Source organism: Oxalicibacterium faecigallinarum (assembly GCF_014635705.1).
GTDB lineage: Bacteria > Pseudomonadota > Gammaproteobacteria > Burkholderiales > Burkholderiaceae_D > Oxalicibacterium > Oxalicibacterium faecigallinarum.
This window is the reverse complement of sequence record NZ_BMDI01000001.1, coordinates 1-230686: the sequence shown is the minus strand read 5'-3', so window position 1 is coordinate 230686 and position 230686 is coordinate 1. Positions and strand designations below refer to the sequence as shown.

Here is a 230686-nt window from a genome sequence, read left to right as displayed (position 1 = left end):
CTTCCTTTGACTATCGATGCATGGAGGCAGTATGAAAATCAGTGAAGAGTTCAACGTCAAAAATGCAAGTGGCCAGGTCATCACGCTGCAGAACATCGTGGCAGGCAAAACCTATCTGGATTACGGTTACAACACCTTGCCGACCAACTTTATCGGCTACCGTGTCAAGGACACCAACGGCACGGCAGAAAAACAGGAAGATGGCAGTTTCAAACTGAGCATCGAGCCAGGCATTTTCAAACGTATCTGACACTCGGGCTTTCTCGCCCTGTACGCCAATCTACATCCCTGTTGCACGATTGGCGTCTACATGATCTCTGTACCTACCCGTCCATAAGATCAAAGAAAACCGCGGTCTGTAACGCTACAACCATCCCGGCTCTCATGTGCGCCAGTCTGCATAGAGTGCAAGGGCGTCATGACGCATGCGTTTGCAAAAATTAACGTCATTTATCACAAATTAAATTCAATTCAGTCAGGAATTACGGGAAAGTTGCCCCGAAGATGCGAAAATCCTGATGTTTCCCTCCATCACTTTTATTCATTGAGGTTTGTGTTGAAAAGATCGCTCCTGGGTCTGACGCTATCCATTGCCATTTGGCTGCCTGCTTCCGCGCAACTTGCTGAGGCGAATATGCGTATTGCCCCGGAGGGCATCTGGTACACCGTCGCACGCGATGAAACGCTGTCGTCCATTTCACAAAAATTCACGGGTGAAGTTCGTCACTGGTCAACCATCGGTGCTGTCAACAAAATTGAAAACGATCGCACCATTCCCATCGGTCGCATTGTTCTGATTCCGGCCAGGTTATTGAAACCCGTTGCCGCCTCTGCCCGCATTAACAGCCTGTTTGGTGATATACGGATCAAGGACAGCAACGGCAATCCGGTCGAGGCCCGGGTCAATACGCAGGTGAAGGAAGGCGATACGCTCAGCACCATGGCCGAGAGCTTCATTTCTCTGGTGCTGGAAGATGGCTCGCAAATCACATTGCCGCCGGAAAGCACGATCAATCTGCGCACGCTACGCATGACGCAGTACCTCAACAGTCCACGTACCCGGCTCTTTCTGGAGCGTGGTCGCGTCGAATCCAGCGTCACACCATTCAACAAGTCTGATAGCCGCTATGAAGTTCTGAGCCCGTTGGCAGTGTCCGGCGTTCGCGGTACACGCTTCCGCGTCCAGTATGAGGATCAGCGCGTCATCAACGAAACGACAGAAGGTAAAGTTGCCGTTGCTACCGACGTAAAAGGCAAACCGGATACACAACTGGTTGCAGCCGGCTTTGGTACGATCGTCGCAAACAAGCGTGTTGCACGACCTGTTTCCCTGCTGCCTGTTCCCAACATTCAGGATGGCTATCAGCGACAGGAAAAACTGCCATTGCAATTTAGTCTTGCACAAGCACATGCACAACAATTTCTGCTGCGCGTGTCACGGGATGCGCATGGCATCGATAACATTGCGGAAGTCCGCGTGCCGGCTAACGAAGGCAAAGGTATCGCGCGGATTGCCGATCTGCCGGATGGACAATACTTCCTGCATACCAACGCTATCGACCAACATGGCCTGCACGGCCATCGGCAAACATTACCATTTGAAGTTGCGGCGCGCCCCTTCGCACCGTTTCTGATGGCGCCAGACAGGAAGTTCCAGGCAAATAGCAGTGCTGCGCAGATTTCCGTGCCGATGCAATGGAGTATTTCCGGTGACATCGATCACTATAGATTGCAAGTCGCTACCGACAACCGTTTTGCAGCACCACTGATAGACCAACTGGTGACAGCCGGTGATGGCATGGCTCAACAACAAGTGGGACTACAGGTCGGCACCTACTTTTGGCGCGTCGCCTCTATCGAAAGTCAGTCGGGCAAACAAGGTCCGTTCAGCGACGCACGCCCCCTGACCCTCATTCAGGGCCTGCCGGCGCCGACAACTGCCATCGGAGAAAAGGAAATCCATTTTTCATGGAGTCAGACAACGCCAGAGCAACGCTTCACGTTCCAGCTCTCCGCGCAAGAGGATTTCGCGAAGCTCGTGCATCAGAAGGAAACTGCCGTACCGGAAATTGCCATCCCGCGTCCGCAATCCGGCACCTACTATGCTCGCATACGCAGCATCGAATCGGATGGTTTTGTCGGCACTTACTCGCCACCACAAAAATTTGTCGTTCCGATGCAATGGCAAACTGAACATGGCGCTCCGATTCAGTCTCAGGGACAACCGCTGGGATCGGGATTCTAAACAGAATGCCGTTGCGCTCTTCCAATGTGCCGATGATCTTTTCGCAACAGAGAAGACAATCTCCCTTGAAGGCGGAATGGCGTATTTTTTTTCTGATCATGCTGGCGTGCGCCGCAGTGCTCGGTTTGATGAACGGACTGGGACAACCGGATCGCTTTATCTATGATGCGCTGATCAAAAGCGCGCAAAGACCGGCAAACGAACAGATCGTCATCATTGCGATCGACAATCCCAGCATTGCCGCGCTGGGACGCTGGCCCTGGAAACGCACGGTCCACGCAGAACTGATAAACAGGCTTAACCAAAGCAAGGCAAAAGCCATCGGCATTGACATCATTTTTTCGGAACCTGAGGTCCAAAGCGATGGTGATACTCGCCTTACCCATGCCATCGCAAGTAATCAGCGCGTGGTATTGCCTTTGCTGATCGAACACACCGCGCAGGGCTTGCAACCCACCCTGCCCATTCCGTCACTCATGGATGCTGCGCACAACGTCGGTCACACCCATTTCGTATTTGATGCGGACGGCCTGGTACGCAGCATTCTGTTGAATGAAACCCTGGGCGATGCCTCCTGGCCGCAGTTTTCGGTTGCGGTCTATCAAACAGGTATGCGTAAAACGCCATCCGACAGGATGCGTGTCGGCCACGACAACCGGGAACTGATTCCGTTTGCCGGTCCGCCGGGGCACGCAATCAAGGTTTCTTACATCGATGTATTGCGAGGCAAAATCCCACCAGGCTATTTCGACGGTAAATACGTGCTGATCGGCGCAACGGCATCCGGCATTGCGACCATGTTCCCGACACCACTGACAACCAAGGAACGTCTGATGCCGGGAGTGGAGATCAATGCCAATGTGCTTGCCGGCCTGCTTGAAAAGCGCGGCATTCAACCGGCAACGAAATGGCTCAATGCATTGGTCACGATGAGTTTTACCTGTCTGGCGTTGTTTGCCTGTCTGTACCTGTCCCCATTCAAGGCTTTGGGGGCAACCCTTGTTCTGATCGGCCTGATCGCACTGACCAACTACACCCTGTTTATGCTGGAATTATGGGTGCCGCCAGCGGCTGCGATCCTGATGGTCATTTCGATTTACCCGCTCTGGAACTGGCGACGTCTTGAGGCGACCCTGTTTTACCTGAGTGAAGAACTGGAGCGTCTGCATTACAACAATGCCATGGTCTTGCGAGACAAGAGCAGCGCCGTGATTGCGCAAGACGCCGATTTTCTGGAGAGGCAAATCGCTGCGATCCGTATCGCCGGCGACCGCGCGCGCGATGTGCATCAGTTTGTCAGCGACAGTCTCAACAACATGCCGGATGCCACACTGGTGTTGTCACAAGCTGGCGAACTGTTGATGTGCAATCTAAAAGCACAACTTCAGTTAGCGCAAATGGGCGTGGATTACCAAAAGCCGCTCACGCTCAAGGAAATCTTCTCGCATTTCCAGGCACCGCCACGTTCGCCCATTCATGATCAAATCTGGTACAACACACTGCTGCAAACGCCGACCTGCGAGACGATGGAAGTCGAGACACGTGATAAAAGCGGTCGCGAATTTCTCATCAAATCTACCGCATCACGCATGGCTGACGGCGCCATGCTGGGCTGGATTATTTCGCTGATCGATGTCACCTCCCTGCGCGCGGCAGAACGTCGGCGCGAAGAAAGCCTGAATTTCATCTCTCACGATCTGCGCGTACCGCAATCATCGATTCTGGCACTCATCCAGTTACAGAAGAATCCGTCTACCGCCTTCGCCGCCGACGAATTTTTGAATCGTGTCGAAAAATCAGTGGAAGCGACCTTGCATCTCGCAGAAAGCTTCGTCCATTTGGCCAAGGCCGAATCATCCGGTTATCAACTTCAGGAATCCGATTTCAGCTCAATGCTGGCTGAAGCTGCGGACAGCATGTGGGCATTTGCACATGCGCGTTCCGTCACCGTGGAAATCGACACGCCAGCTGAAGATGCCTGGCTGACGGTCGATCGCTCGCTGATGATCCGCGCCCTCGGCAACCTGCTTTCCAATGCCATCAAGTTCAGTCCGGAAGGCGGACGTGTGCGCTGCGAAGCACAATCGCTCATGACAGCCGAAGGCCCCGCTATCGCATGCAGTATTCACGATCAGGGGCCAGGCATTGCCGTATCCAAGCAATCCATGATTTTTTCGCCATTCCTGCGTGCGGACGATCACGGACAGGATGGCATCGGCCTCGGACTTGCCTTCGTGAAAATGGTCGTCGAACGACACGGCGGCACCATTACATTGGACAGCACCGTAGGCAAAGGCAGTACCTTCACCATCATGCTGCCGTGCGTCGCAGACGATGAGGAAGATCAGGTATCAATGAACCATCAGGAAGGAAGCAAACCATGAGAATCGCCTCGCTCGAAGACGATCCAATCGAATCGAAACTGATCCATCAGGTTGTCACGGATGCCGGGCACGCCTGCACGGTTTTCCATACAGGTAGCGCATTACTGGAAACGTTACGCATGCGTGCCGATGCATTTGACATGCTGATTCTGGACTGGCACTTGCCCGACATGACGGGCAAGGATGTCATCGAATGGGTAAGACGTAATCTGGGCGATCAGATCGTGGTCATGTTTCTGACCAATCGCGTGCTGGAAGAAAACATCGTGAGTGGCCTCATGGCAGGTGCAGACGATTACATGACCAAGCCGATCCGCGAGGGTGAACTATCGGCGCGCCTGCATGCACTGTCAAAACGTATCCGCCCCGCAGCCATCAGTGCCAGCAGTGCAAGCGCGTCGCATGGGACGATCGAGGCCGGTGTTTACACGTTTGATTTGTTCAACAAGATTGCAACCGTACGCGATATGACTGTCGAACTCAAACCGAAAGAATTCGATATCGCCGCGCTGTTCTTTCAGAATATAGGCCAGTTGATTTCTCGCGAACGCATCATGGAAACGGTCTGGGGACGAGAACTCGTGATGACATCGCGCACACTTGATACGCATATGTCACAAGTCAGAACCAAGTTGCAGCTCAAGCCTGATAACAACGTGCGTCTGACGACGGTGTATACGATTGGTTACCGGCTGGACATGTTTTGATCCCATGTCGCCGATGGCGACTTGCCAGGCATTGCCTGGCTCACAATCATCGTCTGAACTTTGTGGTCGGTCTTCAGGTCTTCATTCAGACAAGCCGTTTGAGAATATACCCATATTGCTTCATGCTTGGTTCATTCAGGAGTCTGATCATGCGTCCGTCCAACACCATAGAGCAAGGCAGCGAGTGCACCGGTCATCTGCACTTTCATCGCGCGCCGGAACCTGCACCAGTCGATGAACCGCCTTTGCCCAACGAGCATCCTGTCCCACAGCAAGATCCCGTCCCCTCACCTCATCCGGAACGGCAATGGGATTCAACTCGCGTTTCCTAGACATCTGATGGGAGAAAAACATGGAACAACAGCAAAACTGGAGTACCGAGCTTTACAAAGGACTGGAAATACACGTCGCCACGCTGAAAAATTCAGGCGATGGTTCTGATCACCCCTGGGATTACACCATCCGTATTTGTGAACCGGGTGTCGACGCGACGGCAGAAAGTGATTTGCTGACTGCCGCGGGCGACGATGGTGATTACGCGACCGCAGAAGAGGCATTCGCTGCCGGCTTTAAAAAAGGATATGCGCTGGTCGATTCGCTGAAAAAATAGTGTTCAACGCACTCACATCGCACTTGAGAATGTGGCGACATTGAAACCCGGCAGCAAAAACGGCATAATGCAGCACCCAGCAACGATCATGTCCTTATTCTTTTGCTGCGGTCTTCTTCTGCCCATAGCTCAGTTGGATAGAGCAACGGCCTTCTAAGCCGTAGGTCGCACGTTCGAATCGTGCTGGGCAGGCCACCACCCGCCCTGCCCCTTCATTACCGTCTCTGACGTCTATGACAAAGCAACCAGGTCCATGGACTCAGGCACGCTTGTAGACATCGTCGAAACGTACGATATCGTCTTCACCAAGATACGCTCCGGACTGTACTTCGATCAGATGAAGGGGGACTTTGCCCGGATTCTCCAGCCTGTGTGTGCTACCAATCGGAATATAAATGGATTCGTTCTCGGTCAGCAATTGCTCCACATCACCGTTGGTGACACGCGCGGTTCCGGTAACGACAACCCAATGTTCCGCTCGATGATGATGCATCTGTAAAGAGAGTTTTTCGCCGGGATTGACGGTAATGCGTTTGACCTGAAAGCGATCTCCGCCATCGATCGATTCATAACATCCCCAAGGGCGATAAACACGCGAATGGTTCTCGTGTTCGCTACGCTTCTTGTGCTTGAGATGTTCGACGACATTCTTGACGCGTTGCACCTGATCCTTGGCTGAGATCAATACTGCATCCTTGGTTTCTACCACAACAATGTTATCCAAACCGATCACTGCGACCAATCTGGTATCGGCTCTTACCAGAGAATTTTTGACACTATCGGTATAAACGTCACCACGCAAAACATTGCCCTCGTCATCCGCTTGCTGAACCGCCGACAGTGCTGTCCAGGAACCCACATCGTTCCATCCAATGTCCGCAAGTACGACGGCAGCTTTGCTTGTCTTCTCCATCACAGCATAATCAATCGACTCCGAAGGGCAAGCAAGATAGGACGCTTCATGGAGACGGCAAAAAGTCATATCCTTGTACGCGTCTTGTACCGCTTTTTGACAGGCACCAGCAATATCGGGACGGAACTGCATCAATTCATTCAGATACACCTCTGTGCGAAACAGGAAAATCCCGCTATTCCATGCATACTCGCCGCTGCTGACAAAGCGTTGCGCTTTTTCAAGATCAGGCTTTTCAACGAACTCTGCAACCGGATAAATACCTTCTATACGGCTTGATGCTGATTCACGACGAATATAGCCGTAACCTGTCTCCGGATGATCCGGCACAATGCCAAAGGTTACCAACGAACCACTTCCCGTCGCCTGTGCTGCCAGTCTGACCGCCTGCTCGAATGCAGCAATATCTCCAATCACATGATCCGCCGGCAATACCAACATGACCGCATCCGGATCGATTCCACTCAAAAACAAAGCTGCAGAGGCGACGGCGGGTGCCGTATTACGTCCTTCCGGCTCCAGCAGGATTGCCGTGGGCTCGACCCCAATTTGCCTCAATTGTTCGGCTACCAGAAAACGATGCTCATTACCACATACGATCAAAGGTGGCATCACGTCGGCCCAACCATGCACGCGCAATACTGTTTCCTGAAGCATCGTGCGATCAGTTACCAAAGGTAACAACTGTTTAGGTAACACAGCACGCGATAGCGGCCAGAGACGTGTACCAGACCCACCTGACAGAATCACTGGATAGATTTTCATGACAAACCTGAGCTTTCTTCAAATTGATTTACACGATGGATTTCACCGCAGATAAAAAGTAACTTCAGACGTGACCACCTTGCCGTCGCCGTCGATAACACAACATGAAAAATGCAATGACATCAACCGTGTAACGGCGCATCAGGCGCCGCGGCTCTAATGCAAGGCGGTAGAGCCACTCCAGCTTAAGGCGCTGTACGAGTTTGGGCGCACGTGATTTCTCCCCTGCCCAGAAGTCAAACAAGGCACCAACGCCCATCATCACCGGTACATGCAGTTGCGGATGGTTATCGAGAATCCATCGTTCCTGAATCGGATTTCCCAGTGCAACCAGCACCAGATCAGGTCGCGCCTGATTGATCCTCTCGATCAGTTCGGGATGATTGAGATCACCATAACCATCCTGCCTACCCACAACCTGCTGTCCGAGACGTGATCGCACATGCTCTTCCGCCTTGGCCAATGCACGCGGACGTCCACCGAGCAAGAAGATACGCAATGGTCGCTCCGCTCGAGACAAGAACAATGGTGTGAAGTCAGTGCCATTCAGGTTTTCCGGAAACTGCCGACCATGGACCATCCATGAAGCCAGATTCAGCCCAATGCCATCATTCACGATCACCACACCGTCGTCCTGCATGCGCGGCAGCAATGCCCGGCATTGCATGATGAAATTGGTATTGGCAAAAAACAGCGCAATCTTTTCGCGTTGCGCAATCACTTGCAGCAACCCGTCCGACAAAATGTCGGCCGTCAAAACGCGCACGGGAAAATCTGCAATCGATAGAACGGAAGGATTCGTCATCGTCGGTTCCTGTTATCCACAAACATCGCTCTAACTTCCAGAGTGATATCTGTTCCCACCGGGTGCTCAGGCAGAAATATTTCCGACATGCCCGCCCCGAAATTCATCGGCATAAGCCAAACCATCATTCAATCCAAAAATTATTTAATTGACAACAATTCTAAGAAAGCGAAAATGTTGAATGGTTCCAACATCCTCAAGATTTTTAAGCGGGTAAAGGTGTATAGCGTGATCCAGCAGCATCCAGGTTCCGTCGACCGGATGACGGTACTTGCGTATCGGGGAAACTGTCCGGTGACAGAATGCGATCTACCACATCCGACCATGCCAGCGGTGTACGGAAAGTGATACGCGGTGCCGCCCGCGCCGCGCGAATGGCATCGCCAATGGACTGTTCATTACCAGGCACATAGCCGAAACGTGACTGATAATCACCGACGATCGCTTGCGGACATACCGCAGGCAGTCCGAAAAAGTCGTATTGCATCAGTTTGAGCGATGTATCCGACAAGTACGCTGGTAACCCTGCCGCACGATAAGGTGCCAGACCGATTGTGGCGTGTTTGATATAGGGTAGCGTCTGCTTGTGCGGCATCTCGTCATACACGATCACATTGCTGCCATAACCCTCATGCCGTCCCATGCCGGAGCCGATCACATGAAAAGTCATCTCTGGAAAGAGCTTCGATGCGATCACAAAGAAGCTTGGATCGAACAACATGGAGCCCAATGACACCGCGTGTTGTCCCGCTCCGTAAGGAGACGGATCAGCATGATCCGCAACAGAAAAATCAAATCCGTGCGGCACAATGTACTGGTTATCCGAGGGTGGAATGCCATCAATCATGAAACGTGACTTCAGACACAAGGCATCCATCTGCGGAGCAATCCGGTCAAACGTGTGCTTGACGTAAGAGGCCACATTGATCGTCGCCAGATCATCGGAAGCCACATAAACGGTTCGGGCACGGGGATTCAGTTCGCGCACAAGATCAAAGAAGATCGGTGCAATGCCACTTTCAAACACCACCATATCGGACTGCTTGATCCATTCCACCAGAACCGGACTGACATGCCGCAGATAGCGTCGAAACAGAAAGGATTCAATCGGTTGCAACACCGGCTTGCGCATATTGAATGGATGAATCAGGGTTTTCCACAAATAGCACTCGACACCATCAAATACCTCGCGCTTGTTGGCCAGTGCACCAATTGATTTACGCGGATCCGATTTCAGATCGGACAGCAAACTGTACTGACAGGAAAAGAACCGCGTCTGTCCGCGTTTGGCCAGTTCAGCAGTAATGAAGTGCAGCCCTGCTTTACGACGGCTGCGATAGTCATGTGCGGAGATCACAAGATAGTTCATACGATTCCTTTCCCTCAGGACGAGGTTGCCGAGCGTGGCAGTCCCGTGTAACGCGCGATTGATTTCAGAACAAGTTCGCGATATGAAAACGGCATGACAAAATAAAGAATCACTGCATAGCTGACTGCACCGATCGGAATCAAGGCAATCAGTCGTACGAATGGCAACAGATGCTGCATATAGGTACCGGCAAGTACGACAAACACTGCCATCGATGCAGCCGCGAAGATGGATGGCAGCAGCCCTGCAACGTACTGCCGCCAATGCACGCCAATCAGCGTGATCGCGCACCACACCGAGACCGGAAAGAGCAGCAAAGCACGCAAAGAAAATGCGAGGGCGGTATAGATCAGGCCAAATCGGGTGAACGCCATAAACGCCGCGACATTGGTTACCGCATACAACAGTGCCAGTCGCGTTTGCCATTGCGGCTTGTTTTTCACCAGCATGATGCTTTGGTTGTAGTAACCGACCGATGTCAGAAAGCCGATAATGGTGATGATCTGCATGACCGGCACTGAGGGCAGCCACTTTTCGCCGAGCAGTACCAGCACAATGTCGTGCGACAAAATCGCAAGACCAACAAACATCGGCGCCGTCACCATTGCAGTCAAGGCAGTCGAATGCAGATAGGTACGACGCAGTTCCTCATCCTGATCCTGCAAGCGCGAGAAAGCAGGCAGTGACACCCGCATCAGCGCGGTTGAGATCACGATGTTGAGGGTATTGGTAATCCGTTTGCCCGTTGCATAGAAACCAGATGCGGCAGCGCCCAGATAATAGGTGACAAAGAAAATATCGCTATTCTGATTGGCAAAGTTGGTGAGTGCCGTGGCCGACACATACTTGCTGTAATGCAGAATCTCGAAGAAAGAGTCTCGTGAAAACGTGAAGGATGGCATCCATTTTGCCAGCGACCACAGCAGAATGAACTCGCAAATCGACGTGACGAGTTGTTGCGCGATCAGACTCTCGACACCATATCCGTTCAACGCCATGCCGATGCCAACCGCGCCGCCGGCAACCACGGATAAAAACGAACGAATTGCCAGAGGACGAAAATCCATCTGATGCGTCAGTCTGGCTTCGTGGATGCGCGACAAACCATTGCACAGGATCATCAGACTGACACCACGCACAACCTGCGACAAGCCCTCAGCACCAGCCCAGGATTCAAGATACGGTGCGATAACAAACAGCAGCAAAAAAGCAGGCAGCGACAAACCCAGACACATCCAGAATCCGGTGCTGTAATCGGCATCCGTCGGTGCCTTCTTTCGCACCAGCGCTGTACTGATACTGTCAAAGGCGATTGACTTGAAGCCCTGCACAATCAGAATCGCCGTCGCGAGCAGACCAAACAAAACCGGCGGCAACATGCGCGCAAGCACGATGAATACCAGCAAGGTGATCATCTGCCGGGCGAAGTTATCCAGGAGCGACCAAAAAGTCCCGCGGTAGATTGCCGTTTTAAGTTGACCGCTTTGCATCAACGCTCCACACCGTCCCACAGATCGAACGGAAATGCCGCAATCAACTGCTGAGCATCAAAGACTGGCGGTGCCATGCCACCCATCTCCAGCGCTTCTTCGATACTGCGCGCTGCTTCGATCTCGCCGCGACCTGTACCCATGACATAGTCGTTGTACTTGAAGATATTCTCTTCTTCCGACAGACGCAGATAGCGTGCCGGCAAGCCGTAAGCCTCGGCCAGAATCAGACCGTGCAGTGAGCTGGCAATCACCAGTTCACCGGTCAGGATGTCAGGAATGCAGCGATTCCATGTCGTCATGGGTGACACCACATTCTGCAAGCCAAGATGCCGCACGATATCGATGTCATGCAAATTGGGCACGACCACATAACGACTTCTTGTCCGGACAGCAAAGCGGTCCGGAAACAGAGTCGGCATCAGCAAGGCCGGATCGCCATAAATTTCCGGCACCATGATGTCGCGCTCCATCAAAAACGCACGCGTCAGCGGACCGCGCACGGCACGTACATCCAGAGAAGAAAACGCATGTGCATCGGCAGCAATCTTGCCGTTCACGCCTGAGCCCCAGATCACATCATGGTCCTGCGCAAAATGCAGAATCGATCCGATCGCCAGCAAGGTATGCGATGCATCCGTTTCCTCATCCAGCAAATGCTGGTGATCCGCGAGTAACTTGGTAACGATGACGCGCGAAAGATGGTCGCCAAAATTCTCCCGGTTCCCTGCCGGCGACCAGTGAAACAGATCCACATGGGGGAACGCCGCAGCTTGTGCTTTCTCCACGCCGCCCGTCAGCCGTTGCAAGATATTTCCCAACATCATAAAAGTCCTAAACGATTAAACGTACTTGCTACGCTGGAAGTCACCGCCGAATCCGAAAAGTGCGCCTGTGCGACATGCACGTCGTTATCGGCCACGTCAAACTGGTGATGGCGCATCTTCGCCACCAGATCCGGGAAACCGGTTGCCGCAATCACCATGCGGTCATTGACGTTGTCCCTGAACCAGTGAACGAAGGGTGTCTCCATGGCAAAGACCGGAACACCAAGTGAAATTGCATAGACGATGCTGCCGCTGACAATCATGTCGTCTTCCGAATGGCAGATCAGCATGCCGGCAGAACCAGTGATCAGGTCACGTGCCAATGCATCTGGAATAAATTCGGCAAGCAACGTCACGTTGTCTCCCGCCAGGGACTGCAGCACATCACGATAAGCTTTGTCCGGACAGGAACCGCATACCACGACATGCATATCGGCAGGCAGAATCTTCAGCAGGCTATCAATCTTTTTGTAGGACAGCAGACGGCCGAAGACGACGAAATATTTCTCCGGCAGATCGAGCTGATCGATGCTGGAGTTCGTGCCCTGCTCTACCTCATATAAAGGATGAGGGACATAACAACGCCAGTCTTCGACCAGATGACCGGAATGCACCCAGCACAGGTCAAAACAACGTTCGTATCGCGCGATGATGCGTGTCGCCTTCTCACGATGCGGTCCAACAGCTTCATGCGGATAAACGTTATGCCGTACAAACACCGTCTTGCGTGAAAGCAGTTTGTAAATGCCGATACGCACAAACTCTTTCACCACACCAAACGGGCTGATACCGCCGGTACGGCGATTGACAAAATTGTTGTCCGACCAGTTGAGGATCAGAATGTCGAAACGGCGAAAGGCAGCTTTGCCAAACAACTTTTTCAGCGGTGGCGCTTCTGCCACTTCACCAAATTGCGACAGCACTTTTTTGAAATTGTCGGTGTAGCGATTTCCGTCATTGACGAACGGAAAGTATGCAATCCGCAGAGAAGATGGCGTCTTCATGATCAGAAATATTTTTTGAGTACGTCGGTCTGGGGTGCATCCACACCATTTCTGGGGTGAATGCTCATCGGATAACTACCCCACCACGCGCCGCCGGCCCAATAGGTCCAGCCACGCCAGACCGATGTATCGTTCATCCCCGACAGCATGGCATCGAGCGCAGCGAGACATTTCTCGTCCGATGGTGTGCCGAACTCACCGAGATAGAGCTTCTTACGATTCTCACGCGCCCAATTCGTTACATTGGCAAAGATGCGCTGTAGTCGATCTGCATCGACACAGTCCGTTTTGGTTCCTGCAAAACCTTCGTCGGCATATTGATGCACTTCCAGCCAGGTTCTATCAAGCGGATCCTGAAAGTTGGCAAAGGCCTTGCCGTTAGACGTACCACCCTGATCCTTGGTCCATTCATGCGCACCACTCCAGCGACCACCAGCAGCCAGAATGATGTTTTGTATCCCTGCAGCACGCAGCTCATTCACTGTCTGCTGCGCAATGGCTGCCCAGGCCGCAATATTGATCTTGGCGGGTTCATTCATCAGACCGAAAATGGTTTGGTCCTGCTGGGGAAAAGCCGTGGCGAGCCGCTTCCACAAATCGATGAACGCCTCGGTCGGTACTGCATCAGAGCCGATCGGTTGCCCCCGATAGGTCGCGTAGTTATGCACATCGAGAATTACACACATGCCTGCCTCATTGGCGCGTTGCACGGTGGTCTGCAAGGATTTCAGTTCTGCCGAATCCAGTTCGCCTTGCAAGGCTGGCTGGATACGCTCCCAACGAAACGGCAGGCGAATCACATTGCTGCCAATCCCCTTGGCGTGATCAATCTCTTTCTTTGCCGGATAGAGATAGTCCTTGTTCAGCACGCCCGGCAGACGACTGCTATTGAATTCGGCGCCGGCGAGATTGATCCCTTTAAGTTGCCCGCTCTGCATGCATTGGGCTACGGCCTGCTGCGACGCACCGCATAGCAATACAAAGCCGGATGTCAGGAAAACACGCTTTAGTAAAGCCGTCGTGTTAAACGGAAATGAAACGTTCATATGCATTCTCCTGTGTCCCGCGATCCCTGTTCAGGCATGCGCAAGATCACGATAAATATCGACATAGCGGTCTGCGATATGCCGCCAGCTGTACTGTTGAACAAACGCCTGTGCCGCTTCACGACGGGCTGCAAACGCTTGATCACCCTGATCATGCAAGGCAGCGATGCGCGCGGCGTTGGCTGCAATGTCGCGGCGATCGAGAATCAGACCAAGTCCTGATTTTTCGACCAGATGACGGAATGGCGGAATATCGCTGAGGATGGGTGTCAGACCGGCACTCATGCCTTCGATCGGTGCAATACCGAACCCTTCATGGCGTGACAGGCAGATGTAGTAGCCAGCATGGCCAATCAGTGCCGACAATGCCGTCTGATCGGGGCTTTCGACCAGCGTTACCTTTTCGCTCAATCCTTGTTGCACCAGCAGATCGCCGAGCTCGGCTTGCGTATGGTCGTATTCGCGTCCTGCAATGATCAGTCGCCACTCGGGACGTTGCGCAACCAGATGACGGAACAGGGCAATCGTTTCCAGCAAGCCCTTGTTAACGGACCATCTGCCAAAATAAATCAGAACCGGCACCCGTGTGCGGGAACCACAATCCGCAAACTTGTCAACGTTCACACCGTTTTCGATGACCGACAAACGCGGTGCACTGACAATCTCGCCAAACAGGTCACCATCGTTGTTGCTGGTACCAACGATACGGTCGTACGCGAGCGATGTGCTACGGGTCACGGTATTGAAGTAGACACGCTTGAGTCGCGACGCGAATTCGGTATGAAAGAAACCGCCGTGTGTGGATGCCACCAGCGGGCGCTTATGCAGCGGCTTGGTCAATGCCAGATAGTCGTAGAAAAAATCCACACCATGCACATGCACCACATCTGCCTGACGGATATGCTGCAAGACTTGCGGCGCAAGGGGGTAACGTGTCGACCCGCGAAATGGCAGACGGATCACCGGTACGCCATCCACTTCATCTCTCTCAGGCAACGCGACATCAGTATTGCGAAACAGGCGATTGAGCGTAACGATGGTCGGCTGGTGGCCGTGCACATCACGCTGATGACGCACAATATTCTGTACAACGTCTTCCATCCCGCCAATGGAAGGATGATATTGACGCACCAGATGAACAACATTAATTGGCATAACGCATACTCCGATCTGCTCCGGATGAAGAAGTTGCACGTGGTTCGCGCATGCTTAGCGCAACCTTCTCGCGCATTGCCAGACAACCCATCAGGAACCACAACACGCCAGCGGTCTTCAATGCCATCATCGAAGTACCGCTGATGGAAAGAATCAGCGACATATAAACGGCGGCAAAACCACGGAAGCGCATACCGACATCGTCACGCATACGGATCATCCAGAAGGCGCCCCATGCCAGCAGCAGGAACGGCAAACCGAAACGTGTAAGCAACACGGCATAACCCATGTCGCCGTATCCAATGTTGTAACCCTTCATGCCGAACAGCTCTGCAACATCGAAGTTCATCAGCACCGTGCCGGTAATGCGTAGACGACCGAGCATGTTGTCGCCGTAGTAGTTACTAAACAGCAAGGCAATGGCTATCAACAAAACGACACAGATCAGCGGCATCAGCATCGTCGTCAGATACATGCGACCGATAAATACAACGCGCATTGCAATCAGCACTGACAAGGTCAACAAGCCATAACGGGAATCACACAAGGCGATCATCAATACCGCCGTGCTAACGTAGAACAACATTTCCCGCCATGCCGATTTGTCTTTGGCCAATCCCCATGCGGCAACAATGACGGCAAAATTGCCCAGTGAAACTGGTTCGAGGAAAACGGATGAGACACGATGATTGCCGAGCAGGGACGGCAGAATCGTACGGCCAATTCCTTCCGGACGAATTCCATTCAAGGCCAGCGTGCTGTCCTTGGCCCAGTTGGTCGAGTTGGTCAAACCGCCCTGGCTGACGTAATAGGAGAAGACATTGAACACGCGCGAGTACAGGTCAACGAACAAGAGTTCAAACAGACCGATAGCCAGCACGACACCAATCATGATCTTCAACAGGCGATCTGCGAGCACGACACTACCCATGGTTTTACCAAGCCAGTAAAACAGGATGACGATCAGCACATCGCGAAAACCTTTGGCGTCCAGCGATCCGCGCAACAAGGCAAGCAGGAACAGATATGCGGCAACCAGTGCAACCACGGCAACGAACTCGATACGGAGTCGACGCGCCATGACCACCAGACATCCGAGATACAACAAGAATTCTGCAGCGCCGACGAACGCGGTACGGATCGTCAGGACATGCGTATGCACAAGACACAGCATCATCTGATAGAGCACTGCACCAAACAGAATGGCGATCGTCAGTTGACGCAACAGATGCTCGTCTTTTGGTACCACTACATCAGCTTGAGAATCCATATGCGTCATGGCGCCCAACCTTCCGGGTCGCATTGCCCACCACCTGTTTTATCATTCAACGAATAATAAAAATGCAACAATTTGGAGGAAGACAGGCAACGCATCACGGTCTCACTTAATCTTCGAGCAGGACCGAACCGATGACGTCCGCGCCGAATCGGCCGAACTGATCGGCAGCCGCGTTGATCTGTGACAGTCGTGTCTTGTTCTTGCGCGCGACCAGCAATACGCCGCCGGCCTGGGTGCCGACCGCCAGTGCGTCAGCCCCCGTCGAGAAAGCCGGCACGTCATACAGCACCACATCAAAATCTTGTGCGACCTGCTGATTCAGGCGTGCAAAGGACGCACGGTTCAGCAGCTCCTGCGGATTCGGCGGCAAGGTTCCCGCCGTCAATACGGATAAATCGACAAAAGGTTCAACCTTGTTGATGACGCTGCGATCGGCACGTTCAACCAGCACATCCGACAAACCATGCCGCTCCTGCACATTGAAGATGCGATGCTGGTGCGGATGACGCAAATTGGTATCGACCAGCAAGGTCTTTTCACCCAACTGCGAAAACACAATGGCAAGATTGGCCGCCAGCAGGCTGACGCCATCGTCTTCCTCCACACTGGCAATTGCCAACGCTTTGCGACCATTGGCAAACCATCGCAACATCAACTGGCTGCGAATGCCGCGCAGCATTTCCACCTGCGCACTGAAAGGACGATAAGCGGCAACCAGTTCGGACGAAAATCCGCCCTGCCCTGGCCGCAAGTAGGGATAGTCAAACTGGTGTGCCAACACCTGTTCAATATCCGCTTCGGTCACCAGACCCAGCGCCTGGGCGGCTTCACCAAAGCGCATGCCTTTTTCCTTCTGCAGCTTGATAACGCGTTCGGCATCGGATGGCGATATCTTGCCGAGATCCAGCAAGATGCCGCCTATGTTCGCTTCTGTTTTGGCGACGCCGACATCACGCACGGCCGGATCGCGAAATGCGGTGGGATGCAAAAGTTGACTCATCATGATTCCTCTTTGATTCTTTCCAGATCAGGTGGACGGCAATATAGGTCTCATCATGCCAAGGCGAGGAGCACCACGTTCCTGACGCAACACACCCAATACCGGCACATTCAAGGCCTCGATCAAGTCACGCGAAGACCGCACACGACGATCCATGATCTCTGCCACCAGCGCCAGGCCCAAGCCCAGCATGCCGCCGACAAATACTGACAACACGAGCATGAGCAATGTCTTCGGTCCGGTTGGCGACAACGGTGGCGTGGCCTGATTCAACACCGCGACATCCGATTGGGTGGAACGTGCTTCCAGACTGGTCTGGGTATAACGATTGGCTGCTGCTTCGTAAGCCCGTTGCGCGGTCTGCACTTCATTGCTCAACAGCTTGAGTTCATCCCGTGCCAGATTGAGCTGCATTACCTTTTCACGCTGTGCAGTCAAAGCAGCCTGAATTTCCGCTTCTCGCTGTTGCTGGATGCGTGCATTGCTGCGCACGCTGGACGACGCCAGACCAATCTGCTGGTTCAGGTTGGCACGCAGCTTGTCGACCTCCGCCTTGGCGGATTGATACTGCGGGTGATTCACGTTCAGACGTTGCGCCACTTCCGCAAATTTGGCTTCTGCTGTCGCCAAATTGGAGCGCAATCCCTGGATGACACCATTGCTCATGACATCCGGCGATTCACCTGCATTACGGCTGGCAGCGCGTTCACGTGAATTCGCTTCGATTGCCATGCCTTGCGCCACAACCAGTTGACTGGAAAGCTCGTTCAGACGCGCGGACTCCACATCCAGACGATTGTCGGCATTGTCGATATTGTGTTCCTGCTGGTACTGCGACAGGCGGCGTTGCGCTGTTTCAAAATTGCTGCGCAGGGTCTTGATTTGCGCATTCAGATAATCGGATGCTTTCTGCGATGGATCAACCTTCAGTTCCACCGCGGCATTCTGGTATGCGCGTGCAAACGCGTTCGCCATATCCGCGGCAAATTTGGCATCAGCGGATTTATAGCTGATGGTAATGACGCCACTATCACGAGAAGGCTCGACATCGACACCACCTGAAATCACGGTCGCAATCCAGTCGCGCAAGGAAACGCCACTCGCTTCGCCACCCGCATCGGCAAAACCATCGCGCATTCCCTGGCTTTCTGTCAGCTTCATCTCGTCAACAACTTTGAGGGCCACGGTCTTGCTCTTGATGATGTCGATCTGCGTAGCCATGTAGCCGGGCATCAGCTGCGACGGCAATGCCGTGCCGGTGACTGGATCAACGCCTTTGTAATTCAGTACAAGCGATGTACTAGCTGTATAGCTATTGGGCAGCATCAAGGCCACCAACATCGTCAGACCAACCACGCTGAATAACGTAATCAGAATGATCTTGCTGCGCGCAAGAAGGATCAGAAAAAATTGAGTGATGTTCATCATGTTCTCTCACCAGCTATTGGTGCCACGATTGCCTGGCGACCTTAGAAGAAACTTTCTTTCACATAGATAACGTCATTGACCTGTACACGGTCGTCATGCTTGACGTTCAGAATTTGCATCGTGCCGTTTTCATCGCGGCGTTTGACGCGCACACCCCGTTCGGTGCCGCGTGCACTGAGACCGCCACCAACCGACAGCGCCTGCAGAATGTTCATGTCTGGTTCAAGACGATACGAACCCGGCTTTTGCACTTCCCCATATATGTAGAAGCGCGGCGCACGATTGACGTACACGACATCGCCTGGCTGCAACTGCGGATTGGTGACCGCGCCATTGGCACTCATGATGTCCGCCAGATTCACCCGCTCACGGATGGTCTTGCCATCACGCACACGTACCAACGAGATATTGTCATCCGCATCGGCATTCAGTCCGCCCGCCATGGCAATGATGTCCGTCAGGCTACGCTTGCCATCGACCGGAAAACGCCCTGGCTTGTTGACTTGGCCCAGCACGGACAACTGCTGGCTTTGCATCTGCGTCACAACCAGATTGACGTGTGGCTTGCGAATAAAGCCACCGCTTTCCAGTAGACCTGCAATCTTCTTTTCCGCAGCGATGGGCGTCAGGCCACCAACGGCTACTTCACCGACCAATGGATAGGAAATCGTACCGCCGTCACTCACACGTGTTTCCAGCGACAAATCCGGATTGCCGTACACATCGATCTTTAGCATGTCGCCCGGCCCCAGCTGCATTTCCTGCGCCTGGCTCACGGCACTGAATGCCAGTAGCGCCAACGTACAAATTGAAAACAGTATCTTTTTCATTTCCATCTTCCTTGTTTTACGCTTCCCAAAATAAATTCTGACCGTTCGCACATTCATCAATACGCGTTCTTGTCGCTGACAATCGTCACTTTGACGGTGCGCAGAATGATCCAGAGATCAAGCCATAGCGACCAGCGACGCAAGTAATCAAGATCGTAGGAAATGCGCGCTTCCATCTTGTCCAGCGTATCGGTCTCACCACGGAATCCATTGACTTGCGCCCAGCCGGTAATACCCGGCTTGACCTTGTGGCGCAGCATGTAACCCTTGATCTGCTTGCGATAGAGCTCGTTGTGCGCAACGGCATGCGGTCGAGGCCCGACAATACTCATGCGGCCCTGCAACACGTTGAAGAATTGCGGCAGTTCATCGAGTGAACTGCGCCGGAGAAAGCCACCAATCGGTGTCAGGCGTGAATCATTCTTGGTTGCCTGCGTGACCTTGTCGCCATCCTCGGTCACCGTCATCGAGCGGAATTTATAAACAATGATTTCTTCGCCAGACAAACCATAACGGCGCTGTCTGAAGATGATGGGCCCACGGGACGTCGCCTTGATGGCAATGGCAATCGTCAGCATGATGGGCGTCAGCATCAGCAAGATCAGCGAGGCAAGCACGATATCGGTCACACGCTTGACGGTGCTGTTAATACCTGTAAACGGCGTCTCGCAAATCGCGACCACAGGAACACCGGCCACGTTATCGAAACGTGCCTGGATCAGATCGAAGACATAGATATCCGGCAGGAAGTAGATCGATGCTGTCGTGTCCTGCAATTCAGTCAGAAGTTTCTTGATACGAGGCTGCGCAGAAATAGGCTGACTGATGAAGATCGTGCTGATGTTGTGCTTGCGGGCATACGCCGGCAGCTCATCCATGGTGCCAAGCAAGGGAATCCGCTCTCCTTCCGGCTGGCGGGACAAGTCGCGATCGTCAAAGAACCCTTCCACATGCATGAGCAAACCAGGATGCTCAGCGATGCGCTCGGCCAGTTTCAGCGCAACGTCATTGACCCCGACAATCAACACCGAGCGCGACAATCCCGTCTTGTGCATGCTGTAAGTGATGCGATGCACTACCATCTGTCCCGCCAGCAACGCGACGGGTGTCGCGGCCAGCCAGATCACCAGTGTGCGCATCGAGAAAAACTCGAAAAAGCCTGTCAGCTGACCAAGCAACAGCAACACGCCCATCACGATCATCCAGCCAGTCAAGATGACACGTACAAAATCCAGCAAGCGTGCCTCGCGCAACATATGACTGTGATCCGTCACACTGAACACCGTTGAACTGACAAAGAACGTGATGATGGCGAGCACGGCATGGTTGCCCGTAATGTCATCACCGGTGATCAAGGCCAGCAGATACAGCATGGCCACCGCAATCGTGGGCTCCATCAAACGCATGCCCCAGGTTCGTGCCGGCATGTCATTCGATGGTTGCAAAGGATTGCCTTTAGAATTCATAGCGGGTCGCAAGCTGTACTCCTTTTGTACGATACGTCCGGGCAGTGCTGACGTTCGACTTCAGTTCCTGATCGTAGACAGAAAGGCGAACATTCAGTTGTCGCCAAGGGAGATAGGTCAAACCAATCACGTTTTTACGGTACTGATCATCGCGATCAATACGGTTGTATTCACGGTCCTCGGTCAGCATCATGGCGTCGAACGACGTCTTCCCTGTCGCTTTCCAGTTCACGCCCAGGCTGGCACCTGTATTCCGTGAATAGTTGGAAGAAAGATCGTCTTGTGCGGGAATGCCATCGACCGGCTCACCAGCAACACGGCGTGCACCCAACTGACGCCATGCGGCCAGCGTAAATGCAGTCTTGCCCGTCGCCGCCCAGTCAATCGCTAGGCGACCATCGGGTCCGCTGAAGTTGCGCGCAGCATCCGTGTCATACGTACGACGCGCCCAGCCACCAAGAAACTTCAGTCCGGTTTTACCGGTCAGTTGCCACTTCAGATCGGCCTTCACCTCATCTTGTGTGTAATCACTGTTGAGGGCGCCAAACTGATTAGGATATGTACCGTTACCATGGCGCAGCAGCAAACCAAGCTTGTTCTGGCTGCGCGGCAAATAATCAATGCCAAGGTCAGTCGTCTCCAGCTTCAGACGGGCCGAAGGAATGCTGTCATAGGAAATGTCATCGCGGCTGAAACCGGTATGGACGCGCCACGAGGGATGGAAACGCCAGCCGCCATTCACAAAGCTGCTTCTTTGCGTCCGCACACTGCTTGGAAGCGGGTCACCCGTTGGCGAGACATCTTCAAACGGTGTCAGCGTCTCGACCAGGCTGCTGCCGACGTTGCCGGAAAACTGATTTCCCAGCACCCAGTTCCAGTTGCCAAGCAGACGGCGACCATCGTTATCCAGATTGCTGAAGCGATCGTATTTGGTGTCATTGACCGACAAATCTGCGTAGATACGCTGTCGGCTGATTGGCTTATTGATGCGCACACCTACCGTGGTACGACGCCAGGTATCGGATACGCGACTACCATTTTCCGGCTGACGAGAGATATTGTCGTCCTTGAATATCCCGTAACCGACGTAAGGCGTGAAAACATCCGGATTCACAACTTCGTCAGCAGCATGCACATTGAACGCCACGTGGCCTGCCACCAGCACAAAAATGGAAATCAGACGACGCGAGAGAATCGTCATGCGGAATGGGACAGGGGCGAAAGCAACCGGTGACAAGCGCGCATTCTGATACGCCAGACCATGCCCATCACTGCGGACGAACAAGCTCTTACTGCGCATACCAATCCCAACGACAGGACGATTACTCATAACCATTATTACCCCTGCTCAATACAACCAAGCGTTCTTGCATTTCGGAGATGTAGAGAGCTTGTCAAAAAATTAGTTCAAAAATGACAATAAAATTGTCGACCGTGCATCTTCACTTTTTCGTGTCAAAAATCTCATCAGGGGGAGAACAAAAAAGTGCAGAGGTTGAACACACTCTGTTTCAGGAAAGCAATGTCAGTCGCCATTTCCAAGACAGACTGCCGCATGGCAATCAATTCCCACACCAAGACAATGCCAATCGGATCATTACGCATCCTTGTTGCCGAGACCGTGCGCTAACCAACAAACAAAGCTTTACGAAAAGAAATTTATTGCATTTTTTGCATCAAATTTCACAGAAAACCATGCAAAATTGATACCAGATAAAAGGCAGAAGCTGGAGGGAGAAATTTCACAGCAATGCATCGTTGCTGCATTTCCAAACAGAAAGAAACAAGGAAGGAATGAGAAAAGCTGCTCGCGGGCGCGATGAAAACTTATCCAAACAAAAAGGCCTGAAGATTTTCATCTTCAGGCCTTTTCTACTGCTTATTTTGGTCGGAGTACTAGGATTCGAACCTAGGACCCTCTGGTCCCAAACCAGATGCGCTACCGGGCTGCGCTACACTCCGAAAGAAAGAGATCATACCTCACAGTAAGACTTCGGTCAACGATTAAAGTGCCTTTGAGATGATAATTTTTTCCTAGGCCGCAATTTTTTCTGCAATGCGTTTTGCCATTTGTTCTGCCAACGCGGCATCACGTGCTTCGACCATGACGCGAATCAAGGGCTCTGTTCCTGATGCACGAATCAATACCCTGCCTGCATCGCCCAATTCGTTTTCAACGGCTGTTTTTTCCTGCTGCAATGGCTGATTGCTTTTCCAGTCAAAGCCCGGCGTCACCCTTACATTGACCAGACTTTGCGGAAACATTGCGATGTCGGCGGTCAATGCGGCAAGGCTTTTACCACTACGCTTCAACGCCGATAAAATCTGCAAGGCAGAAATGATACCGTCCCCTGTCGTATGCTTATCCAGGCAAAGCATATGACCTGAACCTTCGCCACCAACCAGCCAACCACGCTCCTGCAATGCCTCCAGCACATAACGGTCGCCGACATTGGCACGTACAAATGCCACACCCATTTTTTTGAATGCAACTTCCAGCGCCATATTGGTCATCAAGGTGCCCACTGCGCCCTCAATCGGACGAACTGCCATGCGGTCACGCACCATGATGTACAGCAGCTCATCGCCGTTAAAGATACGGCCCGCAGCGTCCACCACAATCAAGCGATCCGCATCGCCATCCAGTGCAATGCCAATATCCGCCTTGTTCGCCTGCACGGCGTCGACCAATGCCGCCGGCGCCGTCGCCCCCACCTTGTCATTGATATTGAAACCGTTTGGCTTGTCACCAATCGCGATTACTTCTGCGCCCAGTTCATGAAAGACATCCGGCGCAATGTGATAGGCGGCACCGTGCGCGCAATCGACCACGATCTTCGTACCACGCAAATCGAGCTCGTTAGGAAATGTACTCTTGCAGAATTCGATATAACGGCCACGTGCATCATCCAGCCGCTTGGCACGTCCAAGTTTGCTGGATTCCACACAGGTCATGGGCGTATCCAGTGCCGTTTCAATTTCCAGCTCCACGGCATCCGGCAGCTTGTTGCCCGAGGCAGAAAAGAACTTGATGCCATTGTCTTCATACGGATTATGCGAAGCGGAAATCACAACGCCTGCGGCCAAACGCAAGGCGCGTGTCAGATAGGCAATCGCCGGTGTTGGCATCGGTCCTGCAAGCATGACATCCACCCCAGCAGCAGAAAAGCCCGCTTCCAGCGCCGCCTCCAGCATATAACCGGAAATGCGGGTGTCTTTACCGATCAAAACGGTTGGACGCTTACCTGATGCTTTGGTCGACTGGTCTTTTGCCTTCGCCAGAACGGTCCCGGCTGCGTAACCCAGACGCATGACAAAATCAGGCGTGATCGGTGCATCGCCCACGCGTCCGCGTACACCATCTGTCCCAAAATACTTACGTGTCATTTTTATTGCTTTCTTTTAGTAATCTTCAAACGGCAGAAGACAGGGCTTCCCACACTTTCAAGGCATCCACGGTTTCAGCCACATCATGCACACGCACGATGCGAGCACCATGAGATGCCGCCGCCAACGCAGCGGCTACACTGCCTGCCATGCGTTGCTCAACCGGCTTGTCAATCAGGGTCCCAATCATGGTCTTGCGCGAAACACCGACCAGCATGGGCAAGGCCAGTTCATTCTGCAACTGGCCGATATGCTGAAAAAGCGTGACATTGTGCTGCAAGGTCTTGCCAAAACCAAAACCGGGATCAATACAAAGGCGCTCAGGTGCAATCCCCATTTGCTGTGCCTGTGCAACCTGCAATTTTAAAAAGTCACGAATCTCGGCAACGATATCCGTGTACTCCGGATTTTGCTGCATGCTTTGCGGATCTTTTTGCATGTGCATGATGCATAAACCGCAATCCGAATCCTTCACCGCATCCCATGCCCCTTCTCCACGGAAACCATTGATGTCGTTAATCATGTCCGCGCCAGCAGCCAGCGTCTCGCGCATTACAACCGGCTTGTAGGTATCAATAGAAAGGGGAACGTCCAGGTCACGCAAGGCAAATACCAAGGGCATTACACGATCCAGTTCCTGCTGCAAGGGCAAGGGTTGAGAACCGGGACGACTTGACTCACCACCAATGTCGATCATGTCGGCACCGGCGTCAATCATCATTTCCGCATGGGAGAGCGCAGCATCCAGCGAGCCGTAACGACCACCATCCGAAAAAGAATCCGGCGTCACATTCAATATACCCATGACCAACGGGCGTCTGCGCTTTTCAAATGAAAACTGAAAGCGACCGCACTGCAATTTCTTCTGCATCTTCCTGCCATTCATCAACGAAAACCATCCACAAACAAAAAGGGCAAGGATTTCTCCTCACCCTTTCACCACCTGTCCGTCAACTATGCGGAATCAGGCAGGTGCTGTTGCGTTTGGCGACACACCATCCGAAGGATTGCTTGGCGGCGAATTCTTGACTGGCAAGCCTTCTTTCGGCGGACGTGGCTCACGGCCTTCCATGATGTCGTTGATCTGATCGGCATCAATCGTTTCCCAGTCGAGCAATGATTTCGTCATCATTTCAACCTTGTCACGATTTTCTTCCAGAAGTTTGCGTGCCAACGCATATTGCGTATCCAGAATATTGCGGATTTCCAGATCAACTTTTTGCTGCGTTGCTTCCGACACCGTCTTGGCGCCCATACGCCCCATATAGCTATCCTGGTCTGTGTCTTCGTAGACCATGGTACCCAAGGTTTCGGACATACCGTAACGCGTCACCATGGCACGCGCCAGCTTGGTCGCACGCTCGAAGTCATTCGATGCACCGGTCGACATCTGATGCATGAAGATTTCTTCGGCAATACGACCACCGAACAGAATCGAAATCTCTTCGAGCATCTTGTCCTTGTACATATTGATGCGATCGTGCTCAGGCAGCTGCCAGGTCAAACCAAGCGCAAAACCGCGCGGCATGATCGTGACTTTGTGCACTGGATCTGCCTTTGGCAGCAACTTGGCGACCACCGCGTGACCCGACTCGTGATACGCCGTATTGCGACGCTCTTCTTCGCGCATGACAGCCGATTTGCGCTCCGGGCCCATCACGATCTTGTCTTTTGCATCTTCGAAATCCTGCATCTCGACCAGACGCTTGTTGCGACGTGCAGCGAACAACGCAGCTTCATTGACCAAATTGGCCAAATCCGCGCCCGAGAAACCCGGCGTACCGCGTGCCAGAATATCGGCCTTGACGTCGCTGGAAATCGGCACCTTGCGCATGTGCACGTTCAGGATTTGTTCGCGGCCGCGGATATCCGGCAAGCCGACGATGACCTGACGATCAAAACGGCCCGGACGCAGCAACGCCTTATCCAGCACATCGGCACGGTTGGTTGCCGCAATCACGATGACGCCAGAATTTGGCTCGAAACCGTCCATCTCGACCAGCATCTGGTTGAGTGTCTGTTCGCGCTCGTCATTACCGCCGCCCATACCGGCGCCGCGATGGCGACCAACCGCATCGATCTCGTCGATGAAGATGATGCAAGGCGAATGTTTTTTGGCGTTTTCGAACATGTCACGCACACGCGATGCGCCGACACCGACAAACATTTCGACGAAATCGGAACCCGAAATCGTGAAGAACGGCACCTTTGCTTCACCTGCAATGGCACGCGCCAGCAATGTTTTACCGGTACCCGGAGGACCAACCATCAGCACGCCGCGCGGAATGCGGCCGCCCAGCTTCTGGAAGCGGGTTGGATCACGCAGAAATTCGACGAGTTCGCCGACCTCTTCTTTCGCCTCATCGCAACCGGCAACGTCAGCCAGCGTGACAGAGTTCTGTGTTTCATCCAGCATGCGCGCCTTGGATTTGCCAAAGGAGAAGGCACCACCCTTGCCGCCACCCTGCATCTGTCGCATGAAGAAAATCCAGACACCGATCAGCAACAGCATCGGGAACCAGGAAATAAAGATTTGTGACAGGAAGGATTGCTCTTCCGGTTGTTTGACGTCGAACTTCACGCCATTGTTGACCAGATCGCCAATCAGACCGCGATCCAGATAGGTAATCGCGGATTTGATTTTCTTGCCGTCCGTTGTAGTCGCGACAATGACACGATCTTCAATCGTCGCTTCACGGATACGTTTGGCTTTGACTTCGTCCAGGAAATCGGAATAAGGAATCGCCGTTGCCGAGCTTCCAGCCGTTCTGCCATCGAACTGCTTGAAGACGGTGAAAAGAACCATCCCGATGACCACCCAGATGGCGGCCTTGGAAAACATGTTATTCACTGAGACTCCTTGGACGCAATGCGCCTTTTTCTAGAAATATAGGCTGATTCTACTAGCAAACAACAAGGCTTGCAGTATCCGGTATTGGGGTAAAAGCCACGGATACAAGGCTTAAATATGCATCAAAGCGGATTTTTCAGGGTTTTTCCCAATAAAAACACCTCGGATGACTTGTCCCGGCTCGCCTTTGGTTTCTTTTGTGTCACTGTTTTGAATTCAGCGCGGAATTTCTCGACCAGATAGTTGTAACCGGAGCCATTAAAGCACTTGACCAGCAAGGAACCGCTCGGTTTCATGTGGTGCTGGGCAAAGTCCACTGCCAGATCGATAATATCCTGCACGCGCGCCGCATCGGCCACGGCAATGCCCGACAAGTTTGGCGCCATATCCGATAGCACTAGATCAACTTTGCGTCCCTGAAGGACCTCTTCCAACTGATCCAGCACTTCCTGTTCACGGAAGTCGCCCAGAATAAAGTGCACATCCGCAATCGGGTCCATCGGCAGCATATCGAGTCCGATGATCGTGCCTTTGATACCGCCGCCCTCTGCCCCGGACAGCTTATTCCGCACATACTGCGACCAGCTACCGGGCGTTGCCCCCAGGTCGACAATGATCTGCCCGGGCTTGATCAGTTTCTCTTCCTCGTCGATTTCCTTGAGCTTGTAGACGGCACGCGCACGGTAGCCTTCTTTTTGCGCCTGCTTCACGTACGGATCATTGATATGGTCGTGGAGCCAGTTTTTGTTTAATTTCTTCTTTGCCATTCGCGTAGAATACTGGTTTTAAATCATGCGGGACAGCGATTATCGACGCGCAAGGCGTCGTGGCTCATTTCCCGCTCATCTAGTTCATTTCATGTCCAAACTTACTCCGGCAGAACGTAGCGCTCTGCGCGCCGAAGCGCACGCACTCAATCCTGTCGTTATCATCGGGGAATCCGGCCTGACCGCCGGCGTTCTCAAGGAAATCGACGCCAGCCTGAACTCGCACGGCCTGATCAAGGTGCGCGTCTTCGGCGATGATCGCGAAGCACGCGTGGAAATCTATGAAACTATCTGCGCCAAACTCGACGCCGCACCTGTGCAACACATCGGCAAACTGCTGGTGATTTACCGTCCTAAAAAGGAAGCGGAAAAAACCCGCAGCGAAACCCGTGGCAAGGGACTGCGCGAAGTCACCATCGTCAAGCCGAGTCCAAGCGGTACCAAACGCCCGACTGTCACCAAAGTGATGGTCAAAGGGAATGAGCGCGTGACACAAGGCGGCTCGATCAAGCGCGCGAAGCCACGTCAAAGCAGCAAGAAGAAATCTTCTTTGGGACGCTAGATCAAAAAGACTGCACGTCTGCTACCAGACAGTGCTGTCTTGTCTCGCCCTCTAGCGCGTATCAGCGCATCTTCAGAATCAGCACTGCCCCCAGCAAGCTCTGCACGATATAGACAACGGTCGATACACCGTGCAGCCAACCGAACTGTCGTCTGGCATCGGCGATCTGCACCGCATCCTGCAACGTCAGCAAGGTTTCCCGCAAGCTCGCCATGAACGGCTGCAGACAGAAATAACCCAGCACGGTACACAGCATCATTGCCATGACCAGATAACGTGTCGCTCTGACGGGCGATGCCGTCATCTTGCGCTCGGCGACTGCCTGCATGATCAGCAGTGCCGCACCAACGCCTAATGAAAGCCAGGCAGTGATGCGGAAAAGACTGCCCGCAATCGATCCGGCCAGGCTGCGATCAGCCAGGGTGGAAAACAAGGTTGGCGCAACCACAAAGCCGACCGCCCACAACACGCCAACCCACAGCGTTGCCAGCAAGAATCGGCTTGATTGCAGCATCAGATGTATTGCACCTTCAGCACTTCGTACTCGCGCAGACCGGCGGGTGCCTCGACTGCCACGACATCGCCTTCAAATTTGCCAATCATGGCACGCGCAATCGGTGAGGTAACCGAGACCTTTTTCTCTTTCAAGTCGGCTTCATCGATACCAACGATCTGATAGGTGACCGTTTCACCCGATTCCAGGTCTTCCAGCTCGACCGTCGATGCAAACACGACACGACCATCCGCATCGAGCGACTTGGGGTCAATGATCTGGGACGAACCGAGCTTGCCTTCGATGTCGGCGATGCGACCTTCAATGAAACTCTGACGTTCCTTGGCGGCATCATACTCGGCATTTTCCGACAGATCACCCTGCGCACGCGCTTCGGAGATGGCGTTGATCACCGCAGGACGATCCTTGGTTTTCAAACGATGCAACTCTTCTTTCAGAAGATTGGCACCGTGCAATGTGATAGGTGTACTCATAATTTTCAATCGATATAAGTGGAAAACCACAGAGGCCGCAGATAGCACCGGAAAGTCCGGGCCCTCTGTGACCTCTGTGGTTAAGTTTTGACGCTGATCTTAGTGTAAGGTTTTATGCAGGCCTTGTAAATCATAGACATGCAGCTCGTCCAGATGAGCCATTCCCTCCACTGCTGCCTCGGCACCAGCGATAGTCGTATAAGTTGTAACCCGCGCCAGCAAGGCCGATGTACGAATCGTGCGCGAATCGACAATGGCACTGCGTTTCTCTTCCACCGTGTTGATGACCAGCGCGATTTCATCGTTCTTGATCATGTCCACGATATGCGGACGACCTTCAGCAACCTTGTTAACCGACTCGACAGCGATGCCAGCTGCACTGATTGCCGCAGCCGTACCTTTGGTTGCCACGATGGAGAAACCGATCTCGACCAGATCCTTGGCTACCTGCACCGCACGTGGCTTGTCGCTGGCTTTCACACTCAGGAACACCTTGCCGGAACGCGGCAGCTTGACGCCGGCGCCGAGCTGCGATTTGACAAACGCTTCGCCAAAGGTTTTGCCGACACCCATCACTTCACCAGTCGATTTCATTTCAGGACCGAGGATGGTATCGACACCCGGGAACTTGACGAATGGGAAGACAGCTTCCTTGACGCTGAAGTACTCAGGCACCACTTCATTGATGATGCCTTGACTGTCGAGTGACTGACCAACCATGCAGCGCGCGGCAATCTTCGCCAGTTGCAAGCCTGTTGCCTTTGAAACGTAAGGTACGGTACGCGAGGCACGTGGGTTGACTTCCAGCACATAGACAACGTCTTGCAACTTGCCATCGATCTCCTGTTGCTGAATCGCAAACTGCACATTCATAAGACCGACCACATTCAAGCCTTTTGCCATCAACGCCGTCTGACGCTTGAGCTCAGCAATCGTCTCTTGCGACAACGAATAAGGTGGCAACGAGCATGCAGAGTCACCGGAGTGAACACCCGCCTGTTCGATGTGTTCCATCACGCCACCGATGAAGACGCGTTGACCATCGGACAGCGCATCGACATCACATTCGATCGCATCGTTAAGGAAGCGATCAAGCAACACAGGCGAATCGTTGGAAACCTTGACCGCTTCGCGCATGTAGCGCTCGAGATCACGTTGCTCATGCACGATTTCCATTGCGCGGCCGCCGAGAACATACGACGGACGCACCACCAGTGGATAGCCGATCTCCTGTGCCAGACGCAGTGCATCTTCCTCGGTACGCGCAGTACGATTGGGCGGTTGACGCAGGTTCAGGTCATGCAACATCTTCTGGAAGCGCTCACGATCTTCCGCGGCATCGATCATGTCTGGCGTGGTACCAACGATCGGCACACCATTCGCTTCGAGATCGAGCGCCAGCTTCAATGGTGTCTGACCACCGTACTGCACGATCACGCCGTATGGTTTTTCCTTGTCGACGATTTCCAGCACGTCTTCCAGCGTCAGCGGCTCGAAGTAAAGACGATCAGAAGTGTCGTAGTCTGTCGAAACGGTTTCCGGATTGCAGTTGACCATGATGGTTTCGTAACCGTCATCGCGCATCGCCAGTGCTGCATGTACACAGCAGTAATCGAATTCGATACCCTGACCGATACGGTTTGGGCCACCGCCCAGCACCATGATTTTTTTCTTGTCGGTCGGCTGTGATTCGCACTCTTCATCGTAGGTCGAATACATATAAGCCGTGTTCGTTGCGAACTCGCCTGCGCAGGTATCGACGCGCTTGTAGACTGGACGGATATTCAGCGAACGACGTTTCTCACGCACATCCTTGTCCGAAATTTTGAGCAACTTGGCCAGACGACGATCCGCAAAACCTTTTTGCTTCAGACGGAATAAGGTGTCCTTGTCGAGCGCAGCCAGCGTTTGTGTTTCCAGCCACAACTCGATATCAACGATTTCCTTGATCTGCGCAAGGAACCACGGATCGATGTGCGTCAGGTTATGCACTTCTTCAAGCGAAAAGCCTTGGGCAAACGCATCACCAACGTACCAGATACGTTCCGGACCTGGCTCGCCGAGTTCTTCCTCGATCGTTTCGCGATCGGTGGTTTTTTCGTTCATGCCATCGACGCCGACTTCCAGACCACGCAAGGCTTTCTGGAACGACTCCTGGAAGGTACGACCGATTGCCATGACTTCACCGACCGATTTCATCTGCGTCGTCAGGTGGCTATCTGCCTGCGGGAATTTTTCGAAGGCAAAACGTGGGATCTTGGTGACGACGTAATCGATCGATGGTTCGAACGATGCTGGCGTTGCACCGCCCGTAATTTCGTTGCGCAATTCGTCGAGCGTGAAGCCGACTGCCAGTTTGGCAGCAATCTTCGCGATCGGGAAACCGGTGGCTTTCGATGCCAGCGCGGACGAGCGCGACACACGTGGATTCATCTCGATGACGATCATGCGGCCATCGGCCGGATTGATCGAAAACTGCACGTTGGAACCACCGGTATCCACGCCGATTTCACGCAGGACCGCGATCGATGCGTTACGCATGATCTGGTATTCCTTGTCGGTCAGCGTTTGTGCTGGCGCAACCGTGATCGAGTCACCGGTGTGAACGCCCATCGGATCCAGGTTTTCGATCGAGCACACGATGATGCAGTTGTCGGCGCGGTCACGCACGACTTCCATCTCGAACTCTTTCCAGCCGATCAGCGATTCTTCAATCAGCAATTCGGAGGTTGGCGATGCTTCCAGACCGCGTTTGCAGATGGTTTCGAATTCCTCGGCGTTATAGGCAATGCCACCGCCGGTGCCGCCCATCGTGAACGATGGACGAATGATGACCGGGAAGCCGAGTTCTTTCTGCACTGCCCACGATTCTTCCATCGTGTGCGACACGCCCGAGCGCGCCGAACCCAGACCGATCTTGGTCATCGCGTCCTTGAACTTGGCGCGGTCTTCCGCCTTGTCAATGGCTTCCGGCGTGGCACCGATCAGCTCGACTTTATACTTATCGAGCACGCCATTGCGCCACAGATCCAGCGCGCAGTTCAGCGCGGTCTGACCACCCATGGTTGGCAGAATTGCATCTGGTCGTTCACGATCGATGATGCGTTCAACCGCTTGCCAGGTGATCGGCTCGATGTAGGTTACATCGGCCATTTCCGGATCGGTCATGATGGTCGCCGGATTGCTGTTGACCAGAATGACTTTGTAACCTTCTTCACGCAGGGCCTTACAAGCCTGTGCGCCGGAATAATCGAATTCGCACGCCTGACCGATCACGATCGGGCCTGCGCCAATAATCAGAATGCTTTTAATGTCGCTGCGTTTAGGCATTTTTGTGTTTCTCCATCATCGCCACGAAGCGATCAAACAAAGGGGCGATGTCATGCGGGCCTGGCGAAGCTTCAGGATGTCCCTGGAAGCAGAAGGCCGGCTTGTCGGTACGTTCAAAACCCTGCAGGGAACCGTCGAACAGCGACACGTGCGTGACGCGGCAGTTGGCCGGCAAGGTAGCTGAGTCAACGGCAAAACCGTGGTTCTGCGACGTGATCAGCACTTTCTTGCTGTCGAGATCCTGCACCGGGTGATTGGCACCGTGGTGACCGAACTTCATCTTGAGAGTTTTTGCACCGGACGCCAGCGCCATGATCTGATGACCAAGGCAGATGCCAAAAGTCGGAATACCGCGCTCGATCAATTCCCGGGAAGCGGCGATCGCGTAATCGCATGGCTCCGGATCACCAGGGCCGTTGGACAAGAAGATGCCATCCGGATTGAGCGCCAGCGCATCGGCAGCGGTCGATTGGGCAGGCAACACCGTCACCTTGCAACCGCGCTCTGCCAGCATGCGCAGGATGTTGAACTTGACACCATAGTCGAATGCGACGACGTGGTACTTGGGCGTAATCTGTTTGCCGTAGCCCTTGCCGAGTTTCCACTCGGTTTCAGACCATTGATATGACTGTTTGACTGAAACGACTTTGGCCAGATCAAGGCCCGCCAGACCACGGAAAGATTTCGCCAGTTCCAGCGCCTTTTCAGGGGTTGCATCTGCGCCCGCCAGAATGGCGCCGTTTTGCGCCCCCTTTTCACGCAGGATACGGGTCAGCTTGCGGGTATCGATACCGGCAATACCAACCACGTTTTCCGATTTCAGATAATCGGACAGTGATTGCGTCGAGCGAAAATTCGAAATCTGGATCGGCAGATCCTTGATGATCAGACCAGCAGCATGAATGCGGGTCGATTCGATATCTTCCGGATTGATACCGGTGTTACCGATATGTGGGTAGGTCAGCGTAACGATTTGGCTGTTGTAGCTGGGGTCGGTCAGGATTTCCTGGTAACCGGTCATGGACGTATTGAACACGACTTCACCGATCGTATGACCGGAGGCACCAATGGAATAACCTGTGAAAATGGACCCGTCTGCTAGCGCTAAGATGGCCGGTACTGTTTGGCCAGAGAAGAATGGCGGCAAGGGGTAACTCCTGATGTTGTTACCGCCGCTGCGCTGCGCCAGAGGACCGTCGAAACCCGCGTGCTGTCTGCGCACACCTACCCGAACGAAAGTTTGCTCAGGGTGTCGTACAGGTCTTGTCGGAACGATGGAAAATGAGGGTATGCGCTACGGCGGAATAAAATTAGCTAAACCGACGAATTATAGCGCAATTTGCCCCCGACTGGCAACCGCAAACGGCGCCTCGGGAGCAATCAGGAATGGACTAAATCAAAGTCCGAGAGCAGTGATACCTGCCTTGGCGATCTGCACATCCTCATTGGATTTCACGCCGGAAACGCCGACTGCACCAACGCATTGATCATTCACCATGATCGGCACACCACCTTCGAGCATGCCTTCCAGTGTCGGCGCCATCATGAAGGAATAACGACCGTTATTAATGATGTCTTCATAGACTTTCGATTCGCGACGACCAAGTGCCGCCGTTTTTGCCTTGGCTGGTGCGATATGGGAAGAAATTGGGGCCGCGCCATCCATACGTTGCAACCACAACAGATTGCCGCCGTCATCAACGATCGCAATCGTGACATTCCACTTGTGAAGCTTGGCTTCGGTTTCCGCACCGGCAGCGATTTTTTTGACTTCATCGAGTGTAAGAACCTGTTTTGTTTGCATAGCGCCTCCTTTGGAAATGAGCTGGCATTGTACGACAGGCAATGCCGACAGTGAGCAGTCCTTCTCCGTGTTTCTTATTGCTGTTTACGCTTGAGTAGCAAATCAACGAGTGGCTGCAATTCCAGAGAAAGCTGATCGAGATGCGCAATCACCTGCGACTCCTTCCCTTCTTTGATCCAGCGCAACAAGGTGGCCAGATCAACGGACGTCTGCAATGATTGTTCAGGCGGTCTTGCCGGCAATTGCATCCCGCTGCCCAGGAATTTCTCCTCCTCATCGCCAATCACGCCGGTCACACTGCTGCGCAATCCCAGCTCCGCGCGCCGCGTTGCCACCTCTTGCAAATATGCCAATGACAAATCCGCGGGATTCTCTTGCAATGGTTCCGTTACCGATACAACACCGCAACTGGCGACGAGCTCCATTTCTCCTTCACGCGGATGTGCATTTACAATCGCACGGCAAACCCGCTCGGCGAAATGACGAGCCGAATCAAAATGGATGCTGCCAGTCGCGATCGCAAAGGTGCTTGCACCAGTTTGCGTAACGCAGTCGGTCTGACGCACCGTGCGGTGCAACAACTGCCCTACTGCATGCACCAGCATAGCCGGCGGCGCCAGCGGATATCCCTCCAGCCCGACATGTTTGAGCCCAAGGCACACCTGAAGAATCACGAAATTGCGTCGTTGTCGGGTTGCGCCCGCCAGCATGGCGTCGGCCTGGGTCACCCAATCATCGGGCGACAGCAACTGCACTTCATCCGCGCGACTCTGGCGCCCCATCAAGACGTGCAGGCCCCGCTCGAACTCGTTTTGACTACTTGTCAATTTGGACAAAATATCGAGGCGAGAGAGTAACTGTGCCGTCCCGATGCCTTTGGTAATCAGGTCTGTCGCCCCCGCGGCCTTGGCGCGCTCACGCTCTGCTTGCTCGTCGCTGCCGGACACCACCACCACCGGCATAGTGCGAATCCGGCTGATCTTCGAGGCACGAATGCGCTTCAACAGGCCGTAGCCATCTAGCTTGGGCATTGTCAAATCAGAAATAACGACACGGATACTGGGATCCAGCAACAGGGCTTCCCAAGCCTGCTCACCATCCAGCGCCTCGCGGAAATCGAACATCCCCTGGATGTGTTTGATCAGGGTGGCACGAACTATGCGTGAGTCATCCGCGATCAGAATTCGGGGCTTGAGGGCAAGATCACGGGATGAATCGAGTTGCATGCAAAAGGCCTTTCAATGTTCTCGAAGCATACCGTTACCGAATAACTTTTGACAGCATTTCCGTATTCCCTTACATTCCTCCAGTCGTGAACGAACGAGAAGCGTATTTGATGGCACTTTTTCAACGAAATTTCCGTATCGGGCAAATTGCACGTTCCGCAGTCCTCTCCTCCTTTCTTGTCGGCAGTATGGTCGTCGCTGGTTCTGCATGGGGTGTCGACACGCCCGCCCAGCAGCAAGCAAACAAGCCCGCATCCAAGCTGCAAGTCCTCACCGATCATGCATCCGAACTCGCTCTGCATGCCATGGGCATGCTGGGTATCCACTACAAATATGGTGGCAGTACGCCAGAAGAAGGTCTGGACTGCAGCGGTCTGGTCAATCTGATCTTCAAGGAAGCATGGGGCAAGGAGCTGCCGCGCACGGCCAAACAATTGAGTCGTGAAGGCGAGCGCGTAGAAAAAACCGATCTTCAGCCTGGCGATCTGGTGTTTTATAACACCCTGCGCCGCAGCTTTTCACATGTCGGTATCTATCTGGGCGACCGCAAGTTCATTCATGCGCCGTCATCCGGTGGCCAGGTTCGGATTGAAAGCATGGACGTGGATTACTGGAAAAAGCGCTTCAATGGCGCACGACGTATCAGCGAACCAGAGATGTAAAACGATGTACCAATAAAAAAAGCCGTGCGATTGCGCGGCTTTTTTATTGCGTATATTGCGTATCGAATGGCCTAGCGCTCCCGCATGGCCTTCAGCTTGGCCTTGATATCTGCCATTTGCGACATTGCGGCCTGCTCGCCCGCCAGCACCGCCAGATTGCGTCCATTGAAGTCCGTGCCTTTCATCATACCGAGCGACGGACGGATCACGATGTCGGCATCCTTGAGTTCAAACTGATTAATCGTTTGCCCCATGATGGCAAATGTTTGCAACATCACATCAACCGAGCTTGATGCCAGTTGCGCTTCCGGTTGTACCGAGATATTGACCGCGATGACAAAATCCGCTCCCATCTCGCGCGCAAAGTGAACCGGTACCGGTGCCACCAGTCCGCCATCAACATACAGCCGATTGCCAATCCGCACCGGCTGGAAAACGCCAGGTACGGAAGACGAAGCGCGTACAGCCAGACCTGCATTCCCCCGTCGGAACAAGATAGGCGCCCCGCTATTCAAATCCGTCGCGACAGCAGCAAACGGAATTTTCATCTTCTCGATCGGCATGTTGTTAATAGCCTTGTTAACGTAATTCTGCAAAGCATCACCCTTCAATACCCCGCTCGAACGCGAGAACAGAGGCACCGCCCAGTCTGAAATCGACGCCTCGTCCATTTCCAGCGCCATCTTTTGCAAGGCAAATCCATTATTGCCTGCCGCATACAAGGCACCTACCACACTGCCTGCGCTGGTACCGACAACCATGTCGGGCACGATGCCTTGCGCTTCCAACGCCTTGATCACGCCGATGTGCGCGAAGCCACGCGCTGCACCGCCTCCCAGCACCAGCGCGATCCTGACCGACGCCGCTGTCTGGGGCTGCGGTGCAGCGACGACAGGCGCATCCGGTTTCGTAAATGGGGAAAGACTGCTACAAGCCGTGAGCAACACGACGAGGGAAAGACTGACAATTGCGCGCAATCGCATGGAGCATCTCAAACGGGTAAAGGCAGAAGATTACTCCGAACCCGTTCCATACGCAGTAACAAAGCGTTTCAGCGTTTTAAACACCAGCTAAACGCCCCAACACAAAGATAAGAACAATTCCTATTTATTTAAATCCACCCTATAATTTAACGAATTTCTAACAAAGAGATTTCACACCCATCATCACAAGGATGCTTCATGAGACTACGTATCACACCGGTTCTGACCGCATTGGCTCTTGCTCTTCCCTTCTCCATCGCACAGGCGGAAGAGAAGGTTCTGAATCTTTATTCGGCACGCCACTACCAGACCGACGAACAACTCTATAGCGACTTCACCAAACAGACTGGCATCAAGATCAACCGTATTGAAGCGGATGACAATGCCCTGTTTGAGCGCCTGAAAAACGAAGGCAGGAACAGTCCGGCCGATGTGATCCTGATGGTCGATGCCGCACGCATCTGGCGAGCAGAAATCGAAGGCTTCTTCCAACCCGTGCAATCCAAGATTCTCGACAGCCGCATTCCGGCCAATCTGCGCGGCAAGGACGACGGGAAAGGATCGGAATGGTTCGGCTTTTCCAAACGCGCCCGCGTGATCGTCTATAACAAGGCCCAAGTCAAACCGGAAGATGTCGCCACCTACGAATCGCTGGCCGATCCAAAAAACAAGGGCAAGGTATGCACACGCTCCGGCTCGCATCCCTACAATCTCGCGCTGATCGGTTCGATGATCGAACGCAACGGCCCGCAAGCGACCGAAGAATGGGCCAAAGGCATGGTGACCAATTTTGCGCGTCCACCGCGCGGTGGCGATACTGATCAGATCAAGGGCGTTGCCTCGGGTGAATGCGGCGTCGCCATCGCCAACTCGTATTACTACGCACGTCTGTTACGCTCGACCAAACCGGAAGATGTCGCCATGATGAAGAACGTGGGCTTCATCTGGCCAAATGCCAAGACCACGGGCACGCACTTCAATATTGCCGGCGCCGGTGTTGCCAAGAACGCACCGCATCGTGAAAACGCAGTCAAGTTTCTTGAGTATCTTGCCAGCGACAGTGCGCAATTCTATTTTTCCGAAGGTAACAATGAATGGCCGATTGTTGCCAACATTGCGACCAAGAACGAAGCACTGGATTCGCTGGGCAAATACAAGATCGAAAACATTTCGATTGCCTCGATCGCCAAAAATCAAATCGCTGCACAACGCATTCTGGATCGCGTCGGCTATAAATAAGTCGGCAATCCGGCTGCCGCTTTAAAACCAAGTGACAGACGTCTAATGAAAAAGCCGGCAATTGCCGGCTTTTTCTTTGCTCTTTACAGATGCGCCTCAGACACTCCAATGACCGGATCGCGCCAGACGAATCCCGGCAAACTGCCAACGCGCCGTCGAGGGGAAAAAATTGCGATAGCTTCGTCGACTATGACCGTCCGGCGTGACACAGGAAGAACCGCGCAATACATATTGATTGGACATAAACTTGCCGTTGTACTCACCCAATGCGCCAGCCGCAGCCGTAAAGCCCGGATACGGCGCATAACTGCTGGATGTCCATTGCCAGCAAACCCCGAACAGTTGGGTCAGTACCGATTCGTCCGACTGCATCGTCTGGTAAGCGGCATGTTCCCACTCTGCCTCGGTCGGCAATCGCGCATTGGCCCAGCGCGCATATGCATCGGCCTCAAACCATGAAATCTGCGAGACCGCCGCGTTCGGATCCAGCTTCTGCAAACCATGCAGACCGAAGACATGCCATCCATCGGCCTCGTGTCCAAATGCCTTGCCAGTGGATGCATGGACATCCTGCCAGTAAAGCGGATGCTGCAACGCCTGCGCCTGTACCCAGCTCCATCCTTCCGACATCCAAAGCTCGGGCCTGCGATACCCACCGTCTTCCATGAATGCCAGATACTCACCATTGGTGACAAGTCGGGACGCGAGCTGATACGCCTCCACGAACTGCCGATGCCGTGGCAACTCGTTATCAAAGCTGAATCCGCCTTCAGAGCCGATGGTGACGACACCGGCATCGAATGCCTGCCAGTGCAGTTCAAGATCAACCGATCGTTGCGGCGGCATGCGCGTGTAGGCAGGCTGAAGCGGATTGCAGGAAAACAGATGCAATACATCCGTCATCATCAACTCCTGATGCTGCTGCTCATGCTGCAGACCGAGTTCCAGCAACGTCATCAACGCTTCACGCTGTTCGGAGGGTAGGCGAAACAGATAATCGGGCGCCAACAGTTGTTGCATGCGACGATCGACATCATGCCGGTAGGCTTGAATCTCGCGGAGAGACGGACGCGTGAGCAAGCCGCGAAACGGCCGTGCGTACTTGTCGCCCACACCGTTGTAATACGAATTGAAGAGTACGCGAAACGCCGGATCGAATGCATGGAATGCATGCTCGAATCGTTCCAGAATAAAGGTTTCGAAAAACCAGGTTGTGTGTGCGAGATGCCATTTGACCGGACTGGCGTCTTCCATTGACTGTGCGCAACAGTCTTCTTCCGACAATGATTCAGCACGTGCCTGACTGTGTGACCTTACGCTCGCGAAGCGCTTCGACAACAAGCCCGGATCAAGCAGATGGATGGCTTCCGTTTTTGCATTCATTGGCTTTCCGATCGTTCGTTAACAGGCAGCGATGCATTACACCATGCATCCCGCTGACGGATGCTTGATTCAGTTTGGCTGCACGGCGCGTGCATGACAAACCATGAACCACTGCTGCGGATCGCTCCAGACCGTCACATCGACAAAGCCTGCCTGCGTCAGCAAATCGATGAAATCCTGCTGCGTATACTTGTAGCTGTTTTCCGTATGGATACGTTCCCCTTCTTCAAAACGTCGCACACCACCCGGCCAGCGTACGGTTTGCGGCGATAGTGCCTCCAGATGCATTTCGATACGGCTTTGCTTGGCATTGAAAAATCCACGATGCCGCCAGGCACGCAAATCGAAATCTGCTTGCAGCAAATGATTCAGATGCTGCAGCAGATTCAGATTGAACGAAGCCGTCACACCCAATGCATCATCATAGGCGGCATCCAGAATGACCGCATCCTTGACCAGATCGATGCTGATCAAAATACCACCATCGGCATTGCCCTCGTGGAGGCACGCTGCATGCACACGCGCGAGAAAAGCCAGTGCCTCTTGCGGCGTGAAATTGCCGATCGACGAACCCGGATAGAAAAAAAGCCGGTTGTGGCGTGGCACTGCCGTTGGCAAATCGAGGCGGGACGAAAAGTCCATGCCAATACCGGTCATCGCTATCCGCGGGAACTGGGATTGCAAACGACTGACTGCGTCGCGCAAAAACTGAACAGAAATATCAATCGGCACATAGTGCGACGGTTGCAATGCCGGGAAAAGACTCGCCGCCTTGGCACAATTTCCGGCCCCCAGGTCGATCAAGGTTGCGCCTGTTCCGGCGACAGCCGCAATTTCATCGGCATACGAGGCAAAGATCTGCGCCTCAGTACGCGTCGGATAATATTCTGGCAGTTCGCAAATGGCCTCAAACAGCTTGGAACCCAGCGCATCGTAGAGATACTTGGGCGAAGTCTGTGCCGATGCCGCCAATAGTCCGGCAAGCAATTCTTCCCGGACCAGTTGCGGATCTTGCTGGGTCAGTTGGATAAACTGACTCAAGCCATGCTCCCTTCTGTCCTGCCGTTGGCGTCTGTCAACAAAGGGCTGATTATGGGTGATATCGCGCAGCATGTTGAGTGCCAACCTGTTTGAAGCCTGCATATGCATCCTCGTCTTTTCGTAGTTGTTTCTCGCCGGTACGACGTCGCCCAGGCCAGATAAAAAGCGGGACGCCGCATGCAATAAGCTCAGAGTGCTACTCTATGCGCTTTGTCGCGAATAACGATGTGCGGAAACGCACTTCCATCCCGGCAAGCGCAGACAACATCATCAGAATCATCATTCATGACATCGCGTCCCACCAGAGAACAAACCAAAAGCAGTCTCGCACTGCTGCGCGGGCTTGCCCGTTTTTTGTTGCCATATAAAAAACAGATCCTGCTGGCGGGCATCGCCCTGATCGTCGCCGCAGGTGCCACGCTGGCCATTCCATATGCGTTTCGCCAGATGATCGACCTTGGTTTCGGTGCCAACGGCATTCAGAACACGGTTCATATCAATACCTATTTTCTCGCCCTGTTTGCCGTCGCCTGTGTACTGGCTGTGGCCACGGCGGCACGCTTTTATACAGTGTCCTGGCTAGGCGAGCGTGTCACCGCAGACGTGCGCAGTGCCGTGTATTCGCACGTCGTGACCCAAAGTCCGGAGTTTTTTGAAACCACGCAAAGTGGCGAAGTGTTATCCCGTCTGACAACCGATACCACCCTGATCCAGACGCTGGTCGGTACCAGTATTTCGATGGCCTTGCGCAACATGCTTCTGTTCGCCGGCGGACTGGTGATGCTGTTCGTGACCAGCATCAAGCTGTCGTCCATCATCATCGTCATGCTGGCCGTGGTGGTGCTACCGATCGTGTGGTTCGGGCGACGCGTTCGCACCTTGTCCCGCGACTCGCAGGATCGGGTGGCCGATGCCGCCGCACTGGCCGGCGAAATTCTGAACGCCATGCCGACCGTGCAAGCCTACACGCATGAAAAGATCGAGGCCCGCCGCTTTGGCGGCAGCGTGGAAAATGCCTTCTCGGTTGCCATCAAGCGTATCCGCGCGCGCGCCTTGCTGACGATGATTGCGATTCTGCTGATCTTCGGTGCCATCGTATTTGTACTGTGGCTGGGTGCGCATGCCGTGCTGGATGGGGGCATGAGTGCCGGCCAGCTCAGCCAGTTTGTGCTGTATTCGGCGATTGTCGCCGGAGCCATCGGCGGACTGTCCGAAGTGATGGGCGATGCCCAGCGAGCGGCAGGCGCGACCGAACGGCTGCTGGAACTGCTAGCCGTGCAATCGGCCATCGCTTCGCCCGCCACGCCGGTCAAGTTGCCGCCGCGTCGTGCCAACGGTGCGTCACTCACACTCGACGATGTAACCTTCCACTATCCGTCACGTCCGCTTACGCCGGCATTGGCAGGGGTATCGGTCGCCATCGATGCCGGTGAAACCGTTGCCGTGGTCGGCCCGTCCGGTGCCGGCAAGTCATCGTTGTTCCAGTTGCTGTTGCGCTTTTATGATCCGCAAGCAGGCTGCATCGAAGTCGATGGCATCGATATCCGCCAGCTTGATCTGCACATATTGCGCGACACCATCGGCATCGTGCCGCAGGATACCGTGATCTTCTCTGCCAATGCGATGGAAAACATCCGTTATGGCCGGCCGGAAGCCAGTGACACGGATGTCATCGCTGCCGCAAGAATGGCGGCCGCACATGAATTCATCGAGCGTTTGCCCGAAGGCTATCAATCCTTCCTCGGTGAACGTGGGGTCCGGCTGTCCGGCGGGCAGCGGCAGCGTATCGCGATTGCACGTGCCTTGCTGAAGAATCCGCCCATTCTACTGCTCGATGAAGCAACCAGCGCGCTGGATGCAGAATCCGAGCGTCTGGTACAAGGCGCGCTGGAGGCGGCCATGGTCGGTCGTACCACGCTGGTCATCGCGCACCGGCTGGCAACTGTGCAGCGCGCCGATCGCATCATCGTCATGGAACATGGCCGCATTGTCGAAAGCGGCACCCATGCCTCGCTGGTTGCTGCCGGCGGGCTGTATGCCGGGCTGGCCGCCTTGCAATTCGGCCATCCCTGAATGCGCTGCAACGGCGTCGCAAGCAAGACGGCAATAACGGTAAAATAGCGACTTTTGCGACGCGGCGCCTGCCGCCCGCCACTTCACAGACCATACGGAACAAGCATGAAACAGTATCTGGATCTGGTACGCACGATTCTCGATACCGGCACCTGGCAGGAAAATCGCACCGGCATCCGCACCATCAGCATTCCGGGTGCGATGATGCGCTTCGATCTGCAAAAGGACGGGTTCCCGGCCATCACGACCAAACGTCTGGCCTTCCGCTCGGTCGTCGGCGAACTGGTGGGCTTTCTGCGCGCCTCGCGCAGTGCGGCCGATTTTCGCGCACTGGGCTGCAAAGTATGGGATCAGAACGCCAACGAAAATGCAGAATGGCTGGCCAACCCATATCGTCTTGAAGAAGATGATCTTGGCCCAGTGTACGGTGTGCAATGGCGCGCATGGCCCGCTTACAAGCTGATCGAATCGGACAAGAAAGCGCAAATTCAGGATGCGCAGCAACGCGGCTTCCGTGTCGTCGGCGTCGTCAAGGATCAGGGGACCGACAAGGTCCTGCTCTACAAGGCCATCGACCAGTTGCGCGACTGTCTGGATACCATCATCAAGAATCCGGGCAGCCGCCGCATCCTGTTTCACGGCTGGAATTGCGCCGACCTGGACGCCATTGCCCTGCCAGCCTGTCATTTGCTGTACCAGTTCTTGCCGAATCAGGCGACCAGGGAAATTTCCCTCTGTCTTTATATCCGCAGCAACGACATCGGTCTGGGCGCGCCATTCAACATGGCCGAAGCCGCTGCACTTCTGCATGTGGTCGGTCGCCTGACAGGGTATCAGCCGCGCTGGCTCACCTACTTCATCGGTGACGCACATATCTATGAAAACCATCTGGATATGCTCAAGGAGCAATTGCAGCGTGAGCCGTATCCTGCACCGAAACTGATTCTGTCGGATCGCATTCCCGATTACGCCGTGACTGGCAAGTACGAACCGGAATGGCTCGACAAGCTTGAGCCTATCGATTTCTCGCTGGAGAATTACCAGCATCATGCGCCGCTGACCGCGCCCATGGCCGTCTGACTTTGCCAACGAGATACACCATGCCCGCACCTCTGACTCTCGTCGTCGCCATCGATGCCAATAACGGCATCGGCATCAACAACCAGTTGCCATGGCATTTGCCGGAAGATCTGGCGCATTTCAAGCGCACAACATCTGGCCACCCGATCATCATGGGTCGCAAGACCTTTGATTCGATCGGGCGACCGCTGCCCAATCGCCGCAACATCGTTATCACCCGCAATGCCGACTGGCAGCACGATGGCGTGGAAGCAGTGACGTCGATCGCAGCGGCGACAGCGCTGGTCGGCGACACGCCCGCTTTCATCATCGGCGGCGGGCAGATCTTTACCGACACCATGCCGGTTGCCGATCGCCTGATCGTCACGCACATCGACAAAGTGTTCGATTGCGACGCTTTTTTTCCGGCCATCGATCCAACCGTCTGGCAGGAAACAGCGCGCGAGTCGCATCATTCCGATGCCGCCGGTTTCGACTATGCCTACGTCACCTACGAGCGACGTGCACCCACCGCCTAGAGCCGATTTGTCACCCTGTCGTCACAATGCCGCACCAGAGTGTGGGTCTTCGTACAAACGGCGGCTATTTTCTCCCCTCTCGCCGCCCATATCTGCGAAAATTCGCTTTTTTTAACCGGCGCATCACCCCGCGCCAGATGTGCCATTCCTTGCTATCCGTCTTGCTGGAGACTCCATGAAATTTCGCTTTCCCATCGTCATCATCGATGAAGATTACCGCTCTGAAAATACGTCAGGGCTCGGCATCCGCGCTCTGGCGGAAGCGATCGAAAAGGAAGGCATGGAAGTGCTGGGCGTCACCAGCTACGGTGATCTGTCGCAATTCGCTCAGCAGCAATCGCGTGCCTCGGCCTTCATCCTGTCGATTGACGATGAAGAATTCGGTGCCGGCTCGTTCGAGGAAACCGATTACGCGCTGAAATCGCTGCGCGCCTTCGTCGAGGAAATCCGCCACAAGAACGCCGACATCCCGATCTACATGTATGGCGAAACGCGCACCTCGCGTCACATCCCGAACGACATCCTGCGCGAACTGCACGGTTTCATTCACATGTTCGAAGACACGCCGGAATTCGTCGCGCGTCACATCATCCGCGAAGCCAAGTCGTATCTGGACAGCCTGGCGCCGCCGTTCTTCCGTGCACTCGTTGAGTATGCAAAAGACGGTTCGTATTCTTGGCACTGCCCCGGTCACTCGGGTGGCGTGGCGTTCCTGAAGTCGCCGATCGGCCAGATGTTTCACCAGTTCTTCGGTGAAAACATGCTGCGTGCAGACGTTTGCAACGCTGTTGAAGAACTCGGCCAGTTGCTCGACCATACGGGTCCGGTCGCCAAGTCCGAACGCAATGCCGCGCGCATCTTCAATGCCGACCATTGCTATTTCGTGACCAACGGTACCTCGACCTCGAACAAGATGGTCTGGCATTCGACGGTGGCACCCGGCGATATCGTCGTGGTGGACCGTAACTGTCACAAGTCCATCCTGCATTCGATCATCATGACCGGCGCGATTCCCGTGTTCCTGATGCCGACGCGTAACCACCTCGGCATCATCGGCCCGATCCCGCTGTCGGAATTTTCGATGGAAAACATCCAGAAGAAAATCGAAGCCAATCCGTTCGCGCGCGAAGCCGTCAACAAGAAGCCGCGTATTCTGACCATCACGCAGTCGACCTACGATGGCGTGGTCTACAACGTCGAAGTACTGAAAGACCTGCTCGACGGCGAGATCGACACACTGCATTTCGACGAAGCCTGGCTACCGCACGCCACCTTCCACGACTTTTACAAGAATATGCATGCGATCGGCAAGGATCGTCCGCGCGCACGCGAGTCGATGATCTTCTCGACGCAATCGACGCACAAGCTGCTGGCCGGCCTGTCGCAGGCGTCGCAAATCCTGGTACGCGAATCCGAAAAGGTCAAACTCGATCAGGATGCCTTCAACGAAGCGTATCTGATGCATACGTCGACGTCGCCGCAATATTCGATCATCGCTTCGTGCGACGTCGCGGCAGCGATGATGGAAGCACCGGGCGGTACCGCGCTGGTCGAGGAAAGCATTCTCGAAGCGCTCGACTTCCGCCGCGCGATGCGCAAGGTCGAAGCCGAATGGGGTGACAAGGACTGGTGGTTCAAGGTCTGGGGCCCGGACAGCTTCTCCGAAGAAGGCATCGGCACGCAGGATGACTGGATGATTCGTGCCGAGGATACCTGGCACGGCTTCGGCAATCTGGCGCCGGGCTTCAACATGCTCGACCCGATCAAGGCCACCATTGTCACGCCGGGCCTGTCGCTGGACGGCAAATTTGGTGAATCGGGCATTCCAGCCTCGATCGTCACCAAGTATCTCGCCGAACACGGCGTCATCGTCGAGAAATGCGGTCTGTATTCGTTCTTCATCATGTTCACCATCGGTATCACAAAGGGCCGCTGGAACACGCTGCTGACGGCGCTGCAACAGTTCAAGGACGACTACGACAAGAACCAGCCAATCTGGCGCATCCTGCCGGAATTCGCTGCCGCCAACCCGCGCTACGAAACCGTCGGCCTGCGCGATCTGTGCCAGATGATCCACGACTTCTACAAGGCCTACGACGTGGCACGCCTGACGATGGAAATGTATCTGTCCGACATGCAGCCGGCGATGAAACCATCGGACGCGTTTGCCAAGATGGCGCACCGCGAGATCGAACGCGTCGCGATCGACGATCTGGAAGGTCGCGTTACCTCGATCCTGCTGACGCCGTATCCACCGGGCATTCCACTGCTGATTCCGGGCGAACGCTTCAATCGCACCATCGTCGATTACCTGCGCTTCGCACGCGACTTCAACGAGAAATTCCCGGGCTTCGAAACCGACGTCCATGGTCTGGTCACGCGTGAAGTCGATGGCAAGCGCGGCTATTTCGTGGATTGCGTCAAGCAGTAAGCCGCTTTCGCCGGGGATCGCATGCAACCGTTATGCAGACTGATCCTCGGTGACCAACTCAACCCGAACCATAGCTGGTTCGGGGAAAAACGGCGCGACGTCATCTATCTGATGATGGAGGTGCGGCAGGAAACCGACTACGTCCTGCACCATGCGCAGAAAATCATCGCCATCTTCGCCGGCATGCGGGATTTTGCACGGCATCTCCGCGAACAAGGTCATCGCGTGCATTACCTGCACATCGACGATGCCGGCAATCTTCCTTCCCTGACGAAGAATCTCGACCGCCTGTTGCAGGAACACGATGCAAGCGGCTTCGAATATCAGGCCCCCGACGAATGGCGACTCGACGAGCAGCTTGCGCAATACATCGGCACGCTCGGCATTCCTGCGCGCATGGTCGACTCCGAGCATTTCTATACGACGCGTGATGAAGCCTTTCATTTATTTGAAGGACGCCAGCACTGGTTGATGGAGCACTTTTATCGCCAGATGCGCATCAAGCACAACGTACTCATGAGCGGGCCACGCAAACCAGTCGGCGCGAAATGGAATTTCGATCACGACAATCGCAAAAGCTGGTCAGGCACGCCACGCGAACCAGAAGATGTGCGAACGCTGCACGATCATTCCGTGCTCTGGGAATCGATTCGCGATGCGGGCGTCAACAGCTTCGGCAGGCCATCGGCTGCCGCGATTCCATGGCCTTTGAATCGAGAACAGGCATTGCAGCAACTGGATCATTTCATCGACGAAGCATTGCCGCATTTCGGCGACTTTCAGGATGCCATGCACACGAAGGCACCAAGGTTGTTCCATAGCCTGCTGTCGTTCGCACTCAACACCAAGATGCTCGATCCACGCGAGGTGGTGGAAGCGGCCGAACAGGCTTATCGTCGCGGTCATGCGCCCTTGCCTGCCGTCGAAGGATTCATTCGCCAGATTCTCGGCTGGCGCGAGTATGTACGCGGTGTGTACTGGGCGCACATGCCCGGCTACGACAAGCTCAACGTGTTCAAGCACGAGACGCCGCTGCCTCACTGGTTCTGGGATGGAAAAACCAGGATGCGTTGCCTCTCACATGCGATTGGTCAATCGCTTGACGATGCACATGCCCATCACATTCAGCGCCTGATGGTGATCGGCAACTTCGCGCTGCTCGCCGGTCTGGCGCCGCAGGAAGTACACGAATGGTATCTGGGTGTGTACGTCGATGCCTTTGAATGGGTGGAGCTGCCGAACACGCTGGGCATGAGCCAGTTCGTCGATCACGGCATGCTGGCAACCAAGCCTTACGTTTCCAGTGCTGCCTACATCCATCGCATGAGCGATTACTGCAAAGGCTGTCATTATGATCGGCGCAAACGTGAAGAAGACGATGCATGTCCGTTCAACGCATTGTATTGGGATTTTTTTGATCGCCACGCCGATTTGTTGAGCAGCAATCCAAGACTTGGCATGGTCTATGTGCAGCTTGCAAAGATGTCCGATGAATCAAAAGATGCGCTACGCAGCAAGGCACACCAACTGCGGCGACAACTTGAGGATCTGTAGCATTGTTGTGCCGCATGACCTGAGCGGACCTCTTCAATCCGGATCAAGCCAGATAGGCCTTGATATCGACTTCATCAATCTGATCTCTCGATAAAAAGCGCCGTGCGTAATCCATGTACACGCCGGAACTGAGGAAGAGATCAAATAGCTCCGGATCGATATGCCTGTCCTTTTTCATGAACGACATGATCCTGATTGCTTCCGACAGCGATTTTCCTTTCTTGTACGGACGATCCACCGCGGTCAACGCTTCAAAGATATCGGCAATTGCCATCATGCGCGCCATCGGGCTCATATCTTCCTGCTTGAGTCGGCGTGGGTAACCGGTGCCATCCATGCGCTCGTGATGCCCACCGGCGATTTCCGGCACTTGCTGCAGATGGCGTGGAAAAGGCAACTGCGACAGCATCATGATGGTTTGCACCATGTGCTCATTGATTTTATAGCGCTCTTCTGCCGACAAGGTACCGCGCGCCACCGATAAATTGTGCAACTCGCCACGGTTATAAAGATGCTCGGGCACGTCCATGGCAAAGCCCCAGCGATTCCCGGGTGCCATCCAGTGCTGCGGATCTCGCTTGAGCAGATGCTCGGCCTTGTCCGAGAGCAGCATTTCCTGTGCCGGCAGACGCTTGCGCAGCTCCACACCTTTGCGACGGCGCTCGTCCTGCGAGATGCCCAGGCTGTCATCCAAGGTACGCAACCAGGTCCGTGATGCAATTTTCTTCAGTCGCTCAATCTTGTCAGGCGCCATGAACTCGCCGCCCTCATTGCAGCTCGCGACAAAATCAAACTCCTCATCCAGTTGTTGCAACTCTTCCTTCAGTTTTGCCTGCGCAATGTTGTATTCCATGCCTGCGGCCATGTTCTTCAGGCATTTGATTTCGGCGTCCCGCTTCAGCACTTCAAAACGCATGCGCACCTCGTGGATGCGGTCATAGATCGTTTCCAGCTTGGTGGCCTTGTCCACCACGTATTCGGGTGTCGTCACCTTGCCGCAATCGTGCAACCATGCGGCAACGTGTACGGCTTCCCACTCGTCCTCGTTCAGGTTGAAATCGGCATACGGTCCGCTGGTCTGCTCGCACGCTGCCTTGACCAGCATCTTGGTCAACTCCGGTACACGACCACAATGTCCGCCGGTGTAAGGACTCTTGGCATCGATGGCACCGGCAATCAAGGCTATGAAAGCCTCGAACAGGCGCTTCTGGTCGCGGATCAACCCGCGTGTCTCAACCGAACTGCTGGCCGAGGCCGACAATGCGCTGACGAACGCAAGTTGCGCATCGTCGATCTGTTCATCCTGCATCAACAGCATGAAGCCCAGCAGAACGCGCTGTCGATTGAACAACGGCACCACCACAACGCGCGCACCATCATCCTCGTTCCACGCCAGCGGTGCCAATCCCATCAGGCGCATCTCACCTGGCGTCAGGCGACCACGCTCGGTACAGCCACGATCAAATGCGGTCCGTACGACCGCCGGCAGTTCGCTCATGGTCAGCTCACGCAGCGATTCATGTTGCGGCAAACCATTGGTACCGAAGGCGGTGCAGGCAACCATATGCTCTTCATCCAGCAGATACAAGGCGCCTGAACGTGCTCCGCTGATCGACATGGTTTCCTTGAGCAGTTTGGCGAGCAGCTTGTCGAAATTCTTTTCGGCAGCGACAGTTTGTGTGACGTCGGTAAATTTCGAGATGGTGGTCTTCATCCCATCCATCGCCTTCGCCAGCGCATCCACTTCACTGATGGCCGACTTGATGCCGATCGGCTCCGCAAACTCGAAGCGACGGATCGCCTCGGTCTCATGTGCCAGAGCACGGATGGAGCGCGACATCAGACGCGATATCAGCCAAATCAGCGGTATGGCAATGGCCAGCAACAGCAGACTCAAGCCAATGGAAGCAGAACGAATATTCAGCGCCGTTGCAAACAGTTCACTCTCCGGAATCGCCACCATCAGATACAGCGGATGGGCACCCGGCAGTCGAATCGGCTGGACCGATATCCGCCATTTTTCATCATCCACACTGATGGAGCGCTCCATACCCATTGCCGATTCTTCCGGCTTGATCAAATCCATCATGCCCTGCAAGGGCTTGATGCCAAACGTATCCAGATGTTTGAGCATGGTGCTGGACGTATCATCACTGGCGGGAATCAGGCGCTTGATATCTTCATACGCCACCACGCTGCCTTCGGAAGTCACCAGCACAAGCTGACTGGATGGTGTGACCTTCTGCTTTTTCAATGCAGTACTGAGGGAAGACAGCGGAATATCCGCACCGATCACGGCATGATCGTTAGCGGCGCGCCTGGCGATTGTCAGCCCGACTTCTCCGGTGGAGAAAAACAGATAGGGCGACAAGGTCACCGTGGTATCGGCCTGTTGTGCAAACTGATACCAGCCACGATGGCGCGGATCGAAGGCAGCCAGATATTCGGGATGCGCTTCGCTGGACAGTACCTGCAGGTCCTCATCCAGATACAGATAACGCGCCTCTTGCCTGGCAACACTGCGCTCTATGCTGCGCAGCTGATAACGACTTCCGACCGGTGCGCCGTATCGCACGCGTTCTTCATCATCTCTTAGCTCGTACAAAAAAAAGTAATCGCCCGTCTCGTATCCGATATAGATGGAAGTCAAACCGCCATCGTCCCGCAACGCAATCTGCATCGCACGCAAACCGGCGACGCGTTTGGAAAACGTGTCGGCATCCGTCACGCGATGCTGCGCCAGCATATCGGTCGCCATATTGGCGGGACGAATAATGGAGCGAATCTCGCCAGCAATCTCCCTTCCGGCACGACTGGTCAATTCTTCCGCCGACGATTCCAGCATGTCGTGCGACATGTAATAGCCGACAGCGGTGATCAGGCCGCCAATCAGTAGCAGGGCGACGGCAAACAGGAGGGATAAGTGCACATGCAGTGGAAGTCTGAATTTCATGAAACGCCTGCCTTTTGATTATTATTGATTGACGAAGCTAACGATGACGTAAAACCAGATTGCGACCGCGTGCGGCACCGATGTTATGCGGTTGCCATCAACTGCATGTGTTATCAAAAGCGCACAACGCACGCTGATGACCTATTTTCAGACAAGCAACATTCACACCCACGCGTCATGTCGGCGCCCGTTTCAGGCCGGGTGATACTAAAAAAACAACATCAACCTGAGCCATCTGGTCAGCGACTTTTACGTGGTTAATCTTGGTGGCAGATTAAAATAACAAGATATGTCCCCTCACCTAACGAACATTTTCCATCCTGCCGCCTCTTTTCTATCGTGACCTTTTCCGCTTATCCCCATCTGCGACGCGTCGTACGCTTTTGCATCGTACCGGCTACAGCCTTGCTACTTCTGACCTCGGCGCATGCCGAAGACACCCGTCGCGTCGTCAAGCACGCCACCATGCCCAAGAGCGGACAAACCGTGGTCGTGGCCGAAGGTGATCTGGAACCACGTAGCGTAGGCAGCTATACCGTGCGCCTTTATGCCAAAAACGATCCTGCATACCCTTATGATCGTTTCGTCGCCGGTATCGTGCGTCCGCGCAATGGCGTCATACAGGAACTGTCCTTTGCCGATATCGACAGGAACGGCCAGCCGGATATCGTCGTCATCACGCGTTACGCAGGCAGTGGCAACTTCGTCACGGCAGAAGCCTTCCGCCTGCATGGCAAGACGCTCACACTGCTTGGCTCAGTCGCAGGACTCGATGCCGACAAGGACGCAGTGGAAGCGCTCAGACACAAACTTGCAAAACGCTGAACGCCACGCCGATGTCAGCACCGGCAATGCAATCGGTCTCATATGAAAAGAAGCAACAGTCAGTTGACGCCTAAAAAGTTGATTTGAGGTAACCTTCTCACCCGTCTCTGATTCTCTCTGGTGCCACCGTGTTTAATGAACAGCAGTTGAGGGCCATCCTTACTGCACTCCCTGATCCTGCCTTTATCCTCACGCGCAGTGGACGTTATGCCGCCATCTATGGCGGCGCCGATGCACGCTATTACCACGATGGCAGTGCACTGATCGGCAAGTACATGCACGAAGTTTTGCACGATGAAAAGAGCAACTGGTTTTCGGGGGAGATCAACAAGGCACTGGCTTCACGCAAACTGCATATCGTCGAATACGGATTGGCTGCCAGCGATGTTCGCGGACTGGAAACGGCCGGCCCGTCGGAACAGATCTGGTTTGAAGGACGGATTCAGGCGCTGGATTTTCAGGTCAGTGGCGAAGATGCCGTGCTCTGGGTCGCCAGCAACATCACCGCCCGTAACGATCTCGAAGTCAAACTACGCATGCAGAGTGAGAGCGATTCACTCACTGGCCTGATCAATCGCCGCAAACTGCTCGATGTACTGGCAGCGCACTACGACATCTTCTGCCGCTACCAGACTCCGGCAACCCTCTTCATGTTCGACATTGACGACTTCAAGACCGTCAACGATCAGCACGGTCACATGAAAGGTGACGTCGTACTGCAAACGATTGCCAATGTGTGTCGTGCCGAACTACGCGCAACCGACCATGCCGCGCGCGTTGGTGGTGACGAATTCGTCGTGCTGATGCCGCATACCCGTAGCGAGGACGCCTTACCCATCGTGGAGCGCCTGCGCCAATGTATTGCCAGCGCCGTGCAGCAGTTGGGCATTAAAGGCGCCGGCACCATCAGCGGTGGCTTCAGCGAACTGATGGCGGACGACAGTTCCTTCACAGACGTCAAACGCCGTGCCGATCAGGCGCTATACAACGCCAAACGCGCAGGTCGCAATCAAGTACTGGCTTACGTCGCCGACTGATCAATCGACGCCTTGCTTGGCTACGCTCAAAAAACAAAAAGCCGACAAACGTCGGCTTTTTTATTGAATCAATCGGCAATCAGGTCTTCGGCAAGGTTACACCATGCTGGCCTTGATACTTGCCACCACGATCCTTGTATGAAGTTTCACAAATCTCATCGCTTTCAAAGAACAAGACCTGCGCACAACCTTCACCTGCGTAGATTTTTGCTGGCAGCGGTGTCGTGTTCGAGAATTCCAGCGTCACATAGCCTTCCCACTCCGGCTCGAACGGCGTCACGTTCACAATGATGCCGCAACGCGCATACGTCGATTTACCCAGACAGATCGTCAATACGCTGCGCGGAATGCGGAAGTATTCGACCGTACGCGCCAGCGCAAACGAGTTGGGCGGAATGATGCACACATCGCCCTTGAAATCCACAAAGGACTTTTCATCGAAGTTCTTCGGATCGACGATGGTGGAATTGATGTTGGTGAAAATCTTGAATTCGTCGGCGCAGCGAATATCGTAACCATACGATGACGTGCCGTAAGAAACGATCTTGTTACCGTTATCCTGGCGAACCTGCCCCGGCTCGAACGGTTCGATCATGCCGTGCTGCTCCGCCATGCGGCGTATCCATTTGTCGGATTTGATTGCCATATTCTTTGTATTGGTAGGTAATGAAGTTTCGCGCAATTTTACGCGATATTGAGGCGAGCATTCCGAGGCATCTGCATAATATCTGACGCCACGTTATTTTCTGGGCAATTCAATTTCCTCTTCATATTCATCAAGCTTTTCCATGATTCGAGGCTGTTGCACGTATTTCTTCCTTAACTTTTTTCAATTGCTTATCTGTTCCGGTGCAAAGGTCTTTCAGGTTCTTTGCGATAAAGCGACCACGTTCTTCATCGTATGGATACTCGCCACGAAAGTGATCGCAACCATCACGACGCTCAATAAAATATTGCACATCAGTTGGCGTCGATGCCAACGAAATAAGCGGTGTACTGCATACGATCAAACTCATCCAAAGCAGTTTCATGACTAGATACTCGAAAATGAATTTCAAAAAACGAGGCAGAAAACTCCCATAAATATGGGTTTTTTATTGTCATTCATACACATATGATCGCATGTTGTTTACAGTCCATCTATTTCAGTAACGCCAAGCTATCAGGGATTCAAATGAAATTTCTAACCATCTTTGTCGTATTTTTACTGTCCTTCAACACAAGCCTACACGCAGAGACTGATCCAGCTGACGAAAGCAAACGCGTGATGATAGGTATTACCGACCAGAGCGGTTCAGCAATTGGCCTCAGCCTGATTCCTCCAAACGAACCAAATTGGGACACAAAAAAAGCCGGTTTAAGTATTACCTTGAAAAGAGCTGGTAAAGCGACCGATGAGAACCAAGAAATTGAGGCGTACATGATCAGGTTGGACAAACCATTCCATCCGGTTTCAACCTACATGGAGCAGATTCGGAAAAATACTGAAGAAGGCTACAAGAAAAATCCAGATTTCAAATTGTCGGCTTTTGATATCAAAGAATATCCACAAAACCCTCAATGTGTGCGGGTATATATGTTACTTGAAGATGTTCGAACTACGCGTGCTGACCTAAGTCAGAAGAAATGGAGTGAACAACATATGCTTTCATGCGGATTATCTAAACATAAACGAATAGGCTTTGAAGTCCGTTACTACAACCGACACTACGATCAAAATAAAGATGAATTGTTTGCCACCAAAGCTGACCGTTTATTTGAGACGGTCATCATCGAAGATAAATAAAAAATCGCGTCAATCGACGCGATTTTTTATTTAAAACTAGATAGAAATTTACTAGTGCATCCACTTCCCTGGATATTTTTTACCGCTGCATTGATTCCCACACCTTCTGCAACCGCTTGACCGACACCGGCATCGGCGTCCGCAATTCCTGCGCAAACAGCGACACGCGCAGTTCCTCCAGCATCCAGCGATACTCATCCATCTTCGGATCGCCGTGACGCTCCTTCAGAGCCCGCTGCCACGGGGCCGCCGCCTGCTGCCACTCGCTCATCGAGCGTGTATCGCGTGCAGGATCGGCGCGCAACTTGTCGATACGGACATTGATGGCCTTGAGATAGCGCGGAAAGTGCGTGAGGTGCGTGTAATCGGTATCGGCGATAAAGCGTTTGCCGACCAGTGATTGCATCTGCGACTGGATGTCGTTGACCGCTTGCGTGTGTGCTTTGACGGTTTGCAGCTTCTTGGGCAGTGCGTAGTACTCGGTCAGCACGTTGCCAGCCAGACGCGCAATTTCATTGACGAGCAAACCGAGACGCGATTTTCCTTCATCCTTGCGGGCGTTGAACTGCTCGGCATTCTTCGGTAAAGGCTCCTGCAGACAGGCACGTTCCAGCGCCTGTTCGATGATCTGACCGCGCAATTCTTCCTGCGAACCGATAGCCATGAACTGCATGCCCATTTGCTGCAAGCCGGGAATATTTTTTTCCAAAAACTTCAACTGTTCCTTGAGCTGCAAGGCCATCAGGCGGCGCAGGCCGATGCGATGTACGCGTGCCGCTTCATCAGGATCATCAAACACTTCCAGATCGCAGTGCGTTTTTCTATCGACCAGCGCAGGAAAGCCGATCAAGGTTTGCTTGCCTTGCTGAATCTCCAGCAGCTCAGGCAACTCACCGAAGGTCCATGCGGTTAGATTCTGATGTTGTCCTGCATTGGCAGTTTTGTTCGTCGCCTTATTATCTGTCGGAGCTTTCTGGGTAGATTGGGCTGCACCCGACTTGCCAGCGACTGGCGCAGCTTGTGAAGCCGTGGCGATAGGTGCTGCCGTTTTTTCTGCAATGCGCTGAAAACTCTTGCGCGCCTGTCCGCCAAGCTCGGCACGCAACGCACCCAGATTGCGGCCCATCTCAAGCTGACGACCATGTTCATCAATGATCTTGAAATTCATGGACTGATGTGCGGACAAGGTTTCGAGCTTGTAGTCCGTGGTCTTGGTGGCAATGCCGGTCTGCTCACGCACGTCGGCAATCACGGCATCCAGCAGACTGCCTCTGCCAAAGATTTGCTTCTCTTGCACGCGATCACAAAACCCTGCTGCGTAATCCGGCAAAGGTACGCAATGACGACGCAGTTTTTGCGGCAGTGATTTGAGCAGCAGATGCACCTTCTCTTTCAGCATGCCGGGCACCAGCCATTCGGTCCGGTCTGCCGACACCTGATTGAGTGCATACAAAGGCACAGTCAGCGTCACGCCATCACGCGGTGATCCGGGCTCGAAGTGATAGGACAAGGTCATGCCGACGCCGGCAACGTTCATGGACTTGGGGAACAGGTCAGTCGTTACACCCGCCGCTTCATGCCGCATCAGGTCGTCACGATTCAGATAAAGCAGCTTGGGTTCCCTGGCTGTCGCATCCTTGTGCCACTTTTCAAAACTGATGCCGTTATGCACGTCGGCCGGAATCAGTTTGTCGTAGAACGCAATGATCAGCTCGTCATCGACCAGCACATCAAGACGACGCGACTTGTGTTCGAGATTCTCGATCTCGCGCACCAGCTTGTGATTGTGTGCAAAGAATGGGGCGCGCGTCTCGAAGTCACCACCAACCAGCGCATCGCGAATGAATATTTCTCGCGCTTCGGCAGGATGGAATAAGCCATACTGGATGCGGCGCTGGCTGTAGACAACTAACCCATACAGCGTAGCGCGTTCGTAGGCAGACACTTGCGCCGTACGTTTTTCCCAGCGTGGTTCGCCATAGGATTTCTTGAGCAAATGGCCGGCCACACGTTCCAGCCATTCCGGCTGGATTTGCGCGATGCAGCGTGCATACAAACGCGTGGTGTCGACCAGTTCGGCCGCCATGATCCACTTGCCCGCTTTCTTGATCAGAGACGAGCCTGGCCAGATATGAAACTTGATGCCGCGTGCGCCAAGATAATGGGGTTCATCCTCGGCCTTGAAACCGATGTTACCGAGCAAGCCGGTCAGCAAAGCCGTGTGTAACTGCTCGTACGTAGCAGGTGCTTCATTGAGCCGCCAGCCTTGCTCCCGCACGATCGTCAGTAGTTGCGAATGCACATCGCGCCATTCACGCAGGCGCAGTTGCGAGAGAAAGTTGGCGCGGCATTCCTCCTGCAACAACCGATTGGATTTTTTGTGTTCGATCGCGTCGCTGAACCATTTCCAGATTTTGAGATAGCTCTGGAATTCTGATTTCTCGTCGGCGAATTTTTTGTGTGCCGCATCCGCAGCGTTTTGCGCTTCCATCGGACGATCACGCGGGTCCTGCACCGACAGTGCCGAGGCGATGATGAGTACTTCGGTCAGACAGACATTCTCCTTCGCAGCGAGAATCATGCGACCGACACGCGGATCGAGCGGCAGACGCGCCAGTTCACGCCCCAGCTTGGTGAGCCTATTGTCATCATCGACCGCACCAAGCTCCTGCAGCAACTGATAGCCATCGGCAATCGCCCGACCCAGCGGCGGTTCGATAAACGGAAAAGTTTCGACATCGGTCAGATGCAGGGACTTCATCCGCAGAATGACAGAGGCCAATGACGAACGCAGAATTTCAGGCTCGGTAAATTTCGGCCGCAACAGATAATCCTGCTCGTCGTACAGACGAATGCAGACACCCGCGGCAACACGGCCGCAACGGCCTGCGCGCTGATTGGCAGCAGATTGCGCAACCGGCTCGATCTGCAGTTGCTCGACTTTATTGCGATAACTGTAACGCTTCACCCGTGCCAGACCGGCATCGACCACGTAGCGAATCCCTGGAACGGTCAGCGAGGTTTCCGCAACGTTGGTCGCAAGAACGATGCGACGTGCATTGCTCGGCTTGAAGACCCGCTCCTGCTCTTGCGCGGACAACCGTGCAAACAGCGGGAGGATTTCCACATGCGGCGGATGATGCTTGCGCAAGGCTTCTGCCGCATCACGAATCTCGCGCTCGCCCGGCAGGAAGACCAGCACATCACCCGAACCGATACGTGCCAGTTCGTCCACGGCATCGACCACCGCATCCATCAGATCACGCTGACCGCGTTCTTTCGCTGCCAGCGCCGAGCGACGGGCCTGCGCAGCATCGGATGTTGCATTGGGATTGCCGCCGGGATTATTTTGGGCATTCTTGTCGAATGGCTCGACGGGGCGATAACGGATCTCGACCGGATACAGGCGACCGGATACTTCAATCACCGGTGCAGGTGTATCGCCACGCCCAAAGTGACGCGCAAAACGATCTGCGTCGATGGTTGCCGAGGTAATGATGATCTTGAGGTCGGGCCGCTTGGGCAGTAATTGCTTGAGATAACCCAGCAGAAAATCGATGTTGAGACTGCGCTCATGCGCCTCATCGATGATGATGGTGTCGTACTGGCGCAGCAAGGGATCCGTCTGCGTTTCGGCCAGCAGGATACCGTCCGTCATCAACTTCACCCACGCGCCCTTGGTCAGCGTATCGTTGAAGCGCACCTTGAAACCCACATGCTCGCCCGGTGGCGAACCAAGTTCTTGCGCGATGCGCTTGGCAGTCGAGGATGCGGCAATCCGGCGTGGCTGGGTGTGACCGATCAGCCCCTTCTCGCCCCGGCCAAGTTCCAGACAAATCTTGGGCAACTGTGTGGTCTTGCCGGAACCGGTTTCACCACTGACGATGACGACCTGATTGTTCTGAATGGCGAGCGCGATTTCGTCCCGGCGACCGGATACCGGCAGTTCTTCGGGAAAAGTGATCGCAGGCAGCGGATTACGTACGGGCGGCACAGCTTCCGCACGGGTATCACGCGATGGACGATCGCGGCGCGGCAGTACGGATTTTGGGGTGGATTCTGATGCAGACATGTGGGCTGGAATTATACAGAGCTTATCCGCTGCCATTCAGTCTCCCGCCACTCGGGCCGACACACCGTGGCACCTTTGCACATCTTGCGCAAATCTGCGTAAAACAGTGACGGAGCGTGCCCTGCCAAAAGGATTGCTATGGTTATAATGCTCGACATGGAAAATCCTGATCAATTCGTCCAGTGGCTGCGCTCTGTCGCGCCATATATCCACGCGTTTCGCGGCAAGACTTTTGTGATCGCATTCCCGGGTGAACTGGTCAAGGCTGGCGCCCTCCCCGTACTGGCGCAGGATCTGTCTCTGCTGCATGCGCTCGGCATCAAGGTCGTGATCGTGCACGGCTCGCGGCCGCAAGTCGAGGAACAACTTGCCCTGCGCAATGTCGAGGCGCGTTTCCACAATGGCCTGCGCATCACCGACACTGCTGCCATGGAATGCGCGAAGGAAGCTGCCGGCGAGCTGCGCCTCGATATTGAAGCGGCATTCAGTCAGGGCTTGCCGAATACACCCATGGCGGGTTCGACAATACGCATCATTTCCGGCAACTTTGTGACTGCACGCCCACTCGGCGTGATCGAAGGCGTCGATCTGGAACTGACCGGCGTCACCCGCAAGATTGCGTACGAAGCGATCCACCCGATTTTGAATGCAGGCGGCATGGTCATGCTGTCGCCGCTCGGCTTTTCCCCTACCGGCGAGGTCTTCAACCTGACGATGGAAGACGTGGCAGTGGCGACCGCTACCGCCCTGCGTGCAGACAAACTGATCTTCCTGAGCGAGACACCGCTAATGTCGAACGCCGCTGGCGACGATATCCGCGAACTGACATCGCTGCAGGCAGAACGACTGCTGGATCGCAGCGAGCTTCCGCCCGATGTCGCTTTCTATTTGCAGCATTGCGTGCGCGCCACGCGTCATGGTGTGCCGCGTGCCCACATCGTCCCGTATGACATTGACGGCGCGGCGTTGCTCGAAGTCTTTACGCACGACGGCGTCGGCACCATGGTCAGCTACGAAAACCTTGAAAGTCTGCGGCAGGCGACCATCGAGGATGTCGGCGGCATTCTCAAACTGATCGAGCCGCACGAAGCCGATGGCACGCTGGTCAAGCGTCCGCGTGAGCTGATCGAACGCGAGATCGACCACTTCTCCGTGATCGAGCATGACGGCGTGATCTTTGGTTGCGCGGCCCTCTATCCCTTCCCGGATGACAAGATGGCCGAGATGGCTTGCCTGATTGTCAGCCCGGATGCGCAAACCCAGGGCGATGGCGAACGTCTGCTTAAACACATGGAAAACCGTGCCCGCGCTGCTGGCTTGAAAAAGCTGTTTGTTCTTACCACGCGCACGGCACACTGGTTCCTCAAGCGCGGCTTCATCCCGGCTACGGTAGACAGCCTGCCCAAGGATCGCCAAAGCATGTACAACTGGCAGCGCAAATCACTGGTCTTCGTGAAGAATTTATAATGCTGGTTTCACTTGAGCAGCGCGCACTGTAAAACAGCGCCAAATGTATCTTGCCGACGCTGACATGGCGGCGGCATTCACTTAACCCGGATCGCGCATCGACGCGACAGGCTAGTAAAAGGAAGACAACAATGACTCGCATGGTTCACTGCATCAAACTCGACAAGGAAGCGGAAGGTCTGGACTTTCCTCCGTATCCGGGCGAACTCGGCAAACGCATTTATGAAAGCGTTTCGAAAGAAGCCTGGGCCGCATGGCTCAAGCATCAAACCATGCTCGTGAACGAGAACCGTCTGAACCTGGCAGATGTGCGCGCACGCAAGTACCTGGCTGCACAGATGGAAAAACACTTTTTTGGCGAAGGTGCGGATCAGGCACAGGGTTATGTACCCCCAACCTACTAAGCAACTGCCTGATTGCTCGCCCGCGTAAAAAAGCCGACGTTTTCGTCGGCTTTTTTATACATGCCACTTAAAGAAACTTGACCTTGCCAGTCTTGACATCGAGCATGGCGCCAACGATCTTGATTTGGCCGCTGGCCGCCATTTCTCGCAGCACGGGACTTTTCTCATGCATGGATTGCACCATCAGCCTGACGTTATTTTCGGCCACGGCGTCTACAAACCGATAATTATGTGAACTCCGATCCGGACCATTCACATCAGCAGTCACGTCGACCGCCGGACGAATCTTGGCCAACAGGCCACTCAGATTGCCCATTTCCACGTTGTCGCAAGCGCCTTTGACGGCACCACATGACGTGTGACCCAACACCACAATCAGTTTGGTACCGACGACCTTGGAGCCGTATTCGAGACTGCCGAGAATATCTTCATTGATCACGTTACCTGCGACGCGGGTACTGAAAATGTCCCCAATACCCAAATCGAAAATCACGGAAGGCGCCGAGCGGGAGTCAATGCAACTCACAATGCTGGCAAACGGAAACTGGCCGTTTGAGCCCGTGGTCCTGACCTGTTGCCGATAGTTATGCGGTGTCGGCGTGCCGGACACAAAACGCGCATTGCCTTCCTGCAAAAGCTGGATTGCCTGATCAGCCGACATGTCCTTCAAGGTCTCACTGGTCATCACTGGCGGTCGGACTTTGGTTGCCTGCTGTTCGCCCTGTGTTGCACACCCTGCCAAGGCGGTCATCAAGGCGACTGCCCCTGCACACTTCATCCACCCGTTTTTACGACTTGACTGCATAACGCTCCTTTTCAGCATCGTTGATAAATTTGCAATTTAATTACGATAATTTAACATATTTAACAATTGTTAAAACAGGAAGTTTGTTACCAAGAGAGGCAGTCTTCATTCGGTTTTTGCATATCGATATTGAAAAAGCTTCGTTGTCGACTGGCAATCGTTTGATTAATGTGACTAACGATTTCTTAACAACTACGGAGAACCCATGAAGCTCGTCAAAACCCTGCTCGTCGCAGGCACCCTGCTGTTTGGTACAGCACATGCCGCGCCTAGCGACTTCCTCGTCAGCACCGACTGGCTGGAAAAAAACATCAATGACCCGAAACTGCGTCTGATCGAAGTCAGCGTGAATCCAGGCCTGTTTGAGCGCGGTCACATCCAGGGCGCGACCAACGTGTCGTGGCATACCGATCTGGTCGATCCGGTCCGACGTGATATCGCCAGCCAGCAGGACTTTGAAAAACTGCTGCGCAATGCCGGTGTCAACAACGACAGCACTGTCGTTCTGTACGGCGACACCAACAACTGGTTTGCAGCCTGGGGCGCATGGGTATTCGATATCTATGGCGTCAAGAACGTCAAACTGCTCGATGGCGGCCGAAAAAAATGGGAAGCAGAAAATCGTCCGCTGACCCCAGTGGCCAAGCAGCACGCTGCCGGCAACATCAAGGTTTCCCCGGCCAACCAAAAACTGCGCGCCCGTCTGGCTGACGTCGTCGCCGTGGCTGAAAAGAAAAGTGATGCCAAACTGGTCGACATCCGTTCGGCTGACGAATACAGCGGCAAGATCTTCGCACCGGCAGGCGTTCAGGAACTGGCAGTCCGTGCCGGCCACGTGCCAGGCGCAGCCAACGTTCCCTGGGGTCAGGCAGTGGCAGCTGACGGCACCTTCAAATCGGTGGAAGAGCTGAAAAAAATCTATGGTGCAGTTGGCATCGATGGCACCAAGCCGGTCATCACCTACTGCCGTATCGGCGAGCGCTCGAGCCACACCTGGTTTGCCTTGTCCAAACTGCTGGGCTATGACGTGCGCAACTACGACGGTTCGTGGACCGAGTACGGTAACGCGGTTGGCGTCCCTGTTTCCAACCCTGCTGGTACGGTATGGGGCGGTAAATAACGATGGCTGATGCGGCATTACCGCCCTTGCGGCGGTTGGTGCCGTCTGCCATTGCCTTCATTGCTGCAATCCTGTTCGCGCTCGCTCTCGGCTCTTTTGCCGACAGCGGGCGCGATCTTGCTTTAGCGGCGCTGTTCGGCACGGCATTCGGTATCGTTCTTCAACGCTCTCGCTTTTGCTTCTTTTGCGTCAGTCGTGACTTTTACGAGCGGCGCGATGTGCGTGGCCTGCTCGGGATTGTGGTCGCGCTCGCGGTTGGCATTCTTGGCTATCACCTGGTATTTGGTGCCTTCCTGCCAGTACCAGCACCGGGCAGACTGCCGCCACAAGCGCATATTGGTCCGATCAGCTGGGTCCTGGGCGCAGGCGCGTTCAGCTTCGGACTCGGCATGGCCTTGTCAGGCTCGTGCATCAGCGCGCATCTGTATCGCCTTGGCGAAGGCTCGGTGCTGTCACCTTTTGCGCTGCTCGGCACCTTGTTTGGCTTCTTCCTCGGCTTTCTCAGCTGGAACACCCTGTACCTGGCTGCGATTCAGGAAGCGCCAATTGTCTGGCTGCCACATCATCTCGGGTACGGTGGATCGGTGGCGCTGCAACTGTTTGCGCTGGCAGCCGTTGCGATCTGGTTGTGGCGGCAGCATCGCAAACCGGAAAGCGCCCCCAATAGCGATCCGTGGCAACGACGCTGGCCGACGTATGCCGGCGGGATTCTGGTTGGCTTTATCGGCGTACTGGCCTATTTCCGTCTTGGCCCGCTGGGCGTGACGGCAGAACTCGGTAGTCTGGCGCGTACCACAGCTGACAGTGCGCATCTGCTCCCCACGCGACTGGAAGGCCTCGATACCTTCTCCGGTTGTGCAACACGCATCAAGGAAACCTTGTGGTCACCGAACGGCGCTTTCATCGTGGCATTGATCATCGGCTCTCTCGCTGCGGCCTTGTCTGCCGGTGATTTCAAACTGCGTCGCCCACGCCTGTTTGAAGTCGTGCGCGCCCTACTCGGCGGCGTCCTGATGGGCTGGGGATCGATGGTTGCACTCGGCTGCACCGTTGGCACGCTGTTATCCGGCATCATGGCTGGCGCGGCATCCGGCTGGATCTTCGCCGTTTTCATGTTTGGCGGCCTCTGGCTGGGGTGGCGGGCGCGCGTTCGCTTTGGCTGGAATAGCTAGATCACGCTCAATCAGAAAATAAACATCCCGAAAACGCTAGTCGTCTTCGGGATGCTTATTTATCAGTTGGTAGATGTATTCCAGCGCTGCATCGCCTGCAACCACTGATTGCGCAGATGACTCGCGATGGCCACAGCAATCAATCCACCGATCACGGACAAATGTTCCAGCGCAAGGAACATTGAAAGCATGGCTTGCGGTTCCGGCAGTGACCAGAAGTGATGCACGATCACAATCGTCAGTGCAAGGAAGACAGCAAGGGCAGCAGCACCCAGCCACAAGGCGCGATCCAGCAGGATCAGCAATGCTCCCACGAGCAAGACAGCGATGACCAGGATATTGAACAGCCACGCCGGCTCCAATCCCGCCTGACGCATTTCTGCCAACCCGCCATCAAAATCAATGAGCTTTGCCAAACCGGATGCAGCAAACACCACGACGATCAACACGCGTGCGGTCAGCCATAACCAACGACTTTCCAGTACTGCCTCCATCTGCCCTTGCATCCACTCTCTCCGCTTGCGTTGACGATTAGCGTCGGCTCACAAAAAGAGCACCGGCACGCTTATCAGGGTTGTCAAATAAGTCGGATCGCAGTATAAAACCTCAACTTAACTTGAGGTCAAGTAACATGGCAGGGATAATATCGACGCCGGTTTCCGTATCTTCGCGCCAGCTAACAATTGGCGAAGTAGCCACGCGTAGCGGTGTCGCCGTTTCAGCTATTCATTTCTATGAATCCAAAGGCTTGATCCAGAGCATACGCACAGCGGGTAATCAACGACGCTTTCCTGCTGGCGTTTTACGTCGCATCGCCATCATCAAAGTTGCACAACGCGCCGGTATTTCACTGGAAGAGATCAAGACGACGCTGGACAGCTATCCGCAAGGCAGCAAGCTGACGTCAAAGGACTGGGAGAAACTGTCATCGCACTGGCGGGAAAGCATGAATGAACGTATCGAACGCCTGACACGTTTGCGCGATGAGCTGGATCAATGCATCGGCTGTGGCTGCCTGTCACTGGAAGATTGTCCGTTGCGTAATCCCGATGATCGCCTCGGCAAGGAAGGAAGTGGGCCACGCATTCTCGAACGACCTTGATGAAGAGGTTCTACCAAGCGTCACCAAAATAAAAAGGGATGCCGCGGCATCCCTTTTATCAGCGTTCTATCCGCTCGATCGGCACGATCTTGCTGCGATAGAGCGTACCCGTTGCAACAAGAATCTCTTTAAGCAGAAAGATGAATCCCAGCACCAGTGAAAACATCGCCGTGATGAATGCGATTGCGATGAATTTGGACAAATCAACGTTCAATGCATCACCAAGAAACAACGAAGCAATCACGGTTGCCACCATCAACGCACACGCGGTGCTGAAAATAATGGCGCGGTTGATCATGTGCGCGCGTGGATAGAGCGAGTTGAGTTCCGACTGCAACTCGTCGCGCACTGCTTCGTCCGTCGTGGTACGCAGACGCTCTTCCAGCACACGCGAGCGATCGGTGATACGACCCAGACGGTTGGTCAGCACGGTCAATGTCGTGCCCACACCGGTCAAAAGAAAGACCGGCGCAACCGACAGTTGAATGATGTGTCCGATATCGGAGACTTGAATTTCCATGCTGTTTCGAGAAAGAAGATAGGCGGATGACGCATGCCAGCGTAGCGCACTCGCCGGCATTTTGCACCTACCTTATACCGCACAAACTTGTCTGGATTCTTACAAACCCGGCTGTTTGACCTCACCGCCCAGCGCCTGCATCAGATCAGCCAGCAGCTTGCTCAACTCCCCCGTCATCAGCATGATGTCGGAATCAAAACGCTCGTCGTCGTTCTGCGCGGTCGAATCGCTGTTTTCCTTGATCACATCCAGCGGCGCGATACGCTTGATGGTCAGGTTCTCGGTCAGCACAAAGGAAATGCGATCAGCCCAGGTCATCGCCAGACGCGTACATTGCTTGCCTGCCGTGATGTGACGACGCACGTCATCCGGGTCGAGCGTATGACGCACATAACGTACCGTTGCCTTGCCTTCGGTATTGGAACGCAACTCGGTATCCTGATCAACGGTAAAGCCCCCCGGCGCTTCATCCGCGACCAGCCAGTCAGTCATGGCGGCAACCGGCGACTGCGCGACGTGCAGCGTTTCCAGCGGTAGCTTGTCAATCGATTTGAAGAGCAGTTTCAGCACTTCATCCGCTTTGGCCTGACTGCCGGCATCGACCACCAGCCAGCCATTGACCGGATCGATCCAGACCCAGGTCGAGCGCCAGACGCTGAATGCACGTGGCAACAGATCGTCGGTAACCTGCTCCTTGAGCTCCTTCATCTGTTTACGGCCCGGCTTGAAGCCCTGCTGCTCTTCGATTTCCGCCGCCTTGATCTTGGTCACCTGATTGATGACCGTGGTCGGCAGCAGTTTTTTCTCGGTGCCCAGCAACAGCAGCATCTGCTTGTTGATGGAGTAGACCAACTGGCCATTTTCACGTGGGGAAATCCAGCCCTGGCTTTGCATCTCAAGACTGGAACATGGCTGGAAGGCATGCGGTGCCAGATCGGCTTCCAGCTTCTCAGCGGTAATCTGCCATGGGGCGGGAAGACGATAGACCTGAAGATTCTTGAACCACATGACTTGCTCCGGCAAAAAAGGGGGCTATTCTACACGCGCTCCTTCTTGTCACAAGCAGCCCAATACCAGCGCGGCTTGCCTGCCGAAAATACCCGCATCTTCCCATTGCGCCGAGGCCGAATCAGGCGTTGCAAGGGTTATAATACCGCCTGTTATTTGCCGGCTGTTTTTTGCAGGCCGTTCTGTGAAACAAAAATCGCATTACCAGCCGGAAACCTAATCGCTCTTTGCATCGTCCAACGCTCCATGTCCAAAAGTCCAACCCGTAAGCCGATCGAAATCAAAATTTCCACCGTTGTGGCCGTCTCCGCGATTCTGCACGACGCCAATCTGACCGTGCTCGACAAGGCGATGCAGGAAATGACGGGCGGCAATGCCGATTTCTTCGATGATGAATTTGCCGTCATTGATGTCGGCTCGCTGGAAAGCGGCACGACTATCGACTGGGCGGGTATCGCTGCCCTGCTCAAATCCTATCGACTCAACGCCGTTGCCGTACGCAACGCGACGCCGGATATGGTGAGCGAGATTGCCGCGCACGGTCTGAGCATCGATGGCAGCGTCAAACCACGCACAGAAGAAGTTGACGCGACTGATGCGCAGCTTCAAGCCACGCCGCATCAGGCAGAAATCGATTTGTCGCCTGCCGCCGCTGTTGAAGTTGCTGCGGTCGAGGCCACGCCGGTTGCTGCGGCCCCGCAAGCGGCTCCTGCACAGTTTGCTGCCAATACGATGATCATCGACACGCCGGTTCGTGCCGGTCAGCGCGTGTATGCGCGCGGTGCCGATCTGGTGATCACGGCCGCCGTCAATAACGGCGCCGAAGTCATCGCCGACGGCAGCATTCACGTCTATGCGCCCTTGCGCGGTCGTGCACTGGCTGGTGCAAGCGGCAATACCGAAGCACGTATTTTTACGCTGAGCATGGAAGCCGAACTGGTTTCGATCGCCGGCATGTATCGCACATTTGAAAATGGCTTACCAGCCGATCAGGCCCGCAAAACCATGCAGGTGCGTCTGGTTGGCGATCGTATCGACATGCTGCCGATCAAGGCAGCAGCATAACAATCAATCTCTCGCAGATTAATCTCTAAAAAAGGGGCTTACTTTGGCAAAAATCATCGTCGTGACGTCGGGTAAAGGTGGCGTCGGCAAAACCACTTCCAGCGCGAGCTTCTCCTCCGGCCTCGCCATGCGCGGCCACAAAACGGTCGTGATCGACTTTGACGTCGGCCTGCGTAATCTCGACCTGATCATGGGTTGCGAACGCCGGGTGGTCTACGATCTGATCAATGTCGTCAATCAGGAAGCGACGCTGAATCAGGCTCTGATCAAGGACAAGCATTGCGACAACCTGTTCGTTCTGCCTGCTTCGCAAACGCGCGACAAGGATGCGCTGTCGGAAGAAGGCGTCGAGCGTGTGCTCAACGATCTGAAGGCGATGGATTTCGAATACATCATCTGCGATTCGCCAGCCGGTATCGAACACGGTGCCGTCATGGCGCTGACCTTTGCGGATGAAGCGATCATCGTTACCAATCCGGAAGTCTCTTCGGTACGTGACTCCGACCGTATTCTCGGCATCATCCAGGCAAAATCGCGCCGTGCGCTCAATGGCCAAGAGCCGGTCAAGGAGCATTTGCTGATTACCCGCTACGTGCCAAAACGTGTCGAAGCGGGTGAAATGCTGTCGTACACCGACGTGCAGGAAATTCTGCGTATTCCGCTGATCGGCATCATCCCGGAATCGGAATCGGTGCTGCACGCGTCCAACGCCGGCAATCCTGCCATCCATATCGAGGGCAGCGAAGTGTCGGAAGCCTATAAGGATGTCGTCTCGCGCTTCCTTGGTGAAGAATTGCCGTTGCGCTTTACCGACTACGAAAAGCCTGGCCTGCTGGCACGTTTGTTTGGAGGTAAGTAACCATGTCACTGCTCTCCTTCCTGTTCAATTCCAAACCGAAAACCGCATCGGCGGCCAAGGAGCGGCTGCAGATCATCATCGCGCGCGAGCGCAATGGCCGTGCCGGTCCTGACTTTTTGCCTGCGCTGCATCAGGAATTGATTGCCGTGATCTCGAAGTACGTCAAGGTCAATCCGGAAGACATTAAGATTTCGCTCAACAGTCAGGGTACGCTGGAAGTATTGGACGTCAACGTCGTACTGCCGGAAGCCGAGGTCGAGTCGGAAGCAGCCAAGTAAGACCTTCTGCCTGCCGTCATCATGCGGCAGGCATCTCTCGTTGCGGAAAGCAACATCCGCACGCATCACGTATCATTTCGCCTTCATCATATTCACCCAAGGACCGCCATGAAGACCAAAGCCGCCGTCGCCTGGAAAGCAGGACAACCACTGACCATCGAAGAAGTCGAACTCGGAGGCCCGCGCGAAGGCGAAGTGCTGGTGGAAATCAAGGCAACCGGCATTTGCCACACCGATTACTACACGCTGTCAGGCGCCGATCCGGAAGGCATCTTCCCTGCGATTCTGGGCCATGAAGGCGCAGGCGTCGTGGTGGATGTCGGCCCTGGTGTCAAAAGCCTGAAGAAGAACGATCACGTCATTCCGCTCTACACGCCGGAATGCCGCGAGTGCAAATTCTGCCTCTCGCAGAAGACCAATCTGTGCCAGAAGATTCGCTCCACGCAAGGCCGCGGCCTGATGCCGGATGCAACCAGCCGCTTCTCGCTCGATGGCAAACCGATTTTCCATTACATGGGTACGTCGACCTTCTCGAACTACATTGTGGTGCCTGAAATCGCACTGGCCAAGATTCGTGAAGATGCGCCGTTTGACAAGGTTTGCTATATCGGTTGCGGTGTCACCACGGGCGTCGGCGCGGTCCTGTTCACCGCAAAAGTTGAAGCAGGCGCCAACGTCGTCGTGTTCGGCCTCGGTGGTATCGGCCTGAACGTGATTCAGGCCGCCAAGATGGTCGGGGCCGACAAGATCATCGGGGTCGACATCAATCCAGGCCGCGAAGCCATGGCTCGCAAGTTCGGCATGACGCACTTCATCAACCCGAACGATGTCGAAAACGTGGTCGATGCCATCGTCCAGCTGACCGACGGTGGTGCCGATTACAGTTTTGAATGCATCGGCAATACCAAGGTCATGCGCCAGGCGCTCGAATGCTGCCACAAGGGCTGGGGCAAATCGATCGTCATCGGCGTGGCAGAAGCCGGTGCAGAAATCAGCACGCGTCCGTTCCAGCTGGTGACCGGCCGCGAATGGAAAGGCTCGGCCTTCGGCGGTGCACGCGGCCGTACCGACGTACCGAAGATTGTTGACTGGTACATGGACGGCAAGCTCAACATTGATGATCTGATCACGCACACGCTGCCACTTGATCGCATCAACGAAGGTTTTGATTTGATGAAGAGCGGCGAGTCGATCCGCTCCGTCGTCCTGTATTAATTTGCCGGTCAAGTTTTATCGCGTCACCATTCTCAAGTCTGGAAGTCGAGGAAGAAGTGGAAATCATCAGTCAGCACAAGTGCTTCAATGGTCTGCAAGGCTTTTACAAGATCGAATCAACGTCAACCGGCTTGCCGATGACGTTCTCGGTCTATCAGCCACCACAAGCAAGGAACAAGAAGGTACCGGTTCTGTTTTACCTGGCCGGTCTGACCTGCACCGAAGAAACCTTCATGATCAAGGGCGGCGCACAGCGCTACGCTGCCGAGCACGGCATCATGCTGGTTTCCTGCGATACCAGCCCGCGCCGTACCGGTATCAAAGGTGCAGCTGACAGCTGGGATTTCGGCCACGGTGCCGGCTTCTACCTCGATGCAACGCAACAACCCTGGGCGACACACTTCCGTATGGAATCGTTTGTCGTGCAGGAATTACGCTCGCTGATCATCAACGAATTCCCTGCCTTGCCCGATCGTATCGGCGTGTTCGGTCATTCGATGGGTGGTCACGGCGCACTGACACTGGCGTTGCGGCATCCCGAGATTTTCAAGTCGGTCTCGGCCTTCGCACCCATCGCCGCACCATCGCATTGCCCATGGGGACAGAAGGCATTCTCGAATTATCTGGGCAGCGATCAGTCGCAATGGGCGCAGCATGATGCCAGCGCACTGATGCGTGAACGCAAGACCCCCTTCCCGGACGGCATTCTGATCGATCAGGGTCTGGACGATCAGTTTCTGGAAACCGAACTGCTACCGCATCATTTTGAAATGGCCTGCTGGGCAGCAGAACAACCACTGACGCTACGCCGACATGCTGGATACGATCACAACTACTACTTCATCTCCACGTTCATGGAAGATCACATCGCCTTCCATAGCAAACTGCTGAACAAGTAAGTTAATCAGTCGTCATAAACAAAAAGGGATTCTGTTTTACAGAATCCCTTTTTGTTTATGCAGACGGCATTGCCGCCTTGACTCATTACGATCAGAACTCTTCCCAGTCATCGTTGTTCTGTGTTGGCTTGGCTGGTGGCGCAGGTTTGCGTTCAATCGCTGCCGGTGCCGCGGCTTTGGCAACGACCGGCGCACGCTGTGCGGTGGACTGGACCGTACGGCGCACAGGCTGCTCTGCCAATGCGACTGACATACTACCATTGATACGAAACACGCTGACGGCTTGCGCCAGGCCTTTGGCCTGATCCTGCAAGGATTCTGCTGCCGCTGCCGCTTCTTCCACCAATGCGGCATTCTGCTGGGTAACCTGATCCATCTGGGTGATCGCCTGATTGACCTGTTCGATCCCGTCGCTCTGCTCCTGGCTGGCAGCGGTAATTTCAGCCATGATGTCGGCCACGCGCTTCACGCCATCGACGATCTCATCCATCGTGGTACCGGCTTCGGCAACCTGTTTGCTGCCTGCATCGACCTTCTCGACGGAATCGCTGATGAGTGCCTTGATTTCTTTCGCTGCTGCAGCAGACCGTTGTGCAAGATTGCGCACTTCGGTTGCCACCACGGCAAAACCACGCCCCTGTTCTCCCGCACGTGCTGCTTCCACTGCTGCGTTTAACGCCAGAATATTGGTCTGGAAAGCGATGCCATCGATGACGCCGATGATGTCCACAATCTTGCGTGCCGAGGTGTTGATCTCGCCCATCGTGTCGACCACTTGCGACACCACCGTACCGCCTTTGATTGCCACGCTGGATGCGGCCACTGCCAGTTGATTGGCTTGGCGCGAGTTGTCTGCATTCTGCTTGACGGTCGAGGTCAGCTCTTCCATCGACGAAGCTGTTTCTTCCAGTGAGCTGGCTTGCTCTTCGGTACGCGACGACAGATCCAGATTGCCGCTGGCGATCTCGCTCGACGCCGTCGCAATCGTGTCCGTACCCATACGAATCTGGCTGACGATCTTCATCAGGTTGTCCTGCATGCGACCCAATGCCGCCAGCAACTGGCCTGGCTCGTCTTCCGATGCTGGCAGATTGTTGCGAACGGTCAGGTCACCTTCTGCAACCGACTCGGCAACTTTGACTGCCTCACGCAATGGCGCGGTAATACCGGCAGTTAGACGCCATGCAATCAGCGCGCCCAGCAAAGTCGCGATGACCGCACCGATGATCAGCGTCATGCGGCCGGACTGGTAATCGTCGGTAATCGATGCATCCGATTGCGCCACTTCCTCGTCGTAGTGCGCCAGCACAGCCTTGACGCTGTCCACGTAGGCATTCAGCGCCGGAATCATGCGCGAGGCAATCTGTTCATTCGCTTCAGCCAGTGAACCGGCCGATTTCAACTGGATAATGCCGCGGCGAATATCGACATAGGCCGTACGGCGCTGCGCGACATCGGCGAACAGGGCTTTTTCCTTGTCGGTGCTGATCTTGTCTTCGAGACCTTTCTGGATAGCGTCGATGTCCTTGGTTTGCGCCGTCATTTCTTTCTGGAAGAAATCCTGCGTATCGGCATCACCAGCCTTCACCAAAGCCAGTGCACGTGTCGCATTGACACTGGTCCCCATCAGCCACGTTTGCGCCGTTTTTTGTTTGGCCAAGGATTCATCAACCAGTTGGCGGCTAGCCTGATTGATATTTTCGAGACGCATAATGCCCGTTATGCCCATGGCAATGACCAGCAACAGGATCAAACCAAATCCCAAGCCAAGCCGGGTGCCTATCTTCATGTTCGCGATGCGCATCGTGTCTCCTGAATTAATAATGCTTGTGTGCTGCCGCAGGACGATGAGCAGAAGTGGGATTCCCTGAAAGCTTCCCCGCCGCCGACCTGCGTCGTGACAACCCGAAACGCAGCGATGCAAATTATTGTTGAGTACTGTGCATCGCCGTCTACCGCATGGGCACATGAAAATGTGTCCAATTGTGTTCCGGGAGGAAACTTTATACCGTATTCATGGGAGAACTGCCAAACAATATCGGCTTAAGTTCTCCTCTGACGAAACATTTTTTAACAAGTCCGTATCGATCAAGACACAATTATCAGGACGCGACTGTCTCTGTTTCTTTTGACGCTTGTTTTGAAGGTTCTTGCGTTGCTTTCACATCGGACAAGCCTTCTGCTTTCCAGCGATCAAATTCAGCCATCACGGCTGCATAGGTTTTTTCACTGATCTCAGGCAATTTGCCGCCGAGTGCCTTGGTTGCTTCGTTAAAGCCTTGTTCCACGGCAGCACGAATCTGGTCGATCTTCGATTCATCATCGCCAATCACACTCTTGGCAAAACTGAGAATACGTTCTGCAGTCTTGGTCACGCCCCATTCGCCTTCTTCCGAGACCGCTTCCTGCGCTGCCGCAATCGTTTCCGGATCGGCCTGCAGCACGTCTTCACCACTGATGATTTTTTCCAGTGTGGTGCCCTGACGATTTACCATGGACAGAATCAGGTTGATCATCTCCTGCGCCTGACGATCAGACTCTTCCAGCATGGCCTGTAAATCCTGCTGCGTCGCCGCCACGCCGCTGCCTTTGTTGCGCGGATTCAGATAGGTCAGCGATTCGTCACTGTTCTGGTTACCCAGCGAAACCTTGTCGGCAGATACATCCTGAATCGACGTCTTCTGATCAACTGTCTTGCCAGCCGTTGCCGTTGTGCCGGCAGGAATCGTGGATGACGATTGCGTACTTGTAAAACCGGAAATGGTGATGCCCATGCCATACCTCGCGCGCGGCCCCCGGCCGCAGGATTTAAAAATGCCGCAGGCCACGCCCCGATATGATCAGACGCGTGCTGCGGATTACCGCTTTCTTGTTTCTGTAACGGCTGCTTTTCAAAAAAAATGAGTGTTCATCACACCTGCGTGTCGATTTGGCACTGGAAACATATCGTGAAAGCGTGGTTTTCCGGCGCCGTTTACATCGAAAGACAAATCCCGGCGGGCAAAGCTGTCATACTGTCGCCTTCTCCCGTCAGCCCGTTTTCTTTGTTGGAAAAGCGTGCTGTCTAGTTTGCAGAATGTCACCATGAGCGCCGTACCCAAGAATCTTTTCTCCTACCCTGTTTCAAAAGCGCGTGCCGTCAAACCGGCACCGTTTCTGCCGATGTCGCGGGCGGAAATGGACAAGCTGGGCTGGGACAGCTGCGATGTGATTCTGGTCACGGGCGACGCCTATATCGATCATCCGAGTTTTGGCATGGCGCTGGTTGGACGTCTGTTGGAAGCGCAAGGTTTCCGCGTCGGCATCATCAGTCAACCTGACTGGCATTCGGCAGAACCTTTCCGCGCACTGGGCAAACCCAATCTGTACTTCGGCATCACCGCCGGCAATATGGATTCGATGATCAACCGATACACGGCCGATCGCAAGATTCGCTCGGATGACGCCTACACGCCGAATGGCGAACCGAACAAGCGACCAGATCGCGCGGTCACCGTATATGCGCAACGTGTGCGCGAAGCCTATCCGGGCATCAATGTCGTAATCGGCAGTATCGAAGCCAGCCTGCGCCGTATCGCGCACTACGATTACTGGTCAGACAAGGTACGCCGCTCGGTGCTGCCCGACTCCAAGGCCGACCTGTTGATCTTTGGCAATGCCGAACGTGCACTGGTCGATCTGACCCATCGACTCGCTGCAGGCGAACCAATCGGCAATATCCGTGATTTGCGCGGCACGGCCTTCATGGTGCCTGCTGGCTGGCGCCCGACGCCGGAATGGGCCGAAGCCAATTCCACCCGCGTGGATACACCGGGCAAGATCGATGCACATCCCGATCCGTATGAAATGAAGATGAAAAACACGGAGAGCTGCAAGACATCCGCTGATTCATCCAATACGACATCGAATCCGGCCCTGGACGGCGCAACCACAGAACCATCCAAACCAGCAGAAACCCCCGTCAAAGTCATCAAAATCATGTCGCGCGAAGAGCGCCGTGAAGCAGAGAAAGAGGTCCGCAACAAGACCGTGGTACGCCTGCCGTCCTACGATCAGGTGAAGGATGATCCGGTTTTGTATGCGCATGCCTCGCGTGTGTTCCATCTGGAATCCAACCCGGGCAATGCGCGTGCGCTGGTGCAGGCACATGGCGAACGTGACGTCTGGATCAATCCGCCGCCATTGCCGCTGGCAATGGATGAGATGGATGGCGTGTACGACATGAACTATGCACGTGCGCCGCATCCGGTGTATGGCAAGGCGCGCATTCCTGCCTGGGAAATGATCCGCTTCTCGGTCAACATCATGCGTGGCTGCTTCGGTGGCTGTACCTTCTGCTCGATTACCGAGCATGAAGGCCGGATTATCCAGAGCCGCTCCGAGCCCTCCATCCTGCGCGAGATCGAACTGATCCGCGACAAGGTCAAAGGCTTTACCGGCACAATTTCCGATCTGGGCGGCCCGACTGCGAATATGTATCGTCTCGCCTGCCGCGACAAGCGCATCGAAGAATCGTGCCGGCGACTGTCGTGCGTGTTCCCTGGTATCTGCTCGAATCTGAATACCGATCACAGCAAGCTGATCCAGTTGTATCGCAAGGCACGTGCGATACCCGGCATCAAAAAGATTCTGGTCAGCTCCGGTCTGCGTTACGACCTTGCTGTCCGTTCGCCCGAATATGTAAAGGAACTGGTCTCGCACCACGTTGGCGGATTACTGAAGATCGCACCCGAACATTCCGAAGAAGGCCCGCTGTCCAAGATGATGAAACCGGGCATGGGCGCCTATTACAAGTTCAAGGAACTGTTCGAAAAGTATTCGAAGGAAGCGGGCAAGGAACAGTACCTGATCCCCTATTTCATCGCTGCGCATCCGGGTACGACCGATGAAGACATGCTGAATCTGGCGCTGTGGCTCAAGCAGAACGATTTCCGTCTGGATCAGGTGCAGACCTTCATGCCGACACCGATGGCGATGGCCACCACCATGTATCACACACGCAAGAATCCGTTGCGCAAGATCGACGCCAATTCGGAAACGGTCGAGACGCCACGTATCGGCAAGATCCGCAAACTGCACAAGGCGTTCCTGCGCTATCACGATCCGGAGAACTGGGCAATTCTGCGTGAAGGCTTGCAGCGCATGGGCCGCGCCGATCTGATCGGCAGTGGCGAGCATCATCTGGTACCACGGCATGATCTATCGCCGTCTGCGGCGGCTGCCAATCTGCGCCGCGAGACACCGGGGCCGAATCAGCTTGCCAAAAAATTCGGGCAGAACAAGCCACGACAGGGTGCTGCCGTCGTACGCACCCCGAATCGTCCAGCAACCCAAAATGCGCGCACAGCGGGTAGCCAACGACCTGCGCGCGGCAAAGCCGTGATCATTAAAAGCGGCCGCAAATAAGCGGTCTCATCCACAATTTCATTCCCGCTCGTTGCTTGCGCGACCTGTAAAATTCAGGCGGCCGACCTGCTCCGGCATTTTCGGTTATTCTTCCGCCACTTGCCGTGCTTGCAAAGGCGGAAACCGAATAGGGAGCATCACTTGAACAACTTGTTTGCGCATCGCTTGTCACTGCTGGCCGGCGATGCCCATCGCCATCTGCTGACCAAAGGCTACCGCGGCATCGAACGCGAAACCTTGCGTGTCACGCCCACTGGCCATCTGGCGCTGGATGCCCATCCGGTCAGCCTTGGCTCGGCCCTGACCCATCCGCAGATCACCACCGACTATTCCGAATCGCTGCTCGAATTCATCACGCCGACCGAGCATGACGTTGCCGACGCGCTTGCGCAACTCGACAAGATCCACCGCTTCAGCAATGCAAACATTGGCGACGAACTGCTGTGGAGCCAGTCCATGCCGTGCGTCTTGCCGGCAGAAACCGAAATCCCGATTGCCTGGTACGGCACCTCGCATATCGGCATGATCAAACACGTCTATCGTCGCGGTCTGGCGGTACGCTATGGCAAGGCCATGCAGTGCATCGCCGGCCTGCATTACAACTATTCGCTATCGGAAGACCTGTGGCGTGTGCTCAAGGCCGATACCGACTCGCCACTCGACGACAAGGATTTTCAGTCCGAAAGCTATATTGCGCTGATCCGCAACTTCCATCGTTACAGCTGGCTGCTGATGTATCTGTTCGGTGCTTCGCCAGCCCTCTCGACGCAGTTCCTGCGTGGACGCCCGCATCAGCTCGACAAGCTGTCGGACGATACGCTGTATCTGCCATATGCCACAAGTCTTCGCATGAGCGATCTGGGTTATCAGAACACCGCGCAGTCCGGCATCATGCCACCATACAACGACCTCGACAGCTACATGCGCAGCCTGTCGCGTGCGGTACGTCAACCGTATCCCGATTACGAAGCCATTGGTACACGTCGCAATGGCGAGTGGATACAGCTCAATACTAATCTGCTGCAGATCGAAAACGAGTTCTACGCCACGATTCGTCCCAAGCGTGTCATCAATAGCGGTGAACGTCCGGTTGAAGCCTTGTGCGCACGCGGCGTGCAATACATCGAAGTGCGTTGTCTCGATATCGATCCGTTTGAACCGCTGGGCATCAGCCTGGCAACCTCACGCTTCCTCGATGCCTTCCTGCTGTTTTGCGCACTCGCCGACAGTCCGCCAACGGATGAAAAAGCCAGTCTCGAAGCGACCGGCAACTTTGCACGCACCGTCAAGGAAGGTCGTCGTCCCGGTCTGATGCTGCAACGCGATGGACAGGCAATCAGCTTGCAGGAGTGGGGCCTCACATTGCTTGATCGCATACAGGCCACAGCCACCTTGCTGGATTCCCAGTGCGATGACCGCCGCCATAGTGACGCTCTGCTGCTGCAAAAGGAAAAGCTGCTGGACGCTGACAAAACGCCATCCGCAAAAGTCCTGGCACGACTGGCCCAACACGGTAACTCCTTTACTGCTTTCGGTCTGCAGCAAAGCCGTGACCATGCCGCATATTTTGCAGCGCGCCCGCTCAGTGCTCAGGAAGAGGCCGAATTTGTGCGCATGTCACAAGCATCACTCAATGAGCAGACGCAGATGGAACAGCAACAATCAGGCGATTTCGATGCCTTTGTTGCGGCTTACAATCTGCGTACGCCAAGCCGCCTGTGCGGCTGATCCCGCCTTCCCTATCTCCTCCTCTCCGATCTGCCGGTCTGTGCATTGCGTGTGTTAACGCACAGACCGGTGTCAAAGGGCTGATTATTCTGCCGACATCGGTGCAATAACAACAAGCAGCGCCGAGGGCTGATCGGCGGCCCGCTGGGAGGCGCATGGATCAATCGGGTATCAACGCATCAGCAAACGATACCCGATTGATCATGCATCTACGTCCTTTCAGGTAAATATTTGTAAATACTCAACGCGGTGACATCCGTTATGACGATCATGACAACTTAATTGTGCAATGCTTGTCTTAAACATATGTTTCATCCGCCGCACAGACGGCACCCCACATCATTTTTATAAGGAAAACCGCCATGCGTAAATTAATGATCGGCAGCGTCGCTGCAGTTGTCGTCCTCTCGGGATGCGCAAACATGAACGAAACGGAACGTGGTACGGCGCGCGGCGCCGGTATCGGCGCGGGCGCGGGTGCCGTAATCGGTGCTCTGACCGGTGGCAGCAGTGGCGCTGTCAAAGGCGCGGCGGCAGGCGGCCTGGTTGGTGCGGTTGCTGGCAACGTCTGGTCCACCCGCATGGAACGCCAGCGTCAGCAAATGGAACAGGCAACCCAAGGCACCGGCGTACAAGTTACCCAAACGGCAGATAACCGTCTGAAACTGGAAATCCCGAGCGACATCTCGTTCGCTACCGGCCGTTCCGACATCAACAGCAGCTTCCGCCCGATCCTGGATCGCTTTGCCACTGGCCTGAATGAAAACCCGGCTGCGACGGTCACCATTATCGGCCACACCGACTCCACCGGCAGCGACGCCATCAATAATCCATTGTCGATGGATCGTGCATCGCGTACACGTGACTACCTGGCAGGTCGTGGCGTTTCGCCGCAACGCATCTATGTCGACGGCCGTGGCAGCAAAGAACCGATTGCCAGCAACGCGACCACCGAAGGCAAAGCCCGTAACCGCCGTGTGGAAATCTACGTTGCCGAACCACAGCAACCACAACAGCATCAGCAGCAATATCAACAGCGTTGATCTTGCATCTTCCATAAGAAATCCCCGGCATGTCCGGGGATTTTTTTATGCGATGCGGAACAGATTTCAAGATAACGAAGAAATCGAGTGACCCATTGCTTGCCTCGTTACATGTCATATGTTCGACATCCACTGTCAAGGCCTCTCTCCACGTTATCAATGCGTGCATGACAAACTGGCCGGTGCAAGCCTGACACTTGCATTTCAACATCGCTTGCTTGTGTACTCCATGCATATGCTCGTAACTCTCTGCATAAAAAAAGCCGCTCAAAGAGCGGCTAATTATTCCAGGAGACTTCGGATTACTTGTTAGGCAGGAGGCCTTCGTACACTTTCTTGATACTGGCGTAGCATTCGCAAATATGATCTTCGAGGCCGACGCGATCCACGACGGTGATTTGACCACGGCTGTAATGAATCAGACCTTCATCCTGCAGCTTGCGCGCGGCTTCCGTCACACTTTCACGGCGCACGCCGAGCATGCTGGCGATCAGATCCTGCGTCATGCTGATCTGGTTGGACTGCAGACGATCCAGACTCAGGAGCAACCAGCGGCACAGCTGTTGCACAATGGTGTGGTGGCGATTGCATGCAACGGTATGGGCCATTTGCGTAAAGAGTGCCTGGGTAAAGCGCAGCAGCGCTTGTTGCAAGGCTTCACCACGCGCAAATTCCGCCTGCAGTACAGATGCCTTGATACGGAAACCATAGCCCGCGCTTTTCACGAAAGCACGGTTGAGCGAGGCACCGCCGCCCATATACACATCATGTCCGACCACGCCTTCGTATCCGATGACCGCGGTTTCGGACGAAGCACCATCCGCAGTTTCATACAACAGGGAAACAATGCTGTTGGTCAGGAAATAAACATGCTGCATTTGCTCGCCAGCCTCGCAGATCGTCATGCCAAATGGCATTTCGACAAATTCAAGATGAGGCAGCAGGCGATCATAATCGGCAGCAGGCAATGCAGCCAGCAAGCCATTGTGTTTCGGGTTGTGACCATGCAGGCCGGCCAATGCACGTGGTGCGACTGGGCGTTTGCTTTGTGTCGAGTCGTTTTCCTTCGCCTTGAGAGCAGCAAAGGCTTTGGCGTTGATCACTTGCTGACCGGTACTGGAAGTGCGGATTGTCGAAACTTGTGCCATGGGTAACTCCCTAAAAGTCATCACATCATGGGTTGCATGATGGTCGCAAAGAGAGAATTACAAAATCAGCGATTTGCCCGACTTTGTGTGAGAACACACTGACAGCACGATTTGTTCGTCTTACAAGAAAGGGATATCTTCCTATTGCCGCCGGAATAGGATCAGCTTAGCGCACGGGCGTAACGGGCACAAGCTGATCCAGCCCCGGCACTATTTCCATCAGGAAAGCCATCATGGGCTTGGCGGCTAATGCGCCGATGATGCCAAGAATCGCAATAGACAGCATTGCAATGCCCAGGCGCAGCATCAAGCGGCGATTGTGGGAACGCATGACCAGCGGCAGATTGATGGCTACGCTGGCCAACGAGGCAAGTACCGCGCCGGTTGAAGCTACATGCACAGGGATCGAACCGCTGCCGACCAGCGTAGCCGCTGCCGCAACCGCGCTGGCACTGGAGACCACACCGCCAATTACACTCACGACATAAAAGCCTGCTTCGCCAAACGCCTGCTGTGCCAGCAAGCCGGCTACATTCAGCACCAGGAAAATCAGACCAAACTTCAGCGCAGCCGTTAGAGAAAATGGCAAAGGCAAATCAACCTGTCCCGTCGGATCGCTGGCAACCTGCCGCGTCGCATTGCGATCGGCAAAGAACCAGGCTGCGGTCACGATCAGCATGACGACAAAAGGCATGGTAGCGGTCACGGCTACGGCAGGCGCAAGAATCACCAGCAGTCCGCCATTGCGAATCAGCATGGCGCTCGTTGCGAGCAAGATGCCGCGATAAGCCGCACTGATCGTATCGCGATGCTGATCGCGTGCCCGTGCTGCCAACTCGCTGACGGTAATGCTGCTGTTGACGAGGCCACCGAGAAAACCTGCCATGACAATGCCGCGCGTACCGTACATCTTCCATAGTACGTAGTTGGCAAAGCCAATTCCGGCGATCAGGATCACGGTTACCCACGCAGCGCGCGGCTCAATCAGGTGCCAGGGACCAATTGCGCCTTCCGGCAAGGCGGGATAGATCACAATCGCCAAGATTGCCAGCAGCAATGCCGAACGCATCTCATTTTCGGTCAGGCCGAGACTGAACCCGCTCAGACGATCCTTATAGGCAAGTAAAGCGGTGACAATCACCATGATCGAGGCCGGCGTCGCGGTATGCCCTTTTCCGCACAAAATACCCACCACGCAGGTAATGATCATGGCTGCCGACGTCGTCAGTTCGGTCGTGTCATTGGTACGCAAGCGCTGAATATTGAGAAATACCGCCAGCACACCCACCAATGCCAGAATCAGATACGCGTAATGATCGCCCAGCACGCCGCCCATCCCCCCCAGCAGCGCGACGAAGCCGAAGGTACGCAGGCCAGCCTCCTTGCCACGACGCTCCCGCTCCAGCCCAATCAACAGGCCAAGCGCCAGCGCGAGGCTCAAGCGCATCAGGCTGACCGGATATGGCCATTTGACCTCGGGCAGCGACATACCAACTTGAATCAGGGGCTGAACGACAGACTGGATGGTTTGGGGATCGGAGACGGACATGATTCGACAAGCAACAAGCTAATGGCAAACTATAAACCAGACCGTTGCACTTGTCCGTGCAAATTACGCATACCGTTATGCACAACGCATGCGGCTTGCTCGCCTTATTTCGACAAAAAGCCTAAGGAAAAGGCAGCCAAAAAGGTAAAGTTACCCCGCCCACTTCACACCGGATCGGCTTTCAGATCGTCGATCTTCCGGCGCGTATTGTCGAGAACCTTTGCCTTGGCCTGTTCGGCCGTCTGCCCTTCACACGGCCCACCAAAATCCTGAAAGACTTCCACACCATCTGCCCCCGCGCGTTCGACATCGGCGATGGCTGACCAGCCACCATGATCACCGGGCACGATGACGGTAAAGATATCAAAGCCACCATAAACAGCGTCTGGGATACGACTCATGTTGATGCTCCTCGTCCGTGAGAGTGACAAAACATCGCATGCAGCATCAGGCACGCCACACGTCACGATTCAATCGTGCGCTCTGCCCTCTTGTGCTGCCTGCACCATTTGTTCAGCAACATGCAAAGCGGCCTGTTCGGCCTCTTCGCTGCTCGAAAAAATCTTGTCTGGTGAAATGCGATGATCCGGGTACACGATGTTTCGATGCATCGGATTCGCTGATGGTCCGGCAATGGTGAGGTGTGCGGCCCAACCTTGCTCATCCGGCAGCGGTACGGCGGAATAGCTGACGTTGTACACCCCAATCAGTTTGTCTGGCATGGCAATCTCCTTTCCATCCCGTCGCGCTTGCTGCACGATCTGCATTGCTGAACGCATTGCGTAATACGTCCATTGATAGAACGAGTGTACAACGTATCAATCAGCCAGGCTGGCGACTCACTGCAATTTCTGTCAGCAAGGCCATCAGTGCATCCGTCGATACGGGCTTGACGAAATGATGGGAAAACCCGGCCTGCGCCGTGTTCAGACGATCCTTTTCCTGTCCATATCCAGTGATCGCGATCAGGATCATATCGGCGGTATCCGGATTTCTCTTCAAACGACGCGCCAGTTCGTATCCATCGATATCCGGCAAACCCACATCCAGCAGGCAAACGGAAGGACGCTCGATGGCGGCCCGTTCCAGCGCGCGACGCGACTCGAATTCGACGATCACCTCGTGCCCGGCCGCTTCCAGAAACATCGCCAGCATTCGTGCGGCATCTTCATTATCGTCGACCACCATCAGCCGCAAGGGTTCCAGCGCATTGTGTGTCGGCTCGTCATCGAGAGGTACGTGTACCGCATGTGACACCATCAGAGGCAATGTGACGCGGAATTCGCTCCCCTCATTCAATCCCGCGCTGCTACCAACCACACGGCCACCATGCAGTTCAACCAGACTTTTCACCAGAGCAAGCCCGATACCCAATCCTCCCTGCGCGCGATCCGCCGTCCGTTCGGCCTGTGTAAACAGTTCAAAGGCATTCTTGACGAGGGATGCAGACATTCCTATACCGTTGTCAGCCACCATGATATCGACTTCATTTTCACGAACCTCACCGCGCAGGCTGATGATGCCCCCCTCCGGGGTGTACTTGGCCGCATTATTGAGCAGATTGGAAAAAATCTGGATCAGCCGTTTGCTGTCACCGCGCACGATCATCGTCTCGGAAGGCATCGTGCTTGAAAAATGGTGTCGCCTTGATTCGATCAGCGGCCGCGTCTGTTCCTGCGCCTCCAGCAAAATCTGCCGCAGGTCGGTCGCTGCAGAGTCAAGTGATACCAGGCCACTCGTCACGCGGGACACATCCAGCAGGTCATTGATCAGGCTGGTCATATGCCGCACCTGACGGGAGATGATTTCACTCGACTTGCGAACGCGTGCATCGTCGGGTTGTGCCAAACGCAGCAAGTCCGCCGCCGCACTGATAGGTGCCAACGGATTACGCAGTTCATGCGCCAGCATGGCAAGAAACTCATCCTTGCGCTGGCTATCAAGCAGCAACTGTCGCTCCGTTACCTTGCGCTCGGTAATATCCTTGAACAGGACAGCGACATGCCTGTCTTCCGGCGCATCAATGCGAAAGGCATAGACGTCATACCAGCGCTGCAATGCCTTGGCTTCGTTTTCGAAACGAACCGGCTGGCCGGTCAATGCCACGTCGCCATAAATCTCATACCAGTACGACTCATGCTGCGGAACCATCTGCCTAGCGGTCTTGCCGATTGCATCATGCAAGCCAGTTTGCGCTTCGAATACGGGATTGACATCCACAAAGCGATAATCAAAGGGATTTCCTGCCGAATCGAATAGCATTTCGATGACACAAAACCCTTCATCAATCGAATTGAATAGCGAGTTGTAGCGAGCCTCACTGGTTTCCGCCGCCATCTGCGCCAGTTTCTGTTCATGGATGTCGGTCGAGGTACCAAACCAGCCGAGAATTTGCTCCGTCTCGGGATCGATCTCCGGCTGGGCACGTGCCATGAACCATCGATATTCACCAGAGGCCGACTTCATTCGGTGCTCTGCATAAAATGCCCTGCCATCGGACCGCGACCTTTCCCATGCACGCAACGTGACATCGCGGTCGTCTTCATGCAGGATCGCCGAGATCTGATCCTGCACGAGCAGAGGATCAAATGGGAAACCGGTGAATTCATGCCATTTTTGATTGATGTACTGTAGGTTCCCCTGCGCGTCGCAAATCCAGACGATCTGCGGAATAGAGTCGGCCATTTTCTGCAGGCGCTGCTCGCTCTGCTTTAGTTTGGCATCAACGTTGACGATGTCGGTGACGTTACGAAAATAGACCGACAAGCCATCGCCTGTCGGGTACGCCTGCACTTCATACCAGCGTTGGTGGTCTGGATAAAATGCCTTGAGCTCTTCCGGTTCACGCTGCAGCATGACCCTGCGGTAACCCTCCTCGAACACGCTACCGCGCAGCCCCGGAAAGACTTCCCATAAATCCTTACCAAGCAAATCCTCGGCCGAGCAGTCGAGTATTTGCAATGCCTGCCTGTTGACATCGGTGAACTGCCACGCCGAATTCACCGAATAGTAGCCATCCGAAATGCGCGCCAGAACCGCATCCACGGTAGGCCGATTTTGATTGGCAGGACGATCCATGTGCTTGTGCCGCGATAATTAGGGTTAGGGAATATGTTGATACTGACAATGAAAAAACGTTTGCGCAAGACAATCATTGCGTAATGTAAAACCTGCTTGAAGACGGCATTCGCACTCTGTATTTTTTACACGTTCGTGCATGCAATACACGGATTTCCCTTTCCCGGAACATTCGTTCCGGCGGCACAGTCGAAATCAAAAGAAAAACACCGTCAACAACAAAAACAACGGACACGACGTGGCTAACGCCAGCGCCTACTGATCAACCTTCACGCCATGCATCCCTCTGCCTACTTCTCCCAAACATCCATTTTCGGCCATACATTGAAACGCTGGCTGACATTTGTCTCGTTTGCTTTGCTGGCTTTTTTCAGTGCGGCACATCCAGGCTGGACGCAAGACAATATTGCCGGCAGTGTCGACCAGCAGCTGGATAGCTTGCGGCAGCAAATTACATCGATTCAGACGGCGCTAAAGAACGAAGCAGCGCTGGATGACGCAACGCTATCGAAAATGAAAGCCGATGCGCTTGGTGCCGGTGCGGAAGCAGATCGGATAGCGCGCGACATCGACCCGCAACTGATCGCCGTGCAGGCGCGACTGGCCGAACTGGGCAAACCCAGCCAAGACACCAAGGAAGCCAAGGATGTCGCCGCACAACGTGAACAACTGGAAAAGGACAGCAGCGCATTTGACTCGCAGGTCAAACTGGCACGCCTTCTCTCGGTCGAAGCCGATCAGGCTTCCGAACAAGTGTCTACGGTACGCCGCACGCAATTGCAGGCCCGGCTGGGAGAGCGCACCACATCGATCCTGTCGAAACCGTTCTGGACACAACTGGTCAGCGAACTGCCTCAGAATCTGCAACGCGTGCAAGCACTGCTCGACAGCATCAACCAATCTGCACGCAACACCTCGACACAGGTATGGCTTGCGATTGCCGTTGGTATCATCATCGTCACTCTGGCTCGCATTCAGCTCGGAAATGCACTGCTGGCCTTTACCTCAACACGCGTGCCGCATGGACGTTTGCGACGCTCCGTGTATGCGCTGGTTCTCACCCTGCTGGCGGTTGCCACGCCCTTCCTGATCACCGAACTGCTCAAGATGGGCTTGCGCTGGGACGATGGCCTCTCCGAAAAGGCCATGAACTTTCTCGGCAGTCTGATCGGCATCATCTGTTTTTCTGGCTTTATCGCTGGTATCGGCTATGCATTGCTGTCACCCGGACGTCCGTCATGGCGGCTACTACCATTACATGACCGTCTGGCGCATCGCATGCGCAAGTTTCCTCTGGTCTTCGCCTTGGTTGTTGCGCTCTGCTGGATTGCCGAACTGGTCACGACCGCAATCAATGCCGGGTTGACGACCGCGGTTGCGATCAATTGCATTGTGGCATTGATGCTGGGTGCGACGATGGCGCTTGGCATACAGCGTGCAGAACGCATGTGGCGTCACATCAAAAACAGTGAACCCGACCAGGCGCATGTCACGCCGATCTGGCTGCGCATGACGACAGTACTGATCTGGGTCGCACTGTCGATCAGTACCATCAGTTTGCTGACTGGCTATGTCGCGCTCGGTAGCTTTGTCATCAAACAGATCGCCTGGATTGCAGTGGTTGTATGCAGCACGTACCTGCTGATGGTGCTGGTCGACGATACCTGCATGCTGCTGTCGTCAACTGCGCCGGATCCCGACGCAAAGCACACGGTATTGCCAACCCCGCAGGCGCGCGACCAGGCAGCGGTTTTGTTGTCGGGGGCTGCCCGTGCCATCGTGCTGCTCCTTGCCACCATGCTCCTGCTGGCGCCTTTCGGCGAAGGCCCAAACGAATTGATTCACCGTATCGGCCAACTCAATGACGGGTTATCCATCGGCGAAGTACAGATCAAGCCAAGCGCCATCACGCAAGCGGTTCTGGTATTAGTCCTCGGTTTCATCGGACTGCGCCTGCTCAAGCAATGGCTGGAAAAGCGTTATCTGCCAACCACCAGCCTCGACACCGGCATGCAGGTTTCTGCATCAACCTTGTTTGGCTACGCCGGCGGCATCATTGCCGTAGCACTGGCCATGTCGGCTGCCGGCATTGGACTGGAACGCATTGCGTGGGTTGCCAGTGCGCTATCGGTCGGCATCGGCTTTGGCCTGCAAGCTGTCGTACAAAATTTCGTGTCCGGACTCATCCTGCTGGCGGAAAGACCGGTCAAGGTCGGTGACTGGGTGTCGCTAGGTGGTGTCGAAGGCGATATTCGACGCATCAATGTCCGCGCAACGGAAATCCAGATGGGTGATCGTTCTACGGTGATCGTGCCAAACTCCGAATTTATCACCAAGACCGTACGCAACGTCACGCATGCCAGTCCGCTTGGTCTGGTGCAGATCAAGCTTCCTCTGCCGTTCGATATTGATGCCGAACATGCACGCGCTCTGATCATGGATGCATTTACAAGCAATCCGGACATTCTGGATACGCCGGCTCCCAACGTCCAGCTGGATGGCATCGACAAAGGCTATCTTGTGTTCAATGCCACCGGCTTTGCCTCTTCGCCGCGACTGACTTACGGCATCCGCAGCAATCTTCTGTTTGACGTGCTCAGGCGCTTGCGTGAAGCAGACATTCCTCTGGAACGTATCAACACCATGCTACTGGGCACCAACAGTAATGAGCATGCAGAGGAAAAGTAGGAAGTCGGTCAGCTGACTGAATGCGCATGCTCGGATTCACGTCCATTCTTTCAGGCGCTGCATCAATCATGCAACACTTTCCGCCAAACCAATTTCGTATGTAAGAAAACGCACATTGAGAGTGCAATTGTCTGCGTTAGTCTCGATACATCAATGCAAATGCATCGACAACGCAAGCGATTTCCCTTGAATCGTACGCACGCTTTACAACGACATCAATCATTTTCTGGAGACAGTCATGCGCAATAGCCTGGATGATAGCCAACGCAATCCGAGCACATTTTCTTTCAACGGGCGCAAGCTGACCAAGGTTGCATCGGTCCTCGGCCTTTGCATGTCGGCGAGTATTCCCGCTTTTGCAGATCCTTCTCCTGCGCTCGACCGCATCAGCATTTCGGCTGGTGCATTCCGCGCAGAGCCAACCTTCAAGGCCGGCGTCATCACCCCATACGGCAGCATTGACACTCCGGATCGCACCAACAGCGACGTGACAATTCCTCGCCTGCGTGCCGACATTCTGCTGTTTGACAGCCAAGGCATCTCGTTCGACTACTACCGCTACGATCGTTCGTACAGCGAAAGCGTTGGAGCAGGTTCTGTCATCGACGGCAATCCTGTCACCGGCAGCGCCACGTTTGACTCCAAGTTCAAACTCGACATGGCGCGACTGTCTTATAAATGGTGGCTCGGCAGCGGTAACAGCGTATTCGGCATTGGCCTGGGCGGCGCATACTATCGTGCAGATCTGACCGGCACCATCAGTGGCTCGGCCACGGCAGGCGGCGTCACCTATGACGGCAGCAGCTCGGATCGCTACACCGATGATGCGGTGGCACCGCTGATCGAACTCGGCTGGCGCCATGCGTTCACCCCGAACGTGCGCATGTATCTCGAAGCCGGTGGTGTCAAGAAAAATGGCGGCAATCTGCAAGGCCACATCTACAACGGAAACGTTGGCCTGGAATGGTTCCCATGGAAAAACATCGGTCTCGTGGCGGACTATGGCGTACACCGGGTAAAACTGGAACGTAGCAGCGCCAATTCGGATGCAGAACTGAACATTCGCTTCCGCGGCCCGTCGCTGTTCGTGAAAGCGCGTTTCTAAAGAATTCGCGAACAAATCAGAACAGTCATCAAACTGTCACATTAGGGAGCTATACTTCCCTTCGGTTTGCCACTCTCCACTATAGGTTTGGGTGAACCGATCCAGACCTGCCTCCATAAGATGCGGGTCTTTTCTTTTTTGCGCCACCGTTTCAGGACGGTGGTCAATCCTCCTTTTGTTCATCCCGGCAATACACGTTGTGCGCTTGCCACCTTTTGCGCGCTTGTTACACCTATACGCGCAATTTCACTATATTATTAAAAATATAATTAATAAATTAACAATAATTTGCTGAAGGATTGTGTGATGGCACAGCAAATCATCGGCGTGACGCCCGCCGTACAACGAAACCGCATCGACGAATTGGAAAGCATTCGTGGCATCGCCGCCCTGCTCGTGGTCATTTATCACATACCCAACTGGAATGCAGCGCTGTTTGACCTGCCGCTGTTTCGCAACAGTTACCTGATGGTCGAACTGTTCTTTGTCCTGTCCGGTTTTGTGATCTACAAGGCGTATGCCGACAATATCGATTCGCCAGCCAAACTGGCGCGCTTCCAGTTTCTGCGGTTTGCGCGACTCTACCCGGTCCATCTCTTGTTTTTGCTCGTATTTCTGGGGATGGAGATTGCCAAATACATTGCCTATACGCATTACGGCATCAAGAGCAACAAGACCACGCCATTTGTCGAAAACGATCTCACGGCATTGGTCCAGCAACTCTTCCTGATTCAGGCGATTGGGCCAACTGGCAATGCATTGACCTTTAATGCCCCCGCCTGGTCAATCAGCGTGGAGTTTTATACCTATCTGCTTTTCAGTCTGATTGTGCTGTACATGGGCCGCATGAAGATGGTCGTGTTCGCCACGCTCGGCATCGCGGCTTGCGTCGTTCTTGCGGCCGACCCCAAGAATGGTTTTGCCGATCTGCTGTCGTGTCTTGCAGGTTTTTTTATCGGCTGCTGCACGGCATGGGCATCGGAACGGGTGAGGTTCAAGTTGCCATCCCAAAGCGTTGCGCTTGCGGTCGTGCTACTGCTGCTTTATCTGCAAATGAAAACGCCAAAGCAGCACGACTTGTGGATCTATCTGTTCACAGCCGTGCTGGTCTTGGCGATTGTGCTTTCGGATGATGGTGCCATTCGCCGCATGCTACGTCTGCGATTTTTTCTATGGCTGGGAACGATTTCTTATTCGATCTACATGTCCCATTCAGCCCTGCTGTGGAGCTTCAATCAGGTCCATCGCTTTTTCTTCAAGCGTTCGGAAATTCTGATCGAAGGTCGCATGGTCCCGCAACTGAGCTTCGTGCAAGCTTTATTGTCGTATATCGTGATTCTGGCGCTGTTGCTGCTGCTCAGCCATCTGGTGTACCGCTTTATTGAACACCCCTTGCGTGAACGTTCGCGCAAGGTGCAATTGAAGATGCCGGCCTTTTTACTGGGTGGTGCAAAAACACCATAACCGTGAAAACTGTTGTTTGGAACGCGTAGAACCGTGAACGCAGCCCGATCTTAGCGTGTCGTCATCGGCTGAATTTCGACAGAAGCCAGGACTGCATCCATCAGGTTCGCGGCCTCGCCATCCGACAGCGCATCTTCCGTCGCTTTTGCCGCGCGCACAGCATAAGAGATACGATCCATCGTGTAGCAGGTATCTTCAACTACAAGACGGTAATTGGTCGCCTTGATGGATTGACTCATCCCCGCATCGCTGCTTGAATAAGTCGTCCATTCCCGACGATTGATGGTTGTGACCGGCAAACGCATGCCACTACCGGATACCAGACCGTAAGTCAGACAACTGGCAACGACATCAGGGTGCTGGCTACGGCCAATCTGAAGCACTTCGGAAATCGCACTGCCGTCGGGGGCACGCGCCGGCAGCGTCAAGCGCACGACGCCTTGCCCATCCCCTGCATCACTGCCGTCCCAAATGACACGCCAGCCACGTTGCAGTAATGCTCTGCCACTGAAATCCTCAGACGGCACCACGCGCGCAGGTCGCTGCAAACGGATATCGCCCTCCTTGCTGACAAACGTCGTACTGTCGTTGCTACTGGACTGACAACCAGTCAGACCCGCACATGCAAGGGACAAGAGCAGTAGGCTTTTTTTCATCCTGCACCTTTTTCAACGATGGGCCATCTATCCGAAATGGTATGCACCAGCAAACAGGGTATCAAGCTGCTTGCCACAGTCAATCAAAAAGACACTAACACCCGACACCTTACTCCAAGGTTCCGCGTCCTGAAAGTATCCTTTATGCCAGCCACTGAACATTCATCACTGCTATCGAGAAGAACAAAAAGGCCCCATTTCTGGGGCCTTTTTGATATCCACGGTGAGCGGAAGTTACCTGCATCGATATTCAATGCACAGCTTCTGACATCAGAGTCATTTCAATCACACTCAGCAAGTCATCTGTGTTAAACGGTTTTATGAGAACGACGCTTGGCGCTCTTTCAATGTAAGGGGAATAGCCGGACATGAAAATAACGGGCATGCCATTGAGCGCCTCACATTGCTTGATCATTTTCTTTAACGCGAAACCATTCAATTCTGGCATGTTGATATCCGTCAGCAACAGGTCAAAAGGCTGCGCTGCAAGCATGTTATAAGCGTCTTTGGCTGAACTGGCTAACGCAGTTTCAAATCCCGCATCGTGCAGTATTTCTGAAAGTGTATATGCGATGTCAGCATCATCATCAGCAATAAGAATGCGTTTCTTCACTTAATCCTCGTGAGTTAATAGTTTTTTGTCTGCCTTAATGTACTGGGATCGTGGTATGAGAACGCATCTTCGAAGCTTTGTTCCCTGATTACGTTACCAGCATGTCTTTTATTACTTATCAACGAAACAGCGGGCCGCGCCTAGAAAAGCATGCTTTGTTCTAGTTCAGCAGTGCCGAGATCTTTCGAACGCATTCAAAAACTCATCGTCCAATAGCCCATAGTTGATTAAAATAATTATCAAAAAAATAAATACCTCTCCTCCTCCTCTTCTTATTGAATTTACATGCGTCTTCGTACTTATCTAGTATTGATGTCGGCTGCGATTCTGATACCAGTCATTGCGTTTCACGCTGCGGCACTAAATATGCTGGAGGATGCAGAGCGGGAATCCACATTCAAACAGCTAGATGAGAAAGTGCATACGATCTCCTTGCTTGTTGAAAGAGAGTTATCAGGGGCAGATACGACCTTACGTATTCTTGCTTCGTCTAGGTATTTGCGCAGCGAAAATTTCCAGGCGCTTTATGAACAAGCCAAACTAGCCAATAACTCAACGAATAAATGGTTTGTTCTTCTGGACATGGAGGGACAGCAGCTTATCAATACACGCTTTGCTTACGGCACGCCTTTGGTATCGCCGCCGCAGGCAAAAGAACGTATTCAAAAGCTGATGACATACGGGAAATCGGCCGTATCGGAAGTGGTATACGGTCCAGGCACCGACAAATTGGTTACGACACTCGCAACCCCCGTCACGCTAGAAAACGGTAAGCGCTATGTGTTATTGGCAGTATTCAGCGCTAACTATTTCATTGATCTCATTGAAACTGCTGATATATCCAATGATTGGGTCGCCGGCCTGCTGGATGGACAGGGAAAATTTATTGCCAGAACACTGGACACAGATAGCACCATAGGCAAACCCACCATGCCTCGAATGAAAGAAATCATTCGAACCGAAACAAAGGGAATGATCCCGCACCAAACACTGGAAGGCGTCGCCTCTTACAACTCCTTCAGACGTATTGCCAACACAAACTGGACAGTCAGTATCGCCGCACCCAAACAGGCAATTGACGCTGCCTCTAATCAGGCGGCGAGGATCGCCGGGTTGGGAATGGGCGTCGGCGTCATCTTTGCCACGCTCTTGGCTCTTGTTTTTGGTGGACGCATTGTCCGCGCAATTAAATTGGCAAAAACAGCAGCCGGACAACTTGGACATCGCACCAAACCAGCTTTTGAAAAATCAAACATTACCGAGGTTAACGAGCTCTACACTGCCTTAAGTGATGCTGGTGAGCAGTTAAGTCGCGCCAATGATTCCAGGTTGTTAGCGGAAGCTCGCGCAAGCGAGGCAGGCGAACTTCTGCAACTTGCTGTGGATTCAGCCGAGCTAGGTACGTTCTATTGTCCGCTTCCCCTAGGAAAGATTTATTGGAATGCCACCTGCAAGCGTCATTTCTTTCTGGATGACGAATCGGAAATTGATATTTCAGTCTTTTATGATCGTATCCATCCAGACGATCGTGAACCTACCCGCATAGCAGTCGAGGCAGCCGTATTTCACCATTCAGAATATGACGCCGAGTATCGGACGATCTCCCCGGATGGCAGAACACGCTGGATTCGCGCAAAAGGCCGTGCTTACTACGATCTCGAAGATCGCCCAATTCGTTTTGACGGGATTACGATCGATATCAGTCGGAACAAGGAAGTCGAGGCACGTCTGGAGAGAGATAGTCGCCAAAAAGATGAGTTTTTGGCAATGCTCGCTCATGAATTGCGCAATCCCTTGGCACCCATTGCTTCTGCGGCATCCCTTCTGCGCTTGTCTACACCTGATACAGCGAAAGTGACAAAAACGTCTGACATTATCACGCGCCAAGTTAAACACATGGCTGGGCTTCTTGATGACCTGTTAGATGTGTCAAGAGTCACCAAAGGCATCATCAAGCTCAACAAAGATGTCGTGGACATCAAAAAAGTAATTGCTGCGTCCGTGGAGCAAACTCAACCACTTATGCAGAGTAAAAACCATGCGTTCTTGGCGGAGCTTGATTCCGAGTCACTTTACGTGATCGGCGACGAGAAGCGTCTCATCCAAATCGTCGTCAACCTTCTGGTAAACGCAGGGAAGTACACCAACAACAATGGCCATATAAAACTGACGTTAGAAGCGGATGCAGACAATCTGCTCATTAATGTCAAAGATGACGGCATAGGAATTCCTCCCCATTTGAAAGATCGTATCTTTGATCTTTTTGCTCAAGGTGAAAGAACGCCAGATCGTCAGCTGGGTGGGTTGGGTTTGGGCCTCCCTTTGGTGAAAAGTCTTGTGGAGCACCACAATGGGAGCGTCCATGTTTTCAGCGAAGGGAGCGGGCTAGGAAGCGTGTTTACAATCAGGCTGCCTCGCCATTACCTACCCGATCAATCCACGAACGACGCGCAAGACATTGTGATTGATCGATCCACAGAAACATTTCTGAAGATAACCGTCGTCGATGACAATAGCGATGCAGCGCAGATGCTCGCAATGCTGCTTGAGGAACTTGGACATGAAGTACAAGTCGACACGAATCCCTTTAACGCCTTGGCGCGGTCTACCGATAGTCGATCAGATGTATTCATACTCGATATTGGTATGCCGGGTATGGATGGTTACCAGCTTGCCAGACGCCTGAGAAGTCAGAAAGAAACCAGTAACGCCTACCTGATCGCTATGTCAGGCTATGGACAGAATACAGACGTCGAGTCCTCAATGGCCGCAGGATTCAATCATCATCTGATTAAGCCGGTAGACATCCAGACACTCTCGATGCTCTTAGAAAAATTAAGTCTCAAGAATAAAGATTTCTAAGTTTTACGTAGCTGCTTTGCTAGGCGAGTGAAGACGCTGCTATACAGAACTCGTTTAAATCGGCCCAGATACAGCAATTTAAATGCTTTTTTAGAGATGGTGTAAATAAACAAGGGCTCCCTAGGGAGCCCTTGTTTATCGATAATTTGGCGGAGAGGGTGGGATTCGAACCCACGGTACGCTTGCACGTACGCCTGATTTCGAGTCAGGTACATTCGACCACTCTGCCACCTCTCCGGATGCGGTCTCGTTCGTGTTGCTTACTGCGAAGCCCGCAATTATAGCAGAGCTTTTTTGCAATGGGAAACCCCATTTGCGGATCAAGTGACACGTACGGGTATTTTTATGCGGCCCTGACTTGCAGGATTGATCATATTTCCCATCATCATCCTGTCATAAATGGCGCGTAGTATTCCGCCGAGATCAATCCGTATCAGCACCATCCGACATGCAGCCATCCGCACAATCCCTTACCCATATTGTCCCAGCACAGGATGCCTGCATGTCGAACATCTTCCCTGCCATCCCGCATCGCTTCAAGTTCAAGGAGCCGACTTTGCCTTTCGCCGCCCAAGACCTCCAGGTCATGCTGTCCACCGCGCCGGCAAATGATCAGGACGACCATCTCGTGCAGCGCCTGCGCGAGGTGATTCTGCATCGACAACTCACGCCGTTGTTTCAACCCATCATCGACATGCAACGCGGCGAAATCGTCGGCTACGAAGGCTTGATCCGTGGCCCTTCCGACAGCCCGCTCCATGCGCCTCTCAATCTGTTCAAGGTCGCACGCGCTTGCGGACTGAGTGTGGAGGTCGAGCATTTGTGTCGTCGCATCACACTGGAAAAATTTGCCGAACTGCAGCTGCCAGGCAAACTATTCTTGAACGTCAGTCCGGAATGTCTGGTGCAATCGGGGCAAAGACATGGCGAGACGCTAGGCTACATCCATGAAGTCGGCATCAATCCGGATCGCGTCATCATCGAACTGACGGAAAGCCATCCGACCTACGACTACGATCTGCTGCGTGAAGCCGTCAGACATTACCGCGCCATGGGTTTTGTGATTGCCATCGACGATCTGGGCGAAGGTTTTTCCAGTTTGCGTCTGTGGTCGGAAATCCGGCCCGAGTACGTCAAGATCGATATGCACTTTGTGCAAGGCATCAATCAGGATCCGATCAAGCTACAGTTCGTCCGCTCCATTCAGGAAATTGCGGAAAAATCAGGCACCATCGTCATTGCCGAAGGGATCGAAACCGATGCTGAACTATTGATGATTCGCGATCTGGGCGTCGCCTGTGGGCAGGGTTACAAGATTGCACGCCCTCACGCCAATCCTAAGACACGCCTGACTGGCGATCTGTTTGCGCAATTGCGCCGTAACGGTGTCAGCATCTATCCAACCGACACACGCCTCTCGCATGAAGTGCTGACAGCCGGCAAATTGCTGCGTCACGTGAAGGAAGTATCGCCGAACACACCCAACAACCGCATCTATGAAATGTTCAAGAATGATCCGGGTCTGCAGATCATTCCCGTAGTAGCCAATGGCATTCCGGTGGGCCTGATTACACGCGCCAATCTGATTGATCGTTTCGCTCGTCCGTATCTGCGTGAACTGCATGGCAAGAAATCCTGCACCTTGTTCATGGATGCCAATCCATTGATTGCAGACAGAAGCACGCCCCTGCACGCACTAAGTCAATTAATCGTGGATGGTGATCGTCACCATCTGTTCAACGGCTTCATCATCACTGATAACGGCCGGTATGTCGGCATGGGCAATGCACACGATCTGATGCGCGAGATCACGCAAATGCAGATCAATGCCGCACGCTATGCCAATCCCTTGACCATGTTGCCAGGCAATGTGCCGATCGACGAGCACATTGATCGCCTGCTGGAAAGTCAGGCGCCGTTCTGCGTCTGCTATATCGACCTCGATCACTTCAAGCCGTACAACGACGTGTATGGCTATCGCAAGGGGGACGACATGATTCGTCTGACCGGCAAGATCCTGAGTGCGCACAGTGATCCTCAACGCGATTTTGTCGGCCATATTGGCGGCGACGATTTCATCATGCTGTTTCAGAGCGAAGATTGGGAACAGCGATGCCTGTCCATCATCGATGCCTTTGCGGAAATCGTGCCGCCGTTCTATGGCGAAGAACATCGACGCATGGGTGGGTATGTGAGTGAAGACAGACGTGGACGTCGCGTGTTTCATGAACTGGCGACCATCTCGCTCGGCCTGCTCAAGGTCAAACCGGGCATTTACGGCTCACATCATCAGATTGCTGCTGCCGCTGCCGATGCTAAGAAACAGGCAAAGAAAATTCCGGGCAACAGCCTGTTCATCGAACGTCGCCTCGCACCTTCTGTACCGGAGGTAATGCCGGACGATGCCCGTACCAGCTCGTCTGCATAACAAAGATACGATCCATCATTTGAAACATTCATTGATCCGATAAACGAATCAGCATGAAAAAATAGCCGGAGAGTGTCCGGCCATTTCTTCGCTCACACCACCTTGAGTGAAATACTCGGCAGTCGCTCGATATAGCCTTCCATCACATCGCCGCGTACCACCGGGCCAACGTTTTCTGGTGTCCCGGAATAGATGATGTCGCCCGGCATCAGCTCAAATGCCCGGGACAAATTGCTGATCTGCTCGGCGACCGACCAGATCATGTTCTTCAGATCAGAGCTTTGCTTGACCTGACCATTGACCTTCAGCCAGATCTTCCCTTCGGTGAAGTTGCCAATGCTGGCGGCAGGATGCAAGGGACCGATCGGTGCCGACTTGTCGAAGCTCTTGCCGATTTCCCAGGGCTTCTCTTCCTTCTTCATCGCTGCCTGCAGATCACGACGCGTCATGTCCAGTCCGACGGCATAACCAAAGACATGCTGCAACGCCGTTTCGACCGGAATGTCCTTGCCGCCTTTGTGCAGCGCGGCGACCAGTTCAATTTCGTAATGATAGTTCTTGGTCAGCGTGGGATAGGGATGATCCACTGTCTGTCCCGGCGGCACAAACTGGATTGCATCACTTGGTTTCTGGAAGAAGAAAGGCGGCTCGCGTGTCGGATCGGAACCCATCTCGCGCGCATGCGCAGCATAGTTGCGACCTATGCAGTAAATACGTCGTACGGGAAATCGGTCCGTGCGGCCGACAATCGGGATCGTTGTTGGTGTAACAGAGAAAAGTGCCTGTTCGTTACTACTACTGCGCGATGATGCGCAGCCAGTCATCGCACCCACCGTCAACAAACCGGCGGCCTGAAGCATGCCACGTCTACTGATTTCAGTCATGGTGTCTCCTTCATGGTTTTATAGTTGATGCGCGCATTCTGCTTGTTCAGCGACAAACCGAATGTGCACGCACAGAATATAGCCATGAACGAGGATGCGGGCAATCAAACAAGGATTACGTGCCCTGACGCAATAGTGATGCAGAAAAACTTTGCGCGATCAGCACTGCGATGAATGTGGAGCATTACATTTTCGCTCCTTGGAAAGGAAAAATCCCGAGACCAAACCATCATCTGGTTTTCACTCGGGATTTTTCAGCGATCGATCAAACCTGATCGATCGGAAAATTATGCGTTCGCTGCAAGGCGCGTCAAGCCATTCATGTAAGGCTGCAATGCATCAGGAATCGTCACGCTGCCGTCGGCCTGCTGATAGTTTTCCAGCACGGCGACCAGCGTACGACCCACGGCCAGGCCTGAACCGTTCAGGGTATGCACGAGCTCCGGCTTGCCTTGTGCATTGCGGAAGCGTGCCTGCATGCGACGTGCCTGGAATGCCTCGCAGTTTGATACGGACGAGATTTCGCGATAGGTATTTTGCGCCGGCAACCATACTTCAAGATCGTAAGTCTTGGTCGCGCCAAAACCCATGTCGCCCGTGCATAGCGTGATCACGCGATACGGCAAACCAAGCTTCTTCAAAATCGTTTCGGCATGGCCGCACATTTCTTCGAGCGCTTCGTACGATTTCTCCGGATGCACGACCTGCACCATCTCGACCTTATCAAACTGATGCTGGCGAATCATGCCCCGCGTATCACGCCCGTAGCTGCCCGCTTCCGAACGGAAGCACGGCGAATGCGCCGTCAACTTGAGCGGCAACTCATCGCCACTCACGATTTCATCGCGCACGATATTCGTCAGTGAAACTTCAGCGGTCGGAATAAGATACAAGGATTCGCCTTCGCCCTCCTGTCCACCTTTTTTAACCGCAAACAGATCCGCCTCAAATTTTGGCAACTGCCCCGTGCCCTTGAGCGAATCGGCATTGACGATGTATGGCGTGTAGCACTCGGTGTAGCCATGCTCGCCAGTGTGCGTGTCCAGCATGAACTGTGCGAGCGCACGATGCAGACGGGCGATACCGCCTTTCATCACCGCAAACCGCGAACCGGTCAGTTTGGTCGCCACATCGAAATCAAGCCCAAGACCTGCACCGACGTCGACGTGATCCTTGATCTCGAAATCGAAGGTGCGCGGCGTACCAACTTTACGCAACTCGACATTCCCAGACTCGTCCGTACCGACCGGCACCGATTCATGCGGCAGATTGGGAATGGCAAGCATGAAGTCGCTGATCTTTGCCTGCAGCTCATCAAGACGCGTGGCCGAGGCTTTCAACTCATCGCCCAGACCAGCAACCTGTGCCATCACGGCCGACGTATCTTCGCCCTTGCCTTTGAGCATGCCAATTTGCTTGGACAGCGTATTACGCTTGTTCTGCAACTCTTCCGTGCTCGACTGAATCTGCTTGCGCTCGGCTTCCAGTGCATTAAAAGTGGTCACATCGAGCTGGAACTTACGGCCGGCAAGGCGCGCCGCCACACTGTCGATGTCTTTGCGAAGAAGTTGAATGTCGATCATGAGAAAGAGGCAAAAGATAAAATCAAACCGAGATTGTACCAAGGCGGGCAACAAATCCATCACCCGGCTGCAAATTCAGAAACCGTATCGCAGCAGGTGACACAGGTGCGTTACCATGGCGACTTTCTGCCGTGGCCTCGCTATCCGCGATGACGCCCGGATTTCCTTCAGACATATAGATATTTCCAACTCGCTATGAACGATCAGGACGACGACAAACCCATCCCGGCACCCATTTTGATTGTCGGCCTCGTGCTGGTACTTGGCTGCATGATCTGGTGTGGCCTGATGTTTTTCGTGTACGGCGGCAGCATCATTTATGGCGTGATCGGCGGCGTCTGTCTGGGCGCGAGCTATTCCTTTGGCAAACAGATCTGGGCACAGTTTGTTGCGCAGAAACGCTAAAAAGACCAAAAAAGCCAGGAGATGCCGCAGCCTGCAGTGCCTTACTTGTTATTCTTCTTGGCGTCGCGATCCAGTGCGCGTAAATGCGCCATCTTTTCGCCGATTTTGCCTTCCAGACCGCGTGGCGTCGGCTGGTACCAGTGCGGATCGGCCATACCGTCAGGCAAATAGGTTTCCCCTGCGGCATAGGCTTCCGGCTCGTCATGTGCATAACGATATAACTTGCCGTAACCCAGTTCCTTCATCAACTTGGTCGGCGCATTGCGCAAATGTTCAGGCACCGGACGTGACTTGTCCTTGGATACAAAGGCACGCGCCTGATTGTAGGCGTTGTAACCGGCATTGCTTTTTGCGGCGATCGCCAGATAGATCACGGCTTGCCCCAGTGCCAGCTCACCTTCCGGTGATCCAAGACGCTCATAGGTTGCCGCTGCCTCATTCGCAATCGTCATGGCGCGCGGATCGGCCAGACCGATGTCTTCCCACGCCATGCGCACAATACGGCGCGCCAGATAACGTGGGTCGGCACCGCCATCGAGCATGCGGGTAAACCAGTATAACGACGCATCGGGATTGGAACCGCGTACCGATTTATGCAGTGCGGAAATCTGGTCGTAGAAGGTATCGCCGCCTTTATCGAAACGACGTAATGCATCGCCCAACGTCGCCTGCAACAAAGGCACATCAATCTCGTTCTTGTCTGCAGCGTGCGCAGCACGCGCGACAATTTCCAGATTATTCAATAGCTTGCGGCCATCTCCATCAGCGCTCGCGGCAAGCATCGTCTTGGCGTCATCACTGTAGGTAATGCCATTCAGTTCCTCGCGGGCGGCGCGCTCGAGCATGGCAAACAGATCGTCTTCGGCCAGCGACTTCAGTACATAGACGGCAGCACGCGACAGCAAGGCGCCATTGACCTCGAAGGAAGGGTTTTCCGTCGTGGCGCCAATGAAGGTGAACAAACCACTTTCAACGTGAGGAAGAAACGCATCCTGCTGGCTCTTGTTGAAACGGTGTACCTCGTCGACAAACAAAATCGTGCGGCGCCCCATCGCACCGCGCGACAGTTCTGCACGTTCAACAGCATCACGGATATCCTTGACGCCCGACAGCACAGCCGACAACGCGATGAAATCTGCCTGAAAACTATCCGCCATCAGACGGGCCAGTGTGGTCTTGCCCACACCTGGCGGGCCCCACAAAATCATCGAATGCGGCTCTCCCGACTCGAACGCAACCCGTAAGGGCTTGCCCGGGCCAAGGATATGCTGCTGCCCGATCACCTCGTCGAGGTGATGCGGTCGTAGTCGTTCAGCGAGCGGAATGGCCATGTCAAGTCGGAAAATAAGATCGAAAAAACGACAGCATCAAAAACAATCGACGCCAGCCGAATATCGGTCTGGCGTCGCGTCATGCTGCACGCATGCAGCGTATTTTAGTTTAATGCGCGATTACTGGAAAACGTCAGCGCCCTTGGGCACCGCAAACTTGAATTGTCCTGCAGACATCGCCGGATTTTTCTCAAAACTGCCAAAAGTCAGCAGGGAAACCTGGCCAAACGAATCACGCAGTTCCATCGCGGCCGGCACACCGTTTTTCATGCCAATGCCAATACGGTCGAAGGTCGTGTCTTTCGCTTTTGGGGTGGCTTCCAGCCATTCCATGCCATCACGTGCACCGGCGTCCTTGAGATTGAAGTTTTGTTCTAGGTTATTGCTACCGAACAAAATGGCCGCTGGCGAAGAACCCAGCGCATCCCCCAGTTTTTTGATGGTGACCTGATTCAGGTCCTTGTCATAGATGTACAGCTTTTCGCCATCAGCCTGCAGCAATTGCTCATAAGGCTTTTGATACGTCCAGATGAACTTGCCCGGACGAGAAAAAACGAACGTACCGGACGACTGGTTGGATACTTTTGGTGTGCCGCTTTCCACCTTCACCAGTTGCTGCGTGAAATTACCTTTAGCCGATTGCGTTGACGAGACAAAAGTCTTGAATTGATCCAGTGCCGAGGCCTGAGCAAGCGTCGGCAGAGCCAACGCTGCAGCAACGAGCAATACACTTAGTGCCGGCAAGCGAAAATCAAAACGTTTAGCGGTTTGTACCTGCTGTCTGCGATTGTTCATATTCTCTTTCTATTCGTTTGCATTCCCGGCAGGGACGAGAATCTCGCGATTGCCATTGGACTGCATGGAAGAAACCAGTCCGCTCTGCTCCATCTGCTCCAGCAGACGCGCTGCGCGGTTATAGCCGATACGAAGATGACGCTGCACCAACGAGATCGAAGCGCGACGATTCTTCAATACGATCGCTACCGCCTGATCGTATAAAGCATCACCTTCGCCACCGCCAGCACCTTCCGCACCAAGCGTCAGATCACCATCTTCTACTGTGCCTCCTTCTAGGATGCCTTCCACGTAATTTGGTTCGCCCTGCTCTTTCAGATGATTGACCACACGGTGGACTTCGTCATCGGATACAAAAGCACCATGTACACGGACTGGCAAACCCGTACCCGGCGGCATGTACAGCATGTCACCCATACCAAGCAAGGCTTCCGCTCCCATCTGATCCAGAATCGTGCGCGAGTCGATCTTGCTGCTGACCTGGAACGCGATACGCGTCGGAATGTTGGCCTTGATCAGACCAGTGATCACGTCTACAGATGGGCGCTGTGTCGCCAGAATCAAGTGGATACCCGCAGCACGTGCTTTTTGTGCAATACGGGCAATCAGCTCCTCGACCTTCTTGCCGACCACCATCATCAGGTCAGCCAGCTCGTCGATGATGATGACGATGGTTGGCAATTTTTCCAGAGGCTCCGGTGCATCCGGTGTCAGGCTGAACGGATTCGGAATTTTTTGTTCATTCTTTTCCGCTTCGGCGATCTTGGCGTTGTAACCCGCCAGATTGCGCACACCGAGCTTGCTCATCAGCTTGTAGCGGCGCTCCATCTCGTTCACGCCCCAGTTCAGCGCATGCCCCGCCTGACGCATGTCGGTGACGACTGGCGCCAGCAGATGCGGAATGCCTTCGTAGATCGACAGTTCCAGCATCTTCGGATCGATCAGAATCATGCGAACCTGATTGGGATCCGACTTGTACAGAAGCGAGAGAATCGTCGCATTGATACCGACCGACTTACCGGAACCGGTTGTACCCGCGACCAGCAAATGTGGCATCTTGGCCAGATCGGCAACGACCGGATTGCCCGCGATATCTTTACCTAGAGCAACGGTCAGACTCGATGCGCTGTCGTTGTAAACCTTGGAACTGACGATCTCGGTCAGACGCACGATCTGACGTTTCGGATTCGGCAACTCCAGTGCCATGTAGTTTTTGCCTGGAATCGTCTCGACCACACGCAGGGACGTCAGTGACAGCGAACGCGCCAGATCGCGCGCCAGATTGACGATCTGGCTACCTTTGACGCCGGTAGCCGGTTCGATCTCGTAACGCGTGACGACCGGGCCTGGATACGCAGCAACGACCTTGACCGTGATGCCGAAATCGGAAAGCTTCTTCTCGATCAGGCGGCTTGTGAATTCCAGCGTCTCGACACTGACGGTTTCCTGTGTTTGTGGCGCATCATCCAGCAAGGACAACGGTGGCAGATTGGTATCCGGCATGTCGGTAAAAAGCGAAGTCTGACGCTCTTTTTCGACACGCTCTGATTTTTGCACTGCGACGATCTGCGGTTCGATGCGGATCGGCGTGGACTCGACAGCCTTGGCGCGCTCCTGCACCACGGCTTCTTCACGCTTGACCGCTGCGACCTGCCCCATCTGACGATCCTTGCGTGCACCGTACAGATTGCCCGCCATGCGCAGACTACGCTCGATCCACTCGCCGATGCGCTCGGCCACATTCAACCACGACACATGGAAGAACAGGCTGAATCCCAAACCAAACAACAGCAACAACAGCAAGGTCGCGCCCATGAAGCCAAAGGCATTTTGCGCGGCCGTACCGATCAACTCGCCCAAGACACCGCCCGGCGCACGCGGCAGGTCGGCACGTATGGAATGCATGCGCAAATATTCGATGCCGACACTGCCCACCATCATCACAAAGAAACCAATGCCGCGAATCAGGTTTTCATGCGGAATCGGCTCTTCCGGCTCCTGCTTTAGCAGGAAGCGGCGCGACAGACGGCGATAACCCGTCCACACCAGTCGCAGGCAGAACACGCAGAACCACCAGGCAGACAAGCCAAAAATGAACAGGAACAGATCGGCCAGCCAGGCACCGGTCTTGCCACCAAGGTTGTTCAGCTTGGTCACCATATTGGCGTGCGACCAGCCCGGATCGACTGGCGAATACGTCATGAAAATCAGGATCAGGTACAAGGTCACCACCGAGAGTACCAGCCAGCGTGCCTCGGAAAGCAGGCGAGCGATACGGCCGGGCGGCGGTGGCGCTTTGGAATTGTTGGTCTTGCGGGTATAGGCTTGGCTTGTCTTTGTCATAAATCGAGACGCGTTGCGTCAGTTGAGAACCGCACTTTGCAAAGTGGTTTGCATCGGCGCAAATTCTTCGGCAGAGGGTCAAACAGGTCTGGCAGATGCCAATTCCGACGCCAACGCTACATCAAATCTGCCGGCACGACGTCGGTAAGCGCGGTCAACGGCGCGTCCCTCGCGCCATGACCGGTTCGTCTATAATCTTAACCAGTTTTTACGTTGTTACACGAATAATTCCGGATACCGTTGAAATTTTCATGCCCCACCGGCATATGACTACGTGTAATCCCTGAGTTTTCGTCTTTTTTCAGCCTAACCAAAGAAAAACATTTCCATGTCCACCGTCAAACACGCCAAAGTCCTGATTCTCGGTTCCGGTCCTGCCGGCTATAGCGCCGCCATTTATGCCGCACGCGCCAATCTTCATCCCGTCATGATTACCGGCGTGGAACAGGGCGGCCAGTTGATGACGACCACCGATGTCGAAAACTGGCCAGGCGACCCGTTGGGCGTGCAAGGTCCGGAGCTGATGCAGCGTCTGTTGCAGCACGCAGAACGCTTTAATACCGAGATCATCTTCGATCACGTCCACACCACCCACCTGAACGAAAAGCCGATCCGTCTGGTCGGCGACATGGGTGAATACACCTGTGATTCGCTAATTATCGCAACCGGCGCGTCAGCACAATATCTCGGCCTGCCTTCCGAACAGGACTTCATGGGCAAAGGCGTGTCGGCCTGCGCGACCTGCGATGGTTTCTTCTATCGCGAGCAGGAAGTCGCCGTCGTTGGCGGCGGCAATACCGCTGTCGAAGAAGCACTGTATCTGGCCAACATCGCCAAGAAAGTCACCGTGATCCATCGTCGTGACAAGTTCCGTGCGGAAGCAATTCTGATTGACCGCCTGATGGCCAAGGTCGAAGAAGGCAAGATCGAAGTGAAATGGAATCACACACTGGACGAGGTGATTGGTAACGACAGCGGTGTGACTGGTGTCAAGATCAAATCGACCATCGATGACAGCGTGACCGAAGTACCGCTGCACGGCGTGTTCATTGCCATCGGTCACAAGCCAAACACCGATATCTTCATCGACCAGCTCGATATGCATAATGGTTACATCAAGACAAAAACCGGTCTGGAAGGCATGGCGACGTCGACCAATATCCCGGGCGTGTTCGCGGCGGGCGACGTACAGGATCACGTCTATCGTCAGGCGATTACCAGTGCCGGCACCGGCTGCATGGCAGCCCTCGATGCGCAACGTTATCTGGAAAGTCTGGAGTAAGAGAAAGGGCCGCCACCATTGCTGAGGCCGGCCCTTTTCTTTATTCTTTTCCTCGTCGTTCCTCATACGTGATTTCAGACACGTAATTACTAGCGGAGTGCATCATGCCGCCTGCGTCGATCAAGGACTTCACCGCACTCAAATCCTTGCACAAGGATTTGAAGAAGCAGGAAGAAGCGCGTCGTCTTGCCGAAGCGGAACGGCTGCGTGCAGAACACGTTGCTCGGCAAGAAGCGAACCTGTTCCGCAGCAGCATTGGCGACGTTCAGCCACTCAAGTCAGCAGACAAGATCATTGTTGCCGAACCACGTCCCCTGCCCATTGCACGCCAGCATCTGGCGGATGAACAGGCCGCGCTACGCGAATCGCTCTCTGACGAATTCACGATTGAATCCCTGCTCGACACTGATGAGGCGCTCAGCTACGCGCGCAACGGTATCGGCCCGGACGTCTTGCGCAAGCTGCGACGCGGTCACTGGGTAATCCAGAGCCAGCTCGATCTGCACGGCATGCGCACCGATGAAGCACGTGATGCGCTGGGCGAATTCTTGCGCCAGGCGATCAAGCGCGGCCAGCGCTGTGTGCGTGTGATTCACGGCAAGGGATTAGGCTCGCTGAACAAGGAACCTGTACTCAAGAAGAAAGTCCGCAACTGGCTGGTACAAAAGGATGAAGTCATCGCATTTTGTCAGGCACGCGCTGCGGATGGCGGGGCGGGTGCGTTAATTGTCTTGCTACGTGCCAGTTAAGCTTCGTCAGTAAAGCACAAACAAAAAGAGCGTTGACTGCAGCCAACGCTCTTTTTTATTTCGGGTGGCAAATCAGACGGCGTCGGAGCCGGTTTCGCCGGTACGAATACGGATGACCTGCTCGACTTCACGCACGAAAATCTTGCCGTCGCCGATCTTGCCAGTGCGTGCTGCCTTGATGATGGCATCCACAGCTTGTTCCAGCACACTGTCGTCAACCACGGCTTCAACCTTGATCTTCGGCAGAAAATCGACCACGTATTCCGCGCCACGATACAACTCGGTGTGACCTTTTTGACGACCAAAGCCTTTGACTTCCGTCACGGTCAGGCCGGTAATACCCACTTCGGCCAACGCTTCACGCACTTCATCCAGTTTGAACGGTTTGATTACGGCAGTAATTTGTTTCATCAATACTCCTTCGATTAAATGCGTCGTCTTGTCTTAAATCTTGAGCGCCATATGCAGCAATCCACTCCATTGTGCCATCAATCACGGAATTTGGAAGTAATTGGATAACGCCAATCGCGTCCAAACGCACGATGCGTAATGCGAATACCGACCGGCGACTGGCGGCGCTTGTATTCATTGATCTTGATCAGATGCGTCACCCGATTCACATCCTCCTCGCGATAACCACTGGCGATGATCTCGGCACGACTCTGATTTTCCTCCATGTAACGCTGCATGATGCCATCCAGCACGTCATATTCCGGCAACGAATCCTGATCGGTCTGATCCGGGCGTAACTCGGCGGAAGGGGCGCGCGTCAGAATACGATCCGGAATGATGTCCGACACGGAGTTACGATATGCACACAAGCGATACACCAAAGTCTTGGCGATATCCTTGATCACGGCAAAACCGCCCGCCATATCGCCGTACAAGGTGCAATATCCAACGGCCATCTCGCTCTTGTTACCGGTCGTCAGCACGATCGAACCATACTTGTTCGACAGCGCCATCATGATGGTGCCGCGAATACGCGCCTGGATGTTTTCTTCCGTGGTATCCAGCGACAAGCCTTTAAACTCTTCAGCCAAAGTGCGGTTGAAGGCATCAAAACAGTCGCCGATCGAGATTTCGTCATAACGGACACCCACGCGCTTGACCATGTCGCGCGAATCAATCATCGAGATATCTGCCGTGTACGGCGACGGCATCATGATCGCCCTCACCTTGTCGGCACCCAGCGCATCGACAGCAATTGCCAGCACCAGCGCGGAATCAACACCCCCCGACAACCCCAGCAAGGCCCCCGGGAAACCGTTCTTTCCGATGTAATCGCGCACGCCCAGGACCAGCGCCTTGTAGACCTGCGCTTCCATCGGCAACTCTTCCACGATGGTCGCATCCACCGGCTCTGCGCCCTGGAATTCGACTATCTGCAAATCCTCTACGCAGTGCTGCAAATGCGCCCGCACGGCACCATCACGATCCAGAACAAAGGAATTGCCATCAAAAATCAGTTCATCCTGTCCGCCAACCAGATTGGCATAGACCACGCTCATGCCCTGGCTGCATACGTTTTCACGCATGGTGTTGACACGCAGATGCTGCTTTTTCAAATGATAGGGCGAACCATTCGGCACCAGCAGCACCTGCACACCGGCATCAGCCGCAGCGGCGGGTGCTGCCTTGAACCAGGTGTCTTCGCAGATATTGATACCGAAACGCACGCCTTTGATGTCAAAGAACAGCGGCTGATCAGCCGCATCGAAGTAACGCTTTTCATCGAACACCGTCGTGTTCGGCAATTCGCGCTTGCAGTACGTGCCAGCGATCACGCCATTCAACAAAACCGACGCGGCATTGAAATACAAGGTGCCATCCTGCAGCGGATGACCGACCACCACATGCACTTCCTTCAGGTCGGCAAGTTCAACCGCCAGCGCCGCCAACGTCTCTGCCGTTTTTGCGTAGAATGACTCACGCAGCAAAAGATCTTCCGGTGGATACCCAACCAGCGACATTTCAGGCGTGAGGACAATATCGGCACCCTGCGCTGCCGCGCGTCGCGCGAAGTCGGCAATTTTTGCACTGTTAGCGGCGAGGTCGCCGACAGTGCTATTGATTTGGGCAATGGCAACTTTAACGGTCATGGCTTGAAAACGAATCTGAAACGAATGATTGAAAATACTTCATGTCGTGATCACAAAGAGTGGCTGAATTGAACGCTGAAACATCGACGACAGGCGCAACCACAGACACATTGGCTTCCGATTATCGCACGCGCATCGTGTCTTCTCTATCGGAAATCGGACAATCCGCTTGGGATCAATTGATCGCACTGCAAGCCAATGCCAACCCCTTTCTCTCCTTTGCCTTTCTGGATGCCTTGCACGAAAGCGGCAGCGCGTCCGTCCATAGCGGCTGGCAGCCCCAATTCATCACGTTATGGGACGATGCCGGACTCGCCGCTGCATTACCGCTCTATGTCAAGGGACATTCATATGGCGAATATGTATTCGACTGGGCATGGGCCGATGCCTATCAACGCAATGGACTCGATTACTACCCCAAATTGTTGTCGGCCATCCCATTTACACCCGTCACTGGCAGCCGTTTGCTGGCGCGTGATGCGCAAGCGCGTTCTGCACTGATCACCACACTGGACACCGTTCAGCGGAGCAACCGACTTTCCTCGACCCACATTCTTTATCCACCGCAGGACGAAGCCGACCAGTTGCAGCGCGCTGGATTCATGCTGCGCAGTGGCGTGCAGTTTCACTGGATTAACGCCGACTATACCGACTTCGAGGCGTTTCTCGAGACACTGGAACGCAAGAAGCGCAAAAACATCCGCGCAGAGCGACGCAAGGTGCAGGAAGCCGGCGTCCGGTTTCGCCACATCGCGGGGCGAGATACAAGTGAAGCGGACTGGCAATTTTTCAAGCGCTGCTACGATCACACCTATGCCGCACATCGCTCAACCCCCTACCTGAATCTGGATTTCTTTCTGCGTATCGGTCGCGATATGCCAGATAACCTGTTACTGATCGTTGCCGAGCAGGATGGGGAGCCAATTGCTTCTTCGTTGCTGGTACATGATCAGCAGACCTTGTATGGTCGCTATTGGGGGGCGCTGGTGCATGTTGACTGTCTGCATTTCGAGACAGCTTACTATCAGCCACTGGAATTCTGCATCGCTCAAAAAATCGCCTGTTTTGAAGGGGGCGCACAAGGGGAGCACAAAATGGCGCGTGGCTTTTTGCCACAGAAAACCTGGTCTGCCCACTGGCTCGCACACCCCGGCTTTGCCGATGCCATCGACGATTTTCTCAAGCGGGAAAGTAGTGGCATCGCCAATTACATCGACGAACTGAACGAGCGTAATCCGTTTAAATCCTGAAAGCACAAGATTTGACATTTGCCTTATTGCAACAAAATCCCAGTCAAGGCATGCTAACGGCACAATGACCTCGCCTTCCGCACGTTCCAGCCTCGCCAACAATGAGATGCCATCCCGGCTGGGCCGCTTTGTCATTCAGGAAGAAATCGGGCAAGGCTCCAGTGGCGTTGTCTATCTTGCCCACGATCCTGTCATTGATCGTCAGGTCGCGGTCAAAACGCTTCGCAGTCGCCTGACGCATGCCGAACGCATGCAGCACGAGCAGCAGTTCATCAACGAAGCGCGCGCCGCCGGACAACTGGCACACGCCCATATCGTAGTGATTTACGAAGTCTCGACCGAAAGCAACCATGCTTTCATCGCGATGGAATACCTGAATGGCAGCGAGGTCAGCAAGATGCTGGAAGACGGTTACCGTTTTTCGACCGAAGACGTGGCCTCAATCGCCTGGAAGCTGGCGGATGCACTTGATCATGCTCATCGTCGCGGCGTCATCCATCGCGATATCAAACCCTCCAACATCTTCCTGACAGAGGATCATCAGCCCAAGATCATGGATTTCGGCATCGCACGGATTCCCAACCGTCTGCTGGAACGGACCCGTCATGGCGACATGCCCGCTACCTTGTTCCATGACAATCTGCTGGGCACGCCCAACTACATGTCACCGGAGCAAGCCAGTGGACAGGCTGTCGATCCGCGCACGGACATTTATTCGCTCGGTGCCGTCATGTATGAAATGCTGACGGGACAGAAGCCTTTTCATGCATCGGATACCGAAAAGCTGCTGCAGCAAATCACCAGTCGCTCTTCCGTTCTGGCACCGCACAAGCTGTCGTCGGATATTCCGCTGGCGCTCTCCAAGATCGTCATCAAGGCGATGCACAAGAATCCGGAAAAACGCTACCCTTCAGCCGCTGCCATGGCGCTCGACATCAAGCGCCATTTGACACGTACGCGCCGCCTACAGCGACGCACGCCGGCGGCTGGCACCACGATGCCGGCCAGTAATGAAGAAGTCTCCACACCACGCGTATTCTGGCCGCTGGTCGGGGTCATTGCCGCGATCATGATCGTGCTCTACATGTATCTCGGCAAGAACTGAAGAAACGGATCAGCCATAAAAAAACGCACCCGAAGGTGCGTTTCTTGGCAGCCAGAATGATCAGGCCTGCGTCTTTGCATACGCTGCTGCGCCCGCCAGAATTTCTGCCTTGGCATCGTCGGCCGAACCCCAGCCATCCACCTTGACCCATTTGCCTTTTTCCAGATCCTTGTAGTGTTCAAAGAAATGCTGGATTTGATTCAGCAGGAAAGTACCTGCATCTTCAGGCTTCTGCCATTCCTTGTAGATGGGGATCAGTTTATCGACAGGCACGGCCAGCAGTTTGGCGTCGGTACCTGCTTCGTCCGTCATTTTCAGCACGCCGATGGTACGGCAACGCACGACGACACCAGGCTGCAACGGGAAAGGCGTGACGACCAAGACGTCAACCGGATCACCGTCGTCCGACAGCGTGCTCGGGATATAACCGTAGTTGCACGGATAGTGCATGGCGGTGCTCATGAAGCGATCAACGAAGATCGCGCCAGATTCCTTGTCCACTTCGTATTTGACAGGTTCGCCGTTCATCGGGATTTCGATGATGACGTTGAAGTCGTTTGGCAGGTCTTTGCCGGCTGGTACGTTATTCAAACTCATGGTGATTTCTCAAAAGTAGTGGATGATGCAACGCGTGATTATAGCGGCTATGACGACGTCCAACCTGAATCGGGGCTGACGGCCGCATCGCCAATCAGGCAGCAACCAGCAGTGCACACTGACGATAATGCGCGGCGGCCTTTTCCGGTTGATTCAGGGATTCATACATTTGCGCCAGCTTGCGGTGGCTTTCCTGCTGCTGACGTGGCGTGACCGCATCGGACAGGGCCTGCTCCAGATGACGTTGTGCCTTGCCCCACAATTGCTGGCGCAGACACAGCGTTGCCAATGTCAGTTCCAGTTCCGGATCGGCCGGATGCTTGCGATGCCATTCTTCGCAGCGCTCGATCTGGGCAACCAGCGCCGGCGTACCCTGCTCCGCCACCGCGTCGCGGTATGGACGTAACAGGCGATCGTCCCATTCTTCCGCCATGGCTTTCTCGACGATGGTGCGCGCGCCGTCATGCAAACCGCGTTGATTGAAAGCATGGGCAGCACGCAAAGCGACATACGGCTTGATACGATCTTCGGCAGGAATCGCAAACCAGACATTGCGGATCGATTCCGCATCGTTGGCCGGATTGCGTAGCAGATCGTCGTAAGCCAGTTCGCGTAAACGCAGCGACAAGGCCGGATGCAATGCGTTGTTCTTGTCCAGCGTGCGTACCAGCCGCAGCACTTCCGGCCAGTTGTGGGCACGCTGATTCGCTTTCAGTGCCATGCGCAAAGCATGGATATGGCGTGTGCCGTTGGCATTCAGTTCATCGACAACCTTGAGCGCCAGTTCCGGCTGACGTTCATCGACCAGCAATTCGATCGCCGTCATCAGGCGTGCGCTTTTAAGCGACGCATCTTCTTCCAGCGTTGCCAGCCAGGTGTCGCGACGATCGGTCTGCTGCATGCGATGCGCTGCTCGTGCCGCGATCAGGGCAGCCAGCCCGGCGTTCTCGGGCGACTCACTGGCACGCATGGCCGCCTTTTCGGCATGACCGAAACGGCCTTCGAAGTAATATTTCAACGCCTCGCGCAATGCCTGATTGCCTTTTTTTTCCAGCTTGTCACGGCGATAGGCGGCGACCCGGCCCGGCATGGCTTTGGTGACACGGATGGTTTTCAGCACTGCATAAATCATGGCGAACAACAGGATCGCCAGCAGGATGAAAAAATTCAGCGACAGATCGATCCGGTATGGCGGATAGAAAAACACCACGTTGCCCACGTTGTAATGCGCTGCCACGGCGATGCCGATGGCAGAAGCGAACAGGGCAAGAATCCAGAGGAAGAAACGCATATCAGTGGCAAAAAATCAGGTTGAGACCGCAAGTCATCAAGGTGCCTTGAAGTTGCGCACGGCATTGAGGCTTTCTGCCAGCGTTGGCATTTCGATCGCCAGGTTGCTGGACTGCACTTGCTTGAGCAATGCCTGTGCAGTCTGTGTCTGTTTGGCACGGGTATCGAAATAACGGGCAATCGCATCCTGCGCCGCAATCATGTCGCTGCGGAACGCACTTTCGTTACGCGACAGCAAAGCCAGACGCGCGTTGAGCAGACGCAGCTTCAGATTTTCTCGCGCGTAGTAGGCCTGACTTGGCGAGAGAAGCAAGGCATCGTCACTGTCCACGGTGCGGATGCGGACCAACTGGCGGACATCGCTCCACATTTCGCTCGACCAGCTATCCCAGCGTGCTTTCCAGGCGATGGTCCAGTCGTCCTTGACGGGCTGTTCCGCTGCCACAGCGCCTTTCTTGAGGACGGGCTGGCGATTCTTCGGTTCATTGGCTTGCTGCGCTGGCTGCTCATCGGCCAGCAGAGGCATGCGATCAATCTGACCGATGACGCTGTCGATTCGCAATGCGATGCCTGTCAGATCCAGTGCCGGCAACGCTTTCAGGCGCTCGATATCATTGGCGATGGCACGACGGATTTTGACAAATTGGGGCGTGTCGGCGCGCGCCAGACGTGCATCGGCGTTTTGCAAGGCGATCAAGGCACCAGGTACATTACCCGCCAGTTGCAACTGTTGGCTGGCAGTAGACAGGACCTGCTCAATCTCAGCCAGTGCCCAGTCATCGCGACGCTTGAACAAGTCCTGATACAACTGTTCCAGCGCCAGCTGCTGGCTTTGTGCCTCGAGCTGCTTGCCTTCCAGCACACTGACCTTGGCCTGCACCTCGGTAACTGTCTCCTGCACGGACTTGGCGATGATCTTGGTTTCGTTACTGACTTCATCGCCGCTCTGCATGCGTTTGGCGACTTCCGCACGCAAGGCGTTGAGTTGCTGATGCGACATCCACCACTGCGCTCCCAGCAAACCGGCCAGCACAATGACCGCCACCGACAAAAGTCGCTGCGTGCCATTACCTGATTTTGCTTTTTTATCGATGGGAGGCTGCCCGCTATCCTGCTGGCTCGATGGCACTGTCTCCGTGGTGGCTTGTGCCTTATTTTCTTGTGAATTCTGCATGTCGTTCATGAAAGAGATTGTAACGCGGCCAGCAGTCCATCGTCGCCTGATCTGCTTTGTATGATCTTGGAAAAGCCAAAGGAATGGGCGATTTCTGCGATGCGTACATGCGGAACGATCAATCGTTGTTGTTGCATTTTTGCCACTCCCTCTGCATCGTCGAGTTGCTCAACCATCTGCATCCAGAAACGCAATGCTTCCGAACTGGTCACGACCCAGTCGTTCTGACCATGCAGCAGGTGTTGAAGTTCTGCTCGCTTCGCTGGTGTCAACGCAGGCGCCTGGCGTCGATAAGCGGCAACGGTAGTCACTCTCACGCCCGCATTACGCAAGGCATCACCCAGCAACTCACGACCAGTCTCGCCGCGGATGATCAAAACGTCCTTGCCAGCCAGCGCTGGCAGATCGAGTTCTTCAAGCAAGGTTTCGGAATCCGTGCGATCGCGATTGCGTGGACTGTGAATGGTGTAACGGTCTGCGGTCAGCCCATGACGCGCAAGCGCCGCACGACTGCCCTCACCCACCACAGCAAGCGGTACCGATACCGGCCAGTCTGGCTGCACCGACAGCGCCGCATCAATCGCATTGGGACTGACGAATGCGAGCAAGGCGTAGCGCTCCAGTTCACGCAATGCGGCCCGTAACGGTGCCGGATCAGGCAATGGCAGGATATCCAGCAACGGAAACAAGGCAACAGATCGCCCCAAAAGTTGGGTGCGCTGCGCCAGCTCTTGCGCTTGCGCCAGCGGACGTGTGATGACCACCAGTGGCCTAGTCATCCCCATCGGTTTCCGTCTTGCACATATCCAGAATCGCATCCGCGCCTTGTGCTCGCAACGCCTGCGCCACTTGATCACCCAAGGCTTCAGGCGCATGGGCAGGTCCGCTCAGATCTGCGCTGGCGATCTGCTTGCCGTCTGGGGTCGCGATCATGGCACGCAAGCGCATGACCTCATCGTCGAGAGTGGCATAAGCCGCCAGTGGTATCTGGCAGCTACCGCCAAAATTACGCGATACGGTACGCTCGGCACGTGCTGCCAGGGCGCTAAGGCCGTGATCCAGTGGTGCCAGCCACTCCAGCAAATCCTCGCGACCGCTGGCTATTTCAATCGCCATCGCGCCTTGTCCTGGCGCAGGCAAACTTTGTTCTGGCGGCAGATACATCCGAATCCGCTCGGTCAGTTTCAAACGCTTGAGTCCTGCCGCCGCCAGAATGATGGCGGCGTACTCGCCCTTATCGAGTCTTCCAAGCCGCGTATCCAGATTGCCGCGCAAGGGACGGATCTCAAGATGCGGAAACCGCGCGGCGATCAGCGCCTGACGCCGCAGGCTGCTGGTACCAACGATTGCACCTTCCGGCAACGCCTCGAGCGAAGCATAGGCATTGGAGACAAATGCATCGCGCGGATCTTCACGTTCCAGCACGCCCGACAGGACAAAACCGTCCGGCAAATACATCGGCACATCCTTGAGCGAGTGCACGGCCAGATCGGCACGCTGCTCGGCAATGGCAACTTCCAGCTCCTTGACGAACAGCCCTTTGCCACCGACTTTAGACAGTGCACGATCCAGAATACGATCGCCACGCGTTGTCATGCCGAGGATTTCAATCGTGCACTGCGGATATAATAAGGACAATTTTTCGCGTACATGCTCGGCCTGCCACATGGCAAGCCGGCTTTCACGCGAGGCGATGATCAATTTTTTTGGTGCAGGAAATTTCAACGCGATTGCTTTCGTTTTTGTCGTTGTGTTTTCGGAAGATTGTCGGAGCAAGAGGCTTCCGCCGTCTGCCGCAAGGATAAGCGCCTGGGCGATTTCCTGCTTGCGCAGGATCAAACAAGTTGAAATCCGACGCTAAAATCTTATCACGCACCTGTAGCGAAAAACGCCGACTACTCTCTGATTCACCATCAACAAGCTGACAGCACATCTCTCTATGGCAAAACAATCTTCCAAAACACCTGCACGCGCCTCCTCCCGAGCGATCCCGCCGATCCCGAAAAAGGATGCTCAACTGAAGGAAGATATTCGCCTGCTCGGCCGCCTGCTAGGCGATGTCGTGCGCGATCAGGAAGGCGATGCCGTCTTCGAAGTCGTTGAAACCATCCGCCAGACCGCCGTTCGTTTCCGCCGTGAGGCCGACGTACAGGCCGGTGCCGATCTGAACAAACTGCTCAAGAAACTGGGCCGCGAAGAAACCGTGACCGTCGTCCGTGCGTTCTCCTACTTTTCCCATCTGGCCAATATCGCGGAAGATCAGCACCAGCACCGTACACGCCGTGCCGCACAACTGGCCGATGACAAACCCGAAGAAGGCAGCGTTGCCCTCACGCTCGATAAACTGGCAGAAGCGGGGGTTACCGGCGCAGCCGTTCGCAAGTTCTTCCGTGAAGCGCTGATCTCGCCTGTGCTAACGGCCCACCCGACCGAAGTGCAGCGCAAGAGCATTCTCGATGCGGAAAACGAGATCGCCCGCCTGCTGGCAGAACGTGACGGCCCGATGACCAATCGCGAACGCACCCGCAATTCGGAACTGCTGCACTCGCGCATCACCATGCTGTGGCAAACCCGTTTGCTGCGCTACACCAAGCTGTCGGTTGCCGACGAAATCAACAACGCGCTGTCCTACTATCGCCTGACCTTCCTGAGCGAACTGCCGGCACTGTACGAAGATATCGATACCGATATTGCAGAACAATTCCCACAACGCGGTGCAGCCGCTGCTGCCGGCCGCGATCTGCCGAATTACGTGCAGATGGGTAGCTGGATCGGTGGCGATCGTGACGGCAATCCCAACGTCAATGCCGACACCATGCGTTACGCACTGACGCGTCAGTCAACCACCATTCTCGGTTTCTATCTGGAACAAGTGCATACGCTGGGTGCCGAACTAGCGATCTCGACCTTCCTTGCCGGTGTCAGCCCTGAACTCGATCAACTGGCGAATGCTTCGCCAGACACGTCGGATCATCGCGCCGACGAACAGTATCGCCGCGCCCTGATCTACATTTATGCGCGTCTGGCAGCAACCGCACGTGCGCTCGGTGCGACGCACCTGATGCGCCCGGAAGTCGGCCCGGCACCGGCCTACGCCTCCGCCAACGAGTTCGTCGCTGATCTGGATGTGCTGGTTGAGTCGCTCAAGGGGCACCACGGTATCTCGCTGGTCAAGCCACGATTGGCCAAACTGCGTCGTGCAGGTGAAATCTTCGGATTCCATCTGGCTACACTCGATATGCGTCAAAGCTCGGATGTGCATGAACGCACGCTGACCGAACTGTTTGCCCGCGCCCAGGTTGAAGCCGACTACAGCAAGCTGTCGGAAGAAGAAAAGATCGCGCTGCTGCTGGCGGAACTGGACAAACCACGTCTGCTCTATTCGCCTTATATCGAATACACGGATGAAACCGTTTCCGAACTGTCGATCCTGCGTGCCGCAGGCGAAATCCGCCAACGCTTCGGCTCGCGCGCGATCCGCAACTACATCATCTCGCATACCGAAACCGTATCCGATCTGCTGGAAGTGTTGCTGCTGCAACGCGAAACCGGTCTGCTGCGCGGCGACGACAAGAAAGCCTCGGTTGGCGATGTCGAACTGATGGTCATTCCATTGTTCGAGACCATTCCCGATCTGCGTCTGGCGCCGACCATCATGGAACAGTTGATGGCGATTCCGCAGGTACGCAAACTGATCGCCAAGCAAGGCGATCTGCAGGAAGTCATGCTCGGCTATTCGGATTCCAACAAGGATGGTGGTTTTCTCACCTCCAACTGGGAGCTCTACAAGGCCGAAACCAGTCTGGTACAAGTCTTCAACAAAGCAGGGGTCAAGCTACGCCTGTTCCATGGTCGTGGCGGCACGGTCGGTCGCGGCGGCGGCCCAAGCTACGACGCGATTCTGGCGCAACCAGCCGGCACCGTGAACGGCCAGATCCGCTTGACCGAACAAGGCGAAATCATTGCGTCCAAATTCTCCAATCCCGAGATCGGTCGCCGCAATCTGGAACTGCTGGTCGCCGCCACACTGGAAGCCAGCCTGCGCCCGCAGCCAGGCGACAATCGTCACGCCAAAAAACTGGCCGAGTTTGAACAGGTCATGGGCGAACTGTCCGAGCTCGCGTACAAAGCCTACCGCAATCTGGTCTATGAAACCCCGGGCTTCACAGACTACTTCTTCTCGTCGACACCAATCAAGGAAATCGCCGAACTCAACATCGGTTCGCGCCCAGCCTCGCGCAAAGCGTCGCAACGCATCGAAGATCTGCGTGCCATTCCTTGGGGCTTCTCGTGGGGTCAGTGCCGTCTGCTGCTGCCGGGCTGGTACGGCTTCGGTACCGCAATCGAACAATGGCTGACCGCAGGCAATGGCGATCGCAACAAACGCGTCACCACGTTGCGTGCCATGTTCAAGGAAATGCCGCTGTTCGCCACGCTACTGTCGAACATGGACATGGTCATGTCCAAAACCGATCTGGCCGTGGCATCGCGCTACTCGGAAATGGTGGCTGATCGCAAACTGCGCAACAGCATCTTCAAGCGCATTGTTGCCGAACATGAACGCGTGACCACCAGCCTGACACTGATCACCGGTCACAAGGAACGTCTGGCCAACAATCCGCTGCTGGCGCGCTCGATCAAGAACCGCTTCGCCTATCTGGACCCGCTCAATCACCTGCAGGTTGAGCTGATCAAGCGTCACCGTGCGCTGATGAAAGACGGCAAGATCGATGACCGTGTGCGTCGTGGTATCCAGTTGTCGATTAATGGATTGGCGGCAGGATTAAGAAATACTGGCTAAGTTTAGCAATACACAAAAGGGAGCTTAAAGCTCCCTTTTTAATATTGTTAGCTCAAATCTTTACGCATACAGAACGTCATAAAAACAAGAGGGTACTGTGAGAGGTAATGTCATTTCATATATCGAGATGTGCCAAAAGGAAGGCACCAGTTTGCAACGTGGGATGAATTTTCGATTGAAGGGACACCATTCTGTCATCTTGATGTCAGTGCAACCGAATGCGCCCTATCATGACAAAGTTTTAGAAGATGGTGCTGTGCTTATTTATGAAGGACATGACGAACCAAAACGTAAAGGTTTTTTAGAACCAAAGAAAGTGGATCAACCGGAAAAACAATCTGGAGGCTCTTTAACTGAAAATGGGAAATTCCATCTTGCGGCACAAGGTTTCAAGTCTGGAGAGAAAGCACCAGATATTGTTAAGGTGTACGAGAAAATCAAAGCCGGAATATGGACAGATAACGGATTTTTTCATCTGGTGGATTCTTGGACAGAATCGGATGGGATCAGAAATGTGTTCAAGTTCAAATTGATCCCCGTCGAAAATGTTTCAGATGATCTAGCACCACAAGAACTACCTGGTCATGTGGCACAACGCAGCAGAATCATTCCAACAAATATAAAACTAGAAGTTTGGGCAAGAGACGGTGGAAAATGTGTAACTTGCGGCGCAACCGACGAATTGCATTTTGATCATATTCTTCCTTTTTCCAAAGGCGGAACCTCCTTGAAAGCCGAAAATGTGCAGTTACTGTGCGCTCGGCACAATCTCCAAAAAAGCGCAAAAATTCAATAAATTAAGCACAAGCTATGTAACCAAAGCATGGCGTGCGTAAAGTCAAAGCAACGACTAGCGATAGGGCTGAAAGCCTGCCTTGTTTTATAATCGCGTATTCACCAGGAAACAAACATGACAGCTCAACTCTCCAAAAAAAGCGAGGCCTGGTCGGCACGCTTCAGCGAACCGGTCTCCGATCTGGTCAAGCGCTACACGGCTTCGGTCTTCTTCGACAAACGTCTGGCTCAGGTCGATATTCAAGGCTCGCTCGCACATGCGGAGATGCTGGCACATCAAAAGATCATCAGTCAGGACGATCATGCGGCCATCCAACGCGGCATGGCGCAGATCAAGGAAGAAATCGAATCCGGCAAGTTCGAGTGGCTGCTCGATCTGGAAGACGTCCATCTGAACATCGAAAAACGTCTGACCGAACTGGCAGGCGATGCAGGCAAGCGTTTGCATACCGGTCGTTCACGCAATGATCAGGTTGCCACCGACATCCGCCTCTACATCCGTGGCGAGATCGATAATATCGTCGGCCTGCTGCGCGATCTGCGTCTGGCTTTGCTCGATCTGGCAGAGCAACATGCCGAGACGATCCTGCCCGGCTTTACGCATTTACAAGTTGCGCAACCAATCACATTCGGTCACCACATCCTCGCGTACGTCGAAATGTTTGGCCGCGATGCAGAACGCATGCTGGACGCACGCAAGCGCGTCAATCGTCTGCCATTAGGCGCGGCTGCATTGGCTGGCACGACGTTCCCGATTGATCGTGAACGCGTGGCCAAGACGCTGGGCTTTGAAGATGTGTGCCACAACTCGCTGGACGCCGTGTCCGATCGTGATTTTGCGATTGAATTCTGTGCTGCCGCCGCCCTGATCATGACGCACGTATCGCGCATGTCGGAAGAACTCGTGATCTGGATGAGTCCACGTGTTGGCTTCATCGATATTGCCGACCGCTTCTGCACCGGCTCGTCGATCATGCCGCAAAAGAAAAATCCGGACGTGCCAGAACTGGCGCGTGGCAAAACCGGCCGCGTCAATGGTCACGTCATCGCCTTGCTGACCCTGATGAAAGGCCAGCCACTGGCTTACAACAAGGACAATCAGGAAGACAAGGAACCGTTGTTCGATACGGTCGATACGGTGGTCGATACCTTGCGTATCTTTGCCGACATGGCGCGTGGCATCACCGTCAAGCCGGAAACCATGCGTGCTGCAGCACTGCAAGGCTATGCGACCGCAACCGATCTGGCCGACTATCTGGTCAAAAAAGGCTTGCCGTTCCGCGATGCGCACGAAGCCGTTGCTCATGCCGTACGTGTTTGCGTCGATCGCAACTGCGATCTGTCCGATCTGACGCTGGAAGAAATGCGCGTGTTCTCTACACTGATCGAAGCCGACATCTTCGAAGTACTGACGCTCGAAGGCTCGGTTGCTGCGCGTAATCATGTTGGCGGCACGGCACCGCAACAAGTACGCGCATCGATTGCGCGTATCCGCGCACTGCTCACATAAAAGCCATGCTTGAAACAAAAAGGGCGATGCAGATGCATCGCCCTTTTTTACATCTTGATTTGCATGTGCCGTGATTCACTCACACGCACATGCAAACGATCTCGCAGAGCTTAGCTGCCCGCAATCGTCATATTCTCGATCAGGATCGAACCGGTCTGCTTGGTACCACGTACCAGCGTATCGGCACCAATCGCAGCGATCAGATGAAACATTTCCTTCATATTGCCGGCAATCGTGATCTCTTCAACCGGATACTGGATCACACCTTTCTCGACCCAGAAGCCGGACGCGCCACGCGAGTAATCGCCAGTCACGTAGTTCACGCCCTGCCCCATCAATTCCGTCACCAGCAAACCGGTATCCAGCTTGCGCAGCATGGCTTCAAAGTCATCCGATGCATTGATCAGCGAGGATGTCATCGACAAGTTATGCGAGCCACCGGCATTACCCGTCGTTTGCATGCCGAGCTTGCGTGCCGAATACGTCGACAGGAAATAGCCCTGCACCACACCATCTTTGACGACGTCACGACGATGCGTTTTCACGCCTTCTTCATCGAACGGGGAAGAGCCTACGCCGCCAATCACATGCGGGTCTTCCACGATCTGGATATGCGATGCCAGCGCCTGCTTACCAAGCGAATCCAGCAAGAAGGTCGATTTACGATACAAGGCACCGCCGGAAACCGCTTGCACAAACGCACCGAGCAAACCAGCAGCCAATGGGGCTTCAAACAAGACCGGGCATTTGCGTGTATCGAGCTTGCGCGCATTCAGGCGTGCCAGCGCACGATGCGCCGCATACGCACCAATCGCTTCCGGCTTGGCCAGCTTGTTGGGATCACGCATTGACGAGTACCAGTCATCGCGCTGCATATTGCTGCCCTTGCCTGCAATCGGTGCCACCGAAATCGTATGACGCGAGTACGGATAACCACCGATAAAACCGCGCGAGTTGGCTGAGACAAAATGCGATTGCTGCGCATACACGCCTGCGCCTTCGCTGTTGGTGATGCGCTTGTCGACGGCAAAGGCAGCCGCCTCGCCGCGACGTGCCAGTTCGACTGCTTCTTCTGCAGAAAGCAACCATGGATAGCAAAGTTGCAAGTCTTGCGGGTTGCGCTCCAGCATATCTTCTTCCGGCAAGCCAGCGCAGTCATCTTCGGCGGTAAAACGGGCGATGTTGTAGGCCGCTTCCACTGTGTCTTTCAGCGCTTGTTGCGAGAAATCCGAGGTACTGGCGTTGCCGCGGCGAATCTGGCGGCCTTCGCCCAGATACACCGTCACGCCCATGCCCTTGTCCTTATTCTGCTCGATGGTTTCCACACTACCCTTGCGCACGGAGACCGACAGACCACTCCCTTCGCTGATTTCGACCGCGGCATCGGAGGCGCCTTTTTCCTTGGCGTAACGCAAAACATCGCGTGCAAGCTGCTTTAACTGGTCCTGACTGTGGGTAAATACGGAATCGTTCATGAGGTGCTTTTCTTCGGGAATGCCTGTAAAACAGTTATCATAACAGTCGTTTAAAGATCGGCTTTACCGCCTTAGCAAATCCATCATGCCAAATTCCAACAGAGGCGCAGTCGGCTTCAGTTCAAACGAGTTTGAACAAGAGTACGACCGCCCCTCCAAATCAGAGCTCAAACGCCAGATGACGGCACTGCAAAAGCTCGGCGAAGAACTCGTTGCCGAGCCACGCGACCGTGTCAAACGCGTACCCATGCCAGAAGATGTACGCGACGCCATTCTTGAATGCCAGCAAATCAAGGACCACGAGGGTCGTCGTCGCCAGATGCAATATGTGGGCAAAAAAATGCGCACGCTGGAAGAAGATGAGATCGCCGCGATCCAGAAAATGCTCGACAGCTGGAAAGGTGCATCGAAAGCAGAAACAGCCAACCTGCATGCGATCGAGCGTCGTCGCGACAAACTGCTGGCAGATGACAAGGCACTGACCCAACTGCTGGCGGATCACCCGCAACTCGATGCGCAGCAACTACGCACCCTGATCCGCAATGCACGCAAGGAACAGGCAGAGAACAAACCGCCTAAAGCCTATCGCGAGATTTTTCAGATTCTGAAGCAATTGCAGGCACCTGCTGCAACGAAAGCGGATGACGAAGACAAAGAAGACGATACGGACGACGATGAGCAATCCTGATCGCGCACTGAAGATCGGCCTTGTTTCGATTTCTGATCGTGCCTCAGCCGGCATTTATCAGGACGAAGGCCTGCCTTCGCTCCAGACGTGGTTCACCGCTGCGCTCACAAGTCCATGGGAGCTGGAAACACGTCTGATCCCTGACGAACGTCCGGCGATCGAAGCGGCCTTGATCAATCTGGTTGACGATGCCCGCTGCGATCTGGTGATCACAACTGGCGGCACTGGTCCGTCGCGTCGCGATGTCACACCGGAAGCAACGCTGGCTGTGGCGACCAAAGAGATGCCAGGCTTTGGCGAACAGATGCGCCAGATCAGCCTGCAGTTCGTTCCGACCGCCATCCTGTCACGTCAGGTCGCCGTCATCCGCGAGACAGACGATCACGCCGCCCTCATCATCAATCTGCCGGGCCAGCCTAAATCGATCAAGGAAACCCTGGAAGGCTTGAAAGACGCCGATGGTCGCCAGATCGTTGGTGGCATTTTTTCAGCCGTGCCTTACTGCATCGATCTGATCGGCGGTCCGTACATCGAAACCAATGATGCCGTTTGCAAGGGATGGCGCCCGAAACATGCTGTGCGTCCAAAACAATAATTTTATTTTTTATCCGAACTGACCATGACTCTTCTGAAAACCGTCGAGCTGCAAACTGCTCCCAATCCAACCGTTTCCATCATCTGGATGCACGGCCTCGGCGCCGACGGCAATGACTTCGTCCCCATCGTCAAGGAACTGGATCTGACCGGCTTGCCTGGCATCCGCTTCGTTTTCCCGCATGCACCCATGCTGCCCGTTACCATCAACGGCGGCCGCATGATGCCAGCGTGGTACGACATCTGGGCCACAGAGTTTGGTCGTGATGATGATGAAAAAACCATCCGTGATTCGCAAGCCGATATCAACGCACTGATCGAACGCGAAAAGGAACGCGGCATCGCAGCTGACAAAATCCTGATCGCCGGCTTCTCGCAAGGCTGCGCCATGACCTTCCAGACCGCACTGCGTCACCCGGAGAAACTCGGCGGCCTGCTCTGCCTGTCCGGCTACCTGCCACTGGAATCGTCGTTCGAAGCAGAACGTAGCGACGCAAACAAGAACACGCCGATCTATTACGCACATGGCATTGGCGATCAGGTCATTCCAATCACGCGCGCGAAGCAATCGCTGGCCGTGTTGCAAAAAGCAGGCTATGACGTTGAATGGCACGAGTACAACATGCCGCATTCTGTTTGTATGGAAGAGATTATTGATATCTCTAACTTCCTGAAGAAAGTACTGAAGTAATCCAGACTTTCTCCCATAAAAGAGCACGCTTTCATGCGTGCTCTTTTGTTTTTGGATACTACGGTTGGTATGAATACCGGCAGCGATACGATTAAATGTGTTTGCCGGGGTGGCCCGGCGACCACTCACTTTCTTTGCTTCGCCAAAGAAAGTAAGCAAAGAAAAGCGACCGCGGTACACAGCCCTTCGGGTGCCCGCTGCTACTGTCTCCAAATCGGGAAACGAACGAAACTCGCTTCGCTCAAACAACGTTCGTTTCTGATCCAATTTGGAGAAAGCATCATCGGCTGCGTACAAGCGGAAGTAATACCCACATAGTGCGACATTTTGAATGGGCGTCTATTGGCTACCCCCTTTAAAACCAATTTAATCTCAAATATAAAGAACTGCCAATTCCGCTTTGGCGCTGCCAGTGATGCAATGCGAGAAATGGATCAGAAATGCCCGATGTCTGAGCGTAGCGAGTTGCGGGCATTTCCCATTTCTTGCGTTGCAGCACTGGGAACCCGAAGGGCAGCGACTTTGCGGTCGCCTTCTTTTGCTTACTTTTCTTGGCGAGACAAGAAAAGTGAGTAGCCGCCGGGCTACCCCCGGCAAGCCTGTCCGAAGAACCCACCTCATCAGCATCAAACAAACGAAGCCAGCAATAAAAAAGCCGCTACAGAGAGCGGCATTTTTACGCACGAACAACCAAGACAGCCTTATTTAAACACCACCGTCTTATGCCCATTCAACAAAATCCGGTGCTCGACAAAATACTTGACCGCCCGCGCCAGCACCACGCACTCCACATCACGCCCGATGGCGGTTAATGTCGCCGGATCCATCGCATGATCAACACGCGCCACATCCTGCTCGATGATCGGCCCTTCATCCAGATCACCTGTCACAAAGTGTGCCGTCGCACCGATCAGCTTTACACCACGATCATGCGCCTGATAGTAAGGCTTGGCACCTTTAAAGCTAGGCAGGAAGGAGTGATGGATATTGATCGCCTTGCCTTCCAGCGCCTTGCACATCTGTGGCGACAGAATCTGCATGTAGCGCGCCAGCACAACCAGATCGATACCGGCGTTATGGGCAACTTCCAGAATGCGCTCTTCCTGCGCACGCTTGTCTGACTCCGGCGCACCCGTCGCCAGTGGCAGATGATGAAACGGAATGTTGTAGCTGGCAGCCAGCTGATAGAAATCAGCATGGTTGGAAACAATGGCCGGAATCTCGACCGGCAACAAACCGCTCTTGTAACGGAACAGGAGATCGTTGAGACAATGCCCGATCTTGGAAACCATCAGCATCACGCGCGGCTTCTTGTGTGCATCATGCAGTTGCCAGGTCATCTGCAGCGCATCGCCCAACTCCGCAAACCCGCTACGCAAACCATCCCCGTCAATCGACCCGTCGCCCGAAAAATGGACGCGCATGAAGAACAGTTGCGATGACTGATCGCCAAACTGTGCAGAGTCGATGATGTTGCAGCCGTGATCGGCCAGAAAACCGGAAACGCGTTGAACAATACCCCGCTGATCCAGGCAGGACAGATTGAGAATGTATTGCGGTTGCATGATGGTCCTTATCAAGAATCGCCCGCCACCGGGCGACGCCTTATTCTCGCATGCCATCGAGAATCATCATGCGCCTTTGAAGGCTGCACATGCACGCAAAGATTTCCATTGACACCGCACCAACGGTATCAATGGAAAATCTGAACTGCTCTCCTACCTTACAGCAGTCAATCAACCGTTCTTGGCAACTGCTGCCATTTTCGGTGGCGACAGGGAGGCACCAGTCCCAACCTGGACATCGCCTGACAATTGACCACCTTCTTCGATCACCACGTGACCGTAGCGAATCTTGCCGGAAACACGGCCCGTCGCGTAAATCACGAGCTTCTGGCGCACCGTCAGATCGCCATCAAACTCGCCGTGGATTTCCGCGATGTCGATACCAGCAGACCCTTTGAACGAGCCTTCCTTCGCAATCTGAATCACGCGCGAATCCATGGTCGCCTCGACAAAGCCTTCAACCACGAGCGTGTCGCAATCGGTGATTTCGACGCCTTTGAGCTTGATGTTCGGACCGACGATCAGCTTGCTGCCGACTTCATTGGTGCTGGGTGCTTGCTGGTTGCTGTTGAGAGCATTGGTGCTTTTGTTGAATGCATTGCTGGCGCTATTTGCTCCATTGGCATTGGAACCGGAGAGTACGGAGGAGTTGGTTGTGCTGAGAGGAGGATTAGGGGTGTTGTTGTCACGTTTGCCGAAGAGCGTGTCGGAACGAAGCATGGAATCTCCTGAGAATAATTGTCGCGATGACGTAAAAATCAAATTCGGTACGCTCACAGTTGCTACTGTGCATCGCGTTGTAACGACGTTGCGGGCCACCTGTTTTTCACTCGAGCAATGCAATCGCATGATGGTAAAAAGCAATGTTGAAATATTGCATTTTTTACAATTTGCAAAGCCTTGCGTCTTTGTGCGTTACCGAACATAAAAGTTCGTCGCTGTTACATTTTTTCTGAAGAAAAGTCGTTCGAGCGCTGGCAAGCCCTGCGTGCCTGCACAGCGAATCACACAAAGGGTTGTGCAATCGGAAAGGCGTTCGCACTTGACAGCACCTTTTCATCCGGCGATGCTGTTGCCACAAAAATAAAACTGTTCAGGGAATAACCATGTCGGATCATCTGCCGTTGTTTCCTGCGTCGGCGGACGCAGCCCATGACGAAGTGCCCCAACGCTTCGCGTTTGACGGCACGGGAAGTGAATACTTCCGCATCTGGATCGTCAACCTTTTCCTCTCCATCGTGACACTCGGCATCTATTCCGCCTGGGCCAAGGTCAGACGCACCAAATATTTCTACGGCAGCAGTACCGTTGCCGGATCAAGCTTCGAGTATCACGGCAATCCGATCGCGATCCTGAAAGGACGCATCGTCGCGTTTGTTCTCATCGTCATCTACAACATTGCGATGCGAACATCAGGCGTACTTGCGCTATTGATGATGGTTGCCGTAATGGCTGTCGGCCCTTGGCTGATCTGGAAAAGTCTGCAGTTCAAGCTATATAACTCCAGCTATCGCAGCATTCGTTTCGGCTTCCGCGGCTCCATGAAGGAAACGTACAAGGTCTACCTGTTATGGCCACTGCTGACCTTCTTCAGTCTTTTTCTGGCCGCGCCTTTCGCGCATCAGCGCATGAAGCAATTTCAGCATAGTGAAAGCCGTTTCGGTACAACGCACTTCTCTTTCCATGCCACGGCAAGCAGCTTTTATCGCGCCTATCTGCTGGTCTTCATGATCTGGCTCGCAGGCATTGTGGCTATCTCGGTCGTGCTGGGTGCCGGATTATGGGCGTTTCTGAGCAGCATGGCGCGCCCCGGCACTGGCGACCCTGCCGGCCTTGCCGGCTTCTTCACCTTTTTGTTTGCGTTGTATGTCTGGATGTTCGTACTCTTTCCGATCTTCCTTACACTGCTACAAAATCTGATCTGGAACAACACGCAACTCGGCGCGCACAAATTCACCTGCGAAATGAAATGGCCGCGCATGGTATTCATTACTCTGACCAATATGCTGGGCATTATCTGCACGTTGGGTCTGTTCATGCCGTTTGCGACGATCCGCATGCTCAAATATCGCGTGGAGTCCATGACATTGCATCCGGCAGGCAGCCTTGAGGAATTTGTCACCAATACGCAAGCACAAGTCTCGGCAACCGGAGAAGGCATGGCTGATCTGCTCGACTTCGATCTTTCCCTCTGACCCGCTTTACCATTCTGTTCATACAAGGCATGGCAATACAAGGGATCTACTACGACGGCAAGACATCGCGTGCCCATCGTGTCACGCTCAGCGTGAGCGACGGCCTGGCGACCATCAGCGGTGAAGTGGAGCGCCATTGCGCACTGGACCTGTTACGCGTGTCCGAGCGGACGCGTCATGCAAAACGCAAGGTCACTTTCCCGGACGAGGCAGTTTTCGAGGTGGAAGATGCCGATGCCTTCGAGAACATGCTCAACGACACGGGATTCAGCGACTCCGTCATCGTGCGCGCGCAGCAAAGCTGGCGTGGCACAATCCTGGCGCTGGCGTTGACAGCCTTTGTACTGGTGATCGGCTACTTATATGGATTGCCGCTCGCAGCCAGCCTGACTGCCAAGGCCTTGCCCGAAAACATCGAGCATTCCATCGGTAGCGGCATGCTGGATTTTCTCGATCAACGCATTCTCGCGCCAAGCGAACTGCCAGCCGCGAGACAGGATGCGTTGACAGCGCGTTTTGCTGCCATGCGTTCACCGAAAGAAGGTGTACCTGCGTACACGATCGTTTATCGCAAAAGCAGAATCGGCCCTAACGCCTTTGCCCTGCCATCCGGTCAGATCATCATGACGGATGAATTGATCAAGTTAATGGATAACGACGATCAGGTGATCAGCGTGCTGGCGCATGAGCTCGGCCATCTGCACGAACGACATTTGATGCGCCGCCTGATCCAGAGCTCGGCAGTGGGCGCAGTTGTCACCCTGATCTTTGGCGATGCCTCTGCGGTCGTCGCCAACATTCCGACACTGATGCTGGACATGCACTATTCGCGGGAAGCCGAACGTGAAGCCGACGACTACGCGATTGCCATGCTGAAGGAAAACGGTATCGCTCTTACACAAATGACACATGGTTTTGAAAAACTGAAGCAAGCGATCGGTGAAGATCCTTCCGGCGCTTATCTATCCAGCCATCCCTCGACCACAGAACGCATCGAACGCATTCAACGCGCACAATAAAAAGCTGTTGCGGCGCTTGCCATTATTTTTCAGTCCCGCAAATAAAAAACGCTGCCTTCTGGCAGCGTTTTTTATGGAGCAATCCCGGATCAGTTACGAACGATCTTTTTGTATTCGTTGGTGCGGGTATCGATTTCGATGACATCGCCCTGATCCACAAACAGGGGAACCTGAACGGTGCATTGATGTGCTTCGATCGCGTTTTCGATCTTGGCTTCTTTCAGTACGTTACCGGAGGTGTTGCCCTTGACTGCAGGCTCCGAGTAAACAACCTGACGTGCAATGGTGGTTGGCAATTCAACCGAAATCGCCTTGCCGTCGTAGAACACGGCTTCACATTCCATACCGTCTTTCAGGTAGTTCAGTGCATCACCCAGGTTTTCTTCTTCGATTTCGTACTGGTTGTATTCTTCATCCATGAAAACAAACAGCGGATCGGCAAAATACGAATAGGTAACCGGCTTCTTGTCCAGAACCACGACGTCGAACTTGTCGTCACCACGGAAAACGTTTTCCAGTGGGCTGTTGGTCAGAAGATTTTTCATCTTCCATTTGTAGGTGAAACCTGTACGGCTCGAACCGTTAACGTCGGAACGCAGCACGATCATTGGCTTGGCGTCGACCATGATGATGTTGCCGACGCGGATTTCTTTTGCAAATTTCATAGGGAATAAACGTAAAAATTGGGTTGCATAAAGATCATCCGCTGCTGCATGGCCAATCTGCCATAGGCCTGCGTTTGATCGAAAACGGGGTGTAGATTAACCGCGCATTATACTTGGTTTTTGTCGCGCTCCGCGACCAAGGCATCGGCAAATTTCAATAAATTGGATGTCAAATCACCGTTTTCCAACATCTGTTGCTGCCATGCCGAGGCACGCTGCATGATTTTTTCACCGTCTGCATTGAACTGACGCCATAGCGCCGACCAACCATCAGCGGCTTGCGCGGCACCGTTCCAGCACAAGGGCAGGCTTGTCAGACTCTCGATATTCTCAGCATAACGCTGCAAGAAAGCCTTGAGTTTCTTGTGGTGCAGGTTTTCATCCTGCGGATAGATATGCCAGACAAATGGACGTGCCGCCCATTGCGCACGTACCCATGAATCTTCACCACGCACAAAATTAAGATCGCACGACCACAACAGGCGGTCGTAATCGGGTTGCGGGATAAACGGCAGTACACGCACAGTCAGCGCGCCACGCGTACGTACTGCGCCTGCTGTGGCGGGCATTTCAAGAAAAGCGCTGATTGCCTTTTTTGCCACACCTTCCGGTACCAGACAACAGACGGGCGTATCACCCGCCTGCCAGACATGCAGCAAATCAGCCACCGGCGCATGCGGATAACAGAACAGGGAAATTTTCTGTGCGGCCCTCTCTTCCGCCGTCAAACCCAAGCCGTCTAAAAAGTGTTGCCTTGCCGCGGTATCGGACTGAAAGGCGGCACGCTCGTGTTCCAGCCCGGACTCATGCAACAAGCCCCCCGTTCTTGGCGTAAATCCAGGAAAAAAGAAATGTTTGGTCAGCGGCAATTGCGGATGCGATGAAGGCAGGGTGTGACAACCCTCGACCCATTCCTCTGCCGTCAGTCCTTCCAGATTGAACCAGACCGGGCGCGGCTCACACTGCGCCATTGCCTCGATATAACCGGGCGGGATATCGCAGGCAAAGAACTCGATGACGATATCGGCAATGTCCTGCGGTGCGAACACGCCATCCTGATCGCGCCAGTGACGTACCGCGATACCGGCCACATTCTGCTCTTCTGATTCGGTTCTGATTTCGGGGCAGAGACGCTGAAAGCTGTGCAGATCATCCACCCACAACGTAACCGCCACACCATGCTCATGCGTCAGTTGTCGCGCCAGACGCCAGCAAATGCCGATGTCGCCATAGTTATCGACCACCTTGCAAAACAAGGCGAGCGAGCGAGGAGCATGAGGGTTCTGAAACATAGACGATAAAGAAACGGTGATCCATCTTGCGAAGAATCCGCATGATAGACCACCGTCCCGGCGATTGCTTGACTGCTTGCTTAATGTGCGCCGCCGGCATCGGCCGGTGCGGCTGACTTGCCACGCTTGGTCATCCAGATAAATCCGATCAAAATCAGGAACATGATGGAAGACATCCAGAAGATGTCGGTAGCGCCCAGTGTCCCCGCCTGTACCGTCATGCTGCGATCAATCACTGCCCATGCGGCCTGCTCCGACATACCTTGCGCCATCAGACCGTTCACTGCCTGCGTGAAGGCCGGATTGTGCACTCCCGTATGTTCGGCGAGCTGGGCATGATGAAGGATGGAACGGTTATCCCACATGGTCGACATCACCGACGTCCCGATACCGCCGCACATGATACGTACGAAGTTGGACAAACCTGCCGCAGCCGGAATCTTGTCTGGCGACAGCCCCGACAGGATGATCGACGTCAATGGAATGAAGAACATCGCCATCGCCGCGCCCTGAATCACGGTTGGAATCATCAGCGTCATGACATCCACTTCCTGCGTGAACTGTGATCGCATGTGGAATACCAAGGCAAAGATCAGGAAAGCCGTCGTCGCCACCCAGCGCGCATCCACCTTGGGCAGCATCTTGCCGACAATCGGCGACAGGATGATCGCAAAGATGCCGACCGGTGCCATCACCTTACCGGCCTCGGTCGCGGTGTAAGACAGTTGCGTTTGCAGCCACAACGGCAGAATCACCAGACTGCCGAAGAACAAACCATACGCGACCGAAATCGCAATCACCCCGGCGCTGAAATTGCGGCCCTTGAAAAGCGACAAATCCACAACAGGATGTTTCTCGCCCAGCTCCCAGATCAGGAAGAAGACGAACGCCACGGCGGCCACCGCTGTCAGCAACACGATCTCGCCGGAATGGAACCAGTCGAGCTCCTTGCCCTTATCCAGCATCAGTTGCAATGCGCCAACCCAGACCACCAGCAAGGCCAGACCAATTTTATCGATGGGCAGTTTGCGCGTCTGTGACTCACGCGCCTTGTAAATCGACAGGGTTGCCCATGCCGCAAACAGGCCGATCGGAATATTGATATAGAAGATCCACGGCCACGTGTAGTTATCCGAAATCCAGCCACCAAGCAGTGGCCCCATGATCGGTGCCACCAATGTCGTCATACCCCAGAAGGCCAGTGCCATGCCGCTTTTTTCCGGCGGATAACTGGACAGGATCAGTGACTGCGACAGCGGAATCATCGGCCCAGCGACGGCGCCCTGAATAATGCGCGCCGCGATCAGGATTTCGATACTCGGTGCCAGTCCGCACAAGGCCGAAGCGATCACAAACAGAATGATTGACGTGATGAACAGGCGTACCTGACCAAAGCGCTGCGTCAGCCAGCCCGTCAGCGGCACCGAAATCGCGTTCGATACGGCAAACGAGGTGATGACCCAAGTGCCCTGCTGCGGCGATACGCCGAGATCGCCGGAAATTGCCGGAATCGAGACGTTAGCAATGGACGAATCCAGCACATTCATGAACACCGCCAGCGACAAGGCCAGCGTGCCGATCACGAGTGGCGTGCCGGAAAGCGGCGGCAGCGCTGTGTGCGAAGGAGTACTCATGATTAGTGAACGCGGTTACCGGTTCCCTGTGCGTTACTGGCGGTGTTGTTTGCCACATTGCTGGCGATGATCTGGGCCACACGGGCCTCCGCTTCACGACCTGCATTATCGAAGACCGCCGTTTCATAAGCAGGAGCCGTACGCGCAGGTGCGGAAGCCGTCAGCGATGTACCTGCGTCGTTGGCAATATCGACTTCAACCTGCATCGACAAGCCGACACGCAATGGACGCTCTTCCACTTCCTTTGGATCCAGTGCAATACGTACCGGGATGCGCTGCACGACCTTGATCCAGTTACCGCTGGCATTCTGTGTTGGCAGCAAGGCAAACGCCGCGCCGGTACCAGCCGACAGGCCGACAACCTTGCCGTGATACTTCACACCGCTGCCATACAGATCGGAGTGCAGTTCAACCGGCTGACCGACACGCATTCTGGCCACTTGTACCTCCTTGAAGTTGGCATCGACCCAGACTGCATTGAGCGGGACGATCGACAGCAACGGTGCACCCGGTGCGACCCGCTGACCAATCTGCACGGAACGTTTGGCAACATAGCCGGTGATCGGTGCCGGCAGGGTGGTACGTGCCAATGCCAGATAGGCTGACTGCACCTGTGCTGCCGCACGCTGCACACTCGGGTGTTTCTCGATCGATGTGTTTTCCGTCAATGCCTGATTGGACGCAAGCTGCCCACGCGTCGCCTGCAATGCAGACTCGGCCGCTTCCAGCGCGATGCGTGCATGTTCCAGCTCTTCCTTGGAAACGGCACCCGTGCCATTGAGCTCCTGACGACGCGCAAAGTCGGCACGTGCCCGCGCCAGCTCGGCCATGCGCGCCGTGACGTTGGCATTCAGTGACGCATTGTTGACGAACAGGGTGCGCACTTCACGCACTGTCTGTGCAAGCTGTGCCTCGGCCTGTTCCAGTGCGACCTTGGCATCGCTGCGATCGAGTTCGATCAGTGGCTTGCCTGCTTCAACCAGTTCGGTATCGTCGGTATGGATCGCCACCACGGTGCCGCTGACCTGAGGCGTCACCTGCACGACGTTACCGGCTACATAAGCGTCGTCGGTATCTTCAAAGTGACGGGCGTAAATCGCCCACCAGATGCCGTAGCCAATCAGCATCAAAAGGATTGCAATCGCCGCAATAATCAGACGACGACGGCGCTTGCCGTTTTCTACCGGCGATTCGGTTGGATTTTCGGGTGTTGTACTTGTTGTCGTGTTCATGATGCGTTTCTCACAGATGTGGAATCGGTAGAAGAAGTGGCACTTGCCTTGCCCAAACCAAGCGTGTCGGCATCAAAACCGCCACCCATTGCCTTGATCAGCGCAATGCGCAGATCGCTGCGACGTGCCAGAGAATCGAGTTCATTGCGTTGCTGTGCCAGCAAACCCAGTTGCGACAAAAGAACCGGCAACATGTTGCTGGTACCGACGCGTTCGCGTTCCTGTGCCAGTTTCAGACTGATACTGGCTGCCTGCGTACCAGCATGTTGCTGGACACTTTGCTGTTCGGCTGCGCGCAGCGATTGCACTTGATCGGCCACATCACGCAGCGCGTCGGTCAATGCCTGGTTGTAGGTCGCGACCAGCGCGTCGTAGTTGGCAACCTGCTGTTTGAGGCCGCCACGCAGCAGGCCGCTCGACAGGATCGGCAAGGTAATTGCCGGCCCGATACCGGCGATGCGACTGCCGCTTTCCAGCAAATTGCTCAGACCGAGACTGGAAAAACCGGCAAATGCCGACAGATTGATATTTGGATAGAAAGATGCCTTGCTGGCATCGATGCCCCCCTGTGCGGCTTCGACACGCCAGCGCGCCGCCACCAGATCCGGACGACGGCCAACCAGCGCAAGCGGCAGCTGATCCGGCAAAGCCACGGCTGATTCCGTCGGCAACTGTGGACGTGCAATCTGCAAACCGCGATCCGGCCCTTTGCCCATCAAGGCAGCGAGTTGGTTTCTCGTCAGTGCAATGGCTTCGTCCAAGGAAGACTGCTGCGCACGCAGAAAAGCAAGAGACTGTTCGACCGTCTGCACATTGGAGGCATCGTCAAGACCAACCCGATAACGCATCTGCATCAGCGATTTCAGCTTTTCGGCAACCTCAAGCTGCTGCTGATTCAGATCATGTTGTGCGTAGACGTGGCCAAGCTGAATCCAGCCGCGCGCCACCGCCGTTGCGATCATCAAGCGCGCGTTGTAATGCTCGGCCTGTGCCGCCTTGTCCTGTGCGAGAGCGCTACGAAACTCGGCCGCATGCTTGCCCCAGAAATCAAGGTCGTAAGAAAAGTTAAGCGTCAGGCTGTTATCCGAATCATAGGTCCCCGCCAAGGGCGCAGGTACCAGACCATTTTCGGTATAGCGCTGGTAAGTACCTTGAAAAGCGGCATTGCCTTTGATCTGACGATTGGCACGTGCGAGCTCTGCAGCAGCTTTGGCGGCGTTGATGCGCGCGGTCGCCACTTGCAGATCTGGATTGCCGGCAATCGCTTCATCGACCAGTGCCTGCAACGGGGCGCCGCCAATCGTTTGCGCCCAGCTTGCATCCGGCCATTGACCGTGCTCTGCCGGCAAGGACTGCGTTGTGGCATAACTCTCTGCCGCATTCAATGTGCCGGACGTTTCGATACCTTTATAGCTTGCGCACGAGCTTAATAGCACCACCGCACAACTGGTGGCAAGCATGGTGCGTGCAAATCTGAATGGTTTCATCATGCGCCTTCCTTGCCCGACACATCCGCGTCGAGCAGTTTGCGTAACAGCGTCTTCAGCTCGCTAATCTCATCCTTGCTGAAGCCGCCAAGATGACGATCCATGACGTTGCCGTACAAGGCTGGCAAGCGTTCTGCCAGGGTGACGCCATCTTCAGTCAATTGCAGATTGATCACACGACGATCAGTCGCGCTAGGCAGTCGTTGAATCAAGCCGCGCTTTTCAAGACGATCCAGCATGCGTGTCATGGACGCGGAATCGACGTACATCTCGCGCACCAGATCGGCCGCTGTCGCGCAGCGACCCGACGCAAGCATCATCACAACACCGCCCTGCGACGCGGTGATGTCGTGAGGGGCCAGTTCTGCATCGATCGCTTTGGCAAGCCGTGCGCGCGAACGGGCCAGCAAATAGCCGACACTTTCTTCGATACACCAGCTTCCTGTGGGAAACATTTTTTCCAAACCGGACATATCACTGCCTCATCAATATTTCATTTTTCAAATACTGCATAGGCAGCAATATAGCAGGCTTTCTCCGATTGTCTAGGGTCGGATCAGCGTTTTTGGGTTGTGGACAATACGTAATGTCTGTCTGACAAGATTGAACAAAACCTGCTGCTTCCCTATCCGATAAAGAGCGCAGACAAATGGGAGCGGCGATGACGATCAGAATCGGGATTTCGGGATGGCGTTACGCAGGCTGGCGCAACAATTTTTATCCCCCGCAACTGACACAGGCACATGAATTGGCTTTCGCATCGCGCGCGTTATCGACGATCGAAATCAATGGCTCGCATTACGCGCTGCAAACGCCAAAAAGTTACCGGTCATGGCATGACACCACACCAGACGACTTTCTCTTCAGTGTGAAAGCACCGCGCTACGTGACCCACATCTTGCGGCTACGCGGAGAGGAATGTAAAACGGCAATTGCCAATTTCATGGCATCCGGTCTTTTCAATTTACGCGCGAAACTGGGTCCCATCCTGTGGCAATTTCCACCCAGCCTGCGCTACGACGAAGCGCTATTCGAGCGCTTTCTTTCATGGCTACCCTCACATAGTGGCGAAGCGGCCCGTTTCGCAAGCCAACATGACCGTCACGTCCGTGATGCCTGCACGAAGATTGATGAAGAAAGACCCATGCGACACGCCATTGAGATTCGCAATGCCAGCTTTTGTACGCCAGCCTTTGCTGACATGCTGCGGCATTACCGAGTCGCGCTGGTCGCTTCCGATTCACCCGGCACGTGGCCGTACGCAGAGGACGTTACGTCCGATTTCGTGTACATGCGGCTGCATGGTGCAAAGATTTTGTATAACGGGGAATATGCAGATGCCTCGTTGGATCGATGGGCGGATCGTATTCTGACGTGGGCGAACGGTAACGAGCCGAACGACGCGCAGCGTATCGGGGCCGCTGCAAAAGCACGCGCGCAACGCGATGTGTTTTGCTACATGGATAATGATCAGAAAGTGAACGCACCATTCGATGCCGCTCGCATGCTCAGTCGCGTTCTCGGTCATGCCGTCGAAAATGACCGCAGGAGTTTGCAAGCTTCGCTATGGTCGGATGAACGTATTCAACCGCTCATGAATAGCAAAAAGCGGAACATGTCTGTCGCCGCATTTTCGCCAGATGCATAAAAAAAGCATGCGTTTGCATGCCGTTTTTGTCATCAACTCTTGGATTTGATCGTTTTCTTTTCACGACCGATTTCGGCAATCGCATCCTGAAATTCCGCGACGTCTTCAAAACTCTTATAAACCGACGCAAATCGGATATAAGCAATCTTGTCGAGCTTTTGCAGTTCGTTCATCACCAGCTCGCCAATCTGGCCTGATACCACCTCGCGCTGTCCACTGGACAGGAGCTTCTGCTCAATGCGGTGAATTGCCGCATCGACGGCCTCTGCAGAAACCGGCCGCTTACGCAATGCCAGTTGCAGACTGCCCTGCAACTTCTTGGGATCAAACTCGGTACGACTGCCATTTTTCTTGACGATGACCGGCATGGCCAGCTCGATTCGCTCATACGTCGTAAATCGTTTATCGCACGCGATGCAACGACGACGACGGCGAATGCTGTCACCCTCCTCCGATATCCGTGTATCGAGGACCTGCGTATCTTCATACTGGCAAAAAGGACATTTCATCTGCTGCGCATCCGAACAACGTCTCATCCGACGCACCTGTCGCAAGGACAAGGCGCCATCAACATCCCAAAATGGCCTTGACCGATCTGACGGACAAGGCCATTCATACTTTTCGAACAATAAGCCAGTCGTTTGACTGGCAACGATGCTTAACCGTAAACCGGGAAAGCGTCGGTCAGTTTTTTGACTTCAGCCTTGACGCGTTCGATCGTCGCGGCGTCACCCGGATTATCCAGCACGTCCGCGATCAGATTACCAACGATCGTCGCTTCCGCTTCCTTGAAGCCACGCGTGGTCATCGCCGGGCTGCCCAGACGAATGCCGGACGTCACGAATGGTTTTTCCGGATCGTTTGGAATCGCATTCTTGTTGCAGGTGATGTGTGCGGAACCCAGGATGGCCTCTGCATCCTTGCCGGTGATTTTCTTGGCGCGCAGATCAACCAGCATCACGTGGGACTCCGTACGATTCGAGACGATACGCAGACCACGTGCGATCAATGCTTTCGCCAGCGCGTCCGCGTTTTTCACGACTTGCTGCTGATAGGTTTTGAATTCCGGTTGCAGCGCTTCGTTGAATGCAGTTGCCTTACCCGCGATCACGTGCATCAGCGGGCCACCCTGCAAGCCAGGGAAAATCGCCGAATTGATGATTTTTTCGTGCTCGGATTTCATCAGGATGAAGCCGCCACGTGGACCGCGCAGCGACTTGTGCGTGGTAGAGGTGACGAAGTCGGCAAACGGCACCGGATTAGGATATTCACCTGCCGCGATCAGACCGGCGTAGTGCGCCATGTCGACCATGAAATAGGCGCCGATTTCCTTGGCGACTTTGGCAAAGCGTTCGAAATCGATACGCAATGCGTAAGCCGATGCACCGGCGATGATCAGCTTTGGCTTGTGCTTGCGTGCAAGACGCTCCATCGCTTCGTAATCGATCTCTTCTTTCTCGTTGAGACCGTAGGAAACCACATTGAACCACTTGCCCGACATGTTCAATGCCATACCGTGTGTCAAATGACCGCCTTCTGCCAGCGACATACCCATGATGGTGTCACCCGGCTTCAGCACAGCGAGGAACACACCCTGATTGGCTTGCGAGCCCGAGTTTGGCTGCACGTTGGCAGCGTCTGCGCCATACAGTTTTTTCAGACGATCGATCGCCAGTTGCTCGACGATATCGACATATTCGCAACCGCCGTAATAGCGTTTGCCCGGGTAACCTTCCGCATACTTGTTCGTGAGTTGCGAGCCTTGTGCTTCCATCACGGCTGGCGACGTGTAGTTTTCAGATGCGATCAGTTCGATGTGCTGCTGTTGACGGGTGTTTTCCTTCTGGATCGCCGACCACAAATCCGGATCGGTCTTGGCGAGGGTCTGGTCTTTCGAAAACATGCATCACTCCAATCAAAAAGGGTTCAATGGCAAGGACGATGGACTCGTCCATCAGCAACACATCAATGCCGCCGATACTGCAACAACAAAAGCCGGGAGAAAAAGATGCCAAAAGCACGCGGGCAGCCTCAACCTTGCTTTCCATTCGGGCTACCCAGGCGCACGGTCATGAGATCTCGCGCTCCACGGTGGATAAACCCACCTTACGACCTAATCCCTGCAAAAAGCAGGAAGATCGGCCGGATTCGCCAGTCACGCGAGACGAAAATGGTGCAAGGATTCTACGCCAAGCGCCTGCTTTGGGCAAGCAAGCCCCTGTCCGATCAGCCTGCCTTTTCAGCACGCCGACAGCGCTTGCCATACTCGGCATACAATGAGCGACTTTGTTATTACTGCCTCCGACAAGCACATGAAATTAGCCACCTGGAACGTCAATTCGCTCAAAGTCCGCCTGCCGCATGTACTCAAATGGCTGGAAGACAACCCGGTCGACATTCTCTGCCTTCAGGAACTGAAAACGGTCGATGAGAAATTTCCGCTGGCCGAGATCGAAGCAGCCGGCTATCACGCGGTCTTCTCTGGGCAAAAAACCTATAACGGTGTGGCGATCCTGTCACGTCATCCGATGACGGATGTGGTGAAGAACAATCCGCTGTTTGAAGATACGCATCAACGCATCATCGCCGCCACGATTGAAGGCATACGCATCATCTGTGTCTACATCCCAAATGGTCAGTCACTCGACTCCGACAAGTTTGTCTACAAGATGAACTGGCTGAAATCCCTGCATGAATGGGTCAAGGCAGAAATGGTCAGGTATCCGCAACTGGCGATTCTCGGTGATTACAACATCGCACCGGAAGATCGCGATGTCCATGATCCGGCGGCATGGGTCGGCATGACGCACGTGTCGGCACCGGAGCGCAATGCCTTCCGTGATCTGCTCGGTCTCGATATGAAAGATGCCTTCCGCATGTTTGAGCAACCGGAAAAGCTGTTCAGCTGGTGGGATTATCGCCAGATGGGATTCCGCCGCAATGCCGGCCTGCGCATCGATCACATTCTGCTGACGCAACCGTTGGCTGCGCGTTGCACGGAATGCGTGATCGACAAGGTGCCGCGTAAATGGGAACAGCCATCCGATCACGCACCTGTGATTGCAACCCTGAGCTAAGCGCAGCTAAAAACGATAGGCAGAAATAAAAAAGCCCATGCAATGCACGGGCTTTTTCTTTGCGTGGCGGTCAGTATTAGTCGACCGTCGCGCCACTTTCCTTCACGACTTTCGACCATTTGACGGACTCTTCCTTGACGAACTTCGCAAAGTTCTCAGGGGTGTCACCAACGTAGTCGGAGCCAGTATCCGCCAGGATCTTCTGGAACTCAGGCTGTTTCATGATTTTCTGGGTTTCGACGTTGATCTTGTCAACGATCGCTTTTGGCGTGCCGTGTGGTGCGAAGAAACCGTACCAGGCGTACGAAACAACGGCTGGCAGACCCGATTCAGCAAACGTTGGCACGTCAGGCAGCAATGGCGAACGCTTGTCGCTCGACACAGCGATTACCTTGACCTTGCCGCTCTTGATGTGCGGCATGATCGCGATCATGCTATCGAACATGACTGGCACGTGACCACCCAGCAGATCGGAGATCGCAGGAGCCGAACCCTTGTAGGGGATGTGCGCCATGTCCAGCTTGGTCACGCTGCGGAACAGTTCGCCAGTCATGTGCTGTGGCGTACCCGAACCGGCGGATGCGTACGAGAACTGACCTTTTTGTTCCTTGATGTACGCCATCAACTCTTTCAGGTTGTTGGCAGGCACCGATGGGTGTGCAACCAGAACCAGCGGCACGCGCAGCAGGTTGGTGATTGGTACCAGATCCTTGCTTGGATCAAACGGCATCTTTTTATAGAGGCTTGGGTTGATCACGATAGGCGCACTGGAGGTGATCAGCAGGGTGTTGCCATCTGCCGGCGCACGTGCCACGGCTGCACTACCAATGTTGCCACCGCCGCCGCCGCGGTTATCGATGACGAATGGTTGTTTCAGATCTTCGGTCAAACGCTTGGCGATCGGACGCGCAGCGATATCGGAAGGACCGCCTGGTGGCCAGGGCACAACGACCGTAACGGTGGAATTTGGCCACGATTGCGCAAAGGCGCTGGCCGACAAGGTAGCTGCAGCAAACATGCCCAACAGGAATTTGCTACCACGCGAAAGTTGTCTCATCTCGGACTCCTCTTTATACAAATGAACCGCAACGGGATCACATGATCGGGTCTGACGACGCCTCTGTTTTTCATGCAATCCGGTTGTCCCGGCAGCAAGGATACCCGAACTTCGTCATTTTTCATTACAAAGTATTGCAGTGTTAAATGTCGAAAACCGCGATGTGACGATCATGACAAGCGTCTTGTCAGGAATGACTCGGCCTTCAGTCGGACGCAATGTCAGGAATCACATAACCGGATCCCAGCGGTCCGAAGCGCAAAAAATGTCCCGCATCTTCCAGGATAGACTGTGCCTGCGTCAGGAAAGAAAGCGTTTCCTGATCAGGCGCATAGATGCTGCGCACACTGATGATGAAATCGCGACCGCGTGAACCCGGATGTTCAACAAACACCTCGCCACTTTCAATCGCACGCAAACAGCGGTTGATGCGTTCCTGCAAAAACAGACATTCCGACGCATCCCACACCGCATAGGCAACAAGCGTCAGGACACAAGCCTCGGTATGGTCATCGAGGCTGATGCTGTCGAAAGGCTGATCGGTTCCAGGAGGCACGAGCAAGGCATCAGGACTGGATCTTATTTCTTCTTGATCAATTGTTTTTCAAATGCGATATCGGACTTGGTCTGCCGGCGCACAACCTGCGGTCCGAGCGTTTTGACGAACGCGACAAACTCGTCCAGAGGCAGGCGTTCGCCCACCGTTTCTGGCGTCTTACCAGAACGATCCAGCAACTGAAACGTCTCGTCGGCGTTACGCACCAAGGCATAGCCATCGTTGCCCGTCCTTTCCTTGAGGCGTTCGACAGCGCTTGCGGCTTTGGTCGATCTCATGCGGCTCTCCTCAAATTTCCATACTCAACGCAGGCGGCCAGTCAGCATCCAGTAATGACTGTGGCGATGCACGCGCAATTCCTTGAGCAACGGTGCCATGCGTTTGCGCAAGGCACTATCGGCTGGATAGTTTTTGACGATTTCATAGCGATCGCCGTTTGGCAAGCTATGTATCTGGTAAGTATTGCCCTCGGCATCCGTGCGGGCGATTGCGGTTTCGCCTTCAATCCAGGCATTATCGACCAGAACCAGCAAACCATCCTTGCCGATAATGTTGCGCAAACGGGCAATCACATCAGCCTGATCCTGCCGCTTGACGTGCGACCACCAGAAACCGGCGAAGCAAGCTGTAAACTCGCCCTCGACCTGCGGATTCAATGCATCCGCGACCGCAAACTCGACGACGTCTTCCGGCAACTCGCGCGTTTTTGCCATTTCCAGCAAATTGGGATTGATATCCGTTGCCAGCACGTAGTCTGCGTATTCAGCCAGTTCGTCCGTCCAGTATCCATCCCCACATGCCAGCTCCAGCACGCGCTGGCCTGTCAGCTGCGTGCGCAGCATCTCCATGATTTCGTCAAGACCATCCATGCCATCCGGATTCTCGACGTCCTCTTCATCAAAATTGTCACGCTGCGCATAGTAGGCAGCCATGTCGGTCAATACAGCGTTTGTCATGCGTGTTGGCGTATTCCGTGTTTAGAGTTCATACATGTCTTTTTCACCGCTGAGCAGTTGCTCAACCAGCTTGCGGTTCAGCGTCGGTGCCAGCAATTCAATAAAGGTATAGACATAGCCGCGCAGATAAGCGCCCTGCTTCAATGCCAGACGCGACACATTGGTACCAAACAGATGACCTGCAGGAATGGCGCGCAGATTGCGATCCCGTTCGGGATCAAATGCCATGCCGGCAATGATGCCGACGCCAAGGCCCAGCTCCACATACGTCTTGATGACGTCCGCATCGATCGCTTCGAGCAGGACATCCGGCTTCAGGTTACGCAGATTGAAGGCATGATCGATCTTGTTGCGACCGGTAAAGGCGCTGTCATAGGTGATCAACGGATATTCCGAGAGTTCTTCGAGCGTGACGGAGCGCGATTTCAGCAAAGGATGATCGGGCGGTACCACGATCTGGTGCTCCCATTGATAGCAAGGCATGGAAATCAGGCCATCTATATTGGCAATAGATTCTGTGGCGATCGCCAGATCGGCCTGATCCAGCAAGACCATCTCGGCAACCTGCTTGGGATTTCCTTGCAGCAACGAAAGCCGAACCTTGGGAAATTTTTGTGTAAAGGCGTGCACCACCATCGGCAAGGCATAACGCGCCTGCGTATGCGTCGTTGCAATCGTGAAACTGCCACTATCATGTGCGGCAAACTCGTTGCCGATCCGTTTGAGGCCATCGATCTCCTGCATGATGACTTCAACCGATTTGAGTACGGCACGTCCCGGTTCCGTCAGACCACGGATTCGCTTGCCATGACGTGAAAAAATGTCAACACCGAGCTCTTCTTCCAGCTCGATGATTGCCTTGGAAACGCCGGGTTGCGAAGTAAACAGCGCTTTCGCCGCTTCGGTCAGATTGAAGTTCTGACGAACCGCTTCGCGTACAAAGCGGAGTTGGTGGAGATTCATGGATTCCCCTTGATGTGCCCACGAAAAGGCACCAATACGTTTTTAATCATTTTTCATTTTTGCTTATATCAAAAAAGAATATAAGCAAATAATCAGGAAGTAGTTTGGCATAAGGCACAAGTTTATTACTATTCTCCCTCTTATGCGTGGGGTCTTATGTCGGTAACTTATATAGTGTCGGGTTTTGCCGTTGGTTTGCTGGTCGGATTGACCGGTGTTGGCGGCGGCTCCCTGATGACCCCGCTGCTGACTTTGTTGTTTGGCGTACATCCAACCGTAGCGGTCGGGACCGATCTGGCGTTTGCTTCGGCTACCAAGGTGGCGGGCACTTTCGCCCATCGTTACAAGGGGAATGTGCACTGGGACATCGTGCGCAATCTGTGCATCGGTGCCCTGCCAGCGGCTGTACTCACCGCCATCGGGCTCAAATACTTTGGCGGATTTGGCGATGAAATCGGGCAGATCATCCGTTATTCGATCGCCGGTTCGGTGATGCTGACGGTGATTGCGTTGATTTTCCGCCGCCATATCCAGAGCTGGGTCAACGCGCGACCAGAGCGTCAACTGCACGGCGGAAAGTTGACGGCGGCCACGATTATTTCCGGGTCGATACTAGGGACATTGGTTACAATCTCGTCTATTGGTGCCGGAGCAATTGGTGCCACCATTCTGGTATTGCTATATCCCCGCCTATCGCCGGCCGAAATTGCCGGCACCGATATCGCCTACGCCGTGCCGCTCACAGCCATCGCAGCGCTTGGTCACTGGTGGCTCGGATCGATCAACTGGGAATTGCTGATGGCGCTGCTGCTGGGTTCGATTCCCGGCATCACGCTGGGCTCACTGGTATCGCGAGCCATACCGGAAAAATTTTTACGGGTGCTGCTGGCCAGCGTGCTGACCACCGTCGCCGTCAAATTAGTCTATTAAGGAAACGAAGATGTATCGTTACGACCAATATGACCATCAGATCGTGAAAGAGCGCATTGCGCAATATCGCGATCAGGTACGCCGCCGCCTTTCCGGTGAATTGCTGGAAGACGAATTCCGTATTTTGCGCCTGCAGAACGGTCTGTATCTGCAACGCCATGCCTACATGCTGCGTATCGCTGTGCCCTACGGCCTGCTGTCGTCGGCGCAGATGCGTACTTTCGCGCACATCGCGCGCAAGTACGACCGCGGCTACGGCCACTTCACCACGCGCCAGAACATCCAGTTCAACTGGATCAAGCTCGAAGAGTCGCCGGAGATTCTCGAAGAGCTGGCGAAAGTCGAGATGCACGCGATCCAGACCTCGGGCAACTGCGTGCGCAACACGACATCGGACGAATATGCGGGCATCGCTGCCGACGAGATCGTCGATCCGCGCCCATATGCCGAGATCATTCGCGAATGGAGCACCTTCCATCCCGAATTCGCCTACCTGCCACGCAAATTCAAGATCGCCATCAACGGCGCCGTGGAAGATCGTGCTGCCACCGCGATCCACGATATCGGTCTGCACGTGATCAAGAACGAACAGGGCGAAGTCGGTTTCCGCGTCATGGTCGGCGGCGGCATGGGCCGTACGCCAATCATCGGCAGCGTGATCTGCGAGTTCCTGCCGTGGCAGCACATCATGACCTACATCGAGGCCATTCTGCGCGTGTACAACCAGTACGGCCGTCGCGACAACATCTACAAGGCACGCATCAAGATCCTCGTGAAAGCGATCGGCATCGACGAATACCGTCGTCAGGTCGAGGAAGAATGGGCGCATCTGAAAGATGGCCCAGGCACCATCACGCAAGAAGAACTGAACCGCGTTGCGGCCTACTTCACGCTGCCAGCCTACGAAAAGCTACCGGTCACAGATGCCACCTTCGAGCTCAAGAAAGCAGAAGACAAAGCCTTCGGCAACTGGCTCAAGCGCAACGTCAAATCGCACAAAATCCCGGGCTACGCCGCCGTGGTGTTGTCGATCAAGAAGCCAGGCGTACCGCCGGGCGATGCGACCGATGTACAGCTCGACTTCATGGCCGATCTGGCAGACAAGTACAGCTTTGGCGAACTGCGCGTGACGCATGAACAGAACGTCGTGCTTTCCGACGTCAAGGTGTCCGATCTTTATGAGGTCTGGCAACTGGCCAAGGAACAAGGTCTTGCCACGCCAAACATCGGCCTGCTGACCGACATGATCTGCTGCCCTGGCGGCGATTTCTGCGCACTGGCGAATGCCAAGTCGATCCCGATCGCTGGCGCGATCGCGCAGCGTTTCGAAGATCTCGATTTCCAGCACGACATCGGCGATATCGAACTCAATATCTCTGGTTGCATCAATGCTTGCGGTCATCACCACGTCGGCAACATCGGCATCCTCGGTGTCGACAAGGACGGCAGCGAGTGGTATCAGGTCTCGCTCGGTGGCGCACAAGGTAATGATTCCTCGATCGGCAAGATCATCGGCCCATCATTCTCGGCGGTGCAGATGCCAACCGTGATCGAACGCGTGCTCGAAGTCTATGTGCGCGATCGTATTGAAGATGAAAAATTCATCGACACCGTTCGTCGTGTCGGCGTCGCACCGTTCAAGGAACATGTGTACGCGACCCCGATCAAGGTCGATGAAGCAGCAGGAGAAAACGCATATGCATAACCTCATCAAGGACCGTACCGTCATCGGTGAAGATGACTGGGCATTGCTCCGTCTGAAACCGGCAGTCGAGGCTGCCGACGGCGTGGAAGCACAAGCTGGCGACCAGCCGGAATCCGTAGCCATTCCCGCCGGCAAGGTGATCGTGCCGCTGACTGTCTGGCAGGCACAGTACGCAACGCTCTCGCAACGCGACGATATCGGCGTCTGGCTTGCCAGCGACGAACGTCCCGAAGCATTGAAGGACGATGTCGCCAGGCTGAAGATGATCGCGGTCGAATTTCCTAAATTTGCCGATGGTCGTGGCTATTCGATCGCGTTCAATCTGCGTGCCCGTCATGGTTATGAAGGTGAATTGCGTGCCTTCGGCGATGTGCTGCGCGATCAATTGTTCTACATGCAGCGCGTCGGCTTCAATTCGTTTGCCGTACGTGCCGACCGCGACGTCAATGACGCCATCAAGGGTCTCAGCGATTTCTCGGAGAGCTATCAAACGTCATGGGATAAAAAGTCACCATTGTTCCGTCGCGTCGATCGTCAGGCAGCCGCAGCAAAATGAACGACATCGCATTCGCCGAACTGGTAGAGAAGACACGCGAGACATTGCAGCGCGTAGCCGAGCAGTTCGCGCCTGCCGTATTTGCCTCCAGTCTGGCGGCCGAAGACATGGTGCTCACGGATCTGATCCTGCGTGACAAGCTGGACATCGGCATCTTCACACTCGAGACCGGCCGTCTGCACACGGAGACACTAGGCATGCTTGATCGCATTCGTGAGACGTACGGCTATGAAGTCGAACAGTTCAAGCCGGATGCATCAGCCGTCGAGCAGTACGTCCGGCAGAACGGCCTCAACGCTTTCTATGAGAGCGTGGACATGCGCAAGGAATGCTGCCGCATCCGCAAGGTGGAACCGTTGAATCGCGCACTCGCTGGCAAGCAGGCCTGGATTACCGGCCAGCGTCGCGCACAATCGACCACACGTGCCGAACTGCACGTGAAGGAACGCGATGAAGCGCACGGCATGGAGAAATTCAATCCACTTGCCGACTGGTCGGAAGAAGACGTCTGGCATTACATCCGCAGCAAGAATGTGCCCTACAACCCGCTGCACGATCGCGGTTATCCATCGATCGGCTGCGAGCCTTGCACGCGCGCCATCCAGCCCGGCGAAGATGTGCGTGCCGGCCGCTGGTGGTGGGAGAACCCGGAGTCCAAGGAATGCGGTCTGCACGTCGTGGACGGCAAACTGGTTCGCATCAAATCGGTCGCTACTTCTGCCTGACAGGCGACCTGTCATTTATCCATCGAGAACGCTATGAACACTGCAGTCGATCAACATTTTCTGGACGCCGCCAGCAGCCGGCATCTGGACTGGCTCGAATCCGAAGCCATTCACATCATGCGCGAAGTCGCCGCCGAATGTAGTAACCCTGCCTTGCTGTTCTCGGGCGGCAAGGATTCGGTCGTACTGTTGCGCATCGCCGAAAAGGCGTTCCGTCCCGGCAAATTTCCATTCCCGCTGGTGCACATCGATACCGGTCACAACTTCGAGGAAGTGATCCAGTTCCGCGACAAGCGCGTGGCCGAACTTGGCGAACGCCTGATCGTCGGTTCGGTGGAGGATTCGATCAAGAAAGGTACCGTGCGCCTGCGCAATCCCCAAACCGATTCGCGTAACGCCGCACAAGCCGTGACCCTGCTGGAAACCATCGCCGAACACCAGTTTGACGCCTGCATCGGCGGCGCACGTCGCGATGAAGAAAAAGCCCGCGCCAAGGAACGCATCTTTTCGTTCCGTGACGAATTCGGCCAGTGGAATCCGAAGGCACAACGTCCTGAACTCTGGGATCTCTACAACACGCGCGTCCACAAGGGCGAAAACATGCGCGTGTTCCCAATTTCGAACTGGACCGAACTCGACGTCTGGCAATACATTGCACGCGAAAAACTCGAACTGCCGTCGATCTACTTTGCGCATCAGCGTCAGGTCATTCCGCGTAACGGCCTGCTGGTCCCGCTGACCGATCTGACGCCGGCACGCGACGGCGAACAGGTCGAAACGCAAACGGTCCGCTTCCGTACCGTCGGCGATATTTCGTGCACCTGCCCCGTTTCGTCGGATGCGGGCACGGTGGCCGCCATCATCGCCGAAACGGCCGTGACGCAAATTACCGAACGCGGGGCAACCCGCATGGACGATCAAACGTCCGAAGCTTCGATGGAAAAACGCAAAAAAGAAGGATATTTCTGATGAGTGCCCAATTGAACGCCGTGGCTGAACAACAATCCGCTGAACGCGGCCTGCTGCGCTTCATCACCGCCGGTTCCGTCGATGACGGCAAGAGCACGCTGATCGGTCGCCTGCTGTTCGACAGCAAAGGCATCTTCGCCGACCAGCTGGCGGCCGTCTCGCGCGCCAAGCACAAGCGCACCGTCGGTGACACCATCGATCTGTCGCTGCTGACCGATGGCCTCGAAGCCGAACGCGAACAGGGCATCACGATCGACGTCGCCTATCGCTACTTCGCCACGCCGAAACGCAAGTTCATCATTGCCGATACGCCAGGTCACGAGCAGTACACACGCAACATGGTCACGGGTGCGTCGACGGCAGACGCCGTCATCATTCTGATCGACGTGTCAAAAGTCAAACTCGGCGACGATGGTAGCGTTGAACTGCTGATCCAGACCAAGCGCCACTCCACGATCGCGCATCTGCTGCAGATCGAGCATGTGATCGTTGCGGTCAACAAGATGGATCTGGTCGATTACGACAAGACCGTCTACGACCGCATCGTGGCAGCCTATGCAGACTTCGCAAAAAGCCTGGGCCTGAAGGATGTGCATACGATCCCGTTGTCGGCACTGGCAGGTGACAACGTCGTCGAACGCGGCGACAAACTGAACTGGTATCAGGGCCCGACGCTGATCGAGTTGCTGGAATCATTAAGCGTCCATGACGAATCGCATGCCGAACCGTTCCGCTTCCCGGTACAACTGGTTGCACGCCACAACGGTCATGAAGCCAACGATTTCCGCGGCTACATGGGTCGCATCGAGGCTGGCAAGATCGCCAAGGGCGACAAGATCGTCGTGCAACCGAGCGGCCAATCGGCCACGATCAAGGATATCCAGACCTTCGACGGTTCCCTCAACGAAGCCGTTGCCGGCCAATCCGTGACGCTGCTGCTGGACGAGTACGTCGACGTCTCGCGCGGTGACACACTGGCCGAGGCAGCACGTCCTGCCGCCCTGCTGAAAACCGTCGATGCCGATATCTGCTGGCTGTCGGAAGAACCGCTGGACCTGCGCCGCAAGTACTGGCTCAAGCATACGACGCGTCAGGTTGCAGCACGCGTGACGAAGATCGACTCGCTGCTCGACATCAACACGCAGGAACGTCACAATGCAGAGGAAGTCAAGCTCAACGGCATCGCGCGCGTCAGCATCAACGTCCAGCAACCGCTGGCTGCGGATGCCTACGATGCGAGCCGCGCAACGGGCGCCTTCATCCTGATCGATGAAGTCACGCACCAGACCGTTGCTGCCGGCATGATTCGCCTGTAAAACGTCCCTTCCCAACCAAACGCATCAGGTACGACCATGTCGCCGTCTTCATCACGCTACGGCAAGGTCTACCTGATCGGTGCGGGTCCCGGCGCCACCGATCTGATCACAGTCCGTGGCGCACGTCTTCTCGCGCAAGCCGATGTCGTGCTGCACGATGCCCTTGTGACCGATGACATGCTGGCACTTGCCCCGCAAGCCGACAAGATTCCGGTCGGCAAACGCAGCGGCCAACGCTCCACCGCCCAGCTTGCCATCAACCAGCTTCTCATTGAATGTGCGGAAAAGTACCGCAAGGTCGTTCGTCTGAAAGGCGGCGACCCCATGTTGTTCGGTCGTGCCGATGAAGAGTTGCAGGCGCTTGAGACACATGGCATCGATGTCGAGATCGTGCCCGGTATCACTACCGCCTTCGCTGCCGCCGCCGCCACACAACAGCCGTTGACCAAGCGTGGCGTGGCACGTAGCATCGCCTTTTTTACTTCGGCCACCGCACCACAGCATGCGGACGAACTTGCCATGCCGGACAGCGATACGCTGATTCAATACATGGGTGGACGCGAAGCAGTCGTAACGGCAAAAAAACTCATCGCACAGGGACGCCCGCTCGACCTGCCGGTCATCATCGTGGAAAACTGCAGCTTGCCTGATCAGATGATCACACGCATGCAGCTGCGCGATCTGGAACAAGGATTGGGAGAAAGAAAAGGACCGGTACTGGTCATGATCGGCGCAGCAATGGCAGCGCGCGATACGGAAAGCTGATTTGCTTATCTAGCCTGCTGCACGCAAACAGTAATCGGCCATCGCATCGAGCACGCTCTCGTCTTCGCCAACGGCTGTAGCAATACGAAATTCGACATCCGGATACTTCTGACGCAACACCTCGATGATCTCCGGCAGATCACGCATCACATGACCGCCCTGTCCGAGAAACACCGGGACGATACTGATATGACTGATTCCTTGCGGCACCAAATCATCCACCAGCTCTGGCAAACGCGGTGACATCAGTTCCAGAAAGCCTAACGCAACCCTGATTGCAGGATCGCGTGACTGCACGCGATACTGCAGTCGCTTGAACGGTTCTGCCCAGCGCGGATCACGTGCGCCATGTGCAAACAGGACAATTGCGCGAGTGATCATCAGCGACGTTCCACCCACATGAGCGCACCGACGGCAGCAAGCATGAATAACGCACTCGGCAGAATCGCCGTTGCAAATGCAGGCCAGGTGTTGAGCAAGCCAAGATGCGAGAACAGGCTATTGATCAGCTGAAAACTCACGCCGATCATGATGCCTGTAAAAATCTTCAAACTGACGCCACCCGAACGGAAATGCAAATAAGCGAATGGCAACGCCAGCGCCATCATGACGAACACAGCAAATGGATAAAAGACCTTCTTCCAAAAGGCGATCTCGTAGCGCGCGGTTTCTCTATTATTTTCAGATAAATAATTGGTATAGCTGACAAGATCGATCGCTGACATTTGCTCCGGATCGGTAAAACCAACTGATAAGATCTCCGGAGTCATTTCTGAAATCAGCGTGCGACTCGAAAAACGCTCGGTAGCAATGGCATCAGTCAGGTCACTCGTCTTGTTCGGTTGATCCATTGATGTGTCAGAAAACTTGGCTTCAGATCCATCATGTAACAGCCAGCGATTGGCTCCCTGATACTCTGCTTTGGCAGCAGTGATCAGGGAAACCAGATGAAAGTTGTTGTTGAACTCGTAGATCTTCAACCCTTGCAACTGACCATTGGCCTGCGCTGCACCCACATTCAAGAAACGCGAACCGATCGTTTCGCCCGTCATGCCATCCGAACGAATGACATCCTTGGTCCATAAACCCGACCGGAATTCCGATGACAATGACTGGCCCTTACCCAGCATCTTGGTACGTTGTGCAAGGTTGGAGGTATGTGGTACGACGAACTCGCCAAATGCGAAGGTAATTACAACAAATACGATACCTATTTTGACCAACATCAACCCGGCAAGCCCCGTCGACATGCTGGATGCACGCATGATGGTAAATTCGGAGCGTGCGGCAAACTGGGACAAGGCCCAGATCGTGCCGATCAATGCGGCAATCGGCATCAATTCATACACATATCCTGGCAGCTCCAACGCCACGTACAACAGTGCTTTCTGCAGCGTGTAGCCCCCCTGCCCTACAGATTTCAGTTCACCGACAAGATCAAAGAAGGCAAACAAAGCCAAGAAGGCAATCAGCACAAACAAGACAGAACGACCAATCTCGAGTGCGAAATATTTCTGGAGGACTCTCATGTCGCCTCCTTCGCAAACAGACCACGTTTAAAGCGAGACCACGCGACCAGTGGATGCCATGCACTATTGACCTTGAGTCTCCACATAAAGAATGCCGCAATGATCACGATGGCCACGAGATGTACAGGCCACCATGACATCCCGAAGGTTGAGCGTTGTTGTACAACGGTCGCCTGCATGAAACTCAGCATGTTGCTGTAAAAAACGAAGAGGAAAAGTGCTATCAACAAATTGGCAGATCGGCCACCACGCGGATTAACAAAACCAAGCGGGATAGCAAGCACCATCAGGAGAATTCCCATCAATGGCAGTGATACGCGCCAAACGAGCTCGCCATCGTTGAAGTTATTGCGATTCCTCAGCAGTTCCATTGTCGACAATGCACGTGCAGAAGAATCGCCCGCCGCGGCTTGTGATTTGCTTGCGACCAGCACCCCGTATCGATCAAATTCCATCAACTGAAAATCTGATTGTGTCGGCACGCCGTCGTAGCGCCGCCCCTCGTGCATCACCAGAAACTTGTCACCATTCTTGTCAATCTCGACCGTACCTTCCTTCGCGACCACCACGCTGTTGGTACCGTTACGCACCGTGCTGACAAACACGTTTTTGACACGCGTCGTGTCGCCGGAAATACCCTCGACAAAAAAGACGCGATCAGCAGACGAGGATTCCTGAAACTTGCCCGGTGATACGCGTGCAATATCTTCGCGGTTGGCGTAGCGTTCCTTGTAGATCGCACTTTGCTGATTCGACCACGGCGTCAGGAATACGCTGAGTAAGGTTGTCATCATCACGATAGGCAAACCGAACATCAACACAGGCTTGATCCAGCGTGACAGACTCAGACCAGAGGCAAACCAGACCACCATTTCGGAATCCTGATAACTGCGCGTAACGACCAACAGGACTGCAACGAACCCGGTCAGATTGAGAATAATCGGCAGGTAATTGAGCGCAGAAAATCCGAGCAGGGCTACCACATCGGAAGACGCGATCTTGCCTCCAGCGGCCTGCCCCAGAATACGGATCAACATGACCGTGATCGTGATCGTAAACAGGGTGGTAAAGACGGCGCCAGCGGTACCAAGCAAATCGCGTCGAAGCGCGCGCTGAAAAATCATCGGAAGGCTATAATCGTGGATCGATAAGGAGAGCAACGCATGGACTTTAGCATAAAACCAGTAGCTGCAAAAACCGGGTTCACCACCATCAAAACAGGCTGCATCGCCGTCGCGGTTTTTGAAAACAAGGCGCTATCCGCGGCCGCCAAAGCCCTTGATACCAAAGGCGAAATTCTGGCCGCACTGAAGTCCGGCGATCTGACCGGCAAGCCGGGTTCGACTCTCCTACTGCGCAACCTTGCCGGCAGCAGCGCTGATCGCGTGCTACTGGTTGGCCTTGGCAAGCAAGACGCCGTGAGCGAAAAGGATTTTTTGGCGGCACTGCAAGCCACCGCACGTGCTTTTGCCACACTAGGCACGAGCGATGCCGTCGTGGCCTTCCCGTTTGATATCGTTGCCAAGCGTGATACGAGCTGGGCAATCGGCAGCTTCATTCTGGCTGCGCGTGATGGTGCCTATCGCTCCGACACGATGAAAAGCAAGAAAGAGCCAGCATCGTCCGGCGTCAAAAAAGTGGCTTTCGCGGTCGATGCGAAAGAAGCCGGCATCAGCAAATCCGCCATTGCACAGGCTGTTGCGACCGCAAACGGTATCGATCTGACCAAGGAGCTGGGCAACCTGCCAGCCAACGTCTGTACGCCGACCTATCTGGCCAATACAGCGAAGAAACTGGCACGCGAATTCAAGATGACAGCAGAGATCCTTGATCGCAAGCAGATACAAGCACTGAAGATGGGCAGCTTCCTGTCTGTCACGAATGGCAGTGTCGAGCCGCCCAAATTCATCGTGCTCAAGCACAGTGGCGGCAAAGCCAAAGAAGCACCGATTGTTCTGGTCGGCAAAGGCATCACGTTTGACTCCGGTGGTATTTCGATCAAACCAGGCGCCGCCATGGACGAGATGAAGTACGACATGGGCGGTGCGGCTGCAGTGCTCGGCACCATGCGCGCCATTGCCGAGATGAAATTGCCGCTGAATGTGATCATGGTGATCCCAAGCTGCGAAAACATGCCGTCTGGCAGTGCCACCAAGCCGGGTGACATCGTGACTTCCATGTCCGGTCAGACCATTGAAGTTCTCAATACAGATGCTGAAGGTCGACTCGTCTTGTGTGATGCGCTGACCTATGTCGAACGTTTCAAGCCAGCAGTCGTGATCGATGCCGCCACCCTGACCGGTGCATGTATCACCGCATTGGGCCACCATAACTCTGGCCTGTTCACACGCAATGATGATGCCCACGATGCACTGGCGGAGGAGTTGCTGACTGCCGGAAAAATTGCTGGCGATACCGCATGGCGCATGCCGATCGAAGACCGTTATCAGGAACAGCTTAAATCCAATTTTGCCGACATGGCCAATATTGGCGGCCCTGCCGGCGGCAGTGTTACGGCGGCCTGCTTCCTGGAGCGCTACACACGCAAGTATCTGTGGGCGCATCTGGATATCGCGGGTACGGCATGGCGCAGCGGTGCGGCCAAGGGTTCGACCGGCCGGCCGGTGCCCTTGCTAACAACCTTCCTGATTGGTCGCGCGCGTACCGCAAAGGCAAAGTAAGACAAGGTTCTTGCACCGGATCGTCGCTTTGCACCAAAAAGCCGATCCGGTCAATGCCTGCAAATGGGAAGACTTGCCGACCGGTCTTCGTCAAACAGTGCGACGGCCGCGCAGGACATTCCCCATCATCTACACATTCACTGAGGTATCCATGATCGTCTTCGTTACAGGTGCCACATCAGGTTTTGGTGCAGGCATTGCGCGCAAGTTTGCGCAGCACGGTCACAAGGTCATTGCAACCGGTCGTCGCGAAGAACGTCTGCAGGCGCTGGCTGCCGAATGCGGCACCAACGTCCTGCCAGTCGTGATGGACGTAACCAGCCAGCAATCCATACAGGCAGCGCTCGATAACCTGCCTGCCGACTGGCGCGAAATCGACGTGCTGGTCAACAATGCCGGCCTGGCGCTCGGCGTCAAACCGGCGCATGAAGCCTCGCTGGCGCAATGGGAAACCATGATCGCGACCAACTGTCAGGGACTGGCAACCGTCACGCGTCTTATTCTTCCGGACATGGTCAAACGCGATCGCGGTCACATCATCAATATCAGCTCCAGCGCGGGTGCGTACGCCTACCCGGGCGCCAATGTCTATGGCGCAAGCAAGGCATTTGTCGATCAGTTCTCCAAAAACTTGCGTGCAGATCTGGCCGGCACCAATGTGCGCTCGTCCAACATTGCGCCGGGCCTTGCCGGCGGCACGGAGTTCTCCAACGTTCGCCTGAATGACGATGCCGCTGCCGCCAAGGTCTATGAAGGCACCACGCCGCTGACGGCGGAAGATATTGCCGAAAGCGCCTACTGGATTGCGACGCTGCCAGCGCACGTCAACATCAATCATCTGGAAATCATGCCGACCTGTCAGGGTTTTGGGCCGTTATTCATCAAACGACATCCAACCTGATGTTCCCTCGACAACACTTTTCTTTCATCGCAAGACTCATGTCGAATTTCACCTGGACCATTCGCGTCTATTACGAAGACACCGATGCCGGCGGCGTTGTGTTCTATGCCAATTATCTGAAGTTTTTTGAACGTGCCCGTACGGAATGGCTGCGGGCGGCAGGAATCGGCCAATTCGAAATGACGGAAAATCATGGCGTCATGTTTGTCGTCAAAAGCACGGCTCTGGACTATCACGCGCCGGCGCGACTGGATAATGAACTGAAATTGACGGTCGTAGTCGAAAAGATGGGCCGCGCCTCGGTACAGTTTGTGCAAGAGGCTTGGCGACTGACACGCGATGCCCAAGGCAACCAACGGCAGGAATTGCTGACCACCGGGCGTATCAAGGTTGGCTGCGTCGACGCCAAACGGTTTCGCCCGGCAGAAATTCCGGCACATGTAATGGATAGCATCAAAGCTCTGGAAACGCCTTAATCAAGGGTTTTACAAGGAAAAACGGCTGAAACGCACTGCTGGCAACGACTTTGCACCATATTCCGCATACAATTATCCAAACTGACTTCACTCTCATCATCCATGACCGTCACTCAAGACCTCTCCTTTGTTCACCTGATTTCCAACGCTTCGCTTCTCGTTCAACTGGTCATGCTGCTGCTGGTCGGCGTCTCAGTCATGAGTTGGACCTATATCTTCCGCAAGCGCTTTGCCATTAAAAACGCACAAGCCCAGACGGAAGAATTTGAACGTGTCTTCTGGTCTGGCGGCGATCTCAATGCGCTTTACGCCAACGCGACGTCCAATCGCCGCAAGAGCAGCGGGTCGGGCGGCGCACTGGAACGCATTTTTGAAGCGGGAATGAGCGAATTCAACAAATTGCGTGCATCCGACGTCAATACGCGCATTGATGGTGCACGTCGCGCCATGCGTGCTGCCTACCAGCGAGAGATGGATGGACTGGAATCGCATCTTGCCTTTCTCGCCTCGGTGGGTTCGGTGTCACCCTACGTTGGCCTGTTCGGTACGGTGTGGGGCATCATGAATGCCTTTCGGGGTCTGGCAAATGTGCAGCAGGCTACGCTGGCCGCCGTGGCGCCCGGGATTGCCGAGGCACTGATTGCGACTGCCATCGGCTTGTTTGCTGCAATTCCGGCGGTTGTCGCCTACAACCGCTACTCGCACGACATCGACCGTCTGGCCATCCGCTTCGAATCCTTTGTCGAAGAATTCTCGAACATCCTGCAACGTCAGGCGCGATAAGGAAACGAAGCAATGTCATTTTCCGGAAGCATGCGGGGTGGTCGCAACCGCAAGTTCAAGTCAGAAATCAACGTCGTTCCCTACATCGACGTCATGCTGGTGCTGCTGATCATCTTTATGGCAGCCGCACCGATGCAACCACCAAGCGAGATCGAACTGCCGAATGCGGCACGTTCGACCCAGCCGCCAAGCGAATATATCCGCATCGATCTCAAGCCGGATGCGTCGGCCATTCTGACCATCAACGGACGCAAGGATGGTTCGGTTCCAAAGGAAAATGCCGGCAATCGTAGCGAGATGGCGCAAAAACTGCGTACGCTGCATGCCGACAACCCCGAGTTGCCCGTCATGATCGCGGCCGACAAGGAAATCAAGTACGACGAAGTAATCCAGGCTATTTCCGAAGCGAAAAAAGTAGGCATTGATCGCGTCGGACTCGCCACCAGGTAATTCAGGTTCCATGACAGATCACGCGCCTTACACTGTTCCCAAAGAACCCGGCGGCTTTCGCGCCGCCACGCTTGCAATTGTCGTGCATATTGCGTTGCTCGCTTTTTTCTGGATCGGTATCGACTGGCAAAGCGAAACACCGGTGTCCGTCAAGGCGGAGATATGGGACATGCAGGCACGTGAGGCCGCACCGGTTGCACCGCCGCCTGAACCAACGCCGCAACCCAAGCCGGAACCAAAGCCCGAGCCCAAACCGGAGCCCGTCGTAAAACCGGAACCAACGCCACCACAACCCAAGGTGGATATCGCGCTTGAACGCGAGAAAAAACGCAAGGAAGAAGAACGCCAGAAGCTTGCCCAGCAGGAAAAAGAAAAACAAGAGAAAGCCGAAAAGGAAAAGGCTGAGCAACTGAAACAAGCAAAAGCCAAGGAAGAAGCGGAGAAAAAAAAGAAAGCCGAACAGCAAAAAGCTGAAGCAGAGCAAAAGAAAAAAGAAGCTGCGGATGAAAAACGCCGCGCAGAAGCACGTGCGGAAGAAATGCGCCGCCTCACGGGTGCCATCGGCAGCGGTGGTACCGGCCAGGCACAAAAGTCAACGGGCAGCGGTATTGCAGATGCAAGTTATCTGCAAAAAATTGGCGCGCGTATTCGCTCCAACACAATATTTAACGTGCCAGAGACGCTTTCGGGGAATCCTGCAGTCGAATTCGATGTCGAAATGCTGCCCGATGGCACCGTACGTGGTATCAAGTTGCGTAAACCATCTGGCGTCGATGGCTTCGACGAAGCGGTCAAACGCGCAATCGAACGCTCTCAGCCTTTCCCTCGTGACGAGAAAACAGGCACTGTTCCAAATCGCTTTACCGTCGTTCACAAACCAAAAGACCAGTAAAAACAATGATTAAACACTTTCTATCCAGCACGTTCATTCGTACGTTCGCCGTCATTGCACTATTCGTCAGCGGTATTGCACATGCGCAATTACGTGTCGAGATTGCTGGTGTCGGCGCCAATCAAATCCCGATCGCCATTGCCGCCTTCGGTAATGAATCGATTGCGCCGCACCAAGTCAGTGAAATCATCAAGGCTGATTTGACCCGTAGCGGTTATTTCAAGGTGATTGACACCGGTTCCGTCCTGACAGAAAACTCGCAAGTCAATCTGGCAGACTGGAAGTCGCGCGGTGCAGATGCACTGGTTGTGGGCAGTGTGGAGCGTCTGGCTGATGGTCGTTTTGACGTCAAGTACCGTCTTTTCGATACCACCAATAACAAGCAGTTGTCCTCCATGGCACTGGCTGCCAATCCCAACTTCATTCGTGTCTCGGCCCACAAGGTCGCCGATGATATCTACGAGAAACTGACGGGCATCCCGGGTATTTTCGCGACACGGATTGCCTACGTCACCAAGGCCGGTCGCGAGTATCGCCTGGAAATCGCCGATTCGGACGGCATGGGCAACCAGATCGCCCTGCGTTCCAATGAACCCATCATTTCACCATCCTGGTCGCCAGATGGCACCAAGGTTGCTTATGTTTCCTTCGAGAACAAAAAACCCGTCATTTATGTGCAGGATCTGGTCACGCGCAATCGCTCTGTCGCTGCCAACTACAAAGGCAGCAATTCTGCACCAGCATGGTCACCTGACGGCAAACGACTGGCAATTGCCCTGTCGCGTGACGGGCTGACACAGGTTTACATCGTCAATACCGATGGCACCGGCTTGCGCCGTCTGAGCAATTCGAGCGGTATTGATACCGAACCACAGTTCTCCGCTGACGGTCAGACGATTTACTTCACCAGTGATCGCAGCGGCGGACCGCAAATTTATCGTATGAGCGTCAACGGCGGCGAGGCGCGCCGCGTTACCTTCGGCGGCAGCTACAACATCAGCCCGCGCGTCTCATCCGATGGGAAATATCTGGGGTTTATTTCGCGTCGCGAAGGAAAATTTCAGGTTTATCTGCAAGATTTGACGAACGGACAGGAACAACGCTTGTCTGACACCGTCAAAGATCAGTCGCCAAGCTTTTCGCCAAACGGCAGATATTTGATGTACGCAACCGAATCCGGTCGTCAGGGCACCCTGGCAATCGTCTCGGTTGATGGTCGTGTCAAGACGAGTCTGAGCACGCAGGCTGGCGATATTCGCGAGCCGACGTGGGGACCGTTCATGAAATAAAGTGGCTGTTTCTTGATACTCAATTGCTTCACACTTCTAAGGGGAATAAAAATATGCGCGCAATCTCATCCGTCTTCATCCTGTCCAGCGTCATGCTTCTGGCAGCTTGCTCTTCGACGAAACTCGACGACAAAGCACCAGTAGAAGATCGTACCTCCGGCGTTGATCCTCGCTCGGTCGGTACCGTCAATGCCTCCGGCGATCCACTGAACGACCCACAAGGCGTACTGGCAAAACGCAGCGTGTATTTTGACCTCGACAGCTACACCGTCAAACCTGAATATCAGCAAGTCGTCGAAAATCACGCCAAGTATCTGAAGTCAAACACCGGCCGCAAGATCATCATCCAAGGCAATACCGATGAACGCGGTGGTGCGGAATACAACCTGGCACTCGGCCAGAAACGTGCTGAGGCAGTACGTCGTTCGCTGTCTCTGCTGGGCGTTCCAGAATCGCAAATGGAAGCGGTCTCCCTCGGCAAGGAAAAACCAAAAGCGTTGGGTAGCGACGAAGCAGCATGGGCAGAAAACCGCCGTGCCGACATCGTTTATTAATCTTCAGTACGCATGATTAAGCAAACGCTTGCTGCGGCCCTTGTGGCCGCATTTTCTTTGGGGTCGCTGCCGGCACATGCGCAGTTGTTCGGCGGCGATAATGAAGCACGTCGCGCGATTCTGGATTTGCGCACCAAGACGGATAATCTGCAGCAAAGCAAGGCGGAATCTTCTGCTCTGCTGAATCTGCAAAATCAGAATGACGAACTGCGTCAGGAAATCAACCGGCTCAATGGCCAGGTCGAAGTCCTGCAGAACGAAGTTTCAAATGCACAGCAACGACAGAAAGACCTGTATGTCGATCTGGATAACCGCTTGCGCAAACTGGAACCTCAGCAGATTCAGGTCGACGGGCAGGATGCCGTGGTGCAGCAGTCCGAACAGAGTGCCTATACCAATGCAGAGAATCTGTTCCGCGCAGGTGACTACAAAGGCGCTGCCGCTGCATTCACCGCGTTCCTGCAACGCTATCCTGATTCGGCCTATGCACCTTCCGCACAATACTGGATTGGAAACGCGCAGTATGCACAAAAGGATTATCGCGCTGCGATTACCTCGCAGCAAAACCTGATCAAGAAATATCCGGATAATCCGCGTGCTGCTGATGCCATGCTAAACATCGCCAGCTCCCAAATGGAATTGAAGGATCGTGCTGCTGCCAAGAAGGCACTGGAAGGATTGGTCTGGAAATATCCCAACTCCCCGGCTGCACAAACAGCAAGAGAACGGTTGGCGAATCTTAAATAAGCGATTGCCTGTTCAGAAAAATGCCCGCTATCAGACGGGCATTTTTTATGTCGAACGAGAAGGTGGGCCTTGAATTGAAATGTGCACCAGAATGAATAGAAAATTCATTCAAAAGCGTTGACAGCGTGCAAAAGGGTTCCTATAATAGCTGTCTTTCGGGTCGTTAGCTCAGCTGGTAGAGCAGCGGACTTTTAATCCGTTGGTCGCAGGTTCGAATCCCGCACGGCCTACCACGAATTAGCAAGGGTTCAGATCACAAGTCTGAACCCTTTTTGCATTTCCGGCGCAGAAACACGCTCTTCGCTCCGCCCTCCTCCATATTTTTTCATCGTCGGTTGATATCTCTGCAAATCATTGCGGATTGTCGTTGTCTTAGCTATAGATTCACTCAGGAGACAACCATGGTGACGAAGGATGAACGCGCACAATTTGCTGCAGAGTTAAAGCAACGATTCGAGGCACTGGCGACATGGGCAATTGAGCAATCGCCCGACAAGGCTTCTCCATTGACGCGCGCCGATTTTGATGCAGCACGCAAGGAAATTACGGTGATCGCAGAAGGAAAGTCAGATATGGGTGATCGCAACTCAGCCGTTCCAGAGCCATCGGAAGATGGGCCTCAGTATGTGAATGTGAATCCGGCCCCTTGGCCTTGAACGTCCCTGCTTTTGCTTTACTTCCAAGCCACATCGCAAAGAACAACGGGCCGCAAGGAAAATGCGGCCCGCTGGTTACACTATCTGCTGCGCGATCACCACTCACCACTGTTCCAAGTCACACCAAACGCTCCATCAATCCCGCCAGGCGCGCATGGCAGTCCGCATCCGCACGAACATCCACATCAAAGCGCATGCGGTATCCCTCCGTTCCTGTCAGCACGCAATAACCGACACGTCCCTTAAATTCAAGCTGCCTCGTCTTTTGGTCGATCGTGATGTTGAACGCGAGGGTAACCCGCTCTCCGACCGGTAGAGGCCGATCGATCATCAGGTTAAGGTCTTGAGACGAGAGGTCAAGTGTTCTTGCATCGGCATAACATGCGTCACCCGCCTTGAGAATGGCGCGCCGCCGAAAAATTTTTCGCTCTGGATAAGGAAAACGAGAACGGAGAAGTGCAAGCTGAGCCGATGACATGCGGAGACCTTTCGTTTGTTTTTGTTTGAAGTTCGCCATGATTGCCAGATTTTCTCTGACAACTCATCTTACGAATTTCCATCCAAAATCAAACGAATGTTTTCCGATATGGATATAACAGGCAACGCGCGTATCGCTCACGCAAGAACACTTAGCGCTGCATACCCCAGCGTTGGATCGTAATGCGCTCCAGCGAGCGGAATACGATGTTTTCGACCAGCAGACCGATCATGATCACCATCGCCAAGCCCGCGAATACCTTGTCCGTGAAAAGCTCGTTCCTGTTCTGGAAGATATACCAGCCGAGACCGCCCTTTCCTGACGATGCACCAAAGACCAGTTCGGCTGCGATCAAGGTACGCCAGGCAAATGCCCAACCAATCTTCAGGCCGGACAAAATTGCTGGCAATGCAGCGGGGACAAGAATTTGCAAGACATATCGCAAGCCTCGCAAACCATAATTGCGCCCGGACATGCGCAAGGTTTCGGGCACTCCCTGAAAACCTGCATACGTGTTCAAAGAAAGTGGCCACAATACCGAGTGGGTTATCACAAAGATCAGACTGCTGCTGCCGATACCAAACCAAAGTAGCGCTAGCGGCAATAACGCAATCGCCGGCAGCGGATTAAACATCGAAGTCAGCGTATCAAGGAGATCACGACCCAGCTGTGTCGACACCGCCAACGCTGTCAGCAGAAAGGCGAAGATCACACCTCCCACATAGCCCTGCAGCAGAATGGATAAGGAGATGCGCGTCTTCTCGATCAGCTCACCGCTACCAATACCTTCCATCAACGCCTGCGCGGTTGCAGAAAACGTGGGAAACAACAGATCGTTATTCTGCAGACGTGCAGCGATTTCCCATATTGCTGCCAACGCGATCAGAATCACGCCTTTTCGAATCCAGTCTTGCGTCCATATGCGAGCGTGCAATGGCAGCGTTCTCTCGACCGGTATAGCAGTAAAAGGCTGCAACCGATTTTCATACTCGGCTCGCACAGGCGGATGCAACGTCTTGTTCATGCAACCTTCTCCTGCAATGGTTGCTCTTCCTCAAACAACATCCGATGAATACGTTGCACATTGCCTTGGAAAGAAGCGCTACCGATATCAGACAAGTTTGCATTGCTGTTGATTTCGGCACGCATCCGACCTGGATGAGGGGACAACATCGCGATACGATTGCCAATGATCAGCGCTTCTTCAATAGAGTGCGTCACGAACAGCAAAGTAAAGCGCACTTCTTCCCACAATTGCAGCAGCTCCTCCTGCATCTTGCGGCGTGTCAGTGCATCCAACGCGGCAAATGGTTCATCCATCAACAGCACCCGGGGCTGCATTGCCAGAGCGCGTGCAATCGCCACCCGCTGCTTCATACCTCCCGACAATTGATGCGGATGTACATCCGCAAACTGGGCCAGTCCAACCTTGTCGAGATAATGCAGGGCGCGTTCAGCCGCTTCCTTCTTGCCTAGCGTGCGTGATGCCCGCAAGGGAAACATCACATTCTCTAACACCGTCTTCCATGGCGGCAGCTGGTCAAACTCCTGAAATACCACGATGCGATCTGCGCCCGGTGCAGTCACCACATGACCACCAAGGCGAATCTCCCCTTCCACCGGCGCGATGAAGCCACCAATCGATTTCAATAGCGTCGACTTGCCACAACCTGACGGCCCCAGTAACACAAAGCGATCCGCCTCATGCACATCAAAACTGACCCGATGCGTGGCCCTGACTACGCGCTGCGGCGTACGGTACTCCAGACTTACTCCATCCACCTGCAGCAAAGGCGAAGGATACGTCTCGTTGAATGGACGTGATCGATTGCTGTTTGACGCACGCGAATGACTGCGGGCAGTAGCGAAACCACTGCCCACCCGCAGGGCGGCGTCACTACCGGACGATGCGGTGCTCAAGGCAGGCAAGAAACGAAGACGGTTTTTCATCAGCTGCCTGGCTGCGCGTATGCTTCTTCGAAAAAGTAATCTTTCCACGAAGAGGCTTTGTTCTTCAGCACGCCCAGTTTGTGCAGTTCGTCTGCATAGACGAAAGTACGATGTGGCGAGATGGTGAAGTCATTCTCCGGATCTTCGACAATCTTGCGTACCAGTTGCGGATCAAGTTTTGATTTTTGTACTCGGATGAAAGTATCAGCTGCCTTGTCCTTGTTAGCCTTGATAAACTGCGATGCCTCAAGCAACGCTACATAAAAGGCTTTATAGGTTTTTGGATTTTCATCATGGAATTTCTGCGTGGTGTACAGCACGTTGAAGGTTGCCGGCCCACCTAGAATCTCGTACGAACTGATGACTTTGTGCACATCCTTGTTCGATGCCAGGGCCTGATAATAAAAAGGCGCGCTGGAGAAATGCGCATTGATCTCGGAGCCGCCAGCGATCAGCGCCGCTGTCGCATCAGGATGTGCCAGACTGACGGAAATATTATCGAAGCGCTTGAAGTCGTCCTTGCCGAATATACGTGCGGTTTCAATTTGCAAGGTACGCGATTGAAAGCCTACGCCCGCCGCAGGTACGGCAATACGGTCCTTGGGACCAAAATCCTTGATTGTCTTCACGGCAGGATTGTTGGAGAGCAGATAGTTTGGCAAAGAGCCGAGCGCCGCCACGGCCTTCACATTCTGTTTTCCCTTGGTGCGATCCCACATCGTCAGCATCGGTGGCACCCCTGCAGACACAACATCCAGCGCGCCCGCAAGCAGCGCTTCATTCATCGCCGTAGCACCAGAGATACTGGCCCACTCCACCTTGATATCAAGCCCTTGCTGTTTGCCGTGTTTTTCGATCAGTTGCTGATCACGAACCACATCAAGAATCAGATAACCGATGCCGAATTGTTGCGCAATGCTGATTTTCCCTTCGGCATTCGACAAGCCGGGATACAGCGCCATGCTTAAAGCCAGGCCGCCAAGAAACATTTTTTTTGTACGCATGATCATTTAATGGTCTCGTGTTGTTGCTCCCTTGGGCGGGAGAAAAGATATAAAGAATTACCGGGAATCTAGTAAGGCAAATCGCCCTCAATCGTGGTGCGATGCAACTTGCGCCGCAGATGATCCGGACATCCCGCTGCCAGATGCATGAGTGAACGGTTGTCCCAGAAAATCATGTCGTGCGCTTGCCAGTGATGGCGATACACATGCTCCGGCTTGACGCTATGGGCAAACAGCTGGGCCAAGAGATCACGACTCTCATCCTCAGGAAGACCATCGATGCGGGTGGTGAAATGCTCGCTGACAAAAAGCGCCTTCAGGCCGGTTTCGGGATGAGTACGGACCACTGGCTGCAGCACCGGCTTGACCTGCGCAATCTGTTCTTCCGTCAGGTTGGGCCGCCATGGATTACGGCGTTGCAGCTCGGCATATTGGGCAAGATAACTATGCTCTGCTTTCAAGCCGGCAACCGCTGCTCGCAAATGCGGCGCCAACGTGTCCCAGGCAAGATGCATGTTGGCGAACAAGGTGTCGCCGCCCTCTTCCGGCAATTCCTGCGCATGCAGCATGGAACCCAGGCTGGGCGTTCGTACATAGGAGAGGTCGGAATGCCAGAAATGACCGGCATCACCCAAGCCGATCGGTTTGCCATCCTGCTTGATATTGGAAATGATCAGGATCTCGGGATGTCCTGCAAGCTGGAACTGATTCAGAACGTGAATCTGTAAGGGGCCAAAGCGACGACTAAATGCAATTTGCTGATCCGGGGTAATGCGCTGATCTCGGAACACCAGAAGATGATGATCAAGATGGGCGCGATGAAGCCGTGAAAAGTCATGCGAAGTGACTTCGCGCGATAAATCAAGGCCGATAATCTCGGCGCCCAGGGGCGCGTCGAAGGGTAGGATCGCAAGATTATGTTGCGCTCTCCAGCCTCTGTTCGATGATGGAACTGCTGACATAAAAAAGTAATAAGGATTTTGATGAACGCAGTGTATCGAGAGGGTTAGGTCGTGCGAACGAAGTAATTCGATTATCGATATGCGTAAAGTGAAGCATGCTCAGCGGCAATTTTTTGGCTATCCACTAATGTCCGCATTAAGAAAAAGGAATTTTTGATGATTAAGACTGTCCCAACATTGCAAGCAGAAAGGGGAGTCTGATACGCCCAATGAGAATGGAGCGCCCTTTTCTACATACTTCAAACTGACAAACGAAGGGGATTAACATGTCGTCGAAAACAGTCGCCGCTAAATATGTACCTACGACCGCCACATTGCGCTCCGATCTACAGTTATTAAAAACGGATATTGATTCGCTGATCACCCACGCTGTGGATTTGACGGATGCAGAGCTGAGCGACGCATATGAACGTGTTGCCGGCAAGGTTGCTTCCGCGCGTCAGTCCGCACGCGAATTCGCAGGCCAAGCCAGTGAAAAAATCCATCATGGTTTTGATGTGAGCACGGGCTATGTCAAGGCCCGTCCCAAGCAGACCTTAGCTGTGGCACTGGGCATCGGTGCATTGATCGGTATCATCTTGGCGCGCTCTAAGTGAGGTAGCGCACATAGGATGTTGCGTTAGATGAACTTCCGATTAGGGCAATTGACTAAAGAGCATGTCCCCTTGTTAATGTTGCAGTGCGCACCCTTTGCAAGGGGACCAGAACGTTTCTCCCTTGGGAGAAATAAAGGAGGCGTTCGAACGCTCCGCTCCATAAAACTCGAAAGGAAATCATCATGAAAAAAATTATTTCAATCCTGTGCGTCTTTGCTTTCAGTGCTGGCCTGAGTGCCTGCAACACCATGGATGGTTTTGGTAAAGATGTTGAGCGCGGCGGTGAAAAAGTTCAGGACGCAGCAACCAAGAACAAGTAATCTGCGCTAAACAGATTTGAAAAGAAAAGAGCATGACGATGTCATGCTCTTTTTTGTTTGCACGTCTGATGCAATTCAATGCGTGTCTTACATCTGCAGCACCATTAGACATCACCTTATCGGTCTCTATACGCTCGGATGGCAGTTCAACTACCCGGCATGGACTGTGGCTGTGGCCAGCAAAAATAAGCAAGAGAGATATTGCTGACCATTCAGACGTCACCCAAACAAAAACCGCCCGGGCCGAAGCGCGGGCGGTCGTATGGCAAACCGACGATTACTTCGCGATCGTCAGATTGTTCAGGACGGATTTGACGCCCTCAACCTCACCTGCCAGTTTGGCGGCACGATCAACCTGTGCCTGATTCTTGACTTCGCCATTCAGCGAAACGACGCCTTGCGAAGTATCAACGTTGATTGCCAACCCTTTTACGTCGGAGTCAGCCAACAGGGCTGTTTTGACTTTGGTCGTCAGCATCGCATCGTCAACAACGGTGCCAGCATCACGGCCTTCTTCACTCGGGGCGGCTATTTTACCGTCAGCATTCACTGCCGGTGCCTCGGTAGCACCTGGAACAGGCGTAGTAGCTGGCTCGGAAGGCGCCTGCGGTGGCGTTACGCCAGTGGTTGCGTCAGCTGCTGGTGGCGCTGCAGGTTCCTGTGCGCGACGTTCGCAGCCGGTGGCAAACAATACAGCGAGTACGGCAGCACCGATTGCGAGTTTGGAAGTTTCTGGCAATGTCTTCATCTATTTATCCTTTCAATATGCAGCGTCTGCTTTCCGGATGGAAAACTCGTCCACTGTGATGTTGAAGATCCCCCTTGGCCTGTAACAATGCACAAAACCAAATCGGTTATCTTCTTGACTACATCAAATTGCCAAGGTTCTTGAGAAGAACATTGATTTGCACCATTATGTGCGGTGTTTAACGCACCAAAGCATACTGCGCTACCTTGATGCCTTTAAATCGTGCATGGATCACATGCGAACATTATTACGCGGCATGCGGCTGCATACGTTGCAACGCTTCGAGCACGAGTTCTGGCCTACCCTGAGCAAGCTTTTTCGCATCCGACAGCGTCTGACGGAAACTCCGAGCATGCGGCAAACCCGTCATCAACCCCAACATATGGCGCGTCATGCTATTGAGGCGCAGACCACCCCCTTTTTCACTGCTTCCGTAAAGCTTGAGCTGCTCGTGCATGTAAGGGATCATGGCTTCCAGCACGTCGGTGCGTGAACGCGCCGGCTTTGCATCTCCGTAATAACGCGCGTCGAATTCTGCCATCAGATACGGATTGTGGTAAGCCTCGCGACCCAGCATCACCCCATCGACGTGCTGCAAATGTGTATCGATTTCCTCAATGGTTTTGATGCCGCCATTGAGGATGATCTCGAGGTTCGGAAAATCTTTCTTGAGCTGATATACCACCTCATAGCGCAGTGGCGGGATTTCACGGTTCTCCTTGGGGCTCAGACCCTTGAGAATCGCATTGCGTCCATGGACGATGAAAGTCGAGCAACCCGCTTCCGCAACCGTGCCGATAAAATCGCGCACGAAATCATACGACGTGACGTCATCGATACCGATACGATGCTTGACGGTGACATCGATCTGTACCGCATCGCGCATGGCCTTGACGCAATCGGCAACCAGGGGCGCCTCATTCATCAGGCAGGCACCAAAGGCGCCCTTCTGCACGCGCTCTGAAGGGCAACCGCAATTCAGATTGATTTCGTCGTAGCCCCATTGCTCGCCAAGTCGCGCACTCTGCGCGAGATCGGCCGGCTCGCTTCCACCGAGTTGCAACGCAACCGGATGTTCCTCGTCATTGAAATTGAGGTGACGCGGCACATCGCCGTGCAGCAACGCACCGGTCGTCACCATCTCCGTGTACAACCAGGTGTGCTGTGTAATCTGACGATGAAACAGACGGCAATGGCGATCCGTCCAGTCCATCATGGGCGCAACGCTGATACGCCGCCCGTTTGGCTTGCGTGCAGAATCGTTGCTGTTATTGAAATCCATCTCTCGTATCCATGCTGCGAAGACCCGCCATTTTACACGCTCCGCCTGTCCCTCACGATGCGCTGCGGCACGCGTCGCCCTCGTGCCACCATAACAACCCTCACATCCGAAAAATCACGACAAACCGCTCACCTTTGCACGCAAGCGCAAACGTTCTACTATGGCAATGACTTCATCGCACAAGGATTGCAGCACATGAGCGCGTCACTCGATACCAGCCATCTCTGGATGCCCTTTACGGCCAACCGGCAGTTCAAGGAGAAACCGCGCTTGCTGACCGCAGCATCCGGCATGTTCTACACCAGTGACGACGGGCGACAGATTCTGGATGGCACAGCCGGCTTGTGGTGCGTGAATGCAGGACATGCGCACCCGCGCATTACCGAAGCAATACAAAAGCAGGCTGCCGAGATGGACTATGCGCCGCTCTTCCAGATGGGACACCCCAAGGCGTTTGAAGCGGCATCCGCACTGGTCAACATGGCACCGACCGGGTTAAACCGTGTGTTCTTCTGCAATGATGGGTCAGAAGGCGTCGACACCGCGCTAAAGATGGCACTCGGCTACCACCGGGCACGTGGCGATGCCGGACGCACACGCCTCATCGGACGTGAGCGCGCCTATCATGGCGTCGGCTTTGGAGGCATTGCCGTTGGCGGTATTGCCGGCAACCGCAAACAATTTGGCGCGACGCTGGCCGCAGTGGATCATTTGCGCCATCCCCTCGATATAAAGCGGAATGCCTTTTCACGCGGCTTACCCGAGCATGGTGGCGAACTGGCCGAAGAACTGGAACAGCGTTTGCTGAACCTGCACGACCCGAGTAGTGTTGCTGCCGTCATCATTGAACCCCTGCAAGGCTCGGCTGGGGTCATTCTTCCCCCCAAGGGTTATCTTGAACGCATTCGCGCCATCTGCGACAAACACGGCATCCTGCTGATTTTTGATGAAGTCATTACCGGACTCGGTCGTCTCGGCACCGCTTTCGGCGCGAATTATTTTGGTGTCTTGCCTGACATGATCATCTGCGCCAAGGCATTAACCAATGCCACCGTCCCGATGGGCGCAGTTATCGTCAAACAATCAATTCATGACGCCTTCATGCAGGCAGCACCGGACAATGCAATCGAGTTCGCGCACGGCTATACCTATTCAGGCCACCCGCTTGCCGCGGCAGCCGCACTTGCCACACTCGAGGTTTATCGGGAAGACGGTTTGTTCGAGCGCGCAAACGAGATGGCGCCCTACTTTGAACAGGCAGCACATCGCCTGCACGGGCTGCCGCATGTCAAGGACATCCGCAATCTGGGACTGGTATGCGGCATTGAACTGGAAAGCATGCCCGATAAGCCCGGCAGCCGTGCTTACAACGTCTTCACCAAGGCATTCTGGGACAAGGGCATTCTGATCCGCGTGACTGCCGATGTAATTGCCTTATCACCGCCATTAATCATCAACCAGGCGGAAATCGATCAGCTCTTTGATGGCATTGCCAGCATCCTGAAAACGACTGCCTGATCGCTCGAACGCGTACGGCGATTTCATCAAAAATTCATCGCCAAACAAAAACGCCGTGCAGTCGATGCACGGCGTTTCTTATTTCATGCACGCCGATCCCTGATCAGCGTGTCGCATGCTTGATTACACAGCTTCGCGGCTGGCCTTCTTACGCTCGTGTTCCTTGAGGAAGCGCTTGCGCAGACGAATGCTCTTCGGTGTCACTTCCACCAGCTCATCGTCGTCGATGAATTCGACCGCATATTCCAGCGACAGATCGATTGGCGGAACCAGACGCACTGCTTCATCGGTACCCGATGCACGCACGTTGGTCAGTTGCTTGCCCTTGATCGGATTGACGACCAGATCGTTTTCACGCGAGTGAATACCGATGATCATGCCTTCGTACACCGGATCATTGTGATTAACAAACATACGACCGCGATCCTGCAGCTTCCAGATCGCGTAGGCAACCGCCGTGCCGTCGTCTTGCGAAATCAACACACCGTTGCGACGACCACCCAGTTCACCTTTGGATGCATCGACGGGTGCATAGGCATCAAACACGTGGCTCATGAGACCGGTACCGCGGGTGAGCGTCATGAATTCGCTCTGGAAGCCGATCAGACCGCGTGCCGGAATATGGTATTCCAGACGTACGCGACCTTTGCCGTCCGGTTCCATATTGGTCAGGTCACCACGACGACGACCGAGTTCTTCCATCACGCCGCCCTGATGGCCTTCCTCGACATCGACGGTCAGATTTTCATACGGCTCGTGGCGTACGCCATCGACCATCTTGAACACAACGCGTGGACGCGATACCGCCATCTCGAAACCTTCACGACGCATGTTTTCGATCAGAATGGTCAGATGCAATTCACCACGGCCCGATACTTCATAGGTCGAGTCATCGTCCGGCGCCTGCACGACACGCAAGGCCATGTTGGACTTCAGTTCTTTTTCCAGACGATCGCGAATCTGACGCGTCGTCACGAACTTGCCTTCGCGGCCTGCCAGCGGCGAACTGTTGACCATGAAGTTCATGGTCAAGGTTGGTTCGTCGATCTTCAGCATTGGCAAGGCTTCCGGGGTATCCGGTGCGCAGATCGTACTGCCAATACCGATTTCTTCGATACCGTTGATCAGGACGATATCACCGGCCAGCGCTTCATCCACCAATACGCGATCCAGACCTTTGAACGTCAGCACCTGATTGATACGTGCCTTGGTTGGCTTGTCTTCCGGCCCATTCATCCAGACCACGTCTTGCAGTGCCTTGATACGACCACGCAAGATACGGCCGACACCAATTTTGCCGACATACGACGAGTACTCGAGCGAGGTGATTTGCAGTTGCAACGGACCGTCCGGATCATCTTCACGTGCCGGAACGTGTTGCAGGATGGCGTCAAACAATGGCTCCATCGTACCTTCGCGCACGGTGTCTTCCAGACCTGCATAGCCTTTGAAGCCCGATGCATAAACGATAGGGAAATCCAGTTGCTCGTCGGTTGCACCGAGTTTATCGAACAGTTCAAAAGTGGCGTTGACTGCCTTCTGCGGATCGGCGTTTTCACGATCGATCTTGTTGACGACAACGATCGGCTTCAAACCCAGTGCCAGCGCTTTGCGCGTCACGAAACGCGTTTGCGGCATTGGACCTTCCTGCGCATCAACCAGCAACAGCACGCTGTCAACCATCGACAGAACACGCTCCACCTCACCACCGAAGTCGGCGTGGCCCGGGGTATCGACGATATTGATGTGCGTACCTTTGTATTCGACTGCGCAGTTTTTCGACAGAATCGTGATGCCACGTTCTTTTTCGATGTCGTTAGAATCCATCACGCGGGAATCGACTTGCTGGTTGTCACGGAAGGTACCGGATTGACGCAGAAGCTGGTCGACCAGGGTGGTTTTGCCATGATCGACGTGAGCGATGATGGCAATGTTACGAATAGCGCGTTTTGAATTTGACATGGTGATGTGCAGTTGGTGGTGCGGATTTGCGGATTTTGAAAAGCCTGCGATTATAGCACAGCAAACCCGCCCCTCTCTCAGGGAAAGACCTTGATTTTCAATGAGTTGCCGGATTTTGTGCCACGCTGCAACGCGGATGGCGATTTGCACGAAGGCTGAACACCGCTGTTTTACGCATTGGTCTCGGTAAGCAAACCATGCTGGTGCATTGGGACTGCATCGCATCATGGCGACCGGCGTGGACCATATTGTCTTTTAGACAATCCCATGCAATGGGGACGGCCGGTGCATTTCTTGCAAGGATGGTGCACTGCCTTTTCGACAACCAACCCAACGCAAAGAGAGCCACATGCCCATACCAGCGCGCGTGCTTCACATTTTTTCCCTGAGCAGTTTGATTATTTTTGCCGGGACGACCTTTGCAGCAGATCGTGAACAACCGCGTCTTGTGGAACGCCTCCAAGCACACGCCGGTACGCAGGATAACCAGCGTCAGCTGATCTCAAGCGACCAGCAGCGCAGCTATCAACTGCTGGATGCCAGTCGACACTCGTCGGCACCGCTCATCATCGTGCTGCATGGCGGCGGCGGAAATGGCGACTCCATGATTCAGCGCTGGCGTGCCAAGGCCATGCGGGAAGGCCTGATCATTGCGGCGCCAAACGGCGCTGGCCGTACCGCGAGGATGGGCACATGGAACGCGGGTGGCTGCTGCGGTGAAGCAATGTCCAGCCATCATGAGGATGTGGCCTTTGTTGCCGATGTCGTGGCTGATGTAAAGCGGATTGCCGCGGTTGACCCCAGTCGCATTTATGTGACCGGCATGTCCAATGGCGGCATGTTGACGCATCGTGTCGCAATTGCTTTATCGGATCAGTTGGCGGGTGCAGCGGTTGTGGCTGGCGCAATGTTTGGCGATGAACCATCGCCACGTTCACCGGTACCGATACTGATCATGCATGGGATGGCAGATTCCATCGTGGCATTTGAAGGGGGCATGAGTCCCAAACGACTGGTTGCGCGTGCGCAGTCCAAGCCATTCAAGCCGGTCCAATACAGTGTGGAGTTCTGGCGTCGCGCCAATGGCTGCGGCAGCGCGCCGGCGGTTGTCATAAACGATGATGTGACAGTGGAGAGCAATACATCTTGCCGGGACAACAGTTCCGTTTTCTTCTATCGTCTTCGCTCTGCCGACCATACCTGGCCAGGCAAAACCAGCATGAACACGCCTGCGCTGGAACAGCGGCCTTACGATGCAATCGACGCCACCGATGTGATCTGGGACTTCTTCAAATCAAACCATCGTCAAACTGACGTGAACAAGCGGAATCAACGCTGACATGCCGTTGTCGCATGCCATCCCTCACCCCAGCGCAACCAGCCGTTCCGGTGCAAGAATGTCGTAAGCCTGTAATTGTGCGGTGCCCAGCAACATGCCATCCGTCTTCCGGTACACCGCAACGCGTCCTTTGATCGCCGGAATATTGATCGCAGCTTCCTTTCCCAAAGCCAGTCGTTGTCCATTGCGAAAACGGCTGGACAATTCATCGGTCAGTTCCACTTTGGCGAAAGACGACAGCAACGCATCTACAGGTGCCAGTAGTGCTGCCCTGGCATCAGCTTCTACCTCGCTCAACTGTTCAATTGTCTTAGCCTCGGCAATTGTCAGCCCACCCACCGTCACGCGCCGCAAGGCATTCAAATGGGCGCCACAACCGAGGGCTGCGCCAATGTCCTCTCCCAGCACGCGGATATACGTTCCCTTGCTGCAGCGCACACGTAAAGTCAGCATCGGTGCCTCATATGCAATCAGATCCAGTTGGTGAATCGTGATCTGTCGCGCCTCGCGCTCCAGCGTGATGCCCGCACGCGCATATTCATACAACGGTTTGCCATCGCGCTTTAATGCGGAGTGCATGGGTGGCACCTGCTCGATGTCACCGCGAAATTGCTGCAAGACTTCTTCAATCTGCGTGAGCGTTACATCTACCTGCCGCGTTTCAAGCACATCCCCTTCGGTATCGCCGGTATTGGTTTTCATTCCCAGATGCACCACCGTTTCGTAAGTCTTGTCCGCGTCGAGAAGATCTTGCGCAAACTTGGTCGCCTCACCAAAACACAAAGGCAGCAAACCCGTAGCGAAAGGATCGAGCGTGCCGGTATGACCGGCCTTGGCAGCATTGAGCAACCACTTTGCTTTGCCTAATGCATCGTTACTCGACAGACCGGCAGGTTTGTCGAGTAACAGCACGCCATGCACTGCTACGCGCTTTTTCTTTGAGGAAGAGTTCACCATGGCCTGATACAAACGATGCGCCCTAGGCGCATCGAAAAAGAAAACGAAACTGAAAAATAGGAAACGTACGGACGATGCTTAGTCTTCCGCATCCTGCGCACGGGTAGCGTTGGCCTGATCGATCAGCTTGGACATTTCCATGCCACGTGCCGTCGACGTGTCGTGCACAAAGTGCAATTCGGGCAGCGTGTGAATCGTCAGACGACGCCCCAGCTCTTTACGAATGTAGCCCGCCGCAGCCCGCAGACCAGAAACGGTGTTCTGAATATCATCCTGCTTGTCGCTCAGCATGGTGAAAAACACCTTGGCATGCGCGTAATCAGGCGTCAGTTGCACTTCCGTAATCGTGATCATGCCAACGCGTGGATCCTTCAATTCGAAAGCAATGATTTCCGACAGATCACGCTGGATCTGATCGGCAACGCGCAGACCGCGACCTGGAATGGATTTGCTGTGTTTAGCCATAATGTCTTCTCGTTCCGCTTACGGAGCAAAAATGAATTCGCATCGGCGGGCAATGAAACCGGCCGATGCGAACGGAATAAAACGCCAATCCGTCACAAGGACGGATTGCTGACTTACAGGGTACGAGCGACTTCCTGCACCTCGAAAATCTCGAGCTGATCGCCTTCCTTGATATCGTTGTAGTTCTTCAGGGTCAGACCACACTCGAAGCCCGACTTGACTTCCTTGACGTCATCCTTGAAGCGTTTCAACGAATCAAGCTCGCCTGTCCAGACCACCACGTTGTCACGCAACAGACGGACCAGCGAACCACGACGCACCAGACCTTCAAGCACGTAGCAACCGGCAATCGCGCCAACCTTGCTGACCATGATGACCTGACGAATCTCGACCAGACCCAGATTTTGTTCGCGCTTCTCTGGTGCCAGCATGCCCGACATGGCTGCCTTGATCTCGTCTACGGCATCGTAAATGATGTTGTAGTAACGGATGTCCACGCCATTGGCTTCTGCCAATTTACGTGCCGAGGCATCAGCACGCGCATTGAAGCCGATGATGACCGCTTTCGATGCCACTGCCAGGTTGACGTCCGATTCCGAGATACCACCCACGCCGGCGTGCACGACTTGCACACGGACTTCGCTGGTCGACAGTTTTTGCAACGAACCAACCAGTGCTTCCTGCGAGCCTTGTACGTCGGTCTTGATGATCATTGGCAGGTTTTTGACTTCGCCTTCGCCCATGTTCTCGAACATGTTCTCCAGCTTGGCCGCCTGCTGCTTCGCCAGCTTGACGTCACGGAACTTGCCTTGACGGAACAGACCGATTTCACGCGCCTTGCGCTCATCGGCCATGACAACGGCCTCTTCACCTGCGTTCGGCACTTCGGTCAGACCTTGAATCTCGACCGGGATCGAAGGACCCGCTTCGCTGATCGGCTTACCATTTTCGTCGAACATTGCACGAACACGACCGTAGGACGAACCTGCCAGCACGACGTCGCCGCGCTTCAACGTACCGGCTTGCACCAGAATCGTTGCGACCGGGCCGCGACCTTTATCAAGTTTGGCTTCAACCACCAGACCACGCGCTTGCGCTTCGACTGGTGCTTTGAGCTCCAGAACTTCAGCCTGCAGCAAGACTTGCTCGAGCAGATTATCGATACCTTGACCTGTTTTTGCCGATACTGGAACAAACGGCGAATCGCCACCGTATTCTTCCGGCACAACCTGTTCTGCGATCAGCTCTTGCGAGACACGATCAGGATTGGCACCTTGTTTATCGATCTTGTTGATCGCCACAACCAGCGGCACGCCTGCAGCTTTCGCGTGTGCGATTGCCTCTTTGGTTTGCGGCATCACGCCGTCATCCGCAGCCACAACCAGAATGACGATATCGGTCGCCTTGGCACCACGTGCACGCATTGCCGTAAAGGCTTCGTGACCTGGCGTATCAAGGAAGGTGATCATGCCGCGTGGGGTTTCTACGTGATAAGCACCAATGTGCTGCGTAATACCACCGGCTTCGCCCGATGCTACCTTGGCGCGACGGATGTAATCCAGCAACGAGGTTTTACCGTGATCGACGTGACCCATGACGGTAACGACTGGTGCGCGTGGCAGCAGTTCCGCATCCGCGTGATCGGAACCTTCTTCGATCAGTGCTTCCGGATCATCCAGTTTCGCAGCATGCGCAACGTGCCCCATTTCTTCAACGAGGATCATCGCTGTTTCCTGATCGAGCACCTGGTTGATGGTAACCATCTGACCCAGTTTCATCAGTTGCTTGATGACCTCGGATGCCTTGACGGCCATCTTGTGCGCGAGCTCCGCAACCGTAATGGTTTCGGGCACGTACACTTCATGCACGATCGCTTCGGTCGGCGCCTGGAAGTTGCTTTCACGTTCTTCATGATGTGCATGACGACGACCTTTCGGGCCTGCTCGCCAGCCACCGTCGCGACCACCGGTACCTGTGTTGCCACGGGTCTTGATGCCGGCACCGCGTTTTTTTGCATCATCTTGCCAGGTCGAAGATACGTTCGCCGATTTGATCGACTTCTTGTCGGTCGTGACAGCGCCCTTCTTGTCGTCCTTTTTCTCGCTCGGCTTCTTGTCAGCCGGACGATGCAAGGTACCTTCGGCTGCTTTTGCCGCCGGTGCAGGTGCAGGCTCTGGTGCCTTGATTGCCCGACGCGGCGCATTCATCATGGCCTTGATCTGTGCAACCTCATCGGCGACAGCCTTACGGGCGGCTTCCGCAGCGGTTGCGCGCTCGTTTGCTTCCTTAGCAGCGTCTTTCGCAAGCTGTGCAGCCTTTTTCTTGGCTTCATCTGCAGCAATGCGTTTTTTCTCTTCCTCAGCCGACTCATCGGCTTTGGCTTCTGCCTGCTTCTCGCCTTCCGCTTTCTCAGCCTTTTGCGCCTCGACTTCTGCTTTTTGCAGCGCTTGCGCCTGTGCTTCTTTCTCGGCTTCAAGCTTGGCCAGACGCTCTTGCTTCTCGCGCAGATCCGCTTCCTGACGCGCGATCAGCTCAGCCTGACGACGCGCCTCTTCCGCACGACGTGCCTGCTCCGCTTCGTCGATAATCGGCGCAGCGGCAGGTTGGACGACTGGTGCAGCTTCTTCGATCGGATCGTCGCGCTTGACGAACGTACGCTTCTTGCGCACTTCCACTTGAATCGTACGCGACTTGCCACTGGAATCCGCCTGTTTGATTTCGGTGGTTTCCTTGCGGGTCAGCGTGATCTTGCGCTTTTCGCTTTCAGGTGCCACACCATGCGCGCGACGCAGGTGATCAAGCAGCTTGTCTTTATCTGCTTTGGATAATTCATCGGACGCCGAGCTCTTCTCGACGCCAGCATCCCGCAGCTGGGTAAGCAGCACGTCCGCTGGCATTTTGAGCTCGGTGGCAAATTGGGCTACGTTGTTACTCGCCATTCAGTCCTCTTTTCTATGTGACTCGGTGGATCAATGAAATCGCCAGGATTACTTCGCTTCTGCGAGGCTCCATGCACGCGCTTGCAGCGCTTTGGCTTGCTCATCGTATTTGGAATCGATGAGCTTCATTTCTTCATCAGTCACATCTTCAAATTCAGTTTCAATCAGTTGACGCGCACGGTCGGCAGACAATGCCAGAATTGCACCGAACTCGTCATACGCCAGCGCACCAAAGGCAGCCAGCGTCTTTACACCTGCCAGACCCAGCTTGCCGGCCGTCACGCGGTCCATGCCTTCCAGATTGGCCAATGCGTCGTCCATGCCTTCCATACCTTCTTCGGAAGCAATCGCTTCCGTTACCAGGGCATCGCGTGCACGGTTACGCAGTTCATTGACGGTATCTTCGTCGAACGATTCGATATCCAGCATTTCGCTGATCGGCACGTAAGCGATTTCTTCCAACGTCGCAAAACCTTCTTCAACCAGGATGTCTGCCACTTCTTCATCGACATCCAGTTTTTCCATGAAGAGTGCACGAATCGCAGCCGTTTCTGCCTGCGATTTATCGGCCGACTCTTCCGCCGTCATGATGTTGATCTGCCAGCCGGTCAGCTCGGATGCCAGACGCACGTTCTGACCGCCACGACCAATCGCGATTGCAAGGTTTTCTTCATCGACAACCACATCCATTGCGTGCTTCTCTTCATCGACCACGATCGACGATACGTTGGCCGGCGCCAAAGCACCAATGACAAACTGCGCTGGATCGTCCGACCACAACACGATATCCACGCGTTCGCCACCGAGTTCGCCGGTGACAGCCTGCACACGCGAACCACGCATACCGACACAGGTACCGATCGGATCGATGCGCTTATCGTTGGTATAGACAGCAATCTTGGCGCGCACGCCAGAGTCACGTGCCGCCGATTTGATTTCCAGCAGGCCTTGTTCGATTTCCGGCACTTCGAGTTCAAACAATTTCATGATGAACTCGGGCGCGGTACGCGACAAAATGACTTGCGGACCACGTGCGTTGCGATCGATACGCAGGATGTAGGCACGAACACGATCACCGATACGCAGATTTTCCTTTGGAATCGTCTGATCACGTGGCAGACGCGCTTCGATACGTCCGGATTCAACAATCGCATCACCACGTTCCATACGCTTGATGGTACCGGTAACCAGCGAGTCGCCACGCTCGAGGAAATCAGCCAGAATCTGTTCGCGTTCTGCATCACGGATACGTTGCAACACAACTTGCTTGGTATCCTGCGCAAAACGGCGGCCAAACTCAACCGATTCAATCGGCTCTTCGATATAGTCATCGACCTCGATGTCACCGATCTGTTCTTTGGCTTCGAAATGCAAAATTTCCTGATCCGGCAATTGCAGGCCGGCTTCGTCAGGCACCACATGCCAGCGGCGGAAAGATTCGAACTCGCCGTTCTCACGATCGATCGACACCCGGATATCGACATCGCCTTCGTAGCGTTTTTTGGTCGCTTGCGCGAGCGCATGCTCGAGCGCTCCGAAAACGATATCTTTATCTACGTTTTTTTCGCGCGCCAGCGCATCTACCAATAACAAAATTTCGCGACTCATGCTTTGCGACTCCTAAAATTCACTTGTGGTACCAACTGTGCCTTATCTACATCAGCGAGCGTAAAATCAAGCTTCGCTGGCCCTTCTTTTCCTTCAAATACCAACGCAAGATTTTCGCCTTCCGGATCTTGCAGAATGCCTTGGAACGATTTGCGATTTGCCGCATTTGGCATAGGCAAACGCAATTTAACGATCGCTTCTGCGCCGGCAAAGCGGACATAATCAGACAGCTTTTTCAAAGGTCGATCCAATCCGGGCGACGACACTTCCAGGCGTTCGTAATTGGCGTTTTCAACCGTCAGCACATGCAGCAATTGATGCGTCACTTTTTCGCAATCATCCACCGTAATGGCACCGCGCTCTTCTGCCTCTTCAGGCAGAAAATCGATATAGACACGCAACAAACCGCGCGCGGCCTGCTCGAACTGCACTAGCTCATAGCCCATGCCCACTACGGTTTTTTCAATCAGCGCTGACAGCTGCAAGACAAATCTCCGAAAACCTGCACATAGACACTGCTTGCCATTACAACCGGCAATGCAAATTGCTTAACAAAAAAAAAATGGGCATGCGCCCATCTTTCTTATCGTTCCAACCGCCGAATTCAATGCCAAAAATACAATAGACAGTCCAGCGATCTTCTTTAACTGGCCGCATTATAAATGAAACACTTGCCTGCCGCAACGTCGACACGACGTGCTCAGGCCTTTAAACGGCTGAACATACACAGAAATCCGGAATTTTTGCGATTCCGGAAGGCAATAAATCAAGGCTTGGAACGACGGCGTGGCCCGTTCCCGTTGCGCGGCTGCGCCGTGTTGCCGCCACGGTTATTACCACCGGCGCGGCGAGCCTGGCCCATGCCCGGGAAACCCAATGCCGTCTGCAATGGATCGGGCTGACGACTACGTGGCTGCCCTTGACGACGTGCCTTGTTGTTACCACCCGCATTTGCTGCTCGCCCTGCGCCGGCGTTTTGCCACTGACTAGGACTCTGAACGCTACTTTCTTCAAAGCGCGGAGCACGGTTGCCATTGACCTCACCACTGCGTCTGGGATTGTTGCCACGACCTTTGCTTTGCGCGCCGCTTTCCTTGTTCGGTTTCAGCCCACTCAGCGCGAGCAAATCGCGTACGGCATGCTCGTCCATTTCTTCCCAGCGGCCACGCTTCAGTCCATGCGGCAAAGTCATCGCCCCATAACGTGTACGAATCAAGCGGGAAACTGTCAAACCCACGGCTTCGAACATGCGACGTACTTCGCGGTTACGACCTTCGCCAATCGTTACCCGATACCATTTATTGACACCTTCTCCCCCGCCATCGGCAATCTTGGAAAACTGTGCTGGGCCATCATCCAGTTCGACACCGGCCAGCAGCTTTTGACGCATCCCCTCTTCCAGTTCACCGAGTGTACGAACCGCATATTCGCGATCGATCCCGTAGCGCGGATGCATCAAGCGATTCGCCAGATCACCCGAGGTCGTAAACAAGAGCAAGCCTTCGGTATTGAAATCCAGGCGACCAACTGCAAGCCACTTGGCAGCCTTCATCGTCGGCAAACGATCAAATACCGAAGGTCGTCCCTCAGGGTCGCTGGTACTGACAATTTCCCCGGCTGGCTTGTGATAGATCAGAACGCGAGGGGGCTTCTTGCTCACCTTGCGCTGAATCAGCTTGCCGTTGATCCGCACCTGATCGGTTGGCAGGATGCGCTGCCCAATATGAGCTGGCTCGCCATTGACCGAGACACGGCCGGCAATAATCAATTCTTCCATGTCGCGACGGGAACCGAGGCCGGCTTCAGCCAGTACCTTATGCAACTTTGGCGCATCGTCATCGGAAGTCAGATCACGACGCGCACCTTTTTGTTTGGCGCCACGTTTTCCATCCGCATCATCCTCGCCGCCGGCCCAGGAATCAAAGGCATCCGAAGTGACAAAAGAGAATACGTCATCCGCATCATTACCTTTACCCGATTTGCCATGCGGCTTGCCATTGCCACCCTGACGCTTGGCATCGCCCTTTTGGCGACCTTTGCCATTCTGGCCTGGGGCGCGAGGCATACGCTGACGGGGTTGACCACCAGCGCCTTGCTCTAATGCCACCGCTTCTGCAGAACGCTCTCCTTCCGCAGGCACCGCCGCACTACCATCTTCACGCGGCTGTGAGCGCATCGCACGTGCGCGCCGCATATTACGCGGACCACGCAAACCGCGTTTCGGCTTTGCATTGCCATCGGCAGGAGTGGCATCTGTTTCACGCTGATCGCCAGACGTTGAGACATCAAGCGACGTGTCGGATTGGTTATCGTTCTTTGGGTGATTCATCATTTAATTCTGTGTTGGGCTGCATCTCTACATCAGCAGCTGATTCATGTACCTGTTCATCCGCAGGCATGGCCGCAGACGACTCATCATCGATTGCAACGGACAATTCCGCCTGCGAGTCAGCATTATTCGCTTCAGGAGAAAGCGCTAGTTCAAAAGACGTATCGTCACCCACGGCAACAGAGACCGCGTTGGACGCGGAGGAGTCGGCAGATGCCATATCCAGTTGCGCCTGCAATTCAGCTTCCAGCCCCTGAATTTCAAGCAGGGTATCGCCCGGCACATCATCCCGTTCGACTTGCTGCAATGGCGGCAACTGATCCAAGGAAGCCAGGCCAAGGTCATCGAGGAACTGCTTGGTCGTCGCAAAAAGCGCAGGCCGCCCAGGCACATCACGATGCCCGATACTTTCGATCCAACCGCGATCTTCCAGCATTTTGATGGTTTGCGAGTTTACCGTCACACCACGGATTTCTTCAATGTCGCCACGTGTAACGGGCTGACGGTAGGCGATGATCGCCAAGGTTTCCAGGGTGGCACGCGAATACTTCGGCGGTTTTTCAGGATTCAGTCGTTCGAGATACAGCTTCATCTCGGGACGACTCTGAAAGCGCCAGCCAGTCGACAAGCTGACGACCTCAATGCCTTTATCTGCCCAATCGACACTCAGCTCATCGAGCATCTGGCGAATCGCATCGGTACCGATGACTTCTTCCGTCTGCCCGACTTCGACATAGAGCTTCTTCATGTCGTTAATGGATAACGGTTCGTGAGCGCACAACAGCGCTGTCTCGAGGACTTTCTTGGCCTCAGCAGTATTCATTTACGTTATGTACGACTGTTTGGTTGCAATCTATGCAGAGCTTTATTCAACGACAATCATCTTTGGATGACGTCTGGCTAAAGAACCTGTTGATACGGCTTGTCCCGGCGCCCATTCAGGGGAGAAAAACTTGAAGGCGGGGGATATATAAAGACTTGTGAGACTTGGTTGCGGGGGCAGGATTTGAACCTACGACCTTCGGGTTATGAGCCCGACGAGCTGCCAGACTGCTCCACCCCGCGTCTGAAGATATGAAGTATATAGGAGTTATGAATACAACGCAATGCCAATCTTGCGACTTCTTTGCAGTGATACACTCCTTTATTCACTTCAAAGAAAATCGGCGTGACAAACACTGTGCCATCGAGGCATGTCATCTCAACCTTGTCCATTACAAGTTTCATGAATTACTGCTCTGCTTGCGCGCATCCTGTCACGCTCACCATTCCAACTGGCGACAATCGTCCTCGCTACGTTTGCAAACATTGCGGCACGATTCATTATCAGAATCCCAAAATGGTATTGGGCACGATCCCCGTCTGGGATGCGGAGGGCGATATGCGCATTCTTCTTTGCAAGCGCGCCATCGAACCACGCTACGGGTTGTGGACCCTGCCTGCGGGCTTCATGGAAAACAATGAAACCACAGCCGAAGCCGCCATGCGCGAAACCGTTGAAGAAGCAGGTGCCAACATCGACGTGCATGAACTGTTCTCTTTATTGAACGTCCCCCATGTACATCAGGTCCACATGTTTTATCGCGCGACTTTGCTAGATCTGAATTACGAAGCCGGTGTAGAAAGTCTGGAAGTAAAACTCTTTCGCCCTACAGAAATTCCATGGGATCAGATCGCCTTCCAGACCGTCAGCAACACGCTGAAATTCTTCATTGAGGATCACGCATCACGTCAACAAGGTGGCAGTTATCGCTTCCACACGATGGATATTCTCAAACCGCAACCAATGACGGAAGTCGTCGCCACCAGCAACTGACTGCACGGTTCAATACGGGTTGGTCGCTGATCAGAACAGACAATCAATCCGTCGCGCACCCTACGAGATCACTGATACGTCTCACGCTCAGGCGTCGCACTGATGCGATGAATAGACAGATCCGCACCATTGAATTCCTCTTCTGCATCCAGACGCAATCCGATCGTCATTTTCAACAGACCATAAACCAATCCACCGCCGGTCACCGCAACGATCACGCCCATGGTCGTACCAATCAGTTGCGACATGAAGGAAACACCACCCAGACCGCCCAACGCTTGCAGACCAAATATCCCCGCTGCCAACCCACCCCATACGCCACACAGACCGTGCAAGGGCCACACACCCAACACGTCATCAATTTTCCATTTGTTCTGCGTCATCTCGAACATCCAGACAAAGACAAATCCGCCAACGGAACCAATAAACAAGGCACCTAGCGGATGGACGATGTTAGACCCCGCGCAAATCGCAACCAATCCAGCCAGCGGCCCGTTGTGCACATACCCCGGATCGTTCTTGCCTGCGATAAATGCGGCGATGGTGCCACCGACCATTGCCATCAACGAGTTGACTGCCACCAGACCGTTCATCGCCTCGACTGTCTGCGCACTCATGACATTAAAGCCAAACCATCCCACCGTCAGAATCCACGCACCCAATGCAAGAAAGGGAATACTTGAAGGTGGATGTGCGGCTATCGCCCCCTCCTTGGTATAACGACCCCGCCGCGCGCCCAGCAACAGCACCGCAGGTAAGGCAATCCAGCCACCAACCGCATGCACGACAACCGAACCGGCGAAATCATGAAAAGGCGCGCCGAACGTCTGCGCGAGCCATGCCTGCACGCCAAAATGCTGATTCCATGCGATGCCCTCAAAAAACGGATACACCAGCCCGACAATCAATGCTGTTGCCAGCAATTGCGGGTTAAATCTCGATCTCTCGGCAATGCCGCCGGAAATAATGGCCGGAATCGCAGCAGCAAACGTCAGTAAAAAAAAGAACTTCACCAGCTCATAGCCATTACGCTGCGTCAGCACTTCGGCACTGGAAAAGAAGCTGACGCCGTATGCCACGCTGTAGCCAACAAAAAAATAGGCAATCGTGGAGACCGCAAAATCGACTAAGATTTTGACCAACGCGTTGACCTGATTTTTCTTGCGAACCGTCCCCAACTCCAAAAAGGCGAATCCCGCATGCATCGCGAGAACCATGACGGCACCGAGCATGATAAAAATAGCATCAGCGCCACTTCCAAGTGCATTCATTGCAATAATCTCCCAAGTTTTGTGCAATTTTTTAAAATGAACGCGCCACTTAAGCAAAATTTGTTCCAAATTGGTGATTTTTTTAAGTCTTTGATTTGTTGGGAAGATTTTCCGAAAGCGTTGGCAGGGTTGGAAAACGCACCATTAAAGTCGTACCAGACTGATCAAAATGGAGCATCGCAATGATTCCGTGGCTGGAGTCGGATTCGCCTTTTCCCGATGTCTCCACGGCATTGACCGAAGTCGATGGTGCGGCGGGCTTGCTCGCTGCTGGCGGCGATCTGTCGCCGGAGCGCCTATTGATGGCTTATCGCCACGGGATTTTTCCGTGGTTTTCTGAAGGACAGCCGATTCTTTGGTGGAGCACGGACCCACGCATGGTGCTGATGACCAAAGCATTCAAGATCTCGCCAAGTCTGCGTAAAACTCTGAAGAGAATCGCGCACAGTCGCCGTACGCAAGGTGACTGGGAAGTACGTTTTGATTCGGCATTTGAAGCCGTCATGCGTGCCTGTGCAGCGCCCAGAAACGGCGAAGCCGGCACGTGGATTTCAGAGGACATCATTGCCGGCTATGTCAGTCTGCATAAGCGCGGTTATGCGCACTCGTCCGAAGTATGGCTGAATGGGCAGCTCGTCGGCGGCGCCTACGGTGTGAGCATCGGTCGCATGTTTTATGGCGAATCCATGTTTACCCGCGTCAGCGATGCCTCAAAAGTCGCACTCGCTTACCTGGTAGAGTTTTTGAAACACCACGGGGTTGAGATGATAGACTGCCAGCAGCAGACCAGTCACTTAGCTTCGCTCGGCGCAGCACCAATCAGCCGTTCGGAATTTGTGTCTCTACTGCGGCATGCAATTGATGCACCGCAGATTCAGGACTGGAAACCCGTAGATCCCTGCTGAACACCATTTAGCCTGGATCGATCGTCACATTCGCCTTATCAAGCAACTATGACGCATCCAAAAGAATTACCGTTTTCAACGCTACAGTTTTACGCGACCGCGCCCTATCCATGCAGTTATCTGGATGACCGGCAGGCGCGTTCGCAAGTTGCCACGCCGTCGCATTTGATCAATGCCGATGTCTATGCGGAACTGGTCAAAAGCGGCTTCCGTCGAAGCGGCATCTTTACTTATCGCCCTTATTGCGATGGCTGCCAGGCATGCACCCCCGTACGTGTGCAGGTCAATAACTTCATCCCCAATCGCAGCCAGCGCCGCGCTCAGAAAAAGCATGGCAACCTGCGTGTATCGGTCACCAAGCTTGCCTACCTGTCCGAACATTACGATCTTTATTTGCGCTATCAGGCGCAGCGTCATGCCGGCGGCGGCATGGATCAGGACAGCCGGGATCAGTACGCCCAATTTTTGCTGCAAAGCAAAGTGAATACGCGCCTGGTCGAGTTTCGCGATGAGCAGGAGGTCTTGCGCATGGTCAGCATCATTGATGTGCTGGAAGACGGACTCTCTTCGGTTTATACCTTCTACGATCCTGATGAAACACAGGCTTCGTACGGCACCTACAACGTGTTATGGCAGATCGCGCAAGCACGGCAGCTTGCCATGCCTTATCTCTATCTGGGCTACTGGATCAGGGAAAGTCCAAAGATGTCGTATAAAACCAATTTCCAACCCCTGGAAGGCTTGATCAAAGGTGAATGGTTGCCCTTATCTGACCCTCAGATGAAACCTCCTCTCTCCAAAACGTAACATTGGCGCAGGGTGCGACACGTTAAAATAACGCCTTTCCCGCCGCCTCCCGGCAAGGGTGCTACTCACTTCTGAATGCCATCGTGTCTGAAAAACTTCTCTATAGCCTTGCCCGTCCGTTTCTGTTCGCCATTGATCCGGAAGCTGCACACAATCTGACATTGCCCGCATTACGTTGCGCCGCAGGCTGGGGTCTGACTTCGTCAATCGCCAAACCAACCGACAATCCGCGCACGGTCATGGGTATGACTTTTCCGAACCCCGTAGGGCTGGCTGCAGGGCTCGACAAAGATGGCGCCTATATTGATGGACTGGCCACGCTTGGTTTTGGCTTTATCGAAGTCGGTACCGTGACACCGCGCGCCCAACCTGGCAATCCGATGCCACGCATGTTTCGTCTGCCACAGGCAAAGGCCATCATTAACCGCATGGGATTCAACAACGGTGGTGTCGATACATTTGTCAAAAATGTGCAGGCATCGCGTTTCTATCAAAACAGGGAAGGTATCCTCGGCCTGAACATCGGCAAGAATGCCGATACGCCGATCGAACGGGCAGTCGACGACTATCTGATTTGCTTGAATAAAGTGTATCCATACGCAAGCTACGTCACGATCAATATCTCTTCACCTAACACGAAAAATCTGCGTCAGCTGCAAGGTGCTTCTGAACTGGATGCGTTGCTGTCTCAACTAAAAGATGCGCAACAACGACTTGCAGACGAACACAAGCGTTATGTGCCAATCGCCCTCAAGATCGCACCGGACATGGATCAGGAGCAGATTCAGAATGTCGCGCAGGCACTGCTGCGCCATAAGATAGACGGTGTCATCGCGACCAACACCACCATCAACCGCGAAGCCGTCAAGAATCTCAAATATGCAGAAGAGACAGGCGGCCTTTCCGGTGCACCCGTCTTTGAAGCATCCAATATCGTTATCCGCGAACTGAAGAAAGAACTCGGTAACAGCGTGCCAATTATTGGCGTGGGTGGCATCCTCTCCGGCGCGGATGCACAAGCCAAAATGAACGCAGGCGCGTCACTGGTGCAGCTCTACACCGGACTGATCTATCAGGGTCCTGCTCTCGTCAGAGAATGCGCTGCAGCGCTGCATGGCAAGTAAACTTCCCGTTACGTTGCGATCCTCGGCATAAAAAAAGCGCAGATTACTCTGCGCTTTTTTGTTACTACCTGCATGACATCACGTCATTCGACTTCCACCGTTTCTGGTGTCGCGGCCGGCGGCTTGGTATCACCACCTTCCGAAAAGTCGAGCTTGATCTGATCCTTATCGTCCAGATTCACCGTCACTTTGCCACCCGATACGAGTCGACCAAACAACAGTTCATCTGCCAACGCCTTGCGGATCATGTCCTGTATCAGACGAGACATCGGACGTGCACCCATCAATGGATCAAAGCCTTTGCTACCCAAGAATTTACGTAAATCTTCGGTGAAGACTGCTTCCACCTTCTTCTCGTGCAACTGCTCTTCCAACTGCATCAGGAACTTGTCGACCACACGCAAGATGATCTCTTCATCGAGCGGACGGAAGCTGATGATCGCATCCAGACGATTGCGGAATTCAGGCGTAAACATACGCTTGATGTCGGCCATCTCGTCACCGGCTTCTTTTTTCTCCGTGAAGCCGATCGTGCGTTTCTGCAAGCTCTCTGCACCCGCATTCGTTGTCATGATGATGATCACATTCCGGAAATCCGCCTTGCGACCATTGTTGTCGGTTAGCGTACCGTGATCCATCACCTGCAACAGAATATTGAAGATATCAGGATGTGCCTTTTCGATCTCATCGAGCAGCAGGACAGCATGCGGCTTCTTGGTTATCGCTTCGGTCAGCAAACCGCCCTGGTCGAACCCGACATATCCCGGAGGCGCACCGATCAAACGGCTGACTGCATGACGCTCCATGTATTCCGACATATCGAAGCGAATCAGCTCAATGCCCAGCAGGAACGCCAATTGTTTGGCAGCCTCGGTTTTACCGACACCGGTCGGACCTGAGAACAGGAACGAACCAATCGGCTTGTCGGTTTTACCCAGACCCGCACGTGCCACCTTGATTGCGGAGCCCAATGCTTCCAGTGCCGGATCCTGACCGAACACAACATTCTTCAGATCGCGATCAATGGTCTGCAGCTTGCTGCGATCATCCTGATTGACGGTTTGCGGCGGAATACGCGCAATCTTGGAAACGATGTCCTCGATCTCGGTTTTTCCGATCGTCTTTTTCTGTTTCGATTTCGGCAGAATACGTTGCGCAGCGCCGGCTTCATCAATCACGTCGATGGCCTTATCAGGCAAATGACGATCATTGATAAAGCGCGCAGACAATTCTGCTGCCGACGTCAATGCCGAAACCGAATATTTGACGCCATGATGTTCTTCAAAGCGCGACTTCAGACCACGCAAAATCTGCACGGTTTGCTCGACACTCGGCTCGTTCACATCAATCTTCTGGAAACGACGTGATAAGGCGTGATCTTTCTCAAACACGCCGCGGAACTCAGTAAACGTCGTCGCCCCGATGCATTTGAGCTGTCCATTGGACAATGCAGGTTTCAACAGATTGGATGCATCCAGCGTACCACCCGATGCCGAACCAGCACCGATGATGGTGTGGATCTCATCGATAAACAGAATGCCGTTTGGATTGTCCTTGAGCTGCTTCAGTACCGCTTTCAAACGCTGCTCGAAGTCACCGCGATACTTGGTACCAGCCAACAGCGCGCCCATATCGAGCGAATAAACGACGCACTCCTGCAACACTTCAGGGACATCGCCCTGCGTAATACGCCAGGCAAGACCTTCGGCAATCGCAGTTTTACCCACACCAGCTTCGCCAACCAACAATGGATTGTTTTTGCGACGACGGCACAGGGTCTGGATCACGCGCTCCACTTCGCCTTCACGGCCGATCAGCGGATCAATCTTGCCATCGGACGCCATGCGATTCAGATTTTGTGTAAATTGATCCAGCGCGCTTTCCTTTTGCTGGCTTTCAGCGGCCGGCGCATCTTCCGCACCCTCGGACGATTTCTGAGGATCAGCTTGCTGATCCTTGCGCACGCCGTGCGAAATGAAATTGACCACGTCCAGACGCGTCACACCTTGCTGATGCAGATAGTAGACAGCATGCGAATCCTTCTCGCCAAAGATGGCGACCAGTACATTTGCACCTGTGACTTCCTTCTTGCCGTTGGATGCAGACTGCACATGCATGATGGCGCGCTGAATCACACGCTGGAACCCCAACGTCGGCTGCGTATCGACTTCAGCCGTGCCAGGCACGGTCGGTGTGTTATCCGTAATGAAGTTGTTCAGCGTCTTGCGCAGATCTTCAATGTTGACAGCGCAGGCACGCAATACTTCCGCTGCGGACGGATTGTCCAGTAACGCAAGCAGCAAATGCTCTACGGTGATGAATTCATGGCGCGCCTGTCTCGCTTCGACAAAGGCCATGTGCAAACTGACTTCCAATTCCTGCGCAATCATACTTCCTCCATCACGCACTGCAGGGGATGTCCTGCTTTTCTGGCGTGGTTCAATACCAGTTCAACTTTTGTGGATGCAATATCTTTCGGATATACACCACAAACACCTTTTCCATCTCGGTGAACCATGAGCATGATTTGCGTCGCATTCTCACGATCCTTACTGAAGTACTCCTGAAGAATCATCACGACAAATTCCATCGGCGTGTAATCATCGTTCAGCAGTAACACCTTATACATCGCCGGCGGCTTGAGCTTCTGCTCTTGCCGTGCAAGGACCGTACCTTCGTCATGCTTAATTGCCATAGTTCTATTCTAATACGTTCATTCGCACCGACAACAAGGCACAAAGAAACAGGAAACCAATTTATTCCATCTTACTTGTTTTCCCATGCAGATGCAGATGACGTTGATCAAGACAAAATCAAGAGCACAAAAGTGCGATTTCTCTCTGAAATCAGGCTTGCAAAAATAACCACGAAAGCCACTTGACTTTTATATTTTTTGCGTAAAGAATGAATCTATTGACATTCGTAACTAAAACTATTTGTCAATGGAAGTGAGCAGTTTTTAGGAGGGGCAGCGTTAGGCGAGGCTTCTTTCTCTTGCGGCTCGTGTGATTAAGTCTAAATTAGAAAGACGCTTTAATTATGGCAACAGGTACCGTTAAATGGTTTAACGACTCTAAAGGCTTTGGCTTCATTACTCCGGACGACGGCGGCGAAGATTTGTTCGCACACTTTTCCGCGATCCAGATGAACGGCTTCAAGACACTCAAAGAAGGTCAAAAAGTTTCGTTCGAAGTCACGCAAGGTCCAAAGGGCAAGCAAGCTTCCAACATTCAAGCTCCTTGATTGTTCGAAACTTCATTCATTTCCATTTGGATTACGTGGTGACATGAATCCTCTATGATGCAGCTTGTATCTCCGGACCCGCTAGATTGATTGCATGCGACTGATTCTCTTCAACAAACCGTTTCAGGTGATGTGCCAGTTTTCTGCTCATGCAAGCAGGCCAACGCTGGCAGATCACTTGTCCATTCCCGACATTTATCCCGCAGGACGACTTGACGCCGATAGCGAAGGATTACTGTTATTGACGGATAACGGAAAGCTGCAGCACGCAATCGCCCACCCCGATTACAAGCAATCCAAAACTTATCTGGTTCAGGTTGAAGGCATTCCGGACAAAAATGCGCTGCAACGGTTAAGCGGTCCGCTCGATCTTGGCGACTTTACCACCCAACCTTGCACTGTGAAGCGCGTGGAAGAACCCGACTGGCTTTGGCCACGCAATCCGCCTATACGCGAACGAATCAATGCATCCACCAGTTGGCTCACCATTGAATTGACGGAAGGAAAAAATCGTCAGGTGCGCCGCATGACTGGTGCCATCGGCTTTCCGACGTTGCGCTTGATACGCATTGCCATCGGCCCGATTTCCTTGCAAAGTCATCCGCTTTATCCTGGCGAATGGCAAGATCTATCCACGAATGAATTGCAGATACCTTCATTCCGCAGTTGATTCAATCTGCGCTGCGCCGCTCCCAACTTTTCCCTTACACTCAGCTCTTCCTGTCTTTGCGAGTCAATCCATGCGTAAGTTTTTTGTTTCTGCTGCTGCATCACTAGCTATCCTTTGCAGCACCCATGCTATCGCCGATCAGCCTGCGCGTTTTCCGGTCATTACGCTCAATGCCGGCATGCATCTGATCAAGGCTGAAGTCGCGTCGACCGAAGCACAACGCGAGCAAGGTCTGATGTTCAGGGAAAGCCTGGGGCCCAATGAGGGCATGGTTTTTCTTTTTCACGCTCCGGCCGGCGTCTGCATGTGGATGAAGAATACGCCGCTGCCACTTTCGGTGGCATTTATTGATCGCGATGGCCGCATCATCAACATTGAAAACATGAAGCCGCAAAGCCTGGATTCTCATTGCGCCAAACAGCCAGTCTATTACGCACTGGAAATGCAGGAAGGCTGGTTCAAGCAGCGCAACATCAAACCGGGAAGTATCATCAGCGGTTTGCCACAACCGCGCTAAGAATGAATGGAGGGGCGCAAGTCGCCCCAGAATACAAAAAGCCCGCAGTGAATGCGGGCTTTTTATTCTCTGCAATCTGAACGATTGCAGATAAATCCAGCGATTAGGCCAGTGCTTTCAGAGCAGCTGCCAGACGGCTCTTGTGACGAGCTGCCTTGTTTTTGTGGATGATTTTTTTATCAGCAATGCTGTCGATCGTCGAGGTCGAAGCCAAGAACGCTTTAGCAGCAGCTTCTTTGTCGCCAGCAGCGATTGCCTTGCGAACAGCCTTAACTGCGGTACGGAAAGCGGAACGCTGTGCCGAATTGTGAGCGTTTTGCTTGACTGCTTGACGAGCGCGCTTGCGTGCTTGTGCGGTATTTGCCATGAAAGTAATTTCCTAAAACTTGGTCAACGCGCATTCGCAAACGCGCAGGGTGAGACAGAATTCTGTGAAGCATCGGATTATAGCCATATTTTGTCGTTCGGGCAAACAAGTCTCTACTTTTGGAAGAATTTTGTTGCATGCATCCCCAATGCCGATAGATCAAATTATCCTTTTAACAACAAATTATCCAATACGTGCATGCAGGCAGTCGGCCTGTGATTGCCATGCTGCTCTGCCCGACCGTTATAATGCCGCTCCATGAACTTGCATAAAACGCTTGCGGCTGTCTCCGGCATGACAATGATATCGCGTGTCACCGGACTGGTTCGCGAGATCCTGTTTGCGCGCGCTTTTGGCGCCTCTGCCTACACCGATGCCTTCAACATCGCCTTTCGCATCCCCAATCTGCTGCGCCGCCTGTTTGCAGAAGGTGCTTTTTCGCAAGCCTTTGTTCCGATTCTGGCCGAATACAAAAGTCAAAAAGGGGAAGAAGCGACCAAAAGTCTGGTCGATCATGCAGCAACCGTATTGATGTGGACCATGCTGCTGACCTGCTTGGTCGGCATTATCGGTGCCCCGCTTGTCATTTATGGCATTGCAACTGGCCTGAAAGCCGATCCCGATGCCTTCGACGCCTCGGTCTGGATGACGCGCCTGATGTTTCCGTATATCGGCTTCATGGCATTTGTGGCGCTGAGCGGCGGCATTCTGAATACGTGGCGTGAATTCAAGATTCCGGCATTTACCCCGGTTTTGTTGAACATCGCATTCATTCTCGCCGCTCTATTTCTGGCGCCACAACTCGATCAGCCGATCTATGCCATGGCAATTGCCGTCGTCGTTGGCGGCCTGTTGCAAGTGGCCATCCAGATTCCTGCCCTGATGAAAATCGGCATGTTGCCACGCCTTGCACTCAATCCTTTCCGTGCTTTGAGCGATGCCGGCGTCCGCAAGATTCTGGGCAAGATGGGCCCTGCCGTCTTTGCCGTTTCTGCGGCGCAGATCAGCCTGATGATTAATACCAATATCGCCTCGCGTCTGGAAAGCGGCAGCGTCTCCTGGCTATCCTACGCCGACCGCCTGATGGAATTTCCAACAGCATTGCTGGGCGTGGCACTCGGGACCATTCTGCTGCCAAGTCTTTCCAAGGCCAACTTTGATGGCGACAAAGCAGAATATTCCTCACTGCTGGATTGGGGTCTGCGATTGACATTTCTATTGGCATTGCCTTGTGCCGTCGGCCTGGCCACCATTTCCGAACCACTCACTGCGACGCTGTTTCATTACGGCAAATTCGACGCCACTTCGGTCGAAATGACTGCGCGTGCACTTGTTGCCTATGGCGTCGGCCTGATTGGCCTGATCCTCGTCAAGATTCTGGCACCGGGTTTTTATGCACAACAAGATATCAAGACGCCCGTCAGAATTGCGGTCGGCGTGCTGATCGCCACGCAGTTGATGAATCTGCTATTTGTTCCCTATTTCGCACATGCAGGTCTGGCACTGTCGATCGGACTGGGTGCCTGCATCAACGCCAGCTTGCTGTATTGGGGGTTACGCCGTCGTGGCATCTATACTGCACAGCCCGGTTGGGGACGCTTCTTTTTACGCATCATTGTTGCGCTGGGTCTCATGGCGATTGTCGCGCTCTGGACGGCAAGCTACTTCGACTGGGTCGCGTTGCATGCCACGCCACTCCTGCGTGTTCTCGCTCTCGTTGCGGTACTCGCCGCGTGCGGTATCGTCTATTTCGGCAGCTTGCTATTGATGGGATTTCGCTTCCGCGACTTCAAGCGCATCGCACGCTGACACAACGGACCTGCATAAAGTCGCCATCCTCGTTATGATGGAGGCATGGCGATTCCTTCCCTCGATTATTTTTCGACACTGGTTCAGGACGACGACATCATTCCGCTGTTTGAGGCAGCCACTGCCATTGCACAGGATGTCGAACCGGAACTGGATCTAACCACGGTACAGCTGGAGCTCGACACCCTCGTCGCTCGTCTGAAAAAACGCCTCCCCGCCGACGCATCGCATCTGCAAAAGCTGCGGATGCTGAATCATTATTTTTATAACGAGCTCGGCTTTAGCGGCAACGTCAACGATTACTACAATCCGGATAACAGCTACCTGCATCGCGTGCTGCATTCGCGCCGCGGTATCCCGATTTCACTGGCGGTGCTTTACATGGAAATCGCACAGCAGATCAATTTGCAGGTACAAGGCATTTCCTTTCCCGGTCATTTTTTGATGAAGCTGAGTATTCCTGCTGGTCAGGTGGTGCTGGATCCCTTCAACGGCACCAGTCTTTCGCGCGAAGAATTGGAAGAGCGCGTACAACCATACATTCTGCAACAGGATTTTCCGGATGATTTTCAGCTGAATGCCTATCTGGCAGCAGCAAGTTCGCGCGACATTCTGGTTCGTATGCTGCGCAATCTGAAGGCTTTGTTCATGCAGAAGGAAAACTGGCAGCGTCTGCTGCAGGTGCAGGAACGGCTGTTGATTTTGCTGCCACGCGATATTACGGAACGGCGTGATCGCGGCCTGGCCTTTGCTCATCTGGAATGCCCGCAAGCAGCGCTGCAGGATCTGGAAGCCTACATCGAACAACGTCCTTATGCGATGGATACCGCAACACTTCGCGCCCGCCTGCCGGAATTACGTGAAGCGAGCGGTCGCCTGAACTAGGCCTGCCGGTTGCTCGCATTCACACCACGGGATAAAAGACATCAACCGTTGGCGCGTGCCTCGATCTCTTCCCACCGCGTCAAGGCATCCAGCAATAATCCATCGATCTCTTCAAAACGCTGATTCAGCCGCTTCACTTCATCGGGCTGACTCGCGTACAAACCAGGATCAGCCAGTTTCTCAGTAATCGTTTTTTGTTCCTCTTCCAGTTGAGCAATGAGCGTTGGCAGGCTTTCCAGATCACGCTGCTCCTTGTAGCTCAACTTCTTTTTTGGAGCGGCAGGCGTCGCGGAAGTGGCCACAGCCGCAGATTTTGTTTCCTGCCGGGTGTCCTGTTTTGCATCCTGCCTGACGGTGACCTTGGCAGTGGTCGACGCACCAGTTGGACGTACGCGCTCCCAATCCGAATAACCACCCACATACTCGCGCCAGAAACCATTGCCCTCTGCCGCAATCACCTGCGTCACGACATTATCCAAGAAAGTTCGGTCGTGACTGACAAGGAAGACCGTACCTTTATATTCCTCCAGCAGCTCTTCCAGCAGCTCCAGCGTATCGATATCCAGATCATTGGTCGGCTCGTCCAGCACCAGCACGTTAGCCGGCTTGGCAAACAAGCGCGCCAGTAGCAGACGATTACGTTCGCCGCCCGATAAGGACTTGACTGGTGAACGCGCACGTTCCGGTGCAAATAGAAAATCGCCGAGATAAGACATCACATGCTTGCGCTGTCCGTTGACTTCAACCCAGTCGCTGCCAGGCGCAATGGTGTCGGCCAGACTGGCCTCTTCATTGAGTTGCGCGCGCATCTGATCAAAGTAGGCAATCTGCAGTTTGGTTCCTTGCTTGACGGTGCCGTTGTCTGGCATCTCTTCCCCAAGAATCATCTTGAGCAAGGTTGTCTTGCCCGCGCCGTTGGCACCGATCAAACCGATCTTGTCGCCGCGCAGAATCGTCGCCGTAAAGTCATGCACAATCGATTTGTCGCCATACCGTTTGCTGACATTTTCCAGATCGGCAACGATCTTGCCGGAACGCTCTCCTGTTCCAACTTCCAGTTTGACCTGCCCCTGCTGTTCACGGCGTGCACTGCGTTCCAGACGCAAGGCTTCCAGACGGCGCACGCGGCCTTCATCGCGTGTACGACGCGCCTGCACGCCTTTGCGAATCCAGACTTCTTCCTGTGCGAGAAACTTGTCGAACTTGGCATTCTCGACTTCTTCGTTTTCCAGCAACTCGGCTTTGCGTGTCTGATACGTGGTGAAGTTACCGGGAAAGGACAGCAGACGCCCACGATCCAGTTCAATGATGCGTGTCGCCACGTTATCCAGAAACCGTCGATCATGGGTAATGAACAACACACTGCCCTTGAAATCGCGCAACAAGCCTTCCAGCCACTGAATCGACGCAAAATCCAGATGGTTGGTCGGTTCATCAAGCAACAGGACATCCGGCGCACTGACCAGACCGCACGCCAGTGCCACGCGCTTTTGCATGCCGCCCGACAGTTCCTTGATCAAGGCACCGCCGGCGAGATTCAAACGATCCAGCGCCGCTTCAACCTTGTTCTTCAAATTCCACGCATCAGCTGCATCCAGTTTGGTCTGAATTTCATGCATGCGCTCCATCAGCGCATCGTCATCGTCACCACCAAACTGGCTCGTCAGTGCATCGTATTCCGTCAGCAGCGCCTGCATGTCACCCATCCCGGACGCTACCGCATCGAATACCGACATGTCCGGTGAAAACTGCGGCTCCTGCTCAACGTAGGCAATCTTGAGTCCCTGCTGCATCACCAGCAAACCGTCATCCAGTTTGGAGCGGCCACCAATGATCTTGAGCAACGAGGACTTGCCGGTGCCGTTACGACCAATCAGGCCGACACGCTCGCCGTTTTCCAGCGAAAACTCGGCATGATCGAGCAAGGGAACGTGACCGAACGCCAGTTGCGCATCGGAGAGAGAAATAACTGCCATAGACAAACCTGTGAATTTGATACGCTGAACGACACACCATGGGCATCGCTCAATCAAGAGCGGAAAAGAAAAGCGGCAGAAAATGCCGCTCGCAACACCGCATTGTACCGATTCGCAGCCTGCTCCTGTCAGAGAATGGCAAAGCGTCGGCTATAATCGCGGTCGGAAACAGATGCATACATCCGTTCTCCGCGCGTCTCGCCGTAGTTCAATGGATAGAACGAGTGCCTCCTAAGCGCTAGATACAGGTTCGATTCCTGTCGGCGAGACCATAACCTCGTCAACTAAACCTTTACATTCAATAGGTTAGATGAAGATCAAGCTTAAAACTGTGCAACAAGTTGTGATACACGCGCCCCACATAGGACTCGTGTATGGACATTCAACTTGGGAGAACAGTAAAAGTGACGATCAAACATCTCGCACTGCGTGGTGCAATCTATTGGTTCGTGAAAAGAGTCCCTACTTCTCTTGTTAAGCAGTACGGGAAACAAAGTATTCGGCTAAGTCTTAAGACCTCTGACCTTCGGATTGCCACGAGAAAAGCTCAGGCATTCGCTGAAAAGTACGAAAGGGAATTCCAAGTTGCGCTTGGCAAAAGCGACTTGTTGCCTGCATCGAGTGCAACTGCCGCGTCTAGGCTTGCTGCGGATCATTCCCTTGATACGTTCATCGATCATGTCGCTGAGCCAGCGCGGGTGAGGCATGCAGAGTCCTTCAAAGAAAAGAGGGAATATGTCTACGAAGAAGCACAGCTTGAGGACTTCCTGACACCAATCCAACTCGCGACCTTTAAGCTTCTGCAATCCCCAAGGCACAGCGATATTGCTTTTCTGCTGTCCGATGCCCTTAATCTCTACTTTCAAACGCATAAAAAAGGTAACAACGAAGCGTTCGTTGCAAAGCAGACACGCGAATGGAACAAGTTGATTGAATCAATTGGGGACATCCCGTTTGATCAGCTTAGCCGCGCAAATGTTAGGGATCACATGACAATGCTTGGGAATCAAGGCTTGAAGACCAACACCATTCGCCGTTCAATGAATACTTGTCGTGCCGTTGCACAAGCTGCAATCACTGAGCGGGAGTCGGACAAGAAGAATCCCTTTGCTCGTCAAAACATCCATTCCGAAGGCGATGATGCCAAAGACATCAAAGTTCCTACCGATTTGGAACTGACGACCATTGCTCTTGACTTGTTGCGTACGCCCTCATCAGCAGCATCACTGGTCGCATTGATTCAAATTGAAACTGGTGCACGGGTCGCGGAGATTGCTGGTCTGGCTGTTACGGACGTGTTCCTTGATGATGAAGTTCCACACATCTATATTCGTCGTCAGCCTTGGCGTGACTTGAAGACCATTGTTAGTGAACGCCGTGTGCCATTGGTAGGTATTGCCTTGGAAGCGATGAAATTGGCCATTAAGCTTCCAAGGAGTGGTAAAGGATTGTTTGAACAGTACGCACGTAGACGCGGTAACGACGCAGCCTCAGCAGCTATCAACAAGCGCGTAAAGACTTACGGCATCACCAGCCACTCGTTCCGGCATGCATCCAAAGATCGCCTTAGGGAAATCGGCTCCGATAAAGCCACCAGGGATGCCATTCACGGTCACGCCAGCGGCGACATTGCAGACAATTACGGCAAGGGGCACTCGTTGCGCTTGATGCAATCGTTGTTGGAGAGGATTGAACTGCCTATCCACATCGCTCTCCCCTAAGGGTCTTCGTGCAAATTCCAATTTGAAGGTCTATCACTGTCGTAAGACAACGTACACGCGAGCGATGCAACATATGAATGCTGAAAACCACAGCATTAACGGTAGGACAAAATCTACATAACCTTTTGAAAAGACAGCTAACCGAGTCAGAGGGAGGCAGATGACAAACAAGCTATCGATGAGACCCAAACGGTATTCAACTACGACAGATCGTATAGCAACGGTATTTCGATCTGCAGTTTGGCTATGTATGGAGACATTTACATTGCACGTTCCAATCCGAGATACAGCAAATTCAGTAACCGGTATGCTGACACTAACTTCTACAACACCGTCAAACAACACGTTATCAAGGAATATTTTAGATATACAACCATAAGGCCCTTTTCGTATAACTGCCTCTTTTGCATGCCTTTGAACAATCCATCTAATTTGCTTCAGCATCCAGTTTTTAAAATCATCCGTTAGACGTTTGCTCTGCATTGCCGTTGCATCATCAAACCAATAGCGTTGAAACAAATAAAACAACACTGCACATGCTAGAACCCAAAACATGTCGTCAGTGACATTCCTAATGGCGAAGATACCAATGGAAGCGTCCTCTTTGATTTCAATATTTAGTATCTGAGCCAAAAGAACTAAACTAGATGCGACAACTAGGTTCCTCCTCACTTTGTCTTGACTATCGTCCATACCACCCTCCCTCATTTTTATTTGGACGTAATTATGCCAACTCTGCTTAAAAGTAGACCAGATAACTACTAAGTAATACCTGTAGAAATACCTGATCCATTTATCTACATTGGTCAATGTTTAACCAGATATGCTTTACTTCCACGTCCGAATCCATCAAGGAAATAACTAACATTGATGTCATGAAACTGGTTATCTGTGTCTTGCTTACACTCCTTTATTATCCTTTTCATGGATGCGTCTTTGATACCTAAGGAGTCCTTGATATGGCTTATCAAATAGCGCCCTGAGGGTACATTACGCATATAGTTATAGACGCTCTCCTTAGGCTTCCCTGCATCACTACGTTGCTTCCTTTTAGATGTCTGAACAGGGAGATGCCATGCAGATACCTGCATACCAGGCATTGAAGCTAATAGCTCAGACAGGATCAGGTCTCCACGGTTACCCTTAGGAAGCGTCAGATAAATATCCGTCTGTGGACAGTTTCCTTGTTCGTCTATGACCAAACGGCATCTGACACGGTTAAGGGCTTGTATTAGGTCTGTGATGGTCTGATAAGTGACCATAGCCGTAACGATATCTGGATGGTCTCCATGTCTACGCTGCGTTGAATTCAACCATTCGTCTGACTGAATACCTTGCAACGCAAAGTAGGTAGTCATAGCCCACCCATGGGGTCTTTGGTGAAGATCATAGAAGATGGCTGTATCACAGTCTTTCCATGTATTTGCACCATCAAGCTCCCCCCAATGACCTGCCTTCAAAGTGAATTTGGTCTCCTGTGCATAGGCTTTGGCCTTCACGTCTTTGTGGCAAACAAAAAGTGCATCCTTGCCTGCAATCCTGTCATTGAAGTAAGACATCAAGACAGGTAGCCGCTCATCAACCTGCTTTCGTGCATTGACCTTCCCTGTGCTTCCACGTCTGACATGCAGTGAAACATTCTGGTAGCTACGTACACCAGCAATCTTTCGACATACCCTAGCCTGTGGAAACAGTTGGTACATCAAGTTGGTAGATGCTGTTGCATCAAGTACGGCTGCTCCCTTGCTGCCCTTTGTGATAATCGGCCTTGCTGTCTGAAGCATTTGGCCGAATATCGGCACTTTGGAATACAGCGACCAGCCCTTTATGATGATTTCCAAGTTGTCTAACGAGCTATCAAAAATGCTGGCTAACCGTGCTGCTGCCTGGCTGATGCGCTCCACCTGAGCAATCGTGACTGAGTGCAAGGCGTCCTTCAACTGCGATAGGTCTACGTCATTGTCTGTACCAAAGTCATGCGGCATGAAAATCCTGCTACCGCCATTGGAACTGGACGATGATTCCATCAAGTTGATAGCTGCCTGAATCGCTGCCGTCTCCTTCGGAAATCTGTCACGCAAGTAGTCTGGGATGAAGGCCAATGTCTGCCGGAGGTCATCCAGAGTCACTTGGTGAACCTCAACCAGATCAAACGCTTCATCAATCACAACTACGCAACGTCCGTCTTCACCCCAGTCAAGGAATGCGTTTAGTACCTGCCCTGTCTCTGCTGCCAGAGCATTCCTGTAGGCGCTATGCGTAATGACCAGTACCGGATGTTCAGCAAGTTGACTGAGTGGGACGGATGACTTCGCGCTGTGATGACTGTAGGCATACCCATCACCTTTTCCGGCAAGCTCGTTGATAGTTGCGGCCATGATGTCTGCATCTTCAATCCGACGAACCACGATAAGTGCACCAGGATGTCTCCCATGGGACGCCAACATAGCGCAGTAGAAAGCTGTACCTTGCGACTTTCCAGTGCCTGTTGGTAGCGGTACTACTGTCCACGCTTGGCGCTCCTCCTCCCTGTCGTAATGAAATACCTGTGCTGACAGCGCCTTCCCTAACGACATCCAAGCTTCTTCTAAGGCTGGTGACGCTGCATAGCCAAGTTTGTCTGTCCAATGTCGGCCAAACTCCTGTGCGAATACAACAGGGCTAATGGGGTGATATTTAAATGTGTTTTGATTCATTTGTAAGTGTTTTAAAAATGCAGCGGCGCACCTATGGCATGCCGAAGGTGTTGGTTACTGCGGAGATGGTTACGGGTTACTGCTGATACACGCTGGACAGCTAGGGTTGTCCTATAGTGTGTAGTTTGGAAGTGGTGCTTGGTACAGCATGACGCTGATTAGTCTTGATTGGACTCTGTAGGGAGCTTTTTAGAATTATCTTGTCATGTCTCAGACGCTCTCTGTCCTATAGTGCATGTTTTGGAAATTCAGTCGCTCTACAATTAACCCCCTCCCCCTCGCCCTATAAAAAAATTTTATTAATGAAGTAAATTCCATTACTTTTAGCTATAAGGCGGCAATCCTTGTCTTGAGGTTGCTCACGGATGTCTTGTGCCAGCTACCGCCTCGTGGGGTTCTAATGCCTCGTTGGTTGAGTTCGTCTGCAACGCTACCAAGGGATGTAATGCCTTCTTTTGCTAGATCATCCAAGACGGACTTCAAATCTGCTGCGTGGGCATCTGCCTGCCGCTGAATGGCTACTACACCCGCCGCATTACCCTTGCCTGCTCGTCTCAACGCAGCAGCGCCATTCGGGTTACCTAGCTTCTGTCCACGTCTCTTAGCTGCAGCCAACGCTTCCTTGGTGCGCGTAGAGATAGCTTCCCGCTCTTGCTGCGCCACCAACGCCATGATTCCCACCGTCAGCTCATTGGCGTCTGGCATGTCTGCCGCCACGAACTTGACCCCTGAATCCCTAAGGGCAAGTAGAAACGCTGCATTGCGGGATAGACGGTCAAGCTTCGCAATGACAAGAATAGAGCCCGTGACCTTCGCCAGATGCAATGCAGCAGCAAGCTGTGGTCGGGCGTTCACTTTGCCTGACTCAATCTCTAGAAACTCTTTAGACACTGCCGCACCCTTGCTGGCCGCATAGGTTTGAACTGCGTTGCGCTGTGCTTCAACGCCCAGTCCACTGTGTCCTTGCTTTGCTGTTGAGACGCGAAGGTAGGTAATGATCTTCACAGAAACCGCTCTAGTATAAATTTACGTAACGTCGATTACGCAAAGTTATACCACAGAAAGTGTTGCCATGCGGTACACTTCAAAAAACTTTGGCATGGACAATGGACAAAAAATATCAAGTATTCGTGAGTTCTACTTTCAGCGATTTAGAGGATGAACGTGCTGCGGTCTTAGAGGGCATTCTGCAGATGGGGCATATTCCAGCAGGAATGGAGCTTTTTCACGCTAACAACTCAAGCGCATGGGAGTACATAACGAAGGTAATTGAAGCGTCCGATTACTACGTACTTGTATTAGGCGGAAGATACGGCTCCTTAGATGAACACGGTATGGGGTTTACAGAAAAGGAATACGAATACGCTCGATCTTTAAACATCCCTGTCATTGCATTACTTCACGAAGAACCGACGTCTCTCCCACGAGATCGCACTGATCAAGCCGAAAGCTGGGTCAAATTGCAAAACTTCCGTGAGAAAGTTGAAAGCCGCCATATTAGAGTCGTCTGGAATAGTCCAACTAAGTTAAAGGCCGAACTGATTCTAAGTCTGTCGCAGCAAATTCAGCAAAAACCAGGCAGAGGATGGGTCCGTGATGTAAGCGTTAATGAAATGACCGCCACCAAACTATCGGAGGATAGCCCTGTAGAATCACCCAAGCCGAAGGCAGAGCAGTCTCTCAAAGAACCTTCCGCAGACTGGTTGCTGCCCGAATACGAAAATGCAGTCATTTATGGTCACATTCATGACAATGCAGAATACATTTCCAAAATCACAGACAGTTATCTTGCGACCCTTCAGCCGGAGGATGACTTTGCGCGTGCAGAATGGCTAGGGCTGCAGGAATATTGGAAATACATCTTTGATAGAGGAGCGAGTACTACAACCCTCAAACGATGCCTCCAAGAAGCTCCAAGCAGTCATCGAATCAATTTCTGGATTGGCAAAGCCTATTACGCCTATGAAGAATTTCGCATTGCTGCAAAACACTTTGAAGCAGCAGAAACTCTCGCAACCGGCGTTGTCGAAAAAATTCACTATCTACAGCAAGCATCTGATGCTTACCTTAGATTTGGCGATGAGAAAGCCGCACGTATTGCTTTAGATAAGGCGCGTATGCTGGTCACAGATGATGAAGACGACGTGATCGCAATGCTCAATGCCGTACGTTTGTCCAGTACTCAACAGAATGAAGATCACAACTTCATTGCGGCAACTGAAAAGCTACTTGAGCTCAACCCTAGCAACCATGGCCTCAGGTTTGAATTGGCACACAAGTACTCCGACATGGGGAAAACTGAGCTCGCAGTCATGCATTACTCAAGAATTCCAAGCCCAGAAAGATCGTCAGCCACTTGGAATAATTTGGGTGTCGCATTAGGAAAGCTTAATCTGCCTTATCTTGCGGTCGCTGCTCTACTTAAGGCAAAGCAATTGGGTGAAACGCTTGCTAACAGCAACTTGGCATTGCGATTAGCCAATGCAGGTTTCATTGACGAAGCTACGCAGTTGTGTGCCTCTGCAAGAGAGACCAAAGACTTCTCCGAAAATATCCCTTCTACTGAAAGACGGCTCAGAGAAATACCTCAAGAAGAAGAGAAAGAAAAATCGATTGTTGTAGATAAAGCTAAGAATCTCAGTGAGTTCTACAAAGAGTTTGGCCTTGCAGCTGCCCTGCCTTCCCCTGCACTTCAATCCGGCGCATGGAAGTCCCCTCAATGCGAACTATCACTTTCGGTTGAAGGTTATAAATTCGTAGCCAACGGCGAGTACGTTACCGCAATCAACAAGCTTGGCATTGGCCTTTTTGGAGACACTACTGCAAGCAGTAGAACTGACGTCATGATAATTGAGGGAACAATCAAAGGTAGGACCGCAGTGGGTACGATCAAGCGAAATCCAAAAGGCAGTTCCGTAGCAAATACATTGCTTGGCAGCGTGAATGAAACAAGTCTTTTTATTCTTTCTGCAGATGGGAAGTCCATAGAGGTGCTGGAAAACGTTGAGTCAACAGTATTTAGGAAATTTTCCCTGCATGCGCTCTTAGCCCCCCCCACCACTCAATAGTCAGTGTTTTTCAAAAATGGGTTAAAGGGCTTTTTGTCGTTCTTGTTGTTGGGCTTTGAATCAGAGAGTCATTATTTCATCGGCTGATATGTGCAGTAGCCAAGAGGCACGTAGTCTTCAAGTAAGACGAATGCTTTCTGTGGCTCATCAATCCATAGACGAATAAGTGTGGCCTTCCTCTGGACTAAGCCGACCTAGCCACCAGTAACATAAGTAGCCCTTGATTCTTATAGGGTAGTTCTCAGCACATCAGTACATCAGTACATTTTCGGTTACACCCCACCTTTTAAAGAACCAGTTTCAGGGGTGCAGGTAATGGTTCGCTTGAGGTGTACCTTAAAAGAATGACAAACGATTGATGGTTATGCGGTACGCTATCTTGCAAATTTTTAACACTGTCCAGCCATGTCATATCTCAACGCAACACCTCAAGACCTAGAAGAAGCCAATCATTATTGGTATGAGCTTAGAGCGATAATGGATACGCTTGTTGACCTCATTCACAGTGACCCAGATGGTGATTCATCGGTAGACATCGCGTCGTCAATTACGCAAGTAGTAACGATGCTGGCATATCCACCACTGGCAATGCCACCAGCTTCCATTGATTTTCTTCAGTCAAAAGCTGACGAACTCAAGAGTATGTCCATGCACCTCAGAGGACTGCCGGACATAATTCTCATGCACAGACATGAGCAAAGATCAAAGCTGTATAACGTTATCGAACATGCTATCGGGGAAATACGCGGCCATATTACTGCCGCTCTAGCACGTCTACGTGACAAGCAAGCTCACGGGCCTCAGCTCAATATGCTTGAATCACTGAAACAGCAAAATGACGAACAAATCAACAGAAATCGCATGTTGGAATCGGTCGTTAGTAAATTAAACGACGAAATCCGCTCTATTAAAACGTCTTCCGAAGAGATTCAAGCTGAGAACAAACGACTCACCGATGACTTGAAGTCTCTTCGTGATGAAAGTGTCCAAGCCACAATCAAAGACAACACTAATGAGTTTGTGGAAATGGCACTTGCGGCATTGGAAACTTCCCGCAAAGACTTTGGTGTCTATGCTGCGTGCTGGTCACTAGCCGCATTAATCACATTCGGTGTAGGTATAACACTGGCTTTTGGGTTCGCTGTATCTGGAGGTAGGGAACTCATCGCAAACAAGGACATTCAGTGGTCGTTGATTGCATTCTTCTCCGTAAAGGGTGCCATCTTCGTTGGACTTCTAGTCGCAATAGTGAAATTTTGCGCGTCCCAAGGACGTAGTTATATGCATGAATCCCTCAAAAGCGCAGAACGTAAACATGCAATTCACTATGGCAAATTTTACATGTCTGTTTTCGGAACCAATGCCGGTGCAGATAATGTTAAAGAAGCATTTGCTCATTGGAATATTTCTACAACTTCTGCATTTTTGTCAGAACGTGAACGTCATATTGACAGAGGAGATGAGACCCGTTTTGCTGAAAGTATGGCCGGTAAACTTATTGAAAAAATTCCTACGGTTCAAATAGATAAGACAACCTAAGCCCCCCATGCTTGACCTCGTGAACTATCTTCAAAAATGGGTTAAAGGGCTTTTTGTCGTTCTTGTTGTTGCACTCTTCAGAGCAGTGGCCGTTTCTAAACGCCTCCATCAGAGGGCCAAGGAGAACACGCTGTAGCTTTTCAGTTGGCCTTCTTCGTCAAGTGGTGCATCGCCAAGCAATTCCCACTTGCTTCCCTGAAGCTTGCTCTGTTCATGCAAGTAACGCGCAAATGGTTTATTCGTGATCGAAGACAAGATCAAATATCGATAGCCATGCTGGCGAAGTCCCTTTGCAAGCAGTTTGATGACTCCCCACCGCTGGAAAGATTCCTGCAGCATTAGTCGTTCAAGACGAACGCACACTGCTGCTGCCCGCTTTTGATCCCCCCCATGCTCTTCCAACAACGTAGGTGGCAACAGGGTCGGCATGTTGAAATACACGTCACCTACAGGTGCATAGCGCCCCTCCCACACATCATCGTCATGTGCAGCCAGTGGGTGCGGAATTTGATACAGCAGACTGTGGGGATTGCCGGTCGTCAGTTTCTCGATGATTCTTGATACGTGATGACTGAGGAACGCCCTGTAATCGAAGTCAGGGCCTACTTGAATGATGTTGAAGGCGATGCCGGTGGTCTGGTTGTCCATATGGTTGGCTCCGAAGTAAACCAACCAGCGTATGCCAATAAACAACCGTTTACAACCTCGCGCTTCAACCAGGGTTGTATACGCACCACAAACGTCTCACCTACGTTTTGCCAACTCTGCCTGATATGCCTTTAGGAATTTGGCGACATCGATGCCGAGGACTGCAGCGACTTCTAGGAACTCAGGGACATCAAGCCGTCTTTCCGACCGCTCATACTTACTTACAAACGACTGAGGCTTTCCAAGGCGGTCTGCTACTTCGGATTGCTTCAGCCCCGCCGACATGCGTGCAGCGGTCAACATCTCTTTAAAGATTTGGTAGCGGGGTTCATGGATCGGGTTAGGCATGCACGCATTCTGTAACCTCTTTCGTGATACCCCATAACCCCTATCGGGATATACAATACTGCTGTTTTGTCGCCTATGGAATGACTATGAAAGACATTGTTTTCGGGATCGTGCAGTTGGTTGTGACGCTGGGTGCAGCGGTAGGTGTGTACATGCTCGTTGAAGCAGATTCGTCAGCGCGTATCGTCTTGGCGATCCTTACTTATCTAGCTTTAATTGTTCATTTCAATCAGTCAGGTGCACGCCGCTTGGCAGACCAAGTCGAAAGCTTGAAAGAGGAACTTGAGGTCATCAAGGATGACCTTGATAACAGCACTACAGCCTTGGCTGAACTGCAGGATGAACTAGAAGCATTGAAAACACAGATTGGGAGCAGTGCTGAAGAAGACTATGCTTGACCTCTAGCGGCGCTGTTGCTTTCGCCAGTCCCACGGAGGCACAGGGGCAGGGTCACGCCATAGCCCCATAGAGGCATTTCTGGCCTCAGCCTCATACCCTATACCGATCCCGTTCCGCAACCCCCTGATCCCTCTTGTAGTCTTTGTACCACCATGCCATACCCGCCTTGATCTGTTCAAGGTTGGCATCCCGCCCGTTCACATGGATGACGCAGATGTGACGCCTGTATTTATCTATCTTGCCACATGACAAATCAACTTCCTTGCCGTACACAAGGTCTGACAAGTTCTGCTTGCTACGTTGACCGAACGGTTGGCGTGACTCAGGAGCATCTATTCCTGAAAGACGCACCTTCATTTGAGTCTTGTCATGAGTAAGTGCCGTGACTGTGTCTCCATCAGAGACCCCGACGACGATGGCAAGTAATGTCGCTAAAAGCATTTAATCGGTATTCAGTAGTTGTTGTATAAAACTACGCTTCAATCTCAATTGATATGTTTTACCTAGACTTGTCGTCACCCGAATGAATGGACGATTTTTATACCACCAGAGATTCGGTAAGCAATCCCATGGGGATTCGTTTAACCGTATTGGAAACGATAAAACAAGGGTGTGACCATGTTCTAAGCTCGCCGGAAATGTACTTGTATTCGTCGTGGAATCATACTTGCCGAGACCAAAGATGCGATTCTTCCCATTCTTCAGCGAGAAAAAAATGGAGGCATCCTGAATCCGAAGTGGAAGCAGCCCTGCATTGGCTATGTTTAAAGCAAGTGCATTCTCTTTTGATGTATCACCGTCTGGTCTGATCGTCACCGTTGTCATCTGCCCAGCCACAAGTCTTACCCGAGGTTGTTCGTTACGGCGAGCCAGCCATAGTGAAACGCCTACAGCTAATGCCGTGGCTGCAGCCGAGACAATCTGAGCGAAATCAACGGCATACAGTAGCCACTGTGGTTTTGGTGTCATTTATTCTTAAATGGAAGAGCGGGCAAAGTACCAGCGATTTTTCTGTTGCTAGGCAGCATAAAGCTATCTCATGAATATGGCATCTACGTTTAATGCTGCCAATTCTCACGAATTGGCAAGATGTTATCGTTGTCTCTACCTTGATGTTCATCTATCAAGCACACCCAAGACTGTGCGTAGTCAACGACATGACCATCCTTCATCACCCGTTCAAAACCACTCAGGCACATCTTGTTGTCGTTCATCCAAACAATATGAACCTCTAGTAGCTGCTTGATCGAGTACGGAGTCGTTAGCTTGGCTACCTTCACGATCCGGTTCAAATTGTTTTCACGTGTATCAACAATCTGCAGGTCGCCTTCAGTACACGGTGCACGCTTCAACTCGCCACGTTCGTACGCAACTCCCTCACACCTTGTCGGCAATATTGTGACCTTCATACCTCTTCCTAGATGAATTTAATTGCATCTTTGATATGTGTTTATATACAGTAGTTTTTAGTATAATGACCCCCTCTTGTGGTGTGCAACCACTACGTTGAATCGTTCGTTATTCATCAAAGGGAGTAGCATGGATGAAGCAATATGGCACTGCATTTGGGAAGCTGTGCTTATCAGCCGTGGTTTTACAAAACGACAAGCGCATCACATTTTCTTCGTTCGTTACGGAGAAGGCAGCATTGATGTAACCAAAGACCCGATCAAGGAAGCAGTCCGAGTTATTCTGGCTGATCAATTCTGCGAAGGAGACACACAACATGTGTGGCCGCATTTCACAAGCACGGGACTTGATGGATTACCTCAGCAGCATTGGTCTGCCTGAGTCACGTATCTTTGACATCATGCCGCCGCCAAGACGCTACACACCAAGTGGGCGCAAGAAAAAACTGCCGCTTCATATCAACGCCGGTCGAAAAGTCTCGCAGCAGCTACTGGTCTTCTGTGTGGAAGAAAGGTCGTGCATTGATACCTGCAAATAGTTGGTATGAATGGACAGGCGATAAGAAAAACAGACAGCCTTGGGGACATCAAACCAAAAGACGGCAAACCTGTTTGACTATGCGCTACTGACTAGCGAGTCTTCAGGTGTAATGGTTGATGTCCACGACAGACGGCCTGTGATACTGAATGTTGAAGACGCAAAAATGTGGATAGACCTTGCTGGTCAAGAGAATAGATGGAAGAACTAGTGCGGTCGTCTGCGTTGCCACCAGATGCGCTTGAATGGCATCTGGTTAGTAAAGAAGGTCAACAAGCCGACCTCCGACAGTTCTGCGTCCCTTTAAAGGTTACCGAGCACACCTTAACGATGGCTTCTGGATTGCATCAAGAATAACTTGAAGTTTTAAAGCTAATACTATTCGCTCCCTCGTAAACTCAATGAGCAACCCTGCAAGCAGTGCAGTACACGGGGCGTTCGGAGCCAATTTTGCAGGATCGATAGGGCCGAGATCAATTAACACCCCTCCACTTGCGCCTTTAATGCTAATTGCGTTACACATAGGCCCATTAAAGGCTTTCACGCGCTTATCACGCTTGATAGAAAAGTGTTCGTCGCCGCTCAATTTTAATCTACTAAGCAACTGTGGGTTGTGCTTGTGAAAACCTGTGTGGGATACGGCGTTGGTATGGGCAATAGGTTTATCCCATTCTACTTTTTGCGCGCTTGCAGGAAAACCTAAAGCCATGTACGTGCGTTTACTAGTGTCTGCTTTATTAGCAGAAATCATGTTTTCCTCAATAAAATGAGTGACTTGAAATTCTGCACATTGCGCCTCGGTCAATTCTAAAAATGCGAAGTCATAATGATCTTTGTCCCTATTGCCGTTAGGCGAGACTGAGGTCATAAATTCGCCAGTCAAAGTTTTGAGTTGAGTTCCTGCCGTTATGTAAATGGTCGAAGTATCGCTATGATCAATTACATGTCCCGCCGTGACCAAATATGGTTTGCTATCCACTTTGAGGAAGAAACAAGTTCCGAAGGCTTCGGCACGACCTTTTTTGCTAACAGCGAAACATGTTCGGATAGTTGACAAGAACTTTGATCCTGCATGCTCTACGCATTCTTGCAAGCGTTCCATACCTATTTCACCGACAGACTTGATTAACGCATTAGCCATATATAGTCATTCACCTATCTGATGTATTGGTGAAACGGATAATAGCTGGTGTGATACATGGTGTGATACATTGCCAATCACTTTCTTTTTAACTCGTGTGTAATCAACAACTTAGGACACAAAAAAGTTCGATTTGATCACTGTCGGCGGGACCAACATCCGATCACGATTGCGGATCGGTCTTCGGCGCTTTTGTAGCCGCCGGCTTCAGGCGCGATACGCCAAACATCACCAGCGCAAGTCCACCAAGCTGATACGCCGATATGGGTTCGGCAAGCAGTAACCAGGACGCAAGTACCGTCAGCACAGGTCCCAGGCTGCCAATGGCCGCGGCCTGTGACGCACCCATTTTCTGGATTGCCAATGCCAGCCAGTACACCGGCAAGACCGTCGACAAAACTGCCATCAGGGCGGCATGGCCCCATACGTCTGCAGGCAAGGCATTGAGCCGGGTTGGTACATCCGCCAGCAGATAATGAATGATGACCAGCAACGACGATGCTGCGCCCGCCAACCCGGCAAGGCGCATGGAACCAAGCCGCTGCGTCATTGCACCCGTTCCCAAATAGTAAAACGCATACGTTACTGCACTGGCAAATACCCAGGCCGCACCTTTGAAGACCTGGTCACCCTGCGCGACACCCACATCGTGGATGAAAGCAATGCCCAGACCGAAGTAGCACAGCGCCATCGCCTGCACGATGGATGAAGACGGTCGTTTGCGCGACAGGATCGCTTGAAAGACCACCACCAGCGTGGGATAAAGATACAGAATCAGGCGCTCCAAACCGGCGCTGATGTACTCCAGTCCGTAAAAATCAAACAGGCTGGACAGGTAATAACCCACCATGCCCAGCAACAGCACGCGCAGCCAGTCAAATGGTGCCAAAGGGGCGGCCTCCGGATCGCGGCTGAGCCAGATCAGCCAGCCGAACAAGGGCAGCGCGATGCCCATGCGCAAAGTCAGCAAGGTCAGCGCATCGACAGCACCGGCAGCATAAGCGAGTTTGACGAACACAGCCTTGAGGCTGAAACCGGTGGCGGCAAGAATCGCGTATAGCCGACCGTCCTGCAACCATTGTCGATACGACGAAATCATGTTTTGAGGACAAATAACCAAACAGGGACTTATTCTGATACGAAGTTAAAATCAGCAGAATGCTTATTTCAAACATCAAGCCTTCTCTAAAAGAGAAACCCTGCCATGCACTTTGATCTGATCGATCTTCGTCTCCTCCTTGCCATTGACCGCCTCGGCAGTCTGAGCAAGGCGGCCACCAGTTTTCCGATTGCCTTGTCGGCAGCCAGCAATCGCTTGCGTCATTTTGAACAACGTTCAGGCGTCGTCATTTTTCATCGTTCTGCCGATGGCATGAAAGCCACACCAGCAGGTCAGCTTGTACTGGATCGGGCGCGGCAGATTCTCGCCGAGACCGAAAAGCTGAAAGAAACGCTGAATGATCTGAACGGACAACGTCGCATCACGCTGCAACTGGCTGGCACGACAGTCGCCAACAGCACGTTTCTTCCGGCAGCGCTCGGCCCTTTCCTTGCCGACTATCCGGAAATCGATTTGCAACTGATTGAGCGCAAAAGCGCCGATGTCCTGTCGGCAGTGCAATCAGGCGAAGTCGAGGTGGGTGTGATGGATGGCAACCTGCCGATGTCCGATGTGATTCCGCTGCCTTTCCGCCATGACAAGCTGGTGTTGCTGGTGCCATCAACGCATGTGCTGGCCGAAAAAGCGTCTGTCCGCATGAAAGATGCACTTGGCTATGCATTTGTCTGTCTGCCACCCGAAAGGGCCATGCAGCGCTTCATTGAAGAAATGGCCAAGCAGAATGCGGTGTCTCTGAAGATCCGGGTACGTGCACCCAGCTTTTATGCGATTGCTCAACTGGTCGCAGAGAATGCAGGCATTGCGATGCTGCCCGAAGCGGCAGCCTTGCGCCACGTACGCGAGCTTCCTGTTCAGATCGTGGCATTGGATGACGCATGGGCCACACGGGAATTACGCATCTGCATCCGCAACTGGGATGATTTGTCACCGCATGCCAGACAACTGGTCGATCATCTATCCAGGGCCCCCTGATATCCTGCATGCTCCTCTGCAACAGCCTCCGGTTCGATTGCCACAATGGCGCGCCAGGCAAATGACCCCTGGGATACGAATCCGCAGCAATGTCGCATTGACCATCGGTGTGTACATGCCAGAGAGCGTTTAACGCTCACTGCTCATACCTAGCATCACGCGCAGAAAGCCCGGAACATTCTTTGCGCATTACTCCAGTAGTGCAATCAAATCCCTATTCATAATGCAACGCGCAACGACTGGCAGGCGTTACACTACGCACGCTATTTTTTATTTGCGCATCATGACTATCATCATTAACGACGATTTGCTTGCCTACATCGATCCATTAACTGCAGATGAATTTGCTGCACTTGAACACAGCTTGCTCAACGAAGGATGCCGTGACGCGCTCGTGCTGTGGGGTGACATTCTGGTCGATGGCCACAATCGCTATCGCATCTGCCAGAAACATGGCATTGCCTTCAATACGATACAGAACGCGTCTTTCCAGTCGATGGACGACGTACATTTGTGGATGATCGACAATCATCTGGGCCGTCGTAGCGTCTCTGACTTTCAACGTGGCGTACTGGCATTACGCAAGAAAGAGATTCTGTCCGCGCGCCGCGATCAGTTCGACAGAAAAAAGACCGAACCCAGCGATAACGCTCCAGACGATCAGGACAAGAAGCTGGCGAAGGCACCGACGCTGACGCGCGAAGCCATCGCACGCGCCGCGCGTGTGAGCAGTGCCACCATCGGTCATATCGAAAAAATCCAGAAGACCGCCGCACCCGAACTGGTTGAAGCGATCAAGGCTGGCGACATATCCATCAATGCTGCTGCGGCAATCGCGTCATTGCCAAGTGAAAAGCAGGTTGCCGCCGTTGCTGGTGGCAAGAAAGAGTTGCGGCAAGTGGCGCGCGAAGTGCGGGAAGCCAAGATGCCGCCGAAAACCAAAATAGAATGCCCTGCACCGCCGGACGACGCGACTCCGGAGCAGAAAGAAATTCATCGTCTTTCAATACTGCTGGCTACCTTGACGGAAGAACGTGATCTGCTGAAAAAGAAGGTGCAAAACCTGACCATCGCATTGGCAGAAGCGCGTGGCAATCAATGAGGCGTCATGAAGATCGACGAGCGCGAACAGACTTTTCCGCAACGATTTCCACCGCTTTAAAAAAAAGGGAGATATCTTCCGATATCTCCCTTTTTACTTATCTCAACGTCATCGGCGTCGCGCCTTACATCTTGTCGAGTGCTTTTTCCAGATTGGCGACCGTACGCTCGATATTGTGCAGTTTGTCCAGACCGAACAGACCAACGCGGAAGGTCTTGAAGTCGGCACGTTCATCGCATTGCAATGGCACACCGGCTGCTGTTTGCAGACCAGCTTCAACGAACTTCTTGGAAGACTGGATGCCGTCATCATCGGTATAGCTCACGACAACGCCCGGTGCCTGAAAGCCTTCTGCCGCCACACTCTTGAAGCCACGTTTGGTCAGCAATGCACGCACCTTGTCGCCCAGTTCCTGTTGCTCGGCACGCACTTTGTCGAAACCATACGCTGCGGTCTCATTCATGGTTTCGCGCAGGACAGTCAGCGCATCTGTCGGCATCGTGGTGTGATACGCGACGTTACCTTGCTCGTACGATTCCATGATCTGCAACCACTTGCGCAGATCACAAGCAAAGCTGGTGCTTTGCGTGGATTCGATACGCTCACGTGCCAGCTTGCTCAGCATGATGAACGCGCAACCGGCCGATGCGCTCCAGCCTTTTTGTGGCGCACTGATCAGCACGTCCACACCAGCGGCTTGCATGTCGACCCAGATCGTGCCCGATGCGATGCAATCCAGCACAAACAAACCGCCAACTTCATGCACGGCATCTGCCACCTTGCGCATGTATTCGGTCGGCAGCATGATGCCGGAGGCCGTTTCCACGTGTGGTGCAAACACCACGGCAGGTTTGCTTTCCTTGATGGCAGCAACGACTTCATCGATCGGTGCCGGGGCGAACGCCGCCTGTTTGGCGTCATCAACCTGACGTGCTTTCAAAACAACCGTGCTTGCAGGGATCTTGCCCGTGTCCAGAATCTGGGTCCAGCGATAGCTGAACCAGCCGTTACGCAATACCACGACAGCATTGTCAGTTGCGAACTGACGTGCGACTGCTTCCATGCCGAAGGTCCCGCTGCCAGGCATCAGAATGGCAGAGTGCGCGTTGTAAACCTGTTTGAGTGTCTTGGAGATGTCACGCATGACGCCCTGAAAGCGTTGGGACATGTGATTGATCGCGCGATCAGTGTAGACAACAGAATATTCGAGAAGGCCGTCGGGATCGACGTTAGGCAATAGACCTGGCACGTTTGCTCCAGCAAGTAAAAAATCAAATCGGCCCGGTGAGGAAAATCCTGACCAGACCGCGGTGGGGTGAAAACCGGAAAAGAGAGATTTTACCGCTTGTACCAATAGCTTGCAGGAGATTTCCTACAAAATCGCGGCTTTCCAACGTTTCACGTGGCTTTTCGCATTATCACGCTGACAACCACGGGCCGATCCAGGTACGCCAGACTGCCATGAGGATCACGAGCCAGATCAGCAATATCACTGCACCGCCTGTCCAACTGATGAGCTTGCCTTTTTTGTCTTTGATCCACTCTTCGGCAAGACGACGACAGTGCGTCAGGACACGTGCAGGAATCATTTTAAGCGTGATCCAGATCAATACCGGCAACAGAATCAGATCATCCACCAAACCCAGTAGAGGGATGACGTCCGGAATCAGGTCAATCGGGCTCAACGCATAGGCGACCGTCAACACCCCCAAGGCTTTTGCGTACCACGGCACATCCGGATGCCGTGCGGCAAACCAGAGTGTCACGCCATCCCGCTTAAGGACGACGGCCCAACCACGCAGACGTGCAAGTACACCCAAGTCGTTCTCCTGATTACGGCGCATGCATCAGGCATTTAACGACGCATGCCAATCGATCCATTTCCCCGCACGTATATTTGGTAACACGCCAGACTTTACAAGACACACGGGGCAAGAGTGCCCCGCAGAAATAGTTGCCACTTCGGTACGTTATCGCACCGAGGGGTGCAGGGTTTGCGCCTATCTTTATCCTCAATCCAACCCATCGAGGAGTCATCATGAAAACCACAAAAATCACCATGGCTGCTGTCATTGCTTCAGCCGCCGTACTCGCCGGCTGTGCTGCGGGTCCAACCTATAACGATCCGGGTGCAGCACGCTATCCGGCTTCGCAAGCACCAGCATACAACGCTGCGTATGGCGTGATCGATTCGATCCAGATCGTCCAGCAGGAAGTCGATAGCCGTGGCGTCGGCGGCGCCATCATCGGTGGCGTGGTCGGCGGTGTGCTGGGCAATCAGGTCGGTAAAGGCAGCGGTCGTGCAGTCGCCACGACGGCTGGCGTCGTGGGCGGTGCAATGGTCGGCAATAATATTCAAAAAGGCCGTGCCGGCGTACGCGAAGCCTATCAGATCAACATTCGTGGCGATAACGGCGGCTACTTCAGCGTCGTGCAGGAAAGTGTCGTCGATCTGCGCGTCGGTGATCGTGTGCGCGTGGAAAACAATCGCGTCTTCCGCTACTGATCATGCCCTCAGCGTCGTGAGGCGCAATGTAAAAAGGCCCGCATTGCGGGCCTTTTTCATTACACCACCTCGTTGTCAGACGACCTGAATATTCAGGGTGCCCAGACCTTCGATCGTGCATTCCATGCGATCGCCCTTGACCACCGGCCCCACGCCTGCCGGCGTGCCAGTCATGATCAGATCACCTGGCTGCAAGGTGAAATAGCCGGACAGATAGGCGATCATTTCTTCAATACTCCAGATTAGCTTATCGACCGTGCTGTGCTGGCGTGTTTCATTGTTCACGCGCAAGGTGATGGTGCGATCGCCAGCAGGGCCGACATCAGCCGCTGGATGGATCGGCCCAACCGGTGCCGAATGCTCGAAAGCCTTGCCGGTATCCCACGGACGACGGAGATTTTTTGCTTCCGATTGCAGGTCGCGGCGCGTCATGTCCAGACCAATCGCGTAGCCCCACACGTGATCCAGTGCATTCTCGGCCTTGATATCGGTACCGGCTTTGCCAATGGCCACCACCAATTCCAATTCGTACTGAAAATCCTGCGTTTTATCCGGATAAGGCAATTGCGCGTCAGATTCGTACGTGACGGGAAACACGGCGGTGCCGGGTTTCATGAAAAAGAATGGCGGTTCACGTCCGGTGGCTCCCATCTCGATAGCATGATCGACGTAGTTACGACCAACGCAATAAACGCGATGCACGGGAAACTGTGCATCCGTGCCTACCACCGGCAAAGTTGGTTGCACTACGGCAGGAATGACAAAAGACATGAAGGCTCCTGAGGATCATGAAGGAAAGTTATTATGCCATCACCATGAACCGGATTATTCGTATTGAGTACGTTCGGTGACAGGCAAGGTGGATCGTATAATCCGGATTGACCGGCATGCAAAATGCTTGTCCATTTTCCTTATTTGACAGCGATAACCAGAAGACCAAACAAGGCCGGACATGATCACCGAAGAACAAATTAAGGCACTGCAGTCCGAAATGGAAGGCAATGGCGAAAATCAGGCGCAGATGGCGTACCGGATTCTGGAAGAAATGATCGTGACCTTGAAGCTGCCGCCTGGCAGCAAGATTTCCGAAAAAGCGCTAAACCGCTCACTCGGCTTTGGCCGTACGCCCTTGCGTGAAGCATTGCAGCGTCTGGCAATCGAGGGCAACGTCAAGATTCTGCCGCGCTCCGGCGTGATTGTGTCGGAGATTGATCTGGCCGATCAGCTCAACATGATTGAAGTACGTCGCGAGCTGGAAAAAATCATTGCCGGTCGCGCTGCACGGCTCGCCATGGAAGATCAGCGCGCGACCTTTCTAAAACTGGCCGAAGGCTTCGACCGTGCTGCCAAGGAAAACGATGGCAGCATCTTTATCGAAACCGATCGCGACTTCAACAGTCTGTGCATCGAAACGGCCCAGAACAAGTATGTGTCCTACGCCATCGGACCGATCGAAGCGCAGACACGCCGATTCTGGTATCTGCACTTCAAGCGGTTTGGCGATCTGGCACGCGTCTCCAGTCTGCATGCAGCCATCGCCCGTGCGATTGCCGCCAATGACGAGCCCGGCGCCCGCGATGCCTCGGATCGTCTGATTGATTATGTTGAGGAATATACGCGCAAAACGCTGCAGTTCATGGGCGGGATTTAATATCCGTTCTCGACGACACAAACAATCAAAAAATAATCAAAGGGCGCTTCAAGAAGCGCCCTTTTTGCATATCAGTATCCGGCTACGATCCCGTTACTGCGTGGATCGGCGCCCCCTTCAAACAAGCCATCTGCCTTGCGTACGATCGCGCCAGCATGACCGACCATTTCATCAAATGAGCCGATCACGTCGACTTCGTGCCCGAGCGCTTCGAGACCGGCGATGATGTCCGCTGAAAAGCGACTTTCCAGTTTCAGCGAATCCGAGCTCTGCCCCCAGGTCCGTCCAAGCAGCCAGCGTGGTGCAGTTACTGCCTGCTGCACGGGTTGGTCGAACACGGCATAACGCGTGAATACGGCAGCCTGTGTCTGCGGCTGGCCATCACCGCCCATCGTGCCGTACACCATGGTGCGGCCATCCTTGAATCGCGCCAATGCAGGATTCAGTGTGTGGAATGGCTTTTTGCCCGGTAACAAAGCATTGAGATGCGTTGGATCCAGCGAGAAAGAACAACCCCGGTTTTGCCAGTTGATGCCGGTCCGCGGCAATACCACGCCGCTGCCAAACTCGTGATAGATGCTCTGGATGAACGATACGGCACGCCCTTCGCTATCGATCACGCCCATCCAGATCGTGTCGCCAGGTCCCTTTCCCTGCCCCCATGGCAAGGCCTTGTCCAACCGGATTGCATCCACATACGGCTTGAGGAAAGCATCCGTCAGGCATTCCTGTGGATCGATTGTCATATGGGCCGGATCGGTCACATAACGATCACGCACGGCAAACGCCTGCTTGGTTGCCTCTACCACCAGATGCACGTATTCAAGACTGTCTTCCTCGTACTGGCCAATGTTCAACCGATCGAGAATCCCCAGGATGATCAACGACACCAAGCCTTGCGTTGGTGGTGCCATGTTGTAGATATCGCCGAGGCTGTGTTCGAGATGCACCGGCGCCACCGTGCGGGCGCGGTAGTCGTTCAGATCCTGCAGCGTGATGGGAATGCCGACATCTTCCAGATCCTGCGCGATTTCTTTTGCCAGCGGGCCTCGATAGAAGCTATCGAGGCCTTGCGACGCCAGTGCGCGCAAGGTCGTGCCCATACGCTTTTGAACGAAGCGACTACCAGCCTCCGGCGCCTTGCCGTTCGTCAAAAAGGTATCGGCAAAGCCCGGCTGTCCCACCAGCTCACTCAGCTTGGCAGATGTACTGGCAAACTGCGATGGCGTTACCGGAATACCGACTTCCGCGTAGTAGATCGCATCGCTCAGCATTCGCGACAGCGGCAACTTGCCGCCCCAGTTTGCGCTGATCTCCAGCGCCTGCTGCCAGCCACCAACCGTGCCAGCCAGGGTATTGGCAGCCAGCGGACCACGCATGGGAATCGCATCGAGCTTGCGTTGCGCATAAAAATCGGTGGAGATCGCTGCGGCTGCAACACCGCATGCTTCAATGGCAAGCACGGGTTTGCCGGGTTCGGACACGACCCAAAAGCCGTCACCACCAATACCGTTCATGTGCGGATAGACGATGGCAATGGTCGATGCTGCGGCCACCATGGCTTCGATGGCATTCCCGCCTTCGCGCAGAACCGACAAGGCTGCTTGCGCCGCCAGTGAGTGAGGAGCAACGGCCATGCCGCGGGTGGAGTAAATCGTATTAAGCATAGTGTCTTTCAGGTTTCCTATCTAATCTTCAACGGAAGGGCGCGCCCTTCCGGCGTTTCATTTCCCTTGTCAGGCTTGCCGAACCGAAGCAAGTGTCTTGGTCTCCGCCAGAAAGCGACGTCGTACCGGTTTCAATACAATCAAGGCAAGGAATGCAGTAAAGAAGTCCATGCAGATCACCGTGACAAACACCGGCGTCCAGGAACCGGTCGCGTCATGCATCATGGCTGCCAGCGGCCCACCAAGAACCGAGCCCACGCCTTGCGCCATGTAGAGAAAACCATAATTGGTCGTGGCATGACCGGTACCGAAGGTGTCGGTCAGGATCGATGGGAACAGCGAGAAGATTTCGCCCCATCCAAAGAACACCACGCCGGACAGCAGCACGAACAACACCGGGTTATCCGTCGTCATCAGCCACAAAGTCATTGCCACACCTTCCATCCCGAATGCAATGAACATCGTGTTCTCACGCCCGATGCGATCAGACACCCAGCCGAAGAACGGACGGGTCAGGCCATTGGCAAAACGGTCAATCGTCAGCGCCAGCGGCAGTGCGGCCATACCAAACACCATGGCGTCATGCACGCCGAAGTCCTTGGCAAATGCGCCCATCTGCGAGATCACCATCAGACCCGAGGTCGACATCATGGTCATCATGATGAACATCAACCAGAACACCGGTTTCTTCAGCATTTCGGACGATTTATAGCTGTACGCCGACTCGGTATTGGCACCCGACGATTTGTACTTGTCGACCAGCACCACCACTTCTTCCGGTTTTGGTCGGCGCATGCCTTGCGCTGCAAGAAAGCCGACCACGCCAATCATCAATCCGAACGTCAGCAAGGTGCTCGCCACACCCGACGATTTGACGCTGGCCGAAATTGCAAATGTGGTGATGATTGCGCCAAAGCCATAGCCAGCCGCGACCATGCCGACCGCAAAGCCGCGCTTGTCCGGAAACCACTGCACCATCAGACCCACCACACCGACGTAAATAATGCCGGTACCCACACCACCCAATAATCCATACGTGAGGTACAAACCCCAGACGCCCGTCACATATGACGCCAGCACCCAACTCAATGCCGTGAGAATGGCGCCGACTGACAGCAATAACCGCGGCCCGAACTTATCGACCAGATAACCCTGAAACGGCGAAAGAAAGGTCTGCGCCACGATCAGGATGGCAAAGGTCACCTGCACTTCCGTCAGCGTCGCACCAAGCGATGCGGTGAGGTCGGTCGTAAAAAGCGCCCAGACGTATTGCGGACTGGAGATGGCCATCATGGCGATGACGCCAAAAACGAGCTGCCACCATCTGGCCCTGCCCGGGAAATTGCTTGCTGCCGTGTTCATAGGGTTCATGTTGTCTCCGGAATAATAGGTGGGTTTAAAAACCTCTGAAAACTGAATGTTTTTTACTGACATGTCAGTTTTAAGTGAAGTTAGACCCAGTAAATAGCTTTGTCAAGGTAAAAGCACATCTCCCGGATTAAGATGCGCCGCCTTTGATCGAAGAGTGATCAAGGCAAAACTAGCAAACTTGATGCCAATTTTTATCAACCACGTTTAAAAGCGTGTTGATATCTAACATGTCACTTATTGGGGATTTTTATTTTGGAGAGAGCAACACCCTCCCTTGAACAGGGAGTGATTTGCCATTTTTTGGTGCGGGCGAGTGTCAACCCTCGCCGAGATAGGCTTGTCGTACGCGCGGGTCGTCCAGCATCGAATCGGCGTCGCCACTCATGGTAATCAGGCCAGACTCCATGACATAGCCACGATGCGCCGCTTGCAACGCCAGTCGCGCATTCTGCTCCACCAGCAGAATCGTGATGCCCTGTGCCGATACGGAGCGAATCACTTCGAAGATTTTCTCCACCATGATCGGTGACAAACCCATCGATGGTTCATCCAGCAAAAGCAGCTGGGGATGACTCATCAACGCACGCGCCATTGCCAGCATTTGCTGCTCGCCGCCAGACAAGGTACCTGCCATTTGTGCCGAACGCTCTTTAAGCCGAGGAAAAACCTCAAACCATTTTTCGATGTCCGCTTCGATCAGCGCCTTGTCGGATTTCGTATAAGCACCCATCAGCAGATTCTCGTGAATCGACATGCGTGTAAACACGCCCCGCCCCTCCGGCACCATTGCCAGCCCGCGCTGTACCAGTTCAAACGAATGCAGTCCTTTCATGGACTGGCCGTCGTATTCGACATGACCATCGACACGACAATCGGGCAAGGTGCCCGTAATCGCCTTCAGCGTCGTCGTCTTGCCGGCACCGTTGGCGCCGATCAGGGTAATCAGTTCGCCTTCATTGACTTCCAGATCAATGCCTTTGACAGCCTGAATCCCGCCATAGGCAACACGCAATCCGGAAATCTTCAATACATTCTTGGTCATCAGTGCCCGCTCCCGAGATACGCTTCCACTACCGCAGGATTGCTTTGCACGTCAGCGGGAATGCCTTCTGCAATCGGCTTGCCATAATCCAGTACCGTGATTCGGTCACACAGACCCATGACCAGCTTGACGTCGTGCTCGATCAACAAAATCGTTTTTCCTTCCGCCTTGATCCTGACCAGCAGTTCGCGCAAACCGAGTTTCTCGGTAGCGTTCATGCCTGCCGCCGGCTCATCAAGAGCCAATAGCAAAGGCTCGGTTGCCAGGGCGCGCGCAATTTCCAGCCGACGCTGATCGCCATAAGACAGATGCCGTGCCGTGCGTGCCGCAAAAGGCGCAATGCCCACAAAATCCAGTAACTCCATCGCCCGTGCGCGAATCGCCGCCTCTTCCCGGCGAGCCGCCCCATGATGAAAAACAGCGCCCAACAAACCCTGATGCGTGCGGACATGGCGGCCGACCATGACATTTTCCAGCGCGGTCATTTCACCGAACAGACGAATGTTCTGGAAAGTCCGGGCAATACCGGCTTTTGCCACTTCATGCGGTGCCGAAGGCGAGTACGGTTTGCCGTCAAGGTGAAAACTGCCGCTATCCGGCTGATACAGTCCGGTAATTACATTGAAGAACGTCGTCTTGCCCGCACCATTCGGTCCGATCAAACCGTAAATCTGCCCACGCTGTATGCGGACATTGACATCCGATAAGGCCTGCAAGCCGCCGAAGCGCTTGTTGACGCCGGAAATATCGAGAACGATGTCACCACTGTTGCTTGCCGTTGTCGTCATCGTCACTCCTATACCGCCACGACATCGGTTGATTTTTTCCCGGCATCGCCATCTGCAGTCGGCCTGTCTTCACTGCGTGGCGCCGGCCACAAGCCGGAGGGACGTATCAACATGATCAACACCATCGCCAAGCCGTAGAGCAGCTGACGCAACACTTCTGCATCCACAATCACATGACCGAACAAGGTACGCTGCAACGGCTCCACGCCATGACGCAAGACTTCAGGCAAGGCCGCCAGCAACAAACCACCCAGCACGACACCAGGAATATGTCCCATCCCGCCCAGCACCACCATCGCCAACACGGCAATCGATTCCGTCAATGAAAAGGACTCGGGCGACACAAAGCCCTGAAAGGACGCAAACATGGAGCCAGCCACACCACCGAAAGACGCACCCATTGCAAACGCCAACAGCTTGACGTTACGTGTATTGATGCCCATCGCCTTGGCTGCAATCTCGTCCTCGCGAATCGCCACGAACGCGCGCCCCAGACGGGAATTCTGCAGGCGAACCGAAATGAAGATGATGGCGATACAAAGCAAGAGAAACAGAAAGTAATGCGCATTGACCGATGGCATGGCGTAGCTGCCGATCATCACACTGCCGCCTTCGCCTGCGAGCGATACGCCAAACACGTGGATCGGATCGATCATGTTGATCCCTTGTGGTCCGTTGGTGATGTTGACCGGACCGTTGAGGTTATTCATGAAGATGCGGATGATCTCGCCAAAACCCAGCGTTACGATTGCCAGATAATCGCCACGTAGCTTGAGCGTTGGCGCACCGAGCAAGGCACCAAAGATACCAGCCACCAGCGCGGCAATCGGCACGATGATCCAGAGCGAAAGATGAATGCCATCCTGTGCAATCTCGGGCCCGAACAAGGTCATCAGTGATTCGCCAATGATCGGATATTGATTGACGAAGGACTCCAGCACGACAGCAAACTGGGGCGATGCCAACAACGCAGTCAGATAAGCACCAATCGCATAGAAGGCGATATAACCCAGATCCAGCAAACCGGCAAAACCGACCACCACATTCAGGCCAAGCGCCAGCATGATGTAAAGCAGCGCCAGATCGATGATGCGTACCCACGAATTACCAAAGTGTTGCGCCACGAATGGAAAAATCAACGCAACCAGCAAAAGTGCAATCAGGCTGCCATAGGCCTTGCGCGGATTGGCTGCAGTGTCGAAGTAGTTGGCCATCTGCTGTCCTTACGCGCGATCGGGCACACGTTCGCCCATGATGCCGGACGGACGCAAGGTCAGCACAATGATCAGCACCACAAAGGCAAAGATATCCTGATAGTGACTGCCAAGAAAACCACCCGTCAGGTCACCGATGTAGCCGGCACCCAGGCTTTCGATAATGCCGAGCAGAATACCGCCCAGCATCGCCCCATAAATATTGCCAATGCCACCCAGCACCGCAGCCGAGAAGGCTTTCAGTCCTGGCACAAAGCCCATCGCAAATTGCGCGGAAGAATAATTTGCCGCCCACATCACACCGGCAATTGCTGCCAGCGTTGCACCAATCGCAAACGTCATCACGATGACGCGATTGGAATCCACGCCCATCAAGCCGGCGACCCGCGGGTTTTCTGCGGTGGCACGCATGGCTCGGCCCAGCTTGGTTTTCTCGATCAGCAATGCCAGCAGGCCCATCGCAATGGCGGCCAGTACCAGCAACATGACTTGCGTTGGAGAAATCAGGGCACCGCCGATATGCAGAGGCTCAGCCGGCATGACTTGCGGAAAAGGAATCGGACTACGGCCCCAGATCATCATGGCTATCGTCTGCAACAAAATCGACACACCAATTGCCGTGATCAGGGGTGCCAGACGCGGCGCATTACGCAAGCGCCGATAGGCAACGCGTTCAATAAAGATATTGACGAGCACACAAACAGGAATCGCGCCAAGAATCGCGATGGCAAGCTGCAAGACGCCGGGCAAGCCCGGTGCGACCGATTCCAGAATACTCAGGATGGTCAGCCCTGCCATCGCACCAATCATCAGCACATCGCCATGCGCGAAATTGATCAGATTCATCACGCCATAGACCATCGTATAACCCAGTGCCACCAGCGCATACATGCTGCCAAGCACCAGCCCGTTGATCAGTTGCTGGACAAAAATATCCATGAATGTCTTCCCTTCTTCATCGCTGTCACTTCGGCGACAGTAACCGCAATAATCGTTCCACCTAACAAAAACGGCACCTTGACGCGAATCAAGGTGCCGCTGGAAATGAAGTTGCTACGCCCCGCGCCCGGAGCCGATCATCGCATCGATAAAAATAATCGAGGTCGTACGTAAAACCACCATATGCAGACTCTCCATTTTTATCAACCATGAACTGGGCAGGATTATAACCATACCCTTGGCGCTGTTACCTTAGTGCTAGTACTTGCTATTACTTGCGTGCCCCGAGACCCTTCGGCAACGGGAAGGTGACATTCTCTTCCACCCCTTCCAGCGGCCGCACGCTCTTGGCACCAAACTCCTTCAATTTGTCGATAACTGCCTGCACCAGCACTTCTGGCGCGGACGCACCGGCGGTCAGACCAATGCGCTGCTTGCCGGCGATCCAGGCGGGATCAATCAAGCTCGCGTTATCGACCATGTACGCCGGCACATCCTTCTTGCGTGCCACTTCGCGCAGACGATTGGAGTTGGAGCTGTTGGGGCTGCCGACCACAATCACGACGTCCACCTGCGGCGCCATGAATTTGACCGCTTCCTGCCGGTTGGTCGTGGCGTAACAGATGTCGGCCTTCTTCGGCTCGGCAATGTTCGGAAATTTTTTCTTGAGCGCAGCAATCACGTCCGCCGTGTCGTCAATCGACAACGTGGTCTGTGTCACGTACGACACCAGATCGGGATTGGCAACTTGCAGACGCTCGACATCTTCGACGGTCTCGACCAAATGCATGCCATCTTCTGTCTGGCCCATCGTGCCTTCGACCTCGGGATGGCCTTCGTGACCAATCATGATAATTTCACGACCATCACGACGCATCTTTTCCACTTCAATGTGCACCTTGGTCACCAAAGGGCAGGTTGCATCGAAAATCTGTAGTCCGCGCTCTTTCGCTTCTTCCTGTACCGCTTTGGAAACGCCGTGCGCAGAGAATACGACCGTGTTCCCGGTTGGCACATCCGCCAGTTCTTCGATGAAGATGGCACCCTTGTTACGCAGATCCGACACGACATAGGCGTTATGCACGATCTCATGCCGCACATAGATCGGCGCGCCGAACTCTTGCAAGGCACGTTCAACGATCTCGATTGCGCGATCCACACCAGCACAAAAGCCGCGCGGTTGCGCCAGCAGAATTTCACTTTCCATCTGTTCTTTCCTTGAAGGCCCGCGTATTGTCAGGCCAATACTTCACGACTTACATTCGTTTTACAGAACGCCGATGATTTGGACTTCAAACCGTACCGATTGTCCAGCAAGCGGATGATTGAAATCGAACAAGGCTGTTTCCGCATCGATCTCACGCAACACACCGGCAAACTGGCCGCCGCTCGGCGCAGCAAATTCGACCAGATCACCAATCACGTAATCCTCGCCCGGAACGGAATTGCGATCCAGCATTTCACGCGACAGACGACGCACCAGCTCCGGATTACGTGCACCAAAAGCCTGCTCCGGCGCCAGCGAAAATGTCTGATGCGTGCCCTCCGTCAAACCAAGCAGGCAGGCTTCCAGAAACGGCGCCAATTGCCCGGTACCCAGTTGCAAGGTCGCCGGATTACCGTCAAATGTCGTGATGAGATCGGTACCATCTTCTGCGGCAAGGCGGTAATGCAGTGTGAGATGGGTACCTTCGCCTACCACGGCTTGTGATAAATTCGACATTGTATTTTCGGTTAGCAAGACTGCGCTATTTTAAGCCAGCTTCAGGGGGAACGCCTCCTGCAACCACATCAGAGAACGAAGAAGCGTGACTTGAAAGCGCTCACAGCCGCCGCTTTCCTTGCAAGACAGGAAACTCCATGGCAATTACCGATTGGCCGGAAGATCAGCGTCCACGCGAACGTCTGATCAAGCACGGTGCGACCGCCCTCTCCGATGCTGAACTCCTCGCTGTCTTTCTGCGGGTGGGCGTTGCCGGCAAAAGTGCCGTCGATCTGGGCCGCGACATAGTGGCGCATTTTGGCTCGCTGAACGGCCTGTTCTCCACGTCGCTCAACGATTTTTCGAAAATCAACGGGCTTGGTCCCGCCAAATATGCGCAACTGCAAGCCGTGCTTGAACTTGCCAGACGCGCCCTGACAGAAGAAATGGAACAAGGTGTCACGCTCAGTTCACCACAAACCGTGACACAGTATTTGCGGCTTTTACTGGCAAACCGCACGCATGAATCCTTTGCCGTGTTGTTTCTGGACGTCAAAAATCGCCTGATTCTGTGTGAAGAACTCTTTCGTGGCACGTTGACCAGTGCCAGCGTCTATCCGCGTGAAGTCGTCAAAGCAGCACTGGCACACAATGCAGCCAGCGTGATATTGGCCCACAACCATCCGTCGGGTTCGCCCGACCCGAGTCAGGCAGATCATGCAGTGACACAAACGCTCAAGCAGGCTTTGGGACTGGTGGATATTCGGGTGCTGGATCACATTGTTGTTGCAGGAACACGCGTTTATTCGTTCGCTGAACACGGACAGTTATAAGACACCGCCCCAGCGTAAACAGAAACGTGTCCTCACGCACCTTAAATTGTTAAATTTAGAAAAACGAAAGAGACACAATTATTTTACGCAAGTCATTGAATAAGCGTATTTTTTTCGCTATACTCTCGTTTTTTCCAATTCTGGAATCTTTTAGGGAGTAAGCCATGGCACGTGTCTGCCAAGTCACCGGGAAAGGGCCGATGGTCGGCAACAACGTTTCCCATGCAAACAACAAAACGAAACGTCGTTTTTTGCCTAACCTGCAAAACCGCCGCATTTTCGTTGAATCGGAAAATCGCTGGGTTTCCCTGCGTCTGTCCAACGCCGGTCTGCGCGTCATCGACAAGATCGGCATTGATGCCGTTCTGGCCGACATGCGCGCTCGTGGCGAAAAAGTCTAACTAGCAGAATAAAGAGGAACCATCATGGCGAAATCTGGCCGCGACAAAATCAAGCTGGAGTCGACCGCAGGTACGGGTCACTTCTACACCACCACGAAAAACAAGCGCACCATGCCTGAAAAAATGGCGATCATTAAATTTGATCCCAAGGCACGCAAGCACGTGGAATACAAGGAAACCAAGATCAAGTAATTGGTCTGGTTCGATAAAAAAGCCGCTCGATGAGCGGCTTTTTTATGCACAAAATAATCTTCTGAATAGCGCCATGACAAAGCAGGCAGATCATTCTTGCCTGGACGTTACATTTTGTGCTCGCACTCAGATAACATGCGCTGAATTAATCGAGGCATGAAGTCATTATCCATACGTTCAATACTGCATTCTCGACATCACCCCTCTTCTTTATTCGCAAATCTGGTTTAGTAAAGCCGCATTCATGTCAACGCGACGATTTGAATGATCGTTGTAGCTGGACTCGTTGCAACTATTCGCTCGCTTATGTTCAGCCATCAACACATAAGCAGATGATGTCTTCAACAATTTGCTGAATAACGACAGGAAGACAAATGCGCGCCACATTTGTCCGAACGACCATCCTACGCATAACCAACAAATAGCGTCCAACCCGACGCGGATCATGCCGGCAACATGATCAAGGGAAAAATAATGAACCTGGAAAAAATGAAGATTTCCAACAAGATGTTGATCTTGTTGACTGGCCTGTGCCTGTGTATTGGGATTGTGGGTGGTATCGGGCTGTATGGGGCGAACTCTACAAAAGAGAGTCTGGATTCCGTTTATAAGAATCGCGTCATCCCGCTAAAACAGATCAAGCTGGTTTCGGATGCGTACAGCGTACAGATTGTAGATACAGCCCATAAAGTTCGCGATGGTGCAATGTCAGCAGAAGACGGGGTACGGTCCATCTTGCAGGCTCGCCAAATCATTAACGAACAATGGTCGGCCTATCTGGCAACAAATCTCACCAAGGAAGAGCTCATCCTTGTAGATCAATTCAAGAAGGTAAGCACCAATGCCGACAAGGCCGTTGATCAGCTTGTTGAGCATGTGCGCTCAAAGAACCTGGAACAGTTGCGCATCTTTGCAGCACGCGACTTGTACCCTGCGCTGGATCCTTTGCAAGAGGCTCTTGGAAAATTGATCGAATTGCAGTTGAATGAAACGCATCGCCAGTATCTTGCAAGTGATGCCGATTACCAACGCAATTTTGGCTTCATTACGGCTTTGATCATACTGTGCGTACTCAGCGCCGCCAGTATTGGTTATCTCATTACACGCAGCATCACTCGCCCTCTGAATAGCGCGGTGAGGCTTGCAGAGAAAGTTGCCTCTGGTGATTTGACGAGCAATATCATTGTCGATTCAAAAAACGAAACCGGTCAGTTGTTGCAAGCGCTAAAAGACATGAACGAAAGCCTGGTACGCATCGTGTCGCAAGTGCGAACAGGCACCGACACAATCGCGACCGCCTCGACGCAAATCGCGACCGGCAATCTGGATTTGTCATCCCGTACCGAAGAACAAGCCAGTTCACTGGAAGAAACCGCATCGTCGATGGAAGAGCTGACCTCGACCGTGAAACAGAATGCCGACAATGCAAGGCAGTCCAACCAGCTTGCGATGACGGCCTCGGAAGTCGCCGTGCAGGGTGGCAGCGTGGTGTCGCAAGTGGTGGAAACCATGGGCTCGATCAAGGAATCGGCCAACAAGATCGTCGACATCATCGGCGTCAT

Annotated in this window: 210 protein-coding genes, 6 tRNA genes, 1 pseudogene and 1 riboswitch; of the genes and pseudogenes, 97 read left to right on the top strand and 120 right to left on the bottom strand. The window is 53.8% G+C overall.

All coding sequences use genetic code 11. From position 1 onward, the window contains the following. Positions 1-31: 31 nt before the first annotated feature. The 7 genes from IEV29_RS01085 (at position 32) to IEV29_RS01055 (ending at position 6141) form a co-directional block, all read left to right on the top strand. Positions 32-250, top strand: coding sequence for a hypothetical protein (locus tag IEV29_RS01085; RefSeq protein ID WP_188379424.1), 219 nt, complete (start codon positions 32-34; stop codon positions 248-250). Between the two features lie 306 nt (positions 251-556). Next, complete coding sequence (locus IEV29_RS01080; protein ID WP_188379423.1) at positions 557-2245, top strand: FecR family protein; 1689 nt, start codon at positions 557-559, stop codon at positions 2243-2245. A gap of 5 nt (positions 2246-2250) precedes the next feature. After that, positions 2251-4629, top strand: a complete 2379-nt coding sequence (locus tag IEV29_RS01075; RefSeq protein ID WP_188379422.1) for a CHASE2 domain-containing protein — start codon at positions 2251-2253, stop codon at positions 4627-4629. Further along, a complete protein-coding gene (locus tag IEV29_RS01070; protein WP_188379421.1) occupies positions 4626-5336 on the top strand; it encodes a response regulator transcription factor in 711 nt (236 codons plus the stop codon). The genes IEV29_RS01075 and IEV29_RS01070 overlap by 4 nt, the downstream gene beginning before the upstream one ends. Positions 5337-5485: 149 nt before the next feature. Further along, positions 5486-5668, top strand: a complete 183-nt coding sequence (locus IEV29_RS01065) for a hypothetical protein (RefSeq protein WP_188379420.1) — start codon at positions 5486-5488, stop codon at positions 5666-5668. Between the two features lie 20 nt (positions 5669-5688). Then, positions 5689-5946: a hypothetical protein gene (locus IEV29_RS01060; protein ID WP_188379419.1), complete on the top strand. Its 258-nt coding sequence runs from the start codon at positions 5689-5691 to the stop codon at positions 5944-5946. 118 nt (positions 5947-6064) lie between these two features. Further along, a tRNA-Arg gene (locus IEV29_RS01055) sits at positions 6065-6141 on the top strand. Positions 6142-6205: 64 nt separating this feature from the next. Here IEV29_RS01055 and IEV29_RS01050 read toward each other — a convergent pair. The 19 genes from IEV29_RS01050 to IEV29_RS00960 all read right to left on the bottom strand — a co-directional run bounded on the left by IEV29_RS01050 (position 6206) and on the right by IEV29_RS00960 (position 28328). After that, positions 6206-7624, bottom strand: a complete 1419-nt coding sequence (locus IEV29_RS01050; protein ID WP_188379418.1) for a mannose-1-phosphate guanylyltransferase/mannose-6-phosphate isomerase — start codon at positions 7622-7624, stop codon at positions 6206-6208. A gap of 64 nt (positions 7625-7688) precedes the next feature. Further along, positions 7689-8429 (bottom strand): WecB/TagA/CpsF family glycosyltransferase, encoded by a 741-nt coding sequence (locus IEV29_RS01045; protein WP_188379417.1) that lies wholly within the window; start codon positions 8427-8429, stop codon positions 7689-7691. Between the two features lie 205 nt (positions 8430-8634). Beyond that, on the bottom strand, positions 8635-9798 hold the full coding sequence (locus IEV29_RS01040; RefSeq protein WP_229726131.1) for a GumK N-terminal domain-containing glycosyltransferase: 1164 nt from the start codon (positions 9796-9798) through the stop codon (positions 8635-8637). A gap of 14 nt (positions 9799-9812) precedes the next feature. Beyond that, positions 9813-11288 carry a lipopolysaccharide biosynthesis protein gene (locus IEV29_RS01035; protein WP_188379416.1) on the bottom strand — a complete coding sequence of 492 codons (1476 nt, stop codon included), beginning with the start codon at positions 11286-11288 and terminating at the stop codon, positions 9813-9815. Beyond that, complete coding sequence (locus IEV29_RS01030; protein WP_188379415.1) at positions 11288-12112, bottom strand: polysaccharide pyruvyl transferase family protein; 825 nt, start codon at positions 12110-12112, stop codon at positions 11288-11290. Before IEV29_RS01030 ends, IEV29_RS01035 begins: the two co-directional genes overlap by 1 nt. Then, on the bottom strand, positions 12112-13119 hold the full coding sequence (locus IEV29_RS01025) for a glycosyltransferase family protein (protein ID WP_188379414.1): 1008 nt from the start codon (positions 13117-13119) through the stop codon (positions 12112-12114). The genes IEV29_RS01030 and IEV29_RS01025 overlap by 1 nt, the downstream gene beginning before the upstream one ends. A 2-nt stretch (positions 13120-13121) precedes the next feature. After that, positions 13122-14165: a glycoside hydrolase family 5 protein gene (locus tag IEV29_RS01020; protein ID WP_188379413.1), complete on the bottom strand. Its 1044-nt coding sequence runs from the start codon at positions 14163-14165 to the stop codon at positions 13122-13124. 30 nt (positions 14166-14195) lie between these two features. Next, on the bottom strand, positions 14196-15320 hold the full coding sequence (locus IEV29_RS01015; RefSeq protein ID WP_229726129.1) for a glycosyltransferase family 4 protein: 1125 nt from the start codon (positions 15318-15320) through the stop codon (positions 14196-14198). Then, positions 15310-16590 (bottom strand): polysaccharide polymerase, encoded by a 1281-nt coding sequence (locus tag IEV29_RS01010; protein WP_188379412.1) that lies wholly within the window; start codon positions 16588-16590, stop codon positions 15310-15312. The genes IEV29_RS01015 and IEV29_RS01010 overlap by 11 nt, the downstream gene beginning before the upstream one ends. Before the next feature lie 115 nt (positions 16591-16705). Further along, entirely contained in the window at positions 16706-17599 is an 894-nt protein-coding gene (gene epsG, locus IEV29_RS01005) for a chain length determinant protein tyrosine kinase EpsG (RefSeq protein ID WP_188379411.1), read from the bottom strand. A gap of 27 nt (positions 17600-17626) precedes the next feature. Continuing rightward, on the bottom strand, positions 17627-19024 hold the full coding sequence (gene epsF / locus IEV29_RS01000; RefSeq protein WP_188379410.1) for a chain length determinant protein EpsF: 1398 nt from the start codon (positions 19022-19024) through the stop codon (positions 17627-17629). 44 nt (positions 19025-19068) lie between these two features. Beyond that, entirely contained in the window at positions 19069-19857 is a 789-nt protein-coding gene (gene epsE / locus IEV29_RS00995) for a polysaccharide export protein EpsE (RefSeq protein WP_188379409.1), read from the bottom strand. A gap of 56 nt (positions 19858-19913) precedes the next feature. After that, a complete protein-coding gene (locus IEV29_RS00990; RefSeq protein WP_188379408.1) occupies positions 19914-21323 on the bottom strand; it encodes an undecaprenyl-phosphate glucose phosphotransferase in 1410 nt (469 codons plus the stop codon). After that, positions 21313-22653 carry an XrtB/PEP-CTERM-associated polysaccharide biosynthesis outer membrane protein EpsL gene (epsL, locus tag IEV29_RS00985; protein ID WP_229726127.1) on the bottom strand — a complete coding sequence of 447 codons (1341 nt, stop codon included), beginning with the start codon at positions 22651-22653 and terminating at the stop codon, positions 21313-21315. The genes IEV29_RS00990 and epsL overlap by 11 nt, the downstream gene beginning before the upstream one ends. Before the next feature lie 555 nt (positions 22654-23208). Then, positions 23209-23285: transfer RNA gene (locus IEV29_RS00980), tRNA-Pro, on the bottom strand. A 72-nt stretch (positions 23286-23357) separates the two neighbouring features. Further along, positions 23358-24710 carry a phosphoglucosamine mutase gene (gene glmM, locus IEV29_RS00975; RefSeq protein WP_188379407.1) on the bottom strand — a complete coding sequence of 451 codons (1353 nt, stop codon included), beginning with the start codon at positions 24708-24710 and terminating at the stop codon, positions 23358-23360. Between the two features lie 25 nt (positions 24711-24735). After that, positions 24736-25581, bottom strand: coding sequence for a dihydropteroate synthase (gene folP / locus IEV29_RS00970; protein WP_188379406.1), 846 nt, complete (start codon positions 25579-25581; stop codon positions 24736-24738). A 93-nt stretch (positions 25582-25674) separates the two neighbouring features. Continuing rightward, the gene (gene ftsH / locus IEV29_RS00965; protein ID WP_188379405.1) at positions 25675-27561 is read right to left on the bottom strand and encodes an ATP-dependent zinc metalloprotease FtsH; all 1887 of its coding nucleotides are present in this window, start codon (positions 27559-27561) and stop codon (positions 25675-25677) included. A 122-nt stretch (positions 27562-27683) separates the two neighbouring features. After that, complete coding sequence (locus tag IEV29_RS00960) at positions 27684-28328, bottom strand: RlmE family RNA methyltransferase (RefSeq protein ID WP_188379404.1); 645 nt, start codon at positions 28326-28328, stop codon at positions 27684-27686. A gap of 91 nt (positions 28329-28419) precedes the next feature. Here IEV29_RS00960 and yhbY point away from each other — a divergent pair, with 91 nt between their 5' ends. Beyond that, a complete protein-coding gene (gene yhbY, locus IEV29_RS00955; protein ID WP_188379403.1) occupies positions 28420-28890 on the top strand; it encodes a ribosome assembly RNA-binding protein YhbY in 471 nt (156 codons plus the stop codon). A 61-nt stretch (positions 28891-28951) separates the two neighbouring features. Here the strand turns inward: yhbY and IEV29_RS00950 are convergent, their stop codons facing one another. The 6 genes from IEV29_RS00950 to IEV29_RS00925 form a co-directional block, all read right to left on the bottom strand. Next, positions 28952-29404, bottom strand: a complete 453-nt coding sequence (locus IEV29_RS00950; protein WP_188379402.1) for a DUF4149 domain-containing protein — start codon at positions 29402-29404, stop codon at positions 28952-28954. Beyond that, the gene (gene greA, locus IEV29_RS00945) at positions 29404-29877 is read right to left on the bottom strand and encodes a transcription elongation factor GreA (protein ID WP_188379401.1); all 474 of its coding nucleotides are present in this window, start codon (positions 29875-29877) and stop codon (positions 29404-29406) included. The genes IEV29_RS00950 and greA overlap by 1 nt, the downstream gene beginning before the upstream one ends. 99 nt (positions 29878-29976) lie before the next feature. After that, positions 29977-33207, bottom strand: coding sequence for a carbamoyl-phosphate synthase large subunit (gene carB / locus IEV29_RS00940; protein WP_188379400.1), 3231 nt, complete (start codon positions 33205-33207; stop codon positions 29977-29979). Beyond that, on the bottom strand, positions 33200-34354 hold the full coding sequence (gene carA, locus IEV29_RS00935; RefSeq protein ID WP_188381025.1) for a glutamine-hydrolyzing carbamoyl-phosphate synthase small subunit: 1155 nt from the start codon (positions 34352-34354) through the stop codon (positions 33200-33202). The genes carB and carA overlap by 8 nt, the downstream gene beginning before the upstream one ends. Positions 34355-34603: 249 nt before the next feature. Continuing rightward, on the bottom strand, positions 34604-35011 hold the full coding sequence (locus IEV29_RS00930; protein WP_188379399.1) for a GlcG/HbpS family heme-binding protein: 408 nt from the start codon (positions 35009-35011) through the stop codon (positions 34604-34606). 74 nt (positions 35012-35085) lie between these two features. Beyond that, positions 35086-36237 (bottom strand): response regulator, encoded by a 1152-nt coding sequence (locus IEV29_RS00925; protein ID WP_188379398.1) that lies wholly within the window; start codon positions 36235-36237, stop codon positions 35086-35088. A gap of 110 nt (positions 36238-36347) precedes the next feature. Here IEV29_RS00925 and IEV29_RS00920 point away from each other — a divergent pair, with 110 nt between their 5' ends. Next, positions 36348-36899, top strand: a complete 552-nt coding sequence (locus IEV29_RS00920) for a C40 family peptidase (RefSeq protein ID WP_229726126.1) — start codon at positions 36348-36350, stop codon at positions 36897-36899. 71 nt (positions 36900-36970) lie between these two features. Here the strand turns inward: IEV29_RS00920 and IEV29_RS00915 are convergent, their stop codons facing one another. Next, on the bottom strand, positions 36971-37882 hold the full coding sequence (locus IEV29_RS00915) for a patatin-like phospholipase family protein (RefSeq protein WP_188379397.1): 912 nt from the start codon (positions 37880-37882) through the stop codon (positions 36971-36973). A 198-nt stretch (positions 37883-38080) separates the two neighbouring features. Between IEV29_RS00915 and IEV29_RS00910 the strand changes: the two genes are divergently transcribed. Beyond that, positions 38081-39121 carry a Fe(3+) ABC transporter substrate-binding protein gene (locus tag IEV29_RS00910; RefSeq protein WP_188379396.1) on the top strand — a complete coding sequence of 347 codons (1041 nt, stop codon included), beginning with the start codon at positions 38081-38083 and terminating at the stop codon, positions 39119-39121. Between the two features lie 96 nt (positions 39122-39217). Here IEV29_RS00910 and egtB read toward each other — a convergent pair whose 3' ends face one another. Together egtB and egtD are read right to left on the bottom strand one after the other, a co-directional pair. Then, complete coding sequence (gene egtB / locus IEV29_RS00905) at positions 39218-40504, bottom strand: ergothioneine biosynthesis protein EgtB (RefSeq protein ID WP_188379395.1); 1287 nt, start codon at positions 40502-40504, stop codon at positions 39218-39220. Positions 40505-40573: 69 nt separating this feature from the next. Further along, positions 40574-41545: an L-histidine N(alpha)-methyltransferase gene (gene egtD / locus IEV29_RS00900; RefSeq protein ID WP_229726124.1), complete on the bottom strand. Its 972-nt coding sequence runs from the start codon at positions 41543-41545 to the stop codon at positions 40574-40576. A 285-nt stretch (positions 41546-41830) separates the two neighbouring features. On the opposite strand from egtD, the gene IEV29_RS00895 reads away from it, so the two are divergent. The 5 genes from IEV29_RS00895 (at position 41831) to IEV29_RS00875 (ending at position 49201) form a co-directional block, all read left to right on the top strand. Beyond that, positions 41831-43618: an ABC transporter transmembrane domain-containing protein gene (locus IEV29_RS00895; RefSeq protein WP_188379393.1), complete on the top strand. Its 1788-nt coding sequence runs from the start codon at positions 41831-41833 to the stop codon at positions 43616-43618. 105 nt (positions 43619-43723) lie between these two features. After that, on the top strand, positions 43724-44698 hold the full coding sequence (locus IEV29_RS00890; protein ID WP_188379392.1) for a thymidylate synthase: 975 nt from the start codon (positions 43724-43726) through the stop codon (positions 44696-44698). 20 nt (positions 44699-44718) lie between these two features. Next, complete coding sequence (locus IEV29_RS00885; protein ID WP_188379391.1) at positions 44719-45216, top strand: dihydrofolate reductase; 498 nt, start codon at positions 44719-44721, stop codon at positions 45214-45216. A 175-nt stretch (positions 45217-45391) separates the two neighbouring features. Then, positions 45392-47647, top strand: a complete 2256-nt coding sequence (locus tag IEV29_RS00880) for an arginine/lysine/ornithine decarboxylase (RefSeq protein ID WP_188379390.1) — start codon at positions 45392-45394, stop codon at positions 47645-47647. Positions 47648-47668: 21 nt separating this feature from the next. After that, a complete protein-coding gene (locus tag IEV29_RS00875) occupies positions 47669-49201 on the top strand; it encodes a cryptochrome/photolyase family protein (RefSeq protein WP_188379389.1) in 1533 nt (510 codons plus the stop codon). A gap of 43 nt (positions 49202-49244) precedes the next feature. On the opposite strand, the gene IEV29_RS00870 is transcribed toward IEV29_RS00875, so the two are convergent. After that, positions 49245-52154 carry an HD domain-containing phosphohydrolase gene (locus tag IEV29_RS00870; protein WP_188379388.1) on the bottom strand — a complete coding sequence of 970 codons (2910 nt, stop codon included), beginning with the start codon at positions 52152-52154 and terminating at the stop codon, positions 49245-49247. A gap of 405 nt (positions 52155-52559) precedes the next feature. Between IEV29_RS00870 and IEV29_RS00865 the strand changes: the two genes are divergently transcribed. Then, positions 52560-52979 (top strand): PliI family lysozyme inhibitor of I-type lysozyme, encoded by a 420-nt coding sequence (locus tag IEV29_RS00865; protein WP_188379387.1) that lies wholly within the window; start codon positions 52560-52562, stop codon positions 52977-52979. A 128-nt stretch (positions 52980-53107) separates the two neighbouring features. Further along, positions 53108-54016 (top strand): GGDEF domain-containing protein, encoded by a 909-nt coding sequence (locus IEV29_RS00860; protein ID WP_188379386.1) that lies wholly within the window; start codon positions 53108-53110, stop codon positions 54014-54016. A 79-nt stretch (positions 54017-54095) separates the two neighbouring features. On the opposite strand, the gene dcd is transcribed toward IEV29_RS00860, so the two are convergent. After that, positions 54096-54662 (bottom strand): dCTP deaminase, encoded by a 567-nt coding sequence (dcd, locus tag IEV29_RS00855; RefSeq protein ID WP_188379385.1) that lies wholly within the window; start codon positions 54660-54662, stop codon positions 54096-54098. 130 nt (positions 54663-54792) lie between these two features. Then, positions 54793-55047: a hypothetical protein gene (locus IEV29_RS00850; protein WP_188379384.1), complete on the bottom strand. Its 255-nt coding sequence runs from the start codon at positions 55045-55047 to the stop codon at positions 54793-54795. Between the two features lie 143 nt (positions 55048-55190). On the opposite strand from IEV29_RS00850, the gene IEV29_RS00845 reads away from it, so the two are divergent. Continuing rightward, positions 55191-55802 carry a hypothetical protein gene (locus IEV29_RS00845; protein WP_188379383.1) on the top strand — a complete coding sequence of 204 codons (612 nt, stop codon included), beginning with the start codon at positions 55191-55193 and terminating at the stop codon, positions 55800-55802. Positions 55803-55881: 79 nt separating this feature from the next. Here the strand turns inward: IEV29_RS00845 and hrpA are convergent, their stop codons facing one another. Next, entirely contained in the window at positions 55882-59874 is a 3993-nt protein-coding gene (hrpA, locus tag IEV29_RS00840; RefSeq protein WP_188379382.1) for an ATP-dependent RNA helicase HrpA, read from the bottom strand. 156 nt (positions 59875-60030) lie between these two features. Between hrpA and argA the strand changes: the two genes are divergently transcribed. Together argA and IEV29_RS00830 are read left to right on the top strand one after the other, a co-directional pair. Further along, positions 60031-61341, top strand: a complete 1311-nt coding sequence (gene argA, locus IEV29_RS00835; protein WP_188381023.1) for an amino-acid N-acetyltransferase — start codon at positions 60031-60033, stop codon at positions 61339-61341. Positions 61342-61472: 131 nt separating this feature from the next. Further along, positions 61473-61745 (top strand): oxidative damage protection protein, encoded by a 273-nt coding sequence (locus IEV29_RS00830; RefSeq protein ID WP_188379381.1) that lies wholly within the window; start codon positions 61473-61475, stop codon positions 61743-61745. Positions 61746-61812: 67 nt separating this feature from the next. On the opposite strand, the gene IEV29_RS00825 is transcribed toward IEV29_RS00830, so the two are convergent. Further along, positions 61813-62550 carry a carbonic anhydrase family protein gene (locus IEV29_RS00825; protein WP_229726122.1) on the bottom strand — a complete coding sequence of 246 codons (738 nt, stop codon included), beginning with the start codon at positions 62548-62550 and terminating at the stop codon, positions 61813-61815. Positions 62551-62755: 205 nt separating this feature from the next. Between IEV29_RS00825 and IEV29_RS00820 the strand changes: the two genes are divergently transcribed. After that, positions 62756-63670: a sulfurtransferase gene (locus tag IEV29_RS00820; protein WP_188379380.1), complete on the top strand. Its 915-nt coding sequence runs from the start codon at positions 62756-62758 to the stop codon at positions 63668-63670. A gap of 2 nt (positions 63671-63672) precedes the next feature. Beyond that, on the top strand, positions 63673-64842 hold the full coding sequence (locus IEV29_RS00815; RefSeq protein ID WP_188379379.1) for a YeeE/YedE family protein: 1170 nt from the start codon (positions 63673-63675) through the stop codon (positions 64840-64842). A gap of 62 nt (positions 64843-64904) precedes the next feature. On the opposite strand, the gene IEV29_RS00810 is transcribed toward IEV29_RS00815, so the two are convergent. Continuing rightward, positions 64905-65348: a DoxX family protein gene (locus tag IEV29_RS00810; protein WP_188379378.1), complete on the bottom strand. Its 444-nt coding sequence runs from the start codon at positions 65346-65348 to the stop codon at positions 64905-64907. 125 nt (positions 65349-65473) lie between these two features. Between IEV29_RS00810 and soxR the strand changes: the two genes are divergently transcribed. Continuing rightward, the gene (gene soxR, locus IEV29_RS00805) at positions 65474-65944 is read left to right on the top strand and encodes a redox-sensitive transcriptional activator SoxR (protein WP_188379377.1); all 471 of its coding nucleotides are present in this window, start codon (positions 65474-65476) and stop codon (positions 65942-65944) included. A 58-nt stretch (positions 65945-66002) separates the two neighbouring features. On the opposite strand, the gene IEV29_RS00800 is transcribed toward soxR, so the two are convergent. Both IEV29_RS00800 and IEV29_RS00795 read right to left on the bottom strand, forming a co-directional pair. Continuing rightward, positions 66003-66464 (bottom strand): DUF2721 domain-containing protein, encoded by a 462-nt coding sequence (locus IEV29_RS00800; RefSeq protein WP_188379376.1) that lies wholly within the window; start codon positions 66462-66464, stop codon positions 66003-66005. A 99-nt stretch (positions 66465-66563) separates the two neighbouring features. After that, positions 66564-67472: a recombination-associated protein RdgC gene (locus IEV29_RS00795; protein WP_188379375.1), complete on the bottom strand. Its 909-nt coding sequence runs from the start codon at positions 67470-67472 to the stop codon at positions 66564-66566. Positions 67473-67718: 246 nt separating this feature from the next. Between IEV29_RS00795 and minC the strand changes: the two genes are divergently transcribed. From minC to fghA, 5 genes are all read left to right on the top strand, one after another. After that, a complete protein-coding gene (gene minC / locus IEV29_RS00790) occupies positions 67719-68537 on the top strand; it encodes a septum site-determining protein MinC (RefSeq protein WP_188379374.1) in 819 nt (272 codons plus the stop codon). 43 nt (positions 68538-68580) lie between these two features. Continuing rightward, positions 68581-69396, top strand: a complete 816-nt coding sequence (gene minD, locus IEV29_RS00785) for a septum site-determining protein MinD (protein ID WP_188379373.1) — start codon at positions 68581-68583, stop codon at positions 69394-69396. Between the two features lie 2 nt (positions 69397-69398). Then, the gene (minE, locus tag IEV29_RS00780) at positions 69399-69674 is read left to right on the top strand and encodes a cell division topological specificity factor MinE (RefSeq protein WP_188379372.1); all 276 of its coding nucleotides are present in this window, start codon (positions 69399-69401) and stop codon (positions 69672-69674) included. A 108-nt stretch (positions 69675-69782) separates the two neighbouring features. Continuing rightward, positions 69783-70889, top strand: coding sequence for an S-(hydroxymethyl)glutathione dehydrogenase/class III alcohol dehydrogenase (locus IEV29_RS00775; RefSeq protein WP_188379371.1), 1107 nt, complete (start codon positions 69783-69785; stop codon positions 70887-70889). 56 nt (positions 70890-70945) lie between these two features. Further along, a complete protein-coding gene (gene fghA, locus IEV29_RS00770; RefSeq protein WP_188379370.1) occupies positions 70946-71788 on the top strand; it encodes an S-formylglutathione hydrolase in 843 nt (280 codons plus the stop codon). 91 nt (positions 71789-71879) lie between these two features. On the opposite strand, the gene IEV29_RS00765 is transcribed toward fghA, so the two are convergent. Together IEV29_RS00765 and IEV29_RS00760 are read right to left on the bottom strand one after the other, a co-directional pair. Further along, positions 71880-73592: a methyl-accepting chemotaxis protein gene (locus tag IEV29_RS00765; RefSeq protein WP_188379369.1), complete on the bottom strand. Its 1713-nt coding sequence runs from the start codon at positions 73590-73592 to the stop codon at positions 71880-71882. A 298-nt stretch (positions 73593-73890) separates the two neighbouring features. Next, the gene (locus IEV29_RS00760) at positions 73891-74562 is read right to left on the bottom strand and encodes a hypothetical protein (RefSeq protein WP_188379368.1); all 672 of its coding nucleotides are present in this window, start codon (positions 74560-74562) and stop codon (positions 73891-73893) included. A gap of 310 nt (positions 74563-74872) precedes the next feature. Here IEV29_RS00760 and IEV29_RS00755 point away from each other — a divergent pair, with 310 nt between their 5' ends. The 3 genes from IEV29_RS00755 (at position 74873) to IEV29_RS00745 (ending at position 79965) form a co-directional block, all read left to right on the top strand. Beyond that, positions 74873-77194, top strand: coding sequence for a YgiQ family radical SAM protein (locus IEV29_RS00755; protein ID WP_188379367.1), 2322 nt, complete (start codon positions 74873-74875; stop codon positions 77192-77194). A gap of 141 nt (positions 77195-77335) precedes the next feature. Further along, a complete protein-coding gene (gene gshA, locus IEV29_RS00750) occupies positions 77336-78922 on the top strand; it encodes a glutamate--cysteine ligase (protein ID WP_188379366.1) in 1587 nt (528 codons plus the stop codon). Positions 78923-79284: 362 nt separating this feature from the next. Continuing rightward, positions 79285-79965: a YiaD family glycine zipper/OmpA-like lipoprotein gene (locus IEV29_RS00745; protein WP_188379365.1), complete on the top strand. Its 681-nt coding sequence runs from the start codon at positions 79285-79287 to the stop codon at positions 79963-79965. 302 nt (positions 79966-80267) lie between these two features. On the opposite strand, the gene IEV29_RS00740 is transcribed toward IEV29_RS00745, so the two are convergent. The 5 genes from IEV29_RS00740 to IEV29_RS00720 form a co-directional block, all read right to left on the bottom strand. Continuing rightward, on the bottom strand, positions 80268-81113 hold the full coding sequence (locus IEV29_RS00740; RefSeq protein ID WP_188379364.1) for a Crp/Fnr family transcriptional regulator: 846 nt from the start codon (positions 81111-81113) through the stop codon (positions 80268-80270). Between the two features lie 166 nt (positions 81114-81279). Then, entirely contained in the window at positions 81280-82662 is a 1383-nt protein-coding gene (locus tag IEV29_RS00735; RefSeq protein ID WP_188379363.1) for an MgtC/SapB family protein, read from the bottom strand. A gap of 164 nt (positions 82663-82826) precedes the next feature. Next, complete coding sequence (locus IEV29_RS00730; RefSeq protein ID WP_188379362.1) at positions 82827-83063, bottom strand: hypothetical protein; 237 nt, start codon at positions 83061-83063, stop codon at positions 82827-82829. A gap of 69 nt (positions 83064-83132) precedes the next feature. Beyond that, positions 83133-83384 carry a dsRNA-binding motif domain-containing protein gene (locus IEV29_RS00725; protein WP_188379361.1) on the bottom strand — a complete coding sequence of 84 codons (252 nt, stop codon included), beginning with the start codon at positions 83382-83384 and terminating at the stop codon, positions 83133-83135. A 100-nt stretch (positions 83385-83484) separates the two neighbouring features. Beyond that, positions 83485-85740 (bottom strand): hybrid sensor histidine kinase/response regulator, encoded by a 2256-nt coding sequence (locus IEV29_RS00720; protein WP_188379360.1) that lies wholly within the window; start codon positions 85738-85740, stop codon positions 83485-83487. Positions 85741-86016: 276 nt separating this feature from the next. Between IEV29_RS00720 and IEV29_RS00715 the strand changes: the two genes are divergently transcribed. From IEV29_RS00715 to IEV29_RS00705, 3 genes are all read left to right on the top strand, one after another. Then, complete coding sequence (locus IEV29_RS00715) at positions 86017-88428, top strand: DUF3772 domain-containing protein (protein WP_188379359.1); 2412 nt, start codon at positions 86017-86019, stop codon at positions 88426-88428. Positions 88429-88666: 238 nt separating this feature from the next. After that, positions 88667-89533 (top strand): hypothetical protein, encoded by an 867-nt coding sequence (locus IEV29_RS00710; protein WP_229726120.1) that lies wholly within the window; start codon positions 88667-88669, stop codon positions 89531-89533. Between the two features lie 306 nt (positions 89534-89839). Beyond that, positions 89840-90997, top strand: a complete 1158-nt coding sequence (locus IEV29_RS00705; protein WP_188379358.1) for an acyltransferase family protein — start codon at positions 89840-89842, stop codon at positions 90995-90997. Between the two features lie 50 nt (positions 90998-91047). On the opposite strand, the gene IEV29_RS00700 is transcribed toward IEV29_RS00705, so the two are convergent. Together IEV29_RS00700 and IEV29_RS00695 are read right to left on the bottom strand one after the other, a co-directional pair. Beyond that, entirely contained in the window at positions 91048-91653 is a 606-nt protein-coding gene (locus IEV29_RS00700) for a hypothetical protein (protein WP_188379357.1), read from the bottom strand. Positions 91654-91903: 250 nt separating this feature from the next. Continuing rightward, entirely contained in the window at positions 91904-92266 is a 363-nt protein-coding gene (locus IEV29_RS00695; protein WP_188379356.1) for a response regulator, read from the bottom strand. 285 nt (positions 92267-92551) lie between these two features. Between IEV29_RS00695 and IEV29_RS00690 the strand changes: the two genes are divergently transcribed. Beyond that, positions 92552-95128, top strand: coding sequence for an ATP-binding protein (locus tag IEV29_RS00690; protein ID WP_188379355.1), 2577 nt, complete (start codon positions 92552-92554; stop codon positions 95126-95128). Between the two features lie 147 nt (positions 95129-95275). Here IEV29_RS00690 and IEV29_RS00685 read toward each other — a convergent pair. After that, a tRNA-Ser gene (locus IEV29_RS00685) sits at positions 95276-95365 on the bottom strand. 265 nt (positions 95366-95630) lie between these two features. Between IEV29_RS00685 and IEV29_RS00680 the strand changes: the two genes are divergently transcribed. Then, entirely contained in the window at positions 95631-97556 is a 1926-nt protein-coding gene (locus tag IEV29_RS00680; RefSeq protein ID WP_188379354.1) for a GGDEF domain-containing protein, read from the top strand. 92 nt (positions 97557-97648) lie between these two features. Here IEV29_RS00680 and IEV29_RS00675 read toward each other — a convergent pair whose 3' ends face one another. Next, positions 97649-98440, bottom strand: a complete 792-nt coding sequence (locus IEV29_RS00675; RefSeq protein WP_188379353.1) for a fumarylacetoacetate hydrolase family protein — start codon at positions 98438-98440, stop codon at positions 97649-97651. A gap of 287 nt (positions 98441-98727) precedes the next feature. Beyond that, positions 98728-100023, bottom strand: coding sequence for a serine--tRNA ligase (gene serS / locus IEV29_RS00670; protein WP_188379352.1), 1296 nt, complete (start codon positions 100021-100023; stop codon positions 98728-98730). A gap of 195 nt (positions 100024-100218) precedes the next feature. Between serS and IEV29_RS00665 the strand changes: the two genes are divergently transcribed. Then, a complete protein-coding gene (locus IEV29_RS00665) occupies positions 100219-100428 on the top strand; it encodes a hypothetical protein (protein ID WP_188379351.1) in 210 nt (69 codons plus the stop codon). Positions 100429-100469: 41 nt separating this feature from the next. On the opposite strand, the gene IEV29_RS00660 is transcribed toward IEV29_RS00665, so the two are convergent. The 3 genes from IEV29_RS00660 to IEV29_RS00650 all read right to left on the bottom strand — a co-directional run bounded on the left by IEV29_RS00660 (position 100470) and on the right by IEV29_RS00650 (position 104897). Further along, on the bottom strand, positions 100470-101759 hold the full coding sequence (locus tag IEV29_RS00660; protein WP_188379350.1) for a replication-associated recombination protein A: 1290 nt from the start codon (positions 101757-101759) through the stop codon (positions 100470-100472). Positions 101760-101879: 120 nt separating this feature from the next. Beyond that, a complete protein-coding gene (lolA, locus tag IEV29_RS00655; protein ID WP_188379349.1) occupies positions 101880-102554 on the bottom strand; it encodes an outer membrane lipoprotein chaperone LolA in 675 nt (224 codons plus the stop codon). A gap of 9 nt (positions 102555-102563) precedes the next feature. Then, positions 102564-104897: a DNA translocase FtsK gene (locus IEV29_RS00650; protein ID WP_188379348.1), complete on the bottom strand. Its 2334-nt coding sequence runs from the start codon at positions 104895-104897 to the stop codon at positions 102564-102566. A gap of 328 nt (positions 104898-105225) precedes the next feature. Between IEV29_RS00650 and trxB the strand changes: the two genes are divergently transcribed. Beyond that, positions 105226-106179 carry a thioredoxin-disulfide reductase gene (trxB, locus tag IEV29_RS00645; RefSeq protein ID WP_188379347.1) on the top strand — a complete coding sequence of 318 codons (954 nt, stop codon included), beginning with the start codon at positions 105226-105228 and terminating at the stop codon, positions 106177-106179. 104 nt (positions 106180-106283) lie between these two features. Continuing rightward, positions 106284-106928 carry a Smr/MutS family protein gene (locus IEV29_RS00640; protein WP_188379346.1) on the top strand — a complete coding sequence of 215 codons (645 nt, stop codon included), beginning with the start codon at positions 106284-106286 and terminating at the stop codon, positions 106926-106928. Between the two features lie 72 nt (positions 106929-107000). On the opposite strand, the gene IEV29_RS00635 is transcribed toward IEV29_RS00640, so the two are convergent. Next, positions 107001-107339, bottom strand: a complete 339-nt coding sequence (locus tag IEV29_RS00635) for a P-II family nitrogen regulator (RefSeq protein WP_188379345.1) — start codon at positions 107337-107339, stop codon at positions 107001-107003. A 77-nt stretch (positions 107340-107416) separates the two neighbouring features. Beyond that, entirely contained in the window at positions 107417-109030 is a 1614-nt protein-coding gene (locus IEV29_RS00630; RefSeq protein WP_188379344.1) for an NAD+ synthase, read from the bottom strand. Positions 109031-109098: 68 nt separating this feature from the next. Between IEV29_RS00630 and IEV29_RS00625 the strand changes: the two genes are divergently transcribed. Further along, on the top strand, positions 109099-110280 hold the full coding sequence (locus tag IEV29_RS00625) for a GNAT family N-acetyltransferase (protein WP_229726118.1): 1182 nt from the start codon (positions 109099-109101) through the stop codon (positions 110278-110280). A gap of 64 nt (positions 110281-110344) precedes the next feature. Continuing rightward, positions 110345-111385, top strand: coding sequence for a serine/threonine protein kinase (locus IEV29_RS00620; protein ID WP_188379343.1), 1041 nt, complete (start codon positions 110345-110347; stop codon positions 111383-111385). Between the two features lie 60 nt (positions 111386-111445). On the opposite strand, the gene ppa is transcribed toward IEV29_RS00620, so the two are convergent. From ppa to hemC, 5 genes are all read right to left on the bottom strand, one after another. Then, positions 111446-111982 carry an inorganic diphosphatase gene (ppa, locus tag IEV29_RS00615; protein WP_188379342.1) on the bottom strand — a complete coding sequence of 179 codons (537 nt, stop codon included), beginning with the start codon at positions 111980-111982 and terminating at the stop codon, positions 111446-111448. A gap of 94 nt (positions 111983-112076) precedes the next feature. Then, positions 112077-113273 carry a heme biosynthesis protein HemY gene (locus IEV29_RS00610; protein ID WP_188379341.1) on the bottom strand — a complete coding sequence of 399 codons (1197 nt, stop codon included), beginning with the start codon at positions 113271-113273 and terminating at the stop codon, positions 112077-112079. Between the two features lie 36 nt (positions 113274-113309). After that, a complete protein-coding gene (locus tag IEV29_RS00605) occupies positions 113310-114455 on the bottom strand; it encodes a uroporphyrinogen-III C-methyltransferase (RefSeq protein WP_188379340.1) in 1146 nt (381 codons plus the stop codon). Next, positions 114452-115225 carry a uroporphyrinogen-III synthase gene (locus IEV29_RS00600; protein WP_188379339.1) on the bottom strand — a complete coding sequence of 258 codons (774 nt, stop codon included), beginning with the start codon at positions 115223-115225 and terminating at the stop codon, positions 114452-114454. The genes IEV29_RS00605 and IEV29_RS00600 overlap by 4 nt, the downstream gene beginning before the upstream one ends. Further along, positions 115218-116171: a hydroxymethylbilane synthase gene (hemC, locus tag IEV29_RS00595; RefSeq protein ID WP_188379338.1), complete on the bottom strand. Its 954-nt coding sequence runs from the start codon at positions 116169-116171 to the stop codon at positions 115218-115220. The genes IEV29_RS00600 and hemC overlap by 8 nt, the downstream gene beginning before the upstream one ends. A 214-nt stretch (positions 116172-116385) precedes the next feature. Here hemC and ppc point away from each other — a divergent pair, with 214 nt between their 5' ends. From ppc to argH, 3 genes are all read left to right on the top strand, one after another. Then, positions 116386-119247 (top strand): phosphoenolpyruvate carboxylase, encoded by a 2862-nt coding sequence (gene ppc / locus IEV29_RS00590; RefSeq protein WP_188379337.1) that lies wholly within the window; start codon positions 116386-116388, stop codon positions 119245-119247. 127 nt (positions 119248-119374) lie between these two features. Next, complete coding sequence (locus IEV29_RS00585) at positions 119375-120043, top strand: HNH endonuclease (RefSeq protein WP_229726115.1); 669 nt, start codon at positions 119375-119377, stop codon at positions 120041-120043. Positions 120044-120157: 114 nt separating this feature from the next. Continuing rightward, positions 120158-121552, top strand: coding sequence for an argininosuccinate lyase (argH, locus tag IEV29_RS00580; protein ID WP_188379336.1), 1395 nt, complete (start codon positions 120158-120160; stop codon positions 121550-121552). Between the two features lie 110 nt (positions 121553-121662). Here the strand turns inward: argH and pmbA are convergent, their stop codons facing one another. After that, on the bottom strand, positions 121663-123027 hold the full coding sequence (gene pmbA / locus IEV29_RS00575) for a metalloprotease PmbA (RefSeq protein WP_188379335.1): 1365 nt from the start codon (positions 123025-123027) through the stop codon (positions 121663-121665). Between the two features lie 85 nt (positions 123028-123112). Between pmbA and yjgA the strand changes: the two genes are divergently transcribed. The 3 genes from yjgA to IEV29_RS00560 are packed head-to-tail and all read left to right on the top strand — an operon-like array spanning position 123113 to position 125000. Further along, the gene (yjgA, locus tag IEV29_RS00570; protein ID WP_188379334.1) at positions 123113-123715 is read left to right on the top strand and encodes a ribosome biogenesis factor YjgA; all 603 of its coding nucleotides are present in this window, start codon (positions 123113-123115) and stop codon (positions 123713-123715) included. Next, positions 123702-124310, top strand: coding sequence for a molybdopterin adenylyltransferase (mog, locus tag IEV29_RS00565; RefSeq protein WP_188379333.1), 609 nt, complete (start codon positions 123702-123704; stop codon positions 124308-124310). Before yjgA ends, mog begins: the two co-directional genes overlap by 14 nt. A 24-nt stretch (positions 124311-124334) precedes the next feature. After that, positions 124335-125000, top strand: a complete 666-nt coding sequence (locus IEV29_RS00560) for an alpha/beta hydrolase (RefSeq protein ID WP_188379332.1) — start codon at positions 124335-124337, stop codon at positions 124998-125000. 355 nt (positions 125001-125355) lie between these two features. Here IEV29_RS00560 and IEV29_RS16080 read toward each other — a convergent pair whose 3' ends face one another. The 3 genes from IEV29_RS16080 to IEV29_RS00550 form a co-directional block, all read right to left on the bottom strand. Beyond that, a complete protein-coding gene (locus IEV29_RS16080) occupies positions 125356-125634 on the bottom strand; it encodes a hypothetical protein (protein WP_229726108.1) in 279 nt (92 codons plus the stop codon). A 67-nt stretch (positions 125635-125701) separates the two neighbouring features. Continuing rightward, positions 125702-126568, bottom strand: a complete 867-nt coding sequence (purU, locus tag IEV29_RS00555; RefSeq protein ID WP_188381018.1) for a formyltetrahydrofolate deformylase — start codon at positions 126566-126568, stop codon at positions 125702-125704. Between the two features lie 168 nt (positions 126569-126736). Beyond that, entirely contained in the window at positions 126737-127285 is a 549-nt protein-coding gene (locus tag IEV29_RS00550; RefSeq protein ID WP_188379331.1) for a bactofilin family protein, read from the bottom strand. Positions 127286-127671: 386 nt separating this feature from the next. Here IEV29_RS00550 and IEV29_RS00545 point away from each other — a divergent pair, with 386 nt between their 5' ends. Both IEV29_RS00545 and IEV29_RS00540 read left to right on the top strand, forming a co-directional pair. Beyond that, positions 127672-128760, top strand: a complete 1089-nt coding sequence (locus IEV29_RS00545) for a YjgN family protein (protein ID WP_188379330.1) — start codon at positions 127672-127674, stop codon at positions 128758-128760. A 29-nt stretch (positions 128761-128789) separates the two neighbouring features. Beyond that, positions 128790-129779 (top strand): M48 family metallopeptidase, encoded by a 990-nt coding sequence (locus tag IEV29_RS00540; RefSeq protein WP_188379329.1) that lies wholly within the window; start codon positions 128790-128792, stop codon positions 129777-129779. 89 nt (positions 129780-129868) lie between these two features. Here IEV29_RS00540 and IEV29_RS00535 read toward each other — a convergent pair whose 3' ends face one another. From IEV29_RS00535 to IEV29_RS00510, 6 genes are all read right to left on the bottom strand, one after another. Further along, entirely contained in the window at positions 129869-130444 is a 576-nt protein-coding gene (locus tag IEV29_RS00535; RefSeq protein ID WP_188379328.1) for an elongation factor P, read from the bottom strand. Positions 130445-130551: 107 nt separating this feature from the next. After that, entirely contained in the window at positions 130552-131736 is a 1185-nt protein-coding gene (earP, locus tag IEV29_RS00530) for an elongation factor P maturation arginine rhamnosyltransferase EarP (RefSeq protein WP_188379327.1), read from the bottom strand. An 80-nt stretch (positions 131737-131816) separates the two neighbouring features. Then, a complete protein-coding gene (locus tag IEV29_RS00525) occupies positions 131817-133370 on the bottom strand; it encodes a DHA2 family efflux MFS transporter permease subunit (RefSeq protein WP_188379326.1) in 1554 nt (517 codons plus the stop codon). Positions 133371-133372: 2 nt separating this feature from the next. Next, complete coding sequence (locus IEV29_RS00520; protein WP_188379325.1) at positions 133373-134602, bottom strand: HlyD family secretion protein; 1230 nt, start codon at positions 134600-134602, stop codon at positions 133373-133375. Further along, a complete protein-coding gene (locus tag IEV29_RS00515; protein WP_229726103.1) occupies positions 134599-136092 on the bottom strand; it encodes an efflux transporter outer membrane subunit in 1494 nt (497 codons plus the stop codon). The genes IEV29_RS00520 and IEV29_RS00515 overlap by 4 nt, the downstream gene beginning before the upstream one ends. Continuing rightward, the gene (locus IEV29_RS00510; RefSeq protein ID WP_229726101.1) at positions 136089-136544 is read right to left on the bottom strand and encodes a MarR family winged helix-turn-helix transcriptional regulator; all 456 of its coding nucleotides are present in this window, start codon (positions 136542-136544) and stop codon (positions 136089-136091) included. The genes IEV29_RS00515 and IEV29_RS00510 overlap by 4 nt, the downstream gene beginning before the upstream one ends. A gap of 206 nt (positions 136545-136750) precedes the next feature. Between IEV29_RS00510 and IEV29_RS00505 the strand changes: the two genes are divergently transcribed. Beyond that, complete coding sequence (locus tag IEV29_RS00505) at positions 136751-137737, top strand: DUF72 domain-containing protein (RefSeq protein ID WP_188379323.1); 987 nt, start codon at positions 136751-136753, stop codon at positions 137735-137737. A 32-nt stretch (positions 137738-137769) separates the two neighbouring features. On the opposite strand, the gene nrdR is transcribed toward IEV29_RS00505, so the two are convergent. Beyond that, entirely contained in the window at positions 137770-138246 is a 477-nt protein-coding gene (gene nrdR / locus IEV29_RS00500) for a transcriptional regulator NrdR (protein ID WP_188381016.1), read from the bottom strand. Between the two features lie 149 nt (positions 138247-138395). Further along, complete coding sequence (glyA, locus tag IEV29_RS00495; protein WP_188379322.1) at positions 138396-139640, bottom strand: serine hydroxymethyltransferase; 1245 nt, start codon at positions 139638-139640, stop codon at positions 138396-138398. Positions 139641-139785: 145 nt separating this feature from the next. Continuing rightward, positions 139786-139906, bottom strand: a riboswitch (ZMP/ZTP riboswitch). 143 nt (positions 139907-140049) lie between these two features. Here glyA and xth point away from each other — a divergent pair. Next, positions 140050-140814: an exodeoxyribonuclease III gene (gene xth, locus IEV29_RS00490; protein WP_188379321.1), complete on the top strand. Its 765-nt coding sequence runs from the start codon at positions 140050-140052 to the stop codon at positions 140812-140814. A 76-nt stretch (positions 140815-140890) separates the two neighbouring features. Here the strand turns inward: xth and IEV29_RS00485 are convergent, their stop codons facing one another. From IEV29_RS00485 to IEV29_RS00465, 5 genes are all read right to left on the bottom strand, one after another. Next, complete coding sequence (locus tag IEV29_RS00485; RefSeq protein WP_188379320.1) at positions 140891-141871, bottom strand: Bug family tripartite tricarboxylate transporter substrate binding protein; 981 nt, start codon at positions 141869-141871, stop codon at positions 140891-140893. Between the two features lie 205 nt (positions 141872-142076). Then, positions 142077-142427, bottom strand: a complete 351-nt coding sequence (locus IEV29_RS00480) for a DUF6572 domain-containing protein (RefSeq protein ID WP_308632719.1) — start codon at positions 142425-142427, stop codon at positions 142077-142079. A 23-nt stretch (positions 142428-142450) separates the two neighbouring features. Then, on the bottom strand, positions 142451-142705 hold the full coding sequence (locus IEV29_RS00475) for a hypothetical protein (protein WP_188379318.1): 255 nt from the start codon (positions 142703-142705) through the stop codon (positions 142451-142453). Positions 142706-142729: 24 nt separating this feature from the next. Continuing rightward, positions 142730-143383 (bottom strand): class I SAM-dependent methyltransferase, encoded by a 654-nt coding sequence (locus IEV29_RS00470; RefSeq protein ID WP_188379317.1) that lies wholly within the window; start codon positions 143381-143383, stop codon positions 142730-142732. Between the two features lie 21 nt (positions 143384-143404). Then, positions 143405-144346 (bottom strand): CysB family HTH-type transcriptional regulator, encoded by a 942-nt coding sequence (locus IEV29_RS00465; RefSeq protein WP_188379316.1) that lies wholly within the window; start codon positions 144344-144346, stop codon positions 143405-143407. A 156-nt stretch (positions 144347-144502) separates the two neighbouring features. On the opposite strand from IEV29_RS00465, the gene IEV29_RS00460 reads away from it, so the two are divergent. From IEV29_RS00460 to cobA, 7 genes are read left to right on the top strand one after another with little or no spacing between them, the layout of a single operon-like run. Next, on the top strand, positions 144503-145276 hold the full coding sequence (locus IEV29_RS00460; RefSeq protein ID WP_188379315.1) for a sulfite exporter TauE/SafE family protein: 774 nt from the start codon (positions 144503-144505) through the stop codon (positions 145274-145276). A 10-nt stretch (positions 145277-145286) separates the two neighbouring features. Next, complete coding sequence (locus IEV29_RS00455; RefSeq protein WP_188379314.1) at positions 145287-146981, top strand: nitrite/sulfite reductase; 1695 nt, start codon at positions 145287-145289, stop codon at positions 146979-146981. After that, complete coding sequence (locus IEV29_RS00450) at positions 146974-147537, top strand: DUF934 domain-containing protein (protein WP_188379313.1); 564 nt, start codon at positions 146974-146976, stop codon at positions 147535-147537. Before IEV29_RS00455 ends, IEV29_RS00450 begins: the two co-directional genes overlap by 8 nt. Continuing rightward, a complete protein-coding gene (locus tag IEV29_RS00445; protein ID WP_188379312.1) occupies positions 147534-148262 on the top strand; it encodes a phosphoadenylyl-sulfate reductase in 729 nt (242 codons plus the stop codon). Before IEV29_RS00450 ends, IEV29_RS00445 begins: the two co-directional genes overlap by 4 nt. A 33-nt stretch (positions 148263-148295) precedes the next feature. Further along, positions 148296-149231, top strand: coding sequence for a sulfate adenylyltransferase subunit CysD (cysD, locus tag IEV29_RS00440; protein WP_188379311.1), 936 nt, complete (start codon positions 148296-148298; stop codon positions 149229-149231). Further along, positions 149231-150547 carry a sulfate adenylyltransferase subunit 1 gene (locus IEV29_RS00435; RefSeq protein ID WP_188379310.1) on the top strand — a complete coding sequence of 439 codons (1317 nt, stop codon included), beginning with the start codon at positions 149231-149233 and terminating at the stop codon, positions 150545-150547. The genes cysD and IEV29_RS00435 overlap by 1 nt, the downstream gene beginning before the upstream one ends. Before the next feature lie 36 nt (positions 150548-150583). After that, on the top strand, positions 150584-151312 hold the full coding sequence (cobA, locus tag IEV29_RS00430) for a uroporphyrinogen-III C-methyltransferase (protein ID WP_188379309.1): 729 nt from the start codon (positions 150584-150586) through the stop codon (positions 151310-151312). Between the two features lie 9 nt (positions 151313-151321). Here cobA and IEV29_RS00425 read toward each other — a convergent pair whose 3' ends face one another. The 3 genes from IEV29_RS00425 to lptF are packed head-to-tail and all read right to left on the bottom strand — an operon-like array spanning position 151322 to position 153965. Beyond that, positions 151322-151693, bottom strand: coding sequence for a sirohydrochlorin chelatase (locus IEV29_RS00425; RefSeq protein WP_188379308.1), 372 nt, complete (start codon positions 151691-151693; stop codon positions 151322-151324). Then, positions 151693-152841 carry an LPS export ABC transporter permease LptG gene (gene lptG / locus IEV29_RS00420; RefSeq protein ID WP_188379307.1) on the bottom strand — a complete coding sequence of 383 codons (1149 nt, stop codon included), beginning with the start codon at positions 152839-152841 and terminating at the stop codon, positions 151693-151695. Before lptG ends, IEV29_RS00425 begins: the two co-directional genes overlap by 1 nt. After that, positions 152838-153965, bottom strand: a complete 1128-nt coding sequence (gene lptF / locus IEV29_RS00415) for an LPS export ABC transporter permease LptF (RefSeq protein ID WP_188379306.1) — start codon at positions 153963-153965, stop codon at positions 152838-152840. The genes lptG and lptF overlap by 4 nt, the downstream gene beginning before the upstream one ends. A 39-nt stretch (positions 153966-154004) precedes the next feature. On the opposite strand from lptF, the gene IEV29_RS00410 reads away from it, so the two are divergent. The 11 genes from IEV29_RS00410 (at position 154005) to IEV29_RS00360 (ending at position 162270) form a co-directional block, all read left to right on the top strand. Beyond that, complete coding sequence (locus IEV29_RS00410) at positions 154005-155522, top strand: leucyl aminopeptidase (protein ID WP_188379305.1); 1518 nt, start codon at positions 154005-154007, stop codon at positions 155520-155522. A gap of 151 nt (positions 155523-155673) precedes the next feature. Further along, complete coding sequence (locus tag IEV29_RS00405) at positions 155674-156423, top strand: SDR family NAD(P)-dependent oxidoreductase (protein WP_188379304.1); 750 nt, start codon at positions 155674-155676, stop codon at positions 156421-156423. Between the two features lie 38 nt (positions 156424-156461). After that, positions 156462-156899: a tol-pal system-associated acyl-CoA thioesterase gene (ybgC, locus tag IEV29_RS00400; RefSeq protein ID WP_188379303.1), complete on the top strand. Its 438-nt coding sequence runs from the start codon at positions 156462-156464 to the stop codon at positions 156897-156899. Between the two features lie 102 nt (positions 156900-157001). Continuing rightward, the gene (gene tolQ / locus IEV29_RS00395; protein WP_188379302.1) at positions 157002-157682 is read left to right on the top strand and encodes a protein TolQ; all 681 of its coding nucleotides are present in this window, start codon (positions 157002-157004) and stop codon (positions 157680-157682) included. 12 nt (positions 157683-157694) lie between these two features. Continuing rightward, entirely contained in the window at positions 157695-158132 is a 438-nt protein-coding gene (locus IEV29_RS00390; RefSeq protein WP_188379301.1) for an ExbD/TolR family protein, read from the top strand. Positions 158133-158142: 10 nt separating this feature from the next. Beyond that, positions 158143-159024, top strand: a complete 882-nt coding sequence (tolA, locus tag IEV29_RS00385; protein ID WP_188379300.1) for a cell envelope integrity protein TolA — start codon at positions 158143-158145, stop codon at positions 159022-159024. 5 nt (positions 159025-159029) lie between these two features. Next, on the top strand, positions 159030-160313 hold the full coding sequence (gene tolB / locus IEV29_RS00380) for a Tol-Pal system beta propeller repeat protein TolB (RefSeq protein ID WP_188379299.1): 1284 nt from the start codon (positions 159030-159032) through the stop codon (positions 160311-160313). 53 nt (positions 160314-160366) lie between these two features. After that, positions 160367-160867: a peptidoglycan-associated lipoprotein Pal gene (pal, locus tag IEV29_RS00375; RefSeq protein WP_188379298.1), complete on the top strand. Its 501-nt coding sequence runs from the start codon at positions 160367-160369 to the stop codon at positions 160865-160867. Positions 160868-160879: 12 nt separating this feature from the next. Then, positions 160880-161614 (top strand): tol-pal system protein YbgF, encoded by a 735-nt coding sequence (ybgF, locus tag IEV29_RS00370; protein ID WP_188379297.1) that lies wholly within the window; start codon positions 160880-160882, stop codon positions 161612-161614. A gap of 157 nt (positions 161615-161771) precedes the next feature. Beyond that, positions 161772-161847, top strand: a tRNA-Lys gene (locus IEV29_RS00365). 168 nt (positions 161848-162015) lie between these two features. Next, positions 162016-162270, top strand: coding sequence for a hypothetical protein (locus IEV29_RS00360; RefSeq protein WP_188379296.1), 255 nt, complete (start codon positions 162016-162018; stop codon positions 162268-162270). Positions 162271-162388: 118 nt separating this feature from the next. Here the strand turns inward: IEV29_RS00360 and IEV29_RS00355 are convergent, their stop codons facing one another. The 5 genes from IEV29_RS00355 to IEV29_RS00335 form a co-directional block, all read right to left on the bottom strand. Further along, entirely contained in the window at positions 162389-162787 is a 399-nt protein-coding gene (locus IEV29_RS00355; protein WP_188379295.1) for a hypothetical protein, read from the bottom strand. A gap of 112 nt (positions 162788-162899) precedes the next feature. Then, positions 162900-163772: an ABC transporter permease gene (locus IEV29_RS00350; protein ID WP_188379294.1), complete on the bottom strand. Its 873-nt coding sequence runs from the start codon at positions 163770-163772 to the stop codon at positions 162900-162902. Further along, positions 163769-164698 carry an ABC transporter ATP-binding protein gene (locus IEV29_RS00345; protein WP_188379293.1) on the bottom strand — a complete coding sequence of 310 codons (930 nt, stop codon included), beginning with the start codon at positions 164696-164698 and terminating at the stop codon, positions 163769-163771. Before IEV29_RS00345 ends, IEV29_RS00350 begins: the two co-directional genes overlap by 4 nt. Further along, entirely contained in the window at positions 164698-165687 is a 990-nt protein-coding gene (locus IEV29_RS00340) for an ABC transporter substrate-binding protein (protein WP_229726306.1), read from the bottom strand. Before IEV29_RS00340 ends, IEV29_RS00345 begins: the two co-directional genes overlap by 1 nt. Positions 165688-165770: 83 nt before the next feature. Beyond that, the gene (locus IEV29_RS00335) at positions 165771-166664 is read right to left on the bottom strand and encodes a TauD/TfdA dioxygenase family protein (protein ID WP_188379291.1); all 894 of its coding nucleotides are present in this window, start codon (positions 166662-166664) and stop codon (positions 165771-165773) included. Between the two features lie 266 nt (positions 166665-166930). Here IEV29_RS00335 and IEV29_RS00330 point away from each other — a divergent pair, with 266 nt between their 5' ends. Continuing rightward, positions 166931-167260 (top strand): ElaB/YgaM/YqjD family protein, encoded by a 330-nt coding sequence (locus IEV29_RS00330; protein ID WP_188379290.1) that lies wholly within the window; start codon positions 166931-166933, stop codon positions 167258-167260. 182 nt (positions 167261-167442) lie between these two features. Continuing rightward, positions 167443-167580, top strand: coding sequence for an entericidin A/B family lipoprotein (locus IEV29_RS00325; protein WP_188379289.1), 138 nt, complete (start codon positions 167443-167445; stop codon positions 167578-167580). A 277-nt stretch (positions 167581-167857) separates the two neighbouring features. Here IEV29_RS00325 and IEV29_RS00320 read toward each other — a convergent pair whose 3' ends face one another. Both IEV29_RS00320 and dusA read right to left on the bottom strand, forming a co-directional pair. Next, entirely contained in the window at positions 167858-168328 is a 471-nt protein-coding gene (locus tag IEV29_RS00320; RefSeq protein WP_188379288.1) for a BON domain-containing protein, read from the bottom strand. Positions 168329-168575: 247 nt separating this feature from the next. Next, on the bottom strand, positions 168576-169610 hold the full coding sequence (gene dusA, locus IEV29_RS00315) for a tRNA dihydrouridine(20/20a) synthase DusA (protein ID WP_188379287.1): 1035 nt from the start codon (positions 169608-169610) through the stop codon (positions 168576-168578). A gap of 195 nt (positions 169611-169805) precedes the next feature. Between dusA and aptA the strand changes: the two genes are divergently transcribed. Continuing rightward, the gene (aptA, locus tag IEV29_RS00310) at positions 169806-171128 is read left to right on the top strand and encodes an omega-aminotransferase AptA (RefSeq protein ID WP_188379286.1); all 1323 of its coding nucleotides are present in this window, start codon (positions 169806-169808) and stop codon (positions 171126-171128) included. Positions 171129-171251: 123 nt separating this feature from the next. Here aptA and typA read toward each other — a convergent pair whose 3' ends face one another. Beyond that, positions 171252-173090, bottom strand: a complete 1839-nt coding sequence (typA, locus tag IEV29_RS00305; RefSeq protein WP_188379285.1) for a translational GTPase TypA — start codon at positions 173088-173090, stop codon at positions 171252-171254. Positions 173091-173439: 349 nt separating this feature from the next. Between typA and IEV29_RS00300 the strand changes: the two genes are divergently transcribed. Continuing rightward, positions 173440-174429 carry a CE1 family esterase gene (locus IEV29_RS00300; RefSeq protein WP_188379284.1) on the top strand — a complete coding sequence of 330 codons (990 nt, stop codon included), beginning with the start codon at positions 173440-173442 and terminating at the stop codon, positions 174427-174429. 24 nt (positions 174430-174453) lie between these two features. Here IEV29_RS00300 and truB read toward each other — a convergent pair whose 3' ends face one another. The 8 genes from truB to IEV29_RS00260 all read right to left on the bottom strand — a co-directional run bounded on the left by truB (position 174454) and on the right by IEV29_RS00260 (position 183792). Next, positions 174454-175386 carry a tRNA pseudouridine(55) synthase TruB gene (gene truB / locus IEV29_RS00295; protein ID WP_188379283.1) on the bottom strand — a complete coding sequence of 311 codons (933 nt, stop codon included), beginning with the start codon at positions 175384-175386 and terminating at the stop codon, positions 174454-174456. A 78-nt stretch (positions 175387-175464) separates the two neighbouring features. After that, the gene (rbfA, locus tag IEV29_RS00290; RefSeq protein WP_188379282.1) at positions 175465-175851 is read right to left on the bottom strand and encodes a 30S ribosome-binding factor RbfA; all 387 of its coding nucleotides are present in this window, start codon (positions 175849-175851) and stop codon (positions 175465-175467) included. 113 nt (positions 175852-175964) lie between these two features. Then, complete coding sequence (gene infB, locus IEV29_RS00285; RefSeq protein WP_188379281.1) at positions 175965-178790, bottom strand: translation initiation factor IF-2; 2826 nt, start codon at positions 178788-178790, stop codon at positions 175965-175967. Between the two features lie 48 nt (positions 178791-178838). After that, entirely contained in the window at positions 178839-180398 is a 1560-nt protein-coding gene (gene nusA, locus IEV29_RS00280) for a transcription termination factor NusA (RefSeq protein ID WP_188379280.1), read from the bottom strand. After that, a complete protein-coding gene (gene rimP / locus IEV29_RS00275; RefSeq protein WP_188379279.1) occupies positions 180395-180883 on the bottom strand; it encodes a ribosome maturation factor RimP in 489 nt (162 codons plus the stop codon). The genes nusA and rimP overlap by 4 nt, the downstream gene beginning before the upstream one ends. Positions 180884-181164: 281 nt before the next feature. Then, positions 181165-182727, bottom strand: a complete 1563-nt coding sequence (gene rluB / locus IEV29_RS00270; RefSeq protein WP_188381015.1) for a 23S rRNA pseudouridine(2605) synthase RluB — start codon at positions 182725-182727, stop codon at positions 181165-181167. Then, complete coding sequence (scpB, locus tag IEV29_RS00265) at positions 182705-183550, bottom strand: SMC-Scp complex subunit ScpB (RefSeq protein ID WP_188379278.1); 846 nt, start codon at positions 183548-183550, stop codon at positions 182705-182707. Before scpB ends, rluB begins: the two co-directional genes overlap by 23 nt. A 165-nt stretch (positions 183551-183715) precedes the next feature. Beyond that, positions 183716-183792: transfer RNA gene (locus IEV29_RS00260), tRNA-Met, on the bottom strand. 160 nt (positions 183793-183952) lie between these two features. On the opposite strand from IEV29_RS00260, the gene IEV29_RS00255 reads away from it, so the two are divergent. Then, a complete protein-coding gene (locus IEV29_RS00255) occupies positions 183953-184543 on the top strand; it encodes an NUDIX hydrolase (protein ID WP_188379277.1) in 591 nt (196 codons plus the stop codon). A 68-nt stretch (positions 184544-184611) separates the two neighbouring features. Here IEV29_RS00255 and IEV29_RS00250 read toward each other — a convergent pair whose 3' ends face one another. Next, complete coding sequence (locus IEV29_RS00250) at positions 184612-185814, bottom strand: ammonium transporter (protein WP_188379276.1); 1203 nt, start codon at positions 185812-185814, stop codon at positions 184612-184614. A 182-nt stretch (positions 185815-185996) separates the two neighbouring features. On the opposite strand from IEV29_RS00250, the gene aat reads away from it, so the two are divergent. The 3 genes from aat to IEV29_RS00235 all read left to right on the top strand — a co-directional run bounded on the left by aat (position 185997) and on the right by IEV29_RS00235 (position 188650). Next, positions 185997-186719, top strand: coding sequence for a leucyl/phenylalanyl-tRNA--protein transferase (aat, locus tag IEV29_RS00245; protein WP_188379275.1), 723 nt, complete (start codon positions 185997-185999; stop codon positions 186717-186719). Positions 186720-186767: 48 nt separating this feature from the next. Further along, a complete protein-coding gene (locus IEV29_RS00240; protein WP_188379274.1) occupies positions 186768-187526 on the top strand; it encodes an arginyltransferase in 759 nt (252 codons plus the stop codon). Between the two features lie 83 nt (positions 187527-187609). Beyond that, complete coding sequence (locus IEV29_RS00235; protein ID WP_188379273.1) at positions 187610-188650, top strand: quinone-dependent dihydroorotate dehydrogenase; 1041 nt, start codon at positions 187610-187612, stop codon at positions 188648-188650. Between the two features lie 83 nt (positions 188651-188733). On the opposite strand, the gene clpA is transcribed toward IEV29_RS00235, so the two are convergent. Both clpA and clpS read right to left on the bottom strand, forming a co-directional pair. Continuing rightward, positions 188734-191040, bottom strand: coding sequence for an ATP-dependent Clp protease ATP-binding subunit ClpA (clpA, locus tag IEV29_RS00230; protein ID WP_188379272.1), 2307 nt, complete (start codon positions 191038-191040; stop codon positions 188734-188736). Next, positions 191037-191345, bottom strand: coding sequence for an ATP-dependent Clp protease adapter ClpS (gene clpS / locus IEV29_RS00225; RefSeq protein ID WP_188379271.1), 309 nt, complete (start codon positions 191343-191345; stop codon positions 191037-191039). The genes clpA and clpS overlap by 4 nt, the downstream gene beginning before the upstream one ends. A 344-nt stretch (positions 191346-191689) precedes the next feature. Here clpS and cspE point away from each other — a divergent pair, with 344 nt between their 5' ends. The 3 genes from cspE (at position 191690) to IEV29_RS00210 (ending at position 193080) form a co-directional block, all read left to right on the top strand. Further along, the gene (cspE, locus tag IEV29_RS00220; protein WP_057292838.1) at positions 191690-191893 is read left to right on the top strand and encodes a transcription antiterminator/RNA stability regulator CspE; all 204 of its coding nucleotides are present in this window, start codon (positions 191690-191692) and stop codon (positions 191891-191893) included. A gap of 94 nt (positions 191894-191987) precedes the next feature. After that, positions 191988-192563 (top strand): pseudouridine synthase, encoded by a 576-nt coding sequence (locus IEV29_RS00215; RefSeq protein WP_188379270.1) that lies wholly within the window; start codon positions 191988-191990, stop codon positions 192561-192563. A gap of 70 nt (positions 192564-192633) precedes the next feature. After that, positions 192634-193080 (top strand): DUF192 domain-containing protein, encoded by a 447-nt coding sequence (locus IEV29_RS00210; protein ID WP_188379269.1) that lies wholly within the window; start codon positions 192634-192636, stop codon positions 193078-193080. Positions 193081-193183: 103 nt separating this feature from the next. Here the strand turns inward: IEV29_RS00210 and rpsT are convergent, their stop codons facing one another. After that, entirely contained in the window at positions 193184-193447 is a 264-nt protein-coding gene (gene rpsT, locus IEV29_RS00205) for a 30S ribosomal protein S20 (RefSeq protein WP_188379268.1), read from the bottom strand. 258 nt (positions 193448-193705) lie between these two features. Between rpsT and murJ the strand changes: the two genes are divergently transcribed. Together murJ and IEV29_RS00195 are read left to right on the top strand one after the other, a co-directional pair. Further along, entirely contained in the window at positions 193706-195256 is a 1551-nt protein-coding gene (murJ, locus tag IEV29_RS00200) for a murein biosynthesis integral membrane protein MurJ (protein ID WP_188379267.1), read from the top strand. Between the two features lie 45 nt (positions 195257-195301). Then, on the top strand, positions 195302-196141 hold the full coding sequence (locus tag IEV29_RS00195) for a SirB1 family protein (RefSeq protein ID WP_188379266.1): 840 nt from the start codon (positions 195302-195304) through the stop codon (positions 196139-196141). A 41-nt stretch (positions 196142-196182) separates the two neighbouring features. On the opposite strand, the gene IEV29_RS00190 is transcribed toward IEV29_RS00195, so the two are convergent. Further along, the gene (locus IEV29_RS00190; RefSeq protein WP_188379265.1) at positions 196183-198117 is read right to left on the bottom strand and encodes an ATP-binding cassette domain-containing protein; all 1935 of its coding nucleotides are present in this window, start codon (positions 198115-198117) and stop codon (positions 196183-196185) included. Between the two features lie 197 nt (positions 198118-198314). On the opposite strand from IEV29_RS00190, the gene IEV29_RS00185 reads away from it, so the two are divergent. Together IEV29_RS00185 and IEV29_RS00180 are read left to right on the top strand one after the other, a co-directional pair. Beyond that, positions 198315-198389: transfer RNA gene (locus IEV29_RS00185), tRNA-Arg, on the top strand. 102 nt (positions 198390-198491) lie between these two features. Then, on the top strand, positions 198492-199838 hold the full coding sequence (locus tag IEV29_RS00180) for a site-specific integrase (RefSeq protein ID WP_188379264.1): 1347 nt from the start codon (positions 198492-198494) through the stop codon (positions 199836-199838). Between the two features lie 33 nt (positions 199839-199871). Here IEV29_RS00180 and IEV29_RS00175 read toward each other — a convergent pair whose 3' ends face one another. The 3 genes from IEV29_RS00175 to IEV29_RS00165 form a co-directional block, all read right to left on the bottom strand. Then, positions 199872-200531 carry a hypothetical protein gene (locus tag IEV29_RS00175; RefSeq protein WP_188379263.1) on the bottom strand — a complete coding sequence of 220 codons (660 nt, stop codon included), beginning with the start codon at positions 200529-200531 and terminating at the stop codon, positions 199872-199874. A gap of 113 nt (positions 200532-200644) precedes the next feature. Beyond that, positions 200645-202534: a DEAD/DEAH box helicase family protein gene (locus IEV29_RS00170; RefSeq protein WP_188379262.1), complete on the bottom strand. Its 1890-nt coding sequence runs from the start codon at positions 202532-202534 to the stop codon at positions 200645-200647. Positions 202535-202861: 327 nt separating this feature from the next. Then, positions 202862-203539 carry a recombinase family protein gene (locus tag IEV29_RS00165; protein ID WP_188379261.1) on the bottom strand — a complete coding sequence of 226 codons (678 nt, stop codon included), beginning with the start codon at positions 203537-203539 and terminating at the stop codon, positions 202862-202864. Between the two features lie 101 nt (positions 203540-203640). Here IEV29_RS00165 and IEV29_RS00160 point away from each other — a divergent pair, with 101 nt between their 5' ends. Together IEV29_RS00160 and IEV29_RS00155 are read left to right on the top strand one after the other, a co-directional pair. After that, positions 203641-205602 (top strand): DUF4062 domain-containing protein, encoded by a 1962-nt coding sequence (locus IEV29_RS00160; RefSeq protein ID WP_188379260.1) that lies wholly within the window; start codon positions 203641-203643, stop codon positions 205600-205602. Between the two features lie 405 nt (positions 205603-206007). Next, entirely contained in the window at positions 206008-207141 is a 1134-nt protein-coding gene (locus tag IEV29_RS00155) for a hypothetical protein (RefSeq protein ID WP_188379259.1), read from the top strand. 108 nt (positions 207142-207249) lie between these two features. Here the strand turns inward: IEV29_RS00155 and IEV29_RS00150 are convergent, their stop codons facing one another. Both IEV29_RS00150 and IEV29_RS00145 read right to left on the bottom strand, forming a co-directional pair. After that, positions 207250-207789 carry a hypothetical protein gene (locus IEV29_RS00150; RefSeq protein ID WP_188379258.1) on the bottom strand — a complete coding sequence of 180 codons (540 nt, stop codon included), beginning with the start codon at positions 207787-207789 and terminating at the stop codon, positions 207250-207252. Between the two features lie 96 nt (positions 207790-207885). Next, a complete protein-coding gene (locus IEV29_RS00145; RefSeq protein ID WP_188379257.1) occupies positions 207886-208137 on the bottom strand; it encodes a helix-turn-helix domain-containing protein in 252 nt (83 codons plus the stop codon). 86 nt (positions 208138-208223) lie between these two features. On the opposite strand from IEV29_RS00145, the gene IEV29_RS00140 reads away from it, so the two are divergent. Beyond that, entirely contained in the window at positions 208224-208535 is a 312-nt protein-coding gene (locus tag IEV29_RS00140) for a hypothetical protein (RefSeq protein WP_188379256.1), read from the top strand. Positions 208536-208626: 91 nt separating this feature from the next. Here IEV29_RS00140 and IEV29_RS00135 read toward each other — a convergent pair whose 3' ends face one another. The 3 genes from IEV29_RS00135 to IEV29_RS00125 all read right to left on the bottom strand — a co-directional run bounded on the left by IEV29_RS00135 (position 208627) and on the right by IEV29_RS00125 (position 209945). Further along, entirely contained in the window at positions 208627-208977 is a 351-nt protein-coding gene (locus IEV29_RS00135) for a thermonuclease family protein (protein ID WP_229726098.1), read from the bottom strand. Continuing rightward, complete coding sequence (locus IEV29_RS00130) at positions 208978-209505, bottom strand: hypothetical protein (RefSeq protein WP_188379255.1); 528 nt, start codon at positions 209503-209505, stop codon at positions 208978-208980. Between the two features lie 89 nt (positions 209506-209594). Further along, a complete protein-coding gene (locus IEV29_RS00125; RefSeq protein WP_188379254.1) occupies positions 209595-209945 on the bottom strand; it encodes a hypothetical protein in 351 nt (116 codons plus the stop codon). Between the two features lie 130 nt (positions 209946-210075). Here IEV29_RS00125 and IEV29_RS00120 point away from each other — a divergent pair, with 130 nt between their 5' ends. Further along, positions 210076-210327: a hypothetical protein gene (locus IEV29_RS00120; RefSeq protein ID WP_188379253.1), complete on the top strand. Its 252-nt coding sequence runs from the start codon at positions 210076-210078 to the stop codon at positions 210325-210327. 47 nt (positions 210328-210374) lie between these two features. Continuing rightward, a pseudogene (locus tag IEV29_RS16330) lies at positions 210375-210694 on the top strand (SOS response-associated peptidase family protein). A gap of 99 nt (positions 210695-210793) precedes the next feature. Here the strand turns inward: IEV29_RS16330 and IEV29_RS00105 are convergent. Together IEV29_RS00105 and IEV29_RS00100 are read right to left on the bottom strand one after the other, a co-directional pair. Continuing rightward, positions 210794-211624 (bottom strand): hypothetical protein, encoded by an 831-nt coding sequence (locus IEV29_RS00105; protein WP_188379250.1) that lies wholly within the window; start codon positions 211622-211624, stop codon positions 210794-210796. A gap of 163 nt (positions 211625-211787) precedes the next feature. Continuing rightward, positions 211788-212723, bottom strand: coding sequence for a DMT family transporter (locus tag IEV29_RS00100; RefSeq protein WP_188379249.1), 936 nt, complete (start codon positions 212721-212723; stop codon positions 211788-211790). Between the two features lie 105 nt (positions 212724-212828). On the opposite strand from IEV29_RS00100, the gene IEV29_RS00095 reads away from it, so the two are divergent. Further along, entirely contained in the window at positions 212829-213716 is an 888-nt protein-coding gene (locus IEV29_RS00095; protein ID WP_188379248.1) for a LysR family transcriptional regulator, read from the top strand. Between the two features lie 283 nt (positions 213717-213999). After that, on the top strand, positions 214000-214818 hold the full coding sequence (locus IEV29_RS00090; RefSeq protein WP_188379247.1) for a ParB N-terminal domain-containing protein: 819 nt from the start codon (positions 214000-214002) through the stop codon (positions 214816-214818). A 124-nt stretch (positions 214819-214942) separates the two neighbouring features. On the opposite strand, the gene IEV29_RS00085 is transcribed toward IEV29_RS00090, so the two are convergent. Next, positions 214943-216067, bottom strand: a complete 1125-nt coding sequence (locus tag IEV29_RS00085; protein ID WP_188379246.1) for an aminotransferase class V-fold PLP-dependent enzyme — start codon at positions 216065-216067, stop codon at positions 214943-214945. 169 nt (positions 216068-216236) lie between these two features. Beyond that, positions 216237-216662, bottom strand: coding sequence for a YkvA family protein (locus IEV29_RS00080; RefSeq protein ID WP_188379245.1), 426 nt, complete (start codon positions 216660-216662; stop codon positions 216237-216239). A gap of 194 nt (positions 216663-216856) precedes the next feature. Here IEV29_RS00080 and IEV29_RS00075 point away from each other — a divergent pair, with 194 nt between their 5' ends. Then, positions 216857-217324: an outer membrane lipoprotein gene (locus IEV29_RS00075; protein ID WP_188379244.1), complete on the top strand. Its 468-nt coding sequence runs from the start codon at positions 216857-216859 to the stop codon at positions 217322-217324. Positions 217325-217399: 75 nt separating this feature from the next. Here the strand turns inward: IEV29_RS00075 and IEV29_RS00070 are convergent, their stop codons facing one another. Beyond that, positions 217400-218095 (bottom strand): fumarylacetoacetate hydrolase family protein, encoded by a 696-nt coding sequence (locus tag IEV29_RS00070; RefSeq protein ID WP_188379243.1) that lies wholly within the window; start codon positions 218093-218095, stop codon positions 217400-217402. A 181-nt stretch (positions 218096-218276) separates the two neighbouring features. On the opposite strand from IEV29_RS00070, the gene IEV29_RS00065 reads away from it, so the two are divergent. Continuing rightward, a complete protein-coding gene (locus tag IEV29_RS00065; RefSeq protein WP_188379242.1) occupies positions 218277-218975 on the top strand; it encodes a GntR family transcriptional regulator in 699 nt (232 codons plus the stop codon). Between the two features lie 71 nt (positions 218976-219046). Here the strand turns inward: IEV29_RS00065 and IEV29_RS00060 are convergent, their stop codons facing one another. The 8 genes from IEV29_RS00060 to IEV29_RS00025 all read right to left on the bottom strand — a co-directional run bounded on the left by IEV29_RS00060 (position 219047) and on the right by IEV29_RS00025 (position 227719). Continuing rightward, a complete protein-coding gene (locus IEV29_RS00060) occupies positions 219047-220642 on the bottom strand; it encodes a gamma-glutamyltransferase family protein (RefSeq protein WP_188379241.1) in 1596 nt (531 codons plus the stop codon). A 69-nt stretch (positions 220643-220711) separates the two neighbouring features. After that, positions 220712-222013, bottom strand: coding sequence for an oxalate/formate MFS antiporter (gene oxlT, locus IEV29_RS00055; protein WP_188379240.1), 1302 nt, complete (start codon positions 222011-222013; stop codon positions 220712-220714). A 316-nt stretch (positions 222014-222329) separates the two neighbouring features. Beyond that, positions 222330-223055 carry an ABC transporter ATP-binding protein gene (locus tag IEV29_RS00050; protein WP_188379239.1) on the bottom strand — a complete coding sequence of 242 codons (726 nt, stop codon included), beginning with the start codon at positions 223053-223055 and terminating at the stop codon, positions 222330-222332. Then, positions 223055-223843, bottom strand: a complete 789-nt coding sequence (locus tag IEV29_RS00045) for an ABC transporter ATP-binding protein (RefSeq protein WP_188379238.1) — start codon at positions 223841-223843, stop codon at positions 223055-223057. The genes IEV29_RS00050 and IEV29_RS00045 overlap by 1 nt, the downstream gene beginning before the upstream one ends. 8 nt (positions 223844-223851) lie before the next feature. After that, entirely contained in the window at positions 223852-225057 is a 1206-nt protein-coding gene (locus tag IEV29_RS00040) for an ABC transporter permease subunit (RefSeq protein ID WP_188379237.1), read from the bottom strand. Between the two features lie 9 nt (positions 225058-225066). Further along, positions 225067-225996, bottom strand: coding sequence for a branched-chain amino acid ABC transporter permease (locus tag IEV29_RS00035; RefSeq protein ID WP_188379236.1), 930 nt, complete (start codon positions 225994-225996; stop codon positions 225067-225069). A 271-nt stretch (positions 225997-226267) separates the two neighbouring features. Then, positions 226268-227203, bottom strand: coding sequence for a 4-hydroxy-3-methylbut-2-enyl diphosphate reductase (ispH, locus tag IEV29_RS00030; RefSeq protein WP_188379235.1), 936 nt, complete (start codon positions 227201-227203; stop codon positions 226268-226270). Positions 227204-227263: 60 nt separating this feature from the next. Continuing rightward, entirely contained in the window at positions 227264-227719 is a 456-nt protein-coding gene (locus IEV29_RS00025; RefSeq protein ID WP_188379234.1) for an FKBP-type peptidyl-prolyl cis-trans isomerase, read from the bottom strand. A gap of 137 nt (positions 227720-227856) precedes the next feature. Between IEV29_RS00025 and radC the strand changes: the two genes are divergently transcribed. The 4 genes from radC to IEV29_RS16315 all read left to right on the top strand — a co-directional run. Then, positions 227857-228531 carry a RadC family protein gene (gene radC / locus IEV29_RS00020; protein WP_188379233.1) on the top strand — a complete coding sequence of 225 codons (675 nt, stop codon included), beginning with the start codon at positions 227857-227859 and terminating at the stop codon, positions 228529-228531. 164 nt (positions 228532-228695) lie between these two features. Then, entirely contained in the window at positions 228696-228932 is a 237-nt protein-coding gene (gene rpmB, locus IEV29_RS00015; protein ID WP_041296590.1) for a 50S ribosomal protein L28, read from the top strand. Positions 228933-228956: 24 nt separating this feature from the next. After that, complete coding sequence (gene rpmG / locus IEV29_RS00010; RefSeq protein ID WP_188379232.1) at positions 228957-229124, top strand: 50S ribosomal protein L33; 168 nt, start codon at positions 228957-228959, stop codon at positions 229122-229124. A 474-nt stretch (positions 229125-229598) separates the two neighbouring features. Next, on the top strand, positions 229599-230686 hold a 1088-nt coding region (locus IEV29_RS16315; protein WP_308632699.1), incomplete at its 3' end, for an MCP four helix bundle domain-containing protein.

Excerpts from the sequence above, each read along its gene's own strand:
- IEV29_RS01085 (WP_188379424.1), top strand. The coding sequence starts at position 32 with ATGAAAATCAGTGAAGAGTTCAACGTCAAAAATGCAAGTGGCCAGGTC.
- IEV29_RS01075 (WP_188379422.1), top strand. The coding sequence starts at position 2,251 with ATGCCGTTGCGCTCTTCCAATGTGCCGATGATCTTTTCGCAACAGAGA.
- IEV29_RS01070 (WP_188379421.1), top strand. The coding sequence starts at position 4,626 with ATGAGAATCGCCTCGCTCGAAGACGATCCAATCGAATCGAAACTGATC.
- IEV29_RS01065 (WP_188379420.1), top strand. The coding sequence starts at position 5,486 with ATGCGTCCGTCCAACACCATAGAGCAAGGCAGCGAGTGCACCGGTCAT.
- IEV29_RS01060 (WP_188379419.1), top strand. The coding sequence starts at position 5,689 with ATGGAACAACAGCAAAACTGGAGTACCGAGCTTTACAAAGGACTGGAA.
- IEV29_RS01050 (WP_188379418.1), bottom strand. The coding sequence starts at position 7,624 with ATGAAAATCTATCCAGTGATTCTGTCAGGTGGGTCTGGTACACGTCTC.
- IEV29_RS01045 (WP_188379417.1), bottom strand. The coding sequence starts at position 8,429 with ATGACGAATCCTTCCGTTCTATCGATTGCAGATTTTCCCGTGCGCGTT.
- IEV29_RS01040 (WP_229726131.1), bottom strand. The coding sequence starts at position 9,798 with ATGAACTATCTTGTGATCTCCGCACATGACTATCGCAGCCGTCGTAAA.
- IEV29_RS01035 (WP_188379416.1), bottom strand. The coding sequence starts at position 11,288 with ATGCAAAGCGGTCAACTTAAAACGGCAATCTACCGCGGGACTTTTTGG.
- IEV29_RS01030 (WP_188379415.1), bottom strand. The coding sequence starts at position 12,112 with ATGTTGGGAAATATCTTGCAACGGCTGACGGGCGGCGTGGAGAAAGCA.
- IEV29_RS01025 (WP_188379414.1), bottom strand. The coding sequence starts at position 13,119 with ATGAAGACGCCATCTTCTCTGCGGATTGCATACTTTCCGTTCGTCAAT.
- IEV29_RS01020 (WP_188379413.1), bottom strand. The coding sequence starts at position 14,165 with ATGAACGTTTCATTTCCGTTTAACACGACGGCTTTACTAAAGCGTGTT.
- IEV29_RS01015 (WP_229726129.1), bottom strand. The coding sequence starts at position 15,320 with ATGCCAATTAATGTTGTTCATCTGGTGCGTCAATATCATCCTTCCATT.
- IEV29_RS01010 (WP_188379412.1), bottom strand. The coding sequence starts at position 16,590 with ATGGATTCTCAAGCTGATGTAGTGGTACCAAAAGACGAGCATCTGTTG.
- epsG (WP_188379411.1), bottom strand. The coding sequence starts at position 17,599 with ATGAGTCAACTTTTGCATCCCACCGCATTTCGCGATCCGGCCGTGCGT.
- epsF (WP_188379410.1), bottom strand. The coding sequence starts at position 19,024 with ATGAACATCACTCAATTTTTTCTGATCCTTCTTGCGCGCAGCAAGATC.
- epsE (WP_188379409.1), bottom strand. The coding sequence starts at position 19,857 with ATGAAAAAGATACTGTTTTCAATTTGTACGTTGGCGCTACTGGCATTC.
- IEV29_RS00990 (WP_188379408.1), bottom strand. The coding sequence starts at position 21,323 with ATGAATTCTAAAGGCAATCCTTTGCAACCATCGAATGACATGCCGGCA.
- epsL (WP_229726127.1), bottom strand. The coding sequence starts at position 22,653 with ATGAGTAATCGTCCTGTCGTTGGGATTGGTATGCGCAGTAAGAGCTTG.
- glmM (WP_188379407.1), bottom strand. The coding sequence starts at position 24,710 with ATGACACGTAAGTATTTTGGGACAGATGGTGTACGCGGACGCGTGGGC.
- folP (WP_188379406.1), bottom strand. The coding sequence starts at position 25,581 with ATGCAGAAGAAATTGCAGTGCGGTCGCTTTCAGTTTTCATTTGAAAAG.
- IEV29_RS00960 (WP_188379404.1), bottom strand. The coding sequence starts at position 28,328 with ATGGCAAAGAAGAAATTAAACAAAAACTGGCTCCACGACCATATCAAT.
- yhbY (WP_188379403.1), top strand. The coding sequence starts at position 28,420 with ATGTCCAAACTTACTCCGGCAGAACGTAGCGCTCTGCGCGCCGAAGCG.
- IEV29_RS00950 (WP_188379402.1), bottom strand. The coding sequence starts at position 29,404 with ATGCTGCAATCAAGCCGATTCTTGCTGGCAACGCTGTGGGTTGGCGTG.
- greA (WP_188379401.1), bottom strand. The coding sequence starts at position 29,877 with ATGAGTACACCTATCACATTGCACGGTGCCAATCTTCTGAAAGAAGAG.
- carB (WP_188379400.1), bottom strand. The coding sequence starts at position 33,207 with ATGCCTAAACGCAGCGACATTAAAAGCATTCTGATTATTGGCGCAGGC.
- IEV29_RS00930 (WP_188379399.1), bottom strand. The coding sequence starts at position 35,011 with ATGCAAACAAAACAGGTTCTTACACTCGATGAAGTCAAAAAAATCGCT.
- IEV29_RS00925 (WP_188379398.1), bottom strand. The coding sequence starts at position 36,237 with ATGCAACTCGATTCATCCCGTGATCTTGCCCTCAAGCCCCGAATTCTG.
- IEV29_RS00920 (WP_229726126.1), top strand. The coding sequence starts at position 36,348 with ATGGCACTTTTTCAACGAAATTTCCGTATCGGGCAAATTGCACGTTCC.
- IEV29_RS00915 (WP_188379397.1), bottom strand. The coding sequence starts at position 37,882 with ATGCGATTGCGCGCAATTGTCAGTCTTTCCCTCGTCGTGTTGCTCACG.
- IEV29_RS00910 (WP_188379396.1), top strand. The coding sequence starts at position 38,081 with ATGAGACTACGTATCACACCGGTTCTGACCGCATTGGCTCTTGCTCTT.
- egtB (WP_188379395.1), bottom strand. The coding sequence starts at position 40,504 with ATGAATGCAAAAACGGAAGCCATCCATCTGCTTGATCCGGGCTTGTTG.
- IEV29_RS00895 (WP_188379393.1), top strand. The coding sequence starts at position 41,831 with ATGACATCGCGTCCCACCAGAGAACAAACCAAAAGCAGTCTCGCACTG.
- IEV29_RS00890 (WP_188379392.1), top strand. The coding sequence starts at position 43,724 with ATGAAACAGTATCTGGATCTGGTACGCACGATTCTCGATACCGGCACC.
- IEV29_RS00885 (WP_188379391.1), top strand. The coding sequence starts at position 44,719 with ATGCCCGCACCTCTGACTCTCGTCGTCGCCATCGATGCCAATAACGGC.
- IEV29_RS00880 (WP_188379390.1), top strand. The coding sequence starts at position 45,392 with ATGAAATTTCGCTTTCCCATCGTCATCATCGATGAAGATTACCGCTCT.
- IEV29_RS00875 (WP_188379389.1), top strand. The coding sequence starts at position 47,669 with ATGCAACCGTTATGCAGACTGATCCTCGGTGACCAACTCAACCCGAAC.
- IEV29_RS00870 (WP_188379388.1), bottom strand. The coding sequence starts at position 52,154 with ATGAAATTCAGACTTCCACTGCATGTGCACTTATCCCTCCTGTTTGCC.
- dcd (WP_188379385.1), bottom strand. The coding sequence starts at position 54,662 with ATGGCAATCAAATCCGACAAATGGATACGCCGCATGGCGGAGCAGCAC.
- IEV29_RS00850 (WP_188379384.1), bottom strand. The coding sequence starts at position 55,047 with ATGAAACTGCTTTGGATGAGTTTGATCGTATGCAGTACACCGCTTATT.
- IEV29_RS00845 (WP_188379383.1), top strand. The coding sequence starts at position 55,191 with ATGAAATTTCTAACCATCTTTGTCGTATTTTTACTGTCCTTCAACACA.
- hrpA (WP_188379382.1), bottom strand. The coding sequence starts at position 59,874 with ATGTCTGCATCAGAATCCACCCCAAAATCCGTACTGCCGCGCCGCGAT.
- argA (WP_188381023.1), top strand. The coding sequence starts at position 60,031 with ATGGAAAATCCTGATCAATTCGTCCAGTGGCTGCGCTCTGTCGCGCCA.
- IEV29_RS00830 (WP_188379381.1), top strand. The coding sequence starts at position 61,473 with ATGACTCGCATGGTTCACTGCATCAAACTCGACAAGGAAGCGGAAGGT.
- IEV29_RS00825 (WP_229726122.1), bottom strand. The coding sequence starts at position 62,550 with ATGCAGTCAAGTCGTAAAAACGGGTGGATGAAGTGTGCAGGGGCAGTC.
- IEV29_RS00820 (WP_188379380.1), top strand. The coding sequence starts at position 62,756 with ATGAAGCTCGTCAAAACCCTGCTCGTCGCAGGCACCCTGCTGTTTGGT.
- IEV29_RS00815 (WP_188379379.1), top strand. The coding sequence starts at position 63,673 with ATGGCTGATGCGGCATTACCGCCCTTGCGGCGGTTGGTGCCGTCTGCC.
- IEV29_RS00810 (WP_188379378.1), bottom strand. The coding sequence starts at position 65,348 with ATGCAAGGGCAGATGGAGGCAGTACTGGAAAGTCGTTGGTTATGGCTG.
- soxR (WP_188379377.1), top strand. The coding sequence starts at position 65,474 with ATGGCAGGGATAATATCGACGCCGGTTTCCGTATCTTCGCGCCAGCTA.
- IEV29_RS00800 (WP_188379376.1), bottom strand. The coding sequence starts at position 66,464 with ATGGAAATTCAAGTCTCCGATATCGGACACATCATTCAACTGTCGGTT.
- IEV29_RS00795 (WP_188379375.1), bottom strand. The coding sequence starts at position 67,472 with ATGTGGTTCAAGAATCTTCAGGTCTATCGTCTTCCCGCCCCATGGCAG.
- minC (WP_188379374.1), top strand. The coding sequence starts at position 67,719 with ATGTCCAAAAGTCCAACCCGTAAGCCGATCGAAATCAAAATTTCCACC.
- minE (WP_188379372.1), top strand. The coding sequence starts at position 69,399 with ATGTCACTGCTCTCCTTCCTGTTCAATTCCAAACCGAAAACCGCATCG.
- IEV29_RS00775 (WP_188379371.1), top strand. The coding sequence starts at position 69,783 with ATGAAGACCAAAGCCGCCGTCGCCTGGAAAGCAGGACAACCACTGACC.
- IEV29_RS00765 (WP_188379369.1), bottom strand. The coding sequence starts at position 73,592 with ATGCGCATCGCGAACATGAAGATAGGCACCCGGCTTGGCTTGGGATTT.
- IEV29_RS00760 (WP_188379368.1), bottom strand. The coding sequence starts at position 74,562 with ATGGGCATCACCATTTCCGGTTTTACAAGTACGCAATCGTCATCCACG.
- IEV29_RS00755 (WP_188379367.1), top strand. The coding sequence starts at position 74,873 with ATGAGCGCCGTACCCAAGAATCTTTTCTCCTACCCTGTTTCAAAAGCG.
- IEV29_RS00745 (WP_188379365.1), top strand. The coding sequence starts at position 79,285 with ATGCGTAAATTAATGATCGGCAGCGTCGCTGCAGTTGTCGTCCTCTCG.
- IEV29_RS00740 (WP_188379364.1), bottom strand. The coding sequence starts at position 81,113 with ATGGCACAAGTTTCGACAATCCGCACTTCCAGTACCGGTCAGCAAGTG.
- IEV29_RS00735 (WP_188379363.1), bottom strand. The coding sequence starts at position 82,662 with ATGTCCGTCTCCGATCCCCAAACCATCCAGTCTGTCGTTCAGCCCCTG.
- IEV29_RS00730 (WP_188379362.1), bottom strand. The coding sequence starts at position 83,063 with ATGAGTCGTATCCCAGACGCTGTTTATGGTGGCTTTGATATCTTTACC.
- IEV29_RS00725 (WP_188379361.1), bottom strand. The coding sequence starts at position 83,384 with ATGCCAGACAAACTGATTGGGGTGTACAACGTCAGCTATTCCGCCGTA.
- IEV29_RS00720 (WP_188379360.1), bottom strand. The coding sequence starts at position 85,740 with ATGGATCGTCCTGCCAATCAAAATCGGCCTACCGTGGATGCGGTTCTG.
- IEV29_RS00715 (WP_188379359.1), top strand. The coding sequence starts at position 86,017 with ATGCATCCCTCTGCCTACTTCTCCCAAACATCCATTTTCGGCCATACA.
- IEV29_RS00710 (WP_229726120.1), top strand. The coding sequence starts at position 88,667 with ATGCGCAATAGCCTGGATGATAGCCAACGCAATCCGAGCACATTTTCT.
- IEV29_RS00705 (WP_188379358.1), top strand. The coding sequence starts at position 89,840 with ATGGCACAGCAAATCATCGGCGTGACGCCCGCCGTACAACGAAACCGC.
- IEV29_RS00700 (WP_188379357.1), bottom strand. The coding sequence starts at position 91,653 with ATGAAAAAAAGCCTACTGCTCTTGTCCCTTGCATGTGCGGGTCTGACT.
- IEV29_RS00690 (WP_188379355.1), top strand. The coding sequence starts at position 92,552 with ATGCGTCTTCGTACTTATCTAGTATTGATGTCGGCTGCGATTCTGATA.
- IEV29_RS00680 (WP_188379354.1), top strand. The coding sequence starts at position 95,631 with ATGTCGAACATCTTCCCTGCCATCCCGCATCGCTTCAAGTTCAAGGAG.
- IEV29_RS00675 (WP_188379353.1), bottom strand. The coding sequence starts at position 98,440 with ATGACTGAAATCAGTAGACGTGGCATGCTTCAGGCCGCCGGTTTGTTG.
- serS (WP_188379352.1), bottom strand. The coding sequence starts at position 100,023 with ATGATCGACATTCAACTTCTTCGCAAAGACATCGACAGTGTGGCGGCG.
- IEV29_RS00665 (WP_188379351.1), top strand. The coding sequence starts at position 100,219 with ATGAACGATCAGGACGACGACAAACCCATCCCGGCACCCATTTTGATT.
- IEV29_RS00660 (WP_188379350.1), bottom strand. The coding sequence starts at position 101,759 with ATGGCCATTCCGCTCGCTGAACGACTACGACCGCATCACCTCGACGAG.
- lolA (WP_188379349.1), bottom strand. The coding sequence starts at position 102,554 with ATGAACAATCGCAGACAGCAGGTACAAACCGCTAAACGTTTTGATTTT.
- IEV29_RS00650 (WP_188379348.1), bottom strand. The coding sequence starts at position 104,897 with ATGACAAAGACAAGCCAAGCCTATACCCGCAAGACCAACAATTCCAAA.
- trxB (WP_188379347.1), top strand. The coding sequence starts at position 105,226 with ATGTCCACCGTCAAACACGCCAAAGTCCTGATTCTCGGTTCCGGTCCT.
- IEV29_RS00640 (WP_188379346.1), top strand. The coding sequence starts at position 106,284 with ATGCCGCCTGCGTCGATCAAGGACTTCACCGCACTCAAATCCTTGCAC.
- IEV29_RS00635 (WP_188379345.1), bottom strand. The coding sequence starts at position 107,339 with ATGAAACAAATTACTGCCGTAATCAAACCGTTCAAACTGGATGAAGTG.
- IEV29_RS00630 (WP_188379344.1), bottom strand. The coding sequence starts at position 109,030 with ATGACCGTTAAAGTTGCCATTGCCCAAATCAATAGCACTGTCGGCGAC.
- IEV29_RS00620 (WP_188379343.1), top strand. The coding sequence starts at position 110,345 with ATGACCTCGCCTTCCGCACGTTCCAGCCTCGCCAACAATGAGATGCCA.
- ppa (WP_188379342.1), bottom strand. The coding sequence starts at position 111,982 with ATGAGTTTGAATAACGTACCAGCCGGCAAAGACCTGCCAAACGACTTC.
- IEV29_RS00610 (WP_188379341.1), bottom strand. The coding sequence starts at position 113,273 with ATGCGTTTCTTCCTCTGGATTCTTGCCCTGTTCGCTTCTGCCATCGGC.
- IEV29_RS00605 (WP_188379340.1), bottom strand. The coding sequence starts at position 114,455 with ATGAACGACATGCAGAATTCACAAGAAAATAAGGCACAAGCCACCACG.
- IEV29_RS00600 (WP_188379339.1), bottom strand. The coding sequence starts at position 115,225 with ATGACTAGGCCACTGGTGGTCATCACACGTCCGCTGGCGCAAGCGCAA.
- ppc (WP_188379337.1), top strand. The coding sequence starts at position 116,386 with ATGGCAAAACAATCTTCCAAAACACCTGCACGCGCCTCCTCCCGAGCG.
- IEV29_RS00585 (WP_229726115.1), top strand. The coding sequence starts at position 119,375 with ATGTGCCAAAAGGAAGGCACCAGTTTGCAACGTGGGATGAATTTTCGA.
- argH (WP_188379336.1), top strand. The coding sequence starts at position 120,158 with ATGACAGCTCAACTCTCCAAAAAAAGCGAGGCCTGGTCGGCACGCTTC.
- pmbA (WP_188379335.1), bottom strand. The coding sequence starts at position 123,027 with ATGAACGATTCCGTATTTACCCACAGTCAGGACCAGTTAAAGCAGCTT.
- yjgA (WP_188379334.1), top strand. The coding sequence starts at position 123,113 with ATGCCAAATTCCAACAGAGGCGCAGTCGGCTTCAGTTCAAACGAGTTT.
- mog (WP_188379333.1), top strand. The coding sequence starts at position 123,702 with ATGAGCAATCCTGATCGCGCACTGAAGATCGGCCTTGTTTCGATTTCT.
- IEV29_RS00560 (WP_188379332.1), top strand. The coding sequence starts at position 124,335 with ATGACTCTTCTGAAAACCGTCGAGCTGCAAACTGCTCCCAATCCAACC.
- IEV29_RS00550 (WP_188379331.1), bottom strand. The coding sequence starts at position 127,285 with ATGCTTCGTTCCGACACGCTCTTCGGCAAACGTGACAACAACACCCCT.
- IEV29_RS00545 (WP_188379330.1), top strand. The coding sequence starts at position 127,672 with ATGTCGGATCATCTGCCGTTGTTTCCTGCGTCGGCGGACGCAGCCCAT.
- IEV29_RS00540 (WP_188379329.1), top strand. The coding sequence starts at position 128,790 with ATGGCAATACAAGGGATCTACTACGACGGCAAGACATCGCGTGCCCAT.
- IEV29_RS00535 (WP_188379328.1), bottom strand. The coding sequence starts at position 130,444 with ATGAAATTTGCAAAAGAAATCCGCGTCGGCAACATCATCATGGTCGAC.
- earP (WP_188379327.1), bottom strand. The coding sequence starts at position 131,736 with ATGTTTCAGAACCCTCATGCTCCTCGCTCGCTCGCCTTGTTTTGCAAG.
- IEV29_RS00525 (WP_188379326.1), bottom strand. The coding sequence starts at position 133,370 with ATGAGTACTCCTTCGCACACAGCGCTGCCGCCGCTTTCCGGCACGCCA.
- IEV29_RS00520 (WP_188379325.1), bottom strand. The coding sequence starts at position 134,602 with ATGAACACGACAACAAGTACAACACCCGAAAATCCAACCGAATCGCCG.
- IEV29_RS00515 (WP_229726103.1), bottom strand. The coding sequence starts at position 136,092 with ATGATGAAACCATTCAGATTTGCACGCACCATGCTTGCCACCAGTTGT.
- IEV29_RS00510 (WP_229726101.1), bottom strand. The coding sequence starts at position 136,544 with ATGTTTCCCACAGGAAGCTGGTGTATCGAAGAAAGTGTCGGCTATTTG.
- IEV29_RS00505 (WP_188379323.1), top strand. The coding sequence starts at position 136,751 with ATGACGATCAGAATCGGGATTTCGGGATGGCGTTACGCAGGCTGGCGC.
- nrdR (WP_188381016.1), bottom strand. The coding sequence starts at position 138,246 with ATGAAATGTCCTTTTTGCCAGTATGAAGATACGCAGGTCCTCGATACA.
- glyA (WP_188379322.1), bottom strand. The coding sequence starts at position 139,640 with ATGTTTTCGAAAGACCAGACCCTCGCCAAGACCGATCCGGATTTGTGG.
- xth (WP_188379321.1), top strand. The coding sequence starts at position 140,050 with ATGAAATTAGCCACCTGGAACGTCAATTCGCTCAAAGTCCGCCTGCCG.
- IEV29_RS00485 (WP_188379320.1), bottom strand. The coding sequence starts at position 141,871 with ATGAGACAACTTTCGCGTGGTAGCAAATTCCTGTTGGGCATGTTTGCT.
- IEV29_RS00475 (WP_188379318.1), bottom strand. The coding sequence starts at position 142,705 with ATGAGATCGACCAAAGCCGCAAGCGCTGTCGAACGCCTCAAGGAAAGG.
- IEV29_RS00470 (WP_188379317.1), bottom strand. The coding sequence starts at position 143,383 with ATGACAAACGCTGTATTGACCGACATGGCTGCCTACTATGCGCAGCGT.
- IEV29_RS00465 (WP_188379316.1), bottom strand. The coding sequence starts at position 144,346 with ATGAATCTCCACCAACTCCGCTTTGTACGCGAAGCGGTTCGTCAGAAC.
- IEV29_RS00460 (WP_188379315.1), top strand. The coding sequence starts at position 144,503 with ATGTCGGTAACTTATATAGTGTCGGGTTTTGCCGTTGGTTTGCTGGTC.
- IEV29_RS00455 (WP_188379314.1), top strand. The coding sequence starts at position 145,287 with ATGTATCGTTACGACCAATATGACCATCAGATCGTGAAAGAGCGCATT.
- IEV29_RS00450 (WP_188379313.1), top strand. The coding sequence starts at position 146,974 with ATGCATAACCTCATCAAGGACCGTACCGTCATCGGTGAAGATGACTGG.
- IEV29_RS00445 (WP_188379312.1), top strand. The coding sequence starts at position 147,534 with ATGAACGACATCGCATTCGCCGAACTGGTAGAGAAGACACGCGAGACA.
- cysD (WP_188379311.1), top strand. The coding sequence starts at position 148,296 with ATGAACACTGCAGTCGATCAACATTTTCTGGACGCCGCCAGCAGCCGG.
- IEV29_RS00435 (WP_188379310.1), top strand. The coding sequence starts at position 149,231 with ATGAGTGCCCAATTGAACGCCGTGGCTGAACAACAATCCGCTGAACGC.
- cobA (WP_188379309.1), top strand. The coding sequence starts at position 150,584 with ATGTCGCCGTCTTCATCACGCTACGGCAAGGTCTACCTGATCGGTGCG.
- IEV29_RS00425 (WP_188379308.1), bottom strand. The coding sequence starts at position 151,693 with ATGATCACTCGCGCAATTGTCCTGTTTGCACATGGCGCACGTGATCCG.
- lptG (WP_188379307.1), bottom strand. The coding sequence starts at position 152,841 with ATGAGAGTCCTCCAGAAATATTTCGCACTCGAGATTGGTCGTTCTGTC.
- lptF (WP_188379306.1), bottom strand. The coding sequence starts at position 153,965 with ATGATTTTTCAGCGCGCGCTTCGACGCGATTTGCTTGGTACCGCTGGC.
- IEV29_RS00410 (WP_188379305.1), top strand. The coding sequence starts at position 154,005 with ATGGACTTTAGCATAAAACCAGTAGCTGCAAAAACCGGGTTCACCACC.
- IEV29_RS00405 (WP_188379304.1), top strand. The coding sequence starts at position 155,674 with ATGATCGTCTTCGTTACAGGTGCCACATCAGGTTTTGGTGCAGGCATT.
- ybgC (WP_188379303.1), top strand. The coding sequence starts at position 156,462 with ATGTCGAATTTCACCTGGACCATTCGCGTCTATTACGAAGACACCGAT.
- tolQ (WP_188379302.1), top strand. The coding sequence starts at position 157,002 with ATGACCGTCACTCAAGACCTCTCCTTTGTTCACCTGATTTCCAACGCT.
- IEV29_RS00390 (WP_188379301.1), top strand. The coding sequence starts at position 157,695 with ATGTCATTTTCCGGAAGCATGCGGGGTGGTCGCAACCGCAAGTTCAAG.
- tolA (WP_188379300.1), top strand. The coding sequence starts at position 158,143 with ATGACAGATCACGCGCCTTACACTGTTCCCAAAGAACCCGGCGGCTTT.
- tolB (WP_188379299.1), top strand. The coding sequence starts at position 159,030 with ATGATTAAACACTTTCTATCCAGCACGTTCATTCGTACGTTCGCCGTC.
- pal (WP_188379298.1), top strand. The coding sequence starts at position 160,367 with ATGCGCGCAATCTCATCCGTCTTCATCCTGTCCAGCGTCATGCTTCTG.
- ybgF (WP_188379297.1), top strand. The coding sequence starts at position 160,880 with ATGATTAAGCAAACGCTTGCTGCGGCCCTTGTGGCCGCATTTTCTTTG.
- IEV29_RS00360 (WP_188379296.1), top strand. The coding sequence starts at position 162,016 with ATGGTGACGAAGGATGAACGCGCACAATTTGCTGCAGAGTTAAAGCAA.
- IEV29_RS00355 (WP_188379295.1), bottom strand. The coding sequence starts at position 162,787 with ATGGCGAACTTCAAACAAAAACAAACGAAAGGTCTCCGCATGTCATCG.
- IEV29_RS00350 (WP_188379294.1), bottom strand. The coding sequence starts at position 163,772 with ATGAACAAGACGTTGCATCCGCCTGTGCGAGCCGAGTATGAAAATCGG.
- IEV29_RS00345 (WP_188379293.1), bottom strand. The coding sequence starts at position 164,698 with ATGAAAAACCGTCTTCGTTTCTTGCCTGCCTTGAGCACCGCATCGTCC.
- IEV29_RS00340 (WP_229726306.1), bottom strand. The coding sequence starts at position 165,687 with ATGTTTCTTGGCGGCCTGGCTTTAAGCATGGCGCTGTATCCCGGCTTG.
- IEV29_RS00335 (WP_188379291.1), bottom strand. The coding sequence starts at position 166,664 with ATGTCAGCAGTTCCATCATCGAACAGAGGCTGGAGAGCGCAACATAAT.
- IEV29_RS00330 (WP_188379290.1), top strand. The coding sequence starts at position 166,931 with ATGTCGTCGAAAACAGTCGCCGCTAAATATGTACCTACGACCGCCACA.
- IEV29_RS00325 (WP_188379289.1), top strand. The coding sequence starts at position 167,443 with ATGAAAAAAATTATTTCAATCCTGTGCGTCTTTGCTTTCAGTGCTGGC.
- IEV29_RS00320 (WP_188379288.1), bottom strand. The coding sequence starts at position 168,328 with ATGAAGACATTGCCAGAAACTTCCAAACTCGCAATCGGTGCTGCCGTA.
- dusA (WP_188379287.1), bottom strand. The coding sequence starts at position 169,610 with ATGGATTTCAATAACAGCAACGATTCTGCACGCAAGCCAAACGGGCGG.
- aptA (WP_188379286.1), top strand. The coding sequence starts at position 169,806 with ATGAGCGCGTCACTCGATACCAGCCATCTCTGGATGCCCTTTACGGCC.
- typA (WP_188379285.1), bottom strand. The coding sequence starts at position 173,090 with ATGTCAAATTCAAAACGCGCTATTCGTAACATTGCCATCATCGCTCAC.
- IEV29_RS00300 (WP_188379284.1), top strand. The coding sequence starts at position 173,440 with ATGCCCATACCAGCGCGCGTGCTTCACATTTTTTCCCTGAGCAGTTTG.
- truB (WP_188379283.1), bottom strand. The coding sequence starts at position 175,386 with ATGGTGAACTCTTCCTCAAAGAAAAAGCGCGTAGCAGTGCATGGCGTG.
- rbfA (WP_188379282.1), bottom strand. The coding sequence starts at position 175,851 with ATGGCTAAACACAGCAAATCCATTCCAGGTCGCGGTCTGCGCGTTGCC.
- infB (WP_188379281.1), bottom strand. The coding sequence starts at position 178,790 with ATGGCGAGTAACAACGTAGCCCAATTTGCCACCGAGCTCAAAATGCCA.
- nusA (WP_188379280.1), bottom strand. The coding sequence starts at position 180,398 with ATGAGTCGCGAAATTTTGTTATTGGTAGATGCGCTGGCGCGCGAAAAA.
- rluB (WP_188381015.1), bottom strand. The coding sequence starts at position 182,727 with ATGAATCACCCAAAGAACGATAACCAATCCGACACGTCGCTTGATGTC.
- scpB (WP_188379278.1), bottom strand. The coding sequence starts at position 183,550 with ATGAATACTGCTGAGGCCAAGAAAGTCCTCGAGACAGCGCTGTTGTGC.
- IEV29_RS00255 (WP_188379277.1), top strand. The coding sequence starts at position 183,953 with ATGAATTACTGCTCTGCTTGCGCGCATCCTGTCACGCTCACCATTCCA.
- IEV29_RS00250 (WP_188379276.1), bottom strand. The coding sequence starts at position 185,814 with ATGAATGCACTTGGAAGTGGCGCTGATGCTATTTTTATCATGCTCGGT.
- aat (WP_188379275.1), top strand. The coding sequence starts at position 185,997 with ATGATTCCGTGGCTGGAGTCGGATTCGCCTTTTCCCGATGTCTCCACG.
- IEV29_RS00240 (WP_188379274.1), top strand. The coding sequence starts at position 186,768 with ATGACGCATCCAAAAGAATTACCGTTTTCAACGCTACAGTTTTACGCG.
- clpA (WP_188379272.1), bottom strand. The coding sequence starts at position 191,040 with ATGATTGCGCAGGAATTGGAAGTCAGTTTGCACATGGCCTTTGTCGAA.
- clpS (WP_188379271.1), bottom strand. The coding sequence starts at position 191,345 with ATGGCAATTAAGCATGACGAAGGTACGGTCCTTGCACGGCAAGAGCAG.
- cspE (WP_057292838.1), top strand. The coding sequence starts at position 191,690 with ATGGCAACAGGTACCGTTAAATGGTTTAACGACTCTAAAGGCTTTGGC.
- IEV29_RS00215 (WP_188379270.1), top strand. The coding sequence starts at position 191,988 with ATGCGACTGATTCTCTTCAACAAACCGTTTCAGGTGATGTGCCAGTTT.
- IEV29_RS00210 (WP_188379269.1), top strand. The coding sequence starts at position 192,634 with ATGCGTAAGTTTTTTGTTTCTGCTGCTGCATCACTAGCTATCCTTTGC.
- rpsT (WP_188379268.1), bottom strand. The coding sequence starts at position 193,447 with ATGGCAAATACCGCACAAGCACGCAAGCGCGCTCGTCAAGCAGTCAAG.
- murJ (WP_188379267.1), top strand. The coding sequence starts at position 193,706 with ATGAACTTGCATAAAACGCTTGCGGCTGTCTCCGGCATGACAATGATA.
- IEV29_RS00195 (WP_188379266.1), top strand. The coding sequence starts at position 195,302 with ATGGCGATTCCTTCCCTCGATTATTTTTCGACACTGGTTCAGGACGAC.
- IEV29_RS00190 (WP_188379265.1), bottom strand. The coding sequence starts at position 198,117 with ATGGCAGTTATTTCTCTCTCCGATGCGCAACTGGCGTTCGGTCACGTT.
- IEV29_RS00180 (WP_188379264.1), top strand. The coding sequence starts at position 198,492 with ATGGACATTCAACTTGGGAGAACAGTAAAAGTGACGATCAAACATCTC.
- IEV29_RS00175 (WP_188379263.1), bottom strand. The coding sequence starts at position 200,531 with ATGGACGATAGTCAAGACAAAGTGAGGAGGAACCTAGTTGTCGCATCT.
- IEV29_RS00170 (WP_188379262.1), bottom strand. The coding sequence starts at position 202,534 with ATGAATCAAAACACATTTAAATATCACCCCATTAGCCCTGTTGTATTC.
- IEV29_RS00160 (WP_188379260.1), top strand. The coding sequence starts at position 203,641 with ATGGACAAAAAATATCAAGTATTCGTGAGTTCTACTTTCAGCGATTTA.
- IEV29_RS00155 (WP_188379259.1), top strand. The coding sequence starts at position 206,008 with ATGTCATATCTCAACGCAACACCTCAAGACCTAGAAGAAGCCAATCAT.
- IEV29_RS00150 (WP_188379258.1), bottom strand. The coding sequence starts at position 207,789 with ATGGACAACCAGACCACCGGCATCGCCTTCAACATCATTCAAGTAGGC.
- IEV29_RS00145 (WP_188379257.1), bottom strand. The coding sequence starts at position 208,137 with ATGCCTAACCCGATCCATGAACCCCGCTACCAAATCTTTAAAGAGATG.
- IEV29_RS00140 (WP_188379256.1), top strand. The coding sequence starts at position 208,224 with ATGAAAGACATTGTTTTCGGGATCGTGCAGTTGGTTGTGACGCTGGGT.
- IEV29_RS00135 (WP_229726098.1), bottom strand. The coding sequence starts at position 208,977 with ATGCTTTTAGCGACATTACTTGCCATCGTCGTCGGGGTCTCTGATGGA.
- IEV29_RS00130 (WP_188379255.1), bottom strand. The coding sequence starts at position 209,505 with ATGACACCAAAACCACAGTGGCTACTGTATGCCGTTGATTTCGCTCAG.
- IEV29_RS00125 (WP_188379254.1), bottom strand. The coding sequence starts at position 209,945 with ATGAAGGTCACAATATTGCCGACAAGGTGTGAGGGAGTTGCGTACGAA.
- IEV29_RS00120 (WP_188379253.1), top strand. The coding sequence starts at position 210,076 with ATGGATGAAGCAATATGGCACTGCATTTGGGAAGCTGTGCTTATCAGC.
- IEV29_RS00105 (WP_188379250.1), bottom strand. The coding sequence starts at position 211,624 with ATGGCTAATGCGTTAATCAAGTCTGTCGGTGAAATAGGTATGGAACGC.
- IEV29_RS00100 (WP_188379249.1), bottom strand. The coding sequence starts at position 212,723 with ATGATTTCGTCGTATCGACAATGGTTGCAGGACGGTCGGCTATACGCG.
- IEV29_RS00095 (WP_188379248.1), top strand. The coding sequence starts at position 212,829 with ATGCACTTTGATCTGATCGATCTTCGTCTCCTCCTTGCCATTGACCGC.
- IEV29_RS00090 (WP_188379247.1), top strand. The coding sequence starts at position 214,000 with ATGACTATCATCATTAACGACGATTTGCTTGCCTACATCGATCCATTA.
- IEV29_RS00080 (WP_188379245.1), bottom strand. The coding sequence starts at position 216,662 with ATGCGCCGTAATCAGGAGAACGACTTGGGTGTACTTGCACGTCTGCGT.
- IEV29_RS00075 (WP_188379244.1), top strand. The coding sequence starts at position 216,857 with ATGAAAACCACAAAAATCACCATGGCTGCTGTCATTGCTTCAGCCGCC.
- IEV29_RS00070 (WP_188379243.1), bottom strand. The coding sequence starts at position 218,095 with ATGTCTTTTGTCATTCCTGCCGTAGTGCAACCAACTTTGCCGGTGGTA.
- IEV29_RS00065 (WP_188379242.1), top strand. The coding sequence starts at position 218,277 with ATGATCACCGAAGAACAAATTAAGGCACTGCAGTCCGAAATGGAAGGC.
- IEV29_RS00060 (WP_188379241.1), bottom strand. The coding sequence starts at position 220,642 with ATGCTTAATACGATTTACTCCACCCGCGGCATGGCCGTTGCTCCTCAC.
- oxlT (WP_188379240.1), bottom strand. The coding sequence starts at position 222,013 with ATGAACCCTATGAACACGGCAGCAAGCAATTTCCCGGGCAGGGCCAGA.
- IEV29_RS00050 (WP_188379239.1), bottom strand. The coding sequence starts at position 223,055 with ATGACCAAGAATGTATTGAAGATTTCCGGATTGCGTGTTGCCTATGGC.
- IEV29_RS00045 (WP_188379238.1), bottom strand. The coding sequence starts at position 223,843 with ATGACGACAACGGCAAGCAACAGTGGTGACATCGTTCTCGATATTTCC.
- IEV29_RS00040 (WP_188379237.1), bottom strand. The coding sequence starts at position 225,057 with ATGGCCAACTACTTCGACACTGCAGCCAATCCGCGCAAGGCCTATGGC.
- IEV29_RS00035 (WP_188379236.1), bottom strand. The coding sequence starts at position 225,996 with ATGGATATTTTTGTCCAGCAACTGATCAACGGGCTGGTGCTTGGCAGC.
- ispH (WP_188379235.1), bottom strand. The coding sequence starts at position 227,203 with ATGGAAAGTGAAATTCTGCTGGCGCAACCGCGCGGCTTTTGTGCTGGT.
- IEV29_RS00025 (WP_188379234.1), bottom strand. The coding sequence starts at position 227,719 with ATGTCGAATTTATCACAAGCCGTGGTAGGCGAAGGTACCCATCTCACA.
- radC (WP_188379233.1), top strand. The coding sequence starts at position 227,857 with ATGGCAATTACCGATTGGCCGGAAGATCAGCGTCCACGCGAACGTCTG.
- rpmB (WP_041296590.1), top strand. The coding sequence starts at position 228,696 with ATGGCACGTGTCTGCCAAGTCACCGGGAAAGGGCCGATGGTCGGCAAC.
- rpmG (WP_188379232.1), top strand. The coding sequence starts at position 228,957 with ATGGCGAAATCTGGCCGCGACAAAATCAAGCTGGAGTCGACCGCAGGT.